Genomic DNA, 223,670 nt, shown 5'->3' with positions numbered 1-223,670 from the left:
GCTGCTGTGGGCTTCTGCGATCCTCACCATGTACACCGGCTACGACTATTTCCGCGCCGGCATCCATCACCTCATCAAGGAGGACGAGGGATGAAGGTGAAGTATTTCGCCTGGGTGCGCGAACGCGTCGGCAAGGCCGAAGAGACGATCGAGCCGCCGGGAAGCGTGCGCACCGTCGAGGAGCTGATCGCCTGGCTCTCCGGCCAAAGCGAGGCCCATGCGTATGCATTCGAGAAGCCGAAGGTGATCCGCGCCGCGATCGACCGCGCCCACGTCAAATCAGACGCCGTGATCGCGGGCGCCGGCGAGATCGCGTTCTTCCCGCCGATGACCGGCGGCTAGGCCGATGTCCTGGAACAGACCAGCGTGCGGCGCCGCCTCACCTCTCCCCAACGGGGAGAGGTCGGATCGCTCGCGGCGATGCAAAGCATCGTCCGGCGCGACCCGGGTGAGGGGTCAGAGGTCTCACGAGAGGGCGTATCCCCTCACCCGCGCCTTCGGCGCGACCTCTCCCGATGGGAGAGGTGTCGAAGCGGCACGATCATGACCTGTCCCGTCACCATCCGCATCCAGGAGGACGATTTCGACATCGCGCGCGAGATCGCGGTCCTGACCAAGAGCCGCACCGACATCGGCGCGGTCGTGAGCTTCTCCGGCATTTGCCGCGCCGACGAGGAGAGCGCGAAGATCGCCGCGCTCACGCTCGAACATTATCCGGGCATGGCGGAAGAGGAGATCAAGCGCCATGTCGAGGAGGCGACCTCGCGTTGGCCGCTGAATGGCGTCACGGTGATTCACCGCGTCGGCCGCCTTATGCCCGGCCAGAACATCGTGCTGGTGCTGACCGCCTCGCAGCACCGCCAGGCCGCCTTCCAGGCGGCCGAGTTCCTGATGGACTATCTCAAGACCAGTGCACCGTTCTGGAAGAAGGAAGAGAGCGCCACCGGCACCGGCTGGGTCGAGGCCCACGCCCGTGACGAGGAGGCCGCCGCGCGCTGGACGAAATCCTGATGGCAAAAACTGCAAAAAAGACCGCGCGCGGCCGCGCGGCGCCGAAGTTTGCAAAGGTGGGGCCCGGCGAGCTTGTCACGCTGCTCGACTTCGTCCGCTATGCGGTGAGCCGCTTCGTCGAAGCCAGGCTCGCCTTTGCCCACGGCACCACCGACCCGGTCGCGGAAGCCGCCTTCCTGATCTGCGAGGCGCTGCATCTCAATCCCGAACAATTCGATATCTTTGCCAACGCGCGCGTCACCGCAGCGGAAGGCAAGGCCATCCTCGATCTGATTCATAAGCGCGTCACAACGCGCAAACCGGCCGCCTATCTCGTCAACAAGATCTATATGCGCGGCCTGCCCTTCTATGTCGATGAGCGCGTCATCGTTCCGCGCTCGTTCATCGGCGAGCTGCTGGATTCGCATTTCGGCGGCGACGGCGATGCCGGCTCGTTGATCGATGATCCAACGGCCGTGGCGCGCGTGCTCGATCTCTGCACCGGATCGGGATGCCTTGCGATCCTCGCCGCGCATCATTTCCCGAACGCCACCGTCGATGCCGTCGATATCTCCAAGGGTGCGCTTGAAGTCGCCGCCCGCAATGTCGGCGAATACGGGCTGGCGGACCGGATCAGCCTCCATCGCGGCGACCTGTTCGCCCCGCTCGGCGGCAACAGATACGACCTGATCATCACCAACCCGCCTTACGTCGATGCCGAGGGCATGGCGGCGCTGCCGCCCGAGTGCCGGGCCGAACCAAAGCTCGCCTTCGACGGCGGCGCCGACGGTCTCGACGTGGTGCGCCGCATCCTGCGCGATGCGCCCGATCACCTGACGCCGGACGGCGGGCTGATCTGCGAGATCGGGCGCGGCCGCGAGCTGGTCGACGAGGCCTTTCCGGACTTGCCGCTGCTCTGGCTCGACACCGAAGATTCCGAGGGCGAGGTGTTCTGGATCGCAGCCGCCGATCTCGGCTGAGACTTTGCGACGCGCGCGCTTCGGAACAAGTCAAATAGCGCCACGTTCATCCTCCGATGCATTTTTTCGCTCTCGGAGGATGTCCGCATGCTCGCGCCATCGGGCGAATTGCTGCGCGCCGGCGTGGCACTCAAGCTCAACCACCTCAAACGCGCCGCTCAATCCTATCTGCGTGACCAGACCAGCCAGGCAACGGGCAAGGTGACATCTTACGCCGTGGCCGGCGGACTGTTCGCAGCCGCGGGCCTGTTCGTGGTCGCGGCACTTTTCGTCGGGCTGATCGCCCTGTACCGCTGGATCGCCATCAGTTACGGGCAATTCTGGGGTTTTGGCGCGGTCGGCGCAGTGCTGCTGGTGTTGGCTGCGGTCTGTGCCGGGGTGGCGATGGCGCAGATGAGGCGCAAGCCCAAGCCGATCGTGCCGCTTGCGAGCCGCCTGCGCGTGGCGGTCGCGACGCCGCGGATCCCGCGCGGGACGGTCAAGCAGGCGGTGAAGGAGGTCGCAACGACAATTCCCCTCGCACCGCTCGCGCCGGGCGAACGCGGTCACGGCGGCAAACATTACGGCAACAGCACCTGGCCGGTCCGCGCCAACCGCCCCGTGCAACTTGGCCTGATGCTCGCGGCCGTCGGTCTGGTCGGACTGACGGCCGCCCGGAGGCGGCGCCACAGGCACAGTCTGGGGGCATGATGCTGGCGCGGCGCTCCGAACCGATCGACTCCTGGCTGCTGGTGGCGGCGACGGCGGTCTTCGTGCTGACGGCGGAGCGCTACTTTCAGGATTCCGGCCTGATCCGGTTGGGGCCTCCGCAGGACCACCGCAAAGCCGAGGCGAACTCACCGGAAACGAGCCCGGCGAGCGCCGCCGTGCAGCCCGGCCGTGGCCGCCGGGCGAAAAGTCCATTCGACATCCCTTGGTCGGGCTGGAAGGACATTTTCTGGCGGACCTATCAGCGTATCGACGAGGATCGCCTGCTCGCGACGGCGGGCGGCGTCGTCTTCTTCGGGCTGCTCGCGATCTTCCCCGCAGTCACCGCGGTCGTCTCTTCCTATGGCCTGTTCGCCGATCCCGCCACGATCAGCGCCAACCTCCAGAAGCTGGCGATGATGCTGCCCCAGGGCACGTTCGAGATCGTCGAGGAGCAGGTCGGGCGCGTGGTCTCGAAGGGCAACACGGCGCTGGGGGCCACATTCCTGTTCGGCTTTGTGCTTGCGATCTGGAGCGCCAATGCCGGGGTCAAGGCGATCTTCGACGCCCTCAATGTCGCCTATGAGGAACGCGAGAAGCGCAGCTTCATCCGCCTGAACATGGTCTCGCTGGCCTTCACAGTCGGCGGCATCGTGGCACTGCTGCTGATGGTGGGGGCCGTCGTCGCCTTCCCGCTCGCGCTCAATCATCTCGGCATGGCGCCCGAAAGCAAATTGATCGTGGCGTTGGCCCGATGGCCGCTGCTGTTCCTGATCCTGCTCGTGGCGCTCGCCATCCTCTACCGCTTCGCCCCGAGCCGCGACGCCCCGCGATGGCAATGGCTCAGCCTTGGGGCGGTGACGGCGGCCATCCTCTGGATCGCCGGCTCGGCCCTGCTCTCCTGGTACCTCTCGGAATTCGCCAATTACAATGCGACCTACGGCTCTCTGGGCGCTGCGATCGGCCTGATGATGTGGATGTGGATGTCGGCGATCGTCATCATGTTCGGCGCCGAGTTGAACTCGGAGATCGAACGGCAGACGCTGCGCGACACCACCACCGGACGGCCGAAGCCGCTCGGCAGCCGCGAGGCCGTCTCGGCCGACACGGTCGGCGCCCCCGCGCCATTTTGAGCGGGGGCGATCAGCCCGGAGCTTGGCCCGACCGCGTCTCGGGCGCGATGAGCGTGATCGCGGGTCCAGATATACCGATAGAAGCCTTTCGGCGGCGGACCGACCGGTCTGTGAGACGGTCGCTATCCCCTCGAATCAACAATGATGTTAGCTTCATGCGTGCTTCGGGGAGCATGAGGCGTGACGGGTTCGGACGCGGCCCGTGTTTTCCCGGGTGAAGCAGTCAGCTCTTGAGGCGAACGCGCGGCATGATTCGCATTTCGACGATCTTCATCGCCATCTGCATGGTCCTGGTCGCGGCCTCGCTCGGGCTCGTGCTCTATTCGGTCGCCGGCATCAGCGGAACGGAATCGGCGATCGTGGCGCTGACCGCGCTGACCTTCCTGATCCTCTACAACGCGGTGTCGATGCGGCTGCGCGACCGCAGCGACGTCGGCGGCCAGATTGCCGACCTCTCGCGGGGCACTGCCGACCTCGCCCGGCAGGTGGCCGAGTTCGGCCGCCGGCTTGCAGCGCTCGAGGGCCGCATCGCCTCGTCCAATTCGACCAATTCCGACCGCGTCCAGTCGGTCATCGGCGAGATCAACGAACTGGGCGGATTGGTCAGGCAGCTCGCCACCACCGTGGCTGCCCATGAGGATCTGCTGGCCGGCAACGCGCCGGCTCCCGCCCCGGTCACGAGGCCCGAGCCGGAGATGCCGGTCGATTTGGCCGCTCCCCACGAGGAGGAGAAGCCGGTCGCCCCTCCTCCGCTTTCCGTGCCGCCGCGGCCGTCGCCGGCGATTCAGGCCCAAACCGCCAACCCGATTCAGAGCGGCAATGGACGCAATCAGACCCAGTTGCTGGCGACGCTGCGCAATGCGATCGACGAGAACCGCATCGACATCTTCCTGCAGCCGATGGTAACGCTGCCGCAGCGCAAGGTGCGGTTCTACGAGGCGGTGACGCGCCTGCGCGACGAGCGCGACCAGCTGATCGCCGCCGAGGAGTTCATCAGCGTCGCGGAAGCCTCCGGGCTGATCGGGCGCATCGACAACATGGTGATGCTGCGCTGCGTGCAGGTGCTGCGGCGCCTGATGGTGCGCAACAAGGACGTCGGCGTGTTCTGTAACGTGGCGGCCTCCACGCTCGGCAATTCCACCACCTTCACGCAATGCCTCGACTTCCTCGAAGCCAACCGCGCGCTCGCGCCCTCACTGGTGCTGGAGTTCAAGCAGTCGACGTTCCGCCATCTCGGCCCGGCCGAGACCGAGAACCTGGCCGCGCTCGCCCAGCGCGGCTTCCGCTTCTCGATCGACCATGTCACGGATCTCAGGATCGAGCCGCGCGAGCTGGCCGATCGCGGGGTACGCTTCATCAAGGTGCCGGCCACGCTGCTGCTCGATCCCAGGCAGGCCTCGACCTCCGACATCCATCCGTCCGACCTCTCGGACCTGCTCGGCCGCTTCGGCATCGACCTGATCGCCGAGCGGATCGAGGGCGAGCGCGCCGTGGTCGATCTGCTCGACTACGACGTGCGGTTCGGCCAGGGCTTCCTGTTCGCGCCGCCCCGGCCATTGCGGCCGGAGGGGGCATCTGCTACCGCCGGGGCGCCGCCGAACCAGGCGAAAGACATTCAGGGACCTCATGGCTCCGGCACACAAAGCTCAGGCGCAACGTCTTCTGCGCCTCCACCACAACGCATCACCGGCAACGCGGCGCTCGCACGCCGCATCTGATCGGCCGCGCGCATCATGACCACGCTGCATTTTGCCGAAGGCCTGCGCGAGCTCGTGGGCGGCGTTGACGTGGTGCTCAGCGACATCTGGGGCGTGGTCCATAACGGGCTGGAATCCTTCCCCGAAGCCTGCGAGGCGCTGCACACCTGTCGCAGCCGCGGCGGTACGGTGATCCTGATCACCAACGCGCCGCGCCCGGCCGACTCCGTGCAGCGGCAATTGCGCAAGCTCGGCGTCCCGGATGAGACCTATGACGCGATCGTATCTTCAGGCGACCTGACCCGGCTCTATGTCGCCGAGCATCCCGGCCGCAAGATGTTCTGGCTCGGTCCCGAGCGCGACAATTCGATCTATCGCGGCCTCGATGCGATGACCGCGCCGCTCGAGGAAGCCGATTACATCGTCTGTACCGGTCTCTATGACGACGAGACCGAAACGGCGGAAGACTATCGCGGCATGATGCTGAAGGCGCGCGAGCGCAAGCTGACGCTGGTCTGCGCCAACCCCGACATCGTGGTGGAACGCGGCGACCGGCTGATCTATTGCGCCGGCGCCATCGCGGAGCTCTACCGCGAGCTCGGCGGCGAGGTGATCTTCTACGGCAAGCCGCACCGCCCGATCTACGAGCGCGCCATGGCGCTCGCCGGCGAGCGGCAGGGCCATCAGATCGATCGCAAAAAGGTGCTGGCGATCGGCGATTCCGTCCGCACCGATCTCACCGGCGCGCGCGAATTCGGCATCGACTGCCTGTTCGTGACCCGCGGCATCCATGCCGAGGAGTTCGAGGGTCTCGACCAGCTCGACCCGAATTCGGTGATGGAATTGTTCGGCCACCCGCCGAAGGCGCTGATGCGCGAATTGAAGTGGTAGAAAATATCGTGCCCCGGACGCAGCTCGAAGAGCTGCAGAGCCGGGGCCAGAAGGCGCAACTGATGTCGTGAATGGACGGGGTCCCGGCGCAGCGCCGCGTCCGGGACACGAAAGCGCCTTACGCGCTCGCCATGTCCGGGAAGACCGCCTCGATCTTCGTCTTCAGCGTCGCCGCGTTGAACGGCTTCACGATGTAGTTGTTCACGCCGGCCTTCTTCGCCGCGATCACGTTCTCGGTCTTGGATTCGGCCGTGATCATGATGAATGGCGTGGTGGCGAGGTTCGGATCCGCACGAACTTCGCGCAGGAGGTCGTAACCCGTCATCGGCTCCATGTTCCAATCGGAGATCACGAGCCCGTACTTCTTGCCGCGCATCTTGTTCAGCGCCGCCGAACCGTCGCTGGCATCATCGATATTCTCGAAGCCAAGCTGCTTCAGCAGATTCCGGATGATACGGATCATGGTGCTGTAGTCATCCACCACCAGAACCGGCATCGTCAAATCAACCGCCATCTCGACTCCCCCAACGCAAACCCAGGAATATTACGATCGGACTACCAGGCCGGCGCCCGGCAGTTCCACGCCTCAAGCACTAGCATCAAGGCCTTAAACAGCCCGTTAACTGGGGGCCGCTCCGAAGGATTGAAATCGTGTTCAATGTCTGCCCGCCCCGCCGCTTGACTTCGCAGGGCCGGTCGCGCCACGGTCCGGGCCGGTCCTGCCCGGTTCGAGAATTCCCCTGATGGCTCCGCCTTTTACCGTTATCCGCGACACAACGCCGGATTCCGCCATTCCGAGGGGCGCCGTGGTCGCCATGGGCAATTTCGATGGCGTTCATCTCGGCCATCGCGCCGTGATTGCGGCTGCCCTGGAGATGGGCCGAGCGCATGGCCGCCCTGCGCTGGCATTGACCTTCGAGCCGCATCCGCGGCGGTTTTTCAGCCCCAACACCCCGCAATTCCGCCTGACGGACGAGCGGGCCAAGCTGCGGCTTTTGGCCGGTACCGGGCTTGCCGGCGCCGTTGTCATGACCTTCGACAAGGCGCGTGCCGGAACCAGCGCGCAAGATTTCATTCGCCATGACCTGATCGGGCGTCTCGGGGTCAGCGGCATCGCGGTCGGCTACGACTTCCATTTCGGCAAGGGACGGGTCGGCTCGCCGAGCCTTCTCGTCAACGAAGCGCCCCGGCTCGGCATCGAGGTCGACGTGCAACCGCATGTCGATATCGACGAACGGCCGGTCTCCTCCAGTGCCATCCGGATCGCCCTCGCCGAGGGCCAGCTCGACCAAGCTACCACCATGCTGGGCGCGCCCTGGTTCATCACCGGCGAAGTCATCCATGGCGAGAAGCGCGGCCGCGACCTCGGTTATCCCACCGCCAACATCCGCCTGGATGCCAATTGCGGCCTCAAGCACGGCATCTACGCGGTGCGGGTCGGCCGGGGGACCGAGCGCCTGGATGGGGTGGCGAGCTTCGGCCGCCGCCCGACCTTCGACAACGGCGCCCCGCTGCTGGAAATCTTCCTGTTCGACTTCAAGGGCGACCTTTACGGGCAGGCGCTCGACTGCGCCTTCATCGGCTTCATCCGCGAGGAGCTGAAATTCGACAGCCTGGAGGCCCTGATCCGCCAGATGGACGACGATTCCGGCCGCGCCCGCGCCATCCTGGCCGCTGCCCCGGACGCGTTTCCGAGGCTGGGCGTGATCGATTAAGGGCCGAAACCGGGCCAGCCGAACCTTTGCGCTTCCTCCGCCCCCCTGCTATGGAGAGCCCATGTTTGCGCGGCGCATCATAGGGATTAGCGGCCCGGCTTCCGCCTGAGCCTCAAGGCTCGGCGCAAGACCGGGATTTCGTCGTTCCACCCCGCGATTCCGCATCGCCCAGCCGTTCCCCGCGCCACCTCCGAGCCAGTCAGCCTCATGTCCGAAAAGCCGCAAAAGTCGCAAAAGTCTGAAGCCAAAGACTATTCGAAAACCCTGTTCCTGCCGCAGACCGAATTCCCGATGCGCGCCGGCCTGCCGCAGCGCGAGCCGGAGATCCTCAAGCGCTGGTACGAGATCGGCCTTTACGAAAAGCTGCGCGAGAGTGCGAAGGGCCGCGCCAAGTTCGTGCTGCACGATGGGCCGCCCTACGCCAACGGCAACATCCATATCGGCACGGCGCTGAACAAGATCCTGAAGGATCTCGTCACCAAGAGCCAGCAGATGCTCGGCTTCGATTCCAACTACGTGCCGGGCTGGGATTGCCATGGCCTGCCGATCGAGTGGAAGGTCGAGGAGGAGCACTATCGCAAGAAGGGCAAGCAGAAGCCCGACTTCCGCGACAGTGCCGCCATGATCGATTTCCGGAGAGAGTGCCGCGCCTATGCCACGCACTGGCTCGGCGTGCAGCGCGAGGAATTCAAGCGCCTGGGGGTGATCGGCGACTGGGACCATCCCTACGCCACCATGAGCTATCCCGCCGAAGCCCAGATCGCGCGCGAGCTGATGAAGTTCGCCGCCAACGGCACGCTTTATCGCGGCTCCAAGCCGGTGATGTGGAGCGTGGTCGAGAAGACCGCGCTGGCCGAAGCCGAAGTGGAGTACGAGGACTACACCTCCGATATGGTCTGGGTGAAATTCCCGGTGACCTCGCCAGCGCACGGTGCGCTTGCCTCCGCGAGCGTCGTCATCTGGACCACCACGCCTTGGACCCTCCCCGGCAACCGCGCCATCTCGTTCTCGCCGAAGATCGCTTATGGCCTCTACAAGGTCTCGGACGCGCCCGCGGACAATTGGGCCAAGACCGGCGACCTTCTGATCCTCGCTGACGCACTCGCTGAAGAGGTGTTCAAGCAAGCGCGTGTGACCGCCTATGAGAAGGTGCGCGACGTCCCCGGCGACACCATGGACGCGATCGAATGCGCTCATCCGCTCAAGGGCCTTGCCGGCCGCTACGAATTCACCGTGCCGCTGCTGCCCGGCGATCACGTCACCGACGATACTGGCACCGGCTTCGTGCACACGGCGCCGGGCCATGGCCGCGAGGATTTTGACGCCTGGATGGCGCAGGCGCGCGATCTCGATGCGCGCGGCATCAACACCGCGATCCCCTACACTGTCGATGAGAACGGCGCCTACACCGATCATGCGCCCGGCTTTACCGGCAAGCGTGTCATCAACGACAAGGGCGAGAAGGGCGATGCCAACGAGGCCGTGATCAAGGCGCTCGTCGACAGAGGCATGCTGCTCGCGCGCGGCCGGCTCAAGCATCAATATCCGCACTCCTGGCGCTCCAAGAAGCCGGTGATCTTCCGCAACACGCCGCAATGGTTCATCGCGATGGACAAACCTGTTGTGGACGCACCGGGCAAGCCCGGCGCTATGGACGTGGCGCAGGGCGGCAAGGCGAAGAGCGGCGACACGCTGCGCGCCCGCGCGCTGCACGCGATCTCGGTAACGCAATGGGTGCCGCCATCGGGCGAGAACCGCATCAACGGCATGATCGAGGCGCGCCCGGACTGGGTGATCTCGCGCCAGCGCGCCTGGGGCGTGCCGATCGCCGTGTTCGTGCGCGAGAAGGGCGACGGCTCCGCCGAGATTCTCCAGGACGAGGCGGTGAACGCGCGCATCGGCGAAGCCTTCGAGAAGGAAGGCGCCGACGCCTGGTACGCGACGGGCGCGCGCGAGCGCTTCCTCGGGTCCCGCGCGAACGAGGACTGGCAGAAGGTCGACGACATTCTCGACGTCTGGTTCGATTCAGGCTCGACCCACGCCTTCGTGCTGGAAGACCCCGTGCATTTCCCGGGGCTGTCAGGCATCAAGCGCAAGGTCGACGGCGGCACCGACACGGTGATGTATCTGGAAGGCTCGGACCAGCACCGCGGCTGGTTCCACTCCTCGCTGCTGGAGAGCTGCGGCACGCGCGGCCGCGCGCCCTACGACATCGTTCTGACTCACGGCTTCACGCAGGCCGAGGACGGCCGCAAGATGTCGAAGTCGCTCGGCAACACCATCGAGCCGCAGGCCGTCATCAAGGAATCCGGTGCCGACATCTTGAGACTCTGGGTCGCGTCCTGCGACTACACCGACGATCAGCGCATCGGGCCCGAGATCCTGAAGAACACCGTCGAGACCTATCGCAAGCTGCGCAACACCGTGCGCTGGATGCTGGGCACGCTGCATCATTACAAGCCTGCCGACGCGGTCGCGCCCGCCGACATGCCCGAGCTCGAGCGCTTCATGCTGCACGAGCTCGCGGTGCGCGCCGCCGCGATCGGCAAGGCCTATCGGGAGTTCGACTACAAGACCGTGGTCGCGATCCTGTCCGCCTTCCTCAACAGCGAGCTCTCCGCGTTCTACTTCGACATCCGCAAGGACACGCTTTATTGCGATCCGCCATCGTCACTGACGCGCAAAGCGGCGCTGACGACCATCGACCTGCTGTGCGCCTCGATCCTGAAATGGCTGGCCCCGATCCTCAGCTTCACCGCGGAGGAAGCCTGGCGCATGTACCGGCCCGACGCGGAGCCGTCCGTGCATCTGACGCTGTTCCCGACCGATCTCGAAGCCTTTCGCGATGACAAACTCGCCGCGAAATGGGAGACGATCCGCAACGTCCGTCGCGTCGTCACCGGCGCGCTCGAGTTGGAACGGGCCGCCAAGAACATCGGCTCCTCGCTGGAGGCTTCGCCGGTGATCTATGTCGCCGATCGCGGCATGCTGGCGACCTTGTTCGACGTCGATCTCGCTGAAGTCTGCATCACCTCGAACTACGAGGTGCGAGAGGGCGAGGCGCCGGCAGGTGCATTCCGTCTCGATGCTGTCCCCGGCGTCGCGGTCGTGGTGGAGAAGGCGGTCGGCACCAAATGCGCCCGCTCCTGGAAGATTTCGCCGACGGTCGGCGAGGACCCTGAATACCCCGACGTCACCCCGCGCGACGCGAAGGCGCTGCGCGAATGGAAGGCGCTGGGGGTGAGCGTCTGATCGATCGGCCATGACCCCGCTCCGCGCCGGCATCCTCTCGGCCGTGGTCACGCTCGTGGCCGACCAGGCCTCGAAGCTCTGGCTCCTGAACGTGTTCGACCTCGCCCGTCGCGGCGCAGTGCGGGTGACGCCGTTCTTCGACCTGGTGCTGGCCAAGAACGTCGGGATCAGCTTCGGTTGGCTCCAGAACGACGATCAGGCGGCGCAGCTCGCGCTGATGGCTGTGAAGGTTATCGCTGTGGTCGCCTTGACGATCTGGATGGTCCGATCGCACACCCGGCTTGCGACCGTCGCCCTGGGGTTGATCATCGGCGGTGCCGTCGGCAACGGCATAGACCGCTTCGTCCACGGGGCAGTGATCGATTTCGCCCTGTTCCACATCGAGATCGCCGGAAATACCTATAATTGGTATGTGTTTAACCTCGCGGATGTGGCCATCGTTGCTGGGGTGGCGGCGCTATTGTATGATTCCATCCTGGGGGTACCCGCCGCAAAAGCGCCCTGATCCCGGCCGATACGGACCGGCCGGTGGAACCCCGCTTTTGCGAGGTTGGAGCCGCGCGCGAGCGGCAATCTGCCACAATATGGAACAGGTAAAGTGATGCGCAGCGCGATGACCAGCGGTTCGATGGTGCGAGACCCCCGGTGGGGGCTTTGGCGGGCATTGAAATTGTCTGCTGTCGCACTCGGCATCGGTCTCGTCATGTCGACCGGCGCGGCCCGCGCCGGTGACGACGACGAGGAAGACGATATGACCTTCGAAGAGAGGCTTATCGACAATCTGATGTCCGGCCTCGGCGCCAAGAGCATGGAGAAGAAGGGCATCGAATACCGCGAGCGCTCGCCGCTGGTCGTGCCGCCCAACCTCGATCTGCCGCCGCCTGCGACTGAAGCCAAGGCTGCGCCGAACTGGCCGAAGGATCCCGACGAGAAGCGCCGCAAGGAGGCCATCGCCGCGCGCAAGAAGGCCACCAAAGCAACGGAGAACTGGCAAGCCGCCCAGCCCCTCACGCCCGCCGAGATGAAGGCCGGCCAGGTCGCGGCAGCGCCCCGGACAAGCAATGACCCGATCCAGCCGGGTACCAATGGCAATCCGTCACTCAGCCCCGCCGAACTCGGCTACTCCGGCGGCCTGTGGAACATGATGAAGGGTGGCAACGCCACCGAAGAGAAGAAATTCGTCAGCGAGCCGCCGCGCCAGTCGCTGGTCGAGCCGCCGCCGGGCTACCAGACGCCCTCGCCGAACTATGCCTATGGCGCCGGCCCGGACAAGTCGCGGCGGATGTACTACGACATCATGTCCGGCAAGGAGAAGGAACAATAGCGTTCCTGTCCCGTCGCTGCATTCTGAGCGACGGGAATCGAGCGTCGGCGGCTCATGTCCGCCCGACGCCATTCAAGATTGCCTATCAGTAACTTGCCTACGCGTTGAGTTCTCTGCTTCGTGACGCGAAGCCTCAGCCGCACGGTGTACCATGCCGTGCCTTCCGAGCCGGAGATCCGGGCTCGACCTTTCACCAGGGTTCATGATGTCCTCTTACCGATCGGCTGCCTGCCTTCTTGCCGCGCTGCTTTCGACCAGTGTCCTTTCGGCCGGCGCCGCCCTTGCCCAGACCACGGTCACATCGGCCCCACCCGCGAGCTTCACGCTCGATAACGGCATGCAGGTCGTGGTGATCCCGGATCACCGCACCCCCGTGGTCACCGAGATGATCTGGTACAAGGTCGGCTCGGCCGACGAGACCCCAGGCAAGTCCGGCCTCGCCCATTTCCTCGAGCACCTGATGTTCAAGGGCACCTCGAATCATCCGGTCGGCGAATTCTCCCAGACCGTGCTCCGTGTCGGCGGCAACGAGAACGCCTCCACCTCGGTCGACTACACCAATTATTATCAGCGCGTGCCGAAAGAGCAGCTGCCGACCATGATGGAGTTCGAGGCCGACCGCATGACAGGCCTCGTCCTCAAGGACGAGAACGTGCTGCCCGAGCGAGACGTCGTGCTCGAAGAGTACAACATGCGCGTCGCCAACAATCCGGACGCGCGGCTCAACGAGCAGATCATGGCGGCGCTCTACCTCAATCATCCCTATGGCCGGCCGGTGATCGGCTGGCACCAGGAGATCGAGAAGCTCGACCGCGAGGATGCGCTCGCCTTCTATCGTCGCTTCTATGCGCCGAACAACGCGATCCTGGTGATCGCCGGCGACGTCGACGCCGCCGAAATCCGCCCGCTGGTCGAGCGCAATTTCGGCGCCATTCCCGCCCAGCCCGCAATCCCGGCGCGACGTATCCGTCCGCAGGAGCCGGAGCCCGCCGCCCCACGCACCGTCACGCTGGCCGATCCGCGCGTCGAGCAGCCGAACATGCGGCGCTACTATCTGGTGCCCTCGGCCACCACGGCCGCGGCCGGCGAGAGCGCGGCCCTCGACGTGCTGGCGCAGCTGATGGGCAGCGGCAGCAATTCCTATCTCTACCGCGCCCTCGTCGTCGACAAGCCGCTCGCGGTCTCCGCCAGCGCCAGCTATTCGAGCATCTCGCTCGACCCGACTCAATTCGCGATCTCGGCTGCGCCGAAACCCGGCGTCAGCTTCGCAGACGTGGAACAGGCGGTCGACGGCGTCATCGCCGACGTCGCGCAGAACCCGATCCGCGCCGAGGATCTGGAACGGGTCAAGACCCAGCTGATTGCCGAGGCGATCTATGCCCAGGACAACCAGGCCGTACTGGCGCGCTGGTACGGCGGCGCGCTGAGCACGGGCCTGTCGATCGAGGACATCAGGAGCTGGCCCGATCGCATCCGCGCCGTCACCGCCGAGCAGGTGCGCTCCGCTGCGCAGAAATGGCTCGAGAAGAAGCGTTCCGTGACGGGCTATCTGATCAAGGACACCGCCACCGCCAAGCGCGAGGAGAAGCGTTCGTGACCTATTCCTTCCTTCGCGCATCACACTTCCCGCGCACGAGACATTTCGCGCTGTCCTTCGTCACCGGCGCCGCGCTTGCGCTGGCGGCGGTCTCGCCTTCGCAGGCGGCCGCAAAGATCCAGCACCTGATCTCGCCGGGCGGCATCGAAGCCTGGTTCGTGCAGGATGCGACCGTGCCGCTGATCGCGATGGAATATTCCTTCGCGGGCGGCTCGGCGCAGGATCCCAAGGACAAGCCGGGCGTCGCCAATCTGGTCGGCGACCTCCTCGACGAAGGCTCCGGTGATCTCGATTCCAAGATGTTCCATGAACGGCTCGACCGCCGCGCCATCGAGCTCTCCTTCAGCGCTACGCGCGACACCTTCCGCGGCAGCCTGCGCATGCTCCGCGACAACAAGGACGAGGCCTTCGACCTGCTCAGGATGGCGCTGACCTCGCCACATTTCGACAGTGCCGACGTCGAGCGTATCCGTTCGCAAGTCATCTCGGGCCTGCGCCGCGAGACCACCAATCCGACCTCGCTGGCGAGCCGCAGGTTCCTCGAGGTCGCCTTCGGCGATCATCCCTACAGCCGGCAAAGCAACGGCAATCTCGACAGCGTGCCGACCATCACGGTCGCCGACTTGAAGGATTATGTCGGCCGCGTTCTCGCCAAGGATGGGCTCAAGATCGCGGTCGTCGGCGACGTCGATCCGGCGACCTTGGGCAAGCTGCTCGACCACACCTTCGGTGGCCTGCCCGCAAAGGCTAATCTGACGCCAGTCCCGGACGTCGAGGCTGCAAAGCCGCCGCAACGCGCTTTCGTGCCGCTCGACGTGCCGCAGACCGTGATCACCTTCGGCGGCCCCGGCGTGAAGCGCAGCGACCCGAACTTCATGGCCGCCTATGTCGTCAACCACATCCTCGGCGGCGGCGGCTTGTCCTCGCGGCTCTATCGCGAGGTGCGCGAGAAGCGCGGCCTCGCCTATTCCGTGTTCGAATCGCTGCTCTGGATGGAGCATTCGGCGGTCTTCATCGGCAACACCGGCACCCGCGCCGACCGCGCCGGCGACACCATCGATGCCATCGAGAAGGAGGTGCGCCGCATTGCCGAGGAGGGCCCGACGCAGAAGGAGCTGGACGAGGCCAAGTCCTACCTCAAGGGCTCGCAGATGCTGGCGCTCGACACCTCGTCCAAGCTCGCCCAGGCACTGCTGCAATATCAGCAGGACAAACTGCCGATCGACTACATCGAGAAGCGCAATGCCATCGTCGATGCGGTGACGCTGGACGATGCCAAGGCGGCCGCCAAGCGGCTCTGGGGCCAGGGGCTGCTGACCGTCGTCGTCGGCCGCACCCCGCAGGCCGCCGCACAGCCGGCAGCCACGGCGCCGAAATCGAACTGACCTCCTCTCCATACGCTTCCTGAAATGGCCGGGCTCGCCCGGCCATTTGCGTTTCGCGGCAGCGCCATTGCTGAGGGCCGGCGTCCGCGGTATGTCCGGACATCACGAATGGTGCCATCATGCTGCGGATATCCCGCGATCTCGTCATCGACGAGGACGACATCGAGATCGGCTTTGTCCGCGCCTCCGGCCCGGGTGGGCAGAACGTCAACAAGGTCGCGACCTCCGCGCAACTGCGCTTCGACACCCGCAAGCTGACCTTGCCCGAGGATGCCGCGCTGCGCCTCGCCCGCATCGCTGGCCAGCGCATGACCAAGGACGGCGTCATCGTGATCCACGCCCAGCGCTTCCGTACCCAGGAGCGCAACCGCCAGGACGCCATCGACCGCCTCGTCGAGATCCTCAAGGAGGCCATGGTGCGGCCGACGCCGCGCCGCGCGACGCGGCCGACCTACGCCTCCAAGCAACGCCGGCTCGAAGGCAAGAAGCGCCGCAGCGACATCAAGGCCGGACGCGGCGGCCGCTTCGACGACTAACCGGCGCGGCAGGAAACTCCGGCCGCAACGCGACCGGAGTTGTGCCGGTTGCGCCAAAGCGCGATGAGATTTGGACGAATCGTCATCGCGCTTCAGGCTGTTGTTTTGCGCATGATCTTCCGGAAAACCGCTTCGCACTTTTCCGGATCATGCTTTAGTAACGCTTCGACGGGGCTGCGCCGCCTGTGGTGGAATCGTCGGCTGTTCCCTTGTGCGCAGCGCTCCCCGTGGTGCCGACCGTGCCCCTGGTGCCCTTGGTTGATTTCATGCCGGTCTTCTCGCCCGCTGCGCCCGGCTGAGCGTTCATCTCCTCGTCACCGCTGCCCATGGTGCCGCCTTGCATGGGTTTGCTTTGCACCGTGCCGCCTGTCTTGGCGGGTGGCGCGCCTTGCGCGAGAACAGGCGTCGCAACGAGAGCCGACAGAGCGCATGCGATCATCGAGGTCTTCACCAACTTCATCCATTTCTCCTGGATTTTTTCGCAATGAATGGCTCGGCGGCTCCCTGCGCCGCCTCGTCTGCACCGGACCATTGCATCGCGTAGAGAGTTCAAGCGGCGCGACGGTCATGCAATGCGCATCATGTGGTGAACGTTTAGGGATTTGACGGCGCTTTCGCGGAATTGTGCTCCGCATATAAGGCAGCGCGGAGCACCACACGCCACAAGCATCGACGCGCGCAGCGACACAGCCCGCTACTACCACCGCATGTTTGGCCGCGCCTAGTGTTTGCGCACGTCGATGCAGTTGGGCGGATTCTTGACGATGCGCGTGGTCGTGCTGGGATTGTGCACCGCGATGGTGCTGTTGGTCAGGGTTGCCGACGCGCAGATGCCGTTGCCGGCCACAAGGCCGCCGGACGGTGCCACACTGTTCAAGCAGCAATGCGCTGTGTGTCACACCTTGAGCCTGTCGGAGCCGATGCGGCAAGGCCCCCCCTTGGTCAAGGTCCTGGGCCGGCCCGCCGGCAAGGTCGAGGGCTTCCATTATTCGGACGGCCTCGCCGAGGCTGATTTCACCTGGGACGAGACCCGGCTCGATGCGTGGCTGGCCAATCCGCAAGCCGTCATTCCCGGCGTAGTGATGGTCTACCGGCAGGCCAAGCCCGAGACGCGCGCCGCCATCATCGCCTTTCTCAAGGAGCAGAACTGAATGGCAAAGCCGATCCATTCCATGATCCGCGTGCGCGACGAGGCGCGCTCACTCGACTTTTACAGGCGCGCCTTCGGCCTGGAGGTCGCCGACCACCTGAAATTCGCGGATTTCGCCCTGATCTATCTGCGTCATCCCTCCTCACCTTTCGAGGTGGAGCTGACGGTAAATTTCGATCGCAAGGAGCCGTACGTGCTCGGCGATGGCTACGGCCATCTCGCCGTGGTGGTCGAGGATCTCGATGCCGAGCATGCCCGCTTCGAGCGCGAGAGCCTCGCACCGGGGCCGCTGCGCGACTTCAAGCACGGCGGCAAGACGCTGGCGCGCTTCTTCTTCGTCAGCGATCCCGATGGCTACAAGATAGAGGTGATCCAGCGAGGCGGACGCTTCGGCTGATCAAATCACAAGAACCAAATCACAAAAATCCACGGAGGAATGCCATGAGAGAAATCGATCGTCGAAGCAAGCAAAGCCGCCGCGTCTTTCTCAAGGGCGCGGCGACCGCTGTGCCGGTCGTCGCTGTCGCGACCAGTATCGCCACCAGCATCGGGGATGCCTGGGCCGATGATGCCACCACGCTCTCGCCCGCGACGATGAAGACGCTGCTGAAGGTCGCGCGCGACATCTATCCGCACGATGTGCTCGGCGACAGCTATTACATCACCGCAATCAAGCCCTGGGACGGCAAGGCGGCGAAGGATCCCGCCGTCAAATCGCTGATCAGCGACGGCATTGCGCGGCTCGATCAGAACGCGCGCGACCGCCACAAGGTGCCTTATGTCGAAGTGCCCTGGGAGGCCGACCGCGTGGTGCTGCTGAAGGAGATCGAGCAGAGCGACTTCTTCCAGAAGGTGCGCGGGGATCTCGTCGTCTCGCTCTACAACCAGAAGGAGGTCTGGCCGCGCTTCGGCTACGAGGGCTCCTCCGCCGAGCACGGCGGCTACATCAATCGTGGCTTCGCCGACATCGATTGGCTGCCGAAGGCTTAACGCACCCAACGGTTCAGGAGAACGCATATGGCCAAATTCGATCTGAACGACTCCAGCGTTGTGGTGATCGTCGGTTCCGGAGCCGGCGGCGGCACGCTGGGCAACGAGCTCGCGCAAAAGGGCGTCAAGGTTGTCATCCTGGAAGCAGGTCCGCGCATCGAGAACCAGGATTTCGTCAACGACGAGTGGGAGAGCTTTTCCCAGCTCGCCTGGTCGGACGCGCGCACCACGTCGGGGACGTGGCGCGTCGCCAAGGACTTTCCCAATCTTCCTGCCTGGATCGTCAAGGCGGTCGGCGGCTCCACGGTGCATTGGGCCGGCGCCTCGCTGCGTTTCGATGAGCACGAGTTCAGGGTCAAGAGCACCTACGGCAACATTCCTGGCGCGAACCTCCTGGACTGGCCGATCACGCTTGCCGAGATGGAGCCATGGTACGCCAAGGCCGAGAACAAGATGGGCGTGACCCGCACCAACGGCATTCCCGGACTTCCCGGCAACAATAACTTCAAGGTGCTGGAGGCCGGCGCAAAGAAGCTCGGCTACAAGACCGTGCACACCGGCAACATGGCGATCAACAGCCAACCGCGCGACGGACGCGGCTCCTGCCAGCAGATCGGCTTCTGCTTCCAGGGCTGCAAGTCCGGCGCGAAATGGTCGACGCTCTACACCGAGATCCCCAAGGGCGAGGCGACCGGCAATCTCGAAGTGCGGCCGAGCAGCATGGCGGTCAAGATCGAGCATGATTCCAGCGGTAAGGTGACCGGCGTCGTCTACGCTGACGAGAGCGGCGCCATGCAGCGCCAGAAGGCGCGCATCGTCGCAGTCGCCGGCAATTCGATCGAGAGCCCGCGGCTGCTGCTCAACAGTGCCTCGACCATGTTCCCGGACGGTCTCGCCAATTCATCGGGACAGGTCGGCCGCAACTACATGCGCCATATGACCGGCAGTGTCTATGCCGTGTTCGAGAAGTCGGTGCACATGTATCGCGGCACCACCATGGCCGGCATCATCCGCGATGAAGCGGCCAACAACCCGAAACGCGGCTTCGTCGGCGGCTACGAGATGGAGACGCTGTCGATCGGCCTGCCCTTCATGGCGGCGTTCCTCAATCCCGGCGCCTGGGGACGTTCGTTCACGTCAGCGCTCGACGGTTATCCCAGGATGGCCGGCATGTGGCTGGTCGGCGAGGACATGCCGCAGGAGACCAACCGCATCACGCTCGACCCAGTCGTCAAGGACAAGTTCGGCCAGCCGGTCGCGAGCGTGCATTTCGACGATCATCCCAACGACGTCGCGATGCGCGCGCATGCCTACAAGCAGGGCGCTGCGGTCTACGACGCCGTCGGCGCCACCGTGACCTATCCGACGCCGCCCTATCCAAGCACGCACAATCTCGGCACCAACAGGATGAGCGAGAAGCCGCGCGACGGCGTCGTCAACAAGTTCGGGCAGAGCCACGATATCAAGAACTTGTTCGTCTCCGACGGCAGCCAGTTCACCAGCGGCGCGGCCTGCAATCCGACGCTGACCATCGTCGCGCTGGCGATCCGGCAGGCGGATTACATTGCCGGGGCGATGCAGAAGAAGGAAATTTGAGGCCTGATAGACGAACCGCTCTCCTCCGTCATTGCGAGCGAAGCGAAGCAATCCAGACTACCGATGCGAAAAAGTTCTGGATTGCTTCGTCGCAATTGCTCCTCGCTATGACGATGTGGAGGGAGTAGCGTAGCCCGGATTACGCGCAGCGTAATCCGGGACCACCGCCGCTGGTGGCACGAATCCCGGATTGCGCTGCGCTCCATCCGGGATACGCGCCTTTGTTGGGATAGCTATTCGGCCGCGTCGAGAATGGGCGCAACGGTTGCCTTGAAATCCTGGACTGGTGTGACGCTCCGGGAGCGGTAGATCAGGCAGGAGCACCGCAGCAGCGATGCGAAATTATTGACCTCGCCGTGATGGTCGAGCACCTCGTTGTAGAGCGTGGTCAGGAACTTGCCGAGGCTCATGCCCTCCTTGGCTGCGATCTCCTCCAGAGTGTCCCAGAACGCCATCTCCAGCCGAATCGACGTGCAGTGCCCGCCGATTCTAAGCGAGCGGGTCTGGGATTCGTAGTCGCGTTGAGGCTGGTGCGCGAAGAGATGGCACATGGCGTCCTCCCGTCCTGTTGCCATTTTTTCACGATGCTACACCGCGGCCCGGCACCCCACAATCACGACAGTAGCCCGCAAGTGGCTTCATCCGGACTGCGCGATTTTCTCGAACGCCCAATGTCTTCAATGTGATAGGCATCCCTCTTCCCCAGGCCGCCACGCGGCTGTTGCCCAACGCATGCTTTTGACGCAACACGGCCTAGAATGGCGCCGACAGCGAATCCAAGTCAGAGCCCAAGTCAGAGCCCCAAGTCAGAGCCCCCAAGTCAGAGCCCCCAAGTCAGATTCCATGCCCGTCCGCCAATTGCCAGAACAGGTCGTCAACCGCATCGCCGCCGGCGAGGTGGTGGAGCGTCCGGCGAGCGTGGTGAAGGAACTCGTCGAGAATGCCATCGATGCCGGCGCGAGCCGGATCGATATCTTCACCGATGGCGGCGGGCGGCGGCGGATCGGCATCACCGACGATGGCAGCGGCATGACCGCGAAGGACCTCGCGCTCGCCGTGGAGCGCCACGCGACGTCCAAGCTCGATGACGAGGACTTGCTGCAGATTCGCACCCTCGGCTTCCGTGGCGAGGCGCTGCCTTCGATCGGCTCGGTGGCGCGGCTGTCGATCACGACACGCCATGCCACCGAGCCGCATGCCTGGGCGCTGTCGGTCGAGGGCGGCGAGAAGTCCGAGATCATGCCGGCGGCGCTGGCGCATGGCACCCGCGTCGAGGTTGGCGACCTCTTCTATGCAACACCGGCACGGCTGAAATTCTTGAAGACCGACCGCACCGAGGCGGAAGCGATCCGCGAGGTGGTGCGGCGCCTTGCCATGGCGCGGCCCGACATCGCCTTCACGCTCGCGGGCGAGGAGCGCGCGCCGGTGACCTGGGCGGCCGCCCTGCCCGGCGCCGCCGGGCGGCTGACGCGGCTCGGCGATATTCTCGGCGCTGAATTCCGCAGCCACGCCATCGAGGTCCATGCCGAGCGCGAGGGCATCGTCGTTGCCGGCTATGCCGCGGCTCCCGCGCTGACCAAGGCCAACGCGCTCGGCCAATATCTCTTCGTCAACGGCCGACCGGTGCGCGACAAGCTGATCCTGGGCGCCGTGCGCGCCGCCTATTCCGACTATCTGCCGCGCGACCGCCATCCGGTGCTGGCGCTGTTCGTCACGCTCGATCCGCGCGAGGTCGACGCCAACGTACATCCGGCCAAGACCGAGGTGCGTTTCCGCAACGCCGGCCTCGTCCGCGCGCTGATCGTGCACGGGCTGAAGGAAGCACTCGCGCGCGAGGGCCGCCGCACCGCCGCCAACAGCGGCGAGAGCGCGCTGTCCTCATTCCGGCCCGCGTTCACGCCGCCGCGCCCGGCGAGTTGGGACTGGCGGACCTCGCCATCTGCCCCGGTCGCGCCGATGCCTTCTTTCGAAGGCTCGGCTGCGCCGGCTTTCGCGGAGCGCGCGCAGGCGGCGTTCGATGTCGGTGCACCCAGCGCGGACGTGCGGATCGAGGCGCAGCCGGTGGCCGACCTCGTCGACCGCCCGCTCGGCGCGGCGCGCACCCAGATCCACGAGACCTACATCGTCTCGCAGACCCGGGACGGCCTGATCATCGTCGACCAGCACGCTGCGCATGAGCGCATCGTCTACGAGCGGCTCAAGGCCTCGCTCGCCGCAAACGGCGTGCAGCGGCAGATCCTGTTGATCCCCGAGATCGTCGAGATGGACGAGGCGACTGTCGAGCGCCTGCTCGAACGCAGCAAGGAGCTGGCCTCGTTCGGCCTTGCCATCGAATCCTTCGGCCCCGGCGCGGTTGCGGTCCGCGAGACGCCGTCGCTGCTCGGCAAGACCAATGCCGTCGGGCTGCTTCGCGATCTCTCCGAGCACATGGCCGAATGGGACGAGGCTCTTCCTCTCGAACGCCGCCTGATGCACGTCGCCGCCACCATGGCCTGCCACGGCTCGGTGCGCGCCGGCCGCAGGCTGCGGCCCGAGGAGATGAATGCCCTGCTTCGCGAGATGGAGGAGACGCCGAACTCCGGCCAGTGCAATCACGGCCGCCCGACTTATGTCGAGCTGAAGCTGAGCGACGTGGAGAAGCTGTTCGGACGGAGGTGAGTTAAGCGTCTCGCTTCAAAAACACGAACTCCGTATCGTCGTACGCGCGCCGCTCCAATTCCTCAAAACCCTCCGGCGTCACGAATTGCGCGGCCTTGGCCTCCTCCACCACGAGCAACGCGCCCGGGGTGAGCCAGCCGCCGTCGCGCAAGGACGCAAGCGCCTTCTCCGCAAAGCCCTTGCCATAGGGCGGATCGAGGAACACCAGCGAGAACGGCTCGACGGGATGCGCGGGACCGAGATCGGTCGCGTCGCGACGATAGACTTTGGTGACGCCGCCAAGGCCCAGCGACTCGACATTGTTGCGCAACAGCGCGCGCGCCTCGGCGCCATTGTCGACGAACAGCGTGAACTTGGCACCGCGCGAGGCCGCCTCGATGCCGAGCGCGCCGGTGCCGGCGAAGAGATCGAGCACGCGCGCATCCGCAATCGGATCGTCATAGGCGTGCACGAGGATGTTGAACACGGATTCTCGCAGCCGATCCGCCGTGGGACGGATGTCGCGCGAAGACGGTGAGGCGAGATTGCGCCCCTTCAGGCGACCGCCGACCACGCGCATGCTATTCATCCCGCGGCGTCAGGTCGCGCTTGCCGTGATAGCCGCGCTTGGGACGGCGCGGCGGGCCATAGCCGCTCGCTTCCATCTCGTTGCGCTCGCGCGCCTCCTCGCTGCCGGTGCGCTGCACCAGCACGCGGCGGCCCTTGCGGTCGCTGATGACGGCGCGCTTGCCGGCGGGCTTGTTCTCGCGAGGCGCATCGCCGCCGCCCGCAGAGGATTTTTGCGGTACGTCGAACTGCGCGCCCGACTTCTCGATCACCTTCTCGCCGAGCTGCTCGCGCAGCACGCGCGAGCGGATCTCCTCGACCTGGCCCTCGGGGATCTCGCCGAGCTGGAACGGGCCATAGGAGATGCGGATCAGCCGGTTCACCTCGAGGCCGAGATGGGCGCAGACATTGCGCACCTCGCGGTTCTTGCCTTCGCGGATCGCGAACACCAGCCAGACATTGGCGCCCTGGTCGCGTTCAAGCGTCGCCTCGATCGGACCGTATTTGACGCCCTCGACCTCGATGCCGTTCTTGAGCGCGTCGAGCTGCGCCTGGGTGACGTCGCCATGGGCGCGGACACGGTAGCGGCGCAGCCAGCCGGTGTCCGGCAGCTCGAGCGTGCGCGCGAGGCCGCCGTCATTGGTGAGCAGGAGCAGGCCTTCGGTGTTGAAGTCGAGCCGGCCGACGCTGATCAGCCGCGGCAGGCCTTCGGGCAGATTGTCGAATACGGTCGGGCGCCCCTCGGGGTCGTCATGCGTCGTCATCAACCCGCGCGGCTTGTGGTAGAGGAACAACCGCGTGCGCTCGCGCTCCGGCAACGGCTTGCCGTCGACCATGACGACGTCGTTCCGGGTGACGTCGAGCGCCGGCGAGTTGATCACCCTTCCGTTGACGGTGACACGGCCCTGCGTGACCATTTCCTCGGCGTCGCGGCGCGAGGCAAGGCCCGCGCGCGCCAATACCTTGGCGATGCGCTCGCCGGCCTTCTTCGGCTTCGGCGCGTCATCGCGGCGTGGCCGGCCCTCGAAATCACGATCGCGCTCGCGATAGGCGCCGCGGCCGCCGAAGGCCGGGCGCTTCTCGAAAATCCTGCTGTCGTCCTCATTGTCGCGGCGCGGACGATCGCGGAAACGGCCCTCGCTGCGCGGATGCTCCTGCCAGTCCATGCGGCCTTCCGGCCGCTTCTCGCGCGAGCGATTGAAGCGCGGACGATCGTCACCGGACCGCTCCTCGCGCGGGCGCGAGAAACGCGGGCGATCATCACCCTCGTCCCGGCGCCGGGAGAAACGCGGACGGTCGTCGCCATGGCCACCTTCACGCCGATCGTCGCGCTGACGCCAGGGCTTCTCGTCGCTGCGATCGCGGCCGCCGAAATCCTTGTCGAAGGACTTGCGCGGACGGTCACCACGCGGGCCCGCCTCGCGCTTCTGCCACGGCTTGGAATCGCCCCGCTCGCGCGGACGATCGCCAAAGCTGCGCTTGCGGTCGCCGCCCTCGAAGTCTCGCTTGCGATCTCCCGGGTCGCCCTTGCGATCCCGGAAGTCGCGGCCGCGGCCAAAATCCTTGCGCGGCCGATCCGAACCGCCACGCGAGAACTTGCGATCCTCGACACGCCGCTCGCTTCGCTCGCCACGTGGCGCGCGCTCGTCACGGTCGAAATTCGGACGATCGCCGCGCGGCTTGAACGGCCGGTCGCCACGCGGCTTGAAGCTGCGCTCCTCGCCGCCGCGGTCCTCGCGCTTGAAGCGGGGACGATCACTGAACTCGCGACGCGGGGCATCGCCCTCATCGCGACGACGGAACGGGCGGCTGTCGCGGTCGCCGCGGGACGGGCGGCTGTCGCGAGCGCCCTTGCCTTCGAACCCGCGCTTGGCGAATTTCTTCTCGGGGCCGCGCGGCTTGCCGCTGCGGCCTTTGGCCGGGCCTCGCCGGCCGCGGGAATCGTTGTCTTTGTCGCTGTCGCGAGGCATGAATGATCTCACTTAGGGGGTCGCGCGAGGAGCATTGCGCGCGCTCGTTCGGAGCCGCATGCTCAGGCAAAACCGGTATCCACTCTTGCTGAAGGCGGAGCTAGTAGCAGGTTTCTGGCGATGATACGAGGCATGAAAGCCCCTTCTTTCATGGATTTGGCGCTTCTGGCGGCCGAAAATGCCGGAAAATCGGGCGAAGTTCCGATCGGATGCGTGGTGGTCCGCAAGTCCGAGGTCGTCGCCACCGCAGCCAACCGGACGCTGACCGACCACGACCCCACCGCCCATGCCGAGATCATCGCGCTGCGCGAGGCGACGAACAAGATCGGGAGCGAGCGCCTCGTCGACTGCGACCTCTACGTGACGCTGGAGCCCTGCACCATGTGTGCGGGCGCGATCTCCTTTGCAAGGGTCCGCCGGCTCTATTACGGCGCCGCCGATCCCAAGGGCGGCGCGGTGGAGTCGGGCGTGCGGTTCTTTGCCTCGCCGACCTGCCACCACGCGCCGGACGTCTACTCCGGCGTCGGCGAGAGCGAGGCGGCGCGGCTGCTCAAGGAGTTTTTCCGGGAGCGGAGGTAAGGGGTCTCCCCCGCCATTGCGAGCCACCGGATCCGCGCGCAGCGCGGCCCGATGACAGGCTCCGCGAAGATTCCATGGGGAGTGGATAGCGACCAGGTCTGAGGCCAGACTGAGGGTTGCTGAATCCATTCAACCTGGAGACGACGATGTTGCTCGATCATCCTTCCGACGGACTGGCCGCTATCCGCACGCAGTTTGGCGCAATTTTTGTGTCATTGGAACTGAGCCGTTCGACATGGCTGGTCACTTCGCTGTCGCCCTGCAAGGGCGAGAAGATGTCCAAACGCAGCATGAAGGCCGGCGAGCTTTCGGAACTGTTGAAGCTGTTTGCGGAGCTGAAGCGCAAGGCGCAGGCGCGAACGGGTGAGAGCTATCCGCTCATCACGATCCAGGAGGCGGGGCTGGACGGGTTCTGGCTTCACCGCGCCCTGCAGCAGGAAGGCATCGAGAGCCACGTAGTCGATCCGGCCTCGATTGCGACGCCGCGCCGGCGCCGGCGGGCCAAGACGGACCGGCTGGATGGCGAGACGCTGTTGCGGACGCTGCTGGCCTACAAGCGCGGCGAGGTACGGGTCTGCGCCATGGTCGTTGCGCCCTCTCCGGCAGAGGAGGACCGCCGTAGGCTGTGCCGCGAGCGAGAGACCTTGATCGCGGAGCGGATCGAGCATGTGAACCGGATCAAGGGTCTTCTGTTCGCGCAAGGGATCTTCGACTACGCGCCGCTGCGGCGAGACCGGCGGAAGCGGCTGGAGGCCTTGCGGACGGGCGACGGGCGCGCCTTGCTGGCGCATCTGAAGGCGCAGATCAGCCGCGAACTCGACCGGCTCGAACTGCTGCTCGACCAGATCACGGCGGTGGAGCGCGAGCAGGATGCGTTGCTGGCCGCGAGCAAGGCGGCGGGGGAGAAGACCGTATCGAACCCGGTGGCAATGCTGCTCGAACTGAAGAGCCTGGGCCCGAACTTCACGGCCGTTCTCTGGTCGGAGGCCTTTTACCGGCAGTTCGCCAACCGCCGCCAGATTGCATCCTATGCCGGCCTTGCAGCCACGCCATGGCGCAGTGGCGGCATCGAGCGCGAGCAAGGCGTGTCGAAGGCTGGCAATCCGCGCCTGAGAACCACGATGATCCAGCTCGCCTGGCTCTGGGTACGCCACCAGCCTCAATCGGCTTTGACCCAGTGGTTCAAGGTGCACAGCCAACGCGGCCGCAAGCGCGCGATCGTGGCGCTCGCGCGCAAGCTGCTCGTGGCCCTCTGGAAGTACGTGACCGCGGGCGTGGTGATCGAGGGAGCCGAGATAAAGGCCGCCGCCTGACACCACGCTCCTCAGCCTCAAAGCCAATCCGCCGAGATTGATCAGCCTCGGCCGATCCGGGTGGACGAACCGATGGATTGCATGGCTTCAAACGCCGTAACGAAGAATGGTCTCGTCCTCTCGAGCCTGCCCGCCGCAAGCGGAATGTTGGTGCAGCCGCCGCCGCGCGGCGACCGAATGTGAGTTTGATCTGGCAAGCAAACCAGATTGCAACAACCGGCTCGACCCTTGGATCGCCTGACGAAAAGGAGTTATCCGCCCGCTGCCCCGACTGCCAAAGCCTGATGGCGTGCTCGCTCGAGTCAAGGCCAAGTCGCTTCGCGACGGCCCTACGGGCCGACCTTGACTCGATCTGCGCGCGCCATCCTACGTGCTCCACGGTCGGGACGAAGAGCTGGCCTGCAATCGAACAAAGAGCTGAACAAACCGCCTTGACACACCAAATCCCCATGTGAGCAATCCAGGGTCTTCCCGCGGAGACAGACTGGATTGCTTCGTCGCAAGGGCTCCTCGCAATGACGGTGTGGCTCAAGCCGAGAAAAACTCGCGCAACGCCTTCGCGGTGACGTCCGGGTTCTCCTCGGTGAGGAAGTGCCCCGAGTCCACCGGCATGCCGTCCACTTTGGTCGCCCATTGCTTCCACGTCTCCAGCGGCGTGGCGGCGGCTTGCGCGACGCCGGCATTGCCCCACAGCGTCAGCATCGGGATCGTGATCTTCTTGCCGGAATCGAAATCGGCCTTGTCGAGGTCGTAGTCGAAATAGGCGCCGGCGCGGTAGTCCTCGCACATCGCGTGCACCCGGGCGGGATCACGGAACGGGGCGATGTAGTGTTCGAGCGCGCGCGGGTCGATCGCGTCCAGCGTCTTCGACTTGGTCTGGCTCGCCATCTTGAAGCGCAGGAAGAATTCGCCATTGCCAGAGATCAGCGTCTCCGGCAGCGGATAGGGCTGCGCCAGGAAGGTCCAGTGATAGATCTTCAAGGCATAGGCGCGGTTCATCCGCTCCCAGTAATTATAGGTCGGCAGGATATCGAGCACGGCGAGCTTCGAGAGCCGGCCGGGATGGTCGAGCGCGAGGCGATAGGAGACGCGGCCGCCGCGGTCGTGGCCGGCGAGCGCGAAGTGCACGTGACCGAGACGCTCCATCGCCTCGACCATGGCTTTCGCCATCGCGCGCTTGCTGTAGGGGATGTGCAGCGCATCGCTTTCGGGCATGTCGGACCAGCCGTAGCCCGGCAGATCGGCGATGATCAGTGTGAAATGGTCGGCAAGCTCCGGTGCCACGCGGTGCCACATCACATGCGTTTCGGAGAAGCCGTGCAGGAGCAGGAGGGGCGGCCCGCTGCCGCCGACGCGGGCGAAGATGCGGCCGAAGGAGGTGTCGATCCATTCGGCGGCAAAGCCCGGATAGAGGTCGGCGAGATCGGACATCTTCTTGCATCCTTATCTGGTCAGTCGCGGAGCCGGCCCGACAAACAAAAATGTCGAAAACAACCCCATGCACAGTAGCGGTATTATGTGCGGGGCTGCTAACCCCAACAGGCAATTGGATATTTCTGGCGTGTCGATGTGGCGGCGCGGTGGCGAAAATGTCGAGATTCCGGATCGGCGCGTTCGGCGCGCCGTCCGGAATGACACGTCAAGTCTGGCCTTCTCAAGTCTTGGCCTTCTCAAGTCTTGGCCTTCTCCGCATCGACCGCCTGCCAGCCGATGTCGCGGCGGCAGAAGCCGCCTGGCCAGTCGATGCGGTCGACGGCCTGGTAGGCGCGGGCCTGCGCTTCCGTCACGGTCGCACCGAGCGCGCAGACATTGAGCACGCGGCCGCCATTGGCGAGGATCGCGCCGTCCTTGGCGACCGTGCCGGCGTGGAAGATCTCGACGCTCTCGACCTTGGCGGCCTCCTCCAGCCCCTGGATGCGCGTGCCCTTCTGGTAGTCGCCGGGATAGCCCTTCGCCGCCATCACCACCGTGAGCGCGGATTCCGGATACCAGCGCAGATCGAAATGCTTCAACTCGCCGTCGCAGGCGGCGAGCAGCGCCGGCACGATGTCGCTCATCATGCGCAGCATCAAGACCTGGCACTCGGGATCGCCGAAGCGGACGTTGAACTCGAACAGTTTCGGGCCCTGCGTCGTCAGCATGATCCCGGCATAGAGCACGCCGCGGAACGGCGTGCCGCGCTGCTTCATGCCTGATACCGTCGGCAGGATGATCTTGGCCATGATCGCGTCGTGGATCCCTGGCGTCACCAGCGGCGTCGGCGAATAGGCGCCCATGCCGCCGGTGTTGGGGCCGACGTCATGGTCGAACACGCGCTTGTGGTCCTGGGCAGAGGCCAACGGGATCGCGGTCTCGCCATCGCAGAGCGCGAAGAAGCTGATCTCGCGGCCCGGCAGAAACTCCTCGATCACGACCTCGGTGCCGGCCTCGCCGAAGGCGCCCTCGAACATCATGGCGATGGCGTCCTCGGCCTCGCGCAAGGTCTTGGCGACGACGACGCCCTTGCCGGCGGCAAGGCCGTCGGCCTTGATCACGATCGGCGCGCCCTGGCTCTGCACATAGGCGCGCGCGTCATTCGCATTGGTGAAGCGCTTGTAGGCGCCGGTCGGAATGCCGAACTCGGTGCACAGGGCCTTGGTAAAGCCCTTGGAGCTTTCGAGCTGCGCCGCCGCCTTGCTCGGGCCGAACGCCTTGATGCCGGCCGCAGTGAGATCGTCGACGATGCCGGCCGCCAGCGGCGTCTCCGGCCCGACCACCACGAGCTCGACTGCATTCTTCCTGCAGAAGTCGATCACCGCGGCATGGTCGGCGACATCGAGCGCCACGCATTCCGCCTCCTTGGCGATGCCGGCATTGCCGGGCGCGCACCAGAATTTGGTCACCAGGGGAGAGGCTGCGATCTTCCACGCCAGAGCATGTTCGCGGCCGCCGGAACCGAGCAGGAGAATGTGCATCGAAGGCTCAGAATGAGGGGTTTTGCTGGGCGCGGAGGTCGCACGAATCGGGGTGGGTGTGAAGGGGGGTGAACCAGTCGCCAACGTCATTCCCGCAGCGCGGCCGTTCGTCATCCCGCTCTCTCACACGGGTGCGGGGATGACGCTGAGGCGGGCGGAGTGGCTGATGCGCCTATTTGAGAAAATAGTTGGGCCAGCCGCTTTCCGGACCGTCTCGCCTTCCAGGTGTGATGACTGAGTTGGGTAAAGATTCACGCATAACGCGCGAAAACTCCCGTTTTGGCTCAAGCACTTGGACCCAAAGCAATGAACATCGTTCTAAATGCGTGTGGGATGTTGCAGCTTAACTATTTGGAATCACTCAACTACCACTTTATCTGTGCCAGCCCCTTTGCGCGGATTTGGCGGGATATGCCTTAGTAGAAGAGTCCCCTGACAGATTCGGCTCTCAAGACTTTCAATGGAGAGCCGCGTCATGGGAATCCACCATTTTGTCATTCACGTTGAGAGATCGGCGCGGTGCGTTGCGCCGATCCCGAATCCATGCCTCCATACCTCTACCGATTCGGAGGGCTCCATGGTGCTTAAATGGAGGACTCCGTGATGAGTACGCCCCCAGAACTTAAAGTAACTTTCTGGCCGCCCAGCGTGACCGCTAAAGGCGTTAAGGCTATCGATGCAGTCCGGCGTCCTTTGGCCTTTGCCATTTATGCGAGGCCGGTAGTTGCGGTCATTCTTGGAATTGGGATGGTTTGGGGCGGAAGCGAATTGGCTCCTAGGCACGACATTTTCGTCAAAGTAGAAGGCATGGCTCAGCGCTTCGATCGCTTCTCTTTCTGCATCGTCAAATGCGTCACCTAACTGGGCGTCGATGTGCTCTTTGAACTTTTCTATTGAGTACAGTTTTGTCTTCTGTGCGTTCAGCGAAAGCCCTTCACTCGCAGCGAGCTGGTCCGCCAAGAACGCTAGGATTGAATAGGGAGCTTGCCCGTGCTTCACGAAAATTCGATAATCATCGACAAAGCGCGTAAATTCTATTTGCTCATCAGCTAGAGCGTTATCGGAATCGGCCAGCACCGACTCAGCGATAATGCGTGACGCGGACGATTGCGCATTCGAGCGCGCCCTCGCCGAGTCGGTCAACAACTCATCAAAGAGGCTACACCTGCTTCCCCGCAATGATTTCCTGCAACGTCGCCACATGCCGCGCGAACGCACCGCGGCCCGCCGCGGTCGCGGTGACCGTGGTCTGCGGCTTCTTGCCCACAAACGCCTTGTCCACCGAGACGTAGCCGGCCCTGGCCAGGGTCTCGATATGCGCGCCGAGATTGCCGTCGGTGGCGCCGGTGAGCTTCTTCAGGCGTGAAAACTCCAGACCGGCTGACACGGGCAGCGCGTTCAGCGCCGCCATGATCTTCAGCCGCAGCGGCTGGTGGATGATGTCGTCGAGCTCCGCCATGGCGCTAGATCCGCCGCATCCAGAGGCCGCCGAGGATCAGGCCGCCGCCGTTCACGAAGGCCATCCAGAGCGGAAAGGCTTCACCGATGAAGAAGAAGCCGATCAGCGTCAGCGCGGCGATGCCGAGACCGATGGCGACGAAGGCATAGCCGAACCAGAGACCCGCCAGCATATAGAACAGCATGAAATAGAGCGGCCAGAATGTCCCCAGCTGGCGCGGGCCGAAATGGGCGATCACGTTGGTGCAGAGATAGCCGAAGGCGAAGAACAATGCGAAGACCAGCAGCAGCCTGACGTCGAAGGCTGCGCCGTGCGGATGACGCGGCGGATTGAACAGGCGTAGCGCGATCAGGCCGCCGACGCCGAGGACGTCCACGGCAACCCAGGCGTAGACCGCGTAGATCGGCCACAGCCAGGTCACGAGATTTCCGGCGAACACGAGCACGCCCCACCAGATGGCTGCTTGGCTCGCCAGCTCATAGAGCTGCGATTGCTTCACGCGCTTGACGATGTCGTCGATCTCGGCCAGCGCCGCGGATGCCTCTTTGCTGTCGATCATGATTGCCCGCTCCCGCGCGTCGCCACGTCCTCGGCGATCGCGGAGACGGCTTTCGGATTGGTGACGATGCCCATGTGGTTGATGCCGTCGATGATCTTGACGTCGACCGACGGCTTCACCGCTCGCACGACTTCCGCATATTTGTCCGAGATCATCATCTCGTCCTCGGCGGCGCCGAAGATCGTGACTGGACGTGTCGTCGCCGGAAGATCGATGCGATAGCCGCGCGTCCCGAAGTTGCGCATCAGGCGGTCCGAATAGGTGGAGACGAGGTACTTCGCCGAGCTCGGCGGCACGGCCAAGGCGAGCACCGGCAGCTGCGAACAGCAGTCGATGCCGAGCCTGCGCAATGCCGTCAGGCCGAGGAAGCGCGGGAGATCGATGTTGGCCCAGCCGCCGGCCTTCGGGCGGTTGGTCGGCGCGTCATAGCCGAGATAGGGCGCGAGCAGCACGGTGCGGACGAACATGTCCTGCATGATCGGTGTCGCGGCGACGCGCAGCGAGAAGCCGGCGCCGGCGGAATGGCCGACGAGCGTGAGCGGCAGATCGGGCGCGCTCTTGCGGACATGAGCGACGAAATCGATCAGGTCATCCTCGAGCTGGCCGACATAGAAGATGTCGCCGCGCGTGCCGGAGCCGCCATGGCCGCGGATGTCCAGCGCCCAGGTCTCCACGCCGCGCGCGGCGATCGCATGGGTCAGCGCGTGATTGACGGTGCCGCTGGAGCCGGACGAGCCATGGATGAAGATCGCGCCGCGGCCTGTCTCCGGGCCGGTCGGCGCATAATGGCGATAGCCGATCCAGGTGCCGTCACGGGCCTGAAAGCGCTCGAGCGGCGGCAGAGTGGACCAGTCGACGCCCTTGGCGGAATCCGAGACCGATCGCATCTCGGGCGGCCGCTCCAGCGGCATTGCGATCATGGCGCCCAGAATCAACGCCACACCGCCGATTGCACACAGGACCCATTTCAGGCCGTTCAAAACACCGCGCAGGAGCCGGATCGCCATGCCATCGCCCTCAAATCCATCAATCAATAGAGAACTCTATATTACAGAGTACTCTTTCGATCAACCCGGGGATTGGCGCCGCGCGGCGAAAATCCTTAACGTCGGGCCTGACCCCAAAATGCCGAATCGTTTTTGAGATGCCGCCTGCGGAACAACTGCTCAACGCGCCCGAATTCACCGTCTCCGAGTTGTCCCTGTCCCTGAAACGGACGGTCGAGGACGCCTACGGCCATGTCCGGGTCCGCGGCGAGATCTCCGGTTTTCGCGGGCCGCATTCCTCCGGCCATTGCTATTTCGCGCTCAAGGACGAGAGCGCCAAGATCGAGGCGGTGATCTGGAAGGGCGTGCACGGCCGCATGCGCTTCAAGCCGCAGGAAGGCCTCGAGGTCATCGCGACAGGCAAGCTGACGACCTATCCCGGCTCCTCGAAGTACCAGATCGTGATCGAGGCGCTGGAGCCGGCCGGGATCGGCGCGCTGATGGCGCTGATGGAGGAGCGGAAGAAGAAGCTCGCCGCCGAAGGCCTGTTCGACGAGGCGCGCAAGCAGCTCTTGCCCTGGCTGCCGGAGGTGATCGGCGTCGTGACCTCGCCGACCGGTGCCGTCATTCGCGACATCCTGCACCGGCTCGAGGATCGCTTTCCCCGCCGCGTGCTGGTGTGGCCGGTCAAGGTGCAGGGCGAAGGCTCGGCCGAGCAGGTCGCGGCCGCGATCCGCGGCTTCAACGCGCTGCCGGAGGGCGGCAAGATTCCCCGCCCCGACGTCTTGATCGTTGCGCGCGGCGGCGGCTCGCTGGAGGATCTCTGGTCGTTCAACGAGGAGATCGTGGTGCGCGCAGCCAGCGACAGCATGATCCCGCTGATCTCGGCGGTGGGGCATGAGACCGACATCACGCTGATCGATTTCGTCGCCGACAAGCGCGCCCCGACGCCGACGGCGGCGGCGGAGATGGCGGTGCCGGTGCGCAGCGACCTGTTCGTCGAGGTCGCCGATCTCGCGCGGCGCACCCGTGCCTGCTGGCAGCGCGGCCACGAGAATCGCCGCAACGAGCTGCGCGCCGCCGCGCGCGCGCTGCCGGCGGCCGGCGATCTCCTGGCGATCCCGCGGCAACGGCTGGATGCGGCGGGCGCCTCCCTGCCCCGCTGCCTCAAGGCCAACACGCACGCGCATTTCCGCAGATTCACCGCCGCAAGTTCAAAATTGACGCTGCGGGTGCTGCACGGCCAGATCGCGCAGGCCGATCACCGCCTCACCGTGTGCGGCGAGCGGCTCGGCCTGTCCGCACGCTCGCTGCTGCGGCAGCGGCGCGATCGCTTTGCCGGGTTGGAGGTGCGCCTGCGTGCCTCAAGACTTTCGAATGCGCAGGCGCAGCGCAACGCGATTGCGCGCCAGCGCGAGCGCACGCATCGACTGGCTGAGCGCGCGGGCCGCGCGCTCGTCACGCTGCTGCACCGGCTCGATGCCCGTGTCGAGAACAGCGGCAAGCTGCTCTCCGCGCTGTCCTATCGCAGCGTGCTCGCGCGTGGCTTTGCGCTGGTGCGCGATGAGGCCGGCCATCCCCTGCATGCGGCCGAGTCGATCGGTCCCGGCGCACGCGTCGAGATCGAGTTCGCGGATGGCCGCGTCGGCGCAACGGCGGATACGGATCGCCCGCCCCCCGCGGTAAAGCGCGCGCCATCGCAGGCAAAGCCGGCCACGCAGGACACAAAGCCGGCACCGAAGCGGGTGGTCAAGCCGGTGGATCAGGGCAGCTTGTTCTGAGGCGCGAGGAGCGAGCGCTTCGTCCTCGGCCATTCCCCGCAGGCGGGGAATCCAGTATGCCGCAGCTTCTCTGTGAATCACTGACGTCTCGGCGTACTGGATCGCGCGGTCCCCGCTCCGCCAAGGCTTCGGCGGACAAGTCGCTGCACTCGCAATGACGAGGTGGAACCAGCCTAGCTCTACCGGCAGGACAATCCCGCGTCGATCGTGGTCCAGAAACCGCAATGTTCCGGCGCAAGCTGTGGGGCGCCGGCATGGGCCTCGAACAGGAGGATCACGACGGTGAAGACGATCAGCGCGGAGGCGAAGAGCGTGATGCGGTTGCGCATGTGAAATGCGTTTAATCGACATCATGGTCGAATGATGGCGCCGCCACAGGCTGAAACCGCGTCAAGGCGCGATCCGTAGATTCCAGGTCGGCCATTTTCCGTGCAGGGCGGTGGTCGATGCGGGGCTGTCCGCCTGATGTTGTTCCCGGATGGCCCCGCTTCCGCCTTCGCTCTACGAGCTACGGCGCGGCAAGTCCGCTCATCCGGTTACCGCGCCAGCCATTGCGCGACGTCCTTCTGCGAGGCCGCGCGCGCCTCGGCGTCCGTGCCGAAATGGCCGTGCTCGGGCGCGGCAGCGTCGCTGTCGGCAGCACCGTGCAGAGGTATGTTGGCGCGGTCGAAATCATGGTCGGCGCCGGGATAGACCACGATGCGCGCGAGCGCGCTGCGGCCGCGCGCGCCGTCCACCATCTGTCGGCAGGCCGGCGGCGACGACACGTCGTCATCGGCGCCGATCAGCACCAGCGTCGGCACCCGCGTGCTCCACCCCAAACCCGCCGAGATCCGGCAATCCGGATAGAACGCGATCGCGGCGCGGAAATCCGGACCGAGATCGCGCCCCGCGCTCTGCGGGCGCACGGCCCAGAGCAGCGCGCTCGCCCCATTTGCCCAGCCGATCAAGCTGACGCGGTCGCGCGCCACCCAGGCCTGCTTCATCAGCCAGGCGCGTGAGGCCGCGATATCGGCGACACGCTCGCGCCGCGCCTTGACATGCATCTCCTTGACGCGGCATTGCGGCCCGAGCTCGCGCGAGCCGTAGCTGTCGGGCAGCAGCACGGCATTGCCGGCCTCGAGCAGGCGCTCGGCCCAATCGCGATAGCGCGGCAGCACGGGATCGGAATGGCCACCCAGGCCACCGCAGCCATGCAGCGCGATCACGGTCGGAAACGGGCCCGCGCCCTCGGGCTTGTAGAGCTGCGCATGAAGGACCCCGGACGCGAGCGGGATGTCGACCGGCTGCGGCGCGGGCGAAGCGGGCGCGGCCGATATCAGCAGCGTCATGAACAGGGCGGTCAGTCGAAGGCGCATCGGACTCTGCCGCAGGAGGTGCCGGAACCAGCGACCCTTCAGTTCAAGCATTATCACGCGGAAACGGCGGCAAAACATCACAAACCGGTGGGTTTAACGGGCGGACAAGCCACCCCATCTATGCTACATCTCATCCAACACATCGTGCCCTCCAAGGTCTTCCATGGAGAGGCGTTCCGTGGAGACTTTCGACCGTGCTGAACAAGTTCGGCCCCTCGGGCCATGGCGAAGCGCAGGTGCAGTATCTCGACGGCGATTTCCGCGTGATCTCGCCGGGGACCTTCGTGCGCTGCGCGATCACCGACACGCGAATCCCGCTCGACGAGCTGAAGTACTGGAGCGTGGATTTGCAGGAGGCCTACGCCACGCCCGCCGCGGTGCTGCAGCGGCACTTTCCCGGAGCACTGAAGCCGCAGCCGTGAGGCCGCGCCCGCGCGCCTATTGTTGTTCAGCGCCATCCGTGCCGACGCAGGTCTTGATGAAGGCCTTCCTGGGCTCGCCGACGACCTTCTGATCAATCGCCTGCTTCAGGCAATCCACCCGCGCCTGCGCCATGCAGAGCTGTAGCTGGTCGCGCTTGTCCTGTCCTTTCAGGTTTGCCGTCGTGGCGAGACACGTCACGCGCTTGGTCGCGGGAACCGGCACGGTGGTGGGAGCAGCGGACGGCGTTTGTGCCAGCGCGGGCGCAATGATCAGACACACAAGGCTGGCAGCGGCTGCGGTCGGCAGTTTCATCGAATTCTCCTGATCGTCCGAAGTGGATAGGAGTCTCGTGATGAATGTGGCCTGAATGTCAGGCATGTCGCGGTGAAGGGTGTGCCACCGTCCACTTCGAGGTGGGTCTCTCTCGCGCGCGAAACCGGCCCTTCGAGAATCAACCGATGTCTAAAATTGTCGCTGTCCGATTGGGCTACGTTTAATCCGTTGGCCTCACAGTTCTCGGGAAAAAGTGGCAATGTTGCGGGGAAGCAGATGGCGCGCCGAAGACTTTGCAGCCGCTCGGCTAATGCACCATGGAGCCGGTCATGTGGCTCCGTTCGTGAGCACGAACAGAGGGCCAGCCTGGTTCAACAATTCGTCCGCGACCAGTCGGGCAGCTATGTCGTCATTTCGGCGCTGCTTATGCCGGTCCTAGTCGGCACCGCAGGTCTCGGGACTGAAGTGGGATGGTGGTACTATAAACATAAGAACATGCAGAGCGCGGCCGATTCCGGCGCCGTCAGCGCTGCAACAGCGGCAGCTTCCGGCGCTGACCCCTTGTCCGAAGCGAAGGCAGTTACGGCAAACTACGGTTACGCAGACGCGGCGAACAACGTCACGGTTACGTTGAATCAGCCGCCGAAAACAGGCAGTCATACGTCAGATCTGCAGGCAATCGAAGTCATCGTGAGTCAGCCGCAACAACGGCTGCTCTCGTCCTTGTTCGGCTCGGGTCCTGTCCTGATCACCGCGCGCGCGGTCGCCCTGCCCAACTCGGGGACAGGGTGCGTCCTTGCGCTCAACTCGAGCGCCAGCCCCGCGGTCAACGTGAGCGGCGGCAACCAGCTCAACCTGATCAAGTGCAACCTCTATAGCAACTCAGGCGCAAGCCCATCGCTCAATGTTGCAGGCAGTGCGTCGGTCTCCGCAAATCAGGTCGGAGTCGTTGGCGACGTCTCCGGCGCCAGCAGCATCACCGCGACCAATGGCGTCAAGACGCACATCATGCCGGTCGCCGACCCCTATGCGAATGTTTCTCCCCCTCTAGAGCCGAGCTGCACGAACGCCAAGATCACGGTCAACGCCAACGGAAAAACCAATTCCCTCGCTCCCGGCTGTTACACAGGCAGCATTACGGTCAATGCCGGCGCAACCCTGAATCTTAGTCCGGGCATTTATTATCTCGACGGGGCCAATCTGAGCGTCGCGGGAAACGCCACGATCACGGGCAGCGGCGTGACCTTGGTTTTTACGGGTTCGGGAAGCGATTGGGGGACCGCTTCAATCGGCAGCAATGCGATCATCGATTTGACGGCCCCAACCAGCGGCGCCACGAAAGGCATCGTCATGTACGGTGACCGCAATATGCCGGCCGGGACCTCCTTCAATCTGACGGGCGGCGGCACCCAGAACTTCGGCGGCGCCATCTACCTGCCAAAGGCCAACCTCAGCTTCAGCGGCGGCAACGGCACGAGCACGTCCTGCACCAAGATCATCGCCGATACGCTGACGTTTACCGGCACGTCGAACCTTCAGGTCAATTGTTCCTCGCTCGGCACCGCGACGATAGGGTCGCAAACCGCGCAACTCGTCGAATGAGATTGGGTCCGATGCAAATCCAGAGGTCCGTATCCGCGAGCCGTGATCGCCTGCTCAACGCTCTCAGGGGGCACTTGCGCGCTGCCGCCGCCGACAGCCGCGGCGTCGCGGCCGTCGAATTCGGCATCATGATCCCGTTGCTGTCGTTGATGGTCGTTTCGCTGACCGACATTGGACTTGCGCTCTATCGCAAGATGCAGGTTGAAGAGGCCGCACAGGCGGGGGCGCAGTATGCGATCGTGCGCGGCTACAATGCGAGCGGCATCTCCGATGCCGTGACAAACGCCACAAATTCCACAGCCATTACCGCTTCACCTGCGCCGACCCAATTCTGCGGATGTCCAACGAGTGCGGGAATTAGCGCCGTCAGTTGCGGGACGGTCTGCACCGGTGGCGCGCAGGCCGGAACATATACGACAGTCTCGGCACGCGCGACGTACTATACGCTCATCAACTATCAGATCGTGGCGACGACATACTCCTTTAGCGCCCAGTCCACCGCGAGGCTACAGTGAAACTCACAGCGCTGTGGCACGACGATCGGGGCGCGTCGGCGCTGGAATTTGCCCTGACCGCTCCCGCGTTCTTTCTGTTCATCTTTGGGATCATCGAATTCGGATTGTTGTTCTGGACTCAGCTCGGGCTTCAGCACGGGGCCGAAATGGCGGCGCGCTGCGCAACGGTCAACAGCACGCTGTGCCCGAGCGGCAGCGCGATCACCAACTACGCGGCCCAGCAGGCGTTCGGCCTCACGCTTCCGGCGGGGACATTCACCTATTCCGCGCTGACATGCGGCAACCAGGTCAGCGCGAGCTACGCATTCGAGTTTCCGCAGATCCTCAATCTCTCGCCGGTGACTCTGACCGCTCAGGCGTGCTTTCCGAGCTGAACTCGCAGCGATTTGCCGCTCCGCGTTGCATCGAGCAGTGCGTGCACTCCTTGGTGAGTCATTTCGCGCTGTGGTTGGATTCTTTGTTGCGGTTCGGCGCCCTTAAGTTGTTTGACGAAGTCTTGGTGAAACAAAGGGCTGCTACAATGCACGTTAGGTAATTGGCCCTGTTCTTTTTATCGCACGGACGATCAAGTCAACCAAACAGCCATCGAGCTTTGGAATTGGCGCGGTCTGTGAACGGGCTCATAACGAAGAGCCATCCGACGGGCTACGATCACCTCGAAAATTTGCGGTGGAATTTCTGTAATTCGAAAATCAATCGATGGGGGTGATCATGCCCGCCATTTTCGACCTGCTCTATCGTGAATATTGCCGGGCCCGTCTCGCTGAAATGCGCAATCAGCTTCTGATCGCAGCTGAACGCTCTGAGACTCTCGAAGCGGATCATCATCCTGCAAAGCGGGATGACGATGAGAGAACGGATGCACACCGCGAGGCTGGTCACAGCATGCCGAATTGAAGCGGCCCAAGACCGGCGATCACTCCCGCGCAGCAATGACCAAGCGATTGGCAACAGTTTGGGAGGCAGCAATGAATACACCCGAGTCCTATACCGTCATCGTGGCCTGCGTCTCGTGCCTCACCATTATCGGAATGATGGCAGTCGGGGCGTGGTGAGCATGCCGCCTCGCCGCACTGCAGACGTGGCTCTGACTTTCACATGAGCACAGCCGCCACGTCGCCCGACTGCGGCGGCTGCGCTTCGGATCCGGATCTCAGCCTCCCGGCGGGGTATACGAAGAACGCAGCTTCGCCGCTTCTGGCATGTTCTCCTCTGAACTTTGGCAATGACTCTCGATGCCGTTCCGAACGGGTCGTTACGGCCGCTGCACCTGATGTGATGAAAGATACGTTGCCCGCCGTGGGCATTTAACGCCGCCGATGATTACCGGGAGTTCGGCACGTCCCGGTGACGGCTCTCATGCTAGGCTACATCAACTTCCGAACGTGCGGAAGAGGATTCGCCAGCCGCGACGTTTCGCGTTTCGGGCTAAGGCACAGACCTCAACGCGCGCTGAACCGCCGCTCGCGCGCCTTGTACAGATGATAGCTGATCAATTCCCGCAGCTTTGCCGGTTCATCGAATTCGAGCTGAACGGCAAACGGCACGATGCCATCAGGCACGCCTTCGCGGCCGCGCAGGCGTGCAAGGTCCTTCTCCGTCGTCACCAGCGTGAGCTGCTCGCGCCGCGCTTCCGTTACGAGCGCCGCGATCTCGTCTTGCGAAAACACGTGGTGGTCGGCGAAAGCGCGCGCGTGCGCGACCTCGATGCCGCTCGCACGCAGAGTGCGGAAGAAGCGGTCGGGATCACCGATGCCGGCGAAGGCGAAGACCCGCTTTCCGAGCAGCTGCGTGAGCGATGCCGTAACCGGCTTCAGCCGCGCGCGCAGCTCGGGCTTGTCGCGCTTGGCAAGCTCGGCCGCGACATCGTTGGCAGCACGGCCATCGCCGATCAGCACCAGCGCGTCGGTGCGCGCGAGCTGCGCCTGCAACGGCGCGCGCAGGGGGCCTGCGGGAAACACCCTGCCGTTGCCGAGGCCGCGCTCGCTGTCGATCACGATCAGGGAGGCGTCCTTGAACAGACCAGGATTCTGGAAACCATCATCCATCAGGATCACGGTGGCGCCCTGCGACTTCGCGAGCGCGACGCCGTCGAGACGGTCGCGCGCGATTGCGACCGGGACGTCGCGCGCCATCATCAGAGGCTCGTCGCCGACGTCGGTTGCGGTGTGACGTGCGCGGTCGACCATGACCGGGCCCTTCAGGCGTCCGCCATAGCCGCGGCTGATCACGACCGGCGTTTCGCCGAGCTCGCGCAAGAGCTTGGTCAACGCCAGCACGGTCGGCGTCTTGCCGGCGCCGCCGACATGGTAGTTGCCGACGCAGATCACGGGAATGCCGGCATCCACGCCCGTGCGCTGCATGCGCCGTGCGGTGATGGCGCCGTAGAGCACACCCAGGGGAGAAAGGACATGCGCAAGCGGGGAACGCGGCCGGTACCAGAAGGCCGGCTCACGCATTGGCGGCTCCCATCTCGATCCGCAACTGCAACAGATACGGCTCGAGCGCGGCCATGGTGCGATCGAGCGCACCACCAAGCTGCTCGACGACGCCCGAGGCTGCGCGTTGCATCTTGTCGCGCACCGTCGGCTCGGCCAGAAGCTGTCCGAGCTGCTTGACCAACGCCTCCTGCGTGTCGGCCTGCCGTGCCCCGCCGCTCGCATCGAGCGCCTCATAGACATCGGCGAAGTTGAACACGTGCGGACCATGGACGATCGCGCCGCCAAGCTTGATGGCTTCGATCGGATTCTGGCCGCCATGGTGGATCAGCGATCCGCCCATGAACACGATTCCCGAGAGCCGATAGAACAGCCCGAGCTCGCCCATGGTGTCGGCGACATAGACGTCGGTCGTCGCCGTCGGCAGCTCCTCGCGCGAGCGCAATGCCGGTTTCAGGCCCGAGGCCGTGATCAGGCCTGCGATCGAGGAGCCGCGATCCGGATGCCGCGGCACGATCACGGTGAGAAGCTGCGGGAAGAAACCGACGAGACTGCGATGCGCCGCCACCAGCATCTCGTCCTCGCCCGGATGGGTCGAGGCCGCGACGATGATCGGCCTGCCGCGCGTCATCGCCATCAGCCGTTCGAGCTTGGCCTGATCGGCCGGCGGCGCCGGCACGTCGAGCTTGAGATTGCCCGTGGTGACGACGTCGCGGCCGCCGAGCGCGGAGAAGCGCTCCGCATCGATCTTCGACTGCGCAAGACAAATGTCGAACCGTGACAGCAGCGCCGAGATGGTTCCGTGCATGCGCCGCCAGCGCGGGAAAGAACGCGGCGACATCCGCCCGTTGATCAGCACCATCGGCACCCGGCGCGCCGCGCCGGCGAGGATCAGGTTCGGCCACAGATCGGATTCGATGAACAGCGCCAGCGACGGCTTCCAGTGATCGAGGAAGCGCGCGACATAGCGCGGCGAGTCATACGGCACGTATTGATGGATGACATCGGGCGGAAAGCGCTTTGCCACCACCGCCGCCGAGGTGACCGTGCCCGAGGTGAGCAGGATACGCAGGTTGAGATCGCGCAGGCGCTCGATCAGCGCCGCCGCGGCCAGCACCTCGCCGACGCTGGCGCCGTGAATCCAGACCAGCGGGCCATGCGGCCGCACGTCGCGGGACAGGCCACGCCGCTCGCCGACCCGCGCGGGATCCTCCTTGCCCTGCTTCAGCCGCCGCTTGATCAGCGCAGGCGCGAGCGGCACCAGGCCGCTAGCCAGGCGCCGATACATCCGCAGCGTCATCGGCAGCGAACTAGGCATCTTCAGGTCCCGGGCGGCCGAGCTGCGCATAGGCGCGGCGGGTCGCCTCGTTCAACGTGTCTTCCAGCTCCTGCCGCAGCGCTTCCATCGTGGCGGCGTCGGCATCTGCGGGAACGTGGATTTCCTTGATGCCCACCAACGCGCCCCGCCCGAATGGCAGATTGATGGTGGTGCGGTCCCAGTTCTTGAGCCGGACGAAGCGGCTGGTCGCCATCGCGAAAGGCATGATCGGCCGTCCCGATTCCCGTGCCAGCATGATGATGCCGAGCCCGGCCACGCGCGAACGCTTGGGGACATCGGCGGTCAGCGCGACATTACAACCGTCCTGGAGCGTCCGCACCATTTCCTTGAAAGCGCCGACCCCGCCCTTGCGGTGGAAAGCCCCGCCATGATCGCCGGAACCCCTGATCGTGCCGATGCCTAGCCGCTCGGCGGCGATGGCGTTGAACTCGCCGTCGCGATGCCGGGAGATCAGGACCCTGGCCTTGTACCGGTCCTTGTTCTTGATGAACGGGGTGAGGAAGTGCTGGCCGTGCCAGAAGGCGAAGATCGCCGGGATCTGCGGTTCGACGCGTTCATAGACATCCGGCGGATCGAACGTGAACCTGTTGGTCCGCCAGACAAAGCGCAGATATTCGGCCGCCAGGACCCCGACGGCACGCTGAACGAAGCTGCTTCGCAGCGTATTGCGAAGCAGTTTCTTCAACGTGCCGGTTCTTGATTCGGATCGAGCAGCCGATGCAGGTGCACGATGAAATAGCGCATCTGCGCATTGTCGACCGTGCTCTGCGCCTTGGCCCGCCAGGCCGCGTGGGCGGTGGCATAGTTCGGATAGAGGCCGACGATGTCGACCTCGTCCAGATTCTTGAAGGTGTTGTGGTCGAGATCGACGAGCTCGCCGCCGATGACGAGGTGAAGCAGTTGTTGCGGGGCACTATCTGGCATGAGTTCTGTTCCTAACGGGCTGCCCGGCAAAGCAGTGTTCGAGAAGCACGACGAAAGCGCTTTAGGCTAAGGGACGGTTGCGAAAATGCGCGACAATGCCCGCATGACGATCGCGTCCCGCTGCCACCAGCACCCCGTGCGCCACTTCCCGGCGGTTATAGAGGATGGGTTCTCCGGAGAGGTCGCTCATCCTACCATCCGCTTCCTGCACGATCAAATCGGCCGCGGCAAGATCCCAATCATGGCTGTTGCCCCCCGCAAAAGCCGCATCCAGCGCGCCGTGGGCGACCCGGCACAGCCGCAGCGCGAGCGAGCCGATTCGCCGGTGCAGCTTGATCTCGCCGAGTGACGGCTTCAGCCGCTCGACCAGGGGCTTCGGGCCGGCGACGCGGGCGAAGTCGAGCTCGGATCCGCCCGTCGCCCGCACCGGCTTGTCGTTCAGCGTCGTGCCCTGGCCGCGCACCGCGAAGAAGAACTCGTCGGTCGCCGGCGCGAACACCGCGGCCAGCACCGGCGCGGCGTCCTCCACCAGCGCGACGCTGACGCACCATTCGTCGTGCCCGCCGAGATAATTGCGGGTGCCGTCGATGGGATCGACGATCCAAGTCAGCCGCCGCGACAGCCGCACCGCGTCGTCAGCGCTCTCCTCGGACAGCCAGCCATAGTCGGGAGTGGCAGCGCGCAGGCGCGTTTCGAGCAGATCATTGACCGCGATATCGGCTTCCGACACCGGCGAGGACGCGCCCTTGATCCACTTCCTCAGCTCGGTGCGGAACATCGACTGCGCGAGCGCGCCCGCGTCCCGCACCGTGTCCTTCAGCAGCGCCGCATCGCGGGTCAGGATGGTCTTGTCGAGAACAGGCGTCATCGGGTCAACCGAGCCGCATGCGAAGACCACCTCTCCCCATCGGGGAGAGGTCGATTTGCGCAGCAAATCGCGTGAGAGGGCGCAGGTCCCGCGAGAGAGCGGTCCCCTCACCCGCGCCTTCGGCGCGACCTCTCCCCATGGGAGAGGTGAGCCAAGCAGCGTCTGCTCGGTCAGCGTCCGCCAAGCGTCAAACCCTCGATGCGCACCGTCGGCGCATTGATGCCGTAGCGGAACTCGAGGTTGTTCGCCGGCTGCATCGACTTGAAGATCTCGAACAGATGCCCGGCGATCGTCACTTCGCTGACGGGATAGGTGATCTCGCCGTTCTCGATCCAGAAGCCGGAGGCGCCCCGGCTGTAATCACCGGTGACGCCGTTGACGCCGGAGCCGATCAGATCGGTGACGTAAAAGCCCTGCTTGACGTCGGCGATCAGCTCGGCGGGCGTTGGCGTGCCGGGCTCGAGATGCAGGTTGTACGGCCCCGGCGAGGGCGAAGAGGAAACGCCGCGATGGGCGTGGCCGGTCGTGGTGAGGCCGAGCTCGCGTGCGGTGGCGCAGTCGAGCAGCCAGGTCGTCAGCACGCCCTCGTCGACCAGCGCGAGTCTTTGCACCGCGACGCCTTCGGCGTCGAACGTCTGTGAGCGCAGGCCGCGCTTGCGCAGGGGATCGTCGACGATGCGGATGTTCTTGGCGAAGAGCTGCTGGCCGAGCTTGTCCTTGAGGAAGCTGGTCTTGCGCGCGATCGAGGCGCCGTTTATGGCGCCGACGAGATGGCCGACCAGGGAGCCGGCGACGCGCGGATCGAACACCACCGGCACCTTGCAGGTCTCGACCTTGCGCGGATTGTAGCGCGCCACGGTGCGCTCGCCGGCGGAACGGCCGACGGTTTCCGGCGACAACAGATCGGCGCCGTGTGGCGCCGAGGTGAAGTCGTAGTCGCGCTCCATGCTGGTGCCTTCGCCCGATATGGCGGTCGCGGAGATGCCCTGGCTGGAACGGAGGTAGGAGCCGTGGAAACCGGTCGAGGTGACGAGCACCATGCCGCCGATGCCGGCAGACGCCGAAGCGCCGCCGGACTTGCTCACGCCCTTCACGCCGAGCGCGGCAGCTTCGGCCGCGAGCGCGCGGCGCTCGAGCTCGGCCGTCGTGGGCACATCGGGATCGAGCAGGTCGAGATCGGGGAAGTCGCGCGCGAGCAACGCAGGATCGGCCAGGCCGACATATTTGTCGTCGGGCGCGACACGCGCCATCGCCACCGCGCGTTCGGCGAGCTTGGTGACGGCATCGCCGCTGACATCGTTGGTCGAAACCACCGCCTGGCGCTGGCCGACCAGCACGCGCAGGCCGACATCGTCGCCCTCGGACCGCTCGGATTCCTCGACACGACCGTCGCGCACCTCGACACCCTGCGAGACGCCGCGCACCGCGACCGCGTCGGCCGCATCCGCGCCGGCGCGCCTGGCCGCCTCGACCAGCCGCTGCGCGAGATCGGAGAGCGCGGACTGATCGAACAAATCGCGATTGGCTGGAGTCGAAAGCGTCGAGCTTGGTGAAGAGTTCACGAACGAAATCCTGTTGGGGCGGGGTTCGGGACCGGAACCCACAGATGTGCCCTGATAGCGCGGACTTCAAGCATTTTCAGCCCGCAAAAGCTCAAATTCGCAGCTCTCGCGCAACGTCTCGTCAATCATGCGCGCCAAGGTCTTGTCAATCATGAGGAGCAAGTGACGGTGGGTTAACCAGCCTTTTTAAGCGGTTTCGGACAGGCGCGCGCTAAGGTCTTCGCATCGACCGGGAACATAATCCCGGCGGGGAGAACGAAGCCGTGAGGCGTCAAACAGCAACATGCGGGGCCAACCCCGCCGGGTCGAGCCGCTCCTTGCGGCTCGACCCTCTTTCCCTTCCGGTCCGCTTCGATGCGCATGATCCGCGCGCCGACGGACATGTCAGGCAGATCGAGCTTCATCGCGAGCGCGTCGTGCTGCGCCGTGCCGTCCGCGGCATGCAGATGGCGATCAACGTCCGCGTTGCCGACTTCACCGGCGTCGCGTTGCGCGGCAAGGACGAAGCGCAGACGCTCGTCCTCGTGCATCGCGATCCCTCGCTATCCATTCCGCTGCTGGTCGGCGCCGATGCCGACGAGATCGCGCAAGCCTGGACAATCTGGAGCGAGATCTTCGCGCTGCCGCAGCTCGACGAGGGTGCCCGCAAGCCCGCGCCGCGCCGCCGCCGCGCCAACGCGATCCGCACCCGCCGCCCGAAGTTCTTGATGCGGCGCCGCACCGGCATGGCGAGCGAGCTGCCCGTTCATCGGGACGAGCGCGAGATTATTGCGCGGAACTAAGCGGCGACTACGCTGCCTTCATCGCCGCGTCCGCGAGCAATCCCGCAAACAGCAGCAAGCCGGCATCGCGGTTCGACTTGAACAGGCGCAGGCAGAGTTCAGGATCGTCAATCCTGAGGCGCACGATCTGTGACGCCAGATGCGCGCTGAAGGCGATCAGCCCGAGCCAGGCCGGCCAGCGCGCATCGCCGGACGCCAGTGCAATGCCGATCAGCATCACCGCGAGCCCGTAGAACAGGACCAGCGCCTGGCGCGTATGCGTGCCGAACAGGCGCGCGGTCGACTTGATGCCGATCAGAGCGTCGTCCTCGGCGTCCTGATGCGCGTAGATCGTGTCATAGCCGATCACCCACGTAATCGCGCCGGCATAGAGCACGAGCGCGGTGACGTCGATGCGTCCGAAGGTGACGGCAAATCCCATCAAGGCGCCCCAGGAGAAGGCAAGCCCGAGCACGGTCTGCGGCCACCAGGTGATGCGCTTCATGAAGGGATAGATCGCGACGATCACGAGCGAGGCGATGCCGGTCGCAATCGCGAAGCGGTTGAATTGCAGGAGCACCACGAGACCGATCAGCGCCTGTGCAACCATGAAGACCAGCGCCTGCTTCGTGGTCACCTGCCCCGACGGCAGCGGCCGCGAGCGCGTGCGCTCGACCTTGTCGTCGAGATCGCGGTCGGTGATGTCGTTCCAGGTGCAGCCCGCACCGCGCATGACGAAAGCGCCGATGAAAAACAGGACGATGGTGAGCGGCAGACCGCGGATATCGTGCGCCATGCCGGCGGCGAGCGCCGCCGACCACCAACATGGCATCAAGAGAAGCCAGGAGCCGATCGGACGGTCGAAGCGGGACAGGCGCAAATAGGGTCGCGCCCAGAGCGGCGCGAGCGTATCGACCCAGTTGCCCGTGGAATCGGCAACGCGGGCGGATGAGTCGCTCATCGGGTCAGGACGTTGCCGTTGAGCGTATCGAAGGTGCTGCCACCCTTCTTGCCGGCATTGGCCTCAGGCGCCGAGCCCGAACCCAGCACCTCGCTCAGCGAGGGACCTGCCGGACCGCGCGGCTGGTTCTGCATCTGCTGCGCAACGTTGCAGACCTTCGTCGCCATCGCCTCGGTGTTCTTGTGGCCGTCCTTCATTTGCGCGCCGACCTGCGGCGGGATTCCGCATTTGGCGGCGTGGGTCTCGATGTACTTGATCATCTTGGTCTCAGCCTGGCTGAAATTGCGGATCAGCTTACAGGCTTCGTCCGGCGGTGCATGACGGTCGCTCGCCGCCTTGATCAGCTTGCCGCGCTTCTCGGCCTCTTCGCGCAGCGGAATGAAGGCCTTCATGCAGTCCTCGCCGGGACCGGCTTGCGTCGGCGGAGCGGCGCTGAAAGCGCCACCGCCGCCGATCGGCGCGGCGCCGTTCACGGGAAAGGACGATTGCGGCGCCGTGCCGACGGAAGCGACGGGCGCCGAGCCGTTCACGGGCGGAAACGCCGAGCTGCTCGCGGCCTGGTTCGGCAGCGGCGCCGGGAAGGCGTTTTGCGCATAGGCGCCCGCGGCACCCATGGCGACCATGGCGGCAGTGATCGGAACCATCAGATGACGGATCATCAAGGCAGTCTCTCCGGCAGGAGCTTACGGGGTTCGGCGTCTTCCCAATCGAAGCGCAACCAGCGTGTTCGCGTTTTTACGATTCCCGCCGGCCCTTAACAACCCATCGAATAGGGCAAGAGCGCGGCGCGGAGACGCACCAATTCGGCGATATTTACCCCCAAAAGTACTGGTTTCGGTTAAGAACGGCGGCAAATCGGACCCTTGAACGATGCCCTCTCACGATTTTCGCGCCCCTCGCCTGTTCGTTGACGCCCCCCTCGCCCAGGACGCCAGGGTGCCGCTCGACCGCGACCAGAGCAATTATCTGGGCAACGTGCTGCGGCTGGCCGCCGGGGCCGAGGTCCTGGCCTTCAACGGTCGCGATGGCGAGTGGCAGGCCGCCATCGAAGGCCGCAAGCGGCCGGATGCCCTCGTCATCCTCCAGCAGACGCGGCCCCAGGACCGACTACCCGACCTCACTTACGTGTTCGCCCCGCTCAAGCATGCCCGGCTGGATTACATGGTGCAGAAGGCTATCGAAATGGGCGCCTCCGCCCTGCAGCCGGTCCTGACCCGGTTCACCCAGGCCTCGCGGGTCAACACCGAGCGGATGCGCGCCAATGTCGTCGAGGCGGCCGAGCAATGCGGCATCCTCAGCATCGCCGCAGTTGCCGAGCCGATGCCGCTGGAGCGCTTTTTGAGCCAGCGCGTCGCGGGCCGGTTGCTGATCTTCTGCGACGAGGCGGCGGAGGTCCAAGACCCCGCTCGGAGCCTGCAAAACGCCCGCGGCGAGGCCGCTCAAGGTATCGACGTGCTGATCGGCCCCGAAGGCGGCTTCGCCGAGGAGGAGCGTACGCTGCTGCTGCGGCAGCCCAGGACCCTGCGGCTGGCGCTCGGCCCGCGGATCATGCGGGCCGATACGGCCGCTGTGGCGGCCCTGGCGCTGGTCCAGACGGTGCTGGGTGATTGGGGCAAGCCCACCTGATCCCGGCTTTGCCCGACCGTTAAGCGATTGATCCTTTGGAGGTCGAAACCGCTGTCGGGCCATGCTAAGGGCTGCGCCAATTCCCGTCTCTCCCTTGGCTACCCGGTTCCACCGGGACGATGGACCCCTGTGATGACCGCGACTGCCACCTCAAATGCTGCCGGCTCCGCCGCCTGGGCGGATACGCTGCTCTTGTCGTTCGCGCAGGCCGGCTATGTCAGGGCCGAGCCCGCGATCCTGCAACCGGCCGAGCCGTTCCTGGACCTCTCCGGCGAGGACATCCGCAAGAGCCTGTACCTCACCACCGACCTGTCCGGCGATGAGCTCTGCCTGCGCCCGGACCTGACCATTCCGGTGGCACGCGACTATCTGGCCTCGGGGCGCGCCGGCCAGCCGGCCGGATTCAGCTATCTCGGTCCGGTCTTCCGCTACCGCAGCGGTCAGGCCAGCGAGTTCCTTCAGGCCGGCATCGAATCATTCGGCCGTCAGGACCGCGCCGCGGCCGATGCCGAGATGCTGTCACTGGCGCTGGAGGCGACCGCCGCTTTCGGCGTCCGCGATGTCGAGATCCGCACCGGCGACGTCGCGCTGTTCAATGCTCTGCTGGACGCCCTCAACCTCTATCCGGTCTGGCGGCGCCGCCTGGTGAAGGATTTCAACCGCAAGATCAGCCTGGAGAAGGATCTGGAGCGATTGGCAGCCGCAGCCACCGCGACGCGCAGCGAATATGAGGGCGTGCTGGCCGCTCTCGCCGGCTCCGACCGCAAGGCGGCGCTCGCCTTCGTCACTGATCTGATGTCGATCGCCGGCACCACCCATGTCGGCGGGCGCACCACGGCCGAGATCGCCGACCGCTTCCTCGAGCAATCGACGCTGAAGGGCGGCGCGCTGCCGCGCGAGGCGATCACCGTGCTCAAGCGCTTCCTGTCGATATCAGGCAATCCCGACGATGCCATCGCCGAGCTGCGCGCGCTCACGCTTGATGCAAAGCTCGATCTCGCCTCGGCGATCGATCAATTCGAGAGCCGGGTCGGCTTCATGGCCGCGCGCGGCATCGACGTGAAGCAGACGCGCTTCTCGACCGCATTCGGACGCGGGCTCGATTATTACACCGGATTCGAATTCGAGCTGCATCACAGGGGCAACGGCGCCGAGCCGCTGGTTGCCGGTGGGCGCTATGACAGACTGATGACCCAGCTCGGCTCGGCCGCGCCGATTCCCGCCGTCGGTTTCTCGGTCTGGGTGGATGCGCTGAACCGGATCGGCCGCAAGGTGGGAGCTTAAGACATGAGCGCGCCGTTCGTTCTGGCCGTTCCCTCCAAGGGCCGCCTGCAGGAAAACACTGAAGCCTTCTTCGCCCGCGCCGGGCTCAAGCTGTCGAAGGCCGGCGGCGCCCGCGATTATCGCGGCACCATCGCAGGGCTGGACAATGTCGAGGTTGCCTATCTCTCGGCGAGCGAGATCGCCTCGCAGCTGTCGCGCGGCTTTGCGCATCTCGGCGTCACCGGCGAAGACCTGGTGCGCGAGACCATCGCCGATGCCGACAAGCGCGTGTCGCTGATCGAAGGGCTCGGCTTCGGCTATGCCGATGTCGTCGTCGCGGTGCCGCAGGCCTGGATCGACGTGCGCACCATGGCCGACCTCGACGACGTCACCACCGGCTTCCGCGAGCAGCATCACATGCGGATGCGGGTGGCAACCAAGTTCGTCAACCTCACGCGTGCCTTCTTCCAGAGTCAGGGCATCACCGATTATCGCATCGTCGAAAGCGCGGGCGCGACCGAAGGCGCGCCGGCCGCCGGCAGCGCCGAGCTGATCGTCGACATCACCACGACCGGCGCGACGCTCGCCGCCAATGGCCTGCGGGTGCTCGATGACGGCGTGATCCTGCGCAGCCAGGCCAATCTGGTGGCATCCAAAGAGGCCGACTGGTCGCCGCAAGCGCGAGAGACGGCGCGTGTCATCCTCGATCACATCGCAGCGCGGGCCCGGGCCAACAAGTACCGCGAGGTCCGCACCCGCTTCCGGCAATGCGACGCCGCCCTGCTCAGCGAGGCTCACAGCCGATACGGAGTCGAGGCCCCGTTCGGCGGTCCGACTTCGTCAGGCATGCTGACGCTGCACTGCCCGCCCGGGCAGCTCTATGCGCTGGCGAGCTACCTGCGCGAGCACGGCGCCGAGACCGTCTCGGTGGTTTCGCTCGACTACGTGTTCGACCGGGAGAACCCGCTATTCGCCAGGCTCGAGGCGTTCTTGGGGCGGTGAGCCTCGGGTCCGTTCAGCGTAGCGACAGCAAACGGCAGTTACCATATGCGGTTGAGAAGACCTAAACGCCTCTGGAACCTTGATCGATGACGCTGGGCTCTGACGTTTCCGGCATGACGACCACCGCAGCTAGCGCCGCAGCGAAGGGGCTGTCGATCGTCATTCCCGTCTACAACGAGGCGGCCGGCCTCGCCGCACTGCATCAGCGCATCTGCGATCTCGCCAAGACCTTGCGGCAGCGGTATCGCCTGGCCTGCGAGGTCGTCTATGTCGATGACGGCAGCGCGGATGCGACGCTGCCGATCGCCCGGTCGCTGCCGGCCGACGCAATCGACGTCCAGGTGGTGTCCTTGTCGCGCAATTTCGGCAAGGAGGCCGCGCTGATGGCGGGCCTCGACCATGCCCGGCTCGGCGCCGTCATGTTCATGGATGGCGACGGCCAGCATCCGCCGGCGCTCGTCGAAGAGCTGGTGCGGCACTGGATCGATGACGGCTATGACGTCGTCTACACTGCCAAGGCGCATCGCGACAACGAGCCCTTCTTGCGCCGGATCGCCGTGCACGGCTTCTACGCGCTGATCAATTGGGGCGCCCGCCAGAAGATCCCGGAGGACGCCGGCGACTTCCGTCTGCTGTCGCCGCGCGCGGTCGCCGCACTCAGGCAGCTGCCGGAGCGCAACCGCTTCTTCAAGGGCCTCGCCAGCTGGATCGGCTTCCGCCAGATCCGTGTCGACTACGAGCCTGCGGCGCGCGCCCATGGCATCACCTCCTTCAACGCCGTAAGCCTGCTCGGCCTCTCGATCGAGGGCCTGACCTCGTTCTCGGTGGCGCCGCTGCGCTTCGCCAGCCTGCTCGGCGTCATTCTCGCCGGAGGTGCCTTCCTGTTCGGCCTGTCGATCCTCTGGGAGGTATTCACGACCGGCAAGCAGGTCCCCGGCTATCCCTCGCTCGTGGTGGGCCTGATGACGATCGGCGGCGTGCAGCTCATCATGATCGGCATCGTCGGCGAATATATCGGAAAAATCCTGTCCGAGCTGAAGGCGCGTCCGATCTACTTCGTCGCCGAGCACAGCGCGAAGCATTTCGAGGCCGGCAAGGCCCAGGACGATCAGGACGCCGCGAGCAGGACGGCAGCCGAATGAGCACCGCCGCGAGCCCGCGGCGAATCTGGCTCTGCGCCGACGATTACGGCATCAGCCCGGGCGTCAACCGCGCCATCCGCGACCTGCTCGAACGCGGCCGCCTCAACGCCACTTCGGTGATGATGGTAGGTCCGGCGATCGCGCGCGGCGAAGTCGAGGCGCTGCAGGCTTGTGCAAAGCAGAGCCCGCGCTGCGCGATCGGATTGCATGTGACGCTGTCGGCGCCGTTCCGGCCGCTCACCATGCACTTCCGCCCGCTCGACGGCGACATGTTCATGCCGTTTCCAAAACTGCTGCGCGCGGGACTTTTGCGGCGGCTCGACCGTGAATTCATCCGCAACGAGGTGAAGGCGCAACTGGCCGCCTTCATGGAAGCGTTCGGACGCGCTCCTGATTTTGTCGACGGCCACCAGCATGTGCAGCTCTATCCGCAGGTGCGCGACGGCTTCGTCGATGCAGTCGCTGAGGCTGCGCCAAACGCCTGGGTGCGCCAGGGCGGCCGCGAGCTGCCGCTGGCGCAGCGGCTCGCCTCACCGAAAGCCATGGTGCTCGATATCCTCAGCGCGCAATTCCGCCGCCGTGCCGCCAGTGCCGGACTGAGCTTCAATCCCGCCTTCGCCGGCGCCTATGATTTCACGCGCGCGGCCGATTTCGGCGCGCTGATGCGGCAATTCCTGGAAGGCCTCCCCGATGGCGGCCTCGTGATGTGCCATCCCGGCTTCGTCGATGAGGTCCTCGCCGGACTCGATCCCATGACCGACGTGCGTGAACGCGAGCACGCGTATCTGAAGAGCGACGCCTTCGCGCGCCTGCTGGCGGACAGCAACGTGACATTGGGATGAAACGGGCGAAAAGCGGGACCAGGCGACAGCTTGTCGCCTACGGAAATTTAATCCGGCCGGCACTGTTGGGGCCATAATGGAACCCTACATCTCCTGCGCGCTTGGTTCTGCGCAGAGGAGACAGATCATGACGCCGCAGGAACGCCAGCTCGTCGACGAGCTTTTTGACCGGCTTTCTAAACTGGAGAATGCACCGCGCGATCCTGACGCGACCGCCGCAATTTCCGACGGTCTGCGCAAGGCGCCCGGCGCGGTCTACGCGCTGGTGCAGACCGTGTTGGTGCAGGACGAAGCGCTCAAGCGCGCCAATGCCCGCATTCAGGAGCTGGAGGCGGGACACGGGCCCGAGCAGGCGCAGTCTGGCGGCTTCCTGGATACCATGCGCGAGACGCTGTTCGGATCGAGCCCGTCGCGCGGCTCGGTTCCGAACGTGCCGCCGCGCGATTCGCGGCCGGTCTGGAACAGCGGACAGGCGATGCAGCAGACGCAGCCAGGTTACGGCGCGCCGCCCTATGGGCAGGCCTATGGCCAGGGTCCGGGTCAGGGCTATGGCGCTCCGCCGGTCGGTGGTGGCGGCTCGTTCCTCGGCACGGCCGCAGCGGCTGCGGCCGGCGTCGTCGGCGGCTCCCTCCTGCTCTCGAGCATCCGCGGCATGATGGGCGGTCCGCACCAGCAGGCTTTCGGCGACACCACGATCATCGAGGAGCGCGGTGGCGGCGGCGCAGGTGGAAGCCCCTGGGGCGGTAGCGATCAGTCCGGCGGCTCGCTGGCACGCGATGCGGGCCTGAACGACATCGGCTCCAACCGGGACAGCCGCCAGGGCTTCTTCGACCAGGCGTCGAACGACCGCGACAACAACGACCAGAATTACGACGACGATCGCGACGACAATTTCAACACGGCTGACGACAGCGATTTCGACAGCGGCGATGACGGCGGCAGCGATTACGCGTGAGCAATTTGCGCTGCAGATGCAAACCGGCCGCCTCCAGGCGGCCGGTTTCTTTTGAGGCTGAGCTGAAGTGCCTTCTGTGCCAGCGCGCGCAGAGAAGCCGTTCGATATAAATAATATGACTAATGCACATCCTTGCTGGATAGCACTGAGCTGAACGTCAGCAGCGCGCATGACTTCACCATAGAAGTTGAAAATCGCGCTGCTGACGCGTGCAGCCGTAGACTCCCGGATTTCCAAATACGGACATGGGGTGTTCAACTGGAAGAACACGTTGCTTCCGCCACACGTCGTGGCTGCCTCTCTTGGCTATAGTCGGGGGTCTTGAACATGAGTCCACTTCAGCAGCGCATTGCAACCTTGAGCGACGTGACAACCCATCTCATCACCGAATTGTACGAGTTGGAGGGACTGCACGAACGCGTCCGGAAGGCGGAGCTGTCGGTGCGGCTGCTAAGCCGCTTCGCTCGCGCACCGCGTTCGGCTTCATCAACTTGTCGTCGCCGTCTCGGGTCGAGGGGACACCGTCAGCAGAGATAGACTATCCAGGCAGGCGCTCGGCGGCGGCACGCACCCCCTTCGATGCCGCGCATCCCGAGCCGGCGCGGCATGCGGAGTTGATCGCCCCATCGAGCGCATGACGCTTCACATCACCACGACCTTGGTGCCGACGTTGACGCGGCCGTAGAGATCGATGACATCCTCGTTGCGCATGCGGATGCAACCGGAGGAGACGTTGGTGCCGATGGTCCAGGGCTCGTTGGAGCCGTGAATGCGGTAGAGGGTCGAGCCGAGATACATCGCGCGAGCGCCGAGCGGATTTTCTGGACCGCCTTCCATGTGCCGCGGCAAATCGGGCCGGCGCGCGAGCATCTCGGCCGGCGGCGTCCAGTCCGGCCATTCGCGTTTGGCCGTGATCGACTTCACGCCGGACCAGGTGAAGCCGGGACGGCCTACACCGATACCGTAGCGCAACGCGCGGCCGTTGCCCTCGACGAGATAGAGGAACTTGTTCGGCGTATCGACCACGATCGTGCCCGGACTTTCCTTGCCGCTATAGTCGACGAGTTGCTTCTCGAATTTCGGATCGAATGGACGCTGCCGCGGATCGACCGCGTCCTGCTGGAGCGCGCTTTGCTGAATTGCGCCTTGCATCTGCGGCTCGCCCATCGGCGGCAGGCGGCGCTGCTCGTAGTAAGCCGGCTGCTGCTGATACATCGGCTGCTGCGGCGCATAGGCTGGACCGCGGCCGGGACCGTCGCCGAACAGAAACTCGATGAAGCCGCCACCCAGATTCGAATTCGACGCGACGCGCACCGGCGCCGGCGGCACCTGCGGCGCGTAGAGCACCGCGGGCGGATCGTTCGGCACGGTATTGTCGAAGGCGCCGGCGTCCGCGCCGGCAACGAAGGTGCAAGCGCCGCCGAGCAGCGCAACAGACATTTTCTTGAACATCGACGTACTCTGTACTGTTTCGTCTAGATCACATGCGTCGTGGCGAGCCGGTGGCTGATCCGCGCTCCTCGACGTGGTCAATAAAAAGCAAAAGCCGCTTTGTTTGGTAAACGTATCGGGCGTTTGGATTCACCACGTCGCGAGCGGCGGCGCAATTTCGCGATCAGCGTTTATTTTCGATGAACGCAGCGCGGCCATGGTTAATCGCTTCTTTGCGCAGCGTCGCGCGCGGCCGATCGGCAGTTCCGCCTGTGAACTTCGTGTTAAATCGGTTCTGCCTACAAAGACGCGTGAGTGAGGTGGGGGAGTAACCTGATGGCTGTTCACCGCAAGCGTTTTCGCGTCGAGGATATCATCAGCGGCGAGATGCCGATTCTGGACGACACCGAAGAGGCAATCCCGATGCATAGCGAGATCATGGCCGAGCTGCGCGCGATCCGCGCCCAGATGGCGAAGGGCGTCGTCGCGGCCCCGCTGTCCGGCAGCGCTGCCATAGCGGCGATCGATGCTTCCACGGCGCACGAGCTTGCCGAAGCCCGCACCATGCTCGAGACCTACCGGGCGCAGATCGAGCAGTGCGAGAAGCTGAAGGTCGAGCTCGACCTCATCCACGACGCCATCGATCGTACCAAGCGCGAGATCGCGACGCTGCACGGCAAGAGCTTCGACGGCGGCGAAATGGCCAAGGTCAATGGCGAGCTCGGCGCGGTGGTCGGCGGCACCGAGCAGGCGACCCAGCAAATCCTCGAAGCCGCGGAATCGATCGACCAGGCCGCCAGCGCAATGTCCAAGGTGGACTCGGCCGATCAGCAGAAGCGCCTCGCCGACGATATCCAGGAGCGCGTCATCTCGATCTTCGAGGCCTGCAACTTCCAGGACCTGACCGGCCAGCGCATCAGCAAGGTCATGACCACGATGAAGTTCATCGAGCAGCACATCAATGCGATGATGGATATCTGGGGTGGCGTCGACGCGATCAAGGCCCATGTGCCGGCGCAGGTCGACAACCGCAGCGACGACGAGAAGCTCCTCAACGGCCCGAAGCTCGCCGGCGACGTCGGCCACGCCTCGCAAGACGACATCGACGCGCTGTTCGATTGAGCGGACGCGCATACGGACAAAGCAAAACGCCGGCCCAGGGCCGGCGTTTTTGTTTGCCGTCATTGCGAGCGAAGCGAAGCAATCCAGACTGTCACCCTGGAAAGACTCTCGATTGCTTCGCTACGCTCGCAAGTGGTTGGGCCGGAGCCCTATCACGCCCTTGGCGCGCAGCGGACGTAGACCATGTTGCCGTAGCGCGTGGCGGCGTCCTTGTCGATGAAGCGGGTGATCAGGACGCGGCCGTCGAAGGAGACGATCTCGCGGTCCTGCTCGCCGGGGGTCGGACCGGCCGGTCCGATGTAGTTCTTGCCGCTCGGCGAGCCCTTCAGCCGCAGTTCCTGCGGCGTCGCCTGGTCGGCCAGATGCATGATCACGCCGCCGGATGAACCGGCGCCGATCACGTAGGGATTCTTGCACTGGGCTCTCGCCGCAGCCTCGGTGCGAGCGCGGTCGGCCGGGTTCTGGAACGAGGCGAGACCCCAGCGACCGACGATCTCGTCGGCGCGGATGGTGGCCGGCATTTCCGGAGCTGTGCCGGGCTCGGCTTCGGGCGGCGGCGAGGACGACGAGAAGGATGGCAGGCTCATGCCGCCGCCGCAGGCGCCCAGCAACAGCGCCAGACAAGAGGCGGCCGCCAGATTGGCAACCGTGCGCGTGTGAGCCGAACAGATCATGGCATTCCCCCGAACAAGACCATGGCCGCACCCCTCCCGCAGCCAAGCGCAAAACCGCTGCCGGAGCAATGACGTCCTTCTATACGCCGGCGCTCCGAACGAGTTTCCAATGCCACCATCCTATATCCGCCTCAACAACCGCTTAACCACCTTTGCTTGACAGGATCGCAGCCAAGCCATATTTCCGGGCCCACTATTAGCACTCGGAAAGCCCGATTGCTAAGCGCGCCGTTCGATCCTCGAGGAGAGGGTGGACGGAAGCGCCGCCCCACCGACTTCCACTACTTCCGAAGCGAGCCTCCAAAGGGAAACGTCATGGCTAAATCCAAATTTCGTCCGCTGCATGACCGTGTCGTGGTCAAACGTATCGACGCCGAGGAAAAGACCAAGGGCGGCATCATCATTCCCGACACCGCCAAGGAAAAGCCGTCGCAGGGCGAGGTCGTCGCCGTCGGCCCCGGCGGCCGCGACGAGACCGGCAAGCTGATTCCGATCGACCTCAAGGTCGGCGACCGCGTGCTGTTCGGCAAGTGGTCGGGCACCGAGGTCAAGATCGACAATGAAGAGCTCCTGATCATGAAGGAGTCGGACATCATGGGCGTGCTGGCCTAAGGCCATCCGCCTGAACGGCCACTGAATGCTCCGCTGTCATGCCCGGGCTCGACCCGGGCATCCATCCTTCCTCACAAGATGATGGATTGCCGGGCCTACGCCACGCCGAAGCGGCTTCGGCCGCGCAGGCGGGTCAAGCCCGGCAATGACGAAGACAGCGCCGCACGCACGGAACAAGACACATCACGAAACAAGAGGGACTGCAGACCATGGCTGCCAAAGACGTCAAGTTTTCCGGAGACGCGCGCGAACGCATGCTGCGCGGCGTCGACGTTCTCGCCAACGCCGTCAAGGTGACGCTCGGTCCGAAGGGCCGCAACGTCGTCATCGAGAAGAGCTTCGGCGCGCCCCGCATCACCAAGGACGGCGTCACCGTCGCCAAGGAGATCGAGCTCGAGGACAAGTTCGAGAACATGGGCGCCCAGATGGTGCGTGAGGTCGCCTCCAAGACCAACGACCTCGCCGGCGACGGCACCACCACCGCGACCGTGCTGGCCCAGGCCATCGTGCGCGAAGGCGCCAAGGCGGTTGCCGCCGGCATGAACCCGATGGACCTCAAGCGCGGCATCGACACCGCGGTTGCCGCGGTCGTCAAGGATATCGAAAAGCGCGCCAAACCGGTCGCCGCCTCCTCCGAGGTCGCCCAGGTCGGCACCATCTCGGCCAACGGCGATGCCGCCATCGGCAAGATGATCGCCCAGGCGATGCAGAAGGTCGGCAACGAGGGCGTCATCACCGTCGAGGAGAACAAGTCGCTGGACACCGAGGTCGACATCGTCGAGGGCATGAAGTTCGACCGCGGCTATCTCAGCCCCTACTTCGTCACCAATGCCGAGAAGATGACCGCCGAGCTCGAGGACGCCTACATCCTCCTGCACGAGAAGAAGCTCTCGGGCCTGCAGGCCATGCTGCCGGTGCTCGAAGCCGTGGTGCAGTCGGGCAAGCCGCTCGTCATCATCGCCGAGGACGTCGAGGGCGAGGCGCTGGCCACCCTGGTCGTCAACCGGCTCCGTGGCGGCCTCAAGGTCGCCGCCGTCAAGGCGCCGGGATTCGGTGACCGCCGCAAGGCCATGCTGGAGGACATCGCGATCCTCACCGGCGGCCAGCTCATCTCCGAGGAGCTCGGCATCAAGCTCGAGAACGTCACGGTGAAGATGCTGGGACGCGCGGGCAAGGTGGTGATCGACAAGGAGAACACCACGATCGTCAAGGGCGCCGGCAAGAAGCCGGAGATCGAGGCCCGCGTCGGCCAGATCAAGGCTCAGATCGAGGAGACCACCTCGGACTACGACCGCGAGAAGCTCCAGGAGCGCCTCGCCAAGCTCGCCGGCGGCGTCGCGGTGATCCGCGTCGGCGGCGCCACCGAGATCGAGGTCAAGGAGAAGAAGGACCGCGTCGAGGACGCGCTCAACGCCACCCGCGCCGCGGTGCAGGAAGGCATCGTCCCAGGCGGCGGCGTCGCGCTGCTCCGCGCCAAGAAGGCGGTCGGCCGTCTCACCAACGCCAATGACGACGTCCAGGCCGGCATCAACATCGTGCTGAAGGCACTGGAGGCCCCGATCCGCCAGATCTCCGAGAACGCGGGCGTGGAAGGCTCGATCGTCGTCGGCAAGATCCTGGAGAACAAGTCCGAGACCTTCGGCTTCGACGCCCAGAACGAGGACTATGTCGACATGGTCGAGAAGGGCATCATCGATCCGGCCAAGGTAGTGCGCACCGCGCTGCAGGACGCCTCCTCCGTGGCCGGCCTGCTGGTCACCACCGAAGCCATGGTCGCCGAGCTGCCGAAGAAGGAAGCTCCGCCCGCCATGCCCCCCGGCGGCGGCATGGGCGGCTTCTAAGCCTCCATCCCAATGAAAGTATTGCGAAGGCCGCCTCCAGGCGGCCTTCTTTTTTGCCGACCCTGCCTCCTCGCTTTCCGATTCAATCAGTGGCCAAAACCCACTACGGTGGCGCGCCGATTCTGATCGTTTGGGCATGATCCTCTCGGAAAACCGCTTCACACTTTTCCGGATCATGCCCGTTGCCCGAGGATCTCATCAATGCGTGCGCTTCTGGTTTGTTCGACAGCCGTTTTGGCGGCCCTGCTCACCGTTTCGCCGCATCCGGCCTCCGCCCAGATGAAGCTGTCGCCGAAGTCGACAGTGCCGGGCGGAACCGAGACGCGCTATTTCACCTCGATCGACGGGCTGATGGACGGCAATGCCGACGTGATCCTGAAGGAGACACGGCAGGGCAAGACGGTCACCGCGGCGGTGCTCGACGTCTGTTACCCGGTCGCGAAAAACTCCGAGCGCAAGGACCGGTTCGTCGTCAATCTCCAGGTCGCCGGCCAGACGCTGACGGGAACGACGCAGAGCCTCGGCGAGAAGTCGCCGGTCAGCGTCAAGCTGACGCGCAAACAGTCCGGCGACACGTTCGAATTCCGCGGCCAGATCGCGATCGGTCAGGCGGTGACCGAGGTCACCTCGCCCGACAATTCCGATCTCAGCGAAAGAGAATTCCTGGACAGTCAGACCTCCGACGACGGCATCACGCCGCAGCCGAAGGATTTCACCGACGTCTCGCCGGAAGCGATCGCAGTCAAGGTCAAGCTCGAAGCTGCGACCGACTTCCTGAAGAGCCTGAAGGGCCAGGAGGTCGAGGTGACGCTGGCGAGCCTCAATGTCGGCTGCGATGCGCTGCGCGCGGGCGAGCAGACCATCAACATGTCGGTCGATCCCGAGCGCGCGGGCGCGCTGCTGTCGAAATTCAAGGCGATGCCCGGCGTCACGGCCGCTGGCTGGACTGCGGGCATGACCGAGATGGACCGCACCATCCGCTTCCCCGCGGCCGACTGGCGCGAGGGCGACAAGATCAACAAGGGCAAGCTTGCGACCGCGGTGGCGAACGTGCTGAGCAGGACACTCGCGGCAAAGCCGGTGTCGCAAAACTTCAATCCGGCCACCGGCAAGCTTAAGCTGGTGTTCAAGCGGCCGAACCAGGATTTTCCGGCGCTCGAGCTCACCGACACGATCGAGGTCGCAGGGCTCGTATCGCCCGACAAGCCGGGCGCCACCGACAAGCTCATGCTCTGGATCGGCAGCCCCGCAACCACCACCGCCGACGAGAGCAGCGGCGCCAAGCTCAATTTGTCCGAGGACGCGAGCCCGGACGAAGAAGGCGATCTGCCCGACGACAACGGCTCGATCGAGGCGCTTGCCCAGGAGCTGAAGGGCCAGCGCTGGGATGCCGACAAGTCGGTGTGGAAGTAGGCCGAGCTACCGTGCCCCGGACGCAGCGCGACAGCGCGGCAGAGCCGCTCCCAGAGGCTGCACGCGAAGTCGGGGATGAATTCCTGGGTCCCGGCCCTGCGTCGCATCGCCTAAAGCGCGATGAGATTTGGATGAATCGTCATCGCGCTTTAGCTTGTTGTTTACGCATGATCTTTCCGGAAAACCGCTTCGCACTTTTCCGGATCATGCTTCAGGCGATGCGCCTTGTCCGGGACATGAGAGTGCCGCGAGCGAGACCTAAACCGCGATGGGATCAGGATGAATCACCATCGCGCTTCAGGTTATTGTTTGAGCATGATCTTTTCGGAAAACCGCTGCACACTTTTCCGGATCATGCTTTAATTCCCGTTGACGCGAAAGCGCAGCGGCTTGGGACCTGTGAGCATGAGGACGTCACCCTGGCGCTTCCAGGTCTCGACGCTGCCGAGTGCGGCGACGAGCTCGTCATCGGCCTGCGCCTTTGCAGGCGGACAGGAACGGTCCTGGATCTGGGTGGGGACGAAGATCACGGTGTTGCCGGCAACCGAGAACTGGCCCTTGCCGCCCTTGCACCAGAGCTCCAGCACGACCTCCCCATTGTCGCCGATCTCGATGTTCGGAATCCGCTTCGAGCCTGCCTGCGGCAACGCCTCCAGCGTCATCTCGGTGCCGAAGGGAAACCCCTCCTCGGCACGCGCGAGCGTGGACATCGCGAGCATTGCAACCGCCGCGCACACCAATCGCAGAAGCGAAACCATGAGACCTCTCGAGCGACCTGATTTGCGGCACCTTCTACAGGACAGCCGTGCCGTTGAGAAGGTTCGCGGCCGACGCAAACATCCCCGCGGGGATGAACCTCGCGGGGATTTGTCGAAGCGCGACGCTGACGGCTACTTCAGGACCAGCGCCGTGAACGGCCAGACATAGGCCTGCAGCGTCACGAGCACGCCGACCAAGCAGGCCAGCACGATCGAGTGCCAGAACACGAAGCGCAGAATCGAGCCCTCGTGGCCGTACCACCGCGTCGCGGTGGAGGCGACCACGATCGACTGCGCATCGATCATCTTGCCCATCACGCCGCCGGAGGAGTTCGCCGCCGCCATCAGCACCGGCGACAGGCCGATCTGCTCGGAGGTGATCTTCTGCAAATTGCCGAACAGGATGTTCGAGGCGGTATCCGATCCCGTCAGCGCCACGCCCAACCAACCGAGCAGCGTGCCGAAGAAGGGATAGAGCACACCGGTCGCCGCGAAGGCGAGACCGAGCGTCGCGTCGACACCCGAGAGGCGGGTGAGCGTGCCGATCGCGAGCATCGCCGAAATGGTGATCAGCGAGATCGCGCACAGCCGGATCGTGCGGCCGTACTCGACCAGCAGGCGTCCCGGCCCAACCCCCATCAGCAAGCCGGAGATGATCGCCGCGATCAGCATGCCGGTGCCGGTGAACGACAGATAGGTGAACGCGAACACCGCGCCCTCCGGCGTCGGCTTGGCGGCCACAGGCGGCATCTTGTTGATCATCTGGTGCAGATCGGGAACGGGGTAGTTCCAGGTGAAGACCGAGTTCGCCCAGGTCTTGAATGCGCCGTTGCCCCAGATCAGCATCACGATACAGACGATGATCCAGGGCAAAAGCGCGCTCCACAGCTCGGACTGGGTCAGCGGCGTCTTGTCCAGCGGCGTTGCCTTTTCCATCTGCGCGGCCGATTCGTCGTGGCCGCGCAGCTCCGGCGACAACCAGAGCTGCCGCGGCTGCCACACTTTCAGGAACAGGATGAGCGCGCCCATCGAGATCAGCGACGCCCCGATGTCGACGATCCAGGGATTGACGTAGTTCGAAATCACATACTGGGGGATCGCGAAGGACACGCCGGTGACGAGAATCGCCGGCCAGACATCCTTCATGCCCCGCCAGCCCGCGAACGCCCAGACCACCCAGAACGGCACGATCAGCGAGAAGAACGGCAATTGCCGGCCGACCATCGCGCCCAGGATGTAGGGATCGAGCCCGGTGACGGAAGCAAGTCCCTGGATTGGCGTGCCCAGCGCGCCATAGGCGACCGGCGCCGTGTTGGCGATCAGCGACAGGCCGGAGGCTGCGAGCGGCGAGAAGCCGAGCCCGATCAGCACCGCGCCAGTGATCGCGACCGGCGTGCCGAAGCCCGAGGCGCCTTCGAAGAAGGCGCCGAACGAGAACGCGACCAGCAAGAGCTGTAGGCGCCGGTCCTCGGTGACACCGCCGATGGCGCGCTTGAGCAATTCAAAGCGCCCGGTGCTCACCGTGACCTGGTAGAGGAAGATGACGTTGAGGACGATCCAGCCGATGGGAAAGAAGCCGGTGACGATGCCGAGCGCCGAGGCGCGGATCGACATGCCCGCCGGCATGGTGAAGATCAAGATCGCGATCAGGTTGGTGATGATCACGGCGATCACGGCCGCGATGTGCGCTTTCACGCGCCCGCTCGCGATCATGACCAGGAGCGAGACGACCGGAACGGCTGCCGCGACGGTCGACAGTGCCGCATTGTTCAGCGGATTGTAGATTTGATTCCACATGGCTTCCTCCCCCACGCCTGTTTGCGGCAGGCGGCCCGCGTGGAGAGCCGGTCCTGCTTGACGCTGGAAGCGATAACCCCCGAGTTGGACGCGAATTCCTCGCGAATGAAGCGGTTCCCGTCCGCTCACAAGCTCGCGAAGTCCGAATGCCCCCGCCCCGCGCCGTCAACGTCCATGCTAGGGTCGCCGGCCGGGACAACGCAAATTGCACAACTTGCGACTTTAGTCTAAGCGCGCTTGTTTCTGCCGTTGCTACAGGCAGTTGCGCATACCCCCGAGGAGACCCCGCTCTGTGAAGAACATCAGCGCCACGCTCGCGATCGTCTGGCGAATCGCAGCCCCCTATTTCCGATCCGAGGACAAATGGGCCGGCCGCGGCCTGCTCGCCGCCGTGGTCGCGATGGAGCTGGCGCTGGTCGCGATCGACGTGCTGGTGAACCAGTGGCAGAACCGGTTCTACAGCGCGCTCCAGACCAGTGACTGGGACAGCTTCGTGCGGGAGATCTGGATCTTCATCGCGCTCGCGTTCACCTATATCGCGCTGGCCGTCTACAAGCTTTACCTGAACCAGTGGCTCCAGATTCGCTGGCGGCAATGGCTCACTCGGCATTATCTCGGTGAATGGCTCGGGGGCGCCACGCATTACCGCATGCAGCTCAAGGGCGATGCGGCCGACAACCCGGACCAGCGCATCACCGAGGACGTCAAGAACTTCGTCGAGCAGACCCTGACCATCGGGCTCGGCCTGCTCTCGTCGATCGTGACGCTGTTCTCCTTCGTGATCATCCTTTGGGGCCTTTCCAACGCCGCGCCGCTGCGCCTGTTCGGCACCGATCTCATGATCCCAGGCTATCTGTGCTGGGGCGCATTGATCTACGCGATCTTCGGCACCGCGCTGACGCACTGGATCGGCGCACCGCTGGTCAACCTCAATTTCGAGCAGCAACGTTACGAAGCCGACTTCCGCTTCAACCTGGTCCGCGTCCGCGAGAATTCCGAGCAGATCGCGCTGCTCAGGGGAGAAGGCGCCGAACGCGCCCGCCTGCTCGATCGCTTCGGTTTCGTGATCGCCAACTGGTACGGCATCATGAGCCGGACCAAACGCCTCACCGCGTTCACGGCCAGCTACCAGCAGGCCGCAGTGATCTTTCCCTACGTGCTGGTGGCGCCGGCCTTCTTCGCCAAGAAGATCCAGCTCGGCGACATGATGCAGACCGCATCCGCCTTCTCCAGCGTTCAGGGCGCATTGTCGTTCTTCGTCACGGCCTACCGGTCGCTGGCGGAGTGGCGCTCGATCGTTGCGCGCCTCGATGGCTTCGAGATGTCGGTCGAATCGGCGGCGAATCTGCCGGCACGTGAGCCTGCCATCGCCTTGGAGGTCGCCGGCGGCCGTCATATCGATCTCGAGCAGCTCTGCGTTAACCTGCCCAACGGCATGCCGCTGGTGGCCGCCAAGGCCTTCACGATTCAGTCCCCGGAGCGCGTGTTGGTGACCGGACCGTCGGGCTCCGGCAAGTCCACGCTGTTCCGGGCCATCGCCGGCATTTGGCCGTTCGGTACCGGCACGGTTGTCATTCCGGCGAAGGCAAAGCTGATGATGCTACCGCAACGGCCCTATTTTCCGGTCGGCGTGCTGCGCGATGCCGTCGTCTATCCGGCAGCGCCCGGCGCGTTCAGCGCGGCGCAAGTGCACGACGCGCTGATCGCGGTCGGGCTGCCTGACCTCGCCGGACGGCTCGACGAGGACGGTCACTGGAACCGGATGCTGTCGCTCGGCGAGCAGCAGCGCCTGGGGCTTGCGCGCGCACTGCTGCATGCGCCGGACTATCTGTTCCTGGACGAGGCGACTGCCTCGCTGGACGAGCCGTCGGAGGCCCGGCTGTACCGGCTCCTGGCGGAGAAGCTGCCGCAGGCCACCATCGTCTCGATCGGCCACCGCTCGACGCTCGACGCCTTCCACACGCGGAAGGTGGCCTTGGTGAAGGACGGTGCGATCCACGTTGTCGGCAGGGGCCGTGAACCGGTCGAGGCGGAGCCGACCGTCGCGCCCTGAGGCGCAAAGGGACGTGGCGCCCGTCAGTCAGCGCCACCGAAGGTCCAGCTGCCTCCTCTCGTGTCCCGGACAGGCCGCAAGGCCCTTCAGCGTTGCGGCGCAGCGCCGGCGCCCAGACGTCGTACTCCAGTCGCACTCCAGAAGGATGGGCCCCGGCTCTGCAGCACCGCTGAAGCAGCGCTGCGTCCGGGCCACGAGAACGAGACGCGGTTCACATCCACAAATCCACACTGCAAACGCAATCCGGAGTGCGAGGCGTCAGCGTCGATCTTCAGCCCCACACGTCGCGCTCTCGCGCAGCGGTCGAGCATCCCTCTCACCAGCCCCAAAGTAAAAGGGCGGCAGATCGCTCTGCCGCCCTCCTCAAGTCGTCTCGGTCAGAAGACTTACTTCAGATTGCTCATCGCCGTCAGGTCGAATGAGAGCTTGGCGACGCCGGCCGCGCTGCACCAGTTGGAGCCGAAGCCGCCCGGGTTGATCGGGGTGAAGCTGCCGTCGAACTTCGCGGTGTAGTCGCTGGTGAAGGCGTTGCAATCGCCCTTCTTCAGGTCGGTGTCGTAGTAGCGCAGATCGAGCGTGAACACCTTGTAGGTGAAGCCGACGCCGACGTTCCAGGTGTTGTAGCTCGGCTCCTTGATGCCGTTCGCGTACACCGGATCGCCCGCGATGCCGTAGAAGATGTCGGAGGTGCCGAGCCACTGCCGGCCGAACTCACCCGACACGTACATGCCGACGCCGCTGGCACCGAAGATCGTGCTCGGCGCGGTCCACTTGGCGGTGATCGAAGCGTAGTTGCCCCAGGCACCAAGGTTGAGGAAGTTTGGCGAGTAGTACTCGTTAAAGCCGACCGTCCACTGGTCGTTGATGTTGATGTTCAGCTTGGCATAGGCCTCGAAGAAGCTCGCGTCCTTCTTGGCGAAATTGCCGTTGATCGGAAGGCCGATAGCGCCCTGAGAGTAATCGATGTCGGTGCCGCAATTGCCCTGGGCGAGGGTGCCCTGCGAGCCGAAGCAGCTTCCGCCAGGATAGAGATAGCCCCAGACACCGAAGTCGAAGGCGAACATGCCGAAGGTCGGGCGGATACCGCCGTAGATGTCGACTTCGGCCGCGGCGCGGTTCGGGAACGAGATGCTCTCCGCGGACGCACCGATGTAGAGCTGCAGGTCTTTGTTGACGTTGTAGCGCGGCTCGAAATAGGCCGTGACCGACGGATTATGGTTGGACTGCGTGACGCCGCGGAAGATGTAATCGCTCATGATGCCGGCGCCGAAGGCGATATCCCAGGGATCGAAGGCAGGCGGCGGCGGGGCTTTCAGCGCCTTCACGGGCAAGTCTGCCGCGAAAGCCGAACCCGTTACCATTGCCAGCGCCGTGGCCAACAAAGTCACTTTTTTCATTTCGATCCCCATCGCCAGTTCTTAGACCCCAGTCGGATCCCGGAAGCCCCCGGGGCGCTCGACCTGATTGCAAATTTCATCGCTGCGGCAATTTGGATTGGGGGACAGGAACCGTGAAGCAAAAAGCGCGAGCATCTGCCGACTTTTTAGGCGTTTTGACGATTCCACGAAAGGTTGTCAGCATGTGTGGCTTCTAGATCACATTATTTGCAGTCCGAGGTGCACAGAAGACCCGGGAAAGTCCGGGGATTCTCGGACAGCGTGATACCCAGGCCACGAATCAACCTGGCGCCGGGAACGGTGCGACCAAACCCTGCCAGCGACGATGCAAAAGGGCCGCAGCACATAGCGCCGCGGCCCTTCTGTTGCAGATTTCCAAGGGGCGACGAGAGCCCGAGGCCCTACCTCTGTCCCTCGGCCGACGCCGATTCCGCAGAAGACGAAGGCATCGCCCAGCTTGTCTCGGCGGCGGGCTCGGGAGCCGGAGCCTCTGCCGGTGCTGACGGCTTCGGAGCAGGCGCTGCCTTCGCCTTCTTCGGTGCCGCTTTCCTCGCGGCCTTCTTGGGAGCGGCTTTCTTGGCCGACTTTGCCGCAGCCTTCTTGGCGGCCTTCTTCGGGGCTGCCTTCTTGGCAGATTTCTTTGCAGCTTTCTTCGCAGTCTTTTTGGCAGACTTCTTGGCTGTCTTCTTCGCGGCCTTCTTCGCCGCTACAGCCTTTTTGGCCTTTTTGGCCTTCTTGCTTTTCTTCTTCTTCGCTTTCGCCATCGTGGTCCTCCTGTTGCCGCCGAACAATGGTCGATCGGGCCCCGTTGCGCCGTCACCTCCGGACGAAAGCTCAGCCTTTGAAGCTCAAGCTTGCGCGTTCAGTGCCGGCCGCGATCCGCCCGTAGCCCAATCGAGAAGCTCAATCGTGTGTACGACCGGAACTGACGTGCCACTGGCAATCTGCACCATGCAGCCGATATTGCCCGCGGCAATCATGTCCGGCTTGACGCTCGCGATGTTGGCGACCTTGCGATCGCGCAACCGACCCGCAAGCTCGGGCTGGAGAATGTTGTAGGTCCCCGCCGAGCCGCAACACAAATGGCTCTCGGGTACATCTTTCACCACGAATCCATTCTTGGAAAGCAATTCTTTCGGAAGGCCTGTGATTTTCTGCCCGTGCTGCAGCGAACACGCGGAGTGATAGGCGACGACGATGTTGTCCTGTCTCGCAGTCGTCGCGAGTCCGAGGCCGGCGACGTATTCGGTGATGTCCTTGGCGAGCGCCGACACCTTCGCCGCATCGGCCGCGAACGCGGTGTCCTCACGCAGGAGATAGCCATAGTCCTTGATGACGGTGCCGCAGCCGGAGGTCGTCACCAGGATGGCGTCCAGCCCCTCGCCGGCTGCCTCCGCGCTCCACGCCGCGACGTTGGCGCGCGCTCGCGCCAGCGCATCCTCATCATTGCCGAGATGATGGGTCAGCGCCCCGCAGCACTGCTCGTCCCGGACCAGGACGACCTCGATGCCATGGCGGGTGAGGAGGCTGATGGCGGCCTGGTTGATGCGCGGCGCCAGCACCTGCTGGGCGCAGCCCTGCAGCAGCGCCACACGTCCGCGCTTCTTGCCGAGCGGGGCGAATACGCTGCCCGCGGCAGGCCCCGCGGGCGGCAGCCGGTTCGGAGCCAGCGCCAGCATCGCCTTGATGCGTGGGATCAATCCGGGCGTCGCCGAAGGCCGGGGCGTCGGCAGCAAGACGCTCAGCGGACGGGCCAGCCGCGCCAGCCACATGCTGATGCGGAAGCGCTGCGGGTCCGGCAGGACCAAGGCCAGCACCTTGCGCAACAGCCGCTCGGCCAGCGGCCGCCGATAGCGCTGCTCGATCCGGACCCGGGCCTGGTCGACGAGATGCATGTAGTTCACGCCGGAGGGGCAGGTCGTCATGCAGGCAAGGCACGACAGGCAACGGTCGATATGCTTGACCACCTCGGCGGTCGGGGCCTGATCCTTCTCCAGCATCTCCTTGATCAGGTAGATGCGGCCACGCGGGCTGTCGAGCTCGTCGCCGAGCAGCACATAGGTCGGACAGGTTGCGGTGCAGAAGCCGCAATGGACGCAGGCGCGCAGGATCTTGTCGGCCTCCGCGATGTCGGGGTCGGCGAGCTGCGCGAGTGAGAATTCGGTCTTCATTCAGCCAGCGCTCCGCGTGAGCCGCCCCCGGTTGAGAATGGTCTTCGGATCGAAGCTGGCGCGCACCCGCTCGCTCAGCGCGGCAATGCCCGGCGCCTGTGGGTGGAACACATCGACATCGCGCCTGACCTGCTCGGCGGCCCGGATCAGCGTGGCATGTCCCCCAACCGCATTCGCGCGCGCACGGACGACCGGTGCATGCGCGTCCGGCTTCGGCGGCAATGCCGCCCAGATCAGGCCGCCGCCCCAATCGTAGATCAAATCGCCGCCCGTCTCGCGCGCCAATTCGATCCCGAGTGCCGCGCCCGAGGCCGGCGGACAGACGATCCGCCACACCGGCCAGGCGCCGAGCGCACCGCCGGCCGCGAAGGGCAGCACATCGCGGATCGCGCCCCACAGCGCGGCAGATGCCGCATCCTCGATCAGCGTCGCGATTCCAAACGGCGCCAGCAATTCGCGCAGCGAGCCGGCGCGGTGCGCGGCAGATGCGGTGATGCCCTCGAGCCGCAGCACGGTCAGCGCCTCGCCCTGGCCCACGATGTCGCCCAGCCCCTCGGTCTCGGCCCGAAGTGCCGATTTCGGCAGATGCGCGGCACCGGAGACGTCGAAGGGTGAGCCAAGGGCCGCAGTCATGGCCTTGTTGGCGGCAGCATCCTCTAACCCGCGCAGCAACAGCGTCCGCTCCGCCTCCGGCTTCGGCATCACCTTGAGCGTGACCTCGGTCATCACCGACAGCGTGCCCCACGACCCCGCGAGGAGCTTGCAGAGATCGTAGCCGGTGACGTTCTTCACCACCTTGCCGCCGGTCTTGAAGCTGTCGCCGAAGCCGGAGACGGCATGCGCCCCGAGCAGATGATCGCGCGCCCCGCCCGCCCTGATCCGCCTTGGACCGGCGAGCCCGGCCGCGATCATGCCGCCGATGGTGCCTGACACCGGCGTGCCGAGCAGCGGCGCCGTGTTCATCGGCTCGAAGGCGAATTGCTGGTTCTTGGCATCGATCAGCGACAGCACGTCGGCAAGCGGCGCCCCGGCCTGGAGCGTGACGATCAGCTCGTTCGGCTCGTAGGAGGTGACGGCATTGAGCGCGGAGACGTCGAGCACGGCGTTGGTCGCCATGGCGTGGCCAATGCTGCGCTTGCTGCCATGACCGATGATCTCGAGCGGCTGCTCATTGGCAATCGCCGCGCGCACCACCTCTTCGACGTCTTTGGCGTCTCTGACCCTGAGCGTATCCACGGGAAGAGGCGGTAGCGAAATTCGCGCGGAAAATCAATTCGACGCATGAAGGGCACCGCCTCGGAGCATCGCGGCCGGAGCGCGGAGGAGCTTGCGGCGCAAGCGTCCCGGAAGGATGAAGGCCGAGCTGCAACCGCCTTCGTGGTTCGACCGCGTCGCGGTCTCGTTACTTTCAAGATCTGGACCGTGCCGCGTCGCGCCGCTTCCGCCCGATGTCGCACTTCGATCACTATCGAACCATTGCCATGCAAACTTCGCTACTGATCGAATGATCCTCTCTCCAAATGGAGTTTTCGTCATGAACGAGCAGGCGACGAACCAGCAAACCTTCTACCAGGCGGTCAGCGGCGGCGGTCTTCTGGTCGTGGCGCAGTGGGAAGCGAAGCCCGAAGAGGCCAATCGTGTTGCCGAGATCCTGCGCGACTTCCTCCCGCAGGCGCAAAGCGAGCCGGGCGTAAAACTGTTCCTTATCAGCCGCGCCAAGGACAACGGGGCTCAATTCCTGTTCTACGAGTTATTCCGCGATGAAGCCGCCTTCAGGGCGCATCAGGACAGCCCGCATTTCAAGAGCCATATCGCAGGGCAGGCGCTGGCCTTGCTGGCCAAGCGTGAGCGTACGCAATACGAGCTGATATGAGGCTCCATGAACGGCACGAAGCGCGGTTACTGACGACCAACCCGGAATCGATACAAGCAGGAGCCGCCGGGGTCTCCCGGGCGGCTCCTTTTGACCTTGGACGATCAGAATGCGGCGAGGTTGGTTGCGAACGTTGGCGGCCCGCCCGTTTACGCCCGCCGCATGATCGGCTCGCTCAGAATCGGGGAATATCCGGAAATGCCAGCTTGCCCGCATGGACATGCATGCGGCCGAGCTCGGCGCAGCGGTGCAGGGTCGGAAATACTTTCCCGGGATTGAGCAGTCCCTGGGCGTCGAAGGCGCATTTCAACCGCTGCTGCTGGTTGAGATCGATCTCGCTGAACATGTCGCCCATCAGATCGCGTTTTTCGATGCCGACGCCATGCTCACCGGTGAGCACACCGCCAAACTCGACGCAGGCACGCAGGATGTCGGCTCCGAACGCTTCGGCGCGCTCGATCTCGCCGGGCTTGTTGGCATCATAGAGGATCAGCGGATGCAGATTGCCGTCGCCGGCGTGGAACACGTTGGCGCAGCCAAGCTGGTATTTTTCCGAGAGCTCGCGGATACGGGCGAGCGCCTTCGGCAGCGCGCCGCGGGGAATCGTCCCGTCCATGCAGAGATAGTCGGGCGAGATGCGGCCCACGGCCGGAAAGGCGGCCTTGCGACCGGCCCAGAACAGATTGCGCTCGGCCTCCGAGGTCGAGATCTGGCAGGTGGTCGAGCCGCAGGCATTGGCGATGGCCTCGACGCGCGTGATCAGCTCGTCGACCTCGATCTTGGGCCCGTCGAGCTCGATGATGAGGAGCGCTTCGACGTCGAGTGGATAGCCGGCATGGACGAAGGCCTCTGCGGCGTGGATCGCGGGCTTGTCCATCATCTCCATGCCGCCGGGGATGATGCCGGCGCCGATGATGCGCGCCACGCACTCGCCGGCCGCCTCGACTTGGGCGAAGCCGACCATCAGCGCGCGAGCGGTCTCAGGCTTTTGCAGAATCCGCACCGTGATCTCGGTGATGACGCCGAGCAGGCCTTCCGAGCCGGTGATGACGCCCATGAGGTCATAGCCTGGGTTCTCCGCCGACTTGCCGCCGATGCGCAGGATCTCGCCGCTCATCAGCACGATCTCGCAACCGAGCACGTTGTTGGTGGTCATGCCGTATTTCAGGCAATGCACCCCGCCGGAATTCTCGGCGACATTGCCGCCGATCGAGCAGGCGATCTGCGAGGACGGATCGGGCGCGTAGTAGAAGCCGGCATGCGCAACCGCCTGGCTGATCGCGAGGTTGGTGACGCCGGGCTCGGTGACGACGACGCGGTTGTCGAAATCGATCTCGCGGATGCGCTTGAACTTGCCGAGCCCGAGCAGCACGCCGTCTTCGAGCGGCAACGCGCCGCCGGACAAAGAGGTGCCGGAGCCGCGCGGCACCACCTTGATACCCTGCGCGGCACAATATTTCAGGATGAGCGAGACCTGCTCGGTCGTATCCGGCAGCACCACGACCATCGGCGGCTGCCGGTAGGCGGTCAGCCCGTCGGATTCGTAGGCCCGCATCTCGGCGGCACTGTCGATCACGCCCTCGCCCGGCACGATTGCGCGCAGCGCAGCAATGATCTCCGCTCGGCGCGCCAGCACCGCCTGGTCGCTCGCAGGCATCATGATGGCCATTGACATATCCTTCCGGCTCGCGCCGCATGATCCCAATTTGTCGCGGCAAATCAACCACGTCCGCGCCTGTTTGGGTAGGCCATCCGAAAGTCGGAGCGAGGATCTGAAGCGAGTTCGCTCTGGGACAAGCATGAAACCGTGAAACCTGTCATGGTTTGGCGGCTTGTCCAAGCCGAGCAGGCCTGCCAAAAGCGGCGGGGCGGCGATTGTCGATCAGACAAGAGACTGACCAGACCCACCAGGGAAGAGACGAAGAGCACCCGATGACAAAACTGACTTTTGGCGCACTGACGATCCTCACCGTGATTGCCACCGCACCCGCCGCGATGGCGCAGGATGTCGCGGCCGGCAAGACATCGTTCAACAAGTGCCTGGCCTGCCACGCGATCGGCGAAGGCGCCAAGAACAAGGTCGGCCCCGAGCTCAACGGCCTCAACGGCCGCAAGTCGGGCACGGCTCCGGACTACAATTATTCGGATGCGAACAAGAATTCCGGCATCACCTGGGACGAGGCCACGTTCAAGGAGTACATCAAAGACCCCAAGGCCAAGATCCCCGGCACCAAGATGGCGTTCGCCGGCATCAAGAACGAGACCGAGATCAACAATCTCTGGGCCTATGTGTCGCAGTTCGACAAGGACGGGAAGATCAAGCAGTAAGCGCGCGAACGGCGGCCGCTGGAGTTTCGCTCGAAAACGCTTTAATCGGCGGCCGCCTGCGCCGGAACGATCTTGCCGATCATCGTCTCGATCTCTGACTTCACGAGATCTGGTACGGCAATCTGCACCATGTGCCCGAGGTCGGGCAGCACGATCAGCCGCGCATTCGGCACCGCCGCGGCGAATGGGCGCGCGTGGATGCTGGTTTTCACCGTCTTATCGGGCTCGCCGGCGATGATCGTCACCGGCACGGAAATGTCGCCATAGCGCGCAACTTGCGCGGCGACGGACTGTTTCAGAGTCACCAGATCATAGGCATTGGCGATGAACTCGCGGGGACGCAGCAAGAGCGGCGTCGCGGAATCCTTGACGAAGCCGTCCGGCATGATTTGCGGCAGAAAGACGTTGCGCGCGCCGGATTCAGCGAGGACGTAGCCAAGCGGCAGCGTGATGGTGTAGGCGAGCAGCGGACCGATCACGGGCGTTGCGATGATCTCGTTGTAGCGGCCGACACCACCGCGCCAGGGATGCGTGACCGGCGCGAGCATCACGAGACCGGCAACGCGGTGCGGGTGATCGAGCGCGATCCGCGCCCCGAGCGCGCCGCTCCAGGAATGCACCACGAAAACCGCGCGATCGATCCCGAGCTTGTGAAGCGCCTCATCGATCATCCGCGCCTGGATCTGCGGCGTCGAATCCTGCCGCCGCGCGCGCGTGCTCCAGCCATGGCCGGGGCGGTCGATCAGAATCACGCGATGATCCCGGGCGAGGATGTCACCGAGCGGCCGGCGCATCGCTTCGAGGTTGGAGCTTGCGCCGTGCAGCATCACGATCGGAAGACCCGGATCGCGCGGGCCGATATCGACGACATGGAGCGTCGCGCCGTCGACCTCGATCATCCGGCCCTGCGGTGGATGGGCGCGTTGCACGGCGACTATCCCCGCCTGGGTGACCAGCGCCAGCAGAACCAGCGCCGTCACGACTGACATCACGATCATGGGGAGAATCCGGGTGATCCTGGGCACAGGGCAGTTACGGGTCTGACGGGTGGCAGTTTCGCCGCCGGCTTGCCGCGGCTCCACCGAAACTGCCGGGCTGTGGATATGTGTACAATTGCCGAACCAAAAAACTCAATAAAATCAACAACGATCCGAGAGCGTACGCAAGCCCCGGAACAGCTTCATGCAGGCGTCATTGCTGCTTCCATATAATCGCCATGGTCGGTTCGGCCATCTAGGCGCGGGTGGGCGCCGATCCTCCTCGCAACTTCGGGCGATGCGGGAAAGACCGGCAGGATTTGTCCTGATTTGAACCGGAGAATTCCAATGAACTTCAGATCAAACGACACTGCGATCGACGAAATCGTCGCGAGCTGCAACGGCGATCTGCGCGGTGCCGTGCGGGCGCTGCTCCTGATCAACGAGCACCTCGAGACCGAGCTTGCAAAGGCTTACGCCGCAGCCGCCGACCGCAGCCTCGTCGAACGCGGCAGCAACGTCCTGCATTGAGCGCAGGTTAGTTCGTCCCGTCCTCTTCCTTTTCTTCGTCGGGCGTGACTGCGGGGCAAGCGCGGATCGTCGAACGGGCAAGCTTGGCATCGGCCTTGGACTTGTAGGGACCGTCGCCGAACCAGATGTCGCCGATGATGACCGGATTGCTGGTCACGATGGTGCATTTGCCGGTGGCACGGTTGCCGACCACCCAGAACAGTCCGTCGGCGAAGCTCACCGTCCCCGACGCGAGCAGCAATACAGCTGCGACCACCAAACGCTTCATGGCTTTCGCTCCTGCCATGCAGGTAGGCCTGCAACGGGCCTCGCAATAGTCCTCGCGGTGCAACGCCTGCGATCGTGGTTAATCCACGCCGGCGGCGATTGCTCAAGAAATGATCGAGTTATAGCTAGATGTCGCGGCCTTCGACCTTCTCGGTCAGCGCCTTGACCTGATCTGGAATCTTCTCGAGGTGCGGATTGACGGCGAGCGCCTTGCGGTAGGCATCGAGCGCGCGCTTATCGTCGCCGACCTCCTGCATGATCATGCCGAGGCCGGCGAGCGCGCCGAAATGGCGCGGCTCCCGGATCAGCACTTGCTGGATGTCCGCGAGGGAGCGGCCATAATCGTTCTGCATGTAGTAGAGCGTCGCACGGCGGTTCCAGGCCTCGATGTAATCAGGCCTGAGCTTGATGACCGAATCCAGGAGCTTGATCGCGACGTCGATCTTCTTCGCGTCGACTGCGGTCTTGGCGCGGGACATCAGGAGCGCTGCCGTGTCGCTCGGGGTCTGGAGCCAGATCGCCCAGATCCGCGCCTCGACATGCTTGGCGCTGGCCTCATCGGGGGCCGCCTTCAGCGCGCCGAACAGGAAATCGAGATTCTTGCTGCGATCGACCTTGGGCAGCTTTGCAGGCGCTTCAGGCAGCTTCTTCTGCTTGGCCGGCGGCTCAACCTGCTGCGCCGAGGCCGGAGCGAGGCCGGCAGTTCCCAGCACAAGGGCCAGACACAGGGAGCACGCGAAAGGGAATCTGACTGCCATGGCGAAAGTCTAAACGCTCAAAGCCGCCCTTGCAAAGCAAAGGCGGCGTCAAACTCGTGTGAGGCCGTGGTCTTGCGGGCACGCGAGCGCCCGGCAGAGCGATATCAGCCCTGGCGCGCCTTGAAGCGGCGCTGCACCTTGTTGATCACATAGACCCGGCCCTTGCGGCGGACCAGGCGGTTGGCGCGATGGCGACCGCGCAGCGATTTCAGCGAGTTACGGACCTTCATGGCAGAATCCTGAACGTTCGAAAGGCCGTGTTCGGCACTACCGTTTCGGCACGCGCGAATGTGGCAAAATAAGATCTTTCCCGCCGGCGGACCGACCGCCCGGGACGGGGCGGTTCTTAAGGCATGGCGGGAGGTGATGTCAATGTTAACCGCCCGGTTCCGGCCCAGTAAAATGGTGAAAACAACCCCATGCACAGTAGAAGCGGCCGGATCGGCCCAATTTTATCGCCATGATCTCAAGGAGCTTCGACGACACCTTGCCAAATTCGTTATATCATATAATCAATTTGGCAACCCGTCGGGAGGAAACCAATGCCGAAGCTGAAGCTGCCCAATATCGACGATGTCGTCGCCATCGACATCCACACCCATGCCGAGGAGCCCTGCGGCTGCCATCCCGACGACGGCTATGACGATTTCCAGGCGCAGATGGCGGAATACTTCAAGTCGCCGAACAAGCATCCGCCGACCGTGCCCGAGACCGCGGCCTATTACCGCTCCAAGAACATCGCGGCCGTGATCTTCCCTGTCGATGCCGAGCGCGAGACCGGCTTCCGCCGCTACAACAATTACGAGATGCTGGAGGTCGCCTCCGAACATCTCGACGTCCTCATCCCCTTCGTCTCGATCGATCCGCACAAGGGCAAGCTCGGGGCGCGCGAGGCGCGCAAGCTGATCGAGGAATACGGCGTCCGCGGCTTCAAATTCCACCCGACCATGCAGGGCTTCTACGCCAACGACCGCATGGCCTATCCGCTCTATGAAGAGATCAACAATGGCGGTGCGATCGCGCTGTTCCACACCGGCCAGACCGGCGTCGGCTCGGGCATGCCGGGCGGCATGGGCATGCGGCTGAAATATTCCAACCCGATGTACATGGACGACGTCGCGGCCGATTTCCCCGACCTCAAGATCATCCTCGCCCACCCGTCCTTCCCCTGGCAGGAAGAGGCGCTGTCGGTCGCGACTCACAAGCCGAACGTCTACATCGACCTCTCGGGCTGGTCGCCAAAGTATTTCCCGCCGATCCTGGTGCGCTACATCAACTCGATCCTGCAGGACAAGATGCTGTTCGGCTCGGACTGGCCGGTGATCACGCCGGACCGCTGGCTGTCGGATTTTGCCAAGATCGACATCCGCGACGAAATCCGGCCGAAGGTGTTGAAGGCGAACGCGCGCAAGCTGCTGGGGATCTAGGCGCGTCCCCATCATCGCCGCGCATCGAGGGCTTCGGATGACCGAAGCCCTCGCGCTCAAAGTCTCAGACTTGCGCCAGGCCTCCATCGACGAAGATCTCGCCGCCGGTCATGTAGCTGCTATCCGAGGACGCCAGGAACGCGGCCACGGCCCCTGTCTCAGAGGGATCGCCCACACGCCCGATCGGCGTGGAGCTGCCAAGCGCATCGAACGCTTCCTCGCCCACAACCTCCAACGCCAGCTCCGTTTTAGTCGGCCCCGGTGACAGCACGTTGACGCGGATGCCCGTGCCGCGCAGGTCGAGCGCCCAGCTGCGCGCCAGATTGCGGATCGCCGCCTTGGTCGCGCTATAGATGCTGAACTGCGGCGTCCCCATCACGCCCGTGCTCGATCCGGTCAGGATGATCGACGATCCCTTGCGCATCAGCGGCAGGGCTTTCTGCACGGTGAACACCAACCCCCTCACATTGACGTCGAAGATCTGATCGTAATGCTCGGGCGTGATCTGGCCGAGCGGTGCAAAGGCTCCGGTCCCGGCATTGGCGAAGAGAACGTCGACGCTGCCTCGTTCGTCCCTGACGGCGGCATACAGCCGATCGAGGTCGGACAGATCCGTCACCGAGCCCCTGACTGCGCGCGCCGAGGGTCCTAGCTGCGCAACGGCGGCATCGAGCGGCTCCTGCCGCCGCCCGAAGAGGTAGACGAACGCGCCTTCGTCGACGAACCGCTTGGCGGCTCCGAGTCCGATGCCGCTTCCGCCGCCGGTCACCACCGCCGTCTTGCCTTGTAGTCTGCTCATGATGTGCTCCTTCATTGAGGTTGCACTGAGCTGGCGGCGTACCCACCTAACGACAAGTATGCACCTTTTGGTAAGTGCCCAAAAATGTCAGACCCGACCTCTCTGCCTGCGCGGCCTCCACTTCCTGTCCAGAACTGCACGCCAAATCTGCCCGGCTTCACGTGCGGCTTAGACGCGACCTTGCGGGTCGTCTCTGGCAAGTGGAAGCCGCTGATCCTGTACTTCCTCGCCCAGGGCGGGCCGACCCGCTACGGCGAGCTTCGACGATCCGTGCGCGATGTCAGCGACAAGATGCTGATCCAGCAGCTCAAGGAGCTGGAGGCCGATGGACTGGTGAAGCGGACGGACTACAAGGAGGTGCCGCCGCGGGTGGACTATAGCCTCACCACGTTAGGCCTCAGCCTGGCCGAGGCGCTGGTGCCGCTCTGCACGTGGGGCACGGAGCACATGGCGGAGGTCAGCCGGGTGTTCGCCGAGCGGGAGGGCTGGACGCGGCGAGGACATCAGCCGACCGGCTAGCTTGCGATGCTGTTCGTCCAGGTCTGCCCGTAGTGATGTTCTCTGTCTCGTATTTTGTTGGGATACCCGCGGCTCCTAGTAGGGCAAATCGCTTCTCCGATACTTTGGTTTTACGGCCGCACACGTGGCGCATATGTCGTCGTTCTTGCTTTGTGCAACCGCAGCGTATCTGGTCCTCACTAGATTTTAGTGCGCCTCTCCCGAATTGAACGCCTCACGTGTTCACGCTTCGGCAGCGTCCGCTCGTCGTCGCAAGCCGCCGGTCGCGCTTGCAGTGGCAGACTTCCGCTTTGCTCTGGTAAGCTGACGATGATGCTTACTCCCCAAGCGGAGTTGTTGCGAACCTCAACGGCCCGGAAGGACAGCCAATGAGCATCAACGCCGTCGTCTTCGACGCCTACGGAACGCTCTACGACATCCAGTCGGTCGCTGACGTCACCGAGGATGCGTTTCCCGGCTACGGCGAGATCATCACGCAGGTCTGGCGCATCAAGCAGCTCGAATACACCTGGCTGCGCTCGCTGATGCAGCGCTACCAGGACTTTGCCGTCGTCACCCGCGATTCCCTCGCCTATACGCTGCGCGTGCTCGGGCTGGCCTACGAGAACGAGACGTTCGAGCGCGTGATCGAGAAGTATCTGCATCTCGATCTCTATCCTGACGCGGCGGAAACGCTTGCGGCCCTGAAACCGCGCAAGCTCGCCATCCTCTCCAACGGCGACCCGGACATGCTCGATGCGCTCGTGCGCAATTCCGGCCTCGATGCCTTGCTCGATGCCACCATCAGCATCGACGCGAAGAAGGTCTTCAAGCCGAGCCCGCAGGCCTATGAGCTGATCGGCGAGGTGCTCGGCACCGCGCCTGATGAGGTTCTGTTCGTCTCCTCCAATCCCTGGGACGCCGCCGGGGCGAAATCGTTCGGATTGAAGGTTGCCTGGATCGAGCGGGTGACGCCGGAAGCGATGGCGCTGGCTTGCGTCGAGAACGAACTCGTGGCACCGCTCACCCTGTTTAGAGCGATCCGCACCCAGATGGACGAGCTCGGCTTCGCGCCGGATCATCGTATCCGCGCACTCTCCGAGCTGCCGAAAATCGCTTAACGGGTCGCCGACCGCCTGTGAGATTGCAATGAGCTACCCGGAATGAGCCTGGAATCCGTTCGCGCCTTCTTCGCCGAGAAAGCCCCCGACATCTCCGTCATCGAATCCCCGATCAGCTCCGCGACCGTGGCGCTGGCGGCCGAAGCCTATGGCGTCGAGCCGGGACGGATCGCCAAGACGCTGTCGTTGCGGATCGGCGAGCGCGTGATCCTGATCGTCGCCGCCGGCACCTCACGCATGGACAACAAGAAGGTGAAGGCGCAGTTCGGCGGCAAGCCGAAGATGCTGGGCCTGGAGGAAGTCGCCGACATCACCGGGCACGAGGTTGGCGGCGTCTGCCCGTTCGGGCTGAAGTCACCGCTGCCGGTCTATTGCGACGTGTCACTGAAGGCATTCGACATCGTCGTGCCAGCCGCGGGCTCGACCCACAGCGCGGTGCGCATTGCTCCCGAGCGGATGGCCGAGCTGACCGGGGCTGAATGGATCGACGTCTGTGAGCATCGAAGCTGAGGCGGAATAGCTTCAGGCTGGATCCATTTCCGCGGGAGAGATCGCGCCCATCGAGTCGCCCCGGACGACAGGCTCCGGCGCGGGTGAGGCTTTCTCCTCTCGGCCGGTCCCATCGCGGAAGCACCCTCTCCCCAACCCTCTCCCGCAAGCGACCGCAAGCGGGAGAGGGAGCGCACCTCCGCCGTCGCAGCGATCGAGCCTCATTTGGTTCGCGCTGTACCTTTCGCGCGCTATAGCCAGTTCTAGTCGTCCTCGTCGTAACGCGGGTACGCGGGCGGCGCGGTGTTGTAGCGCGGCGGAGGCACGATGCGGTTGCGCGGGACTGGCTGCCGCGGCTGACCCTGATTGTTCGACTGGAACACCGCGCGACACCCGCTCGAGAGCTGCGGCGTGTTCTGTTGCAAGCAGGCCACGATACGGTTCACGTCCGGAATCTGATCGCTGCACAGCCGCCACACATCGGGCGTGCAGGCCATCTGCTGCTCCATGGTCCCGCGATATTCCTGGGCGGACGCAGCGCTCTGCGCCAAGACGCCGCCCACCGCGAGCGCCACACCTAGCGCGATCCGCTCTGTTCGCATGTCCAGATCCTTCTCACGTCTCTCGAATTGTCTTCAATCAACGAGACGCGAGCTTGTTCTGGACCAACAACAAAATGTGAAAAACGCAGTTGGAACCTACTCCATCTTATCGATCCTCTTCACCGCCGCGATCAGGCGCGTGCTATCGGCCGCGGCCTGCGCGACGGGGCGTTGAGGCCGGTCGTCCTACAACGCCCTAGCCCTGCCGCGCGTCCGTCGCTTGCACGTGCCCGGCAGCTTCGCTGCGAGAAAATCGCCGAGCGCTTCCACGCGCGCGGGGCGCGGGCCGCCGGGCGGCGTCACCAGATGCACGGCGCCTTCGGCCTGCTTCCAGTCCTTCAGGATGACTTCGACCTCGCCGGACGAGATCGCCTCGCCGACGATGAACTCGGGCAGCTCGGCGATGCCGAGGCCCGCGATCAGCGCCGGCATCACGGCTTCGCCGTTGTTGACGCGCAGCTGGCCGCCCGGGCGCACGCTCGCCTGCTCGCCGGCCGAGTTGGTGTAGTGCCAGACGTTGGGCGTGGAGAGATAGGCGTAGCTGAAGCATTTGTGCTGGGCGAGATGCATTGGATGCGTCGGCCTGCCGTAACGCTTCAGATATGACGGCGCGGCGACCGTGTAGCGCGGCATGGTGAAGAGCCGCCGTGCGATCAGCGATGAGTCCGGTAGCCGCGCGATCCGCACCGCCATGTCGAAACCCTCGCCGATCAGGTCGACGGTCGCATCGCTCAAATGCAGATCGACCGACACCTCCGGATAGGTCTCGAAAAATTCGGGCAGCAGCGGCGCCACGGCCTTGATGCCGAACGTCATGGGAACGGCGAGCCGCACCAGGCCGCGCGGCGCCATCGACTGCGCCAGCGCTTCGTTCTCGGCGGCCTCGCCGTCGGCCAAAAGGCGCGTCGCGCGTTCGGCCAGCTTGTGGCCGGCATCGGTCAGTGCGAGTCGGCGCGAGGTGCGGTTAAACAGCCGCGCGCCGAGCCGCTCTTCCAGCCGCGTGACCGCCTTGGATACCGTGGCCTTGGACATGAGGAGCTCGCTAGCGGCCCCCGCAAATGACCGTAATTCCACGACTTTTGCGAAGATCGCGAGCGCTTCGAAGTCTGGGAGCTTTGCCATCGGTGCCGGTCCATGTAGGGCAATCAAGGAAACAATGAGTTTCAACAGTTTCTATTTCTATACCACAGACGAAGGCTTATCCAAGGCCCATCAGAAATTCAGGACATGGAGAAATCCAATGACCAAGAAGCTCTCCGGCAAGGTTGCCCTCGTCACCGGCGGCTCGCGCGGCATCGGCGCAGCCTCCGCCCGCGCGCTCGCCGATGCAGGCGCGGATGTCGCCATCAGCTATGTCGCCTCGCCCGACAAGGCGGAGGCCCTCGTTGCTGAATTGAAGGCGAAGGGCGTCAAGGCGCGTGCCTTCAAGGCCGACCAGGCCTCCGCGAAGGACGTGACACGGCTCGTCAACGATGTCGCCAGGGAATTCGGCCATCTCGACATCCTCGTCAACAATGCCGGCGTCGCCGCCGGCGGGGCGATCGACGATCCCAAGGCCGACGTGGACGCGCTTGCCCGTCAGGACGCCATCAACGTGCACGGTGTGATCGCGGCGATCCGCGCCGCCTCGCAATTGATGGGTGAAGGCGGCCGGATCGTCACTGTCGGCTCGATGCTCGCCGACCGCGCCTCGTTCCCGGGTCTTGCCGACTACGTCGCCACCAAAGCGGCCGTGGTCGGTTACACCAAGGGCGCGGCGCGCGACCTCGGCCCGCGCGGGATCACGGTGAACGTGGTGCAGCCCGGTTCGATCGACACCGACATGAATCCGAAGGACGGCGGCGAGTTCGCCGAGGCCCAGCGCAAGCAGCACGCGCTGCAGCGCTTCGGCCGCCCCGAGGAAGTCGCCGCCGGCGTCGTGTTCCTCGCAAGTCCGGAAGCCTCCTTCGTCACCGGCACGGTGCTCAATGTCGACGGCGGGTTCGGTGCCTGATCCGAACCGCCACCCTTTCAAGCCAAGGAATTGCACAGATGATCGAACTCAGACCTTTCGCAAAGCTCGGCGGCGCCGATCACGGCTGGCTCAAGGCCAAGCATCATTTCTCCTTCGCCAGCCACTATGATCCGAACAATATGGGCCACGGCGCCTTGCGGGTGTGGAACGACGACGAGATCGCGCCGAACACCGGCTTTCCCGCCCATCCCCACGCCAACATGGAGATCATCACCTATGTGCGTGAAGGTGCGATCACCCATCAGGACAGCCTCGGCAACGAGGGCCGGACTGAAGCCGGCGACGTGCAGGTGATGAGCGCCGGCAGCGGCATCCGCCATTCCGAGTACAATCTGGAGCCGACCAGGACGCGGATCTTCCAGATTTGGATCGAGCCGACCGAGCGCGGCGGACAGCCGACCTGGGGCTCGAAGCCGTTCCCGAAGGCGGACCGCTCCGGCAAGCTCGTCACCATCGCGAGCGGCTTCGAGGATGATACGGACGCATTGCCGATCCGCGCCGACGCGCGGGTGCTCGCCACCACGCTGAAGGCGGGCGAGAGCGCGGAGTACGAGCCGCAGAAATCGCGGCATCTCTACCTCGTGCCGGCGGCTGGTTCCGTCGAGATCAATGGCATCCGCGTCAATGCCCGCGACGGCGCCGCGATCCGCGATGAGGCCAGGCTGAAGATCACGGCGCTGGAAGACTCCGAGCTCGTGCTCGTCGACGCGGCTTAGCGCACACACGAACTCGTCATGCCCGGCCTTGAGCCGGGCATCCATCGCCTTCGCAAGGACCTTTTCAAAGAGCGATGGGTTGCCGGGTCAAGCCCGGCAACGACACTGAAAAGGACTCACTCATCACCGAACGGAGACCATCATGACCAAAGTTCTCGTCCTCTATTATTCCGCCTATGGCCACATCGAGGCGATGGCCAAGGCCGTCGCCGAAGGCGCACGCGAGGCGGGCGCCACCGTCGACATCAAGCGCGTGCCCGAGCTGGTGCCGGCCGAAGTCGCGAAAGCCTCGCATTACAAGCTCGATCAAGCCGCGCCGGTCGCCAAGATCGAGGACCTCGCCAATTACGACGCGATCATCGTGGGCACCGGCACGCGCTTCGGCCGCATGTCCTCGCAGATGGCGAACTTCCTCGACCAGGCCGGCGGGCTCTGGGCCAAGGGCGCATTGCACGGCAAGGTCGGCGGCGCCTTCACCTCCAGCGCGACCCAGCATGGCGGCCAGGAGACCACGTTGTTCTCGATCATCACCAACCTCCTGCATTTCGGCATGGTGGTGGTCGGCATGAACTACGGCTTTGCCGGCCAGATGAAGCTCGACGAGATCACGGGCGGTGCGCCCTACGGCGCCACCACGATCACCGGCGGCGACGGCAGCCGCCAGCCCAGCGCCAACGAGCTCGCCGGCGCGCGCTACCAGGGCCGCCAGATCGCGGAGACCGCCAAGAAACTTCATGGCTGAGCTGCATGGCTGATGCGACGGGGGCGGCATTCTCATTCGGGAATGCCGCCCCATCTCCTATCGGGATATTCGACAAAGAACGATACGAATGGCCTTCGAACTCTTGTTGATCGCGCAGATGATCCGCAAGCCTGCACAGGCGCTGGCGCGGCGCTGGTATTGCCGCAGCCTATTCCGCGCCTCGCGCGGCCGGTTTCGCTGCGCCAGTTGCACGGGCTCGTGAGGTCTGCTCGGACGATGAAAACGCCGCACGCTGCGGCACGTTCTATCGCGCCGGCTTGCCCATCGCCCTCGCCGCGAGGGAGGCAAGCCTAGGATAGCGGCGCAAGCCCTGCGCGGCATGATCGCGCCAGGCGTAGGGCAGACCGCGCCAGGACAACGCGACGCTCGCATCGGTCAGCGGCACCCGCTCGGCGCCGAAGCGGCGCTTGTAGGCTTGATTGCCGATGCTGAGATCGAACCGGCGCACGCCTTGCGCATGCAGCGCCGCCATGGTGCGCTCGGTGACGAGAAGACCCGGCGAACAGCTCGACCATGCATCGCCGGCGTGACTGATACGCAGCAGGAAATAGGTCGCGCCATGCGTGACGCCGAGCGCAGTGGCGACGACGCCCGCATCGCACACCAGCGCCGAGACCACGGCATAGCCTTTCGCAAGGCCTTGGCGGACGACCTCGCGATAGAATCTCGCATGAGTCTCGTCGTTGAGAACGAACGGCGAGCCGAGCTTTTGCATGCGCGCCTGTTGCTGGACATCCATCACATCCAGCAGCTCATGCGCACGCGCGACATCCGCGGCGACCTCGAACCGCGCACCTGGATGACGGCTGAGGACCCGCCAGCAGCGCCGCATCTGCAGCCGCTTGATCGAGGCCTGATAGTCGTCATAGTCATCGCCCATCAACACGAGATTGCCATTGAGCGAGGAGGAGCCGATCCGGCCGAGCGACACCAGCGGATTCGGCTTGCCGCCGACCTCGGCCGGCATCTTCTTCAGGCGGAGCAGATCGAAACGGTCGGGCAGCGCGCGCAACGCGCCGATCAGCGCCCTGGTGATCGCATCCGTCGCCCCCGCGTCCAACGCGGCATCGAGCGCCAGGATCGGCGCGTTGTTGTCGGAGACGCCGAGATCCGCGAATTCGACAATCCGGATGCCGCGCCTGACATGGCTGATCATCGGCACAACCGCGATATCCCTGCCCGTGGCGAAATCGGAGATCACGGCGATCAGCGGAGCGACGTCGTGAAACGCCTCGTACCAGGCGCCGAGCCAGTCAACATGCTGGAACGCGGTGCGGTACCCGGCGTTCAGGCGCGAGGCCGCGTGCTGCCAGTCACGGAGGAAATCGACTGCGATTCCCGACGTGCTGGACACCTGTCCGTCATATTGCTCGACGCTGAGAAACGTCATCCGCAGGGCATACGATTACTGAATGTTTCCAGATGGACTATGTGTCGTTGCAGACTACAAGCAACGTCGTTGCTCAGCGTTATTCGATCTGCTCGACGCATTGGAACCTCGCCAGGAAGTGCAGGCCGGCCACGGCTAGGGCGAACATGAACCAGATTGGATTCTGCCGTTCGAGCAGGAAGGTCTCTGTGGCGCCGTAGTACAGGCCGAACAGCCACACCGTCAGGAACAGCTTGGCCAATGCTCCACTGCGACTGTGAGCCTGGGCCGTCTGGAAATTGGCGAGCGGGGCGAGCACGAACACGAGGATCACGAGCATCAATCCCGGCAGGCCGATGGTGACCGCGAGATCGAGATAGCTGTTGTGGCTGTGCGCCGCGGACGTCGCCCATTCGGCGCCCTGGGTGGTCTGCCGCGCACTTACGTCGTCCCAGAACGCTGCATAGCCGTGACCGATGATCGGCTTCTCGGCCACGGCCGCAAGCGCGAACTCCCATATCGCGGACCGTCCGGTGAAGGTGGGATCGAGCGGAAGCAGCCGCGTCATCGCCCCGAGCGCCGGGCTGAGGACACTGCCGACCGTCAACAGGTTCATCGCAACCAGCGGCACGAAGCAGATGATTCGCTTCAGCCACAGGCCTGGCGTGACATAGACCAGCGAGGCGAGAGCGTAGATTGCAAGGCAGAGCACCGACGACGTCTTGCCGCCGGTGAAGATCAGGAATGTGCCGGCCAGCACGGCGATCGCGGGTCCCATCACGAACGAGCCCACGGCGGACAGGTAGATACCGACATAGACCAGGATGGTCATCACGGCCGAGGCGATGTTCTTGTGGCCAAAGCTGCCGCGCCAGTCGCCGGCAAGGTGCGGCTCGGTGACGTCGATGGCCGTGTGGATTGAATATTGCGGCGCGAGGAAGACGCCGAGATAACAAAGCGCGAGCAGCACGAGCGCGGCGGCCCCCAGGCAAAGGTTGAAGCTGCGCTGGGTCGGCGGCAGCAACGGCAACACGACGGCGAGCGACGTCACGCTGGCCGCAAGCACGAATCGCTGGATCGAAACGCCGCGACTCTCGGAGAAGACGATATTGATCACCAGCCAGCCCAGAAGACAAAGATGAAGCGGCGTCAGCAGGCTCTTCAGCGCGGGTGCATCCGAGGCGGCGACACACAGCACCGCGACCGCAGCCAGGAGGCCCCAGGAGATATAGGTCAGCGCCATTCGTCCGCCGACGATGGTGGTGACGTCGGGATTGCGCAGGTCCGGGAATGGATCGAGCGTCACCAGGACCAGCAGCAGCGCTCCGACCGCGACGAGGCAGCGCGCCGCCTGTACGGCATTGAGCCCCGCAAGGCGGTCGCGCAGGACATGGCCCAACGATCGGGCCTCGACGTCGGTCATGTCTGCGGCGCTGCGGACCATGACTCAAGACATTTCGTGACGCCGGTGCAGCTTCCGGTCGTGGTTCGACTCTTTCGAGCGTCTATCAGCGGGCCCGGCGGAGGTCTGCGACGCCGCGGACTCGCGCACGATGCTCAGCGCGATCTCGTAGTATTGCAGCGCCCGTTGCTCCAGCGTGAGATTGTCCAGGATGTAACCGCGCGGATCGAAGTCGCCCGCGGCGCACCCGGCCCAGAACCTTTCCCAACCCGCCTCGAACCCCGCGATGTCGGTGAACTTGGCACCGCAGCGTTCGTCCCAATACGGCACCGACGACACCGGCGCGAACCTCACCCGGTGTGGATAGTAATCGGGGTCGCGCCAAGGCCCGCCCGGATCCCAGGCGAACACCGGCACGCCGCTGGACAAGGCCTGCTGATAGGCGATGCCCTGGCTCTCGCTCTGGCACAGAAAGATCATCGCCCGCGAACGCGCCAGCGCGCCCTGATAATCCGCTTCCTTGTAGCTGCCATAGCGCAGCTCGGTGAGCGAGCGACCGTCCTTGAGCAGCCGGGCGCGGATGGGCTCGATCATCTCCTGCGCATAGCGCTCGCGGTCCCAGTGGACCTTGTCGTAGATCAGCACATCGACGGCCTTTTGCGATTGCTTCGACGGCGCCCAGAGGTCCGTGTCGATGCCGACGGGCCAGGCCTCCGTATCGGGCCAATGCGGCCGGTACATATCGACGTACCAGGGGCCGGGCACCACGACCTTCTTCACCGGCAGACGCTTGAACAGATTGGGGTCGTCGAGCGGATGATTGTGGGCGGCAACGCCGAGCAGGATCGGATTCTTCCAGGCGAACTTGTCGAGCAGGAAGGTCCGGCCGATGATGCAGGCGAGCTCGTCGGGATGCTCGGCGATATGACCGTAGTCGTTGACGCGGTAGCGGATGCCGAGCCGGTCGAGTCCGGCACAGAGATTGAGAAACACGCGGAGCTGGCCGCTCATGCGCGGTTCGCCGAGCAGCAACCGGCGAGCCATGCGCCGCAGGTGCCGGTCGCCGGGAAACCAACGATCGTCCTTGTCCTCATAAAAGAGGTTCAGGATCATCGCATCGGGGTCGTGTTCGAACGTCTTTGCGGGCACTGGATCCATCCGCGGCAGCCAAGCGCATTGTCGCATGGGGACGCCTGTCGCACTCTTCCAAATTTGCCACAGGCTTAATGCCAGTGGCTTAACGCTATTCTACGAAACCAGGCGGCGCACAGGCCTTCCCGGCAACGGGTTGACCACAATGCGGGTATCATCCGCGGGCGGCCGGCTTGCGATCGCCAGCGTTGCCAGCGCGGCCGACAGGTCCCGGTTAACAGATCATTAAAGGCGAGCCGTAGCTTGATCACCGCCGAAGACGTTCTCGAACTGCCGGCCGCCTCCCGCGCGGCAGCGCCAGCGCGCCTCCCGCTTCAGATCGGCGCCGCCAATTCGGTGTCCGTCGTGATTCCCGCCAAGAACGCTGCAGCTTATGTCGGCGAAACCCTCGCCAGCGCACTGGCGCAACGCGAGGTGACCGAGGTGATCGTCGTGGACGACGGCTCGACCGACGAAACCATTGCGATCGTCCGGGACGTGCGTGACTCGCGGCTGCGCTTGATCCACAACGATTCCGCAGGCGTCTCGGCGGCGCGCAATCTCGGGGCCCGGCATGCGAACGGTGAGTGGCTGCTCTTCCTCGATGCCGACGACCGCCTGCGCCCCGGCGCGGTGGCGGCGCTGCTTTCGGCAGCGCGCGGTGCTCCGCGCGCGGTTCTCGTCTACGGCGACTACAACACGATCGACAGCGAGGGGCGGCAGATCGGCCGGCGCGACCTGCTGAAGGGACGCCGCAAACCATCAGGCGACGTGCTGGTGCGGCTCACGGCCGGGAACTTCATCGTCAACGGTGGCGTCGTGCTCACCCGTGCGGAGGCTTTCCGCGCCATCGGCGGTTTCGACGTCTCTCTCAGATATTGCGAAGACTGGCATTGCTGGTGCCGGCTTGCCGCGATCGGCGAGTTCGAATTCGCGCCAAAGCTTCTGCTGGATTATCGCCTGCACACGGCCAATACGATGAACGCGGCGGCGCGAACCCCGCAGGATTTCTTGCCGGCGGTCGCACGTATCTTCGATGACGGGTTGATCCTGGCGAGACTCCCCGAGGGCGCGGCGCGTGGGTTGCGCCGGGCTGCCGAGATTCATCTCGTCACCTATTCGGCGATGCAAGCGATTCGCTTCGGCAGACATCGCCAAGCCTTCGCCTATCTCGCGATGATCGGCCGGCGGTCGCTCAAATCGCTGCCACGCTCCGCAATCCGGGTCGCCCTCGCCCGTTTCGGCATCTAGTCCCTCGCCGCCGCATCAAGACGCGATCTTCGAGGCCTCATAGGGCTTCGGCTCGAGCCCGAAGGCCGCCAAGGCGGCGCCAAGCGCAACCATCACGGGATGCATCGCGACGACGGCTTTCGACGAGGTCAACAAGGCTGCGGCACGAGCCAGCGACAGCGGCAGCCGTCCAAGCATCTGCGCAAACACCCGCGCCCGCGCCGCCGCGCTTTGCGCGGCCTTGTACTGCACGCGATAATTGATCGCACCGATGCGCAGGCCGCGCTTTGCGATCCAGCCGATGCTGGTGCGGCTGCGCGGCACGGTCTCGGTGATGACGGCCTCCGCCGTCCAGTGGAACAGCATACCGGCGTCACGGCACCGCACGAAGAAATCACAATCACCGCCGCCGAGAAAATTGAAGCGCAGGTCGAACGCGGGACGATCGAACCTTTCGAAGGCGGCGCGTGTGATCAGACAGTTGCCGCAGCCGTAAATCAGCGGCACCGCACCGCTGTAGTCGTAGGCGGGACGGAAAGCGGGATGACGCGAAAGCCAGGGCTTGCTCTCGTCGTCGAAGACCGGCAGCACCGGACCGCCGACCACGTCGGCTCCGGTCGCCTCCGCAGTGCGGACCATCAGCTCGAGCCAGTCGGGCGAAGCGATCTCGTCGTCGTCGATCATCAGGAAACGGGTCGCGGCGGGAAACAGCTCCTGCGCCGTCTCGAACGCAGCATTGATCGCCTGGCAGTTCCCCTGCCGTTTCTCGATCAGGCAAACGCCCTGGAGCCTGCCGGCGGCCAGAAACTCTGCGGCAACCGGCGCGCTTTCGCGCCGCGCGGCATCGTTCTCGACCATGACGACGGCAAAGGAACGCGAGGTGCGCTGGTTCGCCAGAGATTCCAGCGTCAGCCGAAGGTGCTGCGGGCGGCGAAAGCAGGGAATGCAGACGACGATGCCGACGGACAGGTCGATGACCGCAGAGCTCACCGCGATCTCCCGGTTGGGATCGCGCACGGCATCCGCGATGCGCATGGTGGACAGGTCTGTCTGGATCAATGTCATGACGATCTAGATGTCCGAGATATATTGAAAAAGCCCTGCTTCGATCACGCATCCCACGACGACACATCGCCGCGGGACAGATGCGTCCCAAAACAGACGGCTGCCGAGCGGCACATCGCCGCCACATCTGCCGGGCGTGATACTGCAACTGGCGGTCTATGCGCCGACGAGGCCGCAATATGGACAATGCTGTAGTTAATGCGCATGCGCATTAACCCGACCGTAAGCACTGCGACCGGTGAGACCGTGCGGCATCGGATTTGCTCTTCGGGCAAGCGCGTTTTTTCCTGTAAATTTGAATAGAACAAGCGCGGTCAGAAACCATGAACAAGCCAGCCACGATCGATTTCGCGACAGCCACGGCGATCCAAATCCCCGAGGCCGCGACAGGTACCGAGGCGCTTCATGATCTCGTCCACGGCGAAGCTCGCGACAGCCTGCTCGCCGTTCATGAGGTGCTGTGCCGCGAGCTGCCGCAGGGCCGGCTCGCCATTTATGAAGCCGGCGGCGGCTCGTGCAGCGTCCTGCCGCCAGAATTGCTGAGCCGCAGCAAAGTCACCGTCGTCGACATCGACGAGGACCAGGTCCGCAAAAACATCTACGCCGACGAGGCGATCCTCGGCGACGTCCAGACCTACCGCTTCGGCCGCGGGACCTTCGATCTGGTGATCTGCTACAACGTGATCGAGCATCTGCCGAACGTCGACGCTGCGCTCCTGAACTTCCGTGACGCGCTCAAGCGCGGCGGCATGATCCTGATCGGCGCGCCCAATCCGCGCTCGCTCTCCGGAATCGTCACCAAATATTCGCCGCACTGGTTTCACGTCTGGTTCTACCGGCACATCCGCGGCATCAAGGACGCCGGCCTGCCCGGCGAGCCGCCGTTCCCGACCTTCTTCCATCCGCTGGTGACGTTGCCCAGGCTCGAAGCATTCGCGGCCGCCAATGGCCTCGAGACGATCTATCGTCGTGAAGTCGAAAGTCCGCGCTATCCCGAGATGCGACGGCGCAAGCCGCTGTTTGCGGCCCTGGTCGATGCCGGCGCCGCGGTGCTGAACGCCGTGCTCCCGCGCGGCACCGACGTCCGCCGCGGCGACTATCACGTCATCCTGCGGAAGCGCTGACAGCCATGCGCGTGCAGCTGTTCGCGGAACGAACGGCGCTTGGCAGGCCCGCTGCGCTCGTTAACGAACCGTTAATCTCCAGAGGATCCGGGCGTCACGGCGACGCAGCAAAGAGTGGGATGCGCTTAAACGCTTTGTTTGCCATTTCGGTGAATAGTCCCTCAATGAGTATGGTTAATTTTCCCTGTTGCGTGGATTGGGCACCTATATCCCGGGTGCGTGGCGTAAAGCGAAGAGTAACCCCTCAGCCCGCGGCAGCAGCTGGAATGAAAGCTGGGGATCATGCTTGACTATAACCAGCCGATCGACCGGGCCGGACCGGAGGCCTCGCAACGGAAGCCTCGGGCCGGCGTCAACGTGCTGGAGCTTGCCAATCTGCTCTGGCGGCGAAAGGTAGCGATCACCGCGGCCGCCCTGCTCGGCGCGACGCTTGCAGTCAGCATCGGCAAGAGCGTGACGCCCCGCTACACCGCCACCGCTCAGCTCTACGTCGATCCGCGCGAGCTTCAGCTCGTGGACCGCGAACTCACGCCGCGCGCGCAGGACGTCTCCGGCATGTCCATGGTCGTGGAGAGCCAGGCGCGCCTCATCACGTCCAACAGCGTATTGCTCCAGGTGATCCAGCAGGCCGGCCTCGACAAGGATCCGGAATTCGGTGGCGGCGATGGCACGAGCCTGATGTCGTCGCTGCTCGGCCTGATCGGCCTGCACCCCCGCGCGCCTTCGGCCGCGGAGACGAAGGAAGTGCAGCTCGCGGCGCTCGAGGCACTGAGCAGGCACATCGCGATCCGCAAGACTGAGAAGAGCTTCATCGTCGACGTCGAGGTCTGGTCGACAGACCCCGCGAAAGCCGCGATGCTGGCCAACACGCTGACCAATGCTTACCTCGCCGAATCCCGCAGCTCGCAGGCTTCGGCCGCACGGCGCGCCACCAACGATCTATCCAGTCGCCTGAAGGAGCTGCGCGATCGGCTGCGCAACGCCGAGACCGCGCTCGCCACCTACAAGGCCCAGAATAATTTCGTCGGCACCCAGGATGCGCTGATCAGCGACCAGCAGCTTTCCGCCAGCAACCAGCGGCTTTCCGCGGCCCGGGCGGCGACGATGGATGCGCAGGCGCGGCTCGATCAGATCGAGGCGAGTCGCCGTAGCGCTGCCGATGCCGGCGCTATTCCGGAGGCGCTGCAATCGCCGACGATCGCGAATCTGCGCGCGCAATATGCCGATGCCCGCAAGAAATATGCGGAGCAAGCCGGCGAGCTCGGGCCGCGCCATCCGGCACTGCGTCAGACCGAGAAGCAGGTCGAGGACCTCAAGCGCACCATCAACGAAGAGATCGACCGCTTCGCGCAGTCCGCCAAGAACGATTTGACGCGCGCCCGCGATTTCGAGGCTTCGCTCAACCGGGCGCTGGAAGCGCAGAAGCGACAGAGCGTCCAGCTCAGCCAGGCCGCCGTGCGCCTGCGCGAGCTCGAACGCGAAGCCGATGCCAGCCGCGACGTCTATCAATCCTTTCTCAAGCGCTCCCGCGAGACCGAGGAGCAGGAGAGTCTGAACACTTCGGCGGCCCGTGTCATAGGTGAAGCGACAGTGCCGCAGCGGCGCTCGTTCCCGCCAGCTATGAGCCTGTTCGCCATGATCGGCTTCGTGTTCGGCGCCATCGCTGCATCGGGCTGGTTCGTCGCGGCTGAGTTGCTGTTCGCCGGCGCGATCGCAACGGCGCCCACGTCAGCCCGCCCACAGCGCACATCGGCGCCGGATGCAACACGGGTTCCGCAGCGCGCGCGCCCTTCGGAGGCTTCGCCGCCTCAGCCGGCCTCTCCGGATGTTGAACGGATTCCGCTGGAGCTTGCCGCTCCCCCGCTCCAGCCTGCGATGGTCGAAAAGCCCCTGATCGAAAAGCCGCTGATCGCACGCTTCCAGGAGGCCGACGTCATTCACACGCTCGGCGCCATCCTCGCTACCGGCGGAGGCGTCGATCTCACACGGCTGGGCTGGCCGACGCTCCGTCCCGGTTTTCCCCTGACGACGCTGCTCAACGCCTGGCGCGACATGCGCGCCGCAGTGGCGCGGCGCTCCGGCGGCAGGGCGATGCCGGTCGTCGCGCTCGTCGGGGCCGGCAAGACGAGCGGGCGTAGCGTAACCGCGCTGAATTTCGCACTGGCGGCTGCACGCGACGGCGCCCGCGTGCTGATGATCGATGCCGACCATCAGGCCCGCGTGCTCTCGAACAAGGTGATCCGTCCCGGCAAGAGCGAGCCGAGCCGGCTCGGCTGGCTCTCGATCGGCAGCAAGGACGCACGCGAGATCAAGACGGTCAACGGCATCTCGGTGCTGCCGGCCGCGGAGGGCGACGCCGGGAAGGCTGCCGACGCCATCCGCAAGGCCATTGCGCAGGCGCGCGCCGCGAGCGGCTATGACCTCGTGATCCTCGACGGCCCGGCGATGCCGCTCGCGGCCGGCGGCCGCAAGCTGCTCGACGACATCGATTCGCTGGTGGCCGTGCTGCCGACCTGCCTCGACGTCAACGACAGCCTGGAAGAGATCCTGACCGCGCTCGGCCCCGCGGAGCGCAAGCTCGTCGGCGTCGTGCTCGACGAGCTCACCCCTGCAATCCAAACGCGCCAGCGAGGCAAACAATATGCTTGAGCGTCGCGTCAACCTCGAGGGACGGGCAGCGACTGCCGACGTGCCGCGGATCACCGTCGGCGGGCTTCGCATGGCCGCGCTCGATCTGGAAGCCACCGCCGATTTCATGATCGAGGCGACCGATCCTGACAATCGCATCGGCCGCCCGCTGTTCCTGACCTCGGCCAATGGCGAGGTGCTGGCGCGCTGCTCGACCGAGCCGCAGACCGAGCGCCTGTTCCGCGCCGCCGACCTGATCAACGCCGATGGTCAGCCGCTGGTCGCGGCCTCGAAGCTGCAATCCTGGTTCCCGCTGCCGGAGCGCGTTGCGACCACGGACCTGTTCCACGTCGTCGCGCGCAAGGCGGAAGCAGTCGGCCGCACTTTCTACATGTTTGGGGCAAGCGAGGCCGAGAACGCCGCGGCGGTCGCAAACGTCCTGAAGATGTATCCACGCCTCAAGATCGTCGGGCGCAGCCATGGCTATCTGCGCGGCGAGGCGCTACGTGCCAAAATCGAGGAGATCAACGCCCTGGCGCCGGACTATCTGTGGGTCGCGCTCGGCGTGCCCAACGAGCAGGCATTCGTGAAGGAATTCACGCCGCATCTGACCAATGTTGGCGTTATCAAGACGTCCGGCGGCCTGTTCAACTTTTTGTCGGGGAGCCGTTCCCGCGCGCCGCAATGGATGCAAAAAATCGGCCTCGAATGGGCCTGGCGCACCTTGCTGGAGCCACGCCGTCTGTTCTGGCGCTATTTGACCACCAACCCCCGCGCGCTTTATCTTCTCTTCAGCCGCAACCGCCCCCTCCGCTAAGAGAAGAGCAGAAGACGACATGACCGACCGACCGACCGTCCTCGTCACCGGGGGCGCGGGCTATATTGGCTCGCATGCCTGCCGCGCACTGACCGCCGCCGGCTATCTGCCCGTCGTTTATGACAATCTCTCGACAGGTCATCGCAGCTTCGTCGCCGGCCCCCTGGTGACGGGCGATCTGCTCGATGGCGCATCGCTGGCGCGCGCCTTCGCCGAGCACAAGATCACGGCGGTCATGCATTTCGCGGCGGCGAGCCTCGTCGGGGAGTCCATGACCGACCCGCAGAAATACTACATCAACAACGTCCAGGGCACGCTGTCGCTGTTGCAGGCGATGCGCAACGCGGGCTGCCATCGCATCGTGTTCTCCTCGACCGGCGCCGTCTATGGCAACGCCGATTCCAAGGCGCTGCCGGAAGACTTTCCCTGTGCGCCGATCAATCCCTACGGCGCATCGAAGTTGATGATCGAGCGCATGCTCGCCGATTACCGCACGGCCTATGGCTTCGGTGCGTTCTGCCTGCGCTATTTCAACGCCAGCGGCGCGGACCCCGCTGGTGGCATCGGCGAGCTGCGCGACAACGAAACTCACCTCATTCCGCGCGCGATGATGGCGCTTCAGGGGCATGTCGACTTCGCGGTGTTCGGCGACGACTACGACACGCCCGACGGCACCGCGATCCGCGACTACATCCACGTCACCGACCTCGCGGCCGCCCATGTCGCGGCCTTGAGGCTTCTGGAACAAGGGCATGCCGGCGGCAGCTTCAACCTCGGCACAGGCTCCGGCTTTTCCGTGCGCGAGATCCTCGACGCCATCAGGCAGGAGACCGGACGCGAGGTACCGCATACCATCAAGCCGCGCCGCGCCGGCGATCCCACCTATCTGGTCGCGGACCCCTCTGCTGCGAGAAAGGTGCTGAACTTCGTGCCGCGTCACTCCGACCTGCCGACGGTCATCCGCACGGCCTGGGCCTGGCACCAGAAGGCGCATCCGTTCAGGTCGCGTTAGGCACCCGTAACTCCGATAGCTTGCCTGCCGTGCCCTTGAGCGGCTAGTATGCATATGCGCAGCTGCTCAGGCGCATCGCCGACAGCTGCGTATTTCCGCATTGCCGACGACGATGTCGACTTGCATGGTTCGGCCCATATGCGCGAGCCGATTTTCCGAGCGAAGTGACGATCACATCGGCGTGTCGTCGGGCACGGATTCTGGGAGCATCGACCACATGCATCAGGCTGCGCGCCTGGAATTCGAGCGCGTAATGGAGGAGTTCGTCGGCTGGCATGTCGTGCCAGAGGGCGAGCGCTCGCCTGCACCTGCCTGGTGGTGGGGCCCCGCCATGGCCATGGTCGACGACCAGGAGCCGATGAGCAAAACCTGCTGCTGCGCGTTGAATGTGAGCGAAGGGACGAGTTTCGCCGAAGGCGCGCGCAGCATTCTCGCGCTGTTCATCGAGCAGACGTCACTGACGGGGCCTCAGGACTTTCCGAGCAAGGCCGAAGGGCGAGAACACGAGGTCCGCGAGTTGCACCCGCAGCCGTCAGACGACGGCGCGTTTCAGCCGTGACGCTGTGCCTTCGTCGGCCGGTTCCGGCTGGAGCGGCGGCGCGACAGGCAGCGCAATCGGCCGCAGCAACTCGATCATCTGCCGCGCCGCCAGCGGCTTGGAGATGAGGAAGCCCTGCATCTCGTCGCAGCCATGGGTCCGCAGGAACGCCTCCTGTTCGGCATTCTCGACTCCTTCGGCGACGACAGTCATGCCGAGTGCCTTGCCCATGCTGATGATCGCCTGCGCGATCGCCTGGTCTTCCGAATCCTGGGGCAGGTCGCGCACGAAGGAGCGGTCGATCTTGATGGTGTCGATCGGGAAGTGCTTCATCAGCGACATCGACGAATAGCCGGTGCCGAAATCGTCAATGGCGAGACGGATGCCGCGGCTCTGGATGGAGTCGAGCACCTTCAGCGCGCGGCCGACATTGCGCATCATCATGCTCTCGGTGACCTCGAGCTGGAGCAGCACCGGAGACATGCCGGAGGCCGCGAGCGCCTCGTCGATGTCCTGCAACAGATGTTCGTCTGCGAACTGCCGCGGCGACAGGTTGACCGCCATCGATAGCGGCAGCAGGCCGCGGCGCTGCCAGGCCATGGCCTGCGCGCAAGCCTCATTCAGCACCCAGCGGCCGATCGGCACGATCAACCCGGTTTCCTCCGCAAGTGGAATGAACTGTGCCGGCGAGACGCTGCCGAGATCGGGATGCGTCCAGCGCAGCAGCGCTTCGACGCCCGTGATCTGACCGGTCTCCATATCCACCTTGGGCTGATAGTTCAGCGAGAACTGCTCGCGCTCCAGCGCTCGGCGCAGCGCGCTCTCGAGCGACAGCCGCTCGATCGACTGCGTCTTCACCTCCTTGGAGAAGAAGCGATAGCCGTTCTTGCCGTCCTCCTTGGCGAGGTACATCGCCATGTCGGCGTTCTTTGTCAGCGTCTGCGCGTCGGAGCCGTTGGCCGGATACATCGCGATGCCGATCGAAGCCGTGGTATGGCACTCGTGGCCGGCCAGCTCCATGGGCTCGGCAAGCGCGGCGAGCAGCTCGGTGGCGATCCGCTGGACGTCCTCGATCTCGCCGCACTGGTCGAGGATCACCACGAACTCGTCGCCGCCGAGGCGCGCGACCACGTCGCTCGCTCGCAATGCGCCGCGCAAACGATTGGCCACTTCGAGCAGGAGCAGGTCGCCGGCCTCGTGCCCCAGCGAATCGTTGATGACCTTGAAGCGGTCGAGATCGATGAAGAGCACCGCAAAACGGTGATCGCGGCGCTGCGCCGTGTCGATCGCCGCGCGCAGCAGCCCGTTGAAAGTCTCGCGGTTCGGCAGGTCGGTCAGGCTGTCATGCGAGGCGAGGTATTCGATCCGCTCGTCGGCCTTGCTCTTCTCGTCGGCGCGATCGAAATTCTCCATGGCGAAGGAGACGTTGTCGGCCAGACGTTGCAACAACTCGACGAATTCGGGCGTGAAGGTGTCCTTTTCGGTCGACATGTAGATCATGACGCCGACAGGTTGATCGTGCACGATCAGCGGCAACGCCGCCCCGGACCGCGCGCCGTCGCCGCGAACGATGGCATGGAAGGCGCTCACGCGCCGGTCGTTGAGATAGTCATTGCTGATGCAAGGCTGCCGGGTTCGGAACGCCGTGCCGGCCATCCCCCGGCCCTCGGGGCGCTCGGGGTCGACCGAGAGGCGGACATTACGCGTGGTGCCGGACGACGGTCCGGCGCTGGCGACGATCTCGATCTGATCGCTGTCGGCCTTCGCGAGCGCGATGGTGGTCGAGGTGAACTTGGCGCCGTTCGATGCGGCAAGACAGACGAGGTCGAACAGTTCGGCGCGCGACTTCGCCCGCATGATCGCCTCGTTGGTGGCGCTCAGTGCCGCGAACATGCGCGTCAAGCGCACCTTTTGCGCCTCGGTGCGGACCTTCTCCTCGGCGCGATCGAAATTATCGAGCGCGAAGGAGACGTTCTCGGCGAGGCGCCCGAGCAATTCGACCAGATCGGACGTGAACGTGTTCTCTTCGGGCGCGAGAAAAAGCAGGATGCCGACCGGCTCCTGGCCTGCTTTCAGAAGCGGGAAGCTGGCCGCTGCCCGCGTTCCGTCCTCGATCGCCTTCGTCCGCCAGTAGGCTGAACGCGGCTCGTGCAGATAGTCGTTCATGACGCTGGGCCGGCGGGTCAGGAGCGAGGTGCCGATGATGCCCTGGCCCTCGGGATGGCCGGCGGAAATGTTGCAGCTCCGTCCGACCATCTGCTCCTGCAGGCGTCCCTTCACCGCGACGACACGAACGAGCTCCTTTTCCTTGTCGATGATGCCGATCGTCGCCGAGGCGAACACATCGCCGAGGACGGCCGCCTGGCATGCAGCCTCGAACAATTCCTCGCGGGTCTTGGCGCGCATGATGGCTTCATTGGTTGCGCTTAGCGCCTCGAACATTCCGCTGAGGCGATTGCGCTGCTTGTCCGCTAGTGCTTTCTCCTCGGCCCGATCGAAGCTTTCCAGCGCAAAGGAGACGTTGGCCTGGAGCTTGCACAGCAGCTCGACGAGTTCGGGCGTGAAGGTGCCGCGCTCCGGGGAGTTGAACAGGAAGACGCCCTCGAGCCGGTCGCCGTTGAACAGCGGCAGCGCCGCGGAGGACGCGATGCCGCTGCGGCGGGCGCTGGCCAACCGGGGCGCAATGCGGTCGTCGGCGAGCACGTCGTTACTGACGGCAGGCTGGCGCGTGCGGAACGCGGTGCCGGTCAGGCCGTGCCCTTCCGCCACCTCATCGGAGATCGAAAACTTGAAGTTGCGAACTTGGTCGGCATTCGGTCCGTAGCTGGCGACCACGCGCAGCAGCTCGCCGCGCTGGTCGAGCAACGCAATGCTGGCCGAGGTGAACTTGGCGCCTTTGGCCGTCGCCTCGCAGACGAGGTCGAACAGCTCCGAGCGTGACCGTGCGCGCAGGATCGCCTCGTTGGTGGCGCTGAGCGCCGCATACATGCGCGCCAGACGTTCCTCTTCCGCCGCGATCCTGGCCTTCTCGGCCTCGCGGCGGAAATTTTCGATCGCGAACGAGACGTTCTCCGCCATGCGCAGCAGCAGCGCGACGATCTCCTCGTCCTTGGCCCAGGAACGGCTGATGAAGAACAGGAGCACGCCGACGCTTTCGCCGCGCTTGATCAGCGGAGCGACCACGCAGGCGGCAACGCCCGTGTCGATGTTGGCCTGCTCCCAAGGCGAGCCCTTGGTGCGGCTGGCGAGATCATCCTCGACGATCGCCTTTTGCGTCCGGAACACCTCGCCGGAGATGCCCTTGCCGCACGGATTCTCCGGGTCGACCGAATAGCGCGCCTGGGTGACGAGCTCGAGATTCTGCCCAGTGGCGGCGACAGGCTTCATCCAGTGCGAATCCGGCTCGCGGAGCAGCACGATGGTCGCCAGCGACTTGCCGCTGTGGACGGAGGCATCGCAGACGAGCTGGTACAGTTCCTGCTCGGTCTTGGCGCGCAGGATCGCCTCGTTGGTGGCGCTGATGGCGCCGAACATGCGGTTGAGCCGCCGTGTCGCCCGTTCGCTGGTCTGCCGCGCGGTCTCGCGGGCGAAATTGTCCAGCGCGTAGGAAATGTTCGCAGACATGCGCTCGAACAGCGACACCATCTGCTCGTTCAACGAGTTGGCCTCTCTGCGCGTCACGTACAATACGCCGACGCTCTTGCCGTTGCAGAGTAGCGGCAACGCCGCCGCCGCACCGATGTGCGCCTTGGCGGCGCCCTCTCGCCACGCCAGCGAGCGCGGATCGTTCAGATAGTCGTTGCTGACACACAGCTTCTGATCGCGGAATGCCTCGCCGCCGACGCCAGATCCTTCAGGCGTACCGGCGTCCGTCGTGATCAGAATCGAGCGCAGCCGCGGAATGTCATCGCCGCAGCCGGCGGCGAATCGCAGGCGCTGGCCGTCCGGCTCGACCAGGAAGACGGCAACGGCCAGAAAGTCCCCGCTCGAGAATCCGGCGTCGCAGACCTTCTGGTACAGCTCGTCCGACGATCTCGCGTAGAGGATCGCTTCATTGATTGCGCTCAGCGCCGCAAAGGTGCGCGCGAGTGTGGTCGGCACGATCTCAGCTCCCGCGGCAATTCTGCCTATTTCTCCCGGTGCCTTTATGAACGGCGATCGCCTAAGTGGTCGTTATTGCGCACTGCAAACCGTCGATCAAAGTGAACGAGCAGCGAACGAGCAGCACAAAATTGCCGGAAATGCCGCTGCGCGGGACGTCCCTTCGACCAAAGGCGCGTTCTCTTTACGAATTTGCAGCCCTGTGTTGGTTTATGGGAGATTGATATCGCTGCTGCGCTTTGAGACGATGGCACCCAACAAGCAGCCTGTGATGGGCACCAAGCCGAGGGAACGCCATGCCGATCGTCAAGGCCGATCGCCTCACGCGCGTCAGCGCCGCCCTGCTGCGCGCCGCCGGGGCGTCCGAGGAGGAGGCCGATGCTGTCGCAATCGGTTGCGTCAACGCCAATCTCGCCGGCCATGATTCCCACGGCGTGATCGCCGTTCCCACCTACATCGACCGCATCAAGGCCGGTCATATCGTTCCCGGCGCCAAGTGGACGATCGTCCAGGAATCGCCGACCACGACCGTGATCGACGGTCATTGGGGCTTTGGCTTTCACGTCAACGCAAAGGCCATGGCGCTGACGATCGAGAAGGCGAAGACCGCGAACGTTGCCGCCTGCACCGTGTTCCGGCAGAGCCATGTCGGCCGCCTCGCCGCCTATCCCTTGATGGCGATGCGCGAAGGCATGATCGGGATTGCAACGGCGGACTCCGGCCGCTCGCCGAAACACGTCGCTCCGTTCGGCGGCAAGGAGGCGCGGCTCGGCACCAACCCGATCTCGATCGCGGTACCGTCCGATCTCGATGCACCCTTCTGTCTGGACATGGCGACTTCGGCGGTGGCGGCCGGCAAGATCCAGCTCGCGGTCGCGCGTGGCGAGGAGATCCCGACGGGATGGATCATCGATGCCGAGGGGCGTCACACCATCGACCCCACCCAATATCGCAAGGGCGGCGCGCTGCTGCCGCTCGGCGGCCGCGAAGGCTACAAGGGCAGCGGCCTCGCCGCCATGGTCGAGGTGCTTTGCGGCCTGCTCACCGGTCTCGGTTTTGGCGTCGAGCCCACGGGGCGTCATAATGACGGCTGCTTCATGGCGGTCTTCAATGTCGCTGCGTTCCGCCCGCTGCAGGAGTTCAAGCGCGAGGTCGCGGAATTCGCGCGCTATCTGAAATCGACGCCGCCGTCCGAGGGCAGCGCGGGCGTCTGCTATCCCGGCGAGATCGAGGGTTTGCGCGAGCAGCAGCGCCTGCGCGACGGCATCGAGATCGAGGATGCCACGTGGGAGAAGCTGCGCACGCTGGCCCGTGAGTACAGGCTCGACACGGTGCTCGATCTGGCCTGACGGCATCAGGAGAACAGCGGCATGAATCGGCAGATGGTACTGGTCGGCTTCCTTCAGGCACAGAACTGCACGAACTTGCCGAGCTCCTGGCGGCATCCGGACTCGCGCGCCGATTCGATGTCGGCAGACTATTATCAGGAGATCGCCAGAATCCTCGAAGCCGGCAAGTTCCACATGGCCTTCTTCGACGACCGCCTGGCGATGCCGGACCGCTATGGCAACGACCACGCCCACACCGTCGAATACGGCATCCGCTGCGTGAAGATGGATCCGCTGATCGTGCTGACCACGATGGGCGTCGTCACCGAGAAGCTCGGCCTTGGCGCGACCTGCTCGACCACCTATTACGAACCGTTCGACGTCGCCCGCCGCTTCGCAACGCTCGACCTGATGTCCGGCGGCCGCGCCGGCTGGAACGTCGTCACCTCGCTGAACGACGGCGAAGCGCTTAACATGGGCCGCGACTCCCATCCCGAACACGATTCCCGCTACGACCGCGCCGATGAGTTCATGGAGGTCGTGCTCGGCCACTGGGACACCTGGGAAGATGGCGCGCTCATCATGGACAAGACCAGCGGCCGCTTTGCCGACCCGACCAAGGTGAAGCGGCTCGACCACCAGGGGCCGGCCTTCAAGTCTCGAGGTCCGTTCACCGTGCCGCGCTCGCAACAAGGCCATCCCGTCATCATCCAGGCCGGTGCATCCGGCCGCGGTCAGCGCTTTGCCGGCCGCTGGGGCGAGGTGATCTTCACCGCCGCGCGCAGCCTCGATGCCGCCAAGGCAGGCTATGCTTCCGTGCGCAACGAGGCCGCAAAAGCCGGCCGCGATCCCGACCAGATGTTCCTCTGCAACCTGACGACGCCGGTCTGCGCCGCGACCAAGGCGGAGGCCGAGGACAAGATGGCGTTGATCAACAAACTGCCGCTCGAAATCGACGCGCTGTCGCTGCTCGCCGAAGCGCTCAATTATGACTTCGCCTCCAAGGACATCGACGAGCCGTTGACCACGGAAGAGCTGAAGAGCATGCAAGGCATCCTGGGCATCCGCGACGGCGTGCTGAAGACGTCAGGCAAGAGCAACCCGAGCGCACGCGACTTCGTCACTTTCTCCGGCCGCGGCCAGGTGCAGGACGCGATGGTCGGCGGTCCCAGGGAGATCGCCGACAGACTTGAAGAGATGTTCGTGGAGCGCGGCTGCGACGGCTTTGTCGTTGCGGCGACTTACGTGCCCGGCTCCTACGCCGATTTCGTGCAACACGTGGTACCGGAATTGCAGCGGCGCGGCCTGTTCCAGAAAGACTATCGCGGCAAGACGTTGCGCGAAAATCTCGGACTGAAGCGGCCGGCCGCCGGTGCCTGGAAGATGCAACCGCGCGATGCCGCGGAATAACAACGAGGACGCACCATGCGCTGGTTGAAATTCACCGCCTCGGGCGTGACCTCCTGGGGTCTCGTCGAGAACGACGAGGTCGTCGCGATCGACGGCGATCCGCTCGGTGAATGGCAACGCACCTCGCGCACGTATCCGCTTGGCGACGTCAAGGTCGAGCTGCCGCTGATCCCGCGCACCTTCTATTGCGTCGGCCTGAACTATCTGAAGCACCTGAAGGAGGCCGCCGACAAGCGCGGCGAGATTCCGGCGGTCCCCGACCGGCCCGAGATCGGCTACCGCGCGCAGAACGCGCTGATCGCCCACGACGAAGACGTCGTGATCCCTTCCTTTGCAACGGACAAGATCCACTACGAGGGCGAGCTCGTCGTGGTCATCGGCAAGAAGGTGAAGCATCTCACCGAAGCGAACGCGATGGATTGCGTGTTCGGCTACACCATCGGCAACGACGTCAGCGAACGCAGCTGGCAGAAGGCCGACCGCAGCCTGTGGCGCTCGAAGAACGCCGATACGTTCAAGCCGATGGGCCCGTGGATCGAGACCGAAGCCGATCTCGACAAGATGGAGACGATCGTCCGGGTCAACGGCACGGAGACCAATCGCTTCGTGACCGGCGACATGATCTTCGGCGTGGTGCCGTTCCTGGTCGAACTGACGAAGTATTTCACGCTATGGCCCGGTGATGTGATCTGGATGGGCACGGACGGCGCCTCGCCTGACATCAAGCACGGCGATGTCGTCGAGATCGAGATCACCGGTATCGGCAAGCTGCGGAACAGGTTCGTGCGGGAGGGGCAATAGCTCAGCGCTCAGCGCTCAGCGCGCGGTCCGGGATCGGCCCTTCACGTGATCGATGAAGGCTCTGAGCTTCGGCATGATTTGTCGATGGCTGGGATAGTAGAGAAACACCCCCGGCGTCATCGGAGCGAATTTCTCCAGCACGGCGACGAGTTTTCCCGTTCTGACGGCGTCGGTCGCCAGCGGCCCTGGCACTTGCGCAAGGCCGACGCCTTCGACGGCGGCACCTAGCATCGTCGGAAAGTCATTGGCGATGAAGGGACCTGCAACGGCAATCTCGATCGAACGACCGCCGTCGTTGAGCGACCACGGCGCGAGCGCACCGTTTGATCGCCGCAATCTCAGGCATGCGTGCTCGCGCAGATCGTCCGGCCGCCGCGGCCGGCCGCGGCGTTCAAGGTAGCCCGGGCTGCCCACGATCAGGAAAGGCAACGGTTTCGTCAGGCGGACCGCAACCATGTCCGGGGAGATGAACTGCCCCATCCTGATGCCGGCATCGAAACCACCGGCGGCGAGGTCGACCAGTTCTTCGCTTGCAGCGAGCTCCACCTCGATCTCCGGAAATGCCTGACAGAACGAGGCGACCAGGGGCTCCAGCAGAATCGGCACGACCGATCGCGGGACAGTGAGGCGCAGGAGCCCAGCCGGCCGCTGTCCAAGGTCGCGCGCGGCCCCGCTTGCCGCGACGAGCTCCTCGAAGGCGGGCCTCGCGCGCGCAAAGAACCGCTCGCCGGCCTCGGTCAGATTGACGCTGCGAGTCGTGCGCAGGAACAGCACGGCGCCGACGCGGGCTTCGAGTGCGCGCACCGCCTGGCTGATCGCCGACGGCGTCACCCCGAGCTCGGCAGCCGCCCGGCGGAAACTGCGGTGCTGGGCGACGCTCAGGAACGCCTCCACACCGTCGAGCGCACCCTGCCTGACTGTGAAGTTCTGCTTCATGGCCTATCAATATTATCGCGAATAGTCGCTCTCGCAAAGACGGCCTTACATCAGGATCGCAAATGCGCCGCTGGGTGCGTCCGACATTTGCGACATCGCGGCCATGGCCGCGATCGGAGAGATGAAACCGATGAAGGCAATCCGCAACATCGTCCTGGCACTCACCCTCACACTGACAGGTGTTACCCCCATGGCAGAGCCATCCCTTGCCCAAGCGCAAACCACGTCACCGACAACCGGCGTGATGGTCATTGTGACTGTCAGGCCAGGCATCACACGCGAACAGGTCATGGCGGTGATGCCCGATGAAATCAGGCAAACCACCCAGCTCTATCTCAACGGGATGGTTCGCGAATGGTATTCGCGGTCCGATGGGCGCGGAGCCGTCTTCCTGCTGAGCGTCAAGGATGTCGCCGAAGGGCACGCGATCATGGAAGGCCTGCCGCTGGCCAAGCAGAATCTCATCGACCACGAGTACATCGCGGTCGGTCCGCTCATGCCGCTCCGCCTGCTCATGGCCAAACCCTGAGCGTCGCCACGTCGATCGATAGGCATCGTCCCGGCTCGACAGCAGGGTCAAACATAGGGACTCCGAACGTGCCGCCGAACTTCAATCTTCCATTCGTTCTCAGCGTCGCCGGCGCTTTCCTGACCAGCTCGGTGGTCGCCGCCATCTACGTTTGGCCGGCGATCCGCGTGATGCCGCGCTATGACGCCCTGAGACTCATCGCAGCTTTCCATGCGTTCAGGTTCTTGGGAATGAACTTCATGGTGACCGGGTTCGTCTCTGCGGAGTTGAGTTCGCGCTTTGCCGCCGAGGTGGGATGGGGCGATCTTATCGCCGCCGTCCTCGCGCTTCTGTCGATGGCGGCTCTCTCATGGCGATGGTCTATCGCTATCCCTGTGGTCTGGATCTTCAACGTTTGGGGGACGCTCGACCTCCTGAACGCGTACTACATGGGCGCGACGAAGATCCCGGATCCCGGCCTGTTCGGCGCGGGCATTTATATTCCGACCCTCTACGTACCACTGCTGCTCGTCAGCCACGTCCTGGCCTTCATGATTCTGCTCAGGGCCGGAGGAGAGGCAAAAAGTTCGTGAGCTCAGAGAGGATCGCGATCGGTCACATGCCGGCCGCGAGCCTGACATGCGTCCGCAACCACGACGTTCCAGGTATGGTGAGCACATCAGCACCGATGCTGGTTCCGCCACCATGGTTGCGCCGCTTCTCTCGTTGCGCGAATTGCGCCGGCGGTCGGAGACGGCGTGAGCCGCGGATCCCTGACCTTGCCTCAAAACGGCAGCGCCACACTCGTCTTGATCTCCTTCAGCACCACATTGCTGCGGACGTAGCGGATGCCGGGAATACGGAACATGAACTCGTCGAGGAACCGGTTGTAGGCCGCCATATCCTGCACGACCACGCGCAAGTGATAGTCGGCATCGCCCGTGGTCGCGAAGCATTCCAGCACCTCGCGGCGCTTCGTCACCCGCGTAACGAACTCGTCCACGAACTTCGCATCGTGCCGCTCCAGCGAGACGTGAAGGATGGCGGACATCGCAAAGCCCGCCTGCTCGCGCGCGACCAGCGCCGCATAGCCCTGGATGACGCCGCTCTCTTCGAGCGCCCGCACCCGCCGCCAGCAGGCCGAGGTGGACATGCCGACTTCATCCGCGAGCTGCTGGTTGGTCGCACGGCCATCCTTCTGGAGGTGGGCGAGAATGCGCGTGTCCTGCTCTTCGATCATGAACGCCTCTCCAATTCGATCAAATCTACCAAATTCGTCATCACAATGCAAAATTCTACCGAATACGGCCTTGGTACCGGATAAATAGGTAGGACCTACCAACGACCAAGGCATAACTTCCATCGTTGGGCAGGATGCCGCGCGAGGTCCGCCATGGACGCCATTCCGTCACTCGATACTTACGAACTCTCTGATCGCTACGATCGCGAGGAGGGCCGCGTCTTCCTCACGGGCACGCAGGCCATCGTCCGCATCGCACTCGATCAGGCGCGTCGCGACCGGGCGAGCGGTCTCAACACCGCGGGCTTCATCTCGGGCTATCGCGGCTCACCACTCGGCGGCATCGATCTCGAGCTGTGGCGCATTCAGGAACGGCTGAAACGGGATCGCATCGAATTCCTGCCGGCCGTCAACGAGGACCTCGCGGCGACCGCGGTGCTCGGCTCGCAGCAGGTCGAGACGCAAGGGGACCGCGAGGTCGATGGCGTGTTCGGGCTCTGGTACGGCAAGGGCCCCGGCGTCGATCGCTCCGGCGATGCGCTCAAGCACGGCAACGCCTATGGCTCCTCGCCGCATGGCGGCGTGCTGGTGGTCGCCGGTGACGATCATGGCTGCGTCTCCTCCTCGATGCCGCACCAGTCAGACGTCGCCTTCATGAGCTGGTTCATGCCGACGCTGCACCCGGCCGATGTCGGTGAATATTTGGCTTTCGGCGAGTATGGCTATGCACTGAGCCGCTTCTCCGGCATGTGGGTCGGCTTCAAGGCGATTTCGGAGATCGTGGAATCAGGCGCATCCGTCGCGCTGCGCCTGCCGCGCGCCTTCCGAATGCCCGACTTCACGCCACCGCCGGGCGGCCTGCACTATCGCTGGCCCGACTTGCCGGGCCCGCAGATCGAGGAACGGCTGGAGGCGAAGAAGCACGCGGTCTATGCCTTCGCCAAGGCCAACCCGATCGATCGCCACATCTACGACATTCCGGACGCGACATACGGCATCGTGACCACAGGCAAGGCGCATCTCGATTTGATGGAGGCGCTGCGGTTGATGGGCCTGGATGAAGCTGGCTGCCGCAGCATCGGCATCGACGTCTACAAGGTCGGCATGGTTTGGCCGCTGGCGCTGCATGACGCCATGGACTTCGTGAAAGGCAAGCGCGAGATCCTCGTGGTCGAGGAGAAGCGCGGCATCATCGAGAGCCAATTCAAGGAATACTTTTACGACTATCCCGGCAGCAAGCCGGAGCGCATGGTGGGCAAGCATGACGAAACCGGCGCAAGGCTGATTTCCTGGATTGGCGAATTGTCGCCGCGGGCGCTCGCTTCCGTGCTGGCGCGCCGGCTCGATCCGATGTTTCCCGGCCTCAATCTCGCCGCCCGCGCAGCCGCCTTAATGCCGGAAGCGGCGCGCACGATCAACATCAGCGGCGCAACACGCACGCCGTATTTCTGCTCCGGCTGCCCGCACAACACTTCGACAAAAGTGCCTCAGGGATCGAAGGCACTCGCCGGCATCGGCTGCCATTTCATGGCGAGCTGGATGGACCGCGAGACCTCCTCGCTGATCCAGATGGGCGGCGAGGGCGTGAACTGGGCAGCATCGTCGCGGTTCACCGGCCACAAGCACATCTTCCAGAACCTCGGCGAAGGCACCTATTATCACTCCGGCTCGATGGCGATCCGGCAGGCGATCGCGGCTGGCGCCAACATCACCTACAAGATCCTGTTCAACGATGCCGTCGCGATGACCGGCGGCCAGCCGGTCGACGGCCCCGTCAGCGTGCATGCCATCGCACACAGCGTCCGCGCCGAAGGCGTGGCACGCATCGCATTGGTGTCGGACGATCCCGCGCAGTTCAGCCCGGCGGACCTGCCCAGCGGCGTGACCATTCACCCCCGCGAGGACATGGAGGCCGTGCAGCGCGAACTGCGCGAGATTCCCGGCGTCTCGGTGCTGATCTATCAGCAGACCTGCGCTACCGAGAAGCGGCGCCGGCGCAAGCGCGGACAGATGGTCGATCCCAAGCGCTTCGCCTACATCAACGATCTCGTCTGCGAGGGCTGCGGCGACTGCTCGGTCGAATCCAACTGTCTCAGCGTCGAGCCGAAGGAGACGCCGTTCGGCCGCAAACGCCAGATCAACCTGTCGGCCTGCAACAAGGATTTTTCTTGCCTGAACGGCTTCTGCCCCAGCTTTGTTACCATCGAGGGGGCGACGCGTCGGAAGAAGAGCGCGAGCCAGATCGACGTAGCCGGCCGCGCAGCCACGCTACCCCTACCCGCGCCCGCAACACTCGACCGCCCCTATGACTTGCTTGTCACCGGCGTCGGTGGCACCGGCGTGATCACGGTCGGCGCGCTGATCGGCATGGCCGCGCATCTCGAGCGTCGCGGCGTCTCGGTGCTGGACTTTACCGGTTTTGCGCAAAAATTCGGGCCCGTACTGAGCTACATCCGCATTGCGTCAAGTCCCGACGCGCTGCACCAGGTGCGCATCGACCAGGGTGCGGCCGATGCGCTGATCGGCTGCGACCTCGTCGTCAGCTCTTCGCCGAAGGCGTCCGGCACCTATCGTCGCGGCACGCGCGCCGCGGTCAACACGGCGGAAATGCCGACCGGCGACGTTGTCCGCTTCCGCGATGCCGATCTCGCTTCGCCAGCTCGCCTGCGCGCAATCCGTCAGGTCGTCGGCAATGACAATCTCGACACGATCAATGCCAATGCGCTGGCCGAGCGCCTGCTCGGCGATGCTGTCTATTCCAACATCATCATGCTGGGCTTTGCCTGGCAGCGCGGTCTGGTTCCGGTCTCGCTGCAGGCGTTGCTTCGTGCGATCGAGCTCAACGGCGTCGCCGTCGAGCGTAACAAGCAGGCCTTGGCCTGGGGTCGGATCGCCGTGGCCGATCCGGACTTTGTGCCGAAAGCAAACGGTGCGCCCGAAGCCGAGACGCTCGAGCAGCTCATCGCCCGGCGTGCTGAGTTCCTCACGGCCTACCAGAATGCGGCCTATGCGACGCGCTACCGGACGATCGTCGCAAAAGTGCGTAATGCCGAAGCGAACCTGAACAGCGAGGCGCTGACCGAGGCGGTCGCTCGCGCGCTGTTCAAGCTGATGGCCTACAAGGACGAGTACGAGGTGGCGCGGCTGCACATGCGAATCGGCTTCCTCGACGAGTTGAAGGGCGAATTCGAGGACGGCTTCACAATCCAGTATCACCTCGCCCCGCCGTTCCTGCCGTCGCGGCGCGATGCACGTGGACGTCCGCGCAAACGTGTCTTCGGCCAATGGATCCAGATACCTCTGGCCATGCTCGCGCGCTTGAAAGGGTTGCGCGGAACGCCGTTCGATCCGTTCGGCTATACCGCAGAACGGCGCGCTGAGCGCGAACTGATCGCCTGGTATGAGGGCCTGATCGAGCGGATGCTGGGCGAGCTCGACACGGCGCGTCTTCCGGATCTCGTTGCCGTAGCGAAGGCCCCCATGGACATTCGCGGCTATGGGCCCGTGAAAGAGGCTGCGATCGTGTCGGTCAAGACCGAGGTCGAATCCCTGCTCGCGCGGCCGAGAGCGGCGCGAGCGGCCTGAGCGCAGCGTCGCTCATGAATACGGGTTGATCAGCTTCTGCTGCTCGGCGCTGTGGTGCACGAGCAGGTCTATGAAGGTCCTGACTTTCGCCGACAGATGATGACGATGCGGATAGACCGCATTCATGGAGAGCTCGACCGTTCGATATTCCGGCAAGAGGCGGACGAGACGGCCGGCTTCGAGATCGTCCTGAATGAGAAACCCTGCCATCAGGCAGACGGCCGCACCCTCCAGGGCGACCTTGCGCAGTGCTTCCCCGCTATTGGTGACGAAGCTGCCCGAGATACGCACGGCGGCTGGTGTGCCTTTGCGATCAAGGAAACGCCATTCGTCGCCGAATGGATAGTTCAAATGCCGACCACAATTATGCCCGGTGAGCTCGTCGAGCTTCTGCACCCGGCCGTGCTTTTCGATGTAATCGTGGGAGCAGCACAGCACGTGACGCCAGGTGGCTAGGCTCCGCACGATCAGGCTCGAATCGGGCGGCGGGATCATGCGCAGCGCAACGTCGTAGCCTTCCTCGATGAGATCGACATCGGCCTCGCCCATGCGCAGATCGATCTTGAGCTCCGGATAGGTCGACAGCAGTTTCGCCACGACCGGCGCGACGAACGGCACCATATGGGTGGCGACGTGAATGCGCAGCGTGCCGCGAGGCACCGACTGCAATTCGCTCGCAATGTCGTCGGCCTGTTCGATGTCGGCGAGGATCTGGACGCAGCGTTCGTAATAGGCCTTGCCGATCTCGGTCAGATTGACCTTGCGCGTGGTGCGGTGAAGCAGCCTCACCCCGAGCCGGTCTTCCAATGCCTGAATGTGATTGCTCACCATGGTGGTCGACATGTTGAGCTTGCGGGCTGCTGCGGAGAAGCCACCGGTCTCGACCACCCGGCTGAATACTTCGAGGCTGGTCAATCGATCCATGCTTCCCTGCACCAGGATGTACGCATCAGCAGCAATCGCGCGACAGAGGCAGCAATCACTCTGGCGCAGTCGCGAGCCTGACCCGCTAGACATTGCGAACCAAGCCGATGGTTCCGATTATCCACTTGCAACGGATAATCCTTTCAGAATTTTGCCAATTATCATCCGGGCCGGCAAGACCGATAGTCTCAGCGAGCCGACAGGAGACCGCAATGTCCGAGATGCCCCGCACCGAGATCTTCCAGCAAGCGACAGAAATCACTCGCGATTGCTCCAAGGTGCCGCCAGCCATCCCGGCCCGGAACATGGTCCGGCGCGCGGCCTTGGTGCTCGCGCTCCTCGCGGGGACGACAGCCCTCGCCTACTACGGACACGATTACTGGACCAGGGGCCGCTACCTCGAGACCACCGACGACGCCTACGTGAAGGCGGACTCCACGATCATCGCGCCGAAGGTCTCCGGGTACATCGCAAAAGTGCTGGTCGGCGACAACGAGAAGGTCAAGGCAGGCCAGCTGCTGGCCAAGATCGACGACCGCGATTTCAAGGCGGCACTCGACCAAGCCCGCGCCGATGTCGCGGCTGCCGAAGCATCCGTACGCAACATCGATGCCCAGCTCGAACTGCAACAGCCGATCATCGAGCAAAGCACGGCTGATGTCGCTGCTGCGGATGCCAATCTGAAATTCGCGCAGGAGGAGCGCGCCCGCTACGACGACCTGATGAAGTCGGGCTCCGGTACGATCCAGCGTGCGCAGCAGACCGATGCGGCGCTACGCGCCAGCAATGCGCAATTGCAGCACGCCAAATCCGGCCTTCTGGCTGCACAGCGCAAGATCGACGTGCTCACCACGCAGCGCGCCCAGGCCGCGGCCCAGCTCGAGCGTGCCCGTGCGGTCGCGCAGCAGGCGGCGTTGAACCTGTCCTATACCGAGATCACCGCGCCGGTGGACGGCACGGTCGGCGCCCGCAGCCTGCGCGTCGGCCAATACGTGCAAGCCGGCACGCAATTGATGGCGGTGGTGCCGCTCGATGCGGTCTATGTCGTTGCCAACTTCAAGGAGACCCAGCTCACGCATGTGCGGCCCGGCCAGCCGGTCGAACTGCACGTCGACAGTTTCCGCAATCGGACCCTGCACGGCCGTGTCGATAGCTTGTCGCCGGCGAGCGGGCTCGAATTCGCGCTGCTGCCGCCCGATAACGCGACCGGCAACTTCACCAAGATCGTGCAGCGCGTTCCGGTGAAGATCGTGCTCGACGACCACAGTCTCACCGGCCTGCTGCGCCCCGGCATGTCCGCGGTGCCGACCATCGACACCAAGGCGACGGTGCTGGCCGATCGCGAGACGGCCAAACGTCTCGCCAACAACGCCTCCCGCCCCGACGGGAGCTGACGCCGGAAGGCTCCGGCAGGATTGTCAAATCCTGCCGGATGATCCTTCCAGGACTTCCTCGATTATCGAAATCGTCCGCCTATCGCATCCTGTCTCCGTACCCGAGACGAGGCTTCCATGAGCACGCTCCAACCCGCCCTCAACGTCGCATCCGCCGCCACCATTCCCACCCCCGCCGCTCGGGCGGTGCTCGCGAAAACCTGGATCGCTGTGATCGGCGCGACGCTCGGCGCCTTCATGGCGGTGCTGAACATCCAGATCGTCAACGCCTCGCTCGCCGACATCCAGGGCGCGATCGGCGCCGGCATCGACGACGGCGGCTGGATCTCGACCTCCTATCTGATCGCCGAGATCGTGGTGATCCCGCTGTCGGGCTGGCTCGCGCAGGTGTTCTCGATTCGAATCTATCTGCTCACCAATGCGATCCTGTTCCTGGCTCTGTCCGCAGCCTGCGCGCTGGCGCAGGATCTGTCCCAAATGATCGTGCTGCGTGCGATCCAGGGCTTCACCGGCGGCGTGCTGATCCCGATGGCTTTCACGCTGATCATCATGCTGTTGCCGCGCGGCAAGCAGCCGGTCGGCCTCGCGCTGTTCGCACTGTCGGCGACGTTCGCACCGGCGATCGGGCCGACCATCGGCGGCTATCTCACCGAGAATTTCGGCTGGCAGTACATCTTCTACGTCAATTTGGTGCCCGGCGCGATCATGGTTGGCATGCTCTGGTACGCGCTCGAGGCCAAGCCGATGAAGCTGTCCCTCCTGCGCGAGGGCGACTGGGCCGGCATCATCACCATGGCGATCGGCCTTTCCGCGCTCCAGACCGTGCTGGAGGAGGGCAACAAGGACGACTGGTTCGGCTCGCCCTTCATCGTCAAGCTGTCGATCATCGCCGCCGTGGCGCTGACCGCCTTCCTCATCATCGAGCTCACGGTGAAGAAGCCACTGTTGAACCTGCGCCTGCTGGTGCGACGCAATTTCGGGTTCGGCATGCTCGCGAACTTCCTGCTCGGCATCGCGCTCTACGGCTCTGTGTTCATCCTGCCGCAATATCTGTCGCGCATCCAGGGCTACAATGCCGAGCAGATCGGCATGGTGCTGGCCTGGACCGGACTGCCGCAGTTGGTGCTGATCCCGCTGGTGCCGCGCCTGATGCAGCGCTTCGATGCGCGGATCATCATCGGCATCGGCTTCGCGCTGTTTGCGGCATCCAATTTCATGAACATCTACATGAGCAACGACTACGCCGCCGACCAGCTGCTGTGGCCCAATGTCGTTCGCGCGGTCGGACAGGCCCTGGTCATGGCGCCGCTGTCGGCGGTGGCGACCGCCGGCATGGAGGCCGAGAATGCCGGTTCGGCTTCCGGCCTGTTCAACATGATGCGCAATCTCGGCGGCGCGGTCGGCATCGCGCTGCTCCAGACCGTGCTGACCAAGCGCGAGCAGTATCACTCCAACGTGCTGATGCAGTCGGTCTCGGTATTCGGGCAGGCGACGCGCACGCGGCTGGAGCAACTCACCCAGTATTTCATCAACCACGGTGTCCTCGACCATGCGGACGCTGCGCATCGCGCCTATGTCGCGGTCGGCCGTATCGTGCAGAAGCAGGCCTATGTCCTCGCCTTCAGCGACACCTTCTATCTGCTCGGCATGGCGCTGATCGTGGCGCTGCTCGCCGTCCTCTTCCTGAAGAAGCCCGGCCAGACCTCGGCCGGTGGTGCCCACTGATTTCACCCCAGCAAGCAAGGAGAACGACCATGAAGCCCCGTATGAACTTCTACCAGGCCGCACCCGACACGATGAAGGCGCTGATGGCGCTGGAAGAGCAGATCCAGTCGACAGGCCTGGAGAAATCGCTGATCGAGCTGGTCAAGATCCGGGCATCGCAGATCAACGGCTGCGCCTTCTGCATCAACATGCATACTGAGGACGCCCGCAAGCGCGGCGAGACGGAGCAGCGCATCTACCTGCTGAATGCCTGGCGCGAATCCCCGCTCTATTCCGACCGCGAGCGCGCCGCGCTGGCCTGGACGGAGGCGGTGACGCTGATCTCAGAGACGCACGCGCCGGACGACGTCTACGAACAGGTTCGCGCGCAATTCTCCGACGCGGAGACAGTGAACCTGACCATGCTGATCGGGGCGATCAACGCCTGGAACAGGATCGCGATCGCGTTCCGTGCGGTACATCCGGTAAAGGTGAAGGCGTCGGTGGCGTAGGGGCGTGCGCCTCAGCGCAGGTTTCGTACGGTGGGCAAAGGCGCACTTGCGCCGTGCCCACCATTTCTCCATGAATCCAACAGAAGACGTGGGCACGCCTCGCTTTGCCCACCGATAGCAGAGTGCGGCTCAGACCGCCGTCGCCTTGGCGAACTCCACGTAGATCTCGCGCAGCCGCGTTGCCATCGGGCCGGGCTCGCCATTACCGATCTTCTTGCCGTCGATCGCGACCACCGGCTGCACGAAGGAGGATGCGCTGGTGATGAAGGCTTCCTTGGCGGCGAGCGCCTCGGCGACGGTGAAGGACCGCTCCTCGACACGGAGCTGGCGCTCCTCGGCAAGCGCGATCACGGCTTTGCGGGTGCAGCCCGGCAGGATCGCGTTGGAGTTCTTGCGGGTGACGATGACATCGTCCTTGGTGAGAATGAACGCCGAGGACGAGCCGCCTTCGGTGACATAGCCGTCTTGCAGCATCCAGGCTTCGCCGGCGCCGGCTTCGGCCGCAGCCTGCTTCGCCAGCACCTGCGCCAGCAGCGCGACGCTCTTGATGTCGCGGCGCTCCCAGCGGATGTCGGGCACCGTGATCACATTGATGCCGGTCTTTGCCACCGGAGCGTTGATGATGTCCTTCTCGGAGGTGAACATCACCAGGCTCGACTTGACGTCGCCCTTGGGGAACGGGAAGTCGCGGCCCTTGTCGGCGCCACGCGTGACCTGGAGGTAGACGAGGCCGCTTTCGAGCTTGTTGCGCGCGATCAGCTCCTTCTGCAGCTCGGTGATGCGCTCGACCGTCTCGGGCAGCTTCAGCTTGATCTCGCCGACAGACCGCTCCAGCCGCGCGAGATGCGAGGCATTGTCGACCAGCTTGCCATCCAGCACCGCCGAGACCTCGTAGATGCCGTCGGCGAACAGGAAGCCGCGATCAAGGATCGAGATTTTGGCTTCCGAGAGCGGGACGAATGAGCCGTTGACATAGGCGAGCGGGTCCAAGGCAAGTCTCCTGGCGGGAAAGGGAATTTAGCCATCGGTATAGGAGATTTGCCGGGCCCGATAAACCCTCGATCCGTCATTCCGGGGCATTCGCAAAGCGAATGAGCCCGGAATCCATCTCACATCGCGTACGGCCGCCAAATGGATTCCGGGCTCGCGACTGCGTCGCGCCCCGGACTGGCAACGTCTAATGCGACAGAATCTTCGACAAGAACTTCTGCGCGCGGTCACTGCGGGGCTTGCCGAAGAAGTCTTCCTTCGGAGCGTCCTCGACGATTTCACCGCGGTCCATGAAGATGACGCGGTTGGCGACCTTGCGGGCGAAGCCCATCTCATGGGTCACGACCATCATGGTCATGCCTTCGCGGGCAAGATCGACCATGACGTCGAGCACTTCGCTGACCATTTCGGGGTCGAGCGCCGAGGTCGGCTCGTCGAACAGCATCACGATCGGATCCATCGCGAGCGCGCGGGCAATCGCAACACGCTGCTGCTGGCCGCCGGAGAGTTGCGCGGGAAACTTCTGCGCCTGCTCTTTGAGCCCGACGCGCTCCAGCAGTTGCATGCCCTTGGTGACCGACTTGTCGTGGCCACGGCCAAGCACCTTCTCCTGGGCGAGGCAGAGATTGTCGATGATCTTGAGGTGCGGAAACAGCTCGAAATGCTGAAACACCATTCCGACGCGCGAGCGCAGTTTCGGCAGATTGGTCTTGGGATCATTGACCTTGGTGCCATCGACCAGGATGTCGCCGCTCTGGAACGGCTCCAGCGCATTGACGCATTTGATCAGGGTCGACTTGCCCGAGCCGGAGGGACCGCAGACCACGACCACCTCGCCCTTGGTGACGCTGGTGGTGCAGTCGGTCAGCACCTGGAAACTCGGGCTGTACCATTTGTTGACGTGGCTGATTTCGATCATGTGTTTCTCAAGCGCCTCAGCAGTCTCGATTCACCTCTCCCACGGGGAGAGGTCGGCGCGAAGCGCCGGGTGAGGGGTACAGGTCCATCGTCGGGGCGAAACCCCTCACGCGGATCGCTCGCGCGATCCGACCTCTCCCTGTGGGAGAAGTGAAGGGCACCTCATTTCGGAATCTGGAGTTCACGATCCACCTAGCGAATGATGGCGATGCGCGCCTGGAGACGGCGGACGCCAAAGGACGCGATACAGGAAATGGTGAAGTAGACGACTGCTGCGAACAGGTACATTTCGACGAGGCGCCCGTCGCGCTGGGCGACCTTGCTCGCCGCGCCGAGGAAGTCGGTGATCGACAGCACGTAGACCAGCGAGGTGTCCTGGAACAGCACGATGGTCTGCGTGATCAGCACCGGCAGCATGTTGCGGAAGGCCTGCGGCAGCACGACGTAGCGCATGGTCTGGGCGTAGGTCAGGCCCAGCGCACTGGCCGCGGCCGGCTGGCCGCGCGAGATCGACTGGATGCCGGCACGCATGATCTCGGAGAAGTACGCCGCCTCGAACATGATGAAGGTGATGAGCGAGGAGGCGAACGCGCCGACGCTGATCGGGCGCGAGGCGCCGGTCAGCCATTGCCCGATATAGGGCACCAGGAAGTAGAACCAGAAGATGACCAGCACCAGCGGAAGCGAGCGCATGAAGTCGACATAGATGCCGGCGATCCGGCCGAGCAGCTTGAGGCCGGAGAGGCGCATCAGGGCAAGCGCCGTGCCGAAGATCAGGCCGCCGAGAGCTGCGAGCCCCGTCAGCGTCAGCGTGAACGTCATGCCCTCATAAAACAGGTAGGGCAGCGCGCGGCGGATGACGTCGAAATCGAAGTTGCCGAGCATGGCGCTATTTCCCCGTGATGTAGCCGGGGATCGCGACCCAGCGCTCGAGGAAGCGCATCGCGGTCACGACGACGGCGTTGACGAGGAGATAGAGGATGGTCGCGGCGGTGAAGGCCTCGAACACCTGGAACGAGAATTCCTGCATCGAGCGCGCCTGTCCGGTCAGCTCGAGCAGGCCGATGGTGATTGCGACCGCGGTGTTCTTGATGGTGTTGAGGAACTCGGAGGTCAGCGGCGGCAAGATAATGCGGAAGGCCATCGGCAGCAGCACGTAGCGATAGCCCTGCACCGTGGTGAGGCCGAGCGCGGTCGCCGCCATCCTCTGCCCACGCGGCAGCGAGGAGATGCCCGCCTGCAACTGCACGGCCACGCGTGCCGACATGAAGAAACCGACGCCGATCGCAGCCGTCCAGAACGGCGCGTTCGGCAGCTGCTTCAGCCAAGTGCCCGCACCTTTTGGCAGCAGTTCCGGCAGCACGAAGAACCACAGGAACAGCTGCACGAGCAGCGGCATGTTGCGGAAGAACTCGACATAAAGGAAGCCGAACCAGTTGGCGCCCTTCGACGGCAGCGTGCGCATGACGCCGACGATCGAGCCGGTGATCAGCGCGATGATCCAGGCCAGCGCCGCCGTCTTGAGGGTCAGCGCCAAACCCGACAACAGCATGTCGAGATAGGTGCCGGTCCCCATCGGATTCGGCTGGAAGAAGATTCCCCAGTTCCAGTTGTAGTTCACGTGTCCCCCGCGCGAACGCGCCAGTCATGATGTCCTGGCGCCTATGCAAATGTCCGGCCATTCTCCCTCCAGAAAGGCCGAATGTACCGCCTCCCCCCGCAAGCGGGGAGAGGCGGATGGTGCATCTTACTTGTAGTCGTCCGGGTTCGGCGAGTCCGTCGGCTTGGCGAACTCGTTCTTCAGCTCGGCCGAGATCGGCGTGTTGAGGTTCAGGCCCTTCGGCGGGATCTTCTGGGTGAACCATTTGTTGTAGATCTTCTCGGCCTCGCCCGAGGTGTAGAGCGCGGCGGTCGCAGCATCCACCACCTTCTTGAAGGCGGGATCGTCCTTGCGCAGCATGATGCCGTAGGGTTCGGGCTTGGAGAACGCGTCCTTGGAGACGGCGTAGTCGTCCGGGTTCTTCGAGCCGGCGACGAGGCTCGCGAGCAGGATGTCGTCCATCACGAAGGCGACCGCGCGGTCGGTCTCGACCATCAGGAAGGCTTCGGCGTGGTCCTTGGCCGGGATGATGTTGGCGCCGAGTCCCTTCGCGACGTTGGCTTCCGTAAGCTGCTTGATGTTGGTGGTGCCGGCGGTCGAGACCACGGTCTTGCCCTTGAGGTCGTCGATCGACTTCAAGCCGCTCGACTTCTTGAAGACGTAGCGGCTGGCGGTCAGGAAGTGGGTATTGGTGAAGGCGACCTGCTTCTGGCGCTCGGCATTGTTGGTGGTCGAGCCGCATTCGAGGTCGATGGTGCCGTTGGCCATCAGCGGGATGCGCGTCGCCGAGGTCACCGGGTTGAGCTTGACCTCGAGCTTGTCGAGCTTGAGCTCCTTCTTCACGGCCTCGACGATCTTGTAGCAGATGTCCATCGCGAACCCGACGGGCTTCTGGTTGTCGTCCAGATAGGAGAACGGGATCGAGGAATCGCGGAAGCCGAGCGTGATCGCGCCGGTGTCCTTGATGTTCTTCAGCGTGCCGGTCAGCTCCTGCGCCCCGGCCTGGCTGACGACGAAGGTTGCGGCGAGCGCGAGCCCGATGTGACGGAAATGTTTCACGTTTTTCTTCGCCTTTCGGATGATGCGGCCCGGATGCAAGCACAAATCGAGCCGGATTAGAATGTAACTTTCGGCTGGATTATCGGCTCAGGTTAACGGCGCCGGCAACTCGCCGAGATCCCAGAACAGCCCGGCCATCACCGTCAAGGCCTCTTCGGTCAACGGCAGCAGGATGTGCTCATTGGGCGCATGCTGGGAGCAGCCGGGATAGGAGTGCGGGACCCAGATCGTCGGCAGGCCCAGGACCTCGGAGAACACGTCATTGGGCAGCGAGCCGCCAAAGTTCGGCAGCACGGCCGGCGCCTTGCCGGTGGTCTCCTGCACCGAATCCGCCGCCCATTTGATCCACGGGCTGTCGAAATCGGTGCGCGATGCAGCAAAACTCTGCGCCGCGCGCACCTCGACCATTGGAAACCCCTTCTGGACCAGATGCGCGCGGATCGCCTCGATCAGCCCGTCAATTTTGGTGCCGACGACGAAACGCAGTTGCAGCACGGCACTGGCGCGGCCGGGAATGGCGTTCGCCGGCTTCTCGATATTGCCCGACGACATCGCCAGCACCTCGAGCGTATTCCAGGCATAGAGCCGTTCGGCCGCCGACAACCCCTCCTCGCCCCAGTTCTCGGCCAGCGCCGGCTCGTCCGCTGTCGGCACCACCTCGACGTCGGCGAGATAGCTGCGGATTTGGTTGGTGAGCCGCGGCGGCTTCAGGGCCTCGAGCTGGAGGCGGCCATGACCGTCGACCAGGGTCGAGATCGCGTTGACCAGGATGGTCGCGGGGTTGGCGAGCACGCCGCCCCAATTGCCGGAATGATGCCCGCCATCACGCAAATTCACGTCGAGATGAATTCGGATGCCGCCGCGGCAGCCTAGAAACAGCGTCGGCCGATCGGCCGACAGGCGCGGGCCGTCCGAGGCCACGAACAGGTCGGCCTTGAGCGCATCGCGATTGAGATCGCAGACCTTGCCGAGATCGGGCGAGCCGATCTCCTCGCCCATCTCGACGATGAACTTGGCGTTGAACCCGAGCTTGCCGCCGCGCGCGTCGCGCACCGCACGGAGCGCGGCCATGTTGATGCTGTGCTGGCCCTTGTTGTCGGCGGTGCCGCGGCCATAGAGGCGCGTACCCGCAATTGTCGTGCGCCAGGGATCGCGCCCCTCGCGCCACTCGCCTTCCATGCCGTCGACGACATCGCCATGGCCGTAGACCAGCACGGTCGGCGCGGACGCACTCTCGTGATGCTCGGCGAACAGGAACGGCGCCTTGCCGCTTGGGGATTCGACGATGCGGCTGGTGAAGTCGAGCGCGGCGAAGGCCGGCTGCATCTCCTGCTCCAGATAGGCTCGCAGCTCGGGGCCGCGCGACGGATTCTGGCTTTCGGTCCGATACGCGACGCGGCGGTCGAGTTCAGCGAGGAACGCACCGGATTTGAAATCGTCGCGGGCGCGGGCGATGGCGTCGGCTCTGGTCATTGCTTTCGTTTTCAAGGTTTCGATGCCGGCGAACGTAGCGAGCTACATAGGCCGTCGAAAGTGGCGGGGCGTTGGATCGTTCTTGGGCGGTTCTTGGGCGGTTCTTGGGATTTCGTTCTTGCTCGCTTGAGATTGGCTCGCCAAGCGCGGCGGCACCGCTGATTTTGACCTTGCCAATCCCCAAACATATGCAAGAACTTAGCCAAGTTGGGGCGCAGATCTATCATTCGAAGAGCGCTCAGTACAGGGCGCCGAGGGGACCAGCATGGCCAAAGAGATCAGGCTCAACGCCTTTGCGATGAATTGCGTCGCACACCAGTCACCGGGCCTTTGGACCCATCCGCGCGACCGCACCGCCGAGTATAACCGCCTGCCCTACTGGATCGATCTCGCCAAGACGCTGGAGCGCGGCCGTTTCGACGGGCTGTTCCTGGCGGACGTGCTCGGGGTCTACGATGTCTATGGCAACAGCCCTGACGCAGCCTTGCGCAATGCAGCACAGACGCCGTCGAACGAGCCGCTGCTGCTGCTCTCGGCGATGGCCGCGGTGACGCAAAATCTCGGTTTCGGCGTCACCAGCAATCTGTCGTTCGAGCCGCCCTACCCGTTCGCGCGGCGGATGTCGACGCTGGATCATCTCACCGAGGGACGCATCGGCTGGAACGTCGTCACCGGCTATCTCGACAGCGCCGCGCGCGGTGCCGGCAAGGACAAGCAGACCGGACATGACGACCGCTACGACATCGCCGACGAATATATGGAGGTGGTGTACAAGCTCTGGGAAGGAAGCTGGGAGGACGATGCCGTGCTGCGCGACCGGACGCGCGGCATCTTTACCGATCCCGCAAAAGTTCATCGCGTCAATCACGAGGGCGCGAACTACCGCATCAACAACACCATTCACCTCAGCGAGCCATCGCCGCAGCGCACGCCCGTGCTGTACCAGGCCGGCACCTCGCCGCGCGGCCGGCAGTTCGCCGCACGCCATGCCGAGTGCGTCTTCATGTCGGGACCGTCGGCCAAGGTGATCGCGCCGCGCGTCTCAGCGATCCGGCAAGAGGCCGCTGCGCTCGGCCGCAACCCGGCGGAGATCCTGATGTTCTCGATGATGACGATCATCCTTGGACGGACGGAAGCCGAAGCCAGGGAGAAATACGCCGACTACCGCCGTCACATCAGCCCCGAGGGAGCGCTGGCGCTGATGTCGGGATGGACCGGCGTCGACTTCTCCGGCTACGACCTCGACCAGCAGGTGCGCCATGTCCAGAACGACGCCGGCCGCAGCGCGATGGACAACGTCACCCGCGCTGATCCTGATCGCATCTGGACGGTGCGCGATGTGATCGAGCATGTCGGCATCGGCGGCGCCGGTCCGGTCGTGGTCGGCACGCCCGAGATGGTCGCTGACAAAATCGAGGACTGGTTCGAGAAGACCGACGTTGACGGTCTCAACGTCGCGTTCGCGATCTCACCTGGCGATTTCGAGGACATCGCCGATATGCTGGTGCCGGAGCTGACCCGGCGCGGGCGGTACAAGAGCGATTATGCCAAGGGTACGCTGCGGGAGAAGCTGTTCGGTGAGGGGCGCGCGAGGCTCGACGGGCCGCATCCGGCCGCAGGGTATCGGGTGGGGAGGAAAAGATAGCCACCACATGCCCCCGGGCTGAATATCAAGTCGGGCGATGACAGCTGAGAACGTGGCGCCAGGCCGCCCTACACCTTCCCGTCCACCATCACCTCGATCAGCTTCGTCCCCGGCCGGCCGAACGCCGACGCCAGCGTCGCCCTCAGCTCGCGGGGATCGCTGATCTTGATCGCCTCGCAGCCGAGCGCCTTCGCGATGCCGGCAAAATCCACGGGCGGATCGACGAAGTCCATGCCGACGTAATTGTCATCGCCATGGAAGGCGAGCAGCCGCTGCTTGATGATGCGATAGCCGCCATTGTTGGCGATGACGACGTTGAGCGGCAGCTTGTGATGCGCGGCCGTCCACAGCGACTGGATCGAATACATCGCGCTGCCATCGCCCGAGAAGCACACCACGGGGCGATCCGGATTGGCGATGCTGGCGCCGACTGACGCCGGCAGGCCCCAGCCGATGCCGCCGGAGGCAAGTCCGTGGTAGTCATAGCGATCGCGATGCGGCCGCAGCGCCGTGATCTGGCGGCTGGAGGTGAGCCCTTCATCGACGAGAATGGCATTATCAGGCATCGCCTCGACCACCTGCAGCACCAGGAAATCCGGATCGATTGGCGTGCGGGCGGCGCTCCTGCCGATCTGCTCGACGAGCGCGGCGCGGCGCGCGATCCAGTTCTTCGGCGCGAGTTCGGCGAGACGTTGCTTGGCGCGGCTCGCGAGTGTCGCGCCGCCCATCTCCTTCAGCACGGGAATCAGCGCGCGCAGCGTTTCCTTCAGATCCGCCTTCAGCGCGATCTCGGCACCGTAGTTCTTGGCGATCTCCCAATCGACCAGACCGACCTGCACGATGCCAAGGCCATCCGGCAGCGCGTCCACTTCGCTGTAAACCGACATCCGCAGGGGATCGCCGCCCAGCGCGATCAGGAGATCGTACGGCGCAAGCGTATCGCGTGCGGCCTTCTGCACGCGCGCCAGCGTGCCGATGAAGCTCGGACTCTCCGAGAGAAAGTGCGAGCCATAGGGCGTCGAGGATTGGTAGGCGGCCGCGCCGAGCAGCTCGGCCAACTCAGCCGCCTCGTTCAGAGCATCGCTCTTGACCACCTCGTCCATGGTGACGATCACAGGCCGTTCGGCTTTCAGCAGCCGCGCGGCAAAGGTCTTCAACGCTTCATCCGACGGCCTTGTACGCGCGTCGATGCGGGTGGAGCGGCCGAGATCGATGCCGGCTTCGCTGTTGAGGATGTCGCCGGGCAGCGAAATGAACACCGGCCCGGTCGGCGGCGTCATCGCCACCTTAGCGGCACGGCGCACGATGCGCGGCAGATCCTCCAGCCGCGTCACCTCGACCGCCCATTTCACCAGCGGCTCGGCCATACGCACCAGAGGACCATAGAGCACCGGCTCCATCAGGCCGTGGCCCTGCTCCTGCTGGCCTGCAGTCAAAATCATCGGCGTGCCCGTGAACTGGGCGTTGTAGAGCGAGCCCATGGCGTTGCCGAGGCCGGGCGCGACGTGAACGTTGCAGGCGACGAGCTTGCCGGAGGCGCGGCTGTAGCCGTCGGCGATCGCCACCACCAGGCTCTCCTGCATCGCCATCACATAGGTGAGATCGGGATGGTCCTTCAGCGCATGCATGATCGGCAGCTCCGTGGTGCCGGGATTGCCGAACAGATGCGAGACGCCCTCGTCCTTGAGCAGCGCGAGAAAGGCGGAGCGGCCGGTGATCTTGTTCTTCATGTTTCCTCCAGGAGCGGACGTTGCCGCAAGGACGGAGGCATGATGGCCGAAGTTTTGGGATGCGCGCAAGGAAGCGCGCTCATGGCTGCGTTGCGTGGAAGCCCCACTCTCTTGTCCCGGACGCGACGCAACGTGCAACGTTGCGGCGCAGAGCCGGGACACAGATATTCGCGCCGAGTTCGCTGAGGCATGGGCACCGGCTCAGCAGCCACCGCCGCACCGGACCATGCTTCGCATCGCAGGGGAGGCGCTGCGCCGCGTCCTGGGCACGAGAGCGGAGGTGCGGCTCGCACTATATCTCCTCGCGGCCCAGCTCGAACGGATCCTCGCCGCCCGCGCGCTTCTTCTTTTTCGAGCGCTGCCAGACCACGCCCGGAAAGCCCTTCAGCGGCACCAGCGGCTCGCCGGTATAGGCCCATTCCTGCAGCTCCTCGATCGCGATGTGATAGAGCGGTTGGCGGCCGGTGCGTTCGTTGAACAGGGCACGGGGAATGTTGACCATGTGCGGTCCGCGCGGACGTTCGTACATGATCGGCGTCCCGCAATGTGAGCAGAAGCTGCGCGCGGTCTTGGTTACCTTGTCCTCGTAGCGGGTGAGCACGGTCTTGCCGGACGTGATGCGAAAGCGCTTCTTCCAGCTACCGATATAGGTCGCGTAAGCCGCGCCGTGGGCGCGGCGACTGGCGGCGGAGTGATCATGCCACGCCCAGCGCGCGGGAACGTCGATCTCGAAGGTGACCTTGCCGCAGAGGCATTGGCCGGTGGCTATTCCTGCGGCGGCTGCGGCTTTGGCCATGGAAGTCTCCCCGTCGTCATTGCGAGCGCAGCGAAACAATCCAGGCTGCCTCAACGGAGAGATGCTGGATTGCTTCGCTGCGCTCGCAATGACGGAATTTGTGGTGGTGGTCGGAGCAACACAAAAGTCCCGTACCCCGGATGGAGCGAAGCGCAATCCGGGGATCTTGACGCGGGGACGATCCCGGATTGCGCTGCGCTCCATCCAGGCTACGGCAGCGTCAGGCGGGCGTCAGCTCGTCATACACCGGATAATCCGTATACCCCTTCTCCTCGCCGCCATAGAACGTCGCGCGGTTGTACGGCGCGATCGGATAGTCGTGCTCCAGCCGCCGCGGCAGATCCGGATTGGAGATGAAGATGCGGCCGAAGGCAATGATATCGGCGTGTCCCTCGGCGATCGCCGCGTTTGCGGTCTCGCCGGTAAAGCCGCCGGCGGTCATCAGCACACCGCTGTAGAGTGGGCGGAACAGCACCATCGCCGACGGCACATTCTCCCAGTGTACGTCGGCGCGGCCGGCGCCGCTCGAGCGCGGCTCGATGAAGTGCAGGTAGGCCAGGCCGAGCTTGTCGAGCGCCTTCACGACATGGGTGTAAAGCGGCATCGGATCGGGCTCGCCGGAATCATTGGCGATGCCATGTGGCGACAGCCGGACGGCGACGCGGTTCGCGCCCCAGACGTCGATCGCGGCCTGCGTGACTTCGAGCAGAAGGCGCGCGCGGTTCTCGATCGAGCCGCCATATTGATCGGTGCGCTGGTTGCTGCGCGACTGCAGGAACTGCTCGAGCAGATAGCCGTTGGCACCGTGAATCTCGACGCCGTCGAAGCCGGCGGCAAGCGCGTTCTTGGCACCCTGCCGGAACGCCTCGATGATGTCCTTGACCTCCTCGGTCTCCAGCGCGCGCGGCGTCTCGTAATCGGCGATCTTGCCGTCGGCCGTCATCGCCTTCATGCCTTCGGCCTTGATCGGGATGGCCGAGGCCGAAACCGGCAGCGCACCGCCGTGGAAAGAAGAGTGAGAGACGCGGCCGACATGCCAGAGCTGGAGGAAGATGATGCCGCCCTTGGCATGCACGGCATCGACCACCTTGCGCCAGCCCGCCACTTGCGCCTGCGAATAGATGCCGGGTGTCGCCGGGTTGCCGCGGCCATGCGAGAGCACCGGCGAGGCTTCGGCAATGATCAGGCCGCCTTTCGTCGCGCGCTGGCGGTAATATTCAGCATTGAGCGGACGCGGGGAAAAGCTGTCGCGCTCGGCGCGCATCCGGGTGAGCGGTGCCATCGCCACGCGGTGTGCAAGTTTGTACGGACCAACCTGCAACGGTTGAAACAACGCTTCGAATTTCATGTGGGCCCCGAACGACTAGGAAAGGACGCGGATCATATAGCGAGGGGCAGCGACCGGAAAAGGTGCTGCCCCGCGAAGGCAGATATTCCCTTCCGCGGAACACGGGTGGGATATGGATCTTACGCCGTCTTGATCCAGACAGCCTTCACGTTGAGATATTCCTCGACATGCTGCTTGCCGGACTCGCGGCCGTAGCCACTCATCTTGTAGCCTCCGAACGGCACGGCTGGATCCATCGCCTGGTAGCAGTTCACCCACACCGAGCCAGCACGCAGGCGCTTCGCCACTGCATGGGCCTTGCTGACGTCGCGCGTCCACAGACCGGAGCCGAGGCCGAAGGTGGTGTTGTTGGCGCGCTTGACCAGCTCGTCCATGTCCTTGAACGCGATCGCGGAGATGACCGGACCAAAAATCTCCTCCTGCGCGATGCGCATGTCGTCCTCAACGCCCGCGAACACCGTCGGTGAGACGAAGAAGCCCTTCGACAATGCGCCCTCGGTGACGCGACCCCCGCCGGCGAGCGCCTTGGCGCCTTCCTTCTGACCGATGTCGAGATAGCCGGTGACGCGCTCGAGCTGCTGCTCGGAGACGAGCGGACCGATCTGCACGTTGGGATCGAGGCCGTTGCCGACCTGCAGCTTCTTGCCGAACTCGGCGACGCGACCGACGAATTCGTCATAGATCGATTGCTCGACGAACAGGCGCGTGCCGGCGCTGCAGATCTGACCCGAATTGGCGAATACCGCCATCGCCGCGCCCGGCACCGCCGCGTCGAGATCGGCATCCGCGAACACGATGTCCGGCGACTTGCCGCCGAGCTCGAGCGAGACGCGCTTCAAGTTGCCGGCCGAGGCGCGGATGATCGACTGGCCTGTCACATGCGAGCCCGTGAAGGCGACCTTGTCGACATCATGATGCGAGGCCAGCGCCGCGCCCGCGGTCTCGCCGTAGCCGGGAACGACGTTGACAACGCCCGGCGGAATGCCCGCTTCCATCGCGAGCTCGGCGATGCGCAGCGAGGTCAGCGGCGCCTCTTCGGCGGGCTTGAGCACCACGGTGCAGCCGGTCGCGATCGCCGGGCCGATCTTCCAGATCGTCGCGGTCAGCGGGCCGTTCCACGGGATGATGGCGCCGACGACACCGACCGGCTCCTTCAGAGTGTAGGAGAAGATCTCGCCGGGCAGCGAGTTCTCGATGGTCTCGCCGTGGATTGCCGTGGTCTGGCCGGCGTAATAGCGCAGCATGCCGATGGCGCGCAGGCGATAGGCGCGGGTGCGGCTGAGAGGCGCGCCCATGTCGAGCGTGTCGAGCTGCGACAATTCGTCGAAGTTCTTCTCGACGAGGTCGGCGAGCCTCAAGAGCAGGTTCTGCCGCTCGAACGGCTTGACGTTGCTCCACGGACCTTCGAACGCGCGGCGAGCGGCGGCAACGGCACGATCGATGTCTTCCTTGTCGCCTTCGGCGACCGTTGCAAGCAGCTCGCCGGTTGCGGGATTGCGGGTCTCGAAGCGCTTGCCTGAGGCGGCGTCGACCCACCTGCCGTCGATCAGCATCTGCTTGTAGGACCCATTTGCGAACGGATGGCGCGTGATCGGAATAGCCTGCGACACAGCCATGGCTGCACTCCCTGTCAGGTTATTGATTGGCTCGATCTGGGCGGGATCGTTCGATCGAGGATACAGCCGTGGCAGATAGGCGTAAAGGCAGCACGGACCGAAGACCTCCCATGCCGACTTGTGCAGGGTCGCACTGCTGTCATGTTATAGCTCGACGAGAGCGTTCCACGGAGACCATCCATGCCACATCCCGCCATCACCAAAGACAATGTTGCCGTGATCACGGGTGGCGCATCCGGCATCGGATTTGCCGCTGCCATCGCCTTTGCGCGCGCTGGAATGAAGGTGTGTATCGCCGATGTCGACGAGACACGGTTGGCAGAAGCTGCAACAAGACTGTCATCCGTCACGGCTGCCACGAACGTGATGACTCTCGCCGTCGATGTCAGCGAGATCGAAAGCGTGACGGAACTGGAGCGCGCAGTACGCGAGCGGTTTGGCGGGACCGACATCCTCATGAACAATGCCGGAATCCAGCCGGGCAGCACGCTGTTCGGCGAGCCCGATCATTGGCGGCGCATCATCGGCGTCAACATGTGGGGCATCATCAACGGCTCGCGGATCTTCGCGCCGAACATGATCGCACGCGGCAGGTGTGGCCTCATCATCAATACCGGCTCCAAGCAGGGCATCACCACGCCGCCGGGCGATCCCGCCTACAATGTCTCGAAGGCCGGCGTGAAAGCGTTCACCGAGGCGCTCCAACACGAGCTGCGCAACAGGAAGGACTGCCACATCACGGCACATCTGTTGATCCCGGGCTTCGTCTTCACCGGCCTCACCGCGAAGGGACGCACCGAGAAACCGGCCGGCGCCTGGACGCCGGAGCAGACGATCGATTTCATGCTGGCGCGGCTGGAGGCCGGCGATTTCTACATTCTTTGTCCGGACAACGACGTGCCGCGCGCTCTCGATGAGAAGCGTATGCTCTGGGCCGCCGGCGACATCATCGAGAACCGCCCGCCATTGTCGCGCTGGCACCCGGATTACGCGGATGCGTTCAAGAAGTTCGTGGAGGCGGAATAGCAATCAGACCCTCATGGCGAGGAGCGCGCCCTTGCGCGCGTCTCGAACCATGCAGGCCCGGCTGGGGCCTCTATCCTTCGAGACGCCCGCTTTCAGCGGGCTCATTAGGATGAGGGTTTGGAGTGTTCGCGCCCGGCAAGTTTCGCGCAAACGCCCTACAGCGTCTCCTGCTTGTGCCCGCAATTCTTGCAGGCGAACTTGACGCGGGTCTGCCCCTTCTCCGCCTGCACCCGGTTCGGCGCGCCGCACTTGCCGCAGACGGCCTCGATGCGGGTGGTGCCCTGCTTGACGACGATAGTCTTCTTTTCCATCGATTCGCGGATCAGGCGTTCGGCCTCCTCGCGCAGGGATTGTTTCGACAAAGCTCGTCTCCGCCTCTGGAAAGCGCGAGAGCCATATCGCACCCGCGATCGAAGCACAATGCGTGATGGAGATCGCAGCCGGTCAAGACGTCATTCGGATAGTTGCCAAGCGCAGGCGAAGACGAGGTAGAACTGCGCGCCGTCGTAGGCGACCAGCAGCAGATCGACTCCGGCGTTGATCGCTTCCACCACGGCCTTGCAGACACTAACGCAAGGCAGTCTCCTGATCGATCCCGACCAGCACGTGGCGTCCTTCGCTGGCGCACCGCTCAAACTGACGGCGATCGAGCTCGGCATTTTGCGCGCGTTCCTGATGCGTCCGACCTCGGTGTTCAACCGCGAGCAGCTGATGCGGGCGGCCTATCAGCTCAACATCCAGGTCTCCGACCGCACCATCGACAGCCGCATCCGCAACATCCGCGCCAAGCTCGCGGCACTTTCCTGCGACAACGTGATCGAGAAGGCGCTGATCGTGCTGTCGCATCTCGCCGACAATGCGATGCGGCACAAGGCGCAGACGATCAGGCTCGAGGCGGCGGACGAGCGTACGACCTTGCGGCTGACCGTGAGCAATGACGGCGAACCGATCTCGGCCCCGAACCGCGACCGGATCTTTGACGCGTTCTTCACCACCCGCCGGGACCAGGGCAGCACCGGGATGGGGCTGGCGATCGCGCGTGCGGTGATGGCGAGCCATGGCGGCTCGATCAGGCTGAAGCCGACCGACGGGGCGCGGCCTTCGAGCTCCAACTCCCTCTGGCCTAGATCGCGAACACCCAGGCGGCAACAATGGCGCCGATGGTGACGAGACCGGCGATGGTCCAGCCGGCGGCGTATTCCAGCTCAGGATGACCGGTCGCGCGCATGATCTCAACCGGATCGGCGGTATGCTTCTCTGCCATGACAGCCTCGCACGTTTCTTCCCGCGTCTTATGTAAGTCGCACCAGCCGTCTTTAGGTTCCATCACGGAAATGCGAGAAATGACGCAGCTTGGTTTGTTCGCCGATGCGCAGGCAGGCCCAACCGGTCTTCGCTATACGAACAATTTTATCGGTGCCGCCGCCGAGCAGGATCTGATTGGCCGCATCGCAGCATTGCCGCTCCGGCGCTTCCAGTTCGGCGCCTTCGAGGGCAACCGCCGCGTGGCATCGTTCGGCTATCGCTACGACTACGCGCTGCAGCGGCTCATCGAGGCCGAGCCGATCCCGGACTGGGTGCGGCCGGTCGCGCGCCAGGTCGAGGCATGGGCGGGGCTCACAGAGGGCAGCGTCCGGCAGGTGCTGTGCACCGAATATGAAGTTGGCGTCGGCATCGGCTGGCATCGCGACAAGCCGCATTTCGACAAGGTCCTCGGCCTGTCGCTGGGCGCTCGTTGCAAATTCCGCTTCCGCCGCCGCAACGGCGACAAGTGGGAGCGCCACGCGCTCGAAGCCCTGCCGCGTTCGCTCTACATGATGGACGGTGAGGCGCGGTCGCAATGGGAGCACAGCATCCCGCCGGTCGAGGCGCGTCGCTACTCCATCACTTTCCGGACGATGAAGCCGCGATAAGCAGGCGGTCCAAAACAAAAACTGCGAAAACAACCCCATGCACAGTAGAAAGCCGTTGCCGGCTCGAGACCGGGCGACGCCGGACAACGGCCTGATGAATCGAGACAAAACGGCCGCTCCGCGCAATCCTCCCGGGCCCCGCGAAGCTGCCTTCCAAATGCGGCGACATGCCAAGCGCCTGGTCCGTGCTGGCCGAAGGTGCCGCGAATTCGCCTCAAGCCCAGCCGACTAATGAGGCGAATTGAAAAGACAGGCCAGATCAGCGAGCCAATATGAGCCCCGCAAGGCCGGCATCATCATGAAGAATTGTCTGACATTTTTCCTGCTTCTGACCATGACCACGGCCTCCGCGCACGGACCTGTGGGCCGGCTGCCGCCGCCCTCCGGTCTCGTGCAAGTGGGCCTGACCGATTCCGACACCACCGCCGGCGGCACCGCGCGGCTATGCGAGCAGGTCACCTTCTCGCGCGGTCTGCGCTATGGCGAGACCGAGGCCAATGCGCTGGATGTCGCGACCAGTGCCATCAAGGCGGACACACCGCGGCCGGTGCTGCTGTTCGTGGCGGGGGATACCTTCACCGGCGACCGCGCCGCGCCGGAGCTGTCGCGCCAGATCCAGGACCAAGCCATGTGCTTTGCGGCGCGCAACGACATGATCGGGGTCCGCGTCAACTATCGCCTGGCGCCCTCGGCGACCTGGCCGGCCGGCGCGTCCGATGTGGCGGCGGCGCTGTCCTGGGTCCACGGCAATATCGATCTCTTCAACGGCGATGCTCGCGAAATCGTCGCGGTCGGCTACGGCGCCGGCGCCTTCCATGTCGCCACCCTGCTGGCGCATCCCGAGCTGCAGACCGACGGCGCCGACGTCGCCGGCGTCGTGCTGGTGTCCGGGATCTACCGCGTCGGCAAGGACGCGAGCGACAGCGAGAAGGCCTATCTCGGCCCAGATGCCACCCAATACGACAAGCGATCGGTCTTCCCCGGCATCCTCAATGTCGACGTGCCGATCGTGCTGGCCTGGGCCGCGGACGATTCCGCCGGCCTCGTCGCGCAAGGCGAGACCCTGAAGAAGACGCTGTGCGGCGCGGGCCATTGCCCGCGCAGCGCATTGCTGCGCAGCCGCGACGGCATCGCGGCCGCGTTTGGCCTCGATGGCTCGGGCGATAGTCTTGCGGAGCCGACGCTGCTGCTGGTGCACCAGCTCGAGGCGCGGGGGTTGCCGTAGCAGGCGTGTCAACACGCCTGCCATTTCGTTCGGCCCTGCGCCGCGTTGAAGCGGACTCGCCCAGCCACACGATCGCCAAACGCTCGACCTACACCAACCCGCCTTGCTGCGGATTGAGCCGACCTCGTTGGGGGCCAACGACAAGGTGTCGAGCATGCGCGTCACCGGCAGACTGCTGTTCGTTCTGATCGTTGCTTCGGCCTCGCTTGGGGCGATGTCGCTGCAACACACCGAGCAACCCGCAACCGACAAGGAAATCCGAATCGGCAATGTCATGCCTTATTCGGGACCGCTGTCGGAGTTCGGCGCGATCGGCCAGGCTGAGGCCGCCTATTTCGACATGGTCAACGCGCGTGGCGGGATCAACGGCCGCAAGATCCGCTTCATCACCCGCGACGACAATTCCGATCCGGGAAGCGCGCTGGAGCTGACGCGCAGTCTGGTCGAGAGCGAGGACGTCCATCTGATGTTCGGCTCGTTCGGCACGCCCGGAAACCTCGCGACTCGCCGGTATCTGAACGAGAAGAAGATCCCGCAGCTGTTCGTCGCCTCCGGCGATGAGGAGCTGAGCCAGCCAAGCGCGTTTCCCTGGACCATGGGCTGGCAGCCGTCGTTCAGGTCGGAGGGGCGGATCTATGCCAACTACATCCAGGCCTACTACCCCCAAAAGAAGATCGTGGTGCTCTGGCAGAACGACCAGTTCGGGCGCATGCTCTACAAGGGCATCCAGGAAGGCCTTGGCGATCTCAACCGTCAGGTCCTCGTCGACATCGCCTTCGACATTGGCGATGAGCATTTCGACGGGCACGTCTCGATTCTCAAACGCGCCGGCGCCGACATCTTCGTCTTTCTCGGCGTGCCGTCGACGGCGTCCAAGGTGATCAAGCTGGCGGCGTCGCTCAACTGGCATCCGGTCTTCATCGTCAACGATGCCTCCGCCTCGATCGCCAATGCGATGGCGCCCGCGGGCCTCGAGAACTCCGCCGGCGTGATCTCGGCGGCCTTTCTGAAGGACCCGAGCGATCCCGCCTGGAAAAACGATTCCGCCATGAAGGACTGGTTCGCCTTCATGGACAAATACCATCAGGTCGAAAGCACCAACAACAGCGCCGCACTCTATGGCTACGCCGCGGCCGAGGCGCTGACGCAGGTGCTGACGCAATGCGGCGATGATTTCTCGCGCGACAATATCATGCGTCAGGCGGCTTCGCTCAGGGACTACCAGCCCTCGGTCGCCTTGCCCAACATCAGGATGAACACCTCGCCGGACCGCTATCTGCCGATCAGGCAGATGCGGCTGGTCCAGTTCGACGGACGCTCGTGGCAGCCCTTTGGTGAGGTGATCGAGACGGCGTTCACGGAGGGCGCGGCGCGGTGAATCACAAACCCGCGCAACCCCCATTTGGTGGTGGCCGGGCCAGGCGCCTTTTCGTTTCCTCACGGATGTTTAAGATCGGTCGCAACCTGCATCTGCTCCGCCGGGAGACTCCATGACCGAGACCATCCGCATCAAACGCTTCCACGCGCGGCCCGTGATCGTGCCGATGAATCTGCCGCTCCAGACCTCGACCGGCGCAGTCGCCAAAGCGCCGCTGGTGCTGATCGACTGCGAGACCGATCAGGGCGAGACCGGCCATGCCTATCTGTTCTCGATCACGCCCTCGGCCTTGAAGCCGCTGACGGCGATGGTCACCGAAATGTCGGACTTGCTCGCCGGCGACGAGCTGCTGCCGTTCGAGATCGAACGCAAGCTGACCCAGCGCTTCACCCTGCTGGGCCTCGCCGGTCTGCAACGGCTGGCCCAATCCGGCATCGACATGGCGGCCTGGGACGCGCTGGCGCGCAGCAATGCCCTGCCGCTGGTGCGCCTGCTTGGCGGCACGCCGAAGCCGGTGAGGGCCTACAATTCGAAAGGCCTCGGCATCATGCCGGCCGGCGCCGCGGTCGAGGAAGCCCACAAGCTGCTCGCTGAAGGATTTCAGGCCGCCAAAATCCGCGTCGGCCGACATGATGCGCGGGAGGACCTCGCCGTGGTGCGCGCGGTACGCAAGGCCGTCGGCGACCACGTGACGCTGATGTGCGACTACAACCAGGCGCTGACGGTGACCGAGGCCATCCGCCGCGGTGAGATGCTCGACGACGAGGGCCTCACCTGGATCGAGGAGCCGATCCGCCACGACGACTATGCCGGCTGCGCCCGCGTCGCGGACGCGCTGCATACGCCCCTGCAGATCGGTGAGAATTTTGACAGCGCGTTTTCGATGCAGTCCGCGCTCGCGGCGGAAGCCTGCGATTACGTGATGCCGGACGTGCAGCGCATCGGTGGCGTCACCGGCTGGCTTCGCGCCGCCGCGCTGGCGCATGCCGCCGGCATCGAGATGTCGACGCATCTGTTCTCGGAGGTGAGCGCGCATTTGCTCTGCGTGACGCCGACCGCACATTGGCTGGAATATGTCGACTGGGCCGATGCGGTGCTGGCAACGCGGCTGCAGATCAAGGACGGCTTTGCACTGCCGAGCGAAGAGCCCGGCAACGGGATCGCGTGGGATGAGGCGGCGGTCGCCAAATATCTCGTTACATGAGGCCGCCTGTCGCCGCGTCGATCACCGATCGTCGGATCTACGACCGAACGGCGGCAATCATACTCAGCTCGAAGGGAGCCCGACGAGGCTCGCCTGCGCGTATTGCGCAGCGGCGGTGCGCGCGATAACGCTTCCCCATGAGCACATGGCGGCCACATCCCCGCATCCGCGTCGTCGCAATCGGCCTGCACTGGCGCGACGGGCGGCTGCTGGCAGCCGAGGTGCGCGACGATGCGGGCCGGATCAAGGGCGTGCGCCCGCTCGGCGGCGAGATCGAGTTCGGCGAGAGCTGGCACGCGGCGCTCGTGCGGGAATTCAACGAAGAACTCGGCATCGACGTCACCATCGCCAGCGAGCCCATGCTGCTGGAGAACATTTTTATGCATGAGGGATCGACCGGCCACGAGGTGATGTTCGTCGCGGAGGTCGCGTTTCCAGAGGGCGCCTTCGCCGGCCAGGACCGCATCGACTTCCGCGAGGACAACGGAGAAGAGATCGTCGCCCGCTGGTTCGACCTTGCCGATCTCGACCTGGATGGCGGACCGAGCCTCTATCCGACGGGCCTGAAGGACGTGCTGCGCGGCAACAGGTACAAGACGAATTGAACACGATGCCGCCTCGCATGAGCGCGCTGGCGAGGATTGGCTAATTCTCAGCCGGGTAGGCCAGGCGGCCGTCAGCCACGAGCCGCGCCGCCGGATTCATTTCTGCCTGTTCGACCTGCCCGGGTCCCAGAATGTGAAACACGGTCTCGCCGGCTGCGAGCAAGTAGTCCGTGATGATCCGCCGGTGGCATCGCCACCACAATGTTTCCGCGCACATGATGGCGCAGCGCCGGGTACGCCCGAGCTCGCGCAAATGAGCGAGGCCGTCGCGAAAGGCCGCGCTCATGGCGTGGTCAGCGTAATTGTGAAAGCTGCCGTTCTGCCAGAACGCATTGGTCTCGCGCGGCACCTCGCGCGTGCGGCTGCGCAGGCCGCCGAGAGCGGCGATGTGCTCATAGCCGATCGAAACAGCCGCCAACGATTGCGGCAGCGTCTCGCGATTATACTGCGGGTTGGTCCGCGAGCGGGGCACGGTGCGAACGTCGGCGACGAAGCTGACCGAGGTGCCCTGCAACAATTCGACGAATTCCTCGATCGAGCGTCTGGCATGGCCGATGGTGAAGAAGGAATGGGCCATGGGCAGCTCGTCGACTCCCGCTGTGCCGCTCAGCTTCGCAGCAACCGCAACGCCCGGCCCTTGTGCAGGGCGACGTGATCGGTCGTGTCGCTCTTGATCTCGTATTGCGGATCGTCCGGGCTCGCATGGTGAGTGTGGCCCTTGTAGTCGACGTCCCCAGTGTGGACGCGCAGGATATGGCCGCGTACCCGACCGGCCTCGGAATTCCAGCTGACGTGATCGCCGCGCTTGAAGGATTTTGTGGAGGGCTTCGGCATGGCGGTACAATGCCGGGGGGTCTCGGGCGTTCCAGGAAACCAAGCTGGCGGCACCAGTCCGTCTTCGCTCTGCGAGCGACGCCGGACACGCTTACGTCGAGATTTGGGTGGCTTGCCGAGCCGAAGCTCGCGGCGGCAGCCCGCCTGTGCCCTTTGGGCTTCGGCGTGGCATCCTTCTCTCGCTTCGCGAGCGAAGGATGGTGGGCACGACAGGGATCGAACCTGTGACCCCTACCATGTCAAGGTAGTGCTCTCCCGCTGAGCTACGTGCCCTAGAAGTCATTTCATCGGTGGGGTCCCTATAACGGCTCAGGGGACCCGGCGCAAGGACGGAAGGGGGCCGATTTAGGCCGCCAGCATCTTGTTCACTTCACTGACCAATTCGCGCAGGTGCACGGGCTTGGACAGCACCTTGGCGTTCTTGGGGGCGTCCGAATCCGAGTTCAGGGCGACCGCCGCGAAGCCGGTGATGAACATGATCTTGATGTCGGGGTCGAGTTCCGAGGCGCGGCGGGCGAGCTCGATCCCGTCCATCTCCGGCATCACGATGTCGGTGAGCAGCATCTCGAACGGCTCTTCCCGCAACCGCTGATAGGCGGCCATGCCGTTGTCGTGGGACGAGACCTGAAAACCGGCGTTTTCCAGCGCCTTGACCAGGAAACGGCGCATGTCGTTGTCGTCTTCGGCGAGCAGGATCTTTGGCATGGCAGGAAACGTCGAATCCCCAGAGGATATCAGCAGAGGTCACTAAGCCCGACAGAGGGTAAATTTGGGGTGAAAATCTTTACCTTGGGCCGGCTGCGCTGCCGGCTCTTTGTGAACCGGAATGGGCTCCGAATCAATCGAGCCGAATCGACTGATCCCCGCCGCGATAGCTGCACGGTTAAGACGTGTTCCAGCGCCCTTCGCATCTTTTCGCTTGGCAGAATGGTTGCGATTCCGGACAATGACGACACATAAGAGCCGCTCGATCGGCCGAATCATGCGATCTGGTCCCTGCCAGATCCCGGCGCGAAGGGACGAAGCCTGAGAAGATGACCCGGTTTGAGGGCGACATGTCGCCAGCCTTCGAGATCTTCGAGCCCGCCGAATGGCGCGCGCCTATCATCTTCAACTCGCCCCATTCCGGCTCGACCTATCCGGACGAATTCCTGGCGGCGTCACGGATCGACCTGCCGACGCTGCGGCGCTCGGAAGACTCGTTCATGGACGAGCTGATCGGCCATTTGAGCGAGCGCGGCTTTCCGACGGTGCGGGTCAACTTTCCGCGCTCCTATGTCGACGTCAACCGCGAGCCCTATGAGCTCGATCCCCGCATGTTCGCCGGACGGCTGCCGAGCTTCGCCAACACCCGGTCGATGCGGGTCGCGGGCGGCCTCGGCACCATTCCGCGCGTGGTCGGCGATGGCCAGGAGATCTATCGCGACCGCATCCTGGTCGACGACGCGCTGGGGCGGATCGAGATGCTCTACAAGCCCTATCATCGTGCGCTGCGCCGGCTCATCAACAAGGTGCACCAGATGTTCGGCACCGTGGTGCTGGTCGACTGCCACTCGATGCCTTCGGTCGGCGTCAGCAGGGACGAGCCGCGCCGGCCCGACATCGTGATCGGCGATCGCTACGGCACGAGCTGTACGCCGCTGCTTCCCGATCGCGTCGAGGAGACCTTGTCAGGGCTCGGCTATTCGATCGGCCGCAACAAGCCCTATGCCGGCGGTTTCATCACCGAACATTACGGCAATCCCGCAAGCGGCCTGCACGCCGTACAGCTCGAGCTCAATCGCGCGATCTACATGGACGAGCGGCGGCGCGAGCGGAGCGCGCGCTTTGCACAAGTGGCCTCCGACTTCGGCGTTCTCGCCGACGTACTGGCAACCACGATTCCGTTCGCCGATCTCGGCCCGTTCCAGGCCGCGGCGGAATAGGACCTGGCTCTTCTCCGTCCAATGATATTGTCTGCGAATGGCGCGATGGCGTCTTCGCTTTGCAAGCTTGCGCGCCTTGAAATGAAAGCAGAGGCGCCAAGAAAAAAGGGCCGCTTCTGATGAAGAAGCGGCCCAAGTCTAGGGAGGAAACGCCCAAGGAGGGCAGCGGTAACGCCAAGCGCTACCGCACCGCAACAATATGCGACCGCGCCGCACAAAGTGCAAGGGCTTTTGAGCGGTTTCCCATGCAATTCTCACATGGCTCAGTTGCTTCCAGAGAAACCCAGATTCAGTTTCTTTGATAAGGAAATTCAATGGGTTGATAGTCATTTGCATACAAACAAGGCAAGTGCGGAACTAAGTTTTCAACTCTGTGATCGATATTTGGCCAGGAGATGACTGGGATGAGGCAGCGCGCTCGGCATCCAAAATACCAGGGAGCAAAATCAAGACAGCGCTGCACGCGGCAGGCGAATTGAGCTAGGCAGGAGGCGCGTTCATCCAACCTTCGCTTCGAGGATTCGGCCTGTGACGGTGATCGACTTCTCCGCCTTCATCGGACGGCTCGCCACCGTCTCCGGCGAAACCATCCTGCCGTTCTTCCGCACCTCGCTGTCGATCGACGACAAGAGCAAGACCAAGGATTTCGACCCGGTGACGGAGGCCGACCGCGCCGCCGAGGCCGTGATGCGGCGGCTGATCAAGGCCAACTTTCCCCAGCACGGCATCGTCGGCGAGGAATTCGGCAACGAGCGCGAGGACGCCGACTACGTCTGGGTGCTCGACCCCATCGACGGCACCAAATCCTTCATCGGCGGTTTTCCGATCTGGGGGACGCTGATCGCGCTCTTGCACAAGGGCACGCCGGTATTCGGCATGATGCACCAGCCCTTCATCGGCGAGCGCTTTTCCGGCGACAATGGCTCGGCCCACTACAAAGGGCCCTCCGGCGAGCGCCGGCTCCAGGTCCGCCGCTGCGCTTCGCTGTCGGAAGCCACGACCTACACCACCAGCCCGCTGCTCATGAACGAGAGCGACCGCGCTATCTTCGGCCGCATCGAGCGCGGCGCGCGGCTGTCGCGCTATGGCGGCGATTGCTACTCCTATTGCATGCTCGCGGCCGGGCACGTCGACCTCGTGGTCGAGACCGAGCTGAAGTCCTATGACATCGCAGCGCTGATTCCGATCGTGACCGGCGCCGGCGGCGTCGTCACCACCTGGGAAGGCAAGCCGGCCCAGGCCGGCGGCCGCATCATCGCGGCCGGCGACGCGCGGGTTCACGAAGAAGCCTTGAGGCTTTTGAACCAATAACAAGCGCGCGGAGGCTTGCATGACCGTCTCACGCAGGCTGCTCGTTGAATGGCTCTTATTGTTCTTGGGATTGTTCCTGCTGCCGCCGTCATTGGCATCGGCACCGAATTTTCCGGCCAAGCCGATCAAGCTGATCGTGCCCTTCCCGGCCGGCGGCCCCAACGACATCATCGCCCGGGTGATCGGGCGGCGCATGTCGGAACTCTCAGGACAGCCGGTGCTGATCGACAATCGCGGCGGCCAGGGCGGCGTGCTCGGCACCGATGCGGTTTCGAAGGCCCCGCCTGACGGCTACACCATCGCGATCTCCTCAGCCGGCGCGCTCGCAATCAGCCCGAGCATGGAGAAGGTCGCCTATGACACGCAGGCGGATCTCACACCGGTGACGCTGGTTGCGACCGTGCCGGAAATGCTTGTGGTGGCCACCAACGTGCCCGCAAAGGACATCGGCGAATTGATCGCGCTCGCCAAGGCGCAGCCGGGCAAGCTCAACTTCGCCTCCTCCGGCCCCGGCAGCCTGCCGCACCTCGCCGGCGAATTGTTCAAGCTGACGGCAAAGATCGACGTCGTGCACGTGCCCTATCGCGGCGCCGCTCCGGCCGTGAACGATCTCCTGGGCCAGCAGGTGCAGATGACCTTCCTCGACCTGCCGGTGCTGCTGCCACAGGTCAAGGCCGGCGCGCTGAAGCCGATCGCGGTCGGCTCCGCCGAACGCGCACCGACCGCGCCTGACGTGCCGACTCTTTCGGAAGCCGGTTTTCCCGATCTGCGCGTCGAGAACTGGTATGGCATGGTGGCGCCCAAGGGCACGCCGAGGGAGATCGTCGCGGCGCTGCATGCTCTCGCGACCAAGGCCATGGCGGATCCCGCGGTGAAGGAGAAGCTTGCCGCACAGGGCGCGACGCTGATCGGCGACGAGCCGGAGCATTTTCGCGGCTTCATCGCCGGCGAGACCAGCAAGTGGGCGAAAGTGATCAAGGACGCGGGCGTGGAGACGGCGAAGTAGTCGTGCTTACCCTCCCCTGGAGGGGCCTGGAGGGGGGTAAGCGAAGAGCTCACATCGCCTCCGCCCGCAAATGCTCCACCAGCATCTTGGCCGGCCTTGCCAGCGCCTTGAAGTTTCGCGCGCAGATCACGAGGCGACGGTTGGCCCAATTGTCACGCAGGCGGACCATGGCGAGCGGCATGGTCTTGGCGCAGCGGCGTGCGGCAGCTTCAGGCACGAGGGCTACGCCGACATCGGCGGCGACCATCTGGCAGATCGCGTCGAAATCGCGCAGGCGCGCGCGGAAATGCGGGCGCATGCCGAGCCGCGCGGCGTGCTTCGAAATGTGCATCTGCAGCGCGGTGGCGCTGGTGAGCCCGACGAACTCGCAAGCCCCCGCCTCCTGGAAATCGATCTGGCGGCGGCCGGCGAACGGGCCACGGCGCGAGGTCACCAGCGTCAGGCGATCCTCGCTGAAGGGGAAGCGTTCGATATGCTCCGGCAGCGCGTGCTCGGCGGCAAAGCCGAGATCGGCGGCACCGGCGGTGATCGCCGCCGCGATATCGGTGCTCTCGCGCTCCTCGATGTCGATGGCGACATCGCGATGCTCTCGCAGGAAACCGGCGAGCGCCTTCGGCAGATGCTCCGACAGGCCCGACGTGTTGGCGAGGAAATGCACGCTGGCGCGCACGCCGCTCGCATAGCTGGCGAGATCGCCGCGCATGGCGTCGATCTGGTGGATGACCAGCCGCGCATGATCGAGCAGGCTCTCACCGGCCGCGGTCAACTCCACGCCGCGGCGCCCGCGCTTGAGCAGCGCGACGCCGAGCGCGTCCTCGAGCCCCTTGATGCGCGCGCTGGCGGAGGCCAGCGCCAGGTGCGAGCGCTCCGCGCCGCGGGTGATGCTGCGCTGGTCGGCGACCGCGATGAAGAGCTGGAGGTCGACGAGGTCGAAGCGCATGGCGGTTCTCCTAAGCCTTCGTCAAAGACGAAGGCTCTCTCCGTAACCTCCAGATTGTGCCTGATCGCGGCTTCGGTCAATGTGCAGATATGACCGACCCGCTGCTCATCCTCATCGCCGCCGTCTTCCTGCTCGCCGGATTCGTCAAGGGCGTGGTCGGACTCGGCCTGCCGACGGTGTCCATGGGCCTGCTCGCCGTGAGCATGGCCCCGAGCCGCGCCATCGCCATCGTGATCGTGCCGGCCATCATCACCAACATCTGGCAGACCTTCGTCGGCCCGTATTTGCGCGACATCCTGCGGCGGCTGTGGCCGCTGATGATCGGCACCGTGGTCGGCTGCTGGCTCAATGCCGGCGCGCTGACCGGCCCCCATGCGCGCTACGGCACGATCGTGCTCGGCATCCTGCTCGTTGTTTACGCCATCATCGGGCTGAGCAGATTCCACTTCCGCGTCGCGCCGCAGAACGAGAAATGGGTGGGCGGCGTAGTCGGCCTCGTCACCGGGGTGATCTCGGCCTCGACCGGCGTGCAGGTCATCCCCTCGATGCCATTCATGCAGGCGATCGGCATGGAGAAGGACGAATTGGTGCAGGCACTAGGCGTGTTCTTCACCACCGCGACCCTCGCGCTCGCGTTCAACCTGACCGCCGGCGGATTGCTGACCCCCGCCAATGCCGTGCCTGGAGCCATCGCCATGGCGATGGCCTTCGCCGGCATGTATATCGGCCAGTCAGTGCGTGCACGGATGCCGGCCGAAGCGTTTCGGCGCTGGTTCCTGATCGCGATGATCCTGCTCGGCCTGTATCTCGCCGGCAGCGCGCTGGCGAAGGAGTTCGCTTGAAGGAAGTTACCGCGTCTCCAGCATGGCAACGCGGATGCCGAGATAGATGAAGAGACCGCCGAGCGCGCGGTTGATCCAGGCGATCGCGCCTTCGGACTGACGCAGCCGGTTGGCGGCCTTGGCCGCGAACGCGGCGAGCACGAGGCACCACAGCGTGCCCGTAAAGATGAAGATCAGGCCGAGCGTCAGGAAGGCGAGCGGCTTGTGCGGCGCATCGGCTGCGACGAATTGCGGCAGGAAGGCCAGGAAGAACAGCGCGACCTTGGGGTTGAGCGCGTTGGTGAAGACGCCCTGGAGGAAGACGCGCCGCAATGAACTCCGCACCGGCTCGTCGACGCTTGAGGCCAGTATCGGGCGCGACCACAGCATCTGAAGCCCGGTCACGACGAGATAGGCCGCGCCGACCAGCTTCAGGATCGAGAACGCGGTGGACGATGCCATCAGCAGGGCCGAAAGCCCGATCGCCGCGCCCGCGACATGGACAAAACAGCCGCAACTGATGCCGAAGGCGGCAGCGGCGCCGCCCCGCCAGCCCATCTGCATGCTGCGGCCGATCACATAGACCGAATCCGGCCCCGGCGTGATGTTGAGCAGCACGCCAGACAGGATGAAAAGCCCGATTTCGTGAATACCCAGCATGCAAGCTGCCTCCCGCCGCCCCGTCCAGGTTCCGCTTAGTCGGTTCTCCCGTCCCCGTCCATCGCCGGGATTGCCGAGGATTTACCTCGAATTTGCAATGCGGATCATACTTCCGCTCGGCCACATCTGCTTTATAAGGGCAGGGTTCTTGAAATGCGGGATTCGAGGCGACTGCCACGTCGTGGCCGGTCCCCTATCCCCTGGAGCTTTGCGGATATGGAAAGACGTCTGGCTGCCATCGTCTGCGCCGATGTCGCCGGCTATTCGCGCATGATGGGCAGCGACGAGGCCGGCACCCATGCCGCCTTCAAGGCCCATCGCGCCGCGATTCACCCCATCATCCTCAATCACGGCGGCCGCGTCGTGAAGAACACCGGCGATGGCTTCCTGCTGGAGTTCGCCTCCATCGTCGGCGCGACTGAAGCTGCGATCGCGATGCAGACGCTGATGGCGGAGCGCAACCACCATCTCCCTGCCGACCGCGCCATGCAATTCCGGCTCGGCATCCATATGGGCGACGTCATCGCCGACGAGGACGAGGTCTTCGGCGACGATGTCAATATTGCCGTCCGCCTCGAATCCGTGGCGAGCCCCGGCGGCTTCGCGATCTCGGCCAAGGCCTATCGGGAGGCGAGCAAGCATCTCGCCGTGCCGTTGACTGACGCCGGCGACCACCGCTTCAAGAACATCAAGGATGCGGTCGGGGTCTTTACCTGGATGCCCGAGGGCGCGCCGGCGCTCGCGCCCGAGCTGCGGGAAGCATCCGCCCTTTCGCAGCAGTACCGCACCGCGATCGTCGGCGTGCTTCCCTTCACCAATCTCAGCGACGCTCAGGATGAATATTTCTCCGACGGTCTCACCGAGGATCTGATCCACGCGCTGTCGCTGCAATCCTTCTATCGCGTGCTGAGCCGCAACTCGACCTTCGCCTTCAAGGGCAAGAATGTGAGCACGCGCCTGATCGCGCGCGAGATCGACGCCTCCTATCTGATCCAGGGCTCGGTGCGGCGCGCCGGCGCCAAGATCCGCGTCACCGCCGAGCTGATCGCACCGGAAACCGGCGAGCAGCTCTGGACCGGCCGCTACGACCGCGACATCGGCGACCTCTTCGCGATGCAGGACGAGATCACGACCAACCTGTCCGCCGCCATCGCCACCGAGATCGTTCGTGCCGAAGCCTCGGCGCCTGCGCGGCTCTCGACCGACGTGAGCGCCTGGGATCGCTTCCTCAAGGGACTGTCCCATTACTACCGGCAGACCAAGGAAGATCTCGCCGCCGCCATCGACCTGTTCCGGGAGGCCATCCGGCTCGATCCCAAGCTGTCGATCGCGCATGCCTATCTCGCCACGATCCAGATCCAGAGCATCCAGTTCGGCTGGGTCAAGGGCACGCGGGAGATGTGGGCCGAGGCGATGCATCTCGCCGAAACCAGCGTCCGGCTCGACCCGCGGTCCTCGTTCGCGTTCTCGATCCTGTCCTGGGCCCACGGCATGGAAGGCCATTATGAGGCCGCGATGGACGCCGCCAAGCGCGCGGTCGCCCTCAACCCCTACGACAACGGCGCGCGCGGGGTGCTCGGCATCTGCCATTTCATCATCGGCGAGCACCGCGAAGCGATCGAGCTGTTCTCGATGGCCTCGCAGCGCGACAACAGCGATCCGCGCTACCAATGGGCCGCGCTGAACGCCTTCAGTCATTACCTTCTGCGCCAATATGATGCGACGCTGTCATGGGCCCGCGAGCAGCTCTACATCAACCCGAACCACATGCAGGCGCTGGCGATCCGCGCCGCGGCGCTGGCGCAACTGGGCCGGAGCAGCGAGGCGGCCGAGGCTACCTCCGTGCTCATGGGCAACTACCCAACCCTGAACGTCGATCGTCACCTGCGCAATTTCCACTGGAAGCGGCCCGAGGACATCGCCCATTACCGCGAGGGGCTGCTGAAGGCGGGCGTGCCGCTCGGCAAGCTGACCCTGGTCCAGGGCCAGCTCAAACGCGCCGCCGAATCCTGACGGGCGGGTCGCGATCCCGCACTTCGCGGCAAGCTGCGCGCGCCCGCGGTGTTGACACGACAGTGAAATCAGCCACACTTCTTGCACGCTGAAGTAGAATAGCTTGCTGTCGGTTTGTTAGGACTTTCCGCGCTTGATCGGCGCGTCTTTTTTTGCGATTCGCCGTTTTCAGGATTTGGGCCATGCATGACCGCGCTTCGAAGCCGCCCTTCGACCCCTCGATCCAGGTCTCCCCGAACAATCCCTGTCCGTTCCTGCGCGGCCTCGTCGGCGAAGGCTTCGTCGATGGCGGCACCGTCCCGCTCCGGACGCTGTCACGGACCATCGCCAATGCAAGCGGCGAGGCGGGGCTGAAGAAGGTTTCGGCCCGCATCCAGGTGCGCGGCGTCGCGCTGATCGCCAACGGCGCCTGTCACATCCTGCAGAGCATCTTCTGGGGCGCGCAGCTCGATATGCTGCGCGGCGGTCCGCTCGATAAGCTCGGTGCCGGCTCGCGCATCCTCGGCGTCGACGGGCGCGTCAACGAGGACGAGATTGCGCGTCTCGCCAGCTTCGGCGGCACCTATACCGATCCCGATGGCGGCGGCACCGAGACCGGCCTCAACGCTTCGCAAATCCAGACCTTCATGAAGGACAATCTCAAGCGCGCCGGCAAACAAGCGCGCTGGTACTACCCGATCCTGATGAAGTTCGAATGGCCGATCCTGCTCAAGATCATGGGCAAGGGTCAGGGTGATGACCGCTATCTCAGCGTGGCCGAGGTGAGGACATTGTTCAACGAGCGCAAATTCCCTGACAGGATCACCCAGCGAGTCGTCAGCCAGCCGGTCACCCCGCCCTCGCTGATCTTGCGCGCTGCCGGCGGACTCGTTGCTGCTCTTCTCGTCTTTGGTGTCGTGGCGCTGCGCTTTCCGGATCAATTCCAGCCGATGCTGCCAGGCATCTTCGGCGACCTGGTGGCGCCGCCATTGCCAGAGCACGTCGAGCCCCGGGCCGCATACTGGCTCGAGCAGAACTGGGCGCTGGAGGACCGGCACTGGTTTCATCACGCCAGCCAGGGCACCGCGACCTTCCCGGTGCCCTACCGCTGGTTCATGGCGCTCGAGCAGCCGCGGCTTCATTTCTTCGCGAAGCCCGGCATGCTGCACGACAGCGACCATCTGCAGCGCTTCGGCTTCATCCCGAGCCCGCAGACGATCTACACCGACGATGCCACGCTGCACCGGTTCGGCTATGCCAACGTCTATGACAAGACCAAGCCGGTGCCGGCGCGGCTCTGGGATCCGCCGGTGAACTGGGGTCGCCAGGCCGAAAACGTCGACGGCCTGCCCGTCGGCTTCGCGCGGATGACGGGCGTCCCCGATCCTGCGACCGGCCAGATCGGCGAGGACCGGATCGGCCTGACCTGCGCCGCCTGCCACACCGGCCAGATCCACTACAAGGGCATCGACATCCGCTTCGACGGCGGCCCGGCAATGACCGACCTCAGGAAGCTCGAGGTCACGACCGGCCTGTCGATCGCCTACACGCTCTACGTCCCGGGTCGGTTCACACGCTTCGCCGATCGCGTGCTCGGCGCCTCAGCCAGCGATGCGGACCGCGATGCGCTGAAGCAGAAGCTGCGTGCGATCAGCACGTTCCTGATCGACTGGGAGAAGACCTACGCGAAAACCATCGAGGGCAAGACGAGGTTCAACGAGAAGACGAAGCGGCAAGAGCCACAGCAGGACACGGAGGAAGGATACGGCCGTCTCGACGCGCTCAACCGCATCGGCAATCAGGTGTTCGCCCAGGACATGGCGCTCAGCGGCCTCAGCGGCTTCGAGAAGAATCTGCACGCCAAGGACGCGCCGGTCAGTTTCCCGCCGATCTGGACCGTACCCTGGCTCAAATACGCGCAATATGACGCGTCCATCGAGCAACCGCTGATCCGCAATGCCGGCGAAGCGCTGGGCGTGACCGCGCTGCTCAATCTGTCCGACACTACGCCCAAGGACAGGCTGTTCCGCTCGTCGATGGATGTCAAGAATCTGAACTGGATCGAGGATCTGCTGAAGGGGTCGCCGCCCTATCCGAAAAAGCAGCTCTCCGGGCTGACATCGCCGAAATGGCCGTCGGACATCTTCGGTGATGATGCCTGGAAGATCGATGGTGAGCGCGTCAAGAACGGCCGCAAGCTGTACGCGCAACTCTGTGCCGAATGCCATCTCGGGCCGGTCAACGATCCCGTGTTCGACGCCGAGTTTCCGGATCAAAGCATCTGGTCCTCGTCGCGCTGGGAGACCATCGGCGCCGACAAATTCCTGAACGAGGTCCAGAAAAGCGTCAAAGGCATGGGGACCGATCCCGCTCAGGCCAGCGTGCTGGAAACGCGGACGATTCAGGTACCGGGCTTTCTCAAGCTCGATCCCTCGCAGAAGCTCAATGCCTGGTGGAACTGTAATCTGCCGGATGTTTCTTCGACCGACATGCCGTACTCGCTTGGGCTGATGGTGCTCGTCGACATCGTCGCCCGCAAGGCGATGGACGATGCGAAGATCGACCCGAAGGTTCAGCAGGCCTGGTGGGGTGAGCGCAAGAACTGTCCCAATCCCGGTCCGCAGCCGCCCGACAAGAAGGAGCCGCGGCCCTGGTATCGTGCGCGCCCGCTCAACGGCGTCTGGGCCACCGCGCCTTATCTGCACAACGGATCGGTGCCCTCGCTCTACTGGATGCTGAGCCCTGCGGCCGAGCGTCCCAAATCGTTCTGCATGGGCGGTGATCGCGACTATGATCCGAAGCAGGTCGGCTTCGCGGTCTCTGACGGTGAGAGCTGCAAGACCGGGCAGTCGCGTTTCTCGACGCGGGCGTCTGATGGCACCGAGTTGTTCGGCAACAGCAATGCCGGCCACTCGTTCGACGGCACACCGGGCCCCGGCAAGGACGGCACCATCGGCCGCGTGCTCAAGGAGCAGGAGCGCTACGACCTGATCGAGTATCTGAAGACGCTGTGAATGACCTCGTCGTCATGGCCGGGCTTGTCCCGGCGATCCACGATCTTTGCTGCGGCACCAGGAACGTGGATGCCCGGGACAAGCCCGGGGCATGACGAAGATCCTCACTTGAACAGCGGCGTGCCCGGCACGAAGGCGTCGAAGGCGGCCCAGAACTGGGAGCGGTAGCGGTCTTGCTCCTGGAGGATCTCGTGCTTGGAGCCGGCGATCACGAGATGAGAGCCGGCGCGCAAGTGATAGGCGAACTCCTCGATCGCCGCGGTCGAGACCACGGTGTCGTTGGACGCCGCCAGCATCAGGATCGGTTGGCGGATCTGAGAAGGGTAGTTCACGCGCTTGAAAATGTGCATCGCGCGGAAGGCGGTATCGGCCCAGGCGACCGTCGGTGACGCCAGTCCGAGCGTCGGGTCTTCCTCCAGGATCGCGGCATTGCGCGCATAGCGCACCGGGTCGCTGGTCAGGGGATTGTTGATGAAGGGATCGAGCCCGGTGAGGCGGTCGCTGCCGCCGGGAACGTAACGGCCGCCCTGCCCGAGCAGGCGCATCGTCTTGAGCAGCGCACGCACCGGAAACGAGGTGGTGCGCCCGGGCAGGTCGATCATGGGCGCCGACAGCACCATGCGGTCGAACCAGCGCTTGCCGGCATGCGCCACCCGCAGCAGCACAGTGCCGCCCATGGAGTGGGCCAGCGCGAAGAAGGGCGGCGGGCAATCCGGCAGCACCACCTGCTGCACGAAGGTCTCGACGTCGATCTCGAAATCGGAGAAGTCGCGCACATAGCCCTTGCGCGGATCGCGCAGACGGCGCGACGAGTGGCCCTGCCCGCGCCAATCGATCATCGCCACCGCAAAGCCGCGATCGCGCAAGTCACGCACCGTCTCGAAATATTTCTCGATCTGCTCGCTGCGCCCGGTGAAGACGCAGACGGTGCCCTTGCGGTTCGCCGGCGGCGCCCACCGGGCAAAGCGCAGCTCGGCGCCATCGGGTGTCTTGATGGTGCCGCTGACGACGTTTTCGGGGACGGGATTGGACGGGATCGAGACCAGCGTCATGATTGGAAGTGCTAGAAATCAAGGGGCGGGAGCGCCGAAAAGGCGCCTATCCCGCCCTCTTGAACGCCGTCTCGTTCCACCCATATCACCTTCGTGCAGGCCGCTACCAGTGTTTCGGAACCGGAACATCAGGCTGCACACAGACGAAAGCCCGGCCCGATGGCGGGCGGGTCACCTAAACAGTCGCTCAATGGAGGACTTGACCATGCGTACCTACGATCTCACCCCGTTTTATCGTTCCACCGTCGGCTTCGACCGTCTCTTCAACCTGCTCGACCAGGCCAGCTCGGACGGCAGCCCCGGCTACCCCCCTTACAACATCGAGCGTACCGGCGAGAACGCCTACCGCATCACCGTTGCGGTCTCGGGCTTTGCCAAGGATGAGCTCTCCATCGTCGCGAAGGAAAACACGCTGACGATCAAGGGCGAGAAAGTCGCAGGCGAGAACTCGAAATCCGAAGTGCTTTACCGCGGCATCGCCGCGCGTGCGTTCGAGCGCGCCTTCCAGCTTGCCGACTTCGTGCAGGTGAAGGACGCCTCGCTCGAGAATGGGCTGCTTCACGTCGACCTCGTCCGCGAGATTCCCGAGGCCAAGAAGCCGCGCCAGATCGCGATCAATGCCGGCGCGAAGGCGCAGGTGATCGAGAACTCGGCCGCGCAAGCCGCCTAAGCCAGGCGACCAATCCAAACGACTTCCAGGTTGCGAAAACGCCCCGGTGCCCCGGGGCGTTTTTTGCACTGCATCACAGAACGGTGAAGGTGTAACGCTGCGGCCTCGCGCGCCGTCCTTTGGGCATCGACCCCAAACAAGACGGAGAAACATCATGTCACTCTGGCGCAGCCTTTTCGTCGCCGCGAGCCTCTTGGCGGCTCCCCTCAACCTTGCTCATGCCCAGACACCGCAGACGGTGAAGGCGAAGAACGTCGTGCTGGTGCACGGCGCCTGGGCCGACGGCTCGAGCTGGTCTGAGGTGATCCCGATCCTGCAGGCTGCAGGCCTGCATGTCACGGCCGTGCAGAATCCGCTGTCCTCGCTTGCCGATTCCGTCGAGGCGACCAAGCGGGCGCTGTCCGCGCAGGACGGCCCGACCGTGCTGGTCGCGCATTCCTGGGGCGGCACCGTGATCAGCCAGGTCGGCACCGACCCGAAGGTCACCGGCCTCGTCTATGTCGCCGCACGCGCGCCCGACGCGAACGAGGATTTCGTCGCGCTGTCGAAGCAGTTTCCGACCGGGCCGGCGCGTGCCGGCATCGTCGAGCGCGACGGCGCCACCAAGCTCTCGGAAGAGGCCTTCCTGAAGTACTTCGCCAATGGCGTGAAGCCGGAGCAGGCCAAGGAGCTCTATGCCGTGCAATGGCCAACCGCGGCCTCGATCTTCGCCGGCCGCACCACGGAAGCGGCGTGGCGCTCCAAGCCGAGTTGGTACGCGGTGTCGAAGAACGACTACACCATCAACCCCGATTTCGAGCGCTTCCTCGCCAAGCGCATGAACGCCACCACGATCGAGCTCGATGCCGGCCACCTCTCGCTGGTGTCACATCCGAAGGAGGTGGCGAACTTGATCCTGGACGCGGCGGGGTATCCGCGGAGCTAAGGTGATTGCGTGAATGCAAAAGGCGCCTGAGTTATTCGGGCGCCTTTTGTTTTGCTCCAATGTCGTCCTGGCCTAGTGCGCCATTGCGCACGGGAGCCAGGACCCATTACCCCAACGCACCACCTCGTTAATCCAGCCCTTGCGCAGCCGGCATCTCCTGTGTCGGCAGGATCGTCGGACCCGGCTTGGCCTGAGCGACTGTCGGCGCTGCGGCCTCGGCGGCCTTTGCCTGTACGGCCGCGGTCTGCTGGGCAGATTGCGCCTGAGCGGGTTGAGCCTCCGGCGCCCGCGCCTGCTGTGCCGTGGGCTCGACCGGCTTCGCCGCCGCGACCGGCGCCTCGCCACGCGGCGCAGCCGCCTTGGGCAGCGGCACGGCGCGCTTGGCAACATGCGGGATCGAGGCCGGCGGGCGCGGCGGGCCGCTGCGGATCATGGTCGGCGGCGGCAGCGCGGTTTGCGGGCCGTAAGAGCCGACCGCCCGCTCCTCATAGGGCGGCGCCATGCCGTAAGCATCGGAAGCCGGCATGAAGCGGATGATCCGGCCGTCGCGGGCGTCGATCACCAGCCGGCCGTCGTCGCCGCGGCGGTCGATCACCGCGATGGTATAGACGCTGCCGTGCAGGCGCGGAATGCCGAGCGGCGAGAAGCCGTTTTCACGCAGCACCGCGTAAACCTCCGTTGACGGCAACAATACCGGCGCCGGACCGCGTTCCTCGTAATCGTAGCCGTAACCGTAACGCGGCGGCGGGGTGGCCTCCGGCGATGCCAAGGGTCCATCGAAATCCGACACCGCGATCACCGCCCCTCCAACCGTACCGCTCGCGGGAACCTGGGCGTGTCCCGCACTTGCAGCCAGCACCAGCGCGGCGGCCGCCACACATCCTGTGAAAAACTTCATGATCGAGACGCTCCTGTCAGACCCTCCGGTAGCCGCCCTCTTTCGCTTCTTGCGGCGGGGCGCGCCTTCCGAAGGGTTGATCCGAAGCTTCATTCGGGATTCCGGCGTCCACAGGGCCGGATCAGGGCGCGTTTGCTCCAAAACCGGGGCTGCGCAACTTTCGGAAAGCGATTGATTGACATATCGGGAATCGCGACTTCCGCACGCTTGTGTGCTAGACAAAAATTTGGCAAGGTGATGGTTAGGACAGGAAGACTGTCTCAATTTTGCTGGCGGTTCCGGCACAGGGATTGCAGCGAAAACCGGTGCTCTCGAGCGTCGGCAAGCTACCAGGCAAAGCCGTTCTCGGGGACGAGGAGCGCCTAGGCCTGAATTTAAGAAAATGCGGCTCGCAGCGGACGAGCGGTGACCCAGAGGCGGGTGCCGCGGAACGCCCAAGGTGCGCCGAAGATGGCGGTGAGGCAGCTTGCCGCATGGAGAGGACAGAACAATGAACGGGTCGCAATTCGAGCGCGCAAACATCGTGGCAGAAGAGCTGTCGGCGACGGTCGCCTCGAAAACGACCGACCCGATTCAGGAGCACAATTCGCGCCCAAAAGCCGAGGGTCTCTACGATCCCGCCCTCGAGAAGGATTCCTGCGGCGTCGGCTTCATCGCCAACATCAAGGGCAAGAAGTCGCACGAGATCGTCTCGGATGCGCTGAGCATCCTCTGCAACCTCGAGCACCGTGGTGCGGTCGGCGCCGACCCCCGCGCCGGTGACGGCGCGGGCATCCTGGTGCAGATCCCGCACGCCTTCTTCAGCCGCAAGGCCAAGGAGCTCGGCTTTACGCTGCCGGCGCCCGGCGAATACGCCATCGGTGCGCTGTTCATGCCGCGCGACACCGCCTGGCGCAACGTCATCAAGAGCATCATCGCGGACCAGATCAAGGAAGAGGGCCTGACCCTGCTCGGCTGGCGCGACGTGCCGACCGACAATTCCTCGCTCGGCGTCACCGTGAAGCCGACCGAGCCCGCCTGCATGCAGGTGTTCATCGGCCGCAACGGCACGGCCAAGACGGAGGACGAGTTCGAGCGTCGGCTCTACATCCTGCGCAAGTCGATCTCGCAGGCGATCTACCAGCGCCGCGACCGCGGCCTCGCCGGCTATTACCCTTGCTCGATGTCCTGCCGCACCGTGATCTACAAGGGCATGTTCCTCGCCGACCAGCTCGGCAAGTACTACCCCGATCTGCACGAGAAGGACTTCGAGAGCGCGCTCGCGCTGGTGCATCAGCGCTTCTCGACCAATACCTTCCCGGCGTGGTCGCTGGCGCATCCCTACCGCATGATCGCGCATAATGGCGAGATCAACACGCTGCGCGGCAACACCAACTGGATGGCGGCACGCCAGGCCTCCGTGAGCTCCGAGTTGTACGGCAAGGACATCAACCGGCTGTGGCCGATCTCCTATGAAGGCCAGTCGGACACCGCCTGCTTCGACAACGCGCTCGAGTTCCTGGTGCAGGGCGGCTACTCGCTGCCGCACGCCGTCATGATGATGATTCCGGAGGCGTGGGCCGGTAATCCCTTGATGGATGAGAAGCGCCGCGCCTTCTACGAATATCATGCCGCGCTGATGGAGCCGTGGGACGGCCCCGCCGCGATCGCCTTCACCGACGGCCGCCAGATCGGCGCCACGCTCGACCGCAACGGGTTGCGGCCGGCGCGCTATCTCGTGACCAAGGACGACCGCATCGTGATGGCGTCCGAGATGGGCGTGCTGACGATCCCCGAGGACCAGATCATCACCAAGTGGCGCCTGCAGCCCGGCAAGATGCTGCTGGTCGATCTCGAGCAGGGCCGCCTGATCCCCGACGACGAGATCAAGGCCACGCTAGCCGCGAGCCATCCCTACAAGGAGTGGCTGGAGCGGACCCAGATCGTGCTCGAAGACCTGCCGAAGGTACCGACCACCGGCGTGCGCTCCAACCTGTCGCTGCTCGATCGTCAGCAGGCGTTCGGCTACAGCCAGGAAGACATCGCCATCCTGATGACGCCGATGGCCGCCACCGGCGAGGAAGCCGCGGGCTCGATGGGCAACGACACGCCGATCTCGGCGCTGTCGGACAAGGCCAAGCCGCTGTTCACCTATTTCAAGCAGAACTTCGCGCAAGTCACCAATCCGCCGATCGACCCGATCCGCGAGGAGCTGGTGATGAGCCTCGTCTCCATCATCGGACCGCGGCCGAACCTGTTCGACCTGCAGGGCATGGCCACGACCAAGCGCCTCGAAGCGCGGCAGCCGATCCTGACCGACGCGGACCTGGAAAAGATCCGCTCGATCTCGGAGGTCGCCGACACGCATTTCAAGTCGCGCACGCTGGACACGACCTTCCACGCCGGTCTCGGCGCAGCCGGCATGGACCAGGTGCTGGACGAGCTCTGCGCGCGCGCTGAAAGCGCGGTGCGCGAGGGCGTCAACATCATCATCCTGTCGGACCGCATGGTCGGCACCGACCGCGTGCCGATCCCGGCGCTGCTGGCCTGCGCCGCCGTGCATCATCATCTGATCCGCGTCGGACTGCGCACCTCGGTCGGTCTCGTCGTCGAATCCGGCGAGCCGCGCGAAGTGCATCACTTCGCATGCCTCGCCGGCTACGGCGCCGAAGCGATCAATCCATATCTCGCGTTCGAAACCATCATCGCGATGAAGGACCGCCTGCCCGGCTCGCTCGACGACTACGAGATCGTCAAGCGCTACATCAAGTCGATCGGCAAGGGCCTGCTCAAGGTGATGTCCAAGATGGGCATCTCGACCTACCAGTCCTATTGCGGCGCGCAGATTTTTGACGCCGTCGGTCTGAAGGCCGATTTTGTCGCCAAGTTCTTCGCCGGCACGCACACCCGCGTCGAAGGCGTCGGCCTTGCCGAGATCGCGGAAGAAGCCGTGCGCCGCCATGCCGACGCGTTCGGCGACGCACAGGTCTACAAGAGCGCGCTCGATGTCGGCGGCGAATATGCCTATCGGAGCCGCGGCGAGGACCATGCCTGGACCGCCGAGTCGGTGTCCCTGCTCCAGCACGCCGCGCGCGGCAATTCGCAGGAGCGGTACCGCGCCTTCGCAAAAATCCTCAACGAGCAGTCGGAACGTCTTTTGACGCTGCGCGGCCTGTTCCGGATCAAGAACGCCGAGGAAGAGAAGCGCAAGCCGATCCCGCTCGACCAGGTCGAGCCGGCCAAGGACATCGTCAAGCGTTTCGCCACCGGCGCGATGAGCTTCGGTTCGATCTCGCGCGAGGCGCACACCACGCTCGCGATCGCCATGAACCGGATCGGCGGCAAGTCGAACACCGGCGAAGGCGGCGAGGAGGCCGACCGCTTCAAGCCGATGCCGAACGGCGATTCGATGCGCTCGGCGATCAAGCAGGTCGCCTCGGGCCGCTTCGGCGTCACCACGGAGTATCTCGTCAACTCCGACATGATGCAGATCAAGATGGCGCAGGGCGCCAAGCCCGGCGAAGGCGGCCAGCTGCCCGGCCACAAGGTCGACGCGACCATCGCCAGGGTCCGGCACTCGACGCCGGGCGTCGGCCTGATCTCGCCGCCGCCGCACCACGACATCTACTCGATCGAGGACCTGGCGCAGCTCATCTACGACCTCAAGAACGTCAACCCGACGGGCGACGTCTCGGTCAAGCTCGTCTCCGAGATCGGCGTCGGCACGGTCGCCGCGGGCGTCGCCAAGGCGCGCGCCGACCACGTCACCATCGCGGGCTTCGAGGGCGGCACTGGCGCCTCGCCGCTGACCTCGATCAAGCATGCCGGTTCGCCGTGGGAGATCGGCCTTGCCGAAACCCACCAGACCCTGGTGCGCGAGCGGCTGCGCAGCCGTATCGTGGTCCAGGTCGACGGCGGCTTCCGCACCGGCCGTGACGTCGTGATCGGCGCGCTGCTCGGGGCCGACGAATTCGGCTTCGCCACTGCGCCGCTGATCGCGGCCGGCTGCATCATGATGCGCAAGTGCCATCTCAACACCTGCCCCGTCGGCGTCGCGACGCAGGATCCGGTGCTGCGCAAGCGCTTCACCGGCCAGCCCGAGCACGTAATCAACTACTTCTTCTTCGTCGCCGAGGAAGTCCGCGAGATCATGGCCTCGCTCGGCTTCCGCACCTTCAACGAGATGATCGGCCAGGTTCAGCTGCTCGATCAGACCAAGCTGGTCGCGCACTGGAAGGCCAAGGGCCTCGATTTCTCAAAACTGTTCGTCAAGCAGAAGGAAGAGAAGGGCCAGAAGATCTATCACTCCGAGCGCCAGAACCATCATCTGGAGGCGGTGCTCGACCGCACGCTGATCGAGCAGGCGACGCCTGCGCTCGACCGCGGCGCGCCGGTGAAGATCGAGGCCACGATCAACAGCACCAACCGCTCCGCCGGTGCGATGCTGTCGGGCGCGGTCGCCAAGATCTACGGCCATGCCGGCCTGCCGCATGACACGATCCATGTCAGCCTGAAGGGTACCGCAGGCCAGGCCTTCGGTGCGTGGCTCGCCCATGGCGTCACCTTCGAGCTCGAGGGTGAAGGCAACGACTATGTCGGCAAGGGCCTCTCGGGCGGCAAGATCATCGTGAAGCCGCCGCGGAACTCGGCGATCGTGCCGGAAGAGAGCATCATCGTCGGCAACACCGTGATGTACGGGGCGATCGATGGCGAATGCTACTTCCGCGGCATCGCCGGCGAACGCTTTGCCGTTCGTAACTCGGGCGCGGTCGCTGTCGTCGAGGGCGCGGGCGATCATTGCTGCGAATACATGACCGGCGGCATCGTGGTCGTGCTCGGCAAGACCGGGCGCAACTTCGCGGCCGGCATGTCCGGCGGCATCGCCTATGTGCTGGACGAGGCCGGCGACTTCGACAAGCTGTGCAACCTCAGCATGGTCGAGCTCGAACCGGTGCTGTCGGAGGAGATGATCAACGCCGACACCTATCACGCCTCCGGCGATCTCGAAGCGCACGGCCGGGTCGACGTGTTCAAGAACCTGCTCGCCTCCGACGTCGAGCGGCTGCACGTGCTGATCACGCGCCATGCCAAGGCAACCGGCTCCAAGCGTGCCGCCGAGATCCTCGCCAATTGGAAGGAATGGCTGCCCAAGTTCCGCAAGGTGATGCCGGTCGAGTACCGGCGCGCGCTGCGCGAACTGGCCGCCAATGCGGACGCCGAGCCGAAAATCGCGATCGGGGCGTAACTCTCAACTGGCGTCATTCCGGGGCGCAAAGCGCGAACCCGGAATCTCGCAAAGATAACCTCCAGGTTCCGGGTGTGCGCGCAGCGCGCGCATCCCGGAACGACGGAAAAGAAACTTAGCGGCAGGGACTTCGGGTTTAATGGGCAAGATCACGGGTTTTCTGGAAATCGAACGGCACGATCGCAAGTACACCCCGGTCGCCGAGCGCTTGAAGCATTTCAAGGAATTCGTCGTTCCGCTCTCCGAGAAGGAGGTGCGCGAGCAGGCGGCGCGCTGCATGAACTGCGGCATTCCCTATTGCCACGGGACCGGCTCGGTTGCGCCCGGCACGCCCGGCTGCCCAGTCAACAACCAGATCCCCGACTGGAACGACCTCGTCTACCAGGGCAACTGGGAAGAGGCCTCGCGCAACCTGCATTCGACCAACAACTTTCCTGAGTTCACGGGCCGCATCTGTCCGGCGCCGTGCGAAGCGTCCTGCACGCTCAACATCGACGACAACCCCGTCACCATCAAGACCATCGAATGCGCGATCGTCGACCGCGCCTGGGACAATGGCTGGCTGAAGCCGGAAGTGGCAGCGGTCAAGACCGGCAAGAAGGTCGCGGTGATCGGCTCGGGTCCGGCGGGCATGGCCTGCGCGCAGCAGCTCGCGCGCGCCGGCCACGACGTGCATGTCTATGAGAAGTACGCCAAGGCCGGCGGCCTGCTGCGTTACGGCATCCCCGACTTCAAGATGGAGAAGCGCATCATCGACCGCCGTGTGGCGCAGATGGAAGCCGAAGGCGTCACCTTCCACTACAACAGCCATGTCGGCGCAGCCGGCAATGTCGATCCGCGCGAGCTGCTCAACCAGTACGACGCGGTCGCGCTGACCGGCGGCGCGGAAGCCCCGCGCGACCTGTCGATCCCCGGCCGCGATCTCGAAGGCATCCACTACGCCATGGACTTCCTGCCGCAGCAGAACCGCCGCGTCTCCGGGGAGCCGCTCGGCGGAGTCCAGGAGATCCTGGCCGGCGGCAAGCACGTCGTCGTCATCGGCGGCGGCGACACCGGCTCGGACTGCATAGGCACCTCGCTGCGTCAGGGCGCGCTGTCGGTGACCCAGCTCGAGATCATGCCCGCTCCCCCCGAGCGCGAGAACAAGGGCCTGACCTGGCCGAACTGGCCGCTGAAGATGCGCACCTCCTCCAGCCAGGCCGAAGGCGCGATCCGCGAATATGCCGTGCTGACCCAGAAGTTCTCCGGCGAGAACGGCAAGGTCAGGAAGCTGCACTGCGTGCGCGTCGACGACAAGTTCAAGCCGATTGCCGACACCGAGTTCGAGATCGACGCCGAGCTCGTCCTGCTCGCCATGGGCTTCGTCCATCCCGTGCACGAGGGCCTGCTCAAGCTGCTCGCGGTCGAGTTCGACCCGCGCGGCAACGTCAAGGCCAACACGCTGGACTACCAGACCTCGCGCCCCAACGTGTTCTCCGCCGGCGACATGCGCCGCGGGCAATCGCTGGTGGTGTGGGCGATCCGTGAAGGGCGGCTGTGCGCCCGGTCGATCGATACGTTCCTGATGGGGAAGACGGATCTGCCGCGCTGAGTGAGGCTCGCTCCGCTGCCAATTCAACAAACGGTGTCATCGCCCGGCTTGACCGGGCGATTCAGTATTCCAGAGACAGTTGTAATCGAATCGATAAGCCGCGGCGTACTGGATGCCCCGGTCCCGGCTCCGCCAAGCTACGCCGGGCCTACACGCTCTCGGCCGGCGAAGCTTCAGCGAAGAGGGCAAGCCGGGGCATGACAGTGGGTGGCGGGCGCGGAGCCAACTATTCCGCATTCGCTCAAGCGCCTCGCCGCCCCTCTAGTTCTGCAGCCTCACGCCCAACATCACCACCGTCCCCTGCGAGCTCGAGCCCGCCTGGTTCGAATCCAGGATGTCGTGCCGCAGCGTGCCCTTGATCCAGACGTTGCGGTTGAGCTTGTAGATCAGGTTGCTTTCGAGCGAGTAGGTCTTGTCGTTGCGGTTCTGGCCCTGGTAGTCGAGCGTGCCGTAGGTGAACTTGCCGACCGCGGTGAGCCAGCGGCGGAAGTCGTGATCGACTTCGGCAGAGTAAGTGCGCACCAGCACGCCGGAGGAGCCGGCGACCGTGGTCTCCGCGATCTGCGTGTCGGTGAAGAATTTCACCGTGGTGAGGCCGCTGGCGTTCCAGATCAAGGAGCCCGTGGTGAGGAAGCCGGAGAGCTGGCTGAGGCGCGGATCGGTGTAGCTGCGCGCGGAATAGCCGACCGAGATCTCGCCGGTGAGAATGCGCGAGAACTCGAAGGACGAGCCGACCTTGGCATAGCCGCCGTTCGAATCGCGGAAGTAGCCGTTGCGGTCGGCGGCCTGATCGTGGACGCGGGTGTCGCCCTGGATCTCGACGAAGGGCTTCAAACCCGGCTTCAGATCGTAGGAGAAGCGTCCGACGCCGCCGTATTGGTTGAAGTCGCGATCACCGTTGCTGAACACAGAGCCATCGGTGAGTCTCGAATCCGTGTAGGCGGTGCGATCGACCGTGGCGCCCGCGGCGACCTGGAAGCGATTGAAGGTCTGGTCGAAGCCGACGGTCGTCCCATAGGCGGCGTAGACAGGATATTTCTGCAGGCCGGCCTGCACGTTCGGGCTGCCGGGATTGTCGGTGGCGAGCCGCAGGCGAAGCTGCGATGTCAGCTTGAGATCGCGGTCGACGTCGATGCGGCCGTCGATGTGGCCGGTGAAGTCGGGGCGGTCGATCTCGACCGGCGAGGGCGACGCGAAGCCGTTGATCGTCGCCGGCATGTTGTTGGTGTAGCCCGAGAACGAGCCGCGCAGATCGGCGACCAGCGCGTGGCGCTCCCAGTCGGACATCACGAGAAGGTCGGGCGCGACGACATAGACGGGCGAGCCGACCGGCTTGTTCAGGCGCGCCGGGTTGGTGTCATAGCCGGTGGAGAGCTCGAGGCCGCCCTTGATCAGGAAGCTGCCGGCATAATCGCCGACCGCACCGAACGGATCCTCATCGAGCTTGAGGCGGCGGCGCAGCGGCTGGCCGGGCACACTGCCCGCCATCGCCGGAGCTACCGGCGTCTTGTGCGCGGTCTCGGACGGCGGCGGCGCGATGCGCGGCGCGCCCAGCGTCGTGACTGGCGTTGTGGGCGGCGGCGGTGAACCGGGGCCGGCGGGACGCTTCGGCTTCGGCTGGCCCGGATAGAGCTTTGGCTGCTGCCGTTTGCGGTTAAGCGAGTCGTAGCCCGAGCTGCTCGCCCCGTTGGCGGCAGGCAGGCCGTAGGTCGGGACCTGACCGACGCGCGAGGTCGCCGGCGTCTGCTGACGCTTGCGCAGATCCGCGTTAGGATCGGGCAGCGCCGGCAATGCATCCGACGGCGCCTGCGGCACGCCCGCCGTGCGGCGCGTCGGCAGCGTGTCGGTCGAGACAAAGCCACCGCGGTTGGGATTGAACAGGTCGGGCGTGAGGCCCTGGGCGGCCGCAGGGCCGCTTCCGAGGGCCGTCAGCGCCAGATATGGCAAAGCCGCGCGCAGGAAATGCGCGCGTTTGCTCCGGCCCCTGCCTGGAGACGACCCCACGATGGAATAACCTCAACGAAATCAAATACTTTCACGATCGCCCTGCCGGCTGGCGGGAACCATCGTTAATGGAGTTAAAACAATTATGGTTAATGACCCGTTGAGGGTGTCCGGGCGCTCGTCGCCTCGCTGGCCGGGGCGTGCTAAGCAGGCGCCAACGGGCGAACGCCCCTCCTCCCTGGACCAGACCATGCCGAGCTCGAAACCGCTGATGACCGCATCATCCGGCCCCATTCCGACAAGCGTCGAATCCGCGCTCCGCACCCTGGAGACGGAGAGCGGCGGCATCAACGCGCTCGCCGCTGCCCTGCGCGGCCCGCTGGGTGCGACCTTCGCCAAGGCCGTCGAGCTGATCCGGCAGGCCAAGGGCCGCGTCATCGTCACCGGGCTCGGCAAATCCGGCCATATGGGGCGCAAGATCGCGGCGACGCTGGCCTCGACCGGCACGCCCGCTTTCTTCGTGCACGCCGCCGAAGCCGGCCATGGCGACCTCGGCATGATCACCACCGACGACGTCATCATGGCGCTGTCCTGGTCCGGCGAGCAGCCGGAGATGAAGAACCTCGTGAACTATTCGGCGCGCTTTGCGATCCCCATGATCGCGGTGACGTCGAACGCTTCGTCCTCGCTGGGACAAGCCGCCGACCTCGTGATCGAGCTGCCGAAGGCGCGCGAGGCCTGCCCGCACAATCTGGCACCGACCACCTCGACCCTGATGCAGGCCGCGATCGGCGACGCGCTCGCGATCGCGCTGCTGGAAGGGCGCGGGTTCACTGCGCTGGAGTTCGCGCATTTCCATCCCGGCGGCAAGCTGGGCGCAATGCTGAAATTCGTCCGCGACTACATGCGCACCGGCGCGGAGATTCCGGTCAAGCCCGAAGGCACAAAGATGTCGGAGGCCGTGGTCGAGATGTCGGCCAAAGGGCTCGGCTGCGTCTGCATCGTCAACGATGCAGGCGAGGCCATCGGCATCATCACGGACGGCGACCTGCGCCGTCACATGCGGCCCGACCTTTTGACGGTGACCGTCGATGAGATCATGACGAAGCAGCCCAAGACCGTACCGCCCTCGATGCTCGCGAGCGAGATGATCGAGGTGCTGAACACCCGCAAGATCACGACACTGCTGGTGACCGATGCGGGCAAGGTGGTCGGGATCGTGCACCTGCACGATCTGCTGCGCGCGGGCGTGGCGTAAGGCACGCTCTCTCCACTCGTCATTGCGAGCGCAGCGAAGCAATCCAGGCTGCCTCTGCGGAGACAGCCTGGATTGGTTCGTCGCAAGGGCTCCTCGCAAATGACGGTGGAGAGACCTACGCCGGAAACCGCTCCGCGTTCTCCTCCAGCGGCAGCCGCAGCCCGTTCGCCAGGTAGGACACCGTGCGGTAGTAGCCGCACAGCAGCATGATCTCCAGGATTTGCGCCTCGTCGTAATGCGCCGACAGCGCTGCGAACTCCTCGTCCGTGAATGTCGCGCGATGATGCAACGCGTCGACGGCTGCGATCAGCGCCTGCTCGGCCGGCGACCAGCATGTTGATGCTGCATCGCCCTGCACCGTCGCCCGCACTTCGTCCTGGGTGAGCTTTGCCGGCCCGGCAAAGATCGCGACGTGCACGCCCCATTCATATTCGCATCTGTTCAGCGCGCAGGTGCGGTCGATGACGATCTCGCGGTCGCGGAGCGACAGCGGCCCGGGGTCGAGCAGGCCGCCGGCGCGGAACTTGTCCCAGGCGCGGCCGTGCCCCGCCATCACCCGGAACAGCACCAGCGGCGGCGCGCCGCGCATGATGCGGTCGAACTGCGCCTGGATCTCCGGGGGATAAGGCGGAGTGAGCGGTGCGATGCGCGGCGAGGCCCCGGACATGGGCGGTCTCCGTTGCTACAATTATCGTAGCGATACGCTACATTATCTGTAGCACAGCGCAAGAGGTGACGATGGCTAAACAGGCTGGCACGACGACACGCAGCGTCCGCGGCTCGCGCACGGGCCGGCCGATCATGGTGCTGCTCGACCTGCTCGGCCGACGCTGGAGCCTGCGGATTCTCTGGGAGCTGCGCGGAGAGCCCCTCACCTCGCGCGCCCTGCGCACGGCCTGTGATGAAGCCTCGCCCACGGTGCTGCAAGCGAGGCTGACCGAACTGCGCGAGGCAGGATTCGTGGAGTTGGGCGACGGCGGAGGTTACGGACTGACGACGCTGGGGCGCGAGCTGTGCGAGACGTTCATGCCGCTGCATAGGTTTGCGGAGAGGTGGAAGAGGTAGAATCTGAAGGCGTGCCGCATGCTCCTTTCTTCCTTCTCCCGTTGTGGGAGAGGGAAAGAATCACGCCGCGGCGACCGTGAGGTTCGCACCGTCCACCTGCACCACCTTCACCCGCGTCCCCGCCGGTGTATCAGGGCCCGCAACACGCCATACCGTGTCGCCGATGCGCATTGTGCCTGAACCGTCGATGATCGGCTTCTCCAGCGTGAACTCACGGCCGAGCAAGGCCTCGGCGCGCTTGTTGAGAAATGAGCTCGTGCTCGCGTCCGGCTTCGGCTTGGCGAGGCGGCGCCACACCGGCACAGCTGCGGCGGCGAAGATCGCGAACATGACGAGCTGGATCTGCCAGGACATGGCAACAGCGAACGAGATCAGGCCCACCAGCAATGCCGCAAGCCCGAGCCAGAACAGGAAGATGCCGGGCGCCAGCACTTCCAGCGCCATCAGGATGAAGCCGAAGATCAGCCAGTTCCAGTTGCCCAGCGATGCGAATATGTCGGTCATGACACGACCTCTGTAAAATAGCCCCGTTTACTGCGGCGGCACCGCGGGCGGCGTCGGGCCCGACGACGGGACCGATCCGCTTCGGCGCGCCGCAGCGGCTGCGGATGCGGCACTTTCGCCGAACGTTGCCTTGGCGATCTCGCCGATGCCGGCGAGCGAGCCAAGCATGCTCACGGCTTCCACCGGCAACATGATGATCTTCTGGTTCGGCGCATCCGCGAACTGGCCGAAAGCCTTGATATATTTATCGGCGATGAAATAGTTCAACGCGGCGACGTCGCCCTTGGAAATGGCCTCCGATACCGCCTGGGTCGCTTTCGCCTCGGCCTCGGCCAGACGCTCGCGCGCCTCGGCGTCGCGGAAGGCGGCTTCGCGCCGGCCCTCCGCCTGGAGGATCTGACCCTGCTTGGCGCCCTCGGCGCGCAGGATCTCGGACTGGCGCTGGCCTTCGGCGGCGAGGATGTCGGCGCGCTTGACGCGCTCGGCCTTCATCTGCCGGCCCATGGCTTCGACGAGGTCGGCGGGCGGCACGATGTCCTTGATCTCGATGCGATTGACCTTGACGCCCCAGGGCGAGACCGCAGCGTCGACCACGCGCAAGAGGCGCTCGTTGATCTCGTCGCGGTGCGACAGCACCTGGTCGAGATCCATGGAGCCCATCACCGAGCGGATGTTGGTCATGGTGAGAACCGTGATGGCCTGGTTCAGGTTGGCGACCTCGTAGCTCGCCTTCGCCGCATCGAACACCTGATAAAAAGCAACGCCGTCCACCGTGACGGTCGCGTTGTCCTTGGTGATCACCTCCTGCTCGGGGATGTCGATCACCTGCTCCATCATGTTGATCTTGCGTCCGACGCGATCGAAATAGGGCACGATCAGATTGAGCCCGGGGCTGAGCGTCTGGGTGTATTTGCCGAACCGCTCGATGGTCCAGTCATAGCCCTGCGGGACCGTCTTCACGCCGGCCACCAGCGTGACGATGACGAGCAACACCAGAACAATCGCGAAAATGTCGAAGCCGCTCATATCTCCTCCAAGCCGGGAAAAATCGGGAAAAAGCCCTTTCCGGCGCTGTCATTGGTCGGGATCGATACCCTACCGGTTCAGCGGTCGCGAGTAACGTCGGCATGGGCGCAATGCCGCACAAGGCGTACCGAGAGGGAATGGCAACGATTATGTATTTGGGAGGAAGCTCTTGAAAGGATGCCGGAGCAGACCTAGCGCCAAAGGTTAACGTCAGATCCAGCCCTGAAGCTCGCGCAGCACCAGAGTGCGGATCACGTCCATGCCTGGTTCGCTGTCGTTGAGGCACGGGATCGCGGAAAACTGCTCGCCGCCATTGTGCTTGAAGATCTCGGCATTCTCCTGCGCGATCTCCTCCAGCGTCTCCAGGCAGTCGGCGGAGAAGCCCGGCGTCACCACCGCGATGCGGCGCACGCCTTCGCTGGCGAGCCGCTCCATGGTCTTGTCGGTATAGGGCTGGAGCCACTCGTCATTGCCGAAGCGCGACTGGAAGGTCAGCAGCAGCTTCGTCTCGTCCATGCCGAGCCGGCGGCGCAGTGCCTCGGTCGTGGCGATGCAGTGGGTCTGATAGGGATCGCCCTTGTCGACATAGGATTTCGGCATGCCGTGGAAGGACGCCACGATCAGCTCCGGCGCGAACGGCAGACTCGCCAGATGCGTCTCGATCGAGGTCGCGAGCGCCTCGATATAGGCCGCATCCTCATAATAGGGCGGCGTCACCCGCAGCGTCGGCTGGTTGCGCAGACGGGCGAGCACGCGGAACACTTCGTCGCAGACGGTTGCCGAGGTCGAGGCGGAGTATTGCGGATAGAGCGGGACGGCGAGAATGCGCTCGCAGCCTTTCGCGATCAGCGTATCGATGCCCGACTTGATCGAGGGATTGCCGTAGCGCATCGCCCAGTCCACCACGACATGGGCGTAGTCCGACAGTCCGGCGGCGAGCTTGCCGGCTTGCGACCGCGTGATGGTCTTCAGCGGCGACTCGTTCTGCTCATTGTTCCAGATCTTGCCGTAGTCGAGCGCCTTGGTGCGGGGACGGCTGCGCAGAATGATGCCGTTCAGCACCAGCTTCCAGATCAGGCCCTGGTTCTCGATGACGCGGACGTCACTGAGGAACTCCTTGAGATAGACCCGCACGCCCGGCGCATCGGCGGTGTCAGGCGTTCCGAGATTGATCAGGAGCACGCCAACGCGCGGCAGGACGGATCGGCCGGCCGGTTTCACAGTCTCAAGGGGGACGACGCTGTTCATGGCTGGTTGGGTCGCGCGTTGGTCCGAACTTGTCAAGACGAGGGCGGTTTCGCTAGGGTCGCACCCAAGCGGGGAAGGGAAGATGACGCTCGCGGAATGGTGCGTATTGGGAGCGCTGTTGCTGTATCTGTCCACGATCGGCTCGATCAAATGGATCAGGTTTCGCAGCTTCGACAATTCCCGGCCGCGCGATCCTGCCTTCTATGAGGACCCCATCGCGCAGCGCGCGCTGGGCGCTCACCAGAACGGCATCGAAACCTTCCCATTCTTCGCCTTCGCGGTGCTGCTCGCCGAATACAGGGACTCGCCGCAGCGGCTGATCGACGAGCTCGCCGCGCTGTTCCTGATCGTGCGGATCGCCTATGTGCTGACCTATCTCGGCAACCGCCCGACGCTGCGCTCGATCCTCTGGAGCATCGGCTTTGCGATCAATCTCGGGATCTTCTTCATGCCGGCCTTGAAGCGGTTTCTGCCGGTGTGAGTTTCTCGCTGCCGTGTCCCGGACGCGGTGCAGCGCTCTTGCGCTGCTCCGCAGATCCGGGCCCCAGAACGCCAGACACTACCACACGGAGAGATGGGCCCCGGCTCTGCAGCGCGTCGTCGAAGGGGACGCTGCGCTGCGTCCGGGACACGAGAGCTTGGGATCAGAAACACGTCGTCCGTTCGGCCGCGATATAGCCGAACAAGAGGCCGACGCCGAACAGCAGCACCACGCCCGCGGCACCGAATTCGATGCCGCGCATGAACAGCGCGCCGCCGCCGTCGCGGCCTGCGCTGAAGCGGGCGGCGATGTCCTTGGCGGAGACGGCGACGACCGCGATGGCCGCAACGGTGATCGCGGTGCCCAATCCCATCAGGAAGGTCGCGGCGATGCCGGCCCAGAACAGGCCCTGGGCCAGCGCGAACACCAGTACCAGGATCGCGCCCGAGCAGGGGCGGATGCCGACGGTCAGAATCGCTGCAAAGCCGCGCCGCCAGCCGCCGGGCCCCGCGAGCTCGCTCGGTGTGGGGCCGTGGGAATGGCCGCAATGCTCATCATGGACGTGGTCGTGCCCGTGGTGGTGATGGGCGTGCGCATGGTCGTGACCGTGATGATCGTGGTGATGATGATCATGGTCGTGATGATCATGAATTTCATGATGATGATGAACGTGCGGCACGCCCGCAATCGCCGGCACCGGCTGGGTCGTCTGGAGTGCGCGGATGAAGGCGCCGCCCTTGACCCAGACCAGGCGCAGGCCGAACGCTGCAATCAGGGCGTAGCTCGCGATCTCGACCGCGCCCTCCGCCCTGCACATGGTTTTCGCCGTCGCATTCAGCACCCAGGCCGAGATGCCGACGATGAGGATCGCGACCAGCGACTGCATTAGCGCCGAGGCAAACGACAGCGCGATGCCGCGCCGGGCGGTCTCGCGGTTGGCGACGAGATAGGAGGCGATCACCGCCTTGCCATGGCCGGGGCCGGCGGCGTGGAAGATGCCGTAGGCGAACGAGATGAACAGCAGCGTCCACACCGCCGAGCCGTCGGACTTCGCGGCGCGGATGGTCGACGACATTTGCCGATAGAATTCCGACTGCTTTGCCAGCAGCCAGCCGACGATGCCACTGGCCTCGGGTTCGGCCGCCTGGGTCGGCCGCGGCGCGCCGAACGGATTTTGTGCGAGCAGATCATGAAGCGCGGCATCGGCCACGATCGCGACCAGCACAACTGTGGCGCAGGCGATCAGCCCGCGCGCAAGCGGGGAGAGGTGCTGCTTCAAGGGCAATCCACCGTGATCTTGTTGGCGAACATCATGCCGAAATTGCTGTTCTCGCCATTCAGGAAAGTCTGTTCGTTGAGCTTCTGGGCGGTGGCCGAGCCGTCGCTCGGACGGTCGAGCTTCATCTGGCAGCCCCCGGGCGCGCCGACCAGCTTGACCGGGTTGTCCTTGGCCATCTGGAAGTCGATGAAGAAGGAGCGGTCGAACACTTCGAGCACGAGCTGCCTCGGCTTGACCGGATTCTTCAGCGGCAGCGTGAAGTGCAGGGTCAGCACCGCATCCTTGTAGTCGAGGAAATAGTCGATCGGCTCCTGGAACCGCTCCTTCTTGCCGTCGGCCTTAGCGAAGGTGAAATAGGCATATTCCTTCAGCGACTCGACATTGGTCTGCGCCAGCGGCCCGAGCTCCTCGCGCGTATAGGCGCCCTTGGTCTTGCTCTCGAGCCCCTGCACCGCATAGGCCGAGAACATGTCGTCGAATGTCCAGGCGTGGCGCACACCGGTGACCGAACCGTCCGCCGCGTAGAGCAGCTCGCTGGTCGCGGTGATCCAGACATGCGGATGCGCCTGCGCCGCGCCCGAGGCGAGCGTGAGGCCAACGGCGAGCAGCCATCCGAACAGAGCGCGCATGCCCATCAGGCGGCCTTTGCCGTTTCGAGCAGGCCGCGGCGGCGCAGCAGCGCCTCGGGCTCCGGCGGCCGGCCGCGGAAGGCCTCATAGGCAGCTTCCGGATCGACTGAGCCGCCCGAGGAATAGATGTCGTCGTGCAGGCGCTTGGCCACGGCCGGATCGAAAATGTCGCCGGCCTCCTCGAACGCGCCGAAGGCATCGGCGTCCATCACCTCCGACCACATGTAGCTGTAATAACCGGCGGCATAGTGGTCGCCGGTGAAGATGTGACCGAACTGCGTGGGCCGGTGACGCAGCGCGATCTCCTCGGGCATGCCGATCTTCTCCAGCTCGCGCCTCTCGAAGGCACGGACATCCTGCGCGGCGGCAGCCGGCTGGGTGTGGAATTCGAGATCGATCAGCGCGGAGGAGACGAACTCCACCGTGGCAAAGCCCTGGTTGAACTTTCGGGCGGCGAGGAAGCGTTGGAGCAGCTCGTCCGGCAGTGGTTCGCCGGTCTGGTAGTGGCGAGCGAACTTCTGCAGCACCTCGGGCCGCTCCTGCCAGTGCTCGTAGAGCTGCGACGGCAGCTCGACGAAGTCGGTGAACACTGACGTGCCCGACAGCGACGGATAGGTCACGTTGGAGAGCATGCCGTGCAGCCCGTGGCCGAACTCGTGGAACAGGGTGCGGGCATCGTCGGGGGACAGCAGCGAAGGCTCGCCGCCGGCACCTTTGGCGAAATTGCAGATGTTGAGAACGAGCGGTGCGACGTCGCCGTCGAGCTTCTGCTGGTCGCGCAGCGAGGTCATCCAGGCGCCGGAGCGCTTCGACGGCCGGGCGAAGTAGTCGCCATAGAACAGCGCCTTGTGCTTGCCGTCCGGCCCCTTCACCTCCCAGACCCGGACGTCGGGGTGCCAGACCGGCACGTCGTTGCGCTCCTCGAAGGTGATCCCGAACAGGCGCGTGGCGCAGTCGAACGCGGCGGCGATCATATTGTCGAGCGAAAGATAGGGCTTGATCGCGGCGTCGTCGAAATTGGCGCGCTGAAGGCGCAGCTTCTCGGCGTAGAAGCGCCAGTCCCAGGGTGCGAGCTTGAAATTGCCGCCCTCGGCCGTGATCAGCGCCTGCATCTCGTCGCGGTCGGCGAGCGCGCGCGCCCTCGCCGGCTTCCAGACCCGCTCCAAGAGGCCCCGCACCGCCTCCGGCGTCTTGGCCATGGAGTCTTCGAGCCGGTAGGCGGCGAACGTCGGGTAGCCCAGGAGCTTGGCGCTCTCTTCGCGCAGCTTCAGGATCTCGACAATGGTTCCATTGTTGTCGTTGGCATTGCCGTTGTCGCCGCGGGCGACGAAGGCTTTATAGACCTTCTCGCGGAGGTCACGCCGGGCAGAGCTCTTCAGGAATTGTTCGACCGAGGAGCGCGACAACGTGACGATGGCCTTGCCTTCCATGCCGCGCTCTTCTGCCGCAGCCTTGGCGCCGGCGACAAAGCTCTCCGGCAGGCCCTGGCGGTCGGCCTCCCCGAGCTCCATGATCCAGTCCTGCTCGTCGCCGAGCAGATGGTGGCTGAAGCCGGTGCCGAGCTGGGCGAGCCGCTCGTTGATCTCGGCCATCCGTGCCTTGGCCTCCTCGGAGAGACCGGCGCCGGAACGGTGGAAGCGGGTATAGGTGCGCTCCAGCAGGCGGAGCTGCTCGGGCGTGAGCCCAAGATTGGCGCGCTTCTCGTGCAGCTGGGCGATGCGGCCGAACAGCACCGCGTTCATCATGATGGGATTCCAGTGCCGCGCCATCCGCAAGGAGACCTCCTTGTCGATCTCCAGAATGGCCGGGTTCGAATGCGCCGAGACGAGGTCATAGAAGACCGCCGCAACCTTGTTCAACAGCTTGCCCGAACGCTCCAGCGCCGTGATGGTGTTGGCGAAGTCGGGCGCGGCCGGATCATTGGTGATCGCCGCGATCTCGGCGGCATGGTCCGCAAAGGCCTGCTCGAACGCCGGCAGGAAGTGCTCCGGCTTGATCTCGTCGAAGGGTGGGGTCGCAAACGGCGTCACCCAGGCCTTCAGCAGCGGGTTGGTCTCGGCTTCCGTAATTTGGCGAGATTCTGACATCACAAGTCCGGTTTCGTGGCTCGATTGTTGCAGCCAGCTATAGCACGCGATGGGGCTTTTTTGGGCCATTTGCCCTTGCTCCCGGCCGCCTTTTCGGGGAGATTGCGGCCCTCGAAGTCAGGACCCCTGAGCCCCATGAACGCGCCTTCTTCCTCTTCCCGCCAGATCGTCTGGCCCAGCGTCATCACCGTCATCAGCGCCGCCATCCTGATCGGCGCTGAGGTGTTCGGCGCAGCCTTCGCCGGCGGCTGGGCGCTCGCGATCCTGCTCGGGCTCGGCGACCAAGGCGCGCACATCCTCCAGGCCGTGCTGTTCACACTCGGCGTGCTCGTGATGACCGCGTTCATCCGCGGCGCTCAACGCGTCGAGCCCTTCACGAAGCGCGGCTGACGCTTCTCGCGCGTGAGCAGCACACGCGCGCCGCAAAAAACTTAACGCCTGTTCATCTTCCGCGTCGCTCGCGCAACACTGCGCAAGCAGATGTTAGGCAATTCTGTTCTCAGCCTAAAAAAATTCTTGCGAAGCAGAGTCAAAACGCTTATGTGCGCTCTTGCCCAATTTCGCACGTGCCTGTGGTCGTGTGTCAGTCGGTAGGTATCCGGACAAGAGGCCGGACAGCCGCCAAGGGGTGAAGAAGCCGAGGGGCTCTTCGGAAGTGCAGAAGTCGAAGACCTGATGTCGCAAGACCGACGGTCATAGGACGAAGCAAACCCGGAGCGCCCAGCATCTCTCTCAAAGAGATGCCATGTCGAAGGTGACTTCGCTCTTTGCAACCGTGACTGGCAGCCGGAGGCGAACCGGCGCACCCCGCTCTCAACGGGGGACGCGACTTAAAGCAACGACGGATCGGGCTTTTTTGGTCTCTACCGGCAGTCCAACGCCGGCGCGGGCTACTGAAAAGGCTTGTCCTTCATTGCCAGGTGAGCGGGCGGGAATCTCTCCCAACCAATCCACGGCAGCACAGTCTGGTTTGAGTTTTTTGTCCTCAGCGCGCCTCCATCGCGCGGTGTGGCCGAAGCACTCTCATCAGACGTCACGTTGATACGGCTCCCGTCGCTGGGACCGTTGGAGAGTGCCATGACCGAACGTATCCAGGAATTCCTGCGCAACCGCCGCAAAGAAGGCCTCGACACCGAGCCGTGCCTCGTCGTCGACCTCGAGGTCGTGCGCGACAACTACCAGAGCTTCGCCAAGGCGCTGCCCGACAGCCGCGTGTTCTATGCCGTCAAGGCGAACCCGGCGCCGGAAGTGCTGGCCCTGCTCGCCTCCATGGGCTCCTGCTTCGACACCGCCACCGTCGCCGAGATCGAGATGGCGCTGGCCGCGGGTGCGACGCCCGACCGCATCTCCTTCGGCAACACGATCAAGAAGGAACGCGACATCGCGCGCGCCTTCGCGCTCGGCATCCGGCTCTTCGCGGTCGACTGCGCCGCCGAGGTCGAGAAGGTCGCCCGTGCCGCGCCGGCTGCGAAGGTGTTCTGCCGCATCCTCTATGACTGCGCCGGCGCCGAGTGGCCGCTGTCGCGCAAGTTCGGCTGCGACCCGGAGATGGCGGTCGAGGTGCTCGACCTCGCCAAGCGCCTGGGCCTGGAGCCGTGCGGCATCTCCTTCCATGTCGGCTCGCAGCAGCGTAAGGTGAAGGCGTGGGACCGTGCGCTGGCGATGGCCTCGCAGGTGTTCCGCGACTGCGCCGAGCGCGGCATCAACCTGTCCATGGTCAACATGGGCGGCGGCTTCCCGACCAAGTACCTGAAGGACGTGCCGCCGGTCGTGACCTACGGCCGCTCGATCTTCCGCGCGCTGCGCAAGCACTTCGGCAACCAGATCCCGGAGACCATCATCGAGCCGGGCCGCGGCATGGTGGGCAACGCCGGCATCATCGAATCCGAGGTCGTGCTCATCTCGAAGAAGAGCGACGAGGACGAGGTGCGCTGGGTGTACCTGGACATCGGCAAGTTCGGCGGTCTCGCCGAGACGATGGACGAGTCGATCCGCTACGCCATCCGCACCCGTCACGACGGCGCGGACATGACGCCGTGCGTGCTCGCAGGTCCGACCTGCGACAGCGCCGACGTGCTGTACGAGAAGAACCCGTATCCGCTCCCCGTCACGCTGGAGATCGGCGACAAGGTGCTGATCGAAGGGACCGGGGCCTATACGTCGACCTACTCGTCGGTGGCGTTCAACGGCATCCCGCCGCTGAAGACGTATCACATCTGATCCGCCTCTTGGTCTGAGGCCTGACGAACCCGGGAGCCGGTCCGCCGGCTCCTCCCCGACATTGCCATTCTGATGACGCTCGAATCCGCGTGCCGCCGGCGCACGGATTCGAGCGGGGACGACGTGCCATGACTGCTCCTCGGAAGCCACAGATCGCCCTCACCTCGAAAGCCGCTCCGTTCGCGATCCGCGGCGAGCGTGCTGGAGACGTCGCGATGCGTGAAGCGCTGCTCGATGCCTGCTTTGGCGAGAACCGCCACGGCCGCACCTGCCAGCGCCTGCGCGACGGACGCGCGCCTGCCGCCGGCCTCGCGCTGGCGGCCGTGCGCGAGGGAAAACTCGTGGGAACCGTGAGGCTCTGGCACGTCAGCGCCGGAGGCAGGCCCGCTCTGGTCCTCGGACCGCTGGCGGTCGACCCAGCCTGCCGCGAGCTCGGGATCGGCGCCGCGCTGATGCATCAAGCGCTGGCCGCCGCCCGGGCGCGCGGGCATGCCGCCGTGATCCTGCTCGGCGATGCCCCCTATTACGCCCGTTTCGGCTTCTCGGCCGAGAAGACCGGCGAACTGTCGCTGCCCGGCCCCTTCGAGCGCGATCGTCTGCTGGCGATCGAGTTCGCCGAAGGTGCGCTTGACGGTGTCGAAGGGATGATCGTCCCGACCGGTGCGGCCTTGCCCAAACGGAGGTCGGTTCGCGCCCTCCAGGCGCACGCGGCCTAACGGATCGCTCCGATAGCGAGGACCGAGAGCCGCATCGAGCGGCAACGCCCCGCTGCGCCTGCGCTAAGCTCTTTCCTTGGGGGTTGCGCAGGTGCGAGAAACGCCCTTTAACCCCGCAAAACACCCTTCAGTCGAGGCCCATGACCATGTCCCGTCGCCTGATCTCAACCGGCTCTCCCCTCGAGAAGACCGTCGGCTATAGCCGCGCCGTGATCGACGGCGAGTTCGCCTTCGTCGCGGGGACCACCGGATATGACTACACGACGATGACGATGCCGGCCGATGTCACGAGCCAGTCACGCAACTGCTTCAAGACCATCGAAGCCGCCCTGAAGGAGGGTGGATTCGAGATGGCCGATATCGTCCGTGCGACCTACTACGTCACCGACGCCAGCTACATCGATGCCCACTTTGCCGTCTGCGGCGAGGTTCTCGGTGACATCCGGCCGGCCGCGACGCTGCTGGTCGTCTCGGCCCTCGCTAAGCCCGAGATGAAGATCGAGATCGAAGTCACCGCCAAGCGCCGCAGCATCTGACAAGCGCCGCAGCGCCTGATCCACCCCTCACTGTTTATCCGCCAGCACTTTCTGGAGAAACCATCCCATGAGCCCCGCCTCGCAGATCTACGCGAAGATCACCGGCCCCATCGTCATGGTCGGCTTCGGCTCCATTGGCAAAGGCACGCTGCCGTTGATCGAGCGGCACCTCGACTACGACAAGTCGCGCATCACCGTGCTCGACCCCAAGGACGAGGGCCGCAAGGCGCTTTGCGAGAAGCACAACGTCCGCTTCATCCAGAAGGGCCTGACCAAGGACAATTATCGCGAGGTGCTGACCCCGCTGCTCACCGAGGGCGGCGGCCAGGGCTTTTGCGTCAATCTCTCGGTCGATACCGGCTCGACCGACATCATGGAGCTCTGCAACGAGCTCGGCGCTCTCTACATCGACACCGTCAACGAGCCCTGGCTCGGCTTCTATTTCGATCCCTCGAAGGGCCCGGAAGCGCGCTCCAACTACGCCCTGCGCGAAGTGACGCTCGCCGCCAAGAAAGCCCGCCCCGCCGGCTCGACGACGGCGGTCTCGTGCTGTGGCGCCAATCCCGGCATGGTCTCCTTTTTCGTCAAGCAGGCGCTGCTCAATGTCGCCGCCGATCTGAAGCTCAATGCGCCCAGGCCGAAGACCAAGGCCGAATGGGCGGATCTGATGCGGCAGGCCGGCATCAAGGGCATTCATATCGCCGAACGAGACACCCAGCGCTCCAAGAAGCCGAAGGAGCCCGATGTCTTCGTCAACACCTGGTCGGTCGAAGGTTTCCTGTCCGAGGGCATGCAGCCATCCGAACTCGGCTGGGGCACCCATGAGAAATGGATGCCCGAGAATGCACACACCCACGAAGCCGGCTGCGGCGCCGCCATCTATCTGATGCAGCCCGGGGCCAACACGCGCGTGCGCACCTGGTGCCCGACCCGCGGCGCGCAATATGGCTTCCTCGTCACGCACAACGAGTCGATCTCGATCGCCGATTACTTCACGGTGCGCGACGCGTCGGGCAAGGTGATCTATCGGCCGACCTGCCACTATGCCTACCATCCGGCTGACGATGCGGTGCTGTCGCTACATGAAATGTTCGGCCGCGCCGGAAAGATGCAGGAGAAGCATCACATCCTCGACGAGAACGAGATCGTCGACGGCATCGACGAGCTCGGCGTGCTGCTGTTCGGCCATGACAAGAATGCCTATTGGTACGGCTCGCAGCTCTCCATCGAAGAGACCCGCCAGCTCGCGCCCTATCAGAACGCCACCGGCCTGCAGGTGACCTCTGCCGTGCTCGGCGGCATGGTGTGGGCGCTGGAGAACCCGAACGAAGGCATCGTCGAAGCCGACGAGATGGACTTCGATCGCCTCTTGGAAATCCAGCTGCCCTATCTCGGCCCGGTGAAGGGTTTCTACACCGACTGGACGCCGCTGACCGATCGTCCGGGACTGTTTCCGGAAGATATCGATACGAGCGATCCCTGGCAGTTCCGGAATATTCTGGTGCGGTAAGGCGGGCGAGGCGTTCCGCCTCACACACTCCTGTCATGCCCTGGCTTGACCTGGGCTCCAGTGGCTTCTCGGCTCCAGCACTGCAGCCTCTGGAATACTGGATTGCCCGCCTTCGCGGGCAATGACACCGAGTGTGGAGAGGGACGCTACTTCTTCTCAATCGGCGGCGCGACCTTCTCCGCGGGAGCCGGCGGCAGCACCGGCTTGGCGGCACCCGCCGCGCCCTGCGTCTCGGAGCCCGGCCGCGCCGGTTCGGGCGCCGGCGTGGTTGGCCGGTCGCCGCCGGGCTTGGACTCCGCAGGTGTCTTGCCTTGATCGTCGGACGGGGTGCCCTGGAGCGGTGGCGTCGCCTGTGCCAGTTCCGTCCGGCTTTCGGCCCGGATTTGCGCGAGCGATATCACCGACACCACGACGCCTGCTGCGAACAGCGCAGCGGCGATTGCCAGATCGAGCTTCAGTCTGCGCTTGTCATCGTGGCCGGGCATATCGATCACCGCCTTTGTCCACGGGATCAACGAAACTGGGGCGCGCCGGTTCCGGGACCGAACAAGGGGGAACCCAACCCGCCGCCCCTCACTCCGTCGTGCTGACCTCCCAGGTCGCATGCCGCACGCCCGGCAGATGCTGCAGATCGGTGGCCACCGCATTCAGCTCGTTCGGGTCGACCGCGCTCGCGACCAGCTTTGCCGCGATCTCCAGAATGTCGTCGCCGATTTCGACCACATCGATATCGGCCACCGAATATTTCGCCGCCTCGAGCTTCTCGACGAGCCGGTCGCGCATATCCGGAAGAGCGTCGGTCGCAACCGCGAGCTTGAAATAGTAGGTTGCCTCCAGCGCCTTCTCGTTCAGCGGGATGCGGTTGATGGCATTGACCAGCGGGCGCAGCATGGTGTTGCCGGCGATGACGAACACCGTCAGAGCGGCGGCCTGCGCGACCATGTCGGCGCCGGCGCAGGAGCCGACCGCGGCCGAGGCCCACAGTGTCGCCGCGGTGTTGAGCCCGCGCACGTCCATGCCCTGCTTCATGATGACACCGGCGCCGAGAAAGCCGATGCCGGAGACGACATAGGAAATCACGCGCACCGCGCCATCGGCGTCATCCAGATGCATGGCGAGATCGACGAACGCAGCGGCACCGACTGCAACGAGCACGTTGGTGCGCAGGCCCGCCGTGCGCTGGCGGTATTGGCGCTCGGCACCGATCAGCGTGCCCAGCACGAAAGCCGTGGTCAGGCTGATCAGCGTGTCGGCAAAATCGGCAAGCTGGAAGGTGGTCAGAAACCGCATGGTTCCCTATATGGCGGGAACCATGACAGATTAAAGCTCCAGCAGGCCGCCGTCCCCATTTTCATCGGCAAAAGCCAGCAGCGTGCCTTTGGCGTTCCAGGCAAGCGCGGCGACCGGCGGCGTGCCGTTGCGGCGCACCAGGATTTCCGCGCCATCCTCCAGCCGCACCATCAGCACGGTGCCGTCGCTGTAGCCGGCGGCGAGGATGTCGTTCTTCGGATGGCAGGCGACCACGGACACGCGCGCCTGTAGCGGGGCGAGCATCGCCGGCTCCTTGCCCATCGGACCGTCCTTGCTGCCGAACGGCCATATGATGACGGTGTCGGCGCCCGAAGTCGCGAGCCCCTTGCCACCCACGCTCCAGGACATCGAGCGGACACGACCGGGATAGCCGGTCATGCGCATGTGCCTGCTATCGGCGAGCCGCCAGCCGTGCAGCGCCGGTTCGTGCATCGCCGTGACGAGAAACTTGTTGTCGGGGCTGAAGGTGACGCCGTGATGCGAGCCGGCCCAGGGCAGGAATTCGGCCGATCCCGCCATGTTCGGAAACCACAGCGTCACGCCGTTGTAATGCGCGATCGCGAGCCGCAGGCCCTTCGGCGCGAAGGCAAGTCCGCCGACGGTCGATGGCACTTCGATCGACTTCTCCTCGGCCTTGCCGCTCTTGACCGTGGCCGTCTTGCCGGCCGACCAGGCGAAGGCGCCATCGGCGTGCAGCGCCACCGCGTCGATCCAGCGCCGCTTGGGATCGGTGGCGAGCAGCATCACCTCGCCCTCGGCATCGAGCGACACGACCTTGCCGTCGTCACCGCCCATTACGAGGCGCTTGCCGTCGGAGGCAGTCGAGAGAATGCCGCCGCTGTGCACTGCGACCCTGGTGATCTCACCCTTGGCGTCGACGAACGCGACGTTCTCCTCGCCGCCGACGAAGGCGGCACGAGGACCAAGGAAATGCGCCGAGGTCACGGCCATGCCGAGCGCAACAGGCTTGACGCGGTCGGTGACGGAGACGATCGAGGTGGAATCCGGGAGTGGCGCGAACTCTTTCATCACGAGACGATGCAGCTCTCGAAACCCTTGCGGATCGCCTCCTCAGGCAATTCGCGGCCGATGAAGACGAGGCGGCTCTCGCGCGGCTCGCCCTCCTTCCACTTCCGCTGGTGGTTGCCCTCCAGCATCATGTGGACGCCCTGGAAGACGTAGCGGTCGTCATCGTCGTGGAAGGCGAGGATACCCTTGGAGCGCAGGATCTTGCCGCCCTCGACCTGCACCAGGTTCTGCAGCCAGGGCATGAACACGTTGGGATCGAGCGGCTTGTCGGTCTTGAGCGAGAGCGACTGCATGTCCTCGTCGTGATAGTGCTTCAGCCCGTGACCGTGATCATGGTGGTGATGATGGTCGTGGCCGTCATGATGGTGATGATCATGGTCGTGATCGTCGGCCTCCAGGAAATCCGGCTCGATGTCGAGGATGCGGTCGAGATCGAAGGCGCCGCGGTCGAGCACGTCGGCCAGCGCCACCGAGCAGCGCTCGGTGCGGTGGAGTTTCGCATAGGGGTTGATGCCGCGGATGCGGGCCTCGACCTCGGCGAGCTCGCCCTTGTTGACGAGGTCGGTCTTGTTCAGCACGATCACGTCGGCAAAGGCGATCTGGTTCTTGGCCTCTGGCGCGTCCTTCAACCGGTCTGACAGCCACTTGGCGTCGGCCACCGTGACCACCGCATCGAGCCGCGCGTTCTTCTGCACATCCTCGTCGACGAAGAAGGTCTGGGCGACGGGCGCCGGATCGGCAAGACCGGTGGTCTCGACGATGATGGCGTCGAACTTGCCCTTGCGTTTCATCAGGCCGTCCATGATGCGGACGAGGTCGCCGCGCACGGTGCAGCAGATGCAACCATTGTTCATCTCGAACACTTCCTCATCGGCGCCGATGATGAGGTCGTTGTCGATGCCGATCTCGCCGAATTCGTTGACGATGACGGCGTATTTCTTGCCGTGGTTCTCGGACAGGATGCGGTTCAGGAGCGTGGTCTTGCCGGCACCGAGATAGCCGGTCAGGACGGTCACGGGAATCTTTTGGGACGTCGCTTCAGACATAACAACTCCGGACTTCAAGGCTTTTCGCGCGACGCGAGGCGGGGTGGCCCCTGCCCTAGTGGTCAAGCGCGCTGGTCAGGGCCTTTATATTGTGCCTGACCATGTCAATGTAAGTGGGTGCAGGCCCCTTTTCGCCGGTCAAACCGTCCGAAATCAGGGTCCCGCCGACCTTTGCCCCGGTCTCGGCCGCGATCCGCCGGATCAAGCGGTCATCACTGATATTTTCCAGGAACACGGCCGGGATCCTCGCGGCCTTGATCTGGCCAACGATGGCCGCAATGTCGCGCGCGCTCGGTTCGGTCTCCGTTGAGACGCCGAGGGGGGCGATGAACTGGATACCGTATTCGGCGGAAAAATAGCCGAACGCATCGTGGGTGGAGATCACCTTGCGTCGTTCGGGTGAGATTTTTGCCACGGCCTCGCGGACCTCACGGTCGAGGACCTCGAGCCTTTCCAAATAGGTCTTGGCCTGGGCGCGGAAGAATTCCGCGTCATCCGGAGCAGCCGCGGCCAGCGCATTGGCGATGTCGGCGACGTAGATCTTGGCGTTGGGGATGGATTGCCAGGCGTGGGGATCTGCGGCCGAGCCTAATTTAAGCGGCGCGATGCCGGCGCTTGCCGTGACTACCTGAGCCTTGCTGCCCGCGGATTGAACGAGGCGCGGCAGCCAACCTTCCAGCCCAAGCCCGTTGACGATGACGAGCTTTGCATCCGCGACTCGCTTGGCATCGCTTGGTGCAGGCGTGTAGACGTGGACATCGCTGTCGGCGCCGACCAGCGTCGTCAGATTGATGCGGTCACCACCGACGTTGCGGACGAAATCACCGAGAATCGAGAAGCTCGCAACGACATTGAGCCGCTCCGCGGCATGCAGCGGCGAGGCGATCGACAACAGCGCACAGAACAGGATCAGTCGCATCGTCACGCTTCCAAATGCCGGCCGGGAAACAGCTGCCGCAAGATACCGCCGACGCGCCCGAACAGGACGGAGACCACGTAGAGCACGGTCGCCACGAGGATGATCGCGGGGCCTGACGGCACACGGGTCTGGAACGACAGCACGAGGCCCGCATAGCCCGAGACCGCGGCAGCGACGACGGCGATGCAGATCATTGCGGTGAGATCGCGGGACCAGAACCGCGCGATGCCGGCGGGCAATATCATGAGACCGACCGCAAGCAGCGTGCCGAGCGCCTGAAAGCCATTGACGAGATTGATGACGACGAGCGCGAGAAAGACGAGATGCGCAGGCCCCCCGGCGCGGCTGACGGTGCGCAGGAACAGGGGATCGACGCTCTCGATCACCAGCGGACGGTAGATCACGGCCAGCACCAGCAGCGTGATCGTGGCGTTGAAGGCCACCACCAGCAGCGTCTGATCATCCATTGCGAGGATGTTGCCGAACAGCACGTGCAAGAGGTCGATATTGGTGCCCTTGATCGAGACGATGGTGACACCCAGCGCGAGCGAGGCCAGATAGAAGGTTGCCAGCGACGCGTCCTCCTTCAGCCCGGTCGATCGCGCCACCACGCCGGCGAGGATCGCGACGGCAAAGCCGGCAATCAGGCCGCCGGCCGTCATCGCGAACAGATTGAGGCCCGACAGCAGGAATCCGACGGCCGCGCCGGGCAGGATTGCATGCGCCATGGCATCGCCGACGAGGCTCATCCGGCGCAGCATCAGGAACACGCCGATCGGTGCGCCCGCCAGCGCCAGCGCGATCACGGCGGCGAGCGCCCGCCGCATGAACTCGAATTCGGTGAACGGACCGATCAGCGCGTCATAGAGCATCTGCGATCATGCCGCCTGGAAGCGCCCATCTTCGCCGCAGGCCGCGGCGCTGTCGTCAAAGGCTTCGCACATCCGCATCGCGACCAGCAGGTTCTCCGGCGTCAGCACCTCTGCCGTCGGGCCCCACGCGACTGGGCCCCGTGCCAGCACCAGCGTCTCGCTGAAATGGTTGCGCACCATTTCCAGGTCGTGCAGCGCAGCGAGCACCGTGCGGCCCTCAGCGTGCCAGTGCTTGACCAGGGCGAGCAGATCGGCCGTGGTCTTGCTGTCGATGGCGTTGAAGGGCTCATCGAGCACGATCAGGCTCGCATCCTGGAGCAACACGCGCGCGAACAGCACGCGCTGCATCTGACCGCCCGAGAGCGTGCCGATCGGGCGGTTCTCGAATCCGTTGAGGCCAACGGACCCGATCGCCCGGAGTATCTTGTCGCGCGCGGCCTTGCCGATGCCGCCAAACAGGCCGGCCGCGCGCCACAGCCCGGTGCTGACGAAATCGAATACCGAGATCGGAAAGCTGCGGTCGATCTCCGCGCTTTGCGGCAGATAGGCGATATCTTTGCTGTCGAGCCCGCCGAGATGGATGCTGCCGTCGAGCGGCCTGAGGATGCCGACGATGCCGCGCAGCAGCGTCGACTTGCCGGCACCGTTCGGGCCGATCACGGCGACCAGCGACCCCAGAGCGATCTTGCCGCCGAGATGATGCACGGCCGGATGCCGGTCATAGCCGAGCGTGACGTTGTGAAAGTGGAGCGCCGCCATGGTCACCTCATCGCCAGGAAGACAATGCCCCAGAGCACGGCGCAGACGGCGAGCGCGGCCGCGAGACGGCCCGCCATGGTCATGCGCAGGATCGACCAAGGCGCCGCCTGGGCCGGATGCGGCGAGGCCGCATCGTGAACATGGGCGTGGGTGTGGTCGTGCCCATGCGAATGCGCGTGGTCATGGGAGTGGCCATGAGCATGGTCGTGCTGGTGGGCGTGGGACACGGCGGGAACCATCCCGGAACGTTATATTATAACATTACGCCTGTCCACGGCGGGTAACGTCATTCCGGGGCGATGCGCAGCACCGAATTATGGTGCGCAGTTGCGCACCTGAGAATCTCGAGATTCGCTCCCCGCCTCACGGCTTCCCGATCAACATCGCGATGGCGGCCGCCACGAACGGGAACGGCACCGAGACGGCGCAGCGGAACCAGACGAAGCGGGCCGGCATGAACGGTATTTCCCACAAGATCACCCGCTGGAAGGCGAACAGCGCCCAGGCGACGACATAGGCGACCACCTGGGGCACCCCGCCACCCGACTTCAGCGCCACGGTGCCGATGGAGAAGCCGATCACGGGACCGCCGGGCGTGGCCGCGCCAGCCAGCACGGCAGTCGCGACCCCGAGCCAGCTGCTGTCCGGACCGAGCCAGCCGGTGATCAACTCCTGCGGGATGATCGCGGCGATGTAGCCGGAGCCGATCACACCCAGCGCGATCCGCGGCACGATGTTGATGAAGTCCATCGAGCCTTCGCGTAGCGAGGCCTTGAACACCGGAGGGCCGCGGCGGAAGGCGATCAGCCCGACGCCGAGCACCGAGCCCCACAGCAAGATGTCGATCAGCAGCGCGGCGCTCAATTCTCGTCGTCCTTCGCGAGCGGCTTCGGGTAGAGCCTGACATAGACGAAGCGGCCGAGCGCGCCGGCGAGCACCGGCAGCGGCAACGAGATCACGATCCGCCACAGCGTGAAATCGGTGCCCATGATCGGGATTTCCCAGGCGACCGCCCTGCCGTAGCCGATCAGGGTCCAGCTCACGACCATGGCAATGGTGGCGCCGAAATCGGCGCCGACCGCCAGCAGCGCGCTTGCGACGGGATAGGCGGTGAAGGGCCCTCCCGGCAGGATTGCGCCGAAGGCGGTGCCGATCAGAAGGCCCATCAGACCGGATTTCGGCCCGAGCGAGCGCGAGACCTTTTCGTGCGGCAGGATCTCGGAGATGAAGGCGCCAAGCAGGCAGCCTGCCAGCACGCGCGGCAGGATGCCGCCGAACAACGAGAGATCGTGAGTGAGAATGTCGAGAACGCCGTCGGCGCCGTCACGCCGCCAGACCAGCACCGCGCTCACCGCCACCAGGATCGCGATGATGATGGTGGACCAGCCGATCGGCTTGCGCACACGCCCTGGCCGCGGCTCGGAGTCTGCGTCCTCGGCAGGCGCCGGTTCTTTCGGGGGAAGTTCTGACAACGGGTGTGGAGCGGCTCGAGGGTGATGCCCGTCCTGATTAAGGGCGGCGTGCCTCCGATGCAAACGGTGTGACGACAGACCCATGCGCGCGCCGCGCAGGGCAATTCCGCACAGCAAAAAGGCGACCGCGTAAGCGACCGCCTTTTTCTATCCTTCTTCTGTTCTGCCATTCCGGGGCAGCGAAGTCGAACCCGGAATCTCGAGATTCTCAGGTGCGCAACTGCGCAGCATAGTTCGATGCTGCGCATCGCCCCGGAATGACGAGGTGAGAACTCACGCCTTCTCGAACAGGGACTCCACGTATTCCCAGTTCACGAGGTTCTCGACGAATGCCTTGAGATAGTCGGGCCGGCGGTTGCGATAGTCGATGTAGTAGGAGTGCTCCCAGACGTCGCAACCGAGGATCGGCGTGGCGCCGTGCACCAGCGGATTCTCGCCGTTCGGGGTCTTGGAGATCTCGAGCTTGCCGTTCTTGACCTGGAGCCAGCACCAGCCGGAGCCGAACTGGCCGACGCCGGCCGCCTGGAAGTCGGCCTTGAACTTCTCGAAGCCGCCGAGGTCCTCGTTGATCTTCTTCTCGAGCTTGCCCGGCAGCTTGGTGCCGCCGCCATTGGGTTTCATCCAGCTCCAGAAGTGGATGTGGTTGTAGTGCTGGCCGGCATTGTTGAACACTGCGGGATTCTTGCCGAACGAGCCCTTGACGATCTCTTCAAGGGACTTGCCTTCCCATTCGGTCCCCTTGAGCGCGTTGTTGCCGTTGGTGACGTAGGCCTGATGATGCTTGTCGTGGTGATATTCCAGCGTCTCCTTCGACATGTACTGGCCGAGGGCGTCATAGGCGTAAGGGAGTGGGGGCAGCGTAAAGGTCATGGGTTCTTGTCCGCAACTGGTGGGGAACGAGTTATAACGGTCACCTCTTATAGAAGGTTCCGCGGCCATTAAATACCTCAGAATTTGCGAAAAGGCGTGATGGGGTGGCCTTCCCGGAATGCACAAATTCGTCGCAACGGGCCGCTGTCGATCAAACCTGCGGTTCGCCATAAAAATATCATTGCCTTTGAAGCGCTTAAGACAGAACAAACGCGCCGCGAAGCAGAGCTGTGAAGGACGACATGAGCATCGAGATCGACATTTTGAACGGCGACGCGTCGTGGCCGATCGCAAAGCCGCTGCTCAGCGCGGTCTGGGGTCAGGACGCAGCGGAGAAGCCGGCCTGGAGCCACGTCAAATGGGCCAATGCCGACCTTCGCGTGCTGATCGAGACGCCCGAGGATGGTCTCGTCTGCCATGTCGGCATCTACTTCCGCACCGTCACCTGGAACGGACAGAAGGTTCACATCGGCGGCATCGGCGGCGTCTGTACGCGGGAAGACCAGCGCGGCCGCGGCTATGCAACCACGGCTCTCGAGGCAGCGGTACATACGATCCGCGCCAACGAGGCGGTCCGTTTCGCCCTGCTGTTCTGCGAGCCGCACAACGCCGCCTTCTACGCGGCCCGGAGCTGGCTGCCCTTCAACGGCGAGGTCTATTGCGAGCAGCCGGAGGGGCGGATCCGGTTCACCTACATGGCTCCTTACGTCTTCCACATCGTCCGCGCGCCGACGCTGGGCACCATCGACCTATGCGGCCTGCCGTGGTGAGCCCTGCGTGAGCCAGGGCTGCGCCGGCGCCTCATTCTCTTATAATATGTTGATCATCATTTAATTTTCCGCGCGGTGAACATGACGATCGACGCCCCCGCAGATGCCGTCCCGCCGGTTGCGCCGGTCGTCTCACCCATTGCCGGCCTTCTGACCGCGCCGATCCTGCCGACGCTGCTGCGGCTCGCGATCCCCAACATGATCGCGATGGTCGGCAGCACGCTCGTTGCCGTTGCTGAGACCTCCTATATCGGCCGGCTCGGCACCATTCCGCTCGCCGCGATCGCGCTGGTGTTTCCGTTTGCGATGCTGACGCAGATGATGAGTGCGGGCGCGATGGGCGGCGGCGTATCGTCGGCGATCAGCCGCGCGCTCGGTGGGGGGAATCACGACCGCGCCGCGACGCTGGCGCTGCATGCCGCCATCATCGGCCTCTGTGGCGGGCTGTTCTTCACGGTGATGATGCTCGTCTTCGGCCGCTCCTTCTTCGCACTGCTCGGCGGCCGCGAGCGCGTGCTGGAGGAAGCCTGCGGCTATTCGCAGGTGTTGTTCTCCGGCGCGGTCGCGATCTGGCTCGTCAATACACTGGCCTCGGTGATCCGCGGCACCGGCGACATGCGCCTGCCCTCGATGACGCTGATCGGGGCGAGCGTGCTCCAGATCGCGCTTGGCGGTACGCTGGGGCTCGGCCTGTTCGGCGTGCCGCAATTCGGCATGCCGGGCGTGGCGAGCGGCCAGCTGATCGCGTTCAGCTGCGCCGCGATCTTCTTCCTCTGGTATCTCTTGTCCGGCCGCAGCCGATTGCAGCTCGATTTTCGCGCCTTCCATTTCGAACGCGCGATGTTCCTGGACATTCTCAAGGTCGGCGCGGTGGCCTGCCTGTCGCCGCTCCAGACCGTGCTCACCATTCTGATCTTCACGAAGATCCTCGCGACCTTCGGCACCGAGATGCTGGCAGGCTACGGCATCGGATCGCGGCTGGAGTTCTTGCTGATCCCGATCACCTTCGCCTTCGGCATCGCCTCGGTGCCGATGGTCGGTATGGCGATCGGCGCCGGACATATGACGCGCGCGCGGCATGTGGCCTGGACGGCCGCCGCGGCCTCCGGACTCACGGTCGGCCTGATCGGCCTCGCCGTCGCACTTGCTCCGTCGCTGTGGGTCGCGCTGTTCACGCGGGATCCCGGCGTCACCGCCGCCGCGCACAGCTATTTCCACTGGGCAGGTCCGGCGTTCGTGTTCTTCGGCATGGGCGTGTCGCTGTACTTCTCCTCGCAAGGCGCCGCACGCGTCGGCGGCCCCGTGCTCGCGTCCACCGCCCGGCTTCTCATCGTCGCGATCGGCGGCGCCGGCCTGATGACGGCGCAGGCGCCGGCCTGGACCCTGTTCGCGCTAGTCGGCGGCGCCATGGTCGTGTTCGGGCTGTCGACCGCAGCCTCGGTCGCCTTCGTGCGCTGGGGCAAATGATCGCAGGTAGATCAATGCGGGTATATAGACGCAGGAAAGTGATTCCATCCAGCGTTGCACTATCCTGCCGGGCTGCTATGGAGGCGCTCCATTCCGGGGCCTTTCCATGACGTCCAGATTCGCTGCATTCATCGTCCTCCTCGCCGCGCTGTTCTGCACGACTGCTGCCCACGCGCAGAGCGCCGACGGGACCTGGCTGACCCAGGCGGGTGATGCCCGCGTCAAGATCAGCAAATGCGGCAGCGGCATCTGCGGCCATATCGTGTGGCTGCGCGAGCCCTATGACACCTCAACCGGCCAGCCGGCCACCGACAGCAAGAATCCCAATCCCGGACTCGCCAAGCGTCCGATGATCGGCTTGCCGTTGTTCAGCGGCATGGAGCCCGCAGGACCGAACAAATGGGCGGGCCAGATCTACAATGCCGATGACGGCAGCACCTATGCGAGCAGTATCAGCCTGACTGGCGCGGATTCGCTGCGGGTCGAAGGCTGCGTCGGCGCGCTCTGCGGCGGTGAAACCTGGACCCGCGCGGGGCGCTAATTTGCTGCCGTCATCGCCTTCAACGCGGTCGCCGCCGAGGCATAGCCGCCCTGCGCGCCGTCGATGAAGTGCACATGGTCGCTGCGCAGCGCCGAGGGCGTGAAGCAGGTCATCATCGCGGCATCCTGCTGATGGATGCCGTAGCGCACGATGCCGTCGCGCGCGGCGGCCGCGAGGCGATCGCTCAGCGCGCGCTCGAGCTGCGGAGTGCAGTCGAGAATCATGCGCAGACCGTCGTCATATTTGCGGAAGTCCGAGTTCTCGACGACCTGGCGTTTGTAGAGGCTCGGCACGAAACCGCCGATCTTGATGTCGAAGCGCATGATCAGATAGGCGAACAGCGTATAGGCCAGCACACTGGCTCTGCGCGCGAGCAGCGGACCGCCGCGTTTGGTGCGGGCTTCGAGCTCGAGCCCCTGCGGCGGCCATTTCAGCGGCGGCCCCTGCGGAGGCACCGGGCGGCCGCCCTCCGGACTACGCTCGACGAGATGGATGATGTCCTCGATCACCTTGCGGAAGGCGTGCGGATCGACGCCGCGCACCGGCATCACCAGCACCGACAGGATCAGGCCGCGCGCAGCCGGCATCACCTCGAACCGGCACGATAGTCCGGAGAGGTCCGGTTGCGTGCCGGCGGGCGCCTCCGTGACCGCAAACTCGCCGCGCTTCATCGCGGCATCGGCCCAGGCAAGCCCGCCGCCTGAGAACATCGCATAGGACAGGTTTGCCGACGGCCCGAACCGGGCGACGCGCACGTCAAGGCCTTGAGCGCGAATGACGCCGACCGGCACCAGTGCGACGCGCATGGTCAGATCGAGATCTTCCCGCACCCAGGTCGCGGTCGCAGCCAGTGCCTCGCGAGCAAGTTCGATATCGTCCGGCGCGACCGCGAAGCTCGCGCCGTCGCCGCCGAACACGAAGGGGAATTCGCGCCCTCCCAGCGCGTTGGTCACCGCCGCGATCACCGCCGCGCCGGCCATATTCACCGCCTTGTACCGTTGCGCCGCGATCGCCTTGGTCGAATCGACGATGTCGGCAACACCGATGCTCCAGTCGTCCGGCAGCGGCGAATAGAGCGCAGGATCCATCAGGCTGGTGAAGCCCCGGAAGACGGGAATGCCGCCATAGAAGGATTCGCCTGAGGTCATCGGGAATGCCGGATGGTTGGGATGTAAAATAAATACGTGGGATGATCGATCCGGGTTCGCTGGGCGCCCCGTCTCAATCATTGGCCGAAACGGCCCCGGACAACAAGATGCGGCCGCGCTGCAATGCCGCGGCGGGATCATTGATCGGCATCAAACGGCCGGCGGAGGAGAGCGGCTATCGTTGGTCGGCTCGCACGGGATGATCGAGGTGTCCGATTTCGGCAACAAGGACTCACCGAAGCGCACCACCTGACCCGCTCGGATGCGATCTGCAAGCTGATCGAGCCAGGCCTGAGGATCGCGCCCCCGGTCCTCGCGTCGGCACATCCGATCGCATCGGACGCCACCAGGATCGAAGAGATCGCAACGCACGAGATCGAATCGTGTCGTCCCGCATTGCCGGCGCACGAACGCGAGCGCCGCCTCCGCCGCCTTACCGAAGGACCGCCGGAATTTTCGCACGAACGAATTGACCTGCCGAAGGACTTGCCCAAGCGGCGGACGTGAGCGGGTTAGTGCAGCTTCTCGTCTTGACGCTTGCGCAAGGCGTCGAGAGACGCATCATGGCAGCCGATCAGGCGGACGAATTGCTGTGGGTACATTTCATGTCCATGGCCACCGGAATTCTGATGCGACATCGGCGTGCAGTGGACATCGTCGGGGTTCGCACGGGATTGCTCCGTGTGGCCCTGATTTGAAGCCGTCATGTTTGGCGTGGCCATGGACTGCTCCCTGTCGATTAGGGCAGATCGATTGACGTAACCCAATCGATTGCGGGGCATCTTACGACCAAATCCGGCTGAATGTCATTGCCGGATCAAATGCGATCATGACGGCAGAGTTCCGCTTACGCCGTGTTCCCCGCGTCGACGGTGAACACCGTCCCGGTGACATTGCGGCCGCCTTCGCCCAGCAGATATTCCACCATGCGCGCGACGTCGTCCGTCTCCGGGAGGCGGCGCAGCGCGCTGCGGCCGGCGATGCGCTTGCGGCCCTCGTCGGAGAGATTGTGGGTGAGCTCCGTGTCGATGAAGCCCGGAGCGATCGCATTCACGGTGATGCCGAGCTTGCCGACCTCGCGCGCGAGCGAGCGGGTGAAGCCGGTGGCGGCCGCCTTGGTCGCGCCGTAGACCGAGAGCCCGTTGTAGCCCGTGGTCGCGATGATCGAGGAGATGTTGACGATGCGGCCGGCGCCATCGGCCATCATCTGCCGCGCGACATATTTGGTGAGGATGATCGGCGACAGCACGTTGAGTTGCACCAGCGCCGCAATCTCGGAATTGCGCATGGTGGCGAGCAGGCCTTCGGTGCCGAGGCCGGCATTGTTGACGAGGCCGTAGATCGGGCCGAATTCGTCGCGCACCAGCTTTGCAAAGGCCGGGATCGCATCGATCACGGCAAGATCGCAGGCGCGGAAGTGCAGACGCTCCTCGGACCCGGCGATGGCCGCCTTGAGCTCGTCGCTCTCGCGCCGTGCGGCCGCGATCACGTTGAAGCCTGCACCAACGAGGCGCCTCGCAATCGCTAGCCCAATGCCGCGGCTGCCACCGGTGACGAGAACATTATACATCGGTGCGCGCCAGTTTTCCGGCCGGGGTGACGTCGAGTGCCTCGACGAAGCGGATCACCGCCGGCACCTTGTGGGACGCGAGCTGGGCGCGGCAATGCTCCAGGATCTGGTCGCGGATCTCCTTCGCGCGTGCCTGATCGGTGCCCTCAGTGAGGATTACGTCGGCGACGACGATGCCGCCGGTGATCGGGCTGCGGCGGGATTTGGCCCGCGACATCCGCACGTCGGGATGGCGGTTGATTACCGCCTCGATCTCCTCGGGGTGGACCTTCAGCCCGCCGATATTGATGATGCCGCCGCGACGGCCGACGAAATAATAGCGGTCGCCGCGCAGCTCGACGATGTCGCCGCTGTCGACGAAGCCGTCGGCATCGGTGAGCGCCGCCGCATTGCGGCCAACATAGGCATGCGCGGTGCGCGCCGAGCGGATTCGCAGCGAGGCGTCGGTGACCTTCATCTCGACGCCGTTGCGGTTGCCGAGATAATCGGCCGGAAAGCCTTCCAGCCCGTCATTCACGGCGAAGCCGACGCCGGCCTCGGTTGAGGCATAGGCATGGCCGACGGAGGCATTGGGGAACGCCGCCTTCAAACCGTCCAGCACCGCCTGGTCTGCGATTTCGCCGGAGAGACGGACGTAAGCCGGGGCGAATTGCGCCGCCGAACCGCTCATCAAGAGCTTGCGCCAATGCGAGGGCGTACCGGAGATGTGCGAGACGCCGCGCGCCTTCAGCCGCGCGACGTGATCGGCGAGCGATTCATGCGGATCGGACAGCACCATCGAGCCGCCGGAAAGAACGGCGCGGAGGAATATCTGCAGGCCGCCATAGCGGCGAATGTCGTAAAACGTCGCCCAGACCGGCGCCTGACCACGTGCAGGGCCTTCAGCGACGATCGCCCCGGTCAAGGCTTCCAGCGTATGGCCGACGATCTTTGGCACGCCTGAGGTGCCCGAGGTGAGCATCAGCCATTCGGTCGCGCGCTCGGACTTGGCCGGCGCGATGACTTGAAGCGGCAATCGCGCGACGACGACCAGCGGCACGCAGGTGTCCGCCCAGCGGTCGGGCTCATCGGTGACGACCGCATCGATCCCGGCATCCGCGATCAAGGCATCGAGATGCGCCGGATTGAGATCCGGCGGGCACAGCAGCATGCGGCGGGCGATGCCGTCGAGCTCGATCATGGCAAGGCCCGACCGGAGCTGGTCTGACAGCTTGAGCAGCACGGCACGGCCCGACAGCTCGCGCAGCCGGCCGCCCAGGACCGTGTGCGACAGGATGTCGGTCAGCGACACGACATCGTGCGCATCGGAGATCGTGCGGCCTTTCAGCTCCGCGCCGAGATGGTCGCGGAGCGCAAAGATCTCACGCGGGGACATTTGCGTAGGCTCGCACGAAATCGCCCACCGTGGCGGGAAACGCGGCGTCCTCGGAAATGGTGAAGGGGTCGACGCCGATCTCGTCCTCGAGCCGCGCCACGAGAATCGCGAAGGCGAGCGAATCGAAGCCCGTCTCGTGCAGCGACAGATCGTCCGACAGCTCCGGAAGCGTGACGTTCTGCTCCTTGGCGATCTGCTGGATCGCTTCAATGACCTTAGACCTTACCGACATGGCTGGCTCGCTTTTCGTTATCGTTCGTGTTGCGGCGGCTCTTGATGACCGCCTCCCATGGCCGTCTGTTTACCTGACACAAGTAAATGGCTTCTTGGACAATTCAGATAAAATTGGACCTATCTGCGGATTTCCGCGCGCTATACCCGAACCACCCCCTCAATAATCTTCGTAAATCCCTCTGAATCGAGCGTGACGTAGGCCCCCGACTTCGGATCGAGCATGAATAGCGGATCGCTTATCGCGCCGGGGTCGAATCCCTCCCGCGCGAGCTCGCCCTTCTTCTGCTTGAAGGTCTCGGTCGCATCGATTTCGCTGGAGATACGGATGAAGACGGGACGGGCATAGGCCGGCAGCCGCTGCGCGAGATGGACGGGCAGTGCGGAAATGTCAAAGCCGTCGTTCACGACGAGCGCGCTCATGCCGGCACGGCCATCCGCTCCGGGAATGCTGACGCCATAGGTGGTGGCGTCGATCACGCCGGCGAAGTCGCGCACGGCATCGTTGACTTCCGAGGTCGCGACATTTTCGCCCTTCCAGCGGAAGGTGTCGCCGATGCGATCGACGAAATGGAAAAAGCCCTTGTCATCGATCCGCATCAGATCGCCAGTGCGGAACCAGGCATCGCCCTTGGCGAAGACGTCGCGCAGAATCTTCTTCTCGGTCTCACCGGCATCAGTGTAGCCCTCGAAGCGGCCGCCGCCCTCGTCCGCGGTTCCGATGCGGCCGATGGCCTCGCCGGGCTCGCCGCGAGCGCAGGCGATGCAGAAGCCCTCGTCATTGCGTAGAGGCGCGCCGCTGTCGGGATCGAGCTTGACGAGACTGGCCGGGAAGCGGTGCGCGAGCAGCGGCGGGACGCGCCCGATCGCGCCAGGCTGTCCCTCGACGTTGAACAGCGAGAAATTGCCTTCCGTCGCCGCGTAGAATTCGAGGACGCGCGGAATGGAAAAGCGCGCCTGGAAATCCTCCCAGATGTCGCCGCGCAGGCCGTTGCCGCAGACGAGCCGCAGGCGGTGCTGATTCTCGTATTCCGACGGCGCCGCCTTCAGCAGGTAGCGGCAGAGCTCGCCGATATACTGGAACAGCGTGCAGTCATGCCGTACGACGTCAGGCCAGAAGTTCGAAGCCGAGAATTTTTCCGCAATCACCACCGAGCCGCCGGCGGCCAGCATGCTGCATGGCGCGACGATGCCGCCGACCGAATGGAATAGCGGCAGACAATCGTAGAGCCGATCCTGCGGCGTCGCGCCCGTGAGGCCGGCGAACCAGAAGCCCCAATTGAGGATGCGGCGATGGCTGATGCTGGCCGCTTTCGGCAGACCGGTGGTACCTGAGGTGTAGATCAGCAGCGCACGGTCGTTGATGCTGACCTTGCCGTGTTCCTCCGGCGAGAGCGGGCCATCGTCGAGGACAGCAAGCGCGGCATCGATCGCGCGTTCACCACGAGCATTGCCGTGGGTCCAAACCTTGGGCTGCGTCCTCATATACGGCGTTGCGCTCTCCAGCACCACCACGAGATCGTGCGCGACGACGATGTGCGCCGGCTTTGCGAGATTGAGGCAATGCGCGAGCGATTGGCCGACAAGCTTCGTGTTGATCAGCGCAACCACACCGCCGATCCGGCTGATGCCGAGCCAGGCGGCAACATAGTCGATGCCGTTCGCCATGATCAGCGCAACGGTATCGCCCTTGGCCACGCCGACAGAGCGCGCCCAGCGCGCATAGCGGTTGATGCGCTTCGACAAGCCTTCATAGTCGAGCGCCGCGTCATCGGTGACCAGCGCGATGCGATCAGGCTGGCGGACCGCCCAATCCTCGACGACATCGGCGAACAGCCGGCCTGGCAGCGTCTCGATCCGGGCTGTCAGCTCGATCGCCTTCAGCCAGATCTTAGAAGCCGAGGACGTGCGCGCCGCTTTCGGCTGCTCGATGACGCCGGTGGTCATGTTGTTCACTCTTGCGGACCGTCTGCTGGTTTCCGGCAACTTAGCCCGCCCGCCCTGCCCAGGTGTTAAGGGACAAGGTAAAACTCCGTTAGTGTGCGATTAACTCTAGCCATCCTTTACCAAGTCGATCGGATCGGCGTGCGCGGCTGCACAATTCTTGCGATAGCAGCGATGCCGAGCGGGCACTCTTACCCTCTCCCCTGGAAGAGAGTGGCGCGCGCAGCGCGACGGGTGAGGGTCTCTCTCCTCACGGGCCATCTCGCCATTGGCGACAACCCTCATCCGGCGCTTCGCGCCACCTTCTCCCGCAAGGAGCGAAGGAAGAAGAGCGCGTGGCTTCAGTTTCTTGTTGAGGCAAGACAGATGATCACCAGACGACATTTCCTTCAAACCGCCGCCTGCACCGCAGCCGCGCTCGCCGCGCCGCGTGCCTTTGCTCTCGACAATCCGTCCTATCCCGCGCGCAGTGTGAAATGGGTGGTGCCCTATGCGCCCGGTGGCGCGACCGACCTGCTGTCTCGGCTGCTCTGCCAGCGGCTGTCCGACCGGCTCGGCCAGACCTTCGTCGTCGAGAACAAGCCCGGCGCCGGCAGCAATATCGGGACGCAGGCGGTCATCTCTTCCGCACCCGACGGCTACACGCTGCTGCTGACCTCGACCGCGAACGCGATCAACGCCTCGTTCGATCCGGCGTTGCCCTATGATTTCGCCAAGGGCATCGCACCGGTCGCCGGCGTTGCGCGGATACCGCTGGTGCTGGTCGTCAACAACGACCTGCCGGTGAAGACCGTCGCCGACTTCATCGCCTACGCCAAGGCCAATCCCGGCAAGATATCGATCGCCTCCTCGGGCATCGGCACCTCGCTGCACCTCTCCGGCGAATTGTTCAAGTCGCTGGCCGGCGTGCAGTTCACCCACGTCCCCTATCGCGGCTCGGCGCCGGGCCTGACCGATGTGATGAGCGGGCAGATCCAGGGCATGTTCGACAATGTCTCCTCGTCCTTCGAGCTGGTGCGCGCCGGCAAGCTGCGCGCCCTCGGCATCACCACGCGCGAGCGCTCGGAAATCTTGCCCGACGTGCCGTCGATCGCCGACGCGCTGCCCGGCTACGAGACGTCATCGTTCTACGGCGTCGGCGCCCCGCGCGACACGCCGCGCGAGATCGTCGATCTGCTCAATCGCGAGATCGACGCCGCGCTGTCTGATTCCGGTATCAAGGCCCGTGTCGCCGAGCTCGGCGCGATCCCGCTGCACGGCAATGCCCATGAGTTCGGCAACATGCTGGCGACGGAAACCGATCGCTGGCGCAAGGTGGTCGAGCTGTCGGGAATCAGGAAGGATTGACCTTGCGAGGGTCTGCTCGCAAGGCGCGCCGATTACCCGTTGGGCCACTCGCCGCTACGCCGCAAGCGAGATCGCGGCGGCGCGTGGACCGGATAGTACGGATTGAGATCGCAGATCGCCGAACGGCCGGCGGCCGTGGCGCGACACTGCGGCAGCGAGGTGAAGGAGCAGTCGTACCACTCCCCACCACCGCCGTTCGCGCCGGAATAGACGTGCATGCAGACGGGATAACGCGGATCAAAGGTCTGCGCCTGGGATGGCGCGGCCGGAAGCAGCGCGCCGGCAATCATGATCAGGCCGAACGAGAAACGCATGGAAGGTAGTCTGCTATGCCGCATCGGAATCGCTAATGCACTTTCTTGTGACGCCGGCGCGGCGGCGGCGGTTCATCGAAGGCGTAATAAGGATTGAGATCGCAGCTGGCCGCGCGGCCCGATGCCGTGGCGCGACATTGCGGCAGCGACGTGAAGGAACAGTCGAAATAGTCACCACCGCCACCGGTGAAGCCCCCGGGCGTATAGACGTGCATACATACCGGGTAGCGCGGATCGTAGGTCTGGGCGCTGGCATCGGCGGCAACGAACAGCGTGGCAATCGCGATGAGGGTCAAAATCGGCAAGCGCATGGAGACATCCTCGACATCGACGGTGTCGGCTGATGCCGACGGCCTGCTATGGCATAACGGCAGGCCGGAGGCGACTGTTCCTAGGGACAGATGACGGCAAGGTGAGTACGCTGGGGCTGCGGCGCTACGCGCCGAGCCCCTGTAACACCAGCCGGTTCAGCCTTGCCGCGAACGCCGCCGGGTCTTCCGGCAATTCGCCGTCCAGGATCTGCGCCTGTTCGAGCAGGAGCAGGCTGAGATCGTCGACGACCTTCGAGCCAGCTTGCGCCTTGGTGACCGCGGTGACCAGCGGATGGCGCAGATTGATTTCGAGGATCGGCTTGGTCTTCATGCCGCGGTTCTGCTGCGACAGGATGCGCTCGAGCTCGCGGCTGGGGCCCTGGCTATCGGCGACGAGGCAGGAGGCCGAGCTGGTAAGCCGCGTCGAGGCCTTGACGTCGCTGACGCGCTCGCCGAGCGAGGCCTTGATGACCGCGATGGTGGCCGCTTCGTCCGCGGCGGGCTCGTCCTTCCTCGGCTCGTCCTTGTCGTCGATACGCGGGATCAGGTCGAGATTGAGATCGCCCTGGCTCAGCGACTTCAGCGGCTTGCCTTCGAACTCCGATGGCATCGAGGTCCAGAAGGCATCGACAGGATCGGACAGCAGCAGCACCTCGATGCCGCGCGCGGTCGCAGCTTCCAGCCGCGGGTTGGATTTCAGCCGCTCGATGCTGTCGCCGACCAGATAATAGATCTCGGTCTGGTTCGGCTTGAAGTCGGCGACGACCTGCTTCAGCGACCGCTTCTCGCCCGACGTGGTGGTGAAGCGCGACAGCGCGAGCAGCTTTTCGCGCCGCTCGAAATCCTCGTAGATGCCTTCCTTCAATACCGCGCCGAAGGCGTCCCATATCTTGGTAAAATTGTCCGGATCCTTCTCGGCAAGGCTTTCGAGCTCGGATACGACGCGGGTCGCCACCGCTTTGCGGATCTGCGCGAGCTGCGGATTGTTCTGGAGCATCTCGCGCGAAATATTGAGCGGGAGATCTTCGCTGTCGACCACGCCGCGGATGAAGCGCAAGTAGCCCGGCAACAGATCGGCATCATCGGTGATGAAGACACGCCGGACGTAGAGCTTCACTCGCCCCTTGCGGTTCGGCTCGAACAGGTCGAACGGCTTGGTCGAGGGCGCGAACAGCAGCACGGCGTAGGAGTAGCGCCCTTCCGCGCGGTAATGCAGCGTCATGGCGGGATCGTCGAAGGCGGAGGCGATCTGCTGATAGGCCTTCTTGTAATCGTCTGCCGTCAGCTCGGATTTCGCGCGCTGCCACAGCGCGCTCGCCGAATTGATCTGGCGCGGCTCACCTTCTTCCGGCACGAGCTCGATCGGAAACAGGATGTTGTCCGAATAGGCCGTGACGATGCGCTGGATCTCGTAGGTCTCGAGATACCTTTTCGCATCGTCCTTCAGATGCAGGACGATCTCGGTGCCGCGCGTCACGCGCGCCGCCTCCTCGTCGCTGGCACGGGCGATTTCGAAGCCGGAGCCGCCGGAGGAGGTCCACGTCCAGACGTCGCTCTCCCCGGCGCGGCGGCTGATCACGACGATCTTCTCGGCGACCATGAAGGCGGAATAGAAGCCAACGCCGAACTGGCCGATCAGGCCGAGCCCGTCCTTGGCCTCTTTCAGCTTGGACACGAACGCCTTGGTGCCGGAACGGGCGATGGTGCCGAGGTGGTCGATCAGCTCCTGCCGCTCCATGCCGATGCCATTGTCGGCGATCGTGAGCGTCTTGGCCGTCTTGTTCGGAATGATGCGGATCTTGAGCGTGTCGCCTTCACCCAGCAGGGCGGGACTTGCGATGGCCTCGTAGCGCAGCTTGTCGCAGGCATCGGAGGCATTGGAGATGAGTTCGCGGAGGAAGATGTCGGTTTCCGAATAAACGGAGTGCACCATCAGGTGCAGCAGTTCGGAAACTTCGGCCTGGAAAGGCTGCGTATGCACAGCCGTATCTGACGTCGTCATGCGCTTACCCGGTCAAAACAAAGGGAGGAACCCGGATATAGCGCGAGGCAACGGCGGATCAAGAGGATGTGAAGCATCCCCCCGGCGCAGCCACCATCACAAGGGGGCGCGGATCAGGTCACGCAACGGCCGGGCTGGAGCAGCCTTGCGACCTCGGTCAGGGAGCTGACCATCGGCTCACAGGCGATCGTCGGCTTGGTGCGAGGCTTCTTCTGGTTCTGGAGCAGCACGGGCGGCTTGGCGTTGCCGCTCTCGATCACCGCCGGGACCCGCAGCAGCACCGACGTATCGGGAAGGTCGTTCAACCGCATCGACACCGTGCGGGTGGAAACTGCTGCCGGCTGGACCTCCCCGAGCCGGTCCGCCTTCGCGGCGCGATTGACGTTGTGGCCCGGCTTGTCAGCCTTGGCGGCGACCGCTTGCCAGCGGTCAGCCAGATCGTGGCCGGAGGCTAATTGCACGGCGCCAAGCGAGGCGGCGATCGCGATGGCGCTCAAAAATACCTTTTGAATCTGTGACATGGCTGACGGTCCCTCGCCCCATGGCGATCGCGGGAACAACGCCGGCAGAGGATCGGGGGTTCTCGGCCGTTACGATCACTTAACCGTGTGCGAAAAATGCCGCAGGGCCGACAAAATATTTCGCAAGCCGTGGAACGACTCTGCCAGTCGGGAGTCGTCTCAGCAGCCGGCTATTCCCCCCTGCCCCATAAGCCGGCGACGTAGGGCGCGACTGTGGTGATGCCAGTCGCGCCTTACTTTTGTCTGGAGCTCACTTGGTGCGAGTTATTAGGCCTTCCCCGTCAGCCAGTCCCGCCCCTCGCCATAGAGCTTCTCGACCTCAGGCCCGATCAGGCCCGGCATGTCACGCTTGACCTTGTAGCCGATCAGCTCCTGCGCATAGGCGAGGTGGCGATAGCCTTCGGGCAGCGCAGCGAGCGCCTGCTGATCGAGGCGAAGCGTCGCGGCAGGATCGACCGGATCAATCCGGTCCTTCTCATAGATCGGCTGGCGGCGGACGATGCCCCATTTGCTAATACCTGATTGGTCCTGCCGCTTCTCCAGGAAATCGTAGAACCGCCCGGTGCAGACGACGTCGCAGAGCACGTCGTGCACCAGAGCGCGCTGCGAGATCGTCATCTTGGTCTGGGCGATGGCCCGCTCGCCGGCGAGATCGATGCTCGTGCCACCGAGGAAATGCAGGATGCGCACGCCCTTGGCAAACCCCTCCTGGCTGACGCGTATGAAATCCCGCGCCGGTCCCTGAAACCAGGTGGCGGACATCCAGCCCTCTTGGTGCCAGACGGTGGCAAACCGCTCCCAATCACCAGCATCGCGCCACACCACCCAGTTCTCGACGAGGTCGCGAATGGCAAGGCGATCGAGGAGTTGCTGATCCATGGTCGTGTCTCTCCCGGCGGCTTGAGCCTGCAATGGATGTCATCGGCCCGACGTATCAAGGGGGCAATTTGGTCGCCGTCAAGCGGCAGGGCATCGCGGTCGTTCCAGCTGCCCACAACGGAGTGAGCGCGATGCGTGCGACACGCCTTGCAATCAACCGGACGGCGATTAGTATCCGCGACGATGCAGATGAAATCCCCCTTGCTGGCCGCATTTCTCGGATTGCTTGCGGCTTTCCCTTCCGATGCGCAGACGTATACGCAGAGTGAGAATGCCCAGGCCTGGAAGGCGAGGCTGTCAGCACACATCGCCAAGAGCAGGTTATTTCCAGCCCAGGCACTGGGGCAAACCGGTGAGGCCAAGGTTGGCTTCGTCATCGACCGGTCGGGCAAATTGGTCTCGCGGGCACTGGCGGCGAGCACCGGCTCGCGACTGCTCGACGATGTGGCGCTGGAGATCGTCGCCCGCGCCCAACCGTTCCCCGAGCCGCCTTCGGAGCTGAAGGACGAGACGTTCTCCTTTACGGTGCCGATTGTCTTCAACGGCCGGAAATTCCAGGTGCCGACGAACGGGGTGATGCTGAGCACGCCGGCTTCCGGCCTCGCAGAGTCCGAGGCTATGGCCGCGTGGCGCAAAGCGGTCACCGAGCACGTCTGGCGCAACAGGGTATTTCCTCCGCAGGCGATCGGCCAAAGGGCCGATGCCGGCGTGACATTCGTGGTCGATCGCTCGGGCAAATTGATCTCAAGCGCTTTGGTGGAAAGCACGGGCTTCGCACCGCTGGACGCCGCGACGCTGGCCATGGTCGAGCGATCCGCGCCATTCCCGAAACCGCCCACCGAGGCGAAGGACGATTTACAGAGAATAACCGTCCTCATAGCTTTCGACGGGACGCAGCCAAACCTGGCGCCGTCACCGGAAGGAGAGAAATTGCTTCAAACCTGGATCGAGGGCCAGCCCAAGCTGAATGCGAAATCCCCAGGACCGGATGATACAAAGCTAAACTCGATGCTTCGCAGCATCTGCCGCGGCTGCTGAGGCAGAGCAGGACGACGCTCCGCCGCCATATAAGCCGCCATATAATAAGAACGGCGCGCCTTGCGACGCGCCGTCCCGTGTTCGATACAGGCCTTCTTAAGCCGCCGGCGCCTTCGGCGTGCGGTTGCGCGAGTTGCGCTGGAAGAACAGCGCCTGGCTCGCGACCGCCGATACCATCGCGGGCTGGAACGGCTTTGAGATCAGGAACGCCGGCTCGGGACGCTCGCCGGTGAGGAAGCGCTCGGGGTAGGCGGTGATGAACACCACCGGCACCTCGAAGGTGCGCAGCAGCTCGTTGACCGCGTCCAGGCCCGACGAGCCATCGGCGAGCTGAATGTCGGCGAGGATCAGACCGGGTCGCTTGTTCTTGGCGAGCGCCACCGCGTCGGCATGGGTGCGCGCGACGCCGACGACATTGTGACCGAGATTCTTCACAAGGCTCTCGAGGTCCATTGCAATGAAAGTCTCGTCCTCGATGATCAGCACGTCGGTGGCGATCTCGGCCGCCATCTCGCGCCCTGCGGCATCCGCAAGCCGCCGCGTCTCGGCAACGTCGGTGCTGAGGATGAAGGCGACCTCCTCTTCCGAAAATCCCTCCAGCGACAGCAGCAGGAAGGCCTGCCGCGGCAGCGGCGTGATGTTCGACAGCCGCCGCTCGGGCGGCATCGGCAGGGTCGTCACCTCGGCATCGTCGTTCACCGAAACCGAATTCCAGATCTGGGTGAACAGCCGGAACAGGCCCGCCCGCGGTCCGTGGCTCTCGTCGAGCACCGACGGATCTCCCAGCATGGCTTCCAACATGGCTGCGACATAAGCGTCGCCGGACGCCTGGCTGCCCGTCAGGGCGCGCGCGTACCGGCGCAACAACGGCAAGTGTTCAGCGACAAGCTGTGAACGGGACATCCCCACTCCATTCGTCTTCGGGCCAACCTTGAGATCCAATCCTGAGGTCAGGGCGTCACGCGGGGGGCCCGGGTTCCCCCTGCTGGGCTGATTACGCGTCAGCTCAAGAAAAGTTCCGTCGGGCTGGGAACTTTTTCGCACAGCTGGAATTGTGCCTATCCAGGGAACGGCTCGCGGTTGAGAAAACATCTCGATTTTACAGTCACTTAACTCGGGGAAACGTGGAACAGGTCATGAAAGATCTCAAGTCTCAAGCCAGCAGAAGCACGACCCCCGGCAAGGGAGGCCTCACTCCGGAGATTCAATCCCGGATTGGGCATCAGTTGCGCGCCATGTACGACGACGTCGTGCGACAGGGGGTTCCGGACCGGTTCGCAGAACTGATCAAGAAGCTTGATGCGCCGGGGGCGACACCCCACGTGGAAAATGAGGGCGGATCCAACGACAACAACAATGGGAGGGAGTAATGCCTCTCACGGACTCCCTGCGTAACGACATCTTGGCGGCCGTGCCCAGCCTGCGCGCCTTCGCCATCTCGCTCAGCGGCAACGCGGACCGGGCCGACGATCTGGTCCAGGAGACGCTGCTGCGGGCGCTCGCCAACATCGACTCGTTCCAGCCCGGCTCCAACCTGCCGGCGTGGCTGTTCACGATTCTGCGCAACCTGTTTCGCTCCGACTATCGCAAGCGACGGCGCGAGGTCGAGGATGCCGAAGGCAACTACGCCAAAACGTTGAAGACACAGCCTTCGCAGAACGCGCATCTCGAATTCGAGGAGTTTCGCACGGCTTTGGACAAGCTTCCGCAGGACCAGCGTGAGGCGTTGATCCTGGTCGGCGCGTCGGGCTTCTCCTATGAGGACGCGGCCTCGATCTGCGGCTGCGCGGTCGGCACGATCAAGAGCCGCGTGAACCGCGCCCGCTCAAAACTCGCCGCACTGCTCTACGTCGACGGCGCAGAGGATTTCGGACCCGACGAGACCGTGCGGGCCGTGATCGGCGGCAGCGGCGGATAGCGGCAGTCAGTCATCGAAGCCACACCCACGCGTGAAGGCGGCAGTTCGCGCGGCCGCCTTCGTGCACGTCATCACTCCTCAACGAACGTCACCGTATCAGGCACGCTCGCGCGCGAGGTGCGGTAGCCGTTGACCTTGTGGGCGTGGTCGGCATAGCCGAACGAGATGCCGCAGACGATCCGGCGGTCCTCGGGCAGGTTGAAGTGGCGACGGATCAGGCCGGAATGCCGCGCCAGCGCTGCCTGCGGAATCGTCCCTAGCCCGAGCGCCTGCGCCGCCAGCATGAAGTTGGAGACATAAGCGCCGCAATCGATCGCGCCGTAGATGCCGAGTGGCTCGTTGGTGTGGATGATGGCGACATGCGGCGCGCCGAAGAAATTGTAGTTCTCCAGCGCCTGCTTGGCGTAGGCGGCCCGGTCGCCGCGGGCGATTCCAAGCGTATTATAGAGCTGGAAGCCGCTCTCGCGGCGGCGATCGAGATAAACCCCTACATATTCGCGCGGCGGAGTGAAATCGTAATCGTCGCCGAGGCCCTTTGAGGCCTCGGCGTAGATCGCCTTGCGGAAACGTTCCTTGGCCTCGCCGCCGGCGATGATGACCTGCCATGGCTGGCTGTTGCACCAGGATGCGGTGCGCTGCGCGGTGGTCAGCACATGCTCGATGGTCGCCCGGTCGACCTCTCTGGGAAGAAACGCGCGGACGGAGTAGCGTTCGTTGAGGAGCTCTTCGAGCACGCCGATGCGGTCTTCGGTGGAGTAGCGCGTATTGGGCACTTTAGCATCCATGGCTGGTCTCGCTTTCGTGCCCCAGATGCGGCGCAGAGCCGGGGCCCATTGTGGGATTCTGGGTCCCGGCTCGCGGCGCGTTGCGCCGCGTCCGGGACCCGAGGATATTCACCGTCCCTTTGTCGGGATCTTGTTATACGGCACGTCCTTGTCAACGCGGATGTCGCCCGGCAAGCCCAGCACGCGTTCGGCGATGATATTGCGCAGGATCTCGTCGGTGCCGCCGGCGATGCGCATCGAGGGCGAGGACAGCAGCATCTGCTGGAACTGGCCTTGTACCGTCTCCTCGTCGCTGCCGGTGAGCACGCCCGCCGCGCCCTGCAGGTCCATGGCGTAGGTCGCGATGTCCTGGAGCATCATGCCCGAGACCAGCTTGCCGATCGAGTTCTCCGGGCCCGGCCGCTCGCCCTTCGAAAGCGCCGAGATCGTGCGGTAGCTGGTGTATTTCAGCCCGCTCGACTTCGCGGCCCAGCTCGCGAGCTTCGAGCGCACGGCGCGATCGTCGATGGCGACCCCGTCCTCCAGCATAAGATTGGAGCAGAACTCGAACATCTCAGGGACGCCGGTCGCAAGCCGCGCGCCGATCGACATGCGCTCGTTCATCAGCGTGGTCAGCGACACGCTCCAGCCGTCGCCGACGGCCCCTAACCGCTGGCTGTCGGGGATCACGACGTCGGTGAAATAAACCTCGTTGAACTCCTGCATGCCGTTGGCCTGCTTGATCGGCCGGACCTCGACGCCGGGGCTCTTCATGTTCAGGAAGAACATGGTGAGGCCCTTGTGCTTGGGCACGTTCGGGTCGGTGCGCGCGATCAGGAGGCCGTAGTCGGAGTAATGCGCGCCCGAGGTCCAGATCTTCTGGCCGTTGACGACCCAATTGTCGCCCTTCTTCTCCGCGCGCGTGCGCAGGCCCGCGACGTCCGAACCGGCCGCCGGTTCGGAGAACAGCTGGCACCAGATCTCCTCGCCCGATGCGAGCTTCGGCAGATAGCGGCGCTTGGCGTCCTCGCTGCCGAAGGCCATCACGGTCGGGCCGCACATGCCTTCGCCGATCTGGAACGGCTGCGTCAGCTTGCCGTAGACGCCCTCCTCCTGCTGCCAGATCACCTTTTCGATCGGCGTCGCGCCGCGGCCGCCATATTCCCTAGGCCAGTGCAGGCAGGCCCAATTGCCCTCGAACTTCTTCTTCTGCCAGGCCTTGCCGACATCGACGATGTCGTGGTTGGCAAGACGAATGCGGCCGAGCGAGGATTTCGACAGCTCGGCCTGCAATTCCTTCGGCGCATTGGCGTCGATCCATTTGCGCGCGGTCTCGCGGAATGCGGCTTCCTGCGGGGTATCGTCGAAATTCATGGCACTTCCCTTTTATTGTCATTCCGGGCGCGCAACGCGCGAAGAATCCGGAAGTTACTCACACACATCGAGATTCCGGGTTCGGCTCTTCGAGCCGCCCCGGAATGACGGCTAATTCCTTCCCTTGGTCGGGATCTTGTTGAACGGCACGTCCTTGTCGACACGGATATCACCGGGCAGGCCCAGCACCCGCTCGGCGATGATGTTGCGCATGATCTCGTCGGTGCCGCCTTCGACGCGGGTGCCCGGCGCACGCAGCAGCATGGCTTGGAAGCGGCCCGCGACTTCGGCGTCCTCGGGACCGCTGACGACGCCCGCCGCACCTTGCAGGTCCAGCGCGTAGGTCGCGACATCCTGGATCATCGAGCCCGCAACCAGCTTGCCGATGGAATTTTCCGGCCCCGGCCGCTCGCCCCTCGACAGCGCCGAGATCGCACGCATGCTGGTGTATTTCAGCCCGCTCGCCTTCACCGCCCAGTTCGCGAGCTTCGAGCGCACCGCGCGATCCTCGATCGCAGGCCCGTCGTCAAGCATCAGGCTGGAGCAATATTCGAAGAGCTCGGGGAAACCGGTCGAGACGGCCGCGCCGATCGCGCTGCGCTCGTTCATCAGCGTGGTCAGCGAGACGTTCCAGCCGTCACCGACCTCGCCGAGGCGCTGGTGGTCGGGGATGCGCACATTGGTGAAATAGACCTCGTTGAAATCGGAGGCGCCGCTTGCCTGCTTGATCGGCCTGACCTCGACGCCCGGGCTCTTCATGTCCAGGAAGAACATGGTGAGTCCCTTGTGCTTGGGCACGGTCGGATCGGTGCGGGTGAGCAAGATGCCGTAGTCCGAATAATGCGCGCCCGAGGTCCAGATCTTCTGGCCGTTGATGACCCACTCGTCACCATCCTTCTCGGCGCGCGTGCGCAGACCCGCGACGTCAGAGCCGCCGGCCGGCTCGGAGAACAGCTGACACCAGACGTTCTCGCCGGAGGCCAGCGGCGGCAGATAGGTGCGCTTATGCTCCTCGCGCGCAAACGCCATCATGGTCGGCCCACACATGCCGTGGCCGATGATGAACATGCGGGAGAGCTGGCCGAACGGCCCCTCCTCCTGCTGCCAGATCACGCGCTCGATTGGCGAGGCGCCGCGGCCACCATATTCCTTCGGCCAGTGCAGGCAGGCCCAGCCGGCGTCGGCTTTCTTCTTCTGCCAGGCCTTTGCGACCTCGAGGATGTTCGCGTTCTTCAGCTGCGTGCGACCAAGAGAGGATTGGCGCAGCTCTTCCTCGTACTGCTTCGGCGCGTTCGCGCTGATCCAGGCGCGCGCGGTCGCGCGGAACTCGGCTTCCTGTGGGGTGTCGTCGAAGTTCATGGTGTTTTCTCTCCGTCATTCCGGGTCGCGCGCAGCGCGAACCCGGAATCCCGACGTTATTCACTCATCTCCGGATTCTCAGATGTGCAATTGCACATCATAGTTCCGCCGCTTTGCCGCATAGTTCCGCCGCTTTGCCGCGCCCCGGAATGACGACATCCTCAAGCCGCATTCTTCTTTCGCATGCGGTCGATCAGCTGATCCTCCCAATAGGACAGGCTGCCGAGCCCCAGCGCCATCGCATTGGCGCGGCGGTAGTACATGTGGCAGTCGAACTCCCAGGTGAAACCCATACCGCCGTGAACCTGGATGTTGTTCTTGGCGCAGTGCTGGAACGCCTGCGTCGCGCTGATGCGCGCGGCGGCGGCGGCTTCCGGCAGTTCGGCCGCATTGGTCGAGAGCGCCCAGGCGCCGTAATAGCTGTTGGAGCGCGCCAGCGTCGCCGAGACGTACATGTCCGCGAGCATGTGCTTCACGGCCTGGAACGAGCCGATCTGCCGGCCGAAGGCAATGCGGTCGAGCGCGTAGTCGCGGCCCATCTCAAGTGCGCGGTCGGCGCCGCCGACTTGCTCGAACGCACACAGCACCGCGGCGCGGTCGAGCACCTGAGTGAGGATACTCCAGCCCTCGCCCGCCGCGCCGAGCAGCTCGGCCTTGCAGTTCGTGAAGGTAATTTCGGCCTGGCTGCGGGTCGGATCGAGATTGGTGAGGTTTTTCACCTCGACGCCACCGGCCTTGAGATCGACCAGGAACAGCGAGATATCGCTCTCGCGCCCGCTCGACCCGGTGCGCGCGGCAACGACCGCAAAATCGGCGATGGCGCCGTCGGCGACCGGCTTCTTGACACCATTGAGCGTGCCATTCGCAGCCATGAGCTTGATGTTCTTCGGCGACGGATTGCCCTTGCCCTCGAACAGTGCCAGCGTGCCGATCGCCTCGCCCGCGGCGATGGCAGGCAGCCATTTCTTCTTCTGCACGTCGCTGCCGGCGATCAACAGCGCCTCGGCAGCGAGGTAGACGGTCGAGGAGAACGGCACCGGCGCGTTGGCACGGCCCATCTCCTCCGCGATCACGCAGAGCTCGAGATGGCCGGCGCCGGCACCGCCGAATTCTTCCGGGATCGCAACGCCAAGAAAGCCCATCTCGGCAAGGCCCTTCCACAGCTCCTTGTCGTAAGGCGCCTTGCCATCAAGCACGACGCGCACCGCTTTGGGCGAGCATTTTTCCGCGAGGAATTTGCGCGCCTGGTCGCGGAGCTGCTTCTGGTCGTCGGAAAAATCGAAGTTCATGGCGGCTTACCTTTTTCTTGCTGTCATTCCGGGGCGCGACGCAGTCGCGAACCCGGAATCTGGAGGTCACTCACTCATCTCGAGATTCCGGGTTCGCCGCTACGCGGCGCCCCGGAATGACGAATTCACTCGCACTCATCGCAGCACGATCACGTCTTCATCCGGCCTCTCGGCATAGAGCCGTTCCACCAGCGCGGCGCGGCGTTCGAGGCCGGCGCGCTGGTTGATGTAGCCCTTGTCGGTGAGCTCGTTGCCGTCGATCGAGGGCGGCTCGACCATCAGCATGGCGCGCGCGATGATGCGGCTGCTGGCGCCCTCGCACTCCCGGTTGTGCGCTTCCAGCCCGCGTCTGAAACAGGCGATCACCTCCGGATGCCTTACCGCATCCTCGAAGCTGAGATCGGTATTGCCCACGAGGTGTCGGCAGGCATGAAGGTTCGGCCAGGCCAAGAGGCCGATAAACGGGTGATCCTGCCCCGTGACTAGTGCGTCATGCACCACGGGAGTCGTGGCCGCGATCGCATCTGTGCGGAGCGAGCCGACATGCACGAAAGTGCCGGTGGTGAGCTTGAAGTCCTCCACGACACGGCCGGCGAAGATGATGCCTTGCACCGGATCGGAATCGTCGACGAAAATGCCGGCATCCCCTATGCAATAAAAGCCTTCCTCGTCGAACATCTTCTTCGTCAGCTCGGGCTGGCCGAAATAGCCGGGCGTGACGTTGACGCCGCGCAGGCGCAATTCGTATTTCGAGTCGCACGGCACCATCTTCAATTCGACCCCGGGGAACGGCAGGCCGATCAGACCGACGCGCTCGGTGTCCCAATAAGTGCCGGTCGAGGTCGGCGCAGTCTCGGTCGAGCCCCAGCCGGTGTAGAACACGATGCGCTCACCGGTGGTCTTCACTGCCAGGGCCTGCATACGCTCGTAGAGATCGTCAGGCAGCCGCGCGCCGCCATAGGCCATGATCGAGAGGTTCTTGAAAAAGGAGCGGCACAGCGCGTCGTCCTTCTCCATCGCCGCCGCAAGTGCGGCATAGCCGGCGGGCACGTTGGCGTAGTAGGTCGGCGAGATCTCGCGCAAGTTTCGCAGCGTCTCCTCGAACTGGCCCGGCGTCGGCCTTCCGTCGTCGATATAGAGCGTGCCGCCGTCGACCAGGATTGGATGAAACGCCGCGTTGCCGCCCATGGTGTGATTCCAGGGCATCCAGTCCAGCATGGTCGAGATCGGACCGCTGGGATCGCGCGGCCGCACCTGCATCATCATCGCCGCATTGGCACACATCATCTCCTGGGTGTTGATGACGGCCTTGGGCATGCCGGTCGAGCCCGATGTGAACAGCAGCTTGCCGACAGTCTGCGGCGTGATTTTTGCGATCGACGCCTCGACATCCGCAGTTACAGGCGTTGCCGCGAGCTCGGCAAAGCTGACGCTCTTGATGCCGTCACTGGGCCGCGCGACGTGAATGACGGTGACGCCGGTGAGGTCGAGCGCCTTTAGTGCCTTCTCGAAGATCGGGCCGTCCTGCACCATCACCACGGCCGGCTTGATCAAGTCGAACAGGTATTTCAGCTTGACGTGATCGTGGCTCATCAGCGAGTAGGCCGGCGACACCGGCGCTGCCGGGATGCGCGCCTGCATCGCGGCCTGCGTCATCAGCGCGTGCTCGATCGAATTGCCGGAGAGAATCGCGACCGGACGTCCCGCGAGCTTGAGGTTCAGCAGTCCTTGCGTCAGCGCGTCCACGGTGCGCTTGGCTTCGCCATAAGACACCTTGCGCCATTCGCGGTTGGGGCCGCCGCGCTGTGCCAGCCAAATGCGCTCGGGTGCTTCCTTCGCCCATTTCGCCAGCGAGGCGGGGATGTGCTTTTCGTAAGGCTGCAGCGGAATGCGCGACTTCAGCACCACCGTGCCGTCGCCGCGGCGCTCGACGGCGATGTCGCGCTTGAGCCACTGGACCTTGCGAAAGGCAGGCTTCGTCATCACCGCCGCCGCGCTTCCACTCATTTTGCGTCTCCCGGAATTATTGTCCTTTGCGGATCTTCGTCGTTCAGCGCTTGATATAGACAGGCTTTCGCTTCTCAAGGAAGGCCCTGATGCCTTCCGAAAACTCTTCCGAGCGGCTGCACAGGACCTGGTTGCGATCCTCCATCGCGATCGCAGCTTCCAGCGATCCGGAATCGACGCTCATGTTGAGACATTCCTTGGACAGCCGCAGCCCGACGGGCGAAGCCGACACCATCGCCTCGACATAGGGTTCAGCCGCCGCATCGAGCTGGTCCTCGTCCACGATCTCCGACACCAGCCCGACGGCGAGCGCACGCTCGGCGCCGATGAAGCGTCCGGTCAGGATCAGTTCCGATGCCACGGACACGCCGACCAGACGCGGCAAAAAATAGCTGGTGCCGATGTCGCAACCGCCGAGGCCGAGCTTGATGAAGGCGCAGTTCATCCGGGCCGACTTCGCGGCAATGCGGATGTCGGACGCCAGCGCCAGCGCAAACCCGCCGCCTGCCGCCGCACCTTGGACCAGCGCAAGGATCGGCTGCGGACAGCGCCGCATCAGCATCACGATATCGGCGATGCGGCGTTGCGAATCCAGCGACTCCGTGACGCCGGGCGGCTCAAGCTGCCCGGCACGACGCGCCATCGCGGCCTTTAGATCGAGGCCTGCACAAAAGTTCTTGCCGGCACCCTTCAGCACGACGACGCGCGTATCGCGATTGCGCTGCAGACCCTGGAAGTAGGCGTTGAGCGCATCGATCAGCGCAGGATCGAGCGCGTTCAAGCTGTCAGGACGATTGAGCGTCACCCGGTCGACGCCGTCGTCATGTTCGATCAGCAGCGGTTGGGACATGAGGCCTCGCACTTTCTTGCCACACGCAGACCGTCTCCCACCCTCCCCTGGAGGGGTCCCTCCAGGGGAGGGTAAGCGAGTTACCTCGGCGCCATGCGGATGGCACCGTCGAGGCGGATGGTTTCGCCGTTCAGCATCGGATTCTCGACGATGTGCACCGCCAGCATGCCGTATTCGGCGGCATCGCCGAGACGCGACGGATGCGGCACCTGGGCGCCCAAGCTCTTGCGGGCTTCTTCGTTGAGGCCCATCAAAAGCGGCGTGAAGAACAGGCCCGGCGCGATGGTGTTGACGCGGATCTTCTGGCTGGCGAGATCGCGCGCGGCCGGAAGCGTGAGGCCGACGACGCCGCCCTTCGAGGCCGAATAGGCGATCTGGCCGATCTGGCCTTCGTAAGCGGCAACCGAGGCGGTGTTGATGATGACGCCGCGCTCCTCGCCGACCGGCTCGATAGTGACGAGGCGCTCGGCAAACAGCCGGAGGCAGTTGAAGGTGCCGATCAGATTGACGTTGATGATGCGCGCGAACTTTTCGAGCGGGTAGACGCCGTCGCGGCCGACGATGCGCTGGGAGCCGCCGATGCCGGCGCAGTTCATCAGCACGCGGGCGACGCCGTGCGCAGCTTCGGCCTTGGCGATCGCAGCCTTGATCTGCTCCTCGCTGGTGACGTCGGCATGCAGCGCGACGCCCTTCACCTCAGTGGCGACCTTCTCGGCGTTTTCCTTGCTCTGGTCGATCACGCCGATCTTGGCGCCCTTGGCCGCCATGGCGCGGGCGGTCGCGGCACCAAGGCCCGAGCCACCGCCAGTGATGAGAACAGCTACGTCTTTCAACTGCATCTTGAGCTACCTTTCCTTGGGCGTTTCTTCTCTAGACTTGTGAACGTTTGGCCGGACTATCCGGCCGCGGCAGCTTCCTCGGCTTGCGTGAGGATGCCGCCGCAGATCAGCGTTTCCATGTGCTTGATGTATTGCCGGCAGACCTCGTCGGTGACCGGGCCGACGCCGGTCGCGCGGGACATCGCGTGCCGGCCGAAGAACAGGTGATCGCAGGCACCGATCAGGCTGGTGTAGAACAGCACCGGATCGGTCGGGCGGAATTCGCCGCGGCTGACGCCTTCGGCCAGCAGGCGGCGGTGGAAGTCCAAGAGCGGCGCAACGAAGAATTTCGAGACTTCGTCGGCAGAGTTCGCGCTGGTCTCGTGCAAGAGATAGTGGATCAGCCGGTTCATGTAGGGGAACCGGTGATAGGCGCGGATGATGCCGGCGATATGCAGCTTCAGCTTCGCCGTCGACGTGATCGGCTGCGCCAGCAGATATTCGAGATTGGACATCTCGGTCGCGGCATCCCGCGCGAGCAGCGCCAGCAAGAGGCCGTCCTTGTTGCCGAAGTGATATTTGACCAGCGCGGCGTTGGCACCCGACTTCTGCGCAATGTCGGAGAGCGAGATCTCGATCGACGAGCGCTCGATCATCAGCTCGCTGGCGGCCACCAGCAATTTCTCTGCCGTGGAATTTTTCCCGCCGGGGAGCCTGTTCGGTACGCTGGTAGCCACGGAGATCCCTGTTCTCAAGGCAAGAGCGGGCGCAGATAAGCCCAAGCAGCGGCTCACCACAAGAGTTAATTGATCGATTGACTAAACGATATCTCAACCCTTAAATCCGCCCCGACAATCCAATTCAGAACAAACATGGGAGAGACCGAAATGGCCGAGGCTTACATCGTCGCCGCTGCGCGTACCGCGGGCGGGCGCAAGGGGGGCCGCCTCGCCGGCTGGCATCCGGCCGATCTCGCCGCGAAGGTGCTGGACGAGCTGGTCGATCGGACCAAGGTCGATCCGGCCCAGGTCGAGGACGTGATCATGGGCTGCGTGATGCAGGTCGGCGAGCAGTCCAACAACGTCGCGCGCAACGCGGTGATGGCGTCAAAGCTGCCGGAGAGCGTGCCGGGCACCTCGATCGACCGCCAGTGCGGCTCGTCGCAGCAGGCGCTGCACTTCGCCGCGCAGGCCGTGATGTCCGGCACGATGGACGTGGTGATCGCGGCCGGCGTGGAATCGATGACGCGCGTGCCGATGGGCCTGTCGTCTCAGCTGCCCGCCAAGAACGGCTTTGGCAATTACAAGAGCCCGGGCATCGAGAAGAAGTATCCGAACATCGTGTTCAGCCAGTTCACCGGCGCGGAGATGATGGCCGAGAAGTACGGCCTCTCCAAGGATGAGCTCGACGAATACTCATATGGCAGCCATCAGCGCGCGATCGCGGCGACGCAAGCCGGTCATTTCAAGAAGGAGATCGTGCCGCTCGAGATCACCCGCGCCGACGGCAGCAAGGACATCCATCACATCGACGAAGGCATCCGCTTCGACGCCACGATCGAAGGTATCAAGGGCGTCAAGCTGATCGCCGAGAACGGCAAGCTCACCGCAGCCAGCGCCAGCCAGATCTGCGACGGAGCCTCCGGCGTGATGGTGGTGAATGAGAAGGGCCTGAAGCAACTCGGCGTCAAGCCGCTCGCGCGCATCCACCACATGACCATGATGGGCGGCGATCCCGTCATCATGCTGGATGCGCCGCTGCACGCCACGAAGCGCGCGCTGGAGAAGGCCGGCATGAAGATCGGCGACATCGACCTGTTCGAGGTCAACGAGGCCTTCGCTTCGGTACCGACCGCCTGGCTCAAAACCACCGGTGCAGACCCCGAGCGGCTCAACGTCAACGGCGGCGCCATCGCGCTCGGCCATCCGCTCGGCGGTTCCGGCACCAAGCTGATGACGACGCTGATCCATGCCCTGCACCAGCGTGGCAAGCGCTACGGTCTGCAAACCATGTGCGAAGGCGGCGGCATGGCCAACGTGACGATCGTGGAGCGGCTGTAAGAAAAATAAAGCGAGTAGTGAATGGCGAGTAGCGAATGGTGAGTAGGTGAAGAGCAGTTTGGCCTTCTTCCTATTCGCCATTCGCTACTCGCCATTCGCGTTTTGAGGAAACGCCATGACCCACCCCTCCATCCACGCCCGCACCACGCCCGACAAGATCGCCTATCAGATGGCCGGCACCGGCAAGGCGATCACCTATCGCGAGCTCGACGAGCTCTCGAACCAGGGCGCGCAGCTGTTCCGCTCGCTCGGGCTGAAGGCCGGCGACCACATCGCGCTGTTGATGGAGAACCGCCTCGCCTTCATGGAGCTGTGCTGGGCGGCACAGCGGAGCGGGCTCTATTACACCGCGATCAGCCGCTATCTGAAGCAGGACGAGATCGACTACATCATCGCCGATTGCGGCGCCAAGGTCGTGATCACCACGCCGAAATGCGCCGACCAGATCAAGGGACTGATCAAAGGCGCTCCTAACGAACCGATCTTCTACATGATGGACGAGCCGCTGCCGGGCTTCCGCTCCTACGACAAGGAAGCCGCCGCGCAGCCGATGACGCCGATCGCGGACGAGGTCGCCGGTTACGACATGCTGTATTCGTCGGGCACCACCGGACGTCCGAAGGGAATCAAGAAGGCCTTCGAAGGTAACAGGATCGACGTGCCGAACGCGTTCCTGCGCGTGCTCTGCGCCGACATGTGCGGCATGAACGCCGAGAGCACGTATCTCTCGCCAGCGCCGCTCTATCACGCGGCGCCCCTGCGCTTCAACATGATGGCGGTCGTGCTCGGCGGCACCTCCATCATCATGGAGCACTTTGACGCCGAAGAGTTCCTGAGGCTGGTCGAGAAATACAAGGTCACGCAATCGCAGCTGGTGCCGACCATGTTCGTGCGCATGCTGAAGCTGCCGGACGAGGTGCGCACCAGGTACGACGTCTCCACCCTGAAGGGTGCGATCCACGCCGCCGCGCCCTGCCCCATCGAGGTCAAGGCGAAGATGATCGAATGGTGGGGACCGATCCTGATCGAGTATTACGCGGGATCGGAAGGCAACGGCGTCACGGTCTGCACATCGCGGCAATGGCTGGAGCATCGCGGCAGCGTCGGCCGCGCCGTGGTGGGCAAGATCAAGATTTTGGACGAGAACGACGAGGAGCTGCCGGTCGGCGAGATCGGCACCGTCTATTTCGCCGACGCGCCGGCCTTCACCTATCACAACGACCCCGAGAAGACGAAGAAGGCCTACAATGCCAAGGGCTGGTCGACGCTCGGCGATGTCGGCTATCTCGACAAGGACGGCTTTCTCTATCTCACCGACCGCAAGTCCTACATGATCATCTCCGGCGGGGTGAACATCTATCCGCAGGAGACCGAGGATGTGCTCATCACTCATCCCGACGTCGCCGACGTCGCCGTCTTCGGCGTGCCGAACGAGGAGATGGGCGAAGAGGTCAAGGCGGTGGTGCAGCCGCACGACATGAGCCGCGCCGACAAGACGCTGGAGGCTGAGCTGATCGCGTTCTGTAAGAGCCGCCTCTCTTCCGTCAAGTGCCCACGGTCGATCGATTTCGAAGCCGAGCTGCCGCGCACGCCGACCGGCAAGTTGGTGAAGCGGCACCTGCGCGACCGATACTGGCCGAAGGCGGCGGCGAAGATTTGAGGCGCTCTTTCTTACCCTCCCCTGGAGGGTAGGGGAATCGCATATGGTGCTGGCAGGGTGTTGCCAAGCGGTTGGAACTGGATTCTTTGGGTGTCTCTCGATTCCAGAGGGAGACCTGAATGCGCAAGCTCAAGCGCCTGTTTCGACCGCTCAAGGACCCGCGCGCCAGCAACACCCGACATGATCTTGTGGAGATCCTCGTCATCGCCTTGGCGGCGACGCTGGCTGGCGCCAAGACCTGCACCGAGTTCGAGTTCTTTGGCCAAGGCCGCGAGGAGCTGTTGCGGCGCTTCCTGGAGCTCAGGCACGGCATTCCGAGCCACGATACGTTCAGCAACGTCTTCCGTGCGCTGGATCCGAAGGGGCTGGAAGCGGTTTTGCGCAAATTCAGCAAGAGCTTCGGCATCAAGGGGGTGGTCAGCATCGACGGCAAGGCGCTGCGCGGGGCCTACACGCGGGGCCGGCAGGCCACGCCGCTGCATATGGTCAATGTCTGGGCCGCAGGCACTCGCATGGCGCTGGCCCAGAGAAAGGCTCCCAACCGCAACGAGGTTGCCGGGGCTCTCGAAGTCCTCGCCCTGCTCGATCTGGACGGGGCTCTTGTCACCGCCGATGCCTTGCATTGCCGGCCTGACACCGCGCAGGCCATCCGCGACCGGAAGGGGCACTACGTGTTGGCCATCAAGAGCAACCGTGGCCGGCTCTTCAAGGCCGCCAAGACGCTGGTCGACACAGTCCGAAAGCCCGCGCGAGCGAGTCAACGAAGAGCCACCGCCCACGGCCGCGTCGAACACCGACAGGCCATCGTCGCGCCGGCTCCTCAGTTGGCGAAACAATACGACTTCCCCGCTATCGCCGCAGTCGGTCGCATCGACAGTTGGCGCGCCAACTCTGGCAAGGCTGTCAAACACACGGTCCGATACTTCCTCGCCTCGCGCTTGCTGTCGGCCAAAAAGCTGCTCGAGGTCGTGCGTGCCCACTGGAGCATCGAGAACAACCTGCACTGGGTCCTCGACGTCCTGTTCGACGAGGATGCCTGCCGCAGCCGCAAGGATCACGCCGCCGAAAATCTCGCCCTCATCCGCAAGCTGGCCATCAATACCCTGCAGGCAACGCCCGGTCCTGCCCGCATCAGCCACAAAATGCTCCAAGCCAGATGGAATAATGACTTCCTTCTCTCCGCCCTCGCCCATATGCGATAGCCCTACCCTGGAGGGGAGGGTGAAGCGGAGATCAATCGAACAAGCTCGGCGTGTGGTTCACCAGCGCGCCTTCGATCTCGAGCATCTTCAGCTTCGTGACCACGCCGCCATTGGCCGAGAAGCCGCCGGGCTTGTTGCCGGCGGCGAGCACGCGATGGCAGGGCACCACGATCGGGCAGGGGTTGCGACCGAGCGCCTGGCCCACGTCGCGCGACAGCTGGACGCCGCCGAGCTGCTTGGCGATGTCGCCATAGGTGATGGTCTTGCCCGGCGGGACGGTGCGGGCGATGTCATATACGCCGCGGTTGAATTCGGGAACACCGTCGAGGTCGAGCGGGATGTCGGTGAGATCATCCGGCTCGCCGGCGAGCAGTTTGGTCATGCGGTCGATCGCCTGCTGGACCTCCCAGGGCGGCTCGGCCTCGCTGGCATCAGCTTGGCGCTGATGGATGCGGGTCCGGATCTTTTGCTCGCCGCCCATCGGCAATTGTGTGCCGTTGATGCCGCGCGGACCCCAGGCGACGGCGCACAGGCCGATCCGGGTGTCGAACAGGGCAAAATGCTGGTCGGTCATGACTAGGTTCCTGGCTTGCTTCCGTTGCAGGCCCCCCACTTTCATCTCGTGCCAAATCTAGGCTTGGAAATAGTTGCGATCCACCCGGTTTCCGGGAATCTTGCACAGGAGTTCCAATCGACTTCGCGAGCCCCGGAATGCAGAGCCTCCACGTCAACGGTTACGACATGCCCTATCTCGACGTGGGCGAAGACAGAGGCAGGCCGCCGCTGGTCTGCGTTCACGGCTCGCTCAATGATTTTCGCGTCTGGGGCTGCGTGCTTGGGCCGCTGACGCAGCAACATCGGGTGATTGCTGTCAGCCTGCGGCATTTCTTCCCCGAGCGCTGGGACGGCGTTGGTGACACCTATTCGATCGCCCAGCATGTCGACGACGTCATCGCCTTCATCGACAAGCTCGATCTCGGGCCGGTCGATCTGATGGGCCATTCGCGCGGCGGGCATATCTGCTTCCGCGTGGCGCAGCGTCGGCCCGAGCTGCTCCGCCGGCTGATCCTGGCCGAGCCTGGCGGCGAGCTCGATGCCAGCCTCGATCCGGATTACGTCGGCGGCCCCTCGCCGCTGCTGGCGCGCTTCACGGCTTCCGCCGAGAAGATCGCGGCCGGCGATGTCGACGGAGGCCTTGCGGTCTTCGTCGACACGCTGGAAGGCGCCGGCACCTGGCCGCGATTGCCCGCGATGGTGAAGCAGAACCTGCGCGACAACGCCATGACGCTGATCGGCCAGGTCCGCGACAACCGCCCGCCGTTCTCGAAGACGGATGCGCAGTCCATCAAGATGCCGACGCTGTTCATCCTGGGCGCGCGGACCAAGGGCCTGCTGCCGAAGGTGCTGCATGCGCTGGCCGCGCATGTGCCCTACTCCAAGACGGCGATCATTCCGAACGCGACGCATCCGATGTTCGAGCAGGCGCCGCAGAAATATTCCGAAGTGGTACTGGATTTTCTGGCGAGCTGATCATGCAGAGCTTTCGCGTCAACGGTTACGACATGGCCTATCTCGAAGTGGGAGGCGGTCCACCGCTGGTCTGCGTGCATGGCACGCTCGGGGATTTCCGCACCTGGTACTCTGTGCTCGGTCCACTATCGCAAGCACATCGGGTGATCTCGGCCAGCCTGCGGCATTTCTTTCCCGAGCATTGGGATGCCGTCGGCGACGACTACACGATGGCACAGCACGTTGCCGACGTGATCGCCTTCATCGAGCAGGTGAGGCCCGCCCCCGTCGACCTGATGGGACATTCGCGCGGCGGACATATCGCCTTTCGCGTGGCGCAGGCCCGGCCCGATCTGTTGCGCAAGCTGGTACTGGCCGAGCCCGGCGGCGATCTCGACGCATCCCTGCCTGTGCCGGAAGGCACGCCCGCGTACCCGCCGCTGGCGGCGCGCACGGCGCGCTCGGTCGAGATGATCCGCACCAGCGACATCGAGGGCGCGCTGCGGAATTTCTACGAAGGCATCGAAGGTAACGGCTCCTGGCGGCGAGTGCCTGCCGCGGCCAAGCAGCAATTGCGCGACAACGCGCTGACCTTCATCGGTCAGATCAACGAGCAGCGCCGACCCTACACGCTCAGCGATGCGCAGGCCATCAGGACACCGACACTGCTGATCGGCGGCGGCGCCACCGCCGGCAGCCTTTCGGTGATCTGGCGCGTGCTGGCCGCGCATATCGCGGGCGCCGAGACGGCGGTGATTGCGAATGCCGGCCACTGGATGTTCGAGCAGGCGCCGCTGGAGTTCGGCGAGGTAGTGGACAAGTTTCTCGCCGAGTAAAGGAGACCTCGATGACCTTCCGCCGCGTTACCCTGCTCGCTTTGCCACTGCTCGGCCTCGCCATGAGCAGCACGACCACCCTTGCGGCCGCCGACGAGAAGATCAAGGCCGCCGCCGAGCAGGAGAAGGCGCCGCTGATCGAGACGTTGCGCGACATGGTGATGATCGAGAGCGGCAGCAGCGACGTCGAGGGGCTGAAGAAGATGGCCGACTTCACCGAAGGACGCCTGAAGGCACTCGGCGCCACCACCGAACGGCGCAAAACCACGGCGGGTGCCGGCGCCGACATGGTGGTGGCGACGTTCAAGGGTTCGGGCTCGCGAAAACTGATGCTGATCGCGCATATGGACACCGTCTATCAGCGCGGCATCCTCGCAAGCGAGCCGTATCGTGTCGACGGCAACCGCATCTACGGCCCCGGCATCGCCGACGACAAGGGCGGCATCGCCGTCGTGCTGCACGCGCTCAAGATCCTCAAGGAGGCCGGCTGGACTGACTACGCCACGCTCACCGTGGCGTTCAACCCGGACGAGGAAGTCGGATCGATCGGGTCGGGCGAGATCATCGCGGAGCTCGCCGACCAGCACGACGTCGTGCTCTCCTGCGAGCCGACGGCGGCCTCGCCGCCCGCGAAGAACGATTCGCTGCTGCTGGGCGCCAGCGGCACTGCGACCGGCATCATGAAGGTGAGGGGCCGTGCGGCGCATGCCGGCGCGGCACCCGATCGCGGCCGCAACGCGCTGATCGAGCTCTCGCATCAGCTGCTGCAGACGCAGGACGTCGCCAAGTCGATCCCGGGCACCCAGCTCAACTGGACGACGGCGAAGGCCGGCACGGTGCGCAATCAGATTCCGGAAGATGCCGAGGCCGGCGCCGACATCCGCCTCACCATTCCCGACGGCATCGCCAGGCTCCAGGCGGCGCTCGACGAGAAGATCAAGAACCGGCTCGTGCCCGACACTGAAACAACTGTGAAGATCGTGGCGGGCCGCCCGCCCTTCGTCGCCAGTCAGCGCGGCCGTGCGCTGGCCGAGATGGGGCAGGCGATCTATGCCGAGATCGACCGCAAGCTCGATATAGCCGAGATGACCGGCGGCGCCACCGACGCCGGCTACGCCAACCGCAACGGCAAGGCGGTCGTGGTCGAGAGCTTTGGCCTTGCCGGCTTCGGCTATCACGCCCGCGACGAGTTCATCGACACCAACTCGATCGTGCCGCGGCTTTATTTGATGAGCCGAATGCTGATCGAGCAGGGGAAGAAGGAGTAGCTCATGTCCCGGACGCGCTGCAAAGCTTTGGCGTTGCGATGGTGGGCCCATTTTGACGAAAACAACCCCATGCACAGTAGACGGGCATAGTGATATCAATGACTTAGCTGGCCCCTCCAAAGCCGCCGGAGCGAGGCCTCCGGGCTGCATTGACGCCTCTCCTCTCCTGCAGTACCGTCGAATACGGAATTCCGTATTCCATCTTGGAGCTGCCGGCGTGATCCCTCTCGACCCGCTCCCGAACCTGATCGACCAGGTCTATGCGCGGATCCTGGAGGCGATCTCCGACCGCACGCTGCGGCCCGGCCAGCGCATCCGGCAAAACGAGCTTGCCGACAAGCTCGGCGTCTCGCGTCAGCCGGTGTCACATGCGCTGCATCTGTTGCACCGGCAGGGCCTCGTCGCCGAGAGCGGCCGGCGCGGTTTCGAAGTCACCCAGCTCGACCCCGCGCGCATCCGCCAGCTCTACGAGGTGCGCGGCGCCATCGATGCGCTGGCGGCGAGGCTCGCCGCCGCGCGCGCAGCGAGCGATGCGGCGGGACGCGCGCGACTGGAGGCGGCGTTCGCCGCCGGACGTCGCATCGATCGCAACACGTCGCTCGCCGAGCTCATCGTGCTCGATGTCGACTTTCACCGCGCGATCTACCAGCTCGCCGGCAATCCCGTGATCGAGGAGACCATCGCGCCGCAATGGCCGCATATGCGTCGCTCGATGGCGACAGTGCTGTCGGAGCTCGACTATCGCGACAGCGCCTGGGCCGAGCACGCCGATATCGCCGAACATATTCTGCGCGGCGATGCGAAGGCGGCTGAACGCGCCGCGCTGGCGCATGCGCAGACGGCGGGGCGGATGACCGAGGAGAGATTGAGGGCGACGGACGCGGCGGCGGCGTAGCGATTTACACGCACGCCGTCATGCCCGGGCTTGTCCCGGGCATCCACGTTCTTCCGAAGGTGGAGCAAAGACGTGGATGGCCGGGTCAAGCCGGCCATGACGACAGAGAAGACAAACAACAAAAACCAAGGAGGACGACCCATGAAACTTTCCGAGGCGCAATTGGAGTTCTTCCACCGCGAGGGCTGGCTGTTCCTGCCCGAGCTGTTCAGCCAGGAGGAGGTCGACCTGCTCGCGCGCGAGGCGGTCGGCATCTATGACACGAACCGGCCCGAAGTCTGGCGCGAGAAGAGCGGCGCGCCGCGCACGGCCTTTGCCGCGCATCTCTACAACGAGGCGTTCGGAATTCTCGGTGCGCATCCGCGCATGATCGAGCCGGTCGAGCAGGTGTTCGGTGAACCCGTTTACATGCACCAGTTCAAGATCAATGCGAAATCGGCCTTCACCGGCGACGTCTGGCAATGGCACCAGGATTACGGCACCTGGAAGCGCGACGACGGCATGCCTGAGCCGCGTGCGATGAACATCGCGATCTTCCTCGACGAGGTGATGCCCATCAACGGCCCCCTGATGCTGGTGCCGCGCAGCCAGAATGCCGGCGATCTCGAAGCCTCTCATGACCTCGCCACCACCTCCTATCCGCTGTGGACGCTGGACGAGGACACGGTGACGCGCCTCGTCAAGCAGGGCGGCATCGTGGCGCCCACCGGCAAACCAGGCGGCATGCTGATGTTCCACGGCAATCTCGTGCATGGCTCCAGCGGCAACATCACGCCCTACCCGCGCAAGATCGTGTACCTGACACTGAACGCGGTCTCGAACTACATCCGCACTCCCACACGACCGGACTACATCGCGCATCGCGATTTCACACCGATCAAGACGGTGGATGATGATGCGCTGCTGCGGCTTGCTCGTGCGCCGAGGCAGGCGGCGGAGTAGAATGCTCTCGTGCCCCGGACGCAGCGCAGCATCTCTTCGACGATCCGCTGCAGAGCCGGGCCCCACGCCGCGCCGAATTCCCTCGCACTGGGTCCCGGCTCTGCGGAGCAGCGCTGAAGAACCGCTGCACCGCGTCCGGGACACGAGACTCATCGGATGACAACATGAACCTCTTCCGCCTCCTCCAGGCCCGCGCATCCGCCGGCAAGCCCGTCCGTGTCGCGCTGATCGGCGCCGGCAAATTCGGCTCGATGTTTCTGGCGCAGGTGCCGCACACGCCGGGATTGGAGGTGCCCATCATCGTCGACATCGACTGCGATCGCGCGCGCGAGGCCTGCCGCACCGTCGGCTGGGACGCGGAGCGGATCGCCGCGACCGTCTTCACCGATGACGGCGCTCGCGCGATCGCCGGCGGCGCGATGGATGTGGTGGTGGAGGCGACCGGCAATCCCGCCGTCGGCATCAAGCATGCGCGCGCCGCGATCGCGGCGGGCAAGCATATCGTGATGGTGAATGTCGAGGCCGACGTGCTGGCTGGCCCCCTGCTCGCCGAGGAAGCGCGCAAGGCGGGCGTCGTCTATTCGCTCGCCTATGGTGACCAGCCGGCGCTGACGGCGGAGATGGTCGACTGGGCCCGCGCCACCGGCTTCCGCGTCGTCGCCGCCGGCAAGGGGACGAAGTACCTGCCGGCCTACCACGACGTGACGCCCGATGGCGTCTGGCAGCATTACGGCCTGACCGCGGGCGAGGCGCAGTCGGCCGGCATGAACCCGCAGATGTTCAACTCCTTCCTCGATGGGACCAAATCGGCGATCGAGATGGCCGCGATCGCCAATGCCTGCAGCCTCGACGTGCCCGCGGACGGCCTGCTGTTTCCGCCCTGCGGCGTCGACGACCTGCCGCACATCATGCGGCCACGCTCGCGCGGCGGCGTGCTGGAGCGGTCCGGCGTCGTCGAGGTCGTCTCCTCGCTCGAGCGCGACGGCCGGCCGGTGTTTCGCGATCTGCGCTGGGGCGTCTATGTCGTACTGGAGGCGCCGAACGACTACGCCGCCGATTGCTTCCGGCAATATGGCTTGAAGACCGACGCCAGCGGACGTTTCGCCGCCATGTACAAGCCGTATCATCTGATCGGGCTCGAGCTGAATGTCTCGGTGCTGTCGGCCGCGCTGCGGGGCGAGTCGACCGGGCAACCTCACGGCTTCCGCGGCGACGTCGCGGCGGTTGCAAAACGTAACTTGCGCGCTGGGGAGATGCTCGATGGCGAAGGCGGCTACACGGTATGGGGCAAGCTGTTACCGGCAGCCGCGACCCTCAAGACGGGCGCGTTGCCGATCGGGCTCGCACATCGCGTGAAGCTGAAGCATGACATCGCCCATGGCGCGGTGGTGCGCTGGAGCGATGTCGAATTCGACCCGGGCAACGAAACGGTGAAGACACGCAAGGTCATGGAAGCCGCATTCGCAGCGCAGCATTGATCGGCTTCGTCGGTCACACAACAAGAGTGCGCTTGATTTGCAGTTCCCCTTTGGTCATCCTGACCACGATCCGGGAGCACTGAATTTCGGACGACAAGAAACGTCGGCCACCGGCGAAGACCAAAGCGGCGTCAAGACCGCAATCCCTCGTCGAGGACTCGACATCACAGGAGGGAAACGCATGGAACGTCGTAAATTCCTGACGGCAGGCGGACTGGGCCTGGCCGCAACTGCTGTTGCTGCGCCGGCCGTCGCACAATCGATGCCCGAAGTGAAGTGGCGGCTCGCTGCAAGCTGGCCGAAATCTCTCGACACGCTGTATGGCGGTTGCGAGTATTTCTGCAAGCGGGTCGCCGAGATCACCGACAACCGCTTCCAGATTCAGCCGTTCGCCGCGGGCGAGATCGTCCCTGGCCTGCAGGTGCTCGATGCGGTCTCGAACGGCACCGTCGAGATCGGCAATACCGCGCTGTACTACTATTGGGGCAAGAATCCCGCCTTCACCTTCGGCACGGCACTGCCGTTCGGTCTCAACACGCGCCAGCACATCTCCTGGCTGCAATGGGGTGGCGGACAGGATCTCCTCAATGATCTCCTCAAGGAGCACAACGCGATCGGCGTGCCCACCGGCTCCACGGGCGCGCAGATGGGCGGCTGGTTCCGGAAGGAGATCAAGTCGATGGCCGATCTGCAAGGGCTGAAATTCCGCGTCGGCGGCTTCGCCGGCACGATCATCGCGAAGGTCGGCGGCGTGCCACAGCAGATCGCGGGCGGCGACATCTATCCCGCACTGGAGAAGGGCACGATCGATGCGGCCGAATGGGTCGGTCCCTATGATGACGAGAAGCTCGGCTTCGTGAAGGTCGCAAAGTACTATTACTATCCCGGCTGGTGGGAAGGCACCGGGCAAGGCCACAACGTCATGAACCTGGAGAAGTGGAACGCGTTGCCGAAGCACTACCAGGCCGCGGTCGAGAGCGCTTCGCGCGACGCCTTCACCTGGGTGACGGGCAAGTACGATGCCGTCAACCCGCCGGCCTTGAAGCGGCTGCTGGTCGCCGGCGCCATCCTCAAACCGTTCCCACAGGAAGTGCTCGAAGGCTGTTATGGCGCGGCCAACGAGATCTATACCGATCTCGCCAAGAGCAATCGGCATTTCGGCAAGATGTATGCGAGCCTCACCGCGTTTCGCAGCGAGTCGCTGGCCTGGATGCAGGTGGCCGAGCTCAGCTTCGACACATTCATGATGCGGATGCGGACGAGGACTTAGCTGCATCGCTGCAAGTGGCGAAACGACGAAAGCCCCGGAGAGATATCTCCGGGGCTTTTTGTCGGCTAACGTCGGGCCGCCTCAAAGCTGTCATCGTCCGGCTTGATGTTCAGCCCGGGGACATGACCGACGGGTGTTCGGGGACATAGCCGACACATTCTCCGCTCGCCAAGTCGATGATAGCGACTTGGTGGGCGGCAAAGAAGATCCCGTATTGCGCATCGTTTGCCGAGGGGCGGATGGCGAGGCGCTCGCCACGGAAGGCCTGTGGCACTTTCCAAAGACGTCCCTTGAAGCTGACATAGGCTTTGGTCGTGGAGACGCGGCGCACGATCTCATGGCTGTCGTATTCGACCTGTGGCAATCGATCGGGCATTGGTCGCTGGCTGGGCCGATATCGACTGGCCGGGACCTGTTGTCCGAGCGCCTCGTGTGGCCGTTCGAAGTTGTAGACTTCCCGCCAGGCGTCGAAGGCACGCTGCGTCTCTGCGAGATCGCGGAACTGTCGCAGTGCGAACACCTCAGCCGCGAGGGTGCGGTGGAATCGTTCATTCTTGCCGCGGCTTTGCGGGTGATATGGGCGGCTGTGGATGACGGCGACGCCAAGCTTGAGCAGCCACACCGAGAACCGTGTCCATCGCTCGCCGGAAGGATCACCCCAGGGCGAACCATTGTCGACGAAGAAAGCCTCCGGGAGCCCGTAGTGGCGAAAGGTCTTCTCCAAGCGGCTGCGCACGGTATCTGTGCGTTGATCGGCACAGGCCTGCAGG

213 protein-coding genes, 1 tRNA gene and 4 pseudogenes (2 of these 218 cut by a window edge) are annotated in these 223,670 nt (G+C 64.6%); 111 read left to right on the top strand and 107 right to left on the bottom strand.

What is annotated here, in order from left to right; genetic code table 11:
- The 8 genes from pgsA to BRAD3257_RS05385 form a co-directional block, all read left to right on the top strand.
- Window positions 1-94: the 3' portion of a CDP-diacylglycerol--glycerol-3-phosphate 3-phosphatidyltransferase gene (gene pgsA, locus BRAD3257_RS05420; RefSeq protein WP_122400988.1), read on the top strand. It extends 524 nt beyond the left edge of the window; the window shows 94 of its 618 coding nt (coding positions 525-618); the start codon falls outside the window, past its left edge; it ends in the stop codon at window positions 92-94.
- On the top strand, window positions 91-342 hold the full coding sequence (moaD, locus tag BRAD3257_RS05415) for a molybdopterin converting factor subunit 1 (protein WP_122400987.1): 252 nt from the start codon (window positions 91-93) through the stop codon (window positions 340-342). Before pgsA ends, moaD begins: the two co-directional genes overlap by 4 nt.
- Before the next feature lie 201 nt (window positions 343-543).
- The gene (locus BRAD3257_RS05410) at window positions 544-1,011 is read left to right on the top strand and encodes a molybdenum cofactor biosynthesis protein MoaE (protein ID WP_122400986.1); all 468 of its coding nucleotides are present in this window, start codon (window positions 544-546) and stop codon (window positions 1,009-1,011) included.
- Window positions 1,011-1,970, top strand: coding sequence for a 50S ribosomal protein L3 N(5)-glutamine methyltransferase (prmB, locus tag BRAD3257_RS05405; RefSeq protein ID WP_122400985.1), 960 nt, complete (start codon window positions 1,011-1,013; stop codon window positions 1,968-1,970). Before BRAD3257_RS05410 ends, prmB begins: the two co-directional genes overlap by 1 nt.
- Before the next feature lie 87 nt (window positions 1,971-2,057).
- Window positions 2,058-2,660 carry a phage holin family protein gene (locus BRAD3257_RS05400; protein WP_122400984.1) on the top strand — a complete coding sequence of 201 codons (603 nt, stop codon included), beginning with the start codon at window positions 2,058-2,060 and terminating at the stop codon, window positions 2,658-2,660.
- The gene (locus tag BRAD3257_RS05395; protein WP_122400983.1) at window positions 2,660-3,790 is read left to right on the top strand and encodes a YihY/virulence factor BrkB family protein; all 1,131 of its coding nucleotides are present in this window, start codon (window positions 2,660-2,662) and stop codon (window positions 3,788-3,790) included. Before BRAD3257_RS05400 ends, BRAD3257_RS05395 begins: the two co-directional genes overlap by 1 nt.
- Window positions 3,791-4,038: 248 nt before the next feature.
- The gene (locus BRAD3257_RS05390) at window positions 4,039-5,508 is read left to right on the top strand and encodes an EAL domain-containing protein (RefSeq protein ID WP_122400982.1); all 1,470 of its coding nucleotides are present in this window, start codon (window positions 4,039-4,041) and stop codon (window positions 5,506-5,508) included.
- Between the two features lie 15 nt (window positions 5,509-5,523).
- On the top strand, window positions 5,524-6,378 hold the full coding sequence (locus tag BRAD3257_RS05385; RefSeq protein WP_122400981.1) for a TIGR01459 family HAD-type hydrolase: 855 nt from the start codon (window positions 5,524-5,526) through the stop codon (window positions 6,376-6,378).
- A gap of 118 nt (window positions 6,379-6,496) precedes the next feature.
- On the opposite strand, the gene BRAD3257_RS05380 is transcribed toward BRAD3257_RS05385, so the two are convergent.
- A complete protein-coding gene (locus BRAD3257_RS05380) occupies window positions 6,497-6,892 on the bottom strand; it encodes a response regulator (protein WP_122400980.1) in 396 nt (131 codons plus the stop codon).
- 229 nt (window positions 6,893-7,121) lie between these two features.
- Here BRAD3257_RS05380 and BRAD3257_RS05375 point away from each other — a divergent pair, with 229 nt between their 5' ends.
- From BRAD3257_RS05375 to arfB, 7 genes are all read left to right on the top strand, one after another.
- Entirely contained in the window at window positions 7,122-8,093 is a 972-nt protein-coding gene (locus tag BRAD3257_RS05375) for a bifunctional riboflavin kinase/FAD synthetase (protein ID WP_122400979.1), read from the top strand.
- Window positions 8,094-8,300: 207 nt separating this feature from the next.
- Window positions 8,301-11,345, top strand: a complete 3,045-nt coding sequence (gene ileS / locus BRAD3257_RS05370) for an isoleucine--tRNA ligase (RefSeq protein WP_122400978.1) — start codon at window positions 8,301-8,303, stop codon at window positions 11,343-11,345.
- Window positions 11,346-11,355: 10 nt separating this feature from the next.
- The gene (gene lspA / locus BRAD3257_RS05365; RefSeq protein WP_122400977.1) at window positions 11,356-11,850 is read left to right on the top strand and encodes a signal peptidase II; all 495 of its coding nucleotides are present in this window, start codon (window positions 11,356-11,358) and stop codon (window positions 11,848-11,850) included.
- A gap of 96 nt (window positions 11,851-11,946) precedes the next feature.
- On the top strand, window positions 11,947-12,669 hold the full coding sequence (locus tag BRAD3257_RS05360; protein WP_162500545.1) for a hypothetical protein: 723 nt from the start codon (window positions 11,947-11,949) through the stop codon (window positions 12,667-12,669).
- Window positions 12,670-12,871: 202 nt separating this feature from the next.
- The gene (locus tag BRAD3257_RS05355; RefSeq protein ID WP_430648813.1) at window positions 12,872-14,266 is read left to right on the top strand and encodes a M16 family metallopeptidase; all 1,395 of its coding nucleotides are present in this window, start codon (window positions 12,872-12,874) and stop codon (window positions 14,264-14,266) included.
- A complete protein-coding gene (locus tag BRAD3257_RS05350) occupies window positions 14,185-15,651 on the top strand; it encodes a M16 family metallopeptidase (RefSeq protein ID WP_122400974.1) in 1,467 nt (488 codons plus the stop codon). Before BRAD3257_RS05355 ends, BRAD3257_RS05350 begins: the two co-directional genes overlap by 82 nt.
- A 119-nt stretch (window positions 15,652-15,770) precedes the next feature.
- Window positions 15,771-16,187 (top strand): alternative ribosome rescue aminoacyl-tRNA hydrolase ArfB, encoded by a 417-nt coding sequence (gene arfB / locus BRAD3257_RS05345; RefSeq protein ID WP_122400973.1) that lies wholly within the window; start codon window positions 15,771-15,773, stop codon window positions 16,185-16,187.
- 154 nt (window positions 16,188-16,341) lie between these two features.
- Here the strand turns inward: arfB and BRAD3257_RS05340 are convergent, their stop codons facing one another.
- Window positions 16,342-16,647 (bottom strand): hypothetical protein, encoded by a 306-nt coding sequence (locus BRAD3257_RS05340; protein WP_122400972.1) that lies wholly within the window; start codon window positions 16,645-16,647, stop codon window positions 16,342-16,344.
- A gap of 304 nt (window positions 16,648-16,951) precedes the next feature.
- Between BRAD3257_RS05340 and BRAD3257_RS05335 the strand changes: the two genes are divergently transcribed.
- From BRAD3257_RS05335 to BRAD3257_RS05320, 4 genes are read left to right on the top strand one after another with little or no spacing between them, the layout of a single operon-like run.
- Window positions 16,952-17,338 (top strand): c-type cytochrome, encoded by a 387-nt coding sequence (locus BRAD3257_RS05335; protein ID WP_162500120.1) that lies wholly within the window; start codon window positions 16,952-16,954, stop codon window positions 17,336-17,338.
- Window positions 17,339-17,734, top strand: coding sequence for a VOC family protein (locus BRAD3257_RS05330; RefSeq protein ID WP_122400971.1), 396 nt, complete (start codon window positions 17,339-17,341; stop codon window positions 17,732-17,734).
- Between the two features lie 44 nt (window positions 17,735-17,778).
- Window positions 17,779-18,327: a gluconate 2-dehydrogenase subunit 3 family protein gene (locus tag BRAD3257_RS05325; RefSeq protein ID WP_122400970.1), complete on the top strand. Its 549-nt coding sequence runs from the start codon at window positions 17,779-17,781 to the stop codon at window positions 18,325-18,327.
- Between the two features lie 27 nt (window positions 18,328-18,354).
- Window positions 18,355-19,923: a GMC family oxidoreductase gene (locus tag BRAD3257_RS05320; protein WP_122400969.1), complete on the top strand. Its 1,569-nt coding sequence runs from the start codon at window positions 18,355-18,357 to the stop codon at window positions 19,921-19,923.
- A gap of 233 nt (window positions 19,924-20,156) precedes the next feature.
- Here the strand turns inward: BRAD3257_RS05320 and BRAD3257_RS05315 are convergent, their stop codons facing one another.
- Window positions 20,157-20,474, bottom strand: a complete 318-nt coding sequence (locus BRAD3257_RS05315; RefSeq protein ID WP_122400968.1) for a ribbon-helix-helix domain-containing protein — start codon at window positions 20,472-20,474, stop codon at window positions 20,157-20,159.
- Window positions 20,475-20,766: 292 nt separating this feature from the next.
- Here BRAD3257_RS05315 and mutL point away from each other — a divergent pair, with 292 nt between their 5' ends.
- Window positions 20,767-22,581 (top strand): DNA mismatch repair endonuclease MutL, encoded by a 1,815-nt coding sequence (gene mutL / locus BRAD3257_RS05310; protein WP_122400967.1) that lies wholly within the window; start codon window positions 20,767-20,769, stop codon window positions 22,579-22,581.
- 1 nt (window position 22,582) lies between these two features.
- Here mutL and rsmD read toward each other — a convergent pair whose 3' ends face one another.
- Together rsmD and BRAD3257_RS05300 are read right to left on the bottom strand one after the other, a co-directional pair.
- Complete coding sequence (gene rsmD / locus BRAD3257_RS05305; RefSeq protein WP_122400966.1) at window positions 22,583-23,140, bottom strand: 16S rRNA (guanine(966)-N(2))-methyltransferase RsmD; 558 nt, start codon at window positions 23,138-23,140, stop codon at window positions 22,583-22,585.
- 1 nt (window position 23,141) lies between these two features.
- Window positions 23,142-25,097 (bottom strand): pseudouridine synthase, encoded by a 1,956-nt coding sequence (locus BRAD3257_RS05300; RefSeq protein WP_162500119.1) that lies wholly within the window; start codon window positions 25,095-25,097, stop codon window positions 23,142-23,144.
- 120 nt (window positions 25,098-25,217) lie between these two features.
- Here BRAD3257_RS05300 and BRAD3257_RS05295 point away from each other — a divergent pair, with 120 nt between their 5' ends.
- Window positions 25,218-25,676 carry a nucleoside deaminase gene (locus BRAD3257_RS05295; protein WP_122400964.1) on the top strand — a complete coding sequence of 153 codons (459 nt, stop codon included), beginning with the start codon at window positions 25,218-25,220 and terminating at the stop codon, window positions 25,674-25,676.
- Window positions 25,677-25,822: 146 nt separating this feature from the next.
- Window positions 25,823-26,989, top strand: a complete 1,167-nt coding sequence (locus BRAD3257_RS05290; protein WP_122406387.1) for an IS110 family RNA-guided transposase — start codon at window positions 25,823-25,825, stop codon at window positions 26,987-26,989.
- A 528-nt stretch (window positions 26,990-27,517) separates the two neighbouring features.
- Here the strand turns inward: BRAD3257_RS05290 and BRAD3257_RS05285 are convergent.
- The 6 genes from BRAD3257_RS05285 to BRAD3257_RS05260 form a co-directional block, all read right to left on the bottom strand.
- Window positions 27,518-28,420 carry an alpha/beta fold hydrolase gene (locus tag BRAD3257_RS05285; protein ID WP_122400963.1) on the bottom strand — a complete coding sequence of 301 codons (903 nt, stop codon included), beginning with the start codon at window positions 28,418-28,420 and terminating at the stop codon, window positions 27,518-27,520.
- A gap of 239 nt (window positions 28,421-28,659) precedes the next feature.
- Entirely contained in the window at window positions 28,660-29,943 is a 1,284-nt protein-coding gene (gene purD, locus BRAD3257_RS05280; RefSeq protein WP_122400962.1) for a phosphoribosylamine--glycine ligase, read from the bottom strand.
- 498 nt (window positions 29,944-30,441) lie between these two features.
- Window positions 30,442-31,086, bottom strand: coding sequence for an RNA-directed DNA polymerase (locus BRAD3257_RS05275; protein WP_145986951.1), 645 nt, complete (start codon window positions 31,084-31,086; stop codon window positions 30,442-30,444).
- A gap of 16 nt (window positions 31,087-31,102) precedes the next feature.
- Window positions 31,103-31,402, bottom strand: a complete 300-nt coding sequence (locus BRAD3257_RS05270; protein ID WP_122400960.1) for a winged helix-turn-helix domain-containing protein — start codon at window positions 31,400-31,402, stop codon at window positions 31,103-31,105.
- A gap of 4 nt (window positions 31,403-31,406) precedes the next feature.
- Window positions 31,407-31,961: a hypothetical protein gene (locus tag BRAD3257_RS05265; RefSeq protein ID WP_122400959.1), complete on the bottom strand. Its 555-nt coding sequence runs from the start codon at window positions 31,959-31,961 to the stop codon at window positions 31,407-31,409.
- Window positions 31,958-32,968, bottom strand: a complete 1,011-nt coding sequence (locus tag BRAD3257_RS05260; RefSeq protein ID WP_162500118.1) for an alpha/beta hydrolase — start codon at window positions 32,966-32,968, stop codon at window positions 31,958-31,960. The genes BRAD3257_RS05265 and BRAD3257_RS05260 overlap by 4 nt, the downstream gene beginning before the upstream one ends.
- Before the next feature lie 137 nt (window positions 32,969-33,105).
- Between BRAD3257_RS05260 and xseA the strand changes: the two genes are divergently transcribed.
- Window positions 33,106-34,728 carry an exodeoxyribonuclease VII large subunit gene (gene xseA, locus BRAD3257_RS05255; RefSeq protein WP_122400958.1) on the top strand — a complete coding sequence of 541 codons (1,623 nt, stop codon included), beginning with the start codon at window positions 33,106-33,108 and terminating at the stop codon, window positions 34,726-34,728.
- 179 nt (window positions 34,729-34,907) lie between these two features.
- On the opposite strand, the gene BRAD3257_RS40190 is transcribed toward xseA, so the two are convergent.
- Both BRAD3257_RS40190 and BRAD3257_RS05245 read right to left on the bottom strand, forming a co-directional pair.
- Window positions 34,908-35,057 (bottom strand): hypothetical protein, encoded by a 150-nt coding sequence (locus BRAD3257_RS40190; RefSeq protein ID WP_122400957.1) that lies wholly within the window; start codon window positions 35,055-35,057, stop codon window positions 34,908-34,910.
- A 207-nt stretch (window positions 35,058-35,264) separates the two neighbouring features.
- Window positions 35,265-36,086, bottom strand: a complete 822-nt coding sequence (locus BRAD3257_RS05245) for a dienelactone hydrolase family protein (protein ID WP_162500117.1) — start codon at window positions 36,084-36,086, stop codon at window positions 35,265-35,267.
- A 194-nt stretch (window positions 36,087-36,280) separates the two neighbouring features.
- Here BRAD3257_RS05245 and BRAD3257_RS05240 point away from each other — a divergent pair, with 194 nt between their 5' ends.
- On the top strand, window positions 36,281-36,508 hold the full coding sequence (locus BRAD3257_RS05240; RefSeq protein WP_014491939.1) for a DUF2093 domain-containing protein: 228 nt from the start codon (window positions 36,281-36,283) through the stop codon (window positions 36,506-36,508).
- A gap of 16 nt (window positions 36,509-36,524) precedes the next feature.
- On the opposite strand, the gene BRAD3257_RS05235 is transcribed toward BRAD3257_RS05240, so the two are convergent.
- Window positions 36,525-36,821: a hypothetical protein gene (locus tag BRAD3257_RS05235; protein ID WP_122400955.1), complete on the bottom strand. Its 297-nt coding sequence runs from the start codon at window positions 36,819-36,821 to the stop codon at window positions 36,525-36,527.
- Between the two features lie 156 nt (window positions 36,822-36,977).
- Here BRAD3257_RS05235 and BRAD3257_RS05230 point away from each other — a divergent pair, with 156 nt between their 5' ends.
- The 4 genes from BRAD3257_RS05230 (at window position 36,978) to BRAD3257_RS05215 (ending at window position 39,796) form a co-directional block, all read left to right on the top strand.
- Complete coding sequence (locus BRAD3257_RS05230; protein ID WP_244607861.1) at window positions 36,978-38,384, top strand: pilus assembly protein TadG-related protein; 1,407 nt, start codon at window positions 36,978-36,980, stop codon at window positions 38,382-38,384.
- A 74-nt stretch (window positions 38,385-38,458) separates the two neighbouring features.
- Window positions 38,459-38,899, top strand: a complete 441-nt coding sequence (locus tag BRAD3257_RS05225) for a TadE/TadG family type IV pilus assembly protein (RefSeq protein ID WP_122406385.1) — start codon at window positions 38,459-38,461, stop codon at window positions 38,897-38,899.
- Entirely contained in the window at window positions 38,896-39,273 is a 378-nt protein-coding gene (locus tag BRAD3257_RS05220; protein ID WP_244607860.1) for a TadE/TadG family type IV pilus assembly protein, read from the top strand. Before BRAD3257_RS05225 ends, BRAD3257_RS05220 begins: the two co-directional genes overlap by 4 nt.
- A 337-nt stretch (window positions 39,274-39,610) precedes the next feature.
- Window positions 39,611-39,796, top strand: a complete 186-nt coding sequence (locus BRAD3257_RS05215) for a hypothetical protein (RefSeq protein WP_244607859.1) — start codon at window positions 39,611-39,613, stop codon at window positions 39,794-39,796.
- Between the two features lie 545 nt (window positions 39,797-40,341).
- Here BRAD3257_RS05215 and lpxK read toward each other — a convergent pair.
- The 6 genes from lpxK to BRAD3257_RS05185 form a co-directional block, all read right to left on the bottom strand.
- Complete coding sequence (lpxK, locus tag BRAD3257_RS05210) at window positions 40,342-41,358, bottom strand: tetraacyldisaccharide 4'-kinase (RefSeq protein ID WP_122400952.1); 1,017 nt, start codon at window positions 41,356-41,358, stop codon at window positions 40,342-40,344.
- On the bottom strand, window positions 41,351-42,685 hold the full coding sequence (locus BRAD3257_RS05205; protein WP_122400951.1) for a 3-deoxy-D-manno-octulosonic acid transferase: 1,335 nt from the start codon (window positions 42,683-42,685) through the stop codon (window positions 41,351-41,353). Before BRAD3257_RS05205 ends, lpxK begins: the two co-directional genes overlap by 8 nt.
- Entirely contained in the window at window positions 42,648-43,361 is a 714-nt protein-coding gene (locus BRAD3257_RS05200) for a lysophospholipid acyltransferase family protein (protein ID WP_122400950.1), read from the bottom strand. Before BRAD3257_RS05200 ends, BRAD3257_RS05205 begins: the two co-directional genes overlap by 38 nt.
- A complete protein-coding gene (locus tag BRAD3257_RS05195; RefSeq protein WP_122400949.1) occupies window positions 43,358-43,600 on the bottom strand; it encodes a DUF4170 domain-containing protein in 243 nt (80 codons plus the stop codon). Before BRAD3257_RS05195 ends, BRAD3257_RS05200 begins: the two co-directional genes overlap by 4 nt.
- Window positions 43,601-43,661: 61 nt before the next feature.
- The gene (locus tag BRAD3257_RS05190) at window positions 43,662-44,468 is read right to left on the bottom strand and encodes a 3'(2'),5'-bisphosphate nucleotidase CysQ (protein ID WP_122406383.1); all 807 of its coding nucleotides are present in this window, start codon (window positions 44,466-44,468) and stop codon (window positions 43,662-43,664) included.
- Window positions 44,469-44,638: 170 nt separating this feature from the next.
- Complete coding sequence (locus BRAD3257_RS05185) at window positions 44,639-46,030, bottom strand: TldD/PmbA family protein (protein ID WP_162500115.1); 1,392 nt, start codon at window positions 46,028-46,030, stop codon at window positions 44,639-44,641.
- A 263-nt stretch (window positions 46,031-46,293) separates the two neighbouring features.
- Between BRAD3257_RS05185 and BRAD3257_RS05180 the strand changes: the two genes are divergently transcribed.
- Complete coding sequence (locus BRAD3257_RS05180; RefSeq protein ID WP_122400947.1) at window positions 46,294-46,812, top strand: DUF6101 family protein; 519 nt, start codon at window positions 46,294-46,296, stop codon at window positions 46,810-46,812.
- A gap of 7 nt (window positions 46,813-46,819) precedes the next feature.
- Here BRAD3257_RS05180 and ubiA read toward each other — a convergent pair whose 3' ends face one another.
- Window positions 46,820-47,752, bottom strand: a complete 933-nt coding sequence (ubiA, locus tag BRAD3257_RS05175; RefSeq protein WP_122400946.1) for a 4-hydroxybenzoate octaprenyltransferase — start codon at window positions 47,750-47,752, stop codon at window positions 46,820-46,822.
- Complete coding sequence (locus BRAD3257_RS05170) at window positions 47,749-48,411, bottom strand: hypothetical protein (RefSeq protein ID WP_122400945.1); 663 nt, start codon at window positions 48,409-48,411, stop codon at window positions 47,749-47,751. The genes ubiA and BRAD3257_RS05170 overlap by 4 nt, the downstream gene beginning before the upstream one ends.
- A gap of 211 nt (window positions 48,412-48,622) precedes the next feature.
- On the opposite strand from BRAD3257_RS05170, the gene BRAD3257_RS05165 reads away from it, so the two are divergent.
- The 6 genes from BRAD3257_RS05165 (at window position 48,623) to BRAD3257_RS05140 (ending at window position 54,582) form a co-directional block, all read left to right on the top strand.
- Entirely contained in the window at window positions 48,623-49,378 is a 756-nt protein-coding gene (locus tag BRAD3257_RS05165) for a 16S rRNA (uracil(1498)-N(3))-methyltransferase (protein WP_122400944.1), read from the top strand.
- Between the two features lie 132 nt (window positions 49,379-49,510).
- Window positions 49,511-50,662, top strand: a complete 1,152-nt coding sequence (locus BRAD3257_RS05160) for an ATP phosphoribosyltransferase regulatory subunit (RefSeq protein WP_122400943.1) — start codon at window positions 49,511-49,513, stop codon at window positions 50,660-50,662.
- 3 nt (window positions 50,663-50,665) lie between these two features.
- Window positions 50,666-51,643 carry an ATP phosphoribosyltransferase gene (gene hisG, locus BRAD3257_RS05155; RefSeq protein WP_122400942.1) on the top strand — a complete coding sequence of 326 codons (978 nt, stop codon included), beginning with the start codon at window positions 50,666-50,668 and terminating at the stop codon, window positions 51,641-51,643.
- A gap of 86 nt (window positions 51,644-51,729) precedes the next feature.
- Window positions 51,730-52,785: a glycosyltransferase family 2 protein gene (locus tag BRAD3257_RS05150; protein WP_122400941.1), complete on the top strand. Its 1,056-nt coding sequence runs from the start codon at window positions 51,730-51,732 to the stop codon at window positions 52,783-52,785.
- Window positions 52,782-53,627 carry a ChbG/HpnK family deacetylase gene (locus tag BRAD3257_RS05145; RefSeq protein WP_122400940.1) on the top strand — a complete coding sequence of 282 codons (846 nt, stop codon included), beginning with the start codon at window positions 52,782-52,784 and terminating at the stop codon, window positions 53,625-53,627. Before BRAD3257_RS05150 ends, BRAD3257_RS05145 begins: the two co-directional genes overlap by 4 nt.
- Window positions 53,628-53,754: 127 nt before the next feature.
- Window positions 53,755-54,582, top strand: a complete 828-nt coding sequence (locus BRAD3257_RS05140) for a DUF2076 domain-containing protein (RefSeq protein WP_122406382.1) — start codon at window positions 53,755-53,757, stop codon at window positions 54,580-54,582.
- Window positions 54,583-55,224: 642 nt separating this feature from the next.
- Here the strand turns inward: BRAD3257_RS05140 and BRAD3257_RS05135 are convergent.
- Window positions 55,225-56,034, bottom strand: coding sequence for a L,D-transpeptidase (locus BRAD3257_RS05135; RefSeq protein ID WP_122400939.1), 810 nt, complete (start codon window positions 56,032-56,034; stop codon window positions 55,225-55,227).
- 315 nt (window positions 56,035-56,349) lie between these two features.
- Here BRAD3257_RS05135 and BRAD3257_RS05130 point away from each other — a divergent pair, with 315 nt between their 5' ends.
- The gene (locus BRAD3257_RS05130; RefSeq protein ID WP_162500114.1) at window positions 56,350-57,135 is read left to right on the top strand and encodes a protein phosphatase CheZ; all 786 of its coding nucleotides are present in this window, start codon (window positions 56,350-56,352) and stop codon (window positions 57,133-57,135) included.
- 152 nt (window positions 57,136-57,287) lie between these two features.
- Here BRAD3257_RS05130 and BRAD3257_RS05125 read toward each other — a convergent pair whose 3' ends face one another.
- Entirely contained in the window at window positions 57,288-57,809 is a 522-nt protein-coding gene (locus BRAD3257_RS05125; RefSeq protein WP_162500113.1) for a hypothetical protein, read from the bottom strand.
- 315 nt (window positions 57,810-58,124) lie between these two features.
- On the opposite strand from BRAD3257_RS05125, the gene BRAD3257_RS05120 reads away from it, so the two are divergent.
- The 3 genes from BRAD3257_RS05120 (at window position 58,125) to BRAD3257_RS05110 (ending at window position 61,675) form a co-directional block, all read left to right on the top strand.
- On the top strand, window positions 58,125-58,421 hold the full coding sequence (locus tag BRAD3257_RS05120; protein ID WP_025033779.1) for a co-chaperone GroES: 297 nt from the start codon (window positions 58,125-58,127) through the stop codon (window positions 58,419-58,421).
- 209 nt (window positions 58,422-58,630) lie between these two features.
- On the top strand, window positions 58,631-60,262 hold the full coding sequence (groL, locus tag BRAD3257_RS05115; protein ID WP_122400936.1) for a chaperonin GroEL: 1,632 nt from the start codon (window positions 58,631-58,633) through the stop codon (window positions 60,260-60,262).
- A 201-nt stretch (window positions 60,263-60,463) separates the two neighbouring features.
- Window positions 60,464-61,675, top strand: coding sequence for a hypothetical protein (locus BRAD3257_RS05110; protein WP_122400935.1), 1,212 nt, complete (start codon window positions 60,464-60,466; stop codon window positions 61,673-61,675).
- Window positions 61,676-62,034: 359 nt separating this feature from the next.
- On the opposite strand, the gene BRAD3257_RS05105 is transcribed toward BRAD3257_RS05110, so the two are convergent.
- Window positions 62,035-62,433, bottom strand: a complete 399-nt coding sequence (locus BRAD3257_RS05105) for an META domain-containing protein (protein ID WP_122400934.1) — start codon at window positions 62,431-62,433, stop codon at window positions 62,035-62,037.
- Between the two features lie 132 nt (window positions 62,434-62,565).
- Entirely contained in the window at window positions 62,566-64,230 is a 1,665-nt protein-coding gene (locus tag BRAD3257_RS05100; RefSeq protein ID WP_122400933.1) for an L-lactate permease, read from the bottom strand.
- Between the two features lie 292 nt (window positions 64,231-64,522).
- Here BRAD3257_RS05100 and BRAD3257_RS05095 point away from each other — a divergent pair, with 292 nt between their 5' ends.
- Window positions 64,523-66,283 carry an ABC transporter ATP-binding protein/permease gene (locus tag BRAD3257_RS05095; RefSeq protein ID WP_122400932.1) on the top strand — a complete coding sequence of 587 codons (1,761 nt, stop codon included), beginning with the start codon at window positions 64,523-64,525 and terminating at the stop codon, window positions 66,281-66,283.
- A 386-nt stretch (window positions 66,284-66,669) separates the two neighbouring features.
- On the opposite strand, the gene BRAD3257_RS05090 is transcribed toward BRAD3257_RS05095, so the two are convergent.
- From BRAD3257_RS05090 to BRAD3257_RS05075, 4 genes are all read right to left on the bottom strand, one after another.
- The gene (locus BRAD3257_RS05090; RefSeq protein WP_122406381.1) at window positions 66,670-67,680 is read right to left on the bottom strand and encodes a TorF family putative porin; all 1,011 of its coding nucleotides are present in this window, start codon (window positions 67,678-67,680) and stop codon (window positions 66,670-66,672) included.
- A gap of 401 nt (window positions 67,681-68,081) precedes the next feature.
- Window positions 68,082-68,444, bottom strand: coding sequence for a histone (locus tag BRAD3257_RS05085; protein ID WP_122400931.1), 363 nt, complete (start codon window positions 68,442-68,444; stop codon window positions 68,082-68,084).
- A gap of 84 nt (window positions 68,445-68,528) precedes the next feature.
- Window positions 68,529-69,851: a glycolate oxidase subunit GlcF gene (glcF, locus tag BRAD3257_RS05080; RefSeq protein ID WP_122400930.1), complete on the bottom strand. Its 1,323-nt coding sequence runs from the start codon at window positions 69,849-69,851 to the stop codon at window positions 68,529-68,531.
- Window positions 69,852-71,087, bottom strand: coding sequence for an FAD-binding protein (locus BRAD3257_RS05075; protein ID WP_122400929.1), 1,236 nt, complete (start codon window positions 71,085-71,087; stop codon window positions 69,852-69,854). It lies immediately after the preceding gene.
- Between the two features lie 298 nt (window positions 71,088-71,385).
- Between BRAD3257_RS05075 and BRAD3257_RS05070 the strand changes: the two genes are divergently transcribed.
- Window positions 71,386-71,724 (top strand): putative quinol monooxygenase, encoded by a 339-nt coding sequence (locus tag BRAD3257_RS05070; RefSeq protein ID WP_122406380.1) that lies wholly within the window; start codon window positions 71,386-71,388, stop codon window positions 71,722-71,724.
- A gap of 175 nt (window positions 71,725-71,899) precedes the next feature.
- Here the strand turns inward: BRAD3257_RS05070 and BRAD3257_RS05065 are convergent, their stop codons facing one another.
- On the bottom strand, window positions 71,900-73,393 hold the full coding sequence (locus BRAD3257_RS05065) for an FAD-linked oxidase C-terminal domain-containing protein (RefSeq protein WP_122400928.1): 1,494 nt from the start codon (window positions 73,391-73,393) through the stop codon (window positions 71,900-71,902).
- Between the two features lie 263 nt (window positions 73,394-73,656).
- On the opposite strand from BRAD3257_RS05065, the gene cycA reads away from it, so the two are divergent.
- Window positions 73,657-74,052 (top strand): cytochrome c-550 CycA, encoded by a 396-nt coding sequence (gene cycA, locus BRAD3257_RS05060; RefSeq protein WP_122400927.1) that lies wholly within the window; start codon window positions 73,657-73,659, stop codon window positions 74,050-74,052.
- Window positions 74,053-74,093: 41 nt separating this feature from the next.
- Here cycA and BRAD3257_RS05055 read toward each other — a convergent pair whose 3' ends face one another.
- Window positions 74,094-75,050: an alpha/beta fold hydrolase gene (locus BRAD3257_RS05055; RefSeq protein ID WP_162500112.1), complete on the bottom strand. Its 957-nt coding sequence runs from the start codon at window positions 75,048-75,050 to the stop codon at window positions 74,094-74,096.
- 327 nt (window positions 75,051-75,377) lie between these two features.
- On the opposite strand from BRAD3257_RS05055, the gene BRAD3257_RS05050 reads away from it, so the two are divergent.
- On the top strand, window positions 75,378-75,560 hold the full coding sequence (locus BRAD3257_RS05050) for a hypothetical protein (RefSeq protein ID WP_122400925.1): 183 nt from the start codon (window positions 75,378-75,380) through the stop codon (window positions 75,558-75,560).
- A gap of 7 nt (window positions 75,561-75,567) precedes the next feature.
- On the opposite strand, the gene BRAD3257_RS05045 is transcribed toward BRAD3257_RS05050, so the two are convergent.
- From BRAD3257_RS05045 to ykgO, 3 genes are all read right to left on the bottom strand, one after another.
- Window positions 75,568-75,828: a hypothetical protein gene (locus tag BRAD3257_RS05045; RefSeq protein ID WP_122400924.1), complete on the bottom strand. Its 261-nt coding sequence runs from the start codon at window positions 75,826-75,828 to the stop codon at window positions 75,568-75,570.
- A 124-nt stretch (window positions 75,829-75,952) separates the two neighbouring features.
- Window positions 75,953-76,585 carry a tetratricopeptide repeat protein gene (locus BRAD3257_RS05040; RefSeq protein ID WP_122400923.1) on the bottom strand — a complete coding sequence of 211 codons (633 nt, stop codon included), beginning with the start codon at window positions 76,583-76,585 and terminating at the stop codon, window positions 75,953-75,955.
- Window positions 76,586-76,689: 104 nt separating this feature from the next.
- On the bottom strand, window positions 76,690-76,815 hold the full coding sequence (ykgO, locus tag BRAD3257_RS05035; RefSeq protein ID WP_006611362.1) for a type B 50S ribosomal protein L36: 126 nt from the start codon (window positions 76,813-76,815) through the stop codon (window positions 76,690-76,692).
- A 312-nt stretch (window positions 76,816-77,127) separates the two neighbouring features.
- Between ykgO and BRAD3257_RS05030 the strand changes: the two genes are divergently transcribed.
- Window positions 77,128-78,012: an amidohydrolase family protein gene (locus BRAD3257_RS05030; RefSeq protein ID WP_028180449.1), complete on the top strand. Its 885-nt coding sequence runs from the start codon at window positions 77,128-77,130 to the stop codon at window positions 78,010-78,012.
- A gap of 64 nt (window positions 78,013-78,076) precedes the next feature.
- Here the strand turns inward: BRAD3257_RS05030 and BRAD3257_RS05025 are convergent, their stop codons facing one another.
- Complete coding sequence (locus tag BRAD3257_RS05025; RefSeq protein ID WP_162500111.1) at window positions 78,077-78,811, bottom strand: SDR family NAD(P)-dependent oxidoreductase; 735 nt, start codon at window positions 78,809-78,811, stop codon at window positions 78,077-78,079.
- Between the two features lie 180 nt (window positions 78,812-78,991).
- Between BRAD3257_RS05025 and BRAD3257_RS05020 the strand changes: the two genes are divergently transcribed.
- The 3 genes from BRAD3257_RS05020 (at window position 78,992) to BRAD3257_RS05010 (ending at window position 80,940) form a co-directional block, all read left to right on the top strand.
- A complete protein-coding gene (locus BRAD3257_RS05020; RefSeq protein ID WP_376707267.1) occupies window positions 78,992-79,330 on the top strand; it encodes a winged helix-turn-helix transcriptional regulator in 339 nt (112 codons plus the stop codon).
- A 368-nt stretch (window positions 79,331-79,698) separates the two neighbouring features.
- A complete protein-coding gene (locus BRAD3257_RS05015) occupies window positions 79,699-80,430 on the top strand; it encodes a haloacid dehalogenase type II (protein WP_122400921.1) in 732 nt (243 codons plus the stop codon).
- 42 nt (window positions 80,431-80,472) lie between these two features.
- On the top strand, window positions 80,473-80,940 hold the full coding sequence (locus BRAD3257_RS05010; RefSeq protein WP_122400920.1) for a YbaK/EbsC family protein: 468 nt from the start codon (window positions 80,473-80,475) through the stop codon (window positions 80,938-80,940).
- 242 nt (window positions 80,941-81,182) lie between these two features.
- Here BRAD3257_RS05010 and BRAD3257_RS05005 read toward each other — a convergent pair whose 3' ends face one another.
- Together BRAD3257_RS05005 and BRAD3257_RS05000 are read right to left on the bottom strand one after the other, a co-directional pair.
- Window positions 81,183-81,521: a hypothetical protein gene (locus BRAD3257_RS05005; RefSeq protein ID WP_122400919.1), complete on the bottom strand. Its 339-nt coding sequence runs from the start codon at window positions 81,519-81,521 to the stop codon at window positions 81,183-81,185.
- A gap of 186 nt (window positions 81,522-81,707) precedes the next feature.
- Window positions 81,708-82,643, bottom strand: coding sequence for a LysR family transcriptional regulator (locus tag BRAD3257_RS05000; RefSeq protein WP_122400918.1), 936 nt, complete (start codon window positions 82,641-82,643; stop codon window positions 81,708-81,710).
- Between the two features lie 118 nt (window positions 82,644-82,761).
- Here BRAD3257_RS05000 and BRAD3257_RS04995 point away from each other — a divergent pair, with 118 nt between their 5' ends.
- The 4 genes from BRAD3257_RS04995 (at window position 82,762) to BRAD3257_RS41655 (ending at window position 85,216) form a co-directional block, all read left to right on the top strand.
- On the top strand, window positions 82,762-83,514 hold the full coding sequence (locus BRAD3257_RS04995; protein ID WP_122400917.1) for an SDR family oxidoreductase: 753 nt from the start codon (window positions 82,762-82,764) through the stop codon (window positions 83,512-83,514).
- Window positions 83,515-83,552: 38 nt separating this feature from the next.
- Window positions 83,553-84,251 (top strand): pirin family protein, encoded by a 699-nt coding sequence (locus BRAD3257_RS04990; RefSeq protein ID WP_122400916.1) that lies wholly within the window; start codon window positions 83,553-83,555, stop codon window positions 84,249-84,251.
- A gap of 142 nt (window positions 84,252-84,393) precedes the next feature.
- Window positions 84,394-84,993, top strand: a complete 600-nt coding sequence (gene wrbA / locus BRAD3257_RS04985; protein WP_122400915.1) for an NAD(P)H:quinone oxidoreductase — start codon at window positions 84,394-84,396, stop codon at window positions 84,991-84,993.
- Window positions 84,994-85,081: 88 nt separating this feature from the next.
- A complete protein-coding gene (locus BRAD3257_RS41655) occupies window positions 85,082-85,216 on the top strand; it encodes a hypothetical protein (RefSeq protein WP_283809935.1) in 135 nt (44 codons plus the stop codon).
- A gap of 42 nt (window positions 85,217-85,258) precedes the next feature.
- On the opposite strand, the gene BRAD3257_RS40010 is transcribed toward BRAD3257_RS41655, so the two are convergent.
- The 3 genes from BRAD3257_RS40010 to BRAD3257_RS04970 form a co-directional block, all read right to left on the bottom strand.
- Window positions 85,259-86,404 carry a GNAT family N-acetyltransferase gene (locus tag BRAD3257_RS40010; RefSeq protein ID WP_162500110.1) on the bottom strand — a complete coding sequence of 382 codons (1,146 nt, stop codon included), beginning with the start codon at window positions 86,402-86,404 and terminating at the stop codon, window positions 85,259-85,261.
- Between the two features lie 79 nt (window positions 86,405-86,483).
- Window positions 86,484-87,827 carry an O-antigen ligase family protein gene (locus BRAD3257_RS04975; protein WP_122400914.1) on the bottom strand — a complete coding sequence of 448 codons (1,344 nt, stop codon included), beginning with the start codon at window positions 87,825-87,827 and terminating at the stop codon, window positions 86,484-86,486.
- 3 nt (window positions 87,828-87,830) lie between these two features.
- Window positions 87,831-88,934 (bottom strand): glycosyltransferase, encoded by a 1,104-nt coding sequence (locus tag BRAD3257_RS04970; protein WP_122406377.1) that lies wholly within the window; start codon window positions 88,932-88,934, stop codon window positions 87,831-87,833.
- A 246-nt stretch (window positions 88,935-89,180) separates the two neighbouring features.
- Here BRAD3257_RS04970 and BRAD3257_RS04965 point away from each other — a divergent pair, with 246 nt between their 5' ends.
- On the top strand, window positions 89,181-90,167 hold the full coding sequence (locus BRAD3257_RS04965) for a glycosyltransferase (RefSeq protein ID WP_122400913.1): 987 nt from the start codon (window positions 89,181-89,183) through the stop codon (window positions 90,165-90,167).
- 15 nt (window positions 90,168-90,182) lie between these two features.
- Here BRAD3257_RS04965 and BRAD3257_RS04960 read toward each other — a convergent pair whose 3' ends face one another.
- Entirely contained in the window at window positions 90,183-91,211 is a 1,029-nt protein-coding gene (locus BRAD3257_RS04960) for a glycosyltransferase family 2 protein (protein ID WP_122400912.1), read from the bottom strand.
- Between the two features lie 323 nt (window positions 91,212-91,534).
- On the opposite strand from BRAD3257_RS04960, the gene BRAD3257_RS04955 reads away from it, so the two are divergent.
- The 5 genes from BRAD3257_RS04955 (at window position 91,535) to BRAD3257_RS04935 (ending at window position 97,351) form a co-directional block, all read left to right on the top strand.
- The gene (locus BRAD3257_RS04955) at window positions 91,535-92,335 is read left to right on the top strand and encodes a class I SAM-dependent methyltransferase (RefSeq protein ID WP_122400911.1); all 801 of its coding nucleotides are present in this window, start codon (window positions 91,535-91,537) and stop codon (window positions 92,333-92,335) included.
- A gap of 282 nt (window positions 92,336-92,617) precedes the next feature.
- Window positions 92,618-94,984: an exopolysaccharide transport family protein gene (locus BRAD3257_RS04950; protein WP_122400910.1), complete on the top strand. Its 2,367-nt coding sequence runs from the start codon at window positions 92,618-92,620 to the stop codon at window positions 94,982-94,984.
- Entirely contained in the window at window positions 94,977-95,780 is an 804-nt protein-coding gene (locus tag BRAD3257_RS04945; RefSeq protein WP_122400909.1) for a WecB/TagA/CpsF family glycosyltransferase, read from the top strand. The genes BRAD3257_RS04950 and BRAD3257_RS04945 overlap by 8 nt, the downstream gene beginning before the upstream one ends.
- Window positions 95,781-95,799: 19 nt before the next feature.
- Window positions 95,800-96,792 (top strand): UDP-glucose 4-epimerase GalE, encoded by a 993-nt coding sequence (galE, locus tag BRAD3257_RS04940; RefSeq protein ID WP_122400908.1) that lies wholly within the window; start codon window positions 95,800-95,802, stop codon window positions 96,790-96,792.
- 217 nt (window positions 96,793-97,009) lie between these two features.
- The gene (locus tag BRAD3257_RS04935; protein ID WP_122406376.1) at window positions 97,010-97,351 is read left to right on the top strand and encodes a hypothetical protein; all 342 of its coding nucleotides are present in this window, start codon (window positions 97,010-97,012) and stop codon (window positions 97,349-97,351) included.
- Here the strand turns inward: BRAD3257_RS04935 and BRAD3257_RS04930 are convergent.
- On the bottom strand, window positions 97,325-101,431 hold the full coding sequence (locus BRAD3257_RS04930; RefSeq protein WP_122400907.1) for a bifunctional diguanylate cyclase/phosphodiesterase: 4,107 nt from the start codon (window positions 101,429-101,431) through the stop codon (window positions 97,325-97,327). The genes BRAD3257_RS04935 and BRAD3257_RS04930 overlap by 27 nt on opposite strands.
- Before the next feature lie 296 nt (window positions 101,432-101,727).
- Here BRAD3257_RS04930 and BRAD3257_RS04925 point away from each other — a divergent pair, with 296 nt between their 5' ends.
- The 3 genes from BRAD3257_RS04925 to BRAD3257_RS04915 are packed head-to-tail and all read left to right on the top strand — an operon-like array spanning window position 101,728 to window position 104,970.
- The gene (locus tag BRAD3257_RS04925; RefSeq protein WP_122400906.1) at window positions 101,728-102,780 is read left to right on the top strand and encodes an Ldh family oxidoreductase; all 1,053 of its coding nucleotides are present in this window, start codon (window positions 101,728-101,730) and stop codon (window positions 102,778-102,780) included.
- Between the two features lie 21 nt (window positions 102,781-102,801).
- A complete protein-coding gene (locus BRAD3257_RS04920; protein ID WP_122400905.1) occupies window positions 102,802-104,169 on the top strand; it encodes an LLM class flavin-dependent oxidoreductase in 1,368 nt (455 codons plus the stop codon).
- 15 nt (window positions 104,170-104,184) lie between these two features.
- Entirely contained in the window at window positions 104,185-104,970 is a 786-nt protein-coding gene (locus tag BRAD3257_RS04915) for a fumarylacetoacetate hydrolase family protein (RefSeq protein WP_122400904.1), read from the top strand.
- Window positions 104,971-104,985: 15 nt separating this feature from the next.
- Here the strand turns inward: BRAD3257_RS04915 and BRAD3257_RS04910 are convergent, their stop codons facing one another.
- The gene (locus BRAD3257_RS04910) at window positions 104,986-105,906 is read right to left on the bottom strand and encodes a LysR substrate-binding domain-containing protein (protein WP_122400903.1); all 921 of its coding nucleotides are present in this window, start codon (window positions 105,904-105,906) and stop codon (window positions 104,986-104,988) included.
- 103 nt (window positions 105,907-106,009) lie between these two features.
- On the opposite strand from BRAD3257_RS04910, the gene BRAD3257_RS04905 reads away from it, so the two are divergent.
- Complete coding sequence (locus BRAD3257_RS04905; protein ID WP_122400902.1) at window positions 106,010-106,435, top strand: hypothetical protein; 426 nt, start codon at window positions 106,010-106,012, stop codon at window positions 106,433-106,435.
- Between the two features lie 68 nt (window positions 106,436-106,503).
- Entirely contained in the window at window positions 106,504-107,007 is a 504-nt protein-coding gene (locus tag BRAD3257_RS04900; RefSeq protein WP_122400901.1) for a hypothetical protein, read from the top strand.
- Between the two features lie 191 nt (window positions 107,008-107,198).
- Here BRAD3257_RS04900 and BRAD3257_RS04895 read toward each other — a convergent pair whose 3' ends face one another.
- Window positions 107,199-107,654, bottom strand: a complete 456-nt coding sequence (locus tag BRAD3257_RS04895; RefSeq protein WP_122400900.1) for an Lrp/AsnC family transcriptional regulator — start codon at window positions 107,652-107,654, stop codon at window positions 107,199-107,201.
- Between the two features lie 153 nt (window positions 107,655-107,807).
- On the opposite strand from BRAD3257_RS04895, the gene BRAD3257_RS04890 reads away from it, so the two are divergent.
- The gene (locus BRAD3257_RS04890; protein WP_122400899.1) at window positions 107,808-111,239 is read left to right on the top strand and encodes an indolepyruvate ferredoxin oxidoreductase family protein; all 3,432 of its coding nucleotides are present in this window, start codon (window positions 107,808-107,810) and stop codon (window positions 111,237-111,239) included.
- A gap of 12 nt (window positions 111,240-111,251) precedes the next feature.
- On the opposite strand, the gene BRAD3257_RS04885 is transcribed toward BRAD3257_RS04890, so the two are convergent.
- Window positions 111,252-112,163 carry a LysR family transcriptional regulator gene (locus tag BRAD3257_RS04885; protein ID WP_122400898.1) on the bottom strand — a complete coding sequence of 304 codons (912 nt, stop codon included), beginning with the start codon at window positions 112,161-112,163 and terminating at the stop codon, window positions 111,252-111,254.
- 212 nt (window positions 112,164-112,375) lie between these two features.
- On the opposite strand from BRAD3257_RS04885, the gene BRAD3257_RS04880 reads away from it, so the two are divergent.
- From BRAD3257_RS04880 to BRAD3257_RS04870, 3 genes are all read left to right on the top strand, one after another.
- Window positions 112,376-113,557 carry an HlyD family secretion protein gene (locus tag BRAD3257_RS04880; RefSeq protein WP_122400897.1) on the top strand — a complete coding sequence of 394 codons (1,182 nt, stop codon included), beginning with the start codon at window positions 112,376-112,378 and terminating at the stop codon, window positions 113,555-113,557.
- Between the two features lie 117 nt (window positions 113,558-113,674).
- Window positions 113,675-115,282 carry a DHA2 family efflux MFS transporter permease subunit gene (locus tag BRAD3257_RS04875; protein ID WP_122400896.1) on the top strand — a complete coding sequence of 536 codons (1,608 nt, stop codon included), beginning with the start codon at window positions 113,675-113,677 and terminating at the stop codon, window positions 115,280-115,282.
- Window positions 115,283-115,311: 29 nt separating this feature from the next.
- Window positions 115,312-115,773 (top strand): carboxymuconolactone decarboxylase family protein, encoded by a 462-nt coding sequence (locus tag BRAD3257_RS04870; protein WP_122400895.1) that lies wholly within the window; start codon window positions 115,312-115,314, stop codon window positions 115,771-115,773.
- A 129-nt stretch (window positions 115,774-115,902) separates the two neighbouring features.
- Here BRAD3257_RS04870 and BRAD3257_RS04865 read toward each other — a convergent pair whose 3' ends face one another.
- The 6 genes from BRAD3257_RS04865 to BRAD3257_RS04840 all read right to left on the bottom strand — a co-directional run bounded on the left by BRAD3257_RS04865 (window position 115,903) and on the right by BRAD3257_RS04840 (window position 121,813).
- Window positions 115,903-116,763 (bottom strand): D-amino-acid transaminase, encoded by an 861-nt coding sequence (locus tag BRAD3257_RS04865; RefSeq protein ID WP_122400894.1) that lies wholly within the window; start codon window positions 116,761-116,763, stop codon window positions 115,903-115,905.
- 187 nt (window positions 116,764-116,950) lie between these two features.
- Complete coding sequence (locus tag BRAD3257_RS04860) at window positions 116,951-117,682, bottom strand: amino acid ABC transporter ATP-binding protein (protein WP_122400893.1); 732 nt, start codon at window positions 117,680-117,682, stop codon at window positions 116,951-116,953.
- Window positions 117,683-117,873: 191 nt separating this feature from the next.
- Entirely contained in the window at window positions 117,874-118,566 is a 693-nt protein-coding gene (locus BRAD3257_RS04855) for an amino acid ABC transporter permease (RefSeq protein ID WP_122400892.1), read from the bottom strand.
- A gap of 4 nt (window positions 118,567-118,570) precedes the next feature.
- Entirely contained in the window at window positions 118,571-119,302 is a 732-nt protein-coding gene (locus BRAD3257_RS04850; protein WP_122400891.1) for an amino acid ABC transporter permease, read from the bottom strand.
- A 126-nt stretch (window positions 119,303-119,428) separates the two neighbouring features.
- Complete coding sequence (locus BRAD3257_RS04845) at window positions 119,429-120,340, bottom strand: amino acid ABC transporter substrate-binding protein (RefSeq protein ID WP_122406375.1); 912 nt, start codon at window positions 120,338-120,340, stop codon at window positions 119,429-119,431.
- Between the two features lie 87 nt (window positions 120,341-120,427).
- Window positions 120,428-121,813: a M20 family metallopeptidase gene (locus tag BRAD3257_RS04840; RefSeq protein ID WP_122400890.1), complete on the bottom strand. Its 1,386-nt coding sequence runs from the start codon at window positions 121,811-121,813 to the stop codon at window positions 120,428-120,430.
- 265 nt (window positions 121,814-122,078) lie between these two features.
- On the opposite strand from BRAD3257_RS04840, the gene BRAD3257_RS04835 reads away from it, so the two are divergent.
- Window positions 122,079-123,458 (top strand): LLM class flavin-dependent oxidoreductase, encoded by a 1,380-nt coding sequence (locus BRAD3257_RS04835; protein ID WP_122400889.1) that lies wholly within the window; start codon window positions 122,079-122,081, stop codon window positions 123,456-123,458.
- A gap of 68 nt (window positions 123,459-123,526) precedes the next feature.
- Here the strand turns inward: BRAD3257_RS04835 and BRAD3257_RS04830 are convergent, their stop codons facing one another.
- The 4 genes from BRAD3257_RS04830 to BRAD3257_RS04815 all read right to left on the bottom strand — a co-directional run bounded on the left by BRAD3257_RS04830 (window position 123,527) and on the right by BRAD3257_RS04815 (window position 128,948).
- The gene (locus BRAD3257_RS04830) at window positions 123,527-125,188 is read right to left on the bottom strand and encodes a thiamine pyrophosphate-binding protein (protein WP_122400888.1); all 1,662 of its coding nucleotides are present in this window, start codon (window positions 125,186-125,188) and stop codon (window positions 123,527-123,529) included.
- 292 nt (window positions 125,189-125,480) lie between these two features.
- Window positions 125,481-125,984 (bottom strand): GFA family protein, encoded by a 504-nt coding sequence (locus tag BRAD3257_RS04825; protein WP_122400887.1) that lies wholly within the window; start codon window positions 125,982-125,984, stop codon window positions 125,481-125,483.
- A 220-nt stretch (window positions 125,985-126,204) separates the two neighbouring features.
- Window positions 126,205-127,332 carry an alkene reductase gene (locus BRAD3257_RS04820; RefSeq protein WP_122400886.1) on the bottom strand — a complete coding sequence of 376 codons (1,128 nt, stop codon included), beginning with the start codon at window positions 127,330-127,332 and terminating at the stop codon, window positions 126,205-126,207.
- Between the two features lie 119 nt (window positions 127,333-127,451).
- Window positions 127,452-128,948, bottom strand: a complete 1,497-nt coding sequence (locus BRAD3257_RS04815) for an aldehyde dehydrogenase family protein (protein WP_122400885.1) — start codon at window positions 128,946-128,948, stop codon at window positions 127,452-127,454.
- Between the two features lie 180 nt (window positions 128,949-129,128).
- Between BRAD3257_RS04815 and BRAD3257_RS04810 the strand changes: the two genes are divergently transcribed.
- The gene (locus tag BRAD3257_RS04810) at window positions 129,129-129,974 is read left to right on the top strand and encodes an SDR family NAD(P)-dependent oxidoreductase (protein ID WP_122400884.1); all 846 of its coding nucleotides are present in this window, start codon (window positions 129,129-129,131) and stop codon (window positions 129,972-129,974) included.
- A gap of 155 nt (window positions 129,975-130,129) precedes the next feature.
- Here BRAD3257_RS04810 and BRAD3257_RS04805 read toward each other — a convergent pair whose 3' ends face one another.
- Window positions 130,130-130,336 carry a hypothetical protein gene (locus BRAD3257_RS04805; RefSeq protein ID WP_025033895.1) on the bottom strand — a complete coding sequence of 69 codons (207 nt, stop codon included), beginning with the start codon at window positions 130,334-130,336 and terminating at the stop codon, window positions 130,130-130,132.
- A gap of 205 nt (window positions 130,337-130,541) precedes the next feature.
- Here BRAD3257_RS04805 and BRAD3257_RS42135 point away from each other — a divergent pair.
- Window positions 130,542-130,796 (top strand): annotated as a pseudogene (locus tag BRAD3257_RS42135) (winged helix-turn-helix domain-containing protein); the annotation flags it as partial.
- A pseudogene (locus tag BRAD3257_RS42130) lies at window positions 130,794-131,101 on the top strand (sensor histidine kinase); the annotation flags it as partial. The pseudogenes BRAD3257_RS42135 and BRAD3257_RS42130, both read left to right, overlap by 3 nt.
- Here the strand turns inward: BRAD3257_RS42130 and BRAD3257_RS40185 are convergent.
- Window positions 131,098-131,238, bottom strand: coding sequence for a hypothetical protein (locus BRAD3257_RS40185; RefSeq protein ID WP_164936762.1), 141 nt, complete (start codon window positions 131,236-131,238; stop codon window positions 131,098-131,100). The pseudogene BRAD3257_RS42130 and the gene BRAD3257_RS40185 sit on opposite strands and share 4 nt — an antisense overlap.
- A gap of 79 nt (window positions 131,239-131,317) precedes the next feature.
- Here BRAD3257_RS40185 and BRAD3257_RS04795 point away from each other — a divergent pair, with 79 nt between their 5' ends.
- From BRAD3257_RS04795 to BRAD3257_RS04775, 5 genes are all read left to right on the top strand, one after another.
- Window positions 131,318-131,887: an alpha-ketoglutarate-dependent dioxygenase AlkB gene (locus BRAD3257_RS04795; RefSeq protein WP_122400883.1), complete on the top strand. Its 570-nt coding sequence runs from the start codon at window positions 131,318-131,320 to the stop codon at window positions 131,885-131,887.
- Window positions 131,888-132,185: 298 nt separating this feature from the next.
- The gene (locus BRAD3257_RS04790) at window positions 132,186-133,112 is read left to right on the top strand and encodes an alpha/beta hydrolase (RefSeq protein ID WP_122400882.1); all 927 of its coding nucleotides are present in this window, start codon (window positions 132,186-132,188) and stop codon (window positions 133,110-133,112) included.
- A gap of 154 nt (window positions 133,113-133,266) precedes the next feature.
- Window positions 133,267-134,490, top strand: a complete 1,224-nt coding sequence (locus BRAD3257_RS04785; protein ID WP_162500541.1) for an ABC transporter substrate-binding protein — start codon at window positions 133,267-133,269, stop codon at window positions 134,488-134,490.
- Window positions 134,491-134,602: 112 nt separating this feature from the next.
- Entirely contained in the window at window positions 134,603-135,694 is a 1,092-nt protein-coding gene (locus tag BRAD3257_RS04780) for an enolase C-terminal domain-like protein (protein ID WP_122400881.1), read from the top strand.
- Window positions 135,695-135,831: 137 nt separating this feature from the next.
- Window positions 135,832-136,299, top strand: coding sequence for an NUDIX hydrolase (locus BRAD3257_RS04775; protein ID WP_122400880.1), 468 nt, complete (start codon window positions 135,832-135,834; stop codon window positions 136,297-136,299).
- A gap of 40 nt (window positions 136,300-136,339) precedes the next feature.
- Here the strand turns inward: BRAD3257_RS04775 and BRAD3257_RS04770 are convergent, their stop codons facing one another.
- The 4 genes from BRAD3257_RS04770 to cpdR all read right to left on the bottom strand — a co-directional run bounded on the left by BRAD3257_RS04770 (window position 136,340) and on the right by cpdR (window position 137,838).
- A complete protein-coding gene (locus BRAD3257_RS04770; protein ID WP_122400879.1) occupies window positions 136,340-136,876 on the bottom strand; it encodes a DUF488 domain-containing protein in 537 nt (178 codons plus the stop codon).
- A gap of 29 nt (window positions 136,877-136,905) precedes the next feature.
- Window positions 136,906-137,133, bottom strand: coding sequence for a hypervirulence associated TUDOR domain-containing protein (locus BRAD3257_RS04765; protein WP_122400878.1), 228 nt, complete (start codon window positions 137,131-137,133; stop codon window positions 136,906-136,908).
- A 198-nt stretch (window positions 137,134-137,331) separates the two neighbouring features.
- Window positions 137,332-137,406, bottom strand: a tRNA-Val gene (locus BRAD3257_RS04760).
- A gap of 72 nt (window positions 137,407-137,478) precedes the next feature.
- Entirely contained in the window at window positions 137,479-137,838 is a 360-nt protein-coding gene (cpdR, locus tag BRAD3257_RS04755; RefSeq protein WP_007597092.1) for a cell cycle two-component system response regulator CpdR, read from the bottom strand.
- A 329-nt stretch (window positions 137,839-138,167) separates the two neighbouring features.
- On the opposite strand from cpdR, the gene BRAD3257_RS04745 reads away from it, so the two are divergent.
- The 3 genes from BRAD3257_RS04745 to BRAD3257_RS04735 all read left to right on the top strand — a co-directional run bounded on the left by BRAD3257_RS04745 (window position 138,168) and on the right by BRAD3257_RS04735 (window position 141,375).
- On the top strand, window positions 138,168-139,058 hold the full coding sequence (locus tag BRAD3257_RS04745) for an N-formylglutamate amidohydrolase (protein ID WP_122400876.1): 891 nt from the start codon (window positions 138,168-138,170) through the stop codon (window positions 139,056-139,058).
- A 528-nt stretch (window positions 139,059-139,586) separates the two neighbouring features.
- Window positions 139,587-140,369 (top strand): histidinol-phosphatase, encoded by a 783-nt coding sequence (gene hisN / locus BRAD3257_RS04740; protein ID WP_122400875.1) that lies wholly within the window; start codon window positions 139,587-139,589, stop codon window positions 140,367-140,369.
- A gap of 19 nt (window positions 140,370-140,388) precedes the next feature.
- Window positions 140,389-141,375, top strand: a complete 987-nt coding sequence (locus tag BRAD3257_RS04735) for a Bug family tripartite tricarboxylate transporter substrate binding protein (protein WP_122400874.1) — start codon at window positions 140,389-140,391, stop codon at window positions 141,373-141,375.
- A 49-nt stretch (window positions 141,376-141,424) separates the two neighbouring features.
- Here BRAD3257_RS04735 and BRAD3257_RS04730 read toward each other — a convergent pair whose 3' ends face one another.
- Entirely contained in the window at window positions 141,425-142,315 is an 891-nt protein-coding gene (locus BRAD3257_RS04730) for a LysR substrate-binding domain-containing protein (RefSeq protein ID WP_122400873.1), read from the bottom strand.
- Window positions 142,316-142,404: 89 nt separating this feature from the next.
- Here BRAD3257_RS04730 and BRAD3257_RS04725 point away from each other — a divergent pair, with 89 nt between their 5' ends.
- Window positions 142,405-143,157: a sulfite exporter TauE/SafE family protein gene (locus BRAD3257_RS04725; RefSeq protein ID WP_122400872.1), complete on the top strand. Its 753-nt coding sequence runs from the start codon at window positions 142,405-142,407 to the stop codon at window positions 143,155-143,157.
- Window positions 143,158-143,163: 6 nt separating this feature from the next.
- Here BRAD3257_RS04725 and BRAD3257_RS04720 read toward each other — a convergent pair whose 3' ends face one another.
- The gene (locus BRAD3257_RS04720; protein ID WP_122400871.1) at window positions 143,164-143,796 is read right to left on the bottom strand and encodes a LysE family translocator; all 633 of its coding nucleotides are present in this window, start codon (window positions 143,794-143,796) and stop codon (window positions 143,164-143,166) included.
- Window positions 143,797-144,012: 216 nt separating this feature from the next.
- Between BRAD3257_RS04720 and BRAD3257_RS04715 the strand changes: the two genes are divergently transcribed.
- Together BRAD3257_RS04715 and BRAD3257_RS04710 are read left to right on the top strand one after the other, a co-directional pair.
- Window positions 144,013-145,809 carry an adenylate/guanylate cyclase domain-containing protein gene (locus tag BRAD3257_RS04715; protein ID WP_162500109.1) on the top strand — a complete coding sequence of 599 codons (1,797 nt, stop codon included), beginning with the start codon at window positions 144,013-144,015 and terminating at the stop codon, window positions 145,807-145,809.
- Between the two features lie 182 nt (window positions 145,810-145,991).
- On the top strand, window positions 145,992-148,802 hold the full coding sequence (locus BRAD3257_RS04710) for a di-heme-cytochrome C peroxidase (protein WP_122400869.1): 2,811 nt from the start codon (window positions 145,992-145,994) through the stop codon (window positions 148,800-148,802).
- A 104-nt stretch (window positions 148,803-148,906) separates the two neighbouring features.
- Here BRAD3257_RS04710 and BRAD3257_RS04705 read toward each other — a convergent pair whose 3' ends face one another.
- Window positions 148,907-149,854: an alpha/beta fold hydrolase gene (locus BRAD3257_RS04705; protein WP_122400868.1), complete on the bottom strand. Its 948-nt coding sequence runs from the start codon at window positions 149,852-149,854 to the stop codon at window positions 148,907-148,909.
- A gap of 205 nt (window positions 149,855-150,059) precedes the next feature.
- Between BRAD3257_RS04705 and BRAD3257_RS04700 the strand changes: the two genes are divergently transcribed.
- The gene (locus BRAD3257_RS04700) at window positions 150,060-150,524 is read left to right on the top strand and encodes an Hsp20 family protein (protein ID WP_162500108.1); all 465 of its coding nucleotides are present in this window, start codon (window positions 150,060-150,062) and stop codon (window positions 150,522-150,524) included.
- A gap of 154 nt (window positions 150,525-150,678) precedes the next feature.
- Complete coding sequence (locus BRAD3257_RS04695) at window positions 150,679-151,449, top strand: alpha/beta fold hydrolase (RefSeq protein WP_122400866.1); 771 nt, start codon at window positions 150,679-150,681, stop codon at window positions 151,447-151,449.
- 127 nt (window positions 151,450-151,576) lie between these two features.
- Here BRAD3257_RS04695 and BRAD3257_RS40005 read toward each other — a convergent pair whose 3' ends face one another.
- Window positions 151,577-152,347, bottom strand: a complete 771-nt coding sequence (locus tag BRAD3257_RS40005) for a hypothetical protein (RefSeq protein WP_162500107.1) — start codon at window positions 152,345-152,347, stop codon at window positions 151,577-151,579.
- A gap of 490 nt (window positions 152,348-152,837) precedes the next feature.
- Here BRAD3257_RS40005 and gltB point away from each other — a divergent pair, with 490 nt between their 5' ends.
- Both gltB and BRAD3257_RS04680 read left to right on the top strand, forming a co-directional pair.
- On the top strand, window positions 152,838-157,571 hold the full coding sequence (gene gltB, locus BRAD3257_RS04685; protein WP_122400864.1) for a glutamate synthase large subunit: 4,734 nt from the start codon (window positions 152,838-152,840) through the stop codon (window positions 157,569-157,571).
- A 139-nt stretch (window positions 157,572-157,710) separates the two neighbouring features.
- Window positions 157,711-159,162, top strand: a complete 1,452-nt coding sequence (locus BRAD3257_RS04680; RefSeq protein WP_122400863.1) for a glutamate synthase subunit beta — start codon at window positions 157,711-157,713, stop codon at window positions 159,160-159,162.
- 261 nt (window positions 159,163-159,423) lie between these two features.
- On the opposite strand, the gene BRAD3257_RS04675 is transcribed toward BRAD3257_RS04680, so the two are convergent.
- Window positions 159,424-161,166, bottom strand: coding sequence for an outer membrane beta-barrel protein (locus BRAD3257_RS04675; protein WP_122400862.1), 1,743 nt, complete (start codon window positions 161,164-161,166; stop codon window positions 159,424-159,426).
- 190 nt (window positions 161,167-161,356) lie between these two features.
- Between BRAD3257_RS04675 and BRAD3257_RS04670 the strand changes: the two genes are divergently transcribed.
- A complete protein-coding gene (locus tag BRAD3257_RS04670; RefSeq protein WP_162500106.1) occupies window positions 161,357-162,364 on the top strand; it encodes a KpsF/GutQ family sugar-phosphate isomerase in 1,008 nt (335 codons plus the stop codon).
- A gap of 115 nt (window positions 162,365-162,479) precedes the next feature.
- Here BRAD3257_RS04670 and BRAD3257_RS04665 read toward each other — a convergent pair whose 3' ends face one another.
- Window positions 162,480-163,031 (bottom strand): carboxymuconolactone decarboxylase family protein, encoded by a 552-nt coding sequence (locus BRAD3257_RS04665; RefSeq protein WP_122400860.1) that lies wholly within the window; start codon window positions 163,029-163,031, stop codon window positions 162,480-162,482.
- A gap of 71 nt (window positions 163,032-163,102) precedes the next feature.
- Between BRAD3257_RS04665 and BRAD3257_RS04660 the strand changes: the two genes are divergently transcribed.
- Window positions 163,103-163,429: a winged helix-turn-helix transcriptional regulator gene (locus BRAD3257_RS04660; protein WP_122400859.1), complete on the top strand. Its 327-nt coding sequence runs from the start codon at window positions 163,103-163,105 to the stop codon at window positions 163,427-163,429.
- Window positions 163,430-163,489: 60 nt separating this feature from the next.
- On the opposite strand, the gene BRAD3257_RS04655 is transcribed toward BRAD3257_RS04660, so the two are convergent.
- The 3 genes from BRAD3257_RS04655 to hemH form a co-directional block, all read right to left on the bottom strand.
- Complete coding sequence (locus tag BRAD3257_RS04655) at window positions 163,490-163,933, bottom strand: NfeD family protein (RefSeq protein WP_122400858.1); 444 nt, start codon at window positions 163,931-163,933, stop codon at window positions 163,490-163,492.
- 27 nt (window positions 163,934-163,960) lie between these two features.
- Window positions 163,961-164,959, bottom strand: coding sequence for an SPFH domain-containing protein (locus tag BRAD3257_RS04650; RefSeq protein ID WP_122400857.1), 999 nt, complete (start codon window positions 164,957-164,959; stop codon window positions 163,961-163,963).
- Between the two features lie 210 nt (window positions 164,960-165,169).
- On the bottom strand, window positions 165,170-166,207 hold the full coding sequence (gene hemH, locus BRAD3257_RS04645; RefSeq protein ID WP_122400856.1) for a ferrochelatase: 1,038 nt from the start codon (window positions 166,205-166,207) through the stop codon (window positions 165,170-165,172).
- 82 nt (window positions 166,208-166,289) lie between these two features.
- Between hemH and BRAD3257_RS04640 the strand changes: the two genes are divergently transcribed.
- A complete protein-coding gene (locus BRAD3257_RS04640) occupies window positions 166,290-166,688 on the top strand; it encodes an MAPEG family protein (RefSeq protein ID WP_122400855.1) in 399 nt (132 codons plus the stop codon).
- 163 nt (window positions 166,689-166,851) lie between these two features.
- Here BRAD3257_RS04640 and BRAD3257_RS04635 read toward each other — a convergent pair whose 3' ends face one another.
- From BRAD3257_RS04635 to BRAD3257_RS04625, 3 genes are read right to left on the bottom strand one after another with little or no spacing between them, the layout of a single operon-like run.
- A complete protein-coding gene (locus BRAD3257_RS04635; protein ID WP_174221547.1) occupies window positions 166,852-167,967 on the bottom strand; it encodes a nickel/cobalt transporter in 1,116 nt (371 codons plus the stop codon).
- A complete protein-coding gene (locus BRAD3257_RS04630; RefSeq protein WP_122400853.1) occupies window positions 167,964-168,602 on the bottom strand; it encodes a DUF1007 family protein in 639 nt (212 codons plus the stop codon). Before BRAD3257_RS04630 ends, BRAD3257_RS04635 begins: the two co-directional genes overlap by 4 nt.
- The gene (locus BRAD3257_RS04625) at window positions 168,602-170,683 is read right to left on the bottom strand and encodes a M3 family metallopeptidase (RefSeq protein WP_122400852.1); all 2,082 of its coding nucleotides are present in this window, start codon (window positions 170,681-170,683) and stop codon (window positions 168,602-168,604) included. Before BRAD3257_RS04625 ends, BRAD3257_RS04630 begins: the two co-directional genes overlap by 1 nt.
- A 135-nt stretch (window positions 170,684-170,818) precedes the next feature.
- Between BRAD3257_RS04625 and BRAD3257_RS04620 the strand changes: the two genes are divergently transcribed.
- The 5 genes from BRAD3257_RS04620 (at window position 170,819) to BRAD3257_RS04595 (ending at window position 175,665) form a co-directional block, all read left to right on the top strand.
- On the top strand, window positions 170,819-171,073 hold the full coding sequence (locus BRAD3257_RS04620; RefSeq protein WP_122400851.1) for a hypothetical protein: 255 nt from the start codon (window positions 170,819-170,821) through the stop codon (window positions 171,071-171,073).
- A gap of 687 nt (window positions 171,074-171,760) precedes the next feature.
- A complete protein-coding gene (locus BRAD3257_RS04610; protein ID WP_122400850.1) occupies window positions 171,761-172,903 on the top strand; it encodes a type III PLP-dependent enzyme in 1,143 nt (380 codons plus the stop codon).
- 128 nt (window positions 172,904-173,031) lie between these two features.
- On the top strand, window positions 173,032-173,619 hold the full coding sequence (locus tag BRAD3257_RS04605) for a GNAT family N-acetyltransferase (RefSeq protein WP_122400849.1): 588 nt from the start codon (window positions 173,032-173,034) through the stop codon (window positions 173,617-173,619).
- Between the two features lie 146 nt (window positions 173,620-173,765).
- The gene (locus BRAD3257_RS04600; RefSeq protein WP_122406373.1) at window positions 173,766-174,155 is read left to right on the top strand and encodes a RidA family protein; all 390 of its coding nucleotides are present in this window, start codon (window positions 173,766-173,768) and stop codon (window positions 174,153-174,155) included.
- 67 nt (window positions 174,156-174,222) lie between these two features.
- Complete coding sequence (locus BRAD3257_RS04595) at window positions 174,223-175,665, top strand: homospermidine synthase (RefSeq protein WP_122400848.1); 1,443 nt, start codon at window positions 174,223-174,225, stop codon at window positions 175,663-175,665.
- A gap of 146 nt (window positions 175,666-175,811) precedes the next feature.
- On the opposite strand, the gene BRAD3257_RS40000 is transcribed toward BRAD3257_RS04595, so the two are convergent.
- The 11 genes from BRAD3257_RS40000 to BRAD3257_RS04540 all read right to left on the bottom strand — a co-directional run bounded on the left by BRAD3257_RS40000 (window position 175,812) and on the right by BRAD3257_RS04540 (window position 183,943).
- Complete coding sequence (locus BRAD3257_RS40000; protein WP_162500540.1) at window positions 175,812-176,150, bottom strand: hypothetical protein; 339 nt, start codon at window positions 176,148-176,150, stop codon at window positions 175,812-175,814.
- Between the two features lie 88 nt (window positions 176,151-176,238).
- The gene (locus tag BRAD3257_RS04585) at window positions 176,239-176,955 is read right to left on the bottom strand and encodes an MgtC/SapB family protein (RefSeq protein WP_122400847.1); all 717 of its coding nucleotides are present in this window, start codon (window positions 176,953-176,955) and stop codon (window positions 176,239-176,241) included.
- A gap of 30 nt (window positions 176,956-176,985) precedes the next feature.
- The gene (locus BRAD3257_RS04580; RefSeq protein ID WP_162500105.1) at window positions 176,986-178,005 is read right to left on the bottom strand and encodes a WD40 repeat domain-containing protein; all 1,020 of its coding nucleotides are present in this window, start codon (window positions 178,003-178,005) and stop codon (window positions 176,986-176,988) included.
- A complete protein-coding gene (locus BRAD3257_RS04575) occupies window positions 178,005-179,051 on the bottom strand; it encodes a CobW family GTP-binding protein (protein WP_122400845.1) in 1,047 nt (348 codons plus the stop codon). Before BRAD3257_RS04575 ends, BRAD3257_RS04580 begins: the two co-directional genes overlap by 1 nt.
- A gap of 55 nt (window positions 179,052-179,106) precedes the next feature.
- The gene (locus BRAD3257_RS04570; RefSeq protein ID WP_122400844.1) at window positions 179,107-179,970 is read right to left on the bottom strand and encodes a metal ABC transporter solute-binding protein, Zn/Mn family; all 864 of its coding nucleotides are present in this window, start codon (window positions 179,968-179,970) and stop codon (window positions 179,107-179,109) included.
- Window positions 179,971-179,972: 2 nt separating this feature from the next.
- Window positions 179,973-180,842, bottom strand: coding sequence for a metal ABC transporter permease (locus tag BRAD3257_RS04565; RefSeq protein WP_122400843.1), 870 nt, complete (start codon window positions 180,840-180,842; stop codon window positions 179,973-179,975).
- Window positions 180,843-180,848: 6 nt separating this feature from the next.
- Window positions 180,849-181,601 carry a metal ABC transporter ATP-binding protein gene (locus BRAD3257_RS04560; protein WP_162500104.1) on the bottom strand — a complete coding sequence of 251 codons (753 nt, stop codon included), beginning with the start codon at window positions 181,599-181,601 and terminating at the stop codon, window positions 180,849-180,851.
- A 2-nt stretch (window positions 181,602-181,603) separates the two neighbouring features.
- On the bottom strand, window positions 181,604-181,840 hold the full coding sequence (locus tag BRAD3257_RS04555; RefSeq protein ID WP_122400841.1) for a hypothetical protein: 237 nt from the start codon (window positions 181,838-181,840) through the stop codon (window positions 181,604-181,606).
- 124 nt (window positions 181,841-181,964) lie between these two features.
- The gene (locus BRAD3257_RS04550) at window positions 181,965-182,465 is read right to left on the bottom strand and encodes a hypothetical protein (protein WP_122400840.1); all 501 of its coding nucleotides are present in this window, start codon (window positions 182,463-182,465) and stop codon (window positions 181,965-181,967) included.
- Entirely contained in the window at window positions 182,462-183,073 is a 612-nt protein-coding gene (locus tag BRAD3257_RS04545) for a permease (RefSeq protein WP_162500103.1), read from the bottom strand. Before BRAD3257_RS04545 ends, BRAD3257_RS04550 begins: the two co-directional genes overlap by 4 nt.
- 273 nt (window positions 183,074-183,346) lie before the next feature.
- Window positions 183,347-183,943: a superoxide dismutase gene (locus tag BRAD3257_RS04540; RefSeq protein WP_061024641.1), complete on the bottom strand. Its 597-nt coding sequence runs from the start codon at window positions 183,941-183,943 to the stop codon at window positions 183,347-183,349.
- Window positions 183,944-184,185: 242 nt separating this feature from the next.
- Between BRAD3257_RS04540 and BRAD3257_RS04535 the strand changes: the two genes are divergently transcribed.
- From BRAD3257_RS04535 to BRAD3257_RS04525, 3 genes are all read left to right on the top strand, one after another.
- A complete protein-coding gene (locus BRAD3257_RS04535) occupies window positions 184,186-184,713 on the top strand; it encodes a GNAT family N-acetyltransferase (protein WP_122406372.1) in 528 nt (175 codons plus the stop codon).
- A gap of 81 nt (window positions 184,714-184,794) precedes the next feature.
- The gene (locus BRAD3257_RS04530) at window positions 184,795-186,180 is read left to right on the top strand and encodes an MATE family efflux transporter (protein ID WP_162500102.1); all 1,386 of its coding nucleotides are present in this window, start codon (window positions 184,795-184,797) and stop codon (window positions 186,178-186,180) included.
- A gap of 106 nt (window positions 186,181-186,286) precedes the next feature.
- Window positions 186,287-186,721 (top strand): DUF2147 domain-containing protein, encoded by a 435-nt coding sequence (locus BRAD3257_RS04525; RefSeq protein WP_122400837.1) that lies wholly within the window; start codon window positions 186,287-186,289, stop codon window positions 186,719-186,721.
- Here BRAD3257_RS04525 and BRAD3257_RS04520 read toward each other — a convergent pair.
- Entirely contained in the window at window positions 186,718-187,869 is a 1,152-nt protein-coding gene (locus BRAD3257_RS04520) for a DUF3095 domain-containing protein (protein ID WP_122400836.1), read from the bottom strand. The two genes, BRAD3257_RS04525 and BRAD3257_RS04520, sit on opposite strands and share 4 nt — an antisense overlap.
- Before the next feature lie 237 nt (window positions 187,870-188,106).
- Here BRAD3257_RS04520 and BRAD3257_RS42125 point away from each other — a divergent pair.
- A pseudogene (locus tag BRAD3257_RS42125) lies at window positions 188,107-188,376 on the top strand (hypothetical protein); the annotation flags it as partial.
- 5 nt (window positions 188,377-188,381) lie between these two features.
- Here BRAD3257_RS42125 and BRAD3257_RS04505 read toward each other — a convergent pair.
- The 5 genes from BRAD3257_RS04505 to BRAD3257_RS04485 all read right to left on the bottom strand — a co-directional run bounded on the left by BRAD3257_RS04505 (window position 188,382) and on the right by BRAD3257_RS04485 (window position 193,001).
- Entirely contained in the window at window positions 188,382-188,591 is a 210-nt protein-coding gene (locus tag BRAD3257_RS04505; RefSeq protein WP_122406371.1) for a hypothetical protein, read from the bottom strand.
- Window positions 188,592-188,716: 125 nt separating this feature from the next.
- Window positions 188,717-189,439, bottom strand: coding sequence for an SDR family NAD(P)-dependent oxidoreductase (locus BRAD3257_RS04500; protein ID WP_122400835.1), 723 nt, complete (start codon window positions 189,437-189,439; stop codon window positions 188,717-188,719).
- The gene (locus BRAD3257_RS04495) at window positions 189,432-190,814 is read right to left on the bottom strand and encodes a class I adenylate-forming enzyme family protein (RefSeq protein ID WP_162500101.1); all 1,383 of its coding nucleotides are present in this window, start codon (window positions 190,812-190,814) and stop codon (window positions 189,432-189,434) included. The genes BRAD3257_RS04500 and BRAD3257_RS04495 overlap by 8 nt, the downstream gene beginning before the upstream one ends.
- Window positions 190,801-191,046 carry an acyl carrier protein gene (locus BRAD3257_RS04490; RefSeq protein WP_122400834.1) on the bottom strand — a complete coding sequence of 82 codons (246 nt, stop codon included), beginning with the start codon at window positions 191,044-191,046 and terminating at the stop codon, window positions 190,801-190,803. The genes BRAD3257_RS04495 and BRAD3257_RS04490 overlap by 14 nt, the downstream gene beginning before the upstream one ends.
- Before the next feature lie 140 nt (window positions 191,047-191,186).
- Entirely contained in the window at window positions 191,187-193,001 is a 1,815-nt protein-coding gene (locus tag BRAD3257_RS04485) for a long-chain-acyl-CoA synthetase (RefSeq protein WP_122400833.1), read from the bottom strand.
- A gap of 354 nt (window positions 193,002-193,355) precedes the next feature.
- Here BRAD3257_RS04485 and BRAD3257_RS04480 point away from each other — a divergent pair, with 354 nt between their 5' ends.
- Window positions 193,356-194,336, top strand: a complete 981-nt coding sequence (locus tag BRAD3257_RS04480; RefSeq protein WP_122400832.1) for a Bug family tripartite tricarboxylate transporter substrate binding protein — start codon at window positions 193,356-193,358, stop codon at window positions 194,334-194,336.
- A gap of 32 nt (window positions 194,337-194,368) precedes the next feature.
- Here the strand turns inward: BRAD3257_RS04480 and BRAD3257_RS04475 are convergent, their stop codons facing one another.
- The 5 genes from BRAD3257_RS04475 to BRAD3257_RS04455 all read right to left on the bottom strand — a co-directional run bounded on the left by BRAD3257_RS04475 (window position 194,369) and on the right by BRAD3257_RS04455 (window position 198,363).
- The gene (locus tag BRAD3257_RS04475; RefSeq protein WP_122400831.1) at window positions 194,369-194,650 is read right to left on the bottom strand and encodes a DUF3551 domain-containing protein; all 282 of its coding nucleotides are present in this window, start codon (window positions 194,648-194,650) and stop codon (window positions 194,369-194,371) included.
- Between the two features lie 32 nt (window positions 194,651-194,682).
- Window positions 194,683-194,961, bottom strand: coding sequence for a DUF3551 domain-containing protein (locus BRAD3257_RS04470; RefSeq protein ID WP_122400830.1), 279 nt, complete (start codon window positions 194,959-194,961; stop codon window positions 194,683-194,685).
- A gap of 124 nt (window positions 194,962-195,085) precedes the next feature.
- Entirely contained in the window at window positions 195,086-196,963 is a 1,878-nt protein-coding gene (gene htpG, locus BRAD3257_RS04465; RefSeq protein WP_122400829.1) for a molecular chaperone HtpG, read from the bottom strand.
- 113 nt (window positions 196,964-197,076) lie between these two features.
- Entirely contained in the window at window positions 197,077-197,484 is a 408-nt protein-coding gene (locus BRAD3257_RS04460; RefSeq protein WP_122400828.1) for a hypothetical protein, read from the bottom strand.
- A 267-nt stretch (window positions 197,485-197,751) separates the two neighbouring features.
- Window positions 197,752-198,363: a nuclear transport factor 2 family protein gene (locus tag BRAD3257_RS04455; protein ID WP_122400827.1), complete on the bottom strand. Its 612-nt coding sequence runs from the start codon at window positions 198,361-198,363 to the stop codon at window positions 197,752-197,754.
- A 183-nt stretch (window positions 198,364-198,546) separates the two neighbouring features.
- On the opposite strand from BRAD3257_RS04455, the gene BRAD3257_RS04450 reads away from it, so the two are divergent.
- The gene (locus BRAD3257_RS04450; protein WP_122400826.1) at window positions 198,547-199,401 is read left to right on the top strand and encodes an energy transducer TonB family protein; all 855 of its coding nucleotides are present in this window, start codon (window positions 198,547-198,549) and stop codon (window positions 199,399-199,401) included.
- Window positions 199,402-199,497: 96 nt separating this feature from the next.
- On the opposite strand, the gene BRAD3257_RS04445 is transcribed toward BRAD3257_RS04450, so the two are convergent.
- Window positions 199,498-200,304 carry a response regulator gene (locus BRAD3257_RS04445; protein ID WP_122400825.1) on the bottom strand — a complete coding sequence of 269 codons (807 nt, stop codon included), beginning with the start codon at window positions 200,302-200,304 and terminating at the stop codon, window positions 199,498-199,500.
- Between the two features lie 233 nt (window positions 200,305-200,537).
- On the opposite strand from BRAD3257_RS04445, the gene BRAD3257_RS04440 reads away from it, so the two are divergent.
- A complete protein-coding gene (locus tag BRAD3257_RS04440) occupies window positions 200,538-200,771 on the top strand; it encodes a NepR family anti-sigma factor (protein ID WP_162500100.1) in 234 nt (77 codons plus the stop codon).
- Window positions 200,771-201,319: a sigma-70 family RNA polymerase sigma factor gene (locus tag BRAD3257_RS04435; RefSeq protein ID WP_018316216.1), complete on the top strand. Its 549-nt coding sequence runs from the start codon at window positions 200,771-200,773 to the stop codon at window positions 201,317-201,319. Before BRAD3257_RS04440 ends, BRAD3257_RS04435 begins: the two co-directional genes overlap by 1 nt.
- A 71-nt stretch (window positions 201,320-201,390) precedes the next feature.
- Here the strand turns inward: BRAD3257_RS04435 and BRAD3257_RS04430 are convergent, their stop codons facing one another.
- The 8 genes from BRAD3257_RS04430 to BRAD3257_RS04395 form a co-directional block, all read right to left on the bottom strand.
- Window positions 201,391-202,104: a nitroreductase gene (locus BRAD3257_RS04430; protein ID WP_122400823.1), complete on the bottom strand. Its 714-nt coding sequence runs from the start codon at window positions 202,102-202,104 to the stop codon at window positions 201,391-201,393.
- A 108-nt stretch (window positions 202,105-202,212) separates the two neighbouring features.
- Window positions 202,213-203,457, bottom strand: coding sequence for an acyl-CoA dehydrogenase (locus tag BRAD3257_RS04425; RefSeq protein WP_122400822.1), 1,245 nt, complete (start codon window positions 203,455-203,457; stop codon window positions 202,213-202,215).
- Window positions 203,458-203,568: 111 nt separating this feature from the next.
- The gene (locus BRAD3257_RS04420; protein WP_122400821.1) at window positions 203,569-204,816 is read right to left on the bottom strand and encodes an acyl-CoA dehydrogenase; all 1,248 of its coding nucleotides are present in this window, start codon (window positions 204,814-204,816) and stop codon (window positions 203,569-203,571) included.
- Window positions 204,817-204,977: 161 nt separating this feature from the next.
- Window positions 204,978-206,105, bottom strand: a complete 1,128-nt coding sequence (locus BRAD3257_RS04415) for an acyl-CoA dehydrogenase family protein (RefSeq protein ID WP_122400820.1) — start codon at window positions 206,103-206,105, stop codon at window positions 204,978-204,980.
- A gap of 135 nt (window positions 206,106-206,240) precedes the next feature.
- On the bottom strand, window positions 206,241-208,112 hold the full coding sequence (locus tag BRAD3257_RS04410; RefSeq protein WP_122400819.1) for an AMP-binding protein: 1,872 nt from the start codon (window positions 208,110-208,112) through the stop codon (window positions 206,241-206,243).
- A 43-nt stretch (window positions 208,113-208,155) separates the two neighbouring features.
- Window positions 208,156-208,962 (bottom strand): enoyl-CoA hydratase/isomerase family protein, encoded by an 807-nt coding sequence (locus BRAD3257_RS04405; protein ID WP_122400818.1) that lies wholly within the window; start codon window positions 208,960-208,962, stop codon window positions 208,156-208,158.
- A gap of 80 nt (window positions 208,963-209,042) precedes the next feature.
- Window positions 209,043-209,801 (bottom strand): SDR family NAD(P)-dependent oxidoreductase, encoded by a 759-nt coding sequence (locus tag BRAD3257_RS04400; RefSeq protein ID WP_122400817.1) that lies wholly within the window; start codon window positions 209,799-209,801, stop codon window positions 209,043-209,045.
- Window positions 209,802-209,857: 56 nt separating this feature from the next.
- The gene (locus BRAD3257_RS04395) at window positions 209,858-210,460 is read right to left on the bottom strand and encodes a TetR family transcriptional regulator (protein WP_122400816.1); all 603 of its coding nucleotides are present in this window, start codon (window positions 210,458-210,460) and stop codon (window positions 209,858-209,860) included.
- A 207-nt stretch (window positions 210,461-210,667) separates the two neighbouring features.
- On the opposite strand from BRAD3257_RS04395, the gene BRAD3257_RS04390 reads away from it, so the two are divergent.
- The 3 genes from BRAD3257_RS04390 to BRAD3257_RS04380 all read left to right on the top strand — a co-directional run bounded on the left by BRAD3257_RS04390 (window position 210,668) and on the right by BRAD3257_RS04380 (window position 214,702).
- Window positions 210,668-211,840, top strand: a complete 1,173-nt coding sequence (locus tag BRAD3257_RS04390) for an acetyl-CoA C-acetyltransferase (protein WP_122406369.1) — start codon at window positions 210,668-210,670, stop codon at window positions 211,838-211,840.
- 115 nt (window positions 211,841-211,955) lie between these two features.
- Window positions 211,956-213,500 carry an acyl-CoA synthetase gene (locus BRAD3257_RS04385; protein WP_122400815.1) on the top strand — a complete coding sequence of 515 codons (1,545 nt, stop codon included), beginning with the start codon at window positions 211,956-211,958 and terminating at the stop codon, window positions 213,498-213,500.
- A gap of 119 nt (window positions 213,501-213,619) precedes the next feature.
- Entirely contained in the window at window positions 213,620-214,702 is a 1,083-nt protein-coding gene (locus BRAD3257_RS04380) for an ISAs1 family transposase (RefSeq protein ID WP_122400814.1), read from the top strand.
- Window positions 214,703-214,733: 31 nt separating this feature from the next.
- On the opposite strand, the gene BRAD3257_RS04375 is transcribed toward BRAD3257_RS04380, so the two are convergent.
- Window positions 214,734-215,276, bottom strand: a complete 543-nt coding sequence (locus tag BRAD3257_RS04375; protein WP_122400813.1) for a methylated-DNA--[protein]-cysteine S-methyltransferase — start codon at window positions 215,274-215,276, stop codon at window positions 214,734-214,736.
- A 137-nt stretch (window positions 215,277-215,413) separates the two neighbouring features.
- Between BRAD3257_RS04375 and BRAD3257_RS04370 the strand changes: the two genes are divergently transcribed.
- The 7 genes from BRAD3257_RS04370 (at window position 215,414) to BRAD3257_RS04340 (ending at window position 222,900) form a co-directional block, all read left to right on the top strand.
- Window positions 215,414-216,232, top strand: a complete 819-nt coding sequence (locus BRAD3257_RS04370; RefSeq protein WP_122400812.1) for an alpha/beta fold hydrolase — start codon at window positions 215,414-215,416, stop codon at window positions 216,230-216,232.
- A gap of 2 nt (window positions 216,233-216,234) precedes the next feature.
- Window positions 216,235-217,047: an alpha/beta fold hydrolase gene (locus BRAD3257_RS04365; protein ID WP_122400811.1), complete on the top strand. Its 813-nt coding sequence runs from the start codon at window positions 216,235-216,237 to the stop codon at window positions 217,045-217,047.
- An 11-nt stretch (window positions 217,048-217,058) separates the two neighbouring features.
- Entirely contained in the window at window positions 217,059-218,315 is a 1,257-nt protein-coding gene (locus tag BRAD3257_RS04360) for a M20/M25/M40 family metallo-hydrolase (RefSeq protein WP_122400810.1), read from the top strand.
- Between the two features lie 217 nt (window positions 218,316-218,532).
- Window positions 218,533-219,210 (top strand): GntR family transcriptional regulator, encoded by a 678-nt coding sequence (locus tag BRAD3257_RS04355; protein ID WP_122400809.1) that lies wholly within the window; start codon window positions 218,533-218,535, stop codon window positions 219,208-219,210.
- Between the two features lie 141 nt (window positions 219,211-219,351).
- Complete coding sequence (locus BRAD3257_RS04350; RefSeq protein ID WP_122400808.1) at window positions 219,352-220,152, top strand: phytanoyl-CoA dioxygenase family protein; 801 nt, start codon at window positions 219,352-219,354, stop codon at window positions 220,150-220,152.
- A gap of 164 nt (window positions 220,153-220,316) precedes the next feature.
- A complete protein-coding gene (locus tag BRAD3257_RS04345) occupies window positions 220,317-221,630 on the top strand; it encodes an NAD(P)H-dependent oxidoreductase (protein ID WP_122400807.1) in 1,314 nt (437 codons plus the stop codon).
- A 181-nt stretch (window positions 221,631-221,811) separates the two neighbouring features.
- The gene (locus BRAD3257_RS04340; RefSeq protein WP_122400806.1) at window positions 221,812-222,900 is read left to right on the top strand and encodes a TRAP transporter substrate-binding protein; all 1,089 of its coding nucleotides are present in this window, start codon (window positions 221,812-221,814) and stop codon (window positions 222,898-222,900) included.
- 109 nt (window positions 222,901-223,009) lie between these two features.
- Here BRAD3257_RS04340 and BRAD3257_RS04335 read toward each other — a convergent pair.
- Window positions 223,010-223,670 (bottom strand): annotated as a pseudogene (locus BRAD3257_RS04335) (IS481 family transposase); it runs 508 nt beyond the window's last position.

The organism is Bradyrhizobium vignae (assembly GCF_900324035.1).
Taxonomy (GTDB): domain Bacteria; phylum Pseudomonadota; class Alphaproteobacteria; order Rhizobiales; family Xanthobacteraceae; genus Bradyrhizobium; species Bradyrhizobium vignae.
This window is presented reverse-complemented; position numbering and strand designations above follow the sequence as displayed.

Excerpts from the sequence above, each read along its gene's own strand:
- moaD (WP_122400987.1), top strand. The coding sequence starts at position 91 with ATGAAGGTGAAGTATTTCGCCTGGGTGCGCGAACGCGTCGGCAAGGCC.
- BRAD3257_RS05410 (WP_122400986.1), top strand. The coding sequence starts at position 544 with ATGACCTGTCCCGTCACCATCCGCATCCAGGAGGACGATTTCGACATC.
- prmB (WP_122400985.1), top strand. The coding sequence starts at position 1,011 with ATGGCAAAAACTGCAAAAAAGACCGCGCGCGGCCGCGCGGCGCCGAAG.
- BRAD3257_RS05400 (WP_122400984.1), top strand. The coding sequence starts at position 2,058 with ATGCTCGCGCCATCGGGCGAATTGCTGCGCGCCGGCGTGGCACTCAAG.
- BRAD3257_RS05395 (WP_122400983.1), top strand. The coding sequence starts at position 2,660 with ATGCTGGCGCGGCGCTCCGAACCGATCGACTCCTGGCTGCTGGTGGCG.
- BRAD3257_RS05390 (WP_122400982.1), top strand. The coding sequence starts at position 4,039 with ATGATTCGCATTTCGACGATCTTCATCGCCATCTGCATGGTCCTGGTC.
- BRAD3257_RS05385 (WP_122400981.1), top strand. The coding sequence starts at position 5,524 with ATGACCACGCTGCATTTTGCCGAAGGCCTGCGCGAGCTCGTGGGCGGC.
- BRAD3257_RS05380 (WP_122400980.1), bottom strand. The coding sequence starts at position 6,892 with ATGGCGGTTGATTTGACGATGCCGGTTCTGGTGGTGGATGACTACAGC.
- BRAD3257_RS05375 (WP_122400979.1), top strand. The coding sequence starts at position 7,122 with ATGGCTCCGCCTTTTACCGTTATCCGCGACACAACGCCGGATTCCGCC.
- ileS (WP_122400978.1), top strand. The coding sequence starts at position 8,301 with ATGTCCGAAAAGCCGCAAAAGTCGCAAAAGTCTGAAGCCAAAGACTAT.
- lspA (WP_122400977.1), top strand. The coding sequence starts at position 11,356 with ATGACCCCGCTCCGCGCCGGCATCCTCTCGGCCGTGGTCACGCTCGTG.
- BRAD3257_RS05360 (WP_162500545.1), top strand. The coding sequence starts at position 11,947 with ATGCGCAGCGCGATGACCAGCGGTTCGATGGTGCGAGACCCCCGGTGG.
- BRAD3257_RS05355 (WP_430648813.1), top strand. The coding sequence starts at position 12,872 with ATGATGTCCTCTTACCGATCGGCTGCCTGCCTTCTTGCCGCGCTGCTT.
- BRAD3257_RS05350 (WP_122400974.1), top strand. The coding sequence starts at position 14,185 with ATGGCTCGAGAAGAAGCGTTCCGTGACGGGCTATCTGATCAAGGACAC.
- arfB (WP_122400973.1), top strand. The coding sequence starts at position 15,771 with ATGCTGCGGATATCCCGCGATCTCGTCATCGACGAGGACGACATCGAG.
- BRAD3257_RS05340 (WP_122400972.1), bottom strand. The coding sequence starts at position 16,647 with ATGAAGTTGGTGAAGACCTCGATGATCGCATGCGCTCTGTCGGCTCTC.
- BRAD3257_RS05335 (WP_162500120.1), top strand. The coding sequence starts at position 16,952 with ATGCGCGTGGTCGTGCTGGGATTGTGCACCGCGATGGTGCTGTTGGTC.
- BRAD3257_RS05330 (WP_122400971.1), top strand. The coding sequence starts at position 17,339 with ATGGCAAAGCCGATCCATTCCATGATCCGCGTGCGCGACGAGGCGCGC.
- BRAD3257_RS05325 (WP_122400970.1), top strand. The coding sequence starts at position 17,779 with ATGAGAGAAATCGATCGTCGAAGCAAGCAAAGCCGCCGCGTCTTTCTC.
- BRAD3257_RS05320 (WP_122400969.1), top strand. The coding sequence starts at position 18,355 with ATGGCCAAATTCGATCTGAACGACTCCAGCGTTGTGGTGATCGTCGGT.
- BRAD3257_RS05315 (WP_122400968.1), bottom strand. The coding sequence starts at position 20,474 with ATGTGCCATCTCTTCGCGCACCAGCCTCAACGCGACTACGAATCCCAG.
- mutL (WP_122400967.1), top strand. The coding sequence starts at position 20,767 with ATGCCCGTCCGCCAATTGCCAGAACAGGTCGTCAACCGCATCGCCGCC.
- rsmD (WP_122400966.1), bottom strand. The coding sequence starts at position 23,140 with ATGCGCGTGGTCGGCGGTCGCCTGAAGGGGCGCAATCTCGCCTCACCG.
- BRAD3257_RS05300 (WP_162500119.1), bottom strand. The coding sequence starts at position 25,097 with ATGCCTCGCGACAGCGACAAAGACAACGATTCCCGCGGCCGGCGAGGC.
- BRAD3257_RS05295 (WP_122400964.1), top strand. The coding sequence starts at position 25,218 with ATGATACGAGGCATGAAAGCCCCTTCTTTCATGGATTTGGCGCTTCTG.
- BRAD3257_RS05290 (WP_122406387.1), top strand. The coding sequence starts at position 25,823 with ATGTTGCTCGATCATCCTTCCGACGGACTGGCCGCTATCCGCACGCAG.
- BRAD3257_RS05285 (WP_122400963.1), bottom strand. The coding sequence starts at position 28,420 with ATGTCCGATCTCGCCGACCTCTATCCGGGCTTTGCCGCCGAATGGATC.
- purD (WP_122400962.1), bottom strand. The coding sequence starts at position 29,943 with ATGCACATTCTCCTGCTCGGTTCCGGCGGCCGCGAACATGCTCTGGCG.
- BRAD3257_RS05270 (WP_122400960.1), bottom strand. The coding sequence starts at position 31,402 with ATGGCGGAGCTCGACGACATCATCCACCAGCCGCTGCGGCTGAAGATC.
- BRAD3257_RS05265 (WP_122400959.1), bottom strand. The coding sequence starts at position 31,961 with ATGATCGACAGCAAAGAGGCATCCGCGGCGCTGGCCGAGATCGACGAC.
- BRAD3257_RS05260 (WP_162500118.1), bottom strand. The coding sequence starts at position 32,968 with ATGGCGATCCGGCTCCTGCGCGGTGTTTTGAACGGCCTGAAATGGGTC.
- xseA (WP_122400958.1), top strand. The coding sequence starts at position 33,106 with ATGCCGCCTGCGGAACAACTGCTCAACGCGCCCGAATTCACCGTCTCC.
- BRAD3257_RS40190 (WP_122400957.1), bottom strand. The coding sequence starts at position 35,057 with ATGCGCAACCGCATCACGCTCTTCGCCTCCGCGCTGATCGTCTTCACC.
- BRAD3257_RS05245 (WP_162500117.1), bottom strand. The coding sequence starts at position 36,086 with ATGCGCCTTCGACTGACCGCCCTGTTCATGACGCTGCTGATATCGGCC.
- BRAD3257_RS05235 (WP_122400955.1), bottom strand. The coding sequence starts at position 36,821 with ATGAAACTGCCGACCGCAGCCGCTGCCAGCCTTGTGTGTCTGATCATT.
- BRAD3257_RS05215 (WP_244607859.1), top strand. The coding sequence starts at position 39,611 with ATGCCCGCCATTTTCGACCTGCTCTATCGTGAATATTGCCGGGCCCGT.
- lpxK (WP_122400952.1), bottom strand. The coding sequence starts at position 41,358 with ATGCGTGAGCCGGCCTTCTGGTACCGGCCGCGTTCCCCGCTTGCGCAT.
- BRAD3257_RS05205 (WP_122400951.1), bottom strand. The coding sequence starts at position 42,685 with ATGCGCAGCTCGGCCGCCCGGGACCTGAAGATGCCTAGTTCGCTGCCG.
- BRAD3257_RS05195 (WP_122400949.1), bottom strand. The coding sequence starts at position 43,600 with ATGCCAGATAGTGCCCCGCAACAACTGCTTCACCTCGTCATCGGCGGC.
- BRAD3257_RS05190 (WP_122406383.1), bottom strand. The coding sequence starts at position 44,468 with ATGACGCCTGTTCTCGACAAGACCATCCTGACCCGCGATGCGGCGCTG.
- ubiA (WP_122400946.1), bottom strand. The coding sequence starts at position 47,752 with ATGAGCGACTCATCCGCCCGCGTTGCCGATTCCACGGGCAACTGGGTC.
- BRAD3257_RS05170 (WP_122400945.1), bottom strand. The coding sequence starts at position 48,411 with ATGATCCGTCATCTGATGGTTCCGATCACTGCCGCCATGGTCGCCATG.
- BRAD3257_RS05165 (WP_122400944.1), top strand. The coding sequence starts at position 48,623 with ATGCCCTCTCACGATTTTCGCGCCCCTCGCCTGTTCGTTGACGCCCCC.
- BRAD3257_RS05160 (WP_122400943.1), top strand. The coding sequence starts at position 49,511 with ATGACCGCGACTGCCACCTCAAATGCTGCCGGCTCCGCCGCCTGGGCG.
- hisG (WP_122400942.1), top strand. The coding sequence starts at position 50,666 with ATGAGCGCGCCGTTCGTTCTGGCCGTTCCCTCCAAGGGCCGCCTGCAG.
- BRAD3257_RS05150 (WP_122400941.1), top strand. The coding sequence starts at position 51,730 with ATGACGCTGGGCTCTGACGTTTCCGGCATGACGACCACCGCAGCTAGC.
- BRAD3257_RS05145 (WP_122400940.1), top strand. The coding sequence starts at position 52,782 with ATGAGCACCGCCGCGAGCCCGCGGCGAATCTGGCTCTGCGCCGACGAT.
- BRAD3257_RS05140 (WP_122406382.1), top strand. The coding sequence starts at position 53,755 with ATGACGCCGCAGGAACGCCAGCTCGTCGACGAGCTTTTTGACCGGCTT.
- BRAD3257_RS05135 (WP_122400939.1), bottom strand. The coding sequence starts at position 56,034 with ATGTTCAAGAAAATGTCTGTTGCGCTGCTCGGCGGCGCTTGCACCTTC.
- BRAD3257_RS05130 (WP_162500114.1), top strand. The coding sequence starts at position 56,350 with ATGGCTGTTCACCGCAAGCGTTTTCGCGTCGAGGATATCATCAGCGGC.
- BRAD3257_RS05125 (WP_162500113.1), bottom strand. The coding sequence starts at position 57,809 with ATGATCTGTTCGGCTCACACGCGCACGGTTGCCAATCTGGCGGCCGCC.
- BRAD3257_RS05120 (WP_025033779.1), top strand. The coding sequence starts at position 58,125 with ATGGCTAAATCCAAATTTCGTCCGCTGCATGACCGTGTCGTGGTCAAA.
- groL (WP_122400936.1), top strand. The coding sequence starts at position 58,631 with ATGGCTGCCAAAGACGTCAAGTTTTCCGGAGACGCGCGCGAACGCATG.
- BRAD3257_RS05110 (WP_122400935.1), top strand. The coding sequence starts at position 60,464 with ATGCGTGCGCTTCTGGTTTGTTCGACAGCCGTTTTGGCGGCCCTGCTC.
- BRAD3257_RS05105 (WP_122400934.1), bottom strand. The coding sequence starts at position 62,433 with ATGGTTTCGCTTCTGCGATTGGTGTGCGCGGCGGTTGCAATGCTCGCG.
- BRAD3257_RS05100 (WP_122400933.1), bottom strand. The coding sequence starts at position 64,230 with ATGTGGAATCAAATCTACAATCCGCTGAACAATGCGGCACTGTCGACC.
- BRAD3257_RS05090 (WP_122406381.1), bottom strand. The coding sequence starts at position 67,680 with ATGAAAAAAGTGACTTTGTTGGCCACGGCGCTGGCAATGGTAACGGGT.
- BRAD3257_RS05085 (WP_122400931.1), bottom strand. The coding sequence starts at position 68,444 with ATGGCGAAAGCGAAGAAGAAGAAAAGCAAGAAGGCCAAAAAGGCCAAA.
- glcF (WP_122400930.1), bottom strand. The coding sequence starts at position 69,851 with ATGAAGACCGAATTCTCACTCGCGCAGCTCGCCGACCCCGACATCGCG.
- BRAD3257_RS05070 (WP_122406380.1), top strand. The coding sequence starts at position 71,386 with ATGAACGAGCAGGCGACGAACCAGCAAACCTTCTACCAGGCGGTCAGC.
- BRAD3257_RS05065 (WP_122400928.1), bottom strand. The coding sequence starts at position 73,393 with ATGGCCATCATGATGCCTGCGAGCGACCAGGCGGTGCTGGCGCGCCGA.
- cycA (WP_122400927.1), top strand. The coding sequence starts at position 73,657 with ATGACAAAACTGACTTTTGGCGCACTGACGATCCTCACCGTGATTGCC.
- BRAD3257_RS05055 (WP_162500112.1), bottom strand. The coding sequence starts at position 75,050 with ATGATCGTGATGTCAGTCGTGACGGCGCTGGTTCTGCTGGCGCTGGTC.
- BRAD3257_RS05050 (WP_122400925.1), top strand. The coding sequence starts at position 75,378 with ATGAACTTCAGATCAAACGACACTGCGATCGACGAAATCGTCGCGAGC.
- BRAD3257_RS05045 (WP_122400924.1), bottom strand. The coding sequence starts at position 75,828 with ATGAAGCGTTTGGTGGTCGCAGCTGTATTGCTGCTCGCGTCGGGGACG.
- BRAD3257_RS05040 (WP_122400923.1), bottom strand. The coding sequence starts at position 76,585 with ATGGCAGTCAGATTCCCTTTCGCGTGCTCCCTGTGTCTGGCCCTTGTG.
- ykgO (WP_006611362.1), bottom strand. The coding sequence starts at position 76,815 with ATGAAGGTCCGTAACTCGCTGAAATCGCTGCGCGGTCGCCATCGCGCC.
- BRAD3257_RS05030 (WP_028180449.1), top strand. The coding sequence starts at position 77,128 with ATGCCGAAGCTGAAGCTGCCCAATATCGACGATGTCGTCGCCATCGAC.
- BRAD3257_RS05025 (WP_162500111.1), bottom strand. The coding sequence starts at position 78,811 with ATGAGCAGACTACAAGGCAAGACGGCGGTGGTGACCGGCGGCGGAAGC.
- BRAD3257_RS05015 (WP_122400921.1), top strand. The coding sequence starts at position 79,699 with ATGAGCATCAACGCCGTCGTCTTCGACGCCTACGGAACGCTCTACGAC.
- BRAD3257_RS05010 (WP_122400920.1), top strand. The coding sequence starts at position 80,473 with ATGAGCCTGGAATCCGTTCGCGCCTTCTTCGCCGAGAAAGCCCCCGAC.
- BRAD3257_RS05005 (WP_122400919.1), bottom strand. The coding sequence starts at position 81,521 with ATGCGAACAGAGCGGATCGCGCTAGGTGTGGCGCTCGCGGTGGGCGGC.
- BRAD3257_RS05000 (WP_122400918.1), bottom strand. The coding sequence starts at position 82,643 with ATGGCAAAGCTCCCAGACTTCGAAGCGCTCGCGATCTTCGCAAAAGTC.
- BRAD3257_RS04995 (WP_122400917.1), top strand. The coding sequence starts at position 82,762 with ATGACCAAGAAGCTCTCCGGCAAGGTTGCCCTCGTCACCGGCGGCTCG.
- BRAD3257_RS04990 (WP_122400916.1), top strand. The coding sequence starts at position 83,553 with ATGATCGAACTCAGACCTTTCGCAAAGCTCGGCGGCGCCGATCACGGC.
- wrbA (WP_122400915.1), top strand. The coding sequence starts at position 84,394 with ATGACCAAAGTTCTCGTCCTCTATTATTCCGCCTATGGCCACATCGAG.
- BRAD3257_RS41655 (WP_283809935.1), top strand. The coding sequence starts at position 85,082 with ATGGCCTTCGAACTCTTGTTGATCGCGCAGATGATCCGCAAGCCTGCA.
- BRAD3257_RS40010 (WP_162500110.1), bottom strand. The coding sequence starts at position 86,404 with ATGACGTTTCTCAGCGTCGAGCAATATGACGGACAGGTGTCCAGCACG.
- BRAD3257_RS04975 (WP_122400914.1), bottom strand. The coding sequence starts at position 87,827 with ATGGTCCGCAGCGCCGCAGACATGACCGACGTCGAGGCCCGATCGTTG.
- BRAD3257_RS04960 (WP_122400912.1), bottom strand. The coding sequence starts at position 91,211 with ATGACATTGATCCAGACAGACCTGTCCACCATGCGCATCGCGGATGCC.
- BRAD3257_RS04955 (WP_122400911.1), top strand. The coding sequence starts at position 91,535 with ATGAACAAGCCAGCCACGATCGATTTCGCGACAGCCACGGCGATCCAA.
- BRAD3257_RS04950 (WP_122400910.1), top strand. The coding sequence starts at position 92,618 with ATGCTTGACTATAACCAGCCGATCGACCGGGCCGGACCGGAGGCCTCG.
- BRAD3257_RS04945 (WP_122400909.1), top strand. The coding sequence starts at position 94,977 with ATGCTTGAGCGTCGCGTCAACCTCGAGGGACGGGCAGCGACTGCCGAC.
- galE (WP_122400908.1), top strand. The coding sequence starts at position 95,800 with ATGACCGACCGACCGACCGTCCTCGTCACCGGGGGCGCGGGCTATATT.
- BRAD3257_RS04935 (WP_122406376.1), top strand. The coding sequence starts at position 97,010 with ATGCATCAGGCTGCGCGCCTGGAATTCGAGCGCGTAATGGAGGAGTTC.
- BRAD3257_RS04925 (WP_122400906.1), top strand. The coding sequence starts at position 101,728 with ATGCCGATCGTCAAGGCCGATCGCCTCACGCGCGTCAGCGCCGCCCTG.
- BRAD3257_RS04920 (WP_122400905.1), top strand. The coding sequence starts at position 102,802 with ATGAATCGGCAGATGGTACTGGTCGGCTTCCTTCAGGCACAGAACTGC.
- BRAD3257_RS04915 (WP_122400904.1), top strand. The coding sequence starts at position 104,185 with ATGCGCTGGTTGAAATTCACCGCCTCGGGCGTGACCTCCTGGGGTCTC.
- BRAD3257_RS04910 (WP_122400903.1), bottom strand. The coding sequence starts at position 105,906 with ATGAAGCAGAACTTCACAGTCAGGCAGGGTGCGCTCGACGGTGTGGAG.
- BRAD3257_RS04905 (WP_122400902.1), top strand. The coding sequence starts at position 106,010 with ATGGCCGCGATCGGAGAGATGAAACCGATGAAGGCAATCCGCAACATC.
- BRAD3257_RS04895 (WP_122400900.1), bottom strand. The coding sequence starts at position 107,654 with ATGATCGAAGAGCAGGACACGCGCATTCTCGCCCACCTCCAGAAGGAT.
- BRAD3257_RS04890 (WP_122400899.1), top strand. The coding sequence starts at position 107,808 with ATGGACGCCATTCCGTCACTCGATACTTACGAACTCTCTGATCGCTAC.
- BRAD3257_RS04885 (WP_122400898.1), bottom strand. The coding sequence starts at position 112,163 with ATGGATCGATTGACCAGCCTCGAAGTATTCAGCCGGGTGGTCGAGACC.
- BRAD3257_RS04880 (WP_122400897.1), top strand. The coding sequence starts at position 112,376 with ATGTCCGAGATGCCCCGCACCGAGATCTTCCAGCAAGCGACAGAAATC.
- BRAD3257_RS04875 (WP_122400896.1), top strand. The coding sequence starts at position 113,675 with ATGAGCACGCTCCAACCCGCCCTCAACGTCGCATCCGCCGCCACCATT.
- BRAD3257_RS04870 (WP_122400895.1), top strand. The coding sequence starts at position 115,312 with ATGAAGCCCCGTATGAACTTCTACCAGGCCGCACCCGACACGATGAAG.
- BRAD3257_RS04860 (WP_122400893.1), bottom strand. The coding sequence starts at position 117,682 with ATGATCGAAATCAGCCACGTCAACAAATGGTACAGCCCGAGTTTCCAG.
- BRAD3257_RS04855 (WP_122400892.1), bottom strand. The coding sequence starts at position 118,566 with ATGCTCGGCAACTTCGATTTCGACGTCATCCGCCGCGCGCTGCCCTAC.
- BRAD3257_RS04840 (WP_122400890.1), bottom strand. The coding sequence starts at position 121,813 with ATGACCAGAGCCGACGCCATCGCCCGCGCCCGCGACGATTTCAAATCC.
- BRAD3257_RS04835 (WP_122400889.1), top strand. The coding sequence starts at position 122,079 with ATGGCCAAAGAGATCAGGCTCAACGCCTTTGCGATGAATTGCGTCGCA.
- BRAD3257_RS04830 (WP_122400888.1), bottom strand. The coding sequence starts at position 125,188 with ATGAAGAACAAGATCACCGGCCGCTCCGCCTTTCTCGCGCTGCTCAAG.
- BRAD3257_RS04825 (WP_122400887.1), bottom strand. The coding sequence starts at position 125,984 with ATGGCCAAAGCCGCAGCCGCCGCAGGAATAGCCACCGGCCAATGCCTC.
- BRAD3257_RS04820 (WP_122400886.1), bottom strand. The coding sequence starts at position 127,332 with ATGAAATTCGAAGCGTTGTTTCAACCGTTGCAGGTTGGTCCGTACAAA.
- BRAD3257_RS04815 (WP_122400885.1), bottom strand. The coding sequence starts at position 128,948 with ATGGCTGTGTCGCAGGCTATTCCGATCACGCGCCATCCGTTCGCAAAT.
- BRAD3257_RS04810 (WP_122400884.1), top strand. The coding sequence starts at position 129,129 with ATGCCACATCCCGCCATCACCAAAGACAATGTTGCCGTGATCACGGGT.
- BRAD3257_RS40185 (WP_164936762.1), bottom strand. The coding sequence starts at position 131,238 with ATGGCAGAGAAGCATACCGCCGATCCGGTTGAGATCATGCGCGCGACC.
- BRAD3257_RS04795 (WP_122400883.1), top strand. The coding sequence starts at position 131,318 with ATGACGCAGCTTGGTTTGTTCGCCGATGCGCAGGCAGGCCCAACCGGT.
- BRAD3257_RS04790 (WP_122400882.1), top strand. The coding sequence starts at position 132,186 with ATGAAGAATTGTCTGACATTTTTCCTGCTTCTGACCATGACCACGGCC.
- BRAD3257_RS04785 (WP_162500541.1), top strand. The coding sequence starts at position 133,267 with ATGCGCGTCACCGGCAGACTGCTGTTCGTTCTGATCGTTGCTTCGGCC.
- BRAD3257_RS04780 (WP_122400881.1), top strand. The coding sequence starts at position 134,603 with ATGACCGAGACCATCCGCATCAAACGCTTCCACGCGCGGCCCGTGATC.
- BRAD3257_RS04775 (WP_122400880.1), top strand. The coding sequence starts at position 135,832 with ATGAGCACATGGCGGCCACATCCCCGCATCCGCGTCGTCGCAATCGGC.
- BRAD3257_RS04770 (WP_122400879.1), bottom strand. The coding sequence starts at position 136,876 with ATGGCCCATTCCTTCTTCACCATCGGCCATGCCAGACGCTCGATCGAG.
- BRAD3257_RS04765 (WP_122400878.1), bottom strand. The coding sequence starts at position 137,133 with ATGCCGAAGCCCTCCACAAAATCCTTCAAGCGCGGCGATCACGTCAGC.
- cpdR (WP_007597092.1), bottom strand. The coding sequence starts at position 137,838 with ATGCCAAAGATCCTGCTCGCCGAAGACGACAACGACATGCGCCGTTTC.
- BRAD3257_RS04745 (WP_122400876.1), top strand. The coding sequence starts at position 138,168 with ATGACCCGGTTTGAGGGCGACATGTCGCCAGCCTTCGAGATCTTCGAG.
- BRAD3257_RS04735 (WP_122400874.1), top strand. The coding sequence starts at position 140,389 with ATGACCGTCTCACGCAGGCTGCTCGTTGAATGGCTCTTATTGTTCTTG.
- BRAD3257_RS04730 (WP_122400873.1), bottom strand. The coding sequence starts at position 142,315 with ATGCGCTTCGACCTCGTCGACCTCCAGCTCTTCATCGCGGTCGCCGAC.
- BRAD3257_RS04725 (WP_122400872.1), top strand. The coding sequence starts at position 142,405 with ATGACCGACCCGCTGCTCATCCTCATCGCCGCCGTCTTCCTGCTCGCC.
- BRAD3257_RS04720 (WP_122400871.1), bottom strand. The coding sequence starts at position 143,796 with ATGCTGGGTATTCACGAAATCGGGCTTTTCATCCTGTCTGGCGTGCTG.
- BRAD3257_RS04715 (WP_162500109.1), top strand. The coding sequence starts at position 144,013 with ATGGAAAGACGTCTGGCTGCCATCGTCTGCGCCGATGTCGCCGGCTAT.
- BRAD3257_RS04710 (WP_122400869.1), top strand. The coding sequence starts at position 145,992 with ATGCATGACCGCGCTTCGAAGCCGCCCTTCGACCCCTCGATCCAGGTC.
- BRAD3257_RS04705 (WP_122400868.1), bottom strand. The coding sequence starts at position 149,854 with ATGACGCTGGTCTCGATCCCGTCCAATCCCGTCCCCGAAAACGTCGTC.
- BRAD3257_RS04700 (WP_162500108.1), top strand. The coding sequence starts at position 150,060 with ATGCGTACCTACGATCTCACCCCGTTTTATCGTTCCACCGTCGGCTTC.
- BRAD3257_RS04695 (WP_122400866.1), top strand. The coding sequence starts at position 150,679 with ATGTCACTCTGGCGCAGCCTTTTCGTCGCCGCGAGCCTCTTGGCGGCT.
- BRAD3257_RS40005 (WP_162500107.1), bottom strand. The coding sequence starts at position 152,347 with ATGAAGTTTTTCACAGGATGTGTGGCGGCCGCCGCGCTGGTGCTGGCT.
- gltB (WP_122400864.1), top strand. The coding sequence starts at position 152,838 with ATGAACGGGTCGCAATTCGAGCGCGCAAACATCGTGGCAGAAGAGCTG.
- BRAD3257_RS04680 (WP_122400863.1), top strand. The coding sequence starts at position 157,711 with ATGGGCAAGATCACGGGTTTTCTGGAAATCGAACGGCACGATCGCAAG.
- BRAD3257_RS04670 (WP_162500106.1), top strand. The coding sequence starts at position 161,357 with ATGCCGAGCTCGAAACCGCTGATGACCGCATCATCCGGCCCCATTCCG.
- BRAD3257_RS04665 (WP_122400860.1), bottom strand. The coding sequence starts at position 163,031 with ATGTCCGGGGCCTCGCCGCGCATCGCACCGCTCACTCCGCCTTATCCC.
- BRAD3257_RS04660 (WP_122400859.1), top strand. The coding sequence starts at position 163,103 with ATGGCTAAACAGGCTGGCACGACGACACGCAGCGTCCGCGGCTCGCGC.
- BRAD3257_RS04655 (WP_122400858.1), bottom strand. The coding sequence starts at position 163,933 with ATGACCGACATATTCGCATCGCTGGGCAACTGGAACTGGCTGATCTTC.
- BRAD3257_RS04650 (WP_122400857.1), bottom strand. The coding sequence starts at position 164,959 with ATGAGCGGCTTCGACATTTTCGCGATTGTTCTGGTGTTGCTCGTCATC.
- hemH (WP_122400856.1), bottom strand. The coding sequence starts at position 166,207 with ATGAACAGCGTCGTCCCCCTTGAGACTGTGAAACCGGCCGGCCGATCC.
- BRAD3257_RS04640 (WP_122400855.1), top strand. The coding sequence starts at position 166,290 with ATGACGCTCGCGGAATGGTGCGTATTGGGAGCGCTGTTGCTGTATCTG.
- BRAD3257_RS04630 (WP_122400853.1), bottom strand. The coding sequence starts at position 168,602 with ATGGGCATGCGCGCTCTGTTCGGATGGCTGCTCGCCGTTGGCCTCACG.
- BRAD3257_RS04625 (WP_122400852.1), bottom strand. The coding sequence starts at position 170,683 with ATGTCAGAATCTCGCCAAATTACGGAAGCCGAGACCAACCCGCTGCTG.
- BRAD3257_RS04620 (WP_122400851.1), top strand. The coding sequence starts at position 170,819 with ATGAACGCGCCTTCTTCCTCTTCCCGCCAGATCGTCTGGCCCAGCGTC.
- BRAD3257_RS04610 (WP_122400850.1), top strand. The coding sequence starts at position 171,761 with ATGACCGAACGTATCCAGGAATTCCTGCGCAACCGCCGCAAAGAAGGC.
- BRAD3257_RS04605 (WP_122400849.1), top strand. The coding sequence starts at position 173,032 with ATGACTGCTCCTCGGAAGCCACAGATCGCCCTCACCTCGAAAGCCGCT.
- BRAD3257_RS04600 (WP_122406373.1), top strand. The coding sequence starts at position 173,766 with ATGTCCCGTCGCCTGATCTCAACCGGCTCTCCCCTCGAGAAGACCGTC.
- BRAD3257_RS04595 (WP_122400848.1), top strand. The coding sequence starts at position 174,223 with ATGAGCCCCGCCTCGCAGATCTACGCGAAGATCACCGGCCCCATCGTC.
- BRAD3257_RS40000 (WP_162500540.1), bottom strand. The coding sequence starts at position 176,150 with ATGCCCGGCCACGATGACAAGCGCAGACTGAAGCTCGATCTGGCAATC.
- BRAD3257_RS04585 (WP_122400847.1), bottom strand. The coding sequence starts at position 176,955 with ATGCGGTTTCTGACCACCTTCCAGCTTGCCGATTTTGCCGACACGCTG.
- BRAD3257_RS04580 (WP_162500105.1), bottom strand. The coding sequence starts at position 178,005 with ATGAAAGAGTTCGCGCCACTCCCGGATTCCACCTCGATCGTCTCCGTC.
- BRAD3257_RS04575 (WP_122400845.1), bottom strand. The coding sequence starts at position 179,051 with ATGTCTGAAGCGACGTCCCAAAAGATTCCCGTGACCGTCCTGACCGGC.
- BRAD3257_RS04570 (WP_122400844.1), bottom strand. The coding sequence starts at position 179,970 with ATGCGACTGATCCTGTTCTGTGCGCTGTTGTCGATCGCCTCGCCGCTG.
- BRAD3257_RS04565 (WP_122400843.1), bottom strand. The coding sequence starts at position 180,842 with ATGCTCTATGACGCGCTGATCGGTCCGTTCACCGAATTCGAGTTCATG.
- BRAD3257_RS04560 (WP_162500104.1), bottom strand. The coding sequence starts at position 181,601 with ATGGCGGCGCTCCACTTTCACAACGTCACGCTCGGCTATGACCGGCAT.
- BRAD3257_RS04555 (WP_122400841.1), bottom strand. The coding sequence starts at position 181,840 with ATGGTTCCCGCCGTGTCCCACGCCCACCAGCACGACCATGCTCATGGC.
- BRAD3257_RS04540 (WP_061024641.1), bottom strand. The coding sequence starts at position 183,943 with ATGACCTTTACGCTGCCCCCACTCCCTTACGCCTATGACGCCCTCGGC.
- BRAD3257_RS04535 (WP_122406372.1), top strand. The coding sequence starts at position 184,186 with ATGAGCATCGAGATCGACATTTTGAACGGCGACGCGTCGTGGCCGATC.
- BRAD3257_RS04530 (WP_162500102.1), top strand. The coding sequence starts at position 184,795 with ATGACGATCGACGCCCCCGCAGATGCCGTCCCGCCGGTTGCGCCGGTC.
- BRAD3257_RS04525 (WP_122400837.1), top strand. The coding sequence starts at position 186,287 with ATGACGTCCAGATTCGCTGCATTCATCGTCCTCCTCGCCGCGCTGTTC.
- BRAD3257_RS04520 (WP_122400836.1), bottom strand. The coding sequence starts at position 187,869 with ATGACCTCAGGCGAATCCTTCTATGGCGGCATTCCCGTCTTCCGGGGC.
- BRAD3257_RS04505 (WP_122406371.1), bottom strand. The coding sequence starts at position 188,591 with ATGGCCACGCCAAACATGACGGCTTCAAATCAGGGCCACACGGAGCAA.
- BRAD3257_RS04500 (WP_122400835.1), bottom strand. The coding sequence starts at position 189,439 with ATGTATAATGTTCTCGTCACCGGTGGCAGCCGCGGCATTGGGCTAGCG.
- BRAD3257_RS04495 (WP_162500101.1), bottom strand. The coding sequence starts at position 190,814 with ATGTCCCCGCGTGAGATCTTTGCGCTCCGCGACCATCTCGGCGCGGAG.
- BRAD3257_RS04490 (WP_122400834.1), bottom strand. The coding sequence starts at position 191,046 with ATGTCGGTAAGGTCTAAGGTCATTGAAGCGATCCAGCAGATCGCCAAG.
- BRAD3257_RS04480 (WP_122400832.1), top strand. The coding sequence starts at position 193,356 with ATGATCACCAGACGACATTTCCTTCAAACCGCCGCCTGCACCGCAGCC.
- BRAD3257_RS04475 (WP_122400831.1), bottom strand. The coding sequence starts at position 194,650 with ATGCGTTTCTCGTTCGGCCTGATCATGATTGCCGGCGCGCTGCTTCCG.
- BRAD3257_RS04470 (WP_122400830.1), bottom strand. The coding sequence starts at position 194,961 with ATGCGCTTGCCGATTTTGACCCTCATCGCGATTGCCACGCTGTTCGTT.
- htpG (WP_122400829.1), bottom strand. The coding sequence starts at position 196,963 with ATGACGACGTCAGATACGGCTGTGCATACGCAGCCTTTCCAGGCCGAA.
- BRAD3257_RS04460 (WP_122400828.1), bottom strand. The coding sequence starts at position 197,484 with ATGTCACAGATTCAAAAGGTATTTTTGAGCGCCATCGCGATCGCCGCC.
- BRAD3257_RS04455 (WP_122400827.1), bottom strand. The coding sequence starts at position 198,363 with ATGGATCAGCAACTCCTCGATCGCCTTGCCATTCGCGACCTCGTCGAG.
- BRAD3257_RS04450 (WP_122400826.1), top strand. The coding sequence starts at position 198,547 with ATGCAGATGAAATCCCCCTTGCTGGCCGCATTTCTCGGATTGCTTGCG.
- BRAD3257_RS04445 (WP_122400825.1), bottom strand. The coding sequence starts at position 200,304 with ATGTCCCGTTCACAGCTTGTCGCTGAACACTTGCCGTTGTTGCGCCGG.
- BRAD3257_RS04440 (WP_162500100.1), top strand. The coding sequence starts at position 200,538 with ATGAAAGATCTCAAGTCTCAAGCCAGCAGAAGCACGACCCCCGGCAAG.
- BRAD3257_RS04435 (WP_018316216.1), top strand. The coding sequence starts at position 200,771 with ATGCCTCTCACGGACTCCCTGCGTAACGACATCTTGGCGGCCGTGCCC.
- BRAD3257_RS04430 (WP_122400823.1), bottom strand. The coding sequence starts at position 202,104 with ATGGATGCTAAAGTGCCCAATACGCGCTACTCCACCGAAGACCGCATC.
- BRAD3257_RS04425 (WP_122400822.1), bottom strand. The coding sequence starts at position 203,457 with ATGAATTTCGACGATACCCCGCAGGAAGCCGCATTCCGCGAGACCGCG.
- BRAD3257_RS04420 (WP_122400821.1), bottom strand. The coding sequence starts at position 204,816 with ATGAACTTCGACGACACCCCACAGGAAGCCGAGTTCCGCGCGACCGCG.
- BRAD3257_RS04415 (WP_122400820.1), bottom strand. The coding sequence starts at position 206,105 with ATGAACTTCGATTTTTCCGACGACCAGAAGCAGCTCCGCGACCAGGCG.
- BRAD3257_RS04410 (WP_122400819.1), bottom strand. The coding sequence starts at position 208,112 with ATGAGTGGAAGCGCGGCGGCGGTGATGACGAAGCCTGCCTTTCGCAAG.
- BRAD3257_RS04405 (WP_122400818.1), bottom strand. The coding sequence starts at position 208,962 with ATGTCCCAACCGCTGCTGATCGAACATGACGACGGCGTCGACCGGGTG.
- BRAD3257_RS04400 (WP_122400817.1), bottom strand. The coding sequence starts at position 209,801 with ATGCAGTTGAAAGACGTAGCTGTTCTCATCACTGGCGGTGGCTCGGGC.
- BRAD3257_RS04390 (WP_122406369.1), top strand. The coding sequence starts at position 210,668 with ATGGCCGAGGCTTACATCGTCGCCGCTGCGCGTACCGCGGGCGGGCGC.
- BRAD3257_RS04385 (WP_122400815.1), top strand. The coding sequence starts at position 211,956 with ATGACCCACCCCTCCATCCACGCCCGCACCACGCCCGACAAGATCGCC.
- BRAD3257_RS04380 (WP_122400814.1), top strand. The coding sequence starts at position 213,620 with ATGCGCAAGCTCAAGCGCCTGTTTCGACCGCTCAAGGACCCGCGCGCC.
- BRAD3257_RS04375 (WP_122400813.1), bottom strand. The coding sequence starts at position 215,276 with ATGACCGACCAGCATTTTGCCCTGTTCGACACCCGGATCGGCCTGTGC.
- BRAD3257_RS04370 (WP_122400812.1), top strand. The coding sequence starts at position 215,414 with ATGCAGAGCCTCCACGTCAACGGTTACGACATGCCCTATCTCGACGTG.
- BRAD3257_RS04365 (WP_122400811.1), top strand. The coding sequence starts at position 216,235 with ATGCAGAGCTTTCGCGTCAACGGTTACGACATGGCCTATCTCGAAGTG.
- BRAD3257_RS04360 (WP_122400810.1), top strand. The coding sequence starts at position 217,059 with ATGACCTTCCGCCGCGTTACCCTGCTCGCTTTGCCACTGCTCGGCCTC.
- BRAD3257_RS04350 (WP_122400808.1), top strand. The coding sequence starts at position 219,352 with ATGAAACTTTCCGAGGCGCAATTGGAGTTCTTCCACCGCGAGGGCTGG.
- BRAD3257_RS04345 (WP_122400807.1), top strand. The coding sequence starts at position 220,317 with ATGAACCTCTTCCGCCTCCTCCAGGCCCGCGCATCCGCCGGCAAGCCC.
- BRAD3257_RS04340 (WP_122400806.1), top strand. The coding sequence starts at position 221,812 with ATGGAACGTCGTAAATTCCTGACGGCAGGCGGACTGGGCCTGGCCGCA.